The sequence below is a fragment of the Pseudomonas sp. EL_65y_Pfl2_R95 genome (genome assembly GCF_963971045.1).
GTDB lineage: Bacteria > Pseudomonadota > Gammaproteobacteria > Pseudomonadales > Pseudomonadaceae > Aquipseudomonas.
On record NZ_CAXAOV010000005.1, the window covers coordinates 115,344 to 346,029 of the forward strand.

The 230,686-nt window shown below is 55.8% G+C and carries 198 protein-coding genes, 3 pseudogenes and 1 riboswitch (2 of these 202 only partly in view); of the genes and pseudogenes, 97 read left to right on the forward strand and 104 right to left on the reverse strand.

From position 1 onward, the window contains the following. The 14 genes from AACY09_RS16325 to AACY09_RS16390 form a co-directional block, all read right to left on the reverse strand. Positions 1-846, reverse strand: the 5' end (the start) of a protein-coding gene (locus AACY09_RS16325) for a phenylacyl-CoA dehydrogenase (RefSeq protein ID WP_339489505.1). The gene continues 960 nt to the left of window position 1, outside the view; only the first 846 of its 1,806 coding nucleotides appear in the window; it begins with the start codon at positions 844-846; the stop codon falls past the left edge of the window. 438 nt (positions 847-1,284) lie between these two features. After that, the gene (locus tag AACY09_RS16330; protein ID WP_339489506.1) at positions 1,285-1,569 is read right to left on the reverse strand and encodes a hypothetical protein; all 285 of its coding nucleotides are present in this window, start codon (positions 1,567-1,569) and stop codon (positions 1,285-1,287) included. A 300-nt stretch (positions 1,570-1,869) separates the two neighbouring features. Continuing rightward, complete coding sequence (gene bioD, locus AACY09_RS16335; protein WP_339489507.1) at positions 1,870-2,559, reverse strand: dethiobiotin synthase; 690 nt, start codon at positions 2,557-2,559, stop codon at positions 1,870-1,872. After that, positions 2,556-3,371, reverse strand: a complete 816-nt coding sequence (gene bioC, locus AACY09_RS16340; protein WP_339489508.1) for a malonyl-ACP O-methyltransferase BioC — start codon at positions 3,369-3,371, stop codon at positions 2,556-2,558. Before bioC ends, bioD begins: the two co-directional genes overlap by 4 nt. Beyond that, positions 3,364-4,095: an alpha/beta fold hydrolase gene (locus tag AACY09_RS16345; protein WP_339489509.1), complete on the reverse strand. Its 732-nt coding sequence runs from the start codon at positions 4,093-4,095 to the stop codon at positions 3,364-3,366. Before AACY09_RS16345 ends, bioC begins: the two co-directional genes overlap by 8 nt. Next, positions 4,088-5,260 carry an 8-amino-7-oxononanoate synthase gene (gene bioF, locus AACY09_RS16350; protein ID WP_339489511.1) on the reverse strand — a complete coding sequence of 391 codons (1,173 nt, stop codon included), beginning with the start codon at positions 5,258-5,260 and terminating at the stop codon, positions 4,088-4,090. Before bioF ends, AACY09_RS16345 begins: the two co-directional genes overlap by 8 nt. A gap of 95 nt (positions 5,261-5,355) precedes the next feature. Beyond that, positions 5,356-6,411, reverse strand: a complete 1,056-nt coding sequence (gene bioB / locus AACY09_RS16355) for a biotin synthase BioB (RefSeq protein WP_339489512.1) — start codon at positions 6,409-6,411, stop codon at positions 5,356-5,358. Between the two features lie 180 nt (positions 6,412-6,591). Continuing rightward, complete coding sequence (locus tag AACY09_RS16360) at positions 6,592-7,767, reverse strand: hypothetical protein (protein WP_339489513.1); 1,176 nt, start codon at positions 7,765-7,767, stop codon at positions 6,592-6,594. An 84-nt stretch (positions 7,768-7,851) separates the two neighbouring features. Further along, positions 7,852-9,126, reverse strand: a complete 1,275-nt coding sequence (locus tag AACY09_RS16365) for a purine-cytosine permease family protein (RefSeq protein ID WP_339489969.1) — start codon at positions 9,124-9,126, stop codon at positions 7,852-7,854. Between the two features lie 180 nt (positions 9,127-9,306). Next, on the reverse strand, positions 9,307-10,284 hold the full coding sequence (locus tag AACY09_RS16370) for a 5-oxoprolinase subunit C family protein (protein ID WP_339489514.1): 978 nt from the start codon (positions 10,282-10,284) through the stop codon (positions 9,307-9,309). Continuing rightward, on the reverse strand, positions 10,274-11,155 hold the full coding sequence (locus tag AACY09_RS16375; protein ID WP_339489515.1) for a 5-oxoprolinase subunit B family protein: 882 nt from the start codon (positions 11,153-11,155) through the stop codon (positions 10,274-10,276). Before AACY09_RS16375 ends, AACY09_RS16370 begins: the two co-directional genes overlap by 11 nt. 1 nt (position 11,156) lies before the next feature. After that, positions 11,157-12,545 (reverse strand): acetyl-CoA carboxylase biotin carboxylase subunit, encoded by a 1,389-nt coding sequence (locus AACY09_RS16380; RefSeq protein ID WP_339489517.1) that lies wholly within the window; start codon positions 12,543-12,545, stop codon positions 11,157-11,159. A 10-nt stretch (positions 12,546-12,555) separates the two neighbouring features. Continuing rightward, complete coding sequence (locus AACY09_RS16385) at positions 12,556-12,804, reverse strand: acetyl-CoA carboxylase (RefSeq protein WP_339489518.1); 249 nt, start codon at positions 12,802-12,804, stop codon at positions 12,556-12,558. A gap of 60 nt (positions 12,805-12,864) precedes the next feature. Next, complete coding sequence (locus tag AACY09_RS16390) at positions 12,865-13,623, reverse strand: 5-oxoprolinase subunit PxpA (RefSeq protein WP_339489519.1); 759 nt, start codon at positions 13,621-13,623, stop codon at positions 12,865-12,867. Positions 13,624-13,748: 125 nt separating this feature from the next. Here AACY09_RS16390 and AACY09_RS16395 point away from each other — a divergent pair, with 125 nt between their 5' ends. The 5 genes from AACY09_RS16395 to AACY09_RS16415 all read left to right on the forward strand — a co-directional run bounded on the left by AACY09_RS16395 (position 13,749) and on the right by AACY09_RS16415 (position 19,362). Continuing rightward, positions 13,749-14,666: a LysR family transcriptional regulator gene (locus tag AACY09_RS16395; protein ID WP_339489521.1), complete on the forward strand. Its 918-nt coding sequence runs from the start codon at positions 13,749-13,751 to the stop codon at positions 14,664-14,666. A 43-nt stretch (positions 14,667-14,709) separates the two neighbouring features. Beyond that, positions 14,710-15,459 carry a ComF family protein gene (locus tag AACY09_RS16400; RefSeq protein WP_339489522.1) on the forward strand — a complete coding sequence of 250 codons (750 nt, stop codon included), beginning with the start codon at positions 14,710-14,712 and terminating at the stop codon, positions 15,457-15,459. A gap of 45 nt (positions 15,460-15,504) precedes the next feature. Further along, entirely contained in the window at positions 15,505-16,269 is a 765-nt protein-coding gene (locus tag AACY09_RS16405; RefSeq protein WP_339489523.1) for a TOBE domain-containing protein, read from the forward strand. Positions 16,270-16,341: 72 nt separating this feature from the next. Continuing rightward, complete coding sequence (locus AACY09_RS16410; protein WP_339489524.1) at positions 16,342-18,255, forward strand: PhoX family protein; 1,914 nt, start codon at positions 16,342-16,344, stop codon at positions 18,253-18,255. Between the two features lie 132 nt (positions 18,256-18,387). Beyond that, positions 18,388-19,362 carry a serine/threonine protein kinase gene (locus AACY09_RS16415; RefSeq protein ID WP_339489525.1) on the forward strand — a complete coding sequence of 325 codons (975 nt, stop codon included), beginning with the start codon at positions 18,388-18,390 and terminating at the stop codon, positions 19,360-19,362. A 12-nt stretch (positions 19,363-19,374) separates the two neighbouring features. On the opposite strand, the gene AACY09_RS16420 is transcribed toward AACY09_RS16415, so the two are convergent. Continuing rightward, positions 19,375-20,346 (reverse strand): SdiA-regulated domain-containing protein, encoded by a 972-nt coding sequence (locus tag AACY09_RS16420; protein ID WP_339489526.1) that lies wholly within the window; start codon positions 20,344-20,346, stop codon positions 19,375-19,377. Between the two features lie 278 nt (positions 20,347-20,624). Between AACY09_RS16420 and rarD the strand changes: the two genes are divergently transcribed. Continuing rightward, entirely contained in the window at positions 20,625-21,518 is an 894-nt protein-coding gene (rarD, locus tag AACY09_RS16425; RefSeq protein ID WP_339489527.1) for an EamA family transporter RarD, read from the forward strand. Between the two features lie 378 nt (positions 21,519-21,896). Here rarD and AACY09_RS16430 read toward each other — a convergent pair whose 3' ends face one another. Next, positions 21,897-22,415, reverse strand: coding sequence for a glycine cleavage system protein R (locus AACY09_RS16430; protein ID WP_339489528.1), 519 nt, complete (start codon positions 22,413-22,415; stop codon positions 21,897-21,899). Positions 22,416-22,477: 62 nt separating this feature from the next. Continuing rightward, entirely contained in the window at positions 22,478-22,930 is a 453-nt protein-coding gene (locus AACY09_RS16435; RefSeq protein WP_339489529.1) for a GNAT family N-acetyltransferase, read from the reverse strand. Between the two features lie 301 nt (positions 22,931-23,231). Here AACY09_RS16435 and AACY09_RS16440 point away from each other — a divergent pair, with 301 nt between their 5' ends. From AACY09_RS16440 to AACY09_RS16495, 12 genes are all read left to right on the forward strand, one after another. Further along, on the forward strand, positions 23,232-25,409 hold the full coding sequence (locus AACY09_RS16440) for a malate synthase G (protein ID WP_339489530.1): 2,178 nt from the start codon (positions 23,232-23,234) through the stop codon (positions 25,407-25,409). Positions 25,410-25,835: 426 nt separating this feature from the next. After that, the gene (gene pgaA, locus AACY09_RS16445) at positions 25,836-28,325 is read left to right on the forward strand and encodes a poly-beta-1,6 N-acetyl-D-glucosamine export porin PgaA (protein ID WP_339489532.1); all 2,490 of its coding nucleotides are present in this window, start codon (positions 25,836-25,838) and stop codon (positions 28,323-28,325) included. 11 nt (positions 28,326-28,336) lie between these two features. Further along, entirely contained in the window at positions 28,337-30,343 is a 2,007-nt protein-coding gene (gene pgaB, locus AACY09_RS16450) for a poly-beta-1,6-N-acetyl-D-glucosamine N-deacetylase PgaB (protein ID WP_339489533.1), read from the forward strand. Next, positions 30,340-31,680: a poly-beta-1,6-N-acetyl-D-glucosamine synthase gene (pgaC, locus tag AACY09_RS16455; protein WP_339489534.1), complete on the forward strand. Its 1,341-nt coding sequence runs from the start codon at positions 30,340-30,342 to the stop codon at positions 31,678-31,680. Before pgaB ends, pgaC begins: the two co-directional genes overlap by 4 nt. Then, a complete protein-coding gene (gene pgaD, locus AACY09_RS16460; RefSeq protein WP_339489535.1) occupies positions 31,677-32,162 on the forward strand; it encodes a poly-beta-1,6-N-acetyl-D-glucosamine biosynthesis protein PgaD in 486 nt (161 codons plus the stop codon). The genes pgaC and pgaD overlap by 4 nt, the downstream gene beginning before the upstream one ends. Before the next feature lie 155 nt (positions 32,163-32,317). Then, positions 32,318-34,246 (forward strand): putative nucleotidyltransferase substrate binding domain-containing protein, encoded by a 1,929-nt coding sequence (locus AACY09_RS16465; protein WP_339489536.1) that lies wholly within the window; start codon positions 32,318-32,320, stop codon positions 34,244-34,246. Then, the gene (locus tag AACY09_RS16470) at positions 34,243-34,950 is read left to right on the forward strand and encodes a 3'-5' exonuclease (RefSeq protein WP_339489538.1); all 708 of its coding nucleotides are present in this window, start codon (positions 34,243-34,245) and stop codon (positions 34,948-34,950) included. The genes AACY09_RS16465 and AACY09_RS16470 overlap by 4 nt, the downstream gene beginning before the upstream one ends. 258 nt (positions 34,951-35,208) lie before the next feature. Beyond that, positions 35,209-35,727 carry a sigma-70 family RNA polymerase sigma factor gene (locus AACY09_RS16475; RefSeq protein WP_339489539.1) on the forward strand — a complete coding sequence of 173 codons (519 nt, stop codon included), beginning with the start codon at positions 35,209-35,211 and terminating at the stop codon, positions 35,725-35,727. Further along, positions 35,724-36,707 (forward strand): FecR family protein, encoded by a 984-nt coding sequence (locus tag AACY09_RS16480; protein WP_339489540.1) that lies wholly within the window; start codon positions 35,724-35,726, stop codon positions 36,705-36,707. The genes AACY09_RS16475 and AACY09_RS16480 overlap by 4 nt, the downstream gene beginning before the upstream one ends. A gap of 97 nt (positions 36,708-36,804) precedes the next feature. Then, the gene (locus AACY09_RS16485) at positions 36,805-39,207 is read left to right on the forward strand and encodes a TonB-dependent receptor (RefSeq protein ID WP_339489541.1); all 2,403 of its coding nucleotides are present in this window, start codon (positions 36,805-36,807) and stop codon (positions 39,205-39,207) included. 51 nt (positions 39,208-39,258) lie between these two features. Next, on the forward strand, positions 39,259-40,389 hold the full coding sequence (locus tag AACY09_RS16490; protein ID WP_339489542.1) for a PepSY-associated TM helix domain-containing protein: 1,131 nt from the start codon (positions 39,259-39,261) through the stop codon (positions 40,387-40,389). Next, complete coding sequence (locus AACY09_RS16495; protein ID WP_339489543.1) at positions 40,386-40,580, forward strand: hypothetical protein; 195 nt, start codon at positions 40,386-40,388, stop codon at positions 40,578-40,580. Before AACY09_RS16490 ends, AACY09_RS16495 begins: the two co-directional genes overlap by 4 nt. A gap of 273 nt (positions 40,581-40,853) precedes the next feature. Here the strand turns inward: AACY09_RS16495 and AACY09_RS16500 are convergent, their stop codons facing one another. Further along, complete coding sequence (locus tag AACY09_RS16500; protein WP_339489544.1) at positions 40,854-42,620, reverse strand: sodium:solute symporter family protein; 1,767 nt, start codon at positions 42,618-42,620, stop codon at positions 40,854-40,856. A gap of 10 nt (positions 42,621-42,630) precedes the next feature. Beyond that, the gene (locus tag AACY09_RS16505; protein WP_339489545.1) at positions 42,631-42,897 is read right to left on the reverse strand and encodes a DUF4212 domain-containing protein; all 267 of its coding nucleotides are present in this window, start codon (positions 42,895-42,897) and stop codon (positions 42,631-42,633) included. A gap of 244 nt (positions 42,898-43,141) precedes the next feature. Between AACY09_RS16505 and AACY09_RS16510 the strand changes: the two genes are divergently transcribed. After that, the gene (locus tag AACY09_RS16510) at positions 43,142-43,771 is read left to right on the forward strand and encodes a glutathione S-transferase family protein (RefSeq protein ID WP_339489546.1); all 630 of its coding nucleotides are present in this window, start codon (positions 43,142-43,144) and stop codon (positions 43,769-43,771) included. Positions 43,772-43,980: 209 nt separating this feature from the next. On the opposite strand, the gene AACY09_RS16515 is transcribed toward AACY09_RS16510, so the two are convergent. From AACY09_RS16515 to rloA2, 8 genes and pseudogenes are all read right to left on the reverse strand, one after another. Further along, positions 43,981-44,283: a hypothetical protein gene (locus AACY09_RS16515; RefSeq protein ID WP_339489547.1), complete on the reverse strand. Its 303-nt coding sequence runs from the start codon at positions 44,281-44,283 to the stop codon at positions 43,981-43,983. 46 nt (positions 44,284-44,329) lie between these two features. Further along, on the reverse strand, positions 44,330-45,682 hold the full coding sequence (gene creD, locus AACY09_RS16520) for a cell envelope integrity protein CreD (protein WP_339489548.1): 1,353 nt from the start codon (positions 45,680-45,682) through the stop codon (positions 44,330-44,332). 90 nt (positions 45,683-45,772) lie between these two features. Then, positions 45,773-47,200: a two-component system sensor histidine kinase CreC gene (gene creC / locus AACY09_RS16525; protein WP_339489549.1), complete on the reverse strand. Its 1,428-nt coding sequence runs from the start codon at positions 47,198-47,200 to the stop codon at positions 45,773-45,775. A 19-nt stretch (positions 47,201-47,219) separates the two neighbouring features. Beyond that, a complete protein-coding gene (gene creB / locus AACY09_RS16530) occupies positions 47,220-47,912 on the reverse strand; it encodes a two-component system response regulator CreB (RefSeq protein WP_339489550.1) in 693 nt (230 codons plus the stop codon). Positions 47,913-48,026: 114 nt separating this feature from the next. Next, positions 48,027-48,764 (reverse strand): methyl-accepting chemotaxis protein, encoded by a 738-nt coding sequence (locus tag AACY09_RS22080; RefSeq protein WP_445323871.1) that lies wholly within the window; start codon positions 48,762-48,764, stop codon positions 48,027-48,029. Between the two features lie 123 nt (positions 48,765-48,887). After that, positions 48,888-50,057: pseudogene (locus AACY09_RS22085) on the reverse strand (HAMP domain-containing protein); the annotation flags it as partial. 125 nt (positions 50,058-50,182) lie between these two features. After that, positions 50,183-50,866, reverse strand: coding sequence for a hypothetical protein (locus AACY09_RS16540; RefSeq protein ID WP_339489553.1), 684 nt, complete (start codon positions 50,864-50,866; stop codon positions 50,183-50,185). 296 nt (positions 50,867-51,162) lie between these two features. Further along, complete coding sequence (gene rloA2, locus AACY09_RS16545; RefSeq protein WP_339489554.1) at positions 51,163-51,699, reverse strand: retropepsin-like aspartic peptidase RloA2; 537 nt, start codon at positions 51,697-51,699, stop codon at positions 51,163-51,165. 150 nt (positions 51,700-51,849) lie between these two features. On the opposite strand from rloA2, the gene AACY09_RS16550 reads away from it, so the two are divergent. Then, positions 51,850-52,746 (forward strand): acyltransferase, encoded by an 897-nt coding sequence (locus AACY09_RS16550; protein WP_339489555.1) that lies wholly within the window; start codon positions 51,850-51,852, stop codon positions 52,744-52,746. Positions 52,747-52,813: 67 nt separating this feature from the next. On the opposite strand, the gene fdhA is transcribed toward AACY09_RS16550, so the two are convergent. The 7 genes from fdhA to glyA form a co-directional block, all read right to left on the reverse strand. Beyond that, positions 52,814-54,013, reverse strand: a complete 1,200-nt coding sequence (gene fdhA, locus AACY09_RS16555; protein WP_339489556.1) for a formaldehyde dehydrogenase, glutathione-independent — start codon at positions 54,011-54,013, stop codon at positions 52,814-52,816. A gap of 163 nt (positions 54,014-54,176) precedes the next feature. Then, positions 54,177-55,034, reverse strand: a complete 858-nt coding sequence (gene purU, locus AACY09_RS16560; RefSeq protein ID WP_339489558.1) for a formyltetrahydrofolate deformylase — start codon at positions 55,032-55,034, stop codon at positions 54,177-54,179. Between the two features lie 81 nt (positions 55,035-55,115). Continuing rightward, positions 55,116-55,745, reverse strand: coding sequence for a sarcosine oxidase subunit gamma (locus AACY09_RS16565; RefSeq protein ID WP_339489560.1), 630 nt, complete (start codon positions 55,743-55,745; stop codon positions 55,116-55,118). Continuing rightward, a complete protein-coding gene (locus tag AACY09_RS16570; protein WP_339489562.1) occupies positions 55,738-58,755 on the reverse strand; it encodes a sarcosine oxidase subunit alpha in 3,018 nt (1,005 codons plus the stop codon). The genes AACY09_RS16565 and AACY09_RS16570 overlap by 8 nt, the downstream gene beginning before the upstream one ends. Further along, on the reverse strand, positions 58,752-59,078 hold the full coding sequence (locus AACY09_RS16575; protein WP_339489563.1) for a sarcosine oxidase subunit delta: 327 nt from the start codon (positions 59,076-59,078) through the stop codon (positions 58,752-58,754). Before AACY09_RS16575 ends, AACY09_RS16570 begins: the two co-directional genes overlap by 4 nt. 14 nt (positions 59,079-59,092) lie before the next feature. Next, a complete protein-coding gene (locus AACY09_RS16580; RefSeq protein WP_069898183.1) occupies positions 59,093-60,343 on the reverse strand; it encodes a sarcosine oxidase subunit beta in 1,251 nt (416 codons plus the stop codon). A gap of 50 nt (positions 60,344-60,393) precedes the next feature. Continuing rightward, positions 60,394-61,647: a serine hydroxymethyltransferase gene (glyA, locus tag AACY09_RS16585; RefSeq protein WP_339489565.1), complete on the reverse strand. Its 1,254-nt coding sequence runs from the start codon at positions 61,645-61,647 to the stop codon at positions 60,394-60,396. Positions 61,648-62,173: 526 nt separating this feature from the next. Here glyA and AACY09_RS16590 point away from each other — a divergent pair. Together AACY09_RS16590 and AACY09_RS16595 are read left to right on the forward strand one after the other, a co-directional pair. After that, entirely contained in the window at positions 62,174-63,049 is an 876-nt protein-coding gene (locus AACY09_RS16590) for a DMT family transporter (RefSeq protein WP_339489566.1), read from the forward strand. Between the two features lie 188 nt (positions 63,050-63,237). Beyond that, a complete protein-coding gene (locus AACY09_RS16595) occupies positions 63,238-64,281 on the forward strand; it encodes a threonine aldolase family protein (RefSeq protein WP_339489568.1) in 1,044 nt (347 codons plus the stop codon). Positions 64,282-64,402: 121 nt separating this feature from the next. Here AACY09_RS16595 and AACY09_RS16600 read toward each other — a convergent pair whose 3' ends face one another. From AACY09_RS16600 to aspT (AACY09_RS16610), 3 genes are all read right to left on the reverse strand, one after another. Next, entirely contained in the window at positions 64,403-66,166 is a 1,764-nt protein-coding gene (locus AACY09_RS16600) for a bifunctional aspartate transaminase/aspartate 4-decarboxylase (protein WP_339489570.1), read from the reverse strand. A 78-nt stretch (positions 66,167-66,244) separates the two neighbouring features. Continuing rightward, positions 66,245-67,930 (reverse strand): aspartate-alanine antiporter, encoded by a 1,686-nt coding sequence (gene aspT, locus AACY09_RS16605; RefSeq protein WP_339489572.1) that lies wholly within the window; start codon positions 67,928-67,930, stop codon positions 66,245-66,247. 38 nt (positions 67,931-67,968) lie between these two features. Continuing rightward, positions 67,969-69,669 carry an aspartate-alanine antiporter gene (gene aspT, locus AACY09_RS16610; RefSeq protein ID WP_339489574.1) on the reverse strand — a complete coding sequence of 567 codons (1,701 nt, stop codon included), beginning with the start codon at positions 69,667-69,669 and terminating at the stop codon, positions 67,969-67,971. A 346-nt stretch (positions 69,670-70,015) separates the two neighbouring features. Between aspT (AACY09_RS16610) and AACY09_RS16615 the strand changes: the two genes are divergently transcribed. Then, on the forward strand, positions 70,016-70,417 hold the full coding sequence (locus AACY09_RS16615) for a GFA family protein (protein ID WP_339489575.1): 402 nt from the start codon (positions 70,016-70,018) through the stop codon (positions 70,415-70,417). Between the two features lie 30 nt (positions 70,418-70,447). Next, the gene (locus tag AACY09_RS16620) at positions 70,448-71,230 is read left to right on the forward strand and encodes a 3-hydroxybutyrate dehydrogenase (protein ID WP_339489576.1); all 783 of its coding nucleotides are present in this window, start codon (positions 70,448-70,450) and stop codon (positions 71,228-71,230) included. 48 nt (positions 71,231-71,278) lie between these two features. Here the strand turns inward: AACY09_RS16620 and gbcB are convergent, their stop codons facing one another. After that, complete coding sequence (gene gbcB / locus AACY09_RS16625) at positions 71,279-72,382, reverse strand: glycine-betaine demethylase subunit GbcB (RefSeq protein WP_339489577.1); 1,104 nt, start codon at positions 72,380-72,382, stop codon at positions 71,279-71,281. A 365-nt stretch (positions 72,383-72,747) separates the two neighbouring features. Between gbcB and gbcA the strand changes: the two genes are divergently transcribed. After that, entirely contained in the window at positions 72,748-74,040 is a 1,293-nt protein-coding gene (gbcA, locus tag AACY09_RS16630; RefSeq protein WP_339489578.1) for a glycine-betaine demethylase subunit GbcA, read from the forward strand. A gap of 213 nt (positions 74,041-74,253) precedes the next feature. Here the strand turns inward: gbcA and AACY09_RS16635 are convergent, their stop codons facing one another. From AACY09_RS16635 to choX, 4 genes are all read right to left on the reverse strand, one after another. Continuing rightward, positions 74,254-74,727 (reverse strand): thioesterase family protein, encoded by a 474-nt coding sequence (locus tag AACY09_RS16635; protein ID WP_339489579.1) that lies wholly within the window; start codon positions 74,725-74,727, stop codon positions 74,254-74,256. Between the two features lie 53 nt (positions 74,728-74,780). Then, on the reverse strand, positions 74,781-75,746 hold the full coding sequence (locus AACY09_RS16640) for an L-carnitine dehydrogenase (RefSeq protein ID WP_339489580.1): 966 nt from the start codon (positions 75,744-75,746) through the stop codon (positions 74,781-74,783). A gap of 211 nt (positions 75,747-75,957) precedes the next feature. Then, positions 75,958-76,842 (reverse strand): BKACE family enzyme, encoded by an 885-nt coding sequence (locus AACY09_RS16645; protein WP_339489581.1) that lies wholly within the window; start codon positions 76,840-76,842, stop codon positions 75,958-75,960. Between the two features lie 75 nt (positions 76,843-76,917). Next, complete coding sequence (choX, locus tag AACY09_RS16650) at positions 76,918-77,853, reverse strand: choline ABC transporter substrate-binding protein (protein WP_339489582.1); 936 nt, start codon at positions 77,851-77,853, stop codon at positions 76,918-76,920. A gap of 267 nt (positions 77,854-78,120) precedes the next feature. On the opposite strand from choX, the gene AACY09_RS16655 reads away from it, so the two are divergent. From AACY09_RS16655 to AACY09_RS16690, 8 genes are all read left to right on the forward strand, one after another. Then, positions 78,121-79,062, forward strand: a complete 942-nt coding sequence (locus AACY09_RS16655; RefSeq protein WP_339489584.1) for a GlxA family transcriptional regulator — start codon at positions 78,121-78,123, stop codon at positions 79,060-79,062. 230 nt (positions 79,063-79,292) lie between these two features. Next, entirely contained in the window at positions 79,293-80,270 is a 978-nt protein-coding gene (locus AACY09_RS16660; protein ID WP_339489585.1) for a dipeptidase, read from the forward strand. An 80-nt stretch (positions 80,271-80,350) separates the two neighbouring features. Beyond that, positions 80,351-80,881 (forward strand): DUF5943 domain-containing protein, encoded by a 531-nt coding sequence (locus AACY09_RS16665; RefSeq protein ID WP_339489586.1) that lies wholly within the window; start codon positions 80,351-80,353, stop codon positions 80,879-80,881. Between the two features lie 39 nt (positions 80,882-80,920). Then, positions 80,921-82,981 (forward strand): dimethylglycine demethylation protein DgcA, encoded by a 2,061-nt coding sequence (gene dgcA, locus AACY09_RS16670; protein ID WP_339489587.1) that lies wholly within the window; start codon positions 80,921-80,923, stop codon positions 82,979-82,981. A gap of 278 nt (positions 82,982-83,259) precedes the next feature. Continuing rightward, positions 83,260-85,209, forward strand: a complete 1,950-nt coding sequence (gene dgcB / locus AACY09_RS16675; protein ID WP_339489588.1) for a dimethylglycine demethylation protein DgcB — start codon at positions 83,260-83,262, stop codon at positions 85,207-85,209. Then, complete coding sequence (gene etfA, locus AACY09_RS16680; protein WP_339489589.1) at positions 85,206-86,429, forward strand: electron transfer flavoprotein subunit alpha; 1,224 nt, start codon at positions 85,206-85,208, stop codon at positions 86,427-86,429. The genes dgcB and etfA overlap by 4 nt, the downstream gene beginning before the upstream one ends. Continuing rightward, positions 86,419-87,213, forward strand: coding sequence for an electron transfer flavoprotein subunit beta (gene etfB / locus AACY09_RS16685; protein WP_339489971.1), 795 nt, complete (start codon positions 86,419-86,421; stop codon positions 87,211-87,213). The genes etfA and etfB overlap by 11 nt, the downstream gene beginning before the upstream one ends. Positions 87,214-87,237: 24 nt before the next feature. Next, entirely contained in the window at positions 87,238-87,489 is a 252-nt protein-coding gene (locus AACY09_RS16690) for a hypothetical protein (RefSeq protein WP_339489590.1), read from the forward strand. Between the two features lie 173 nt (positions 87,490-87,662). Here AACY09_RS16690 and AACY09_RS16695 read toward each other — a convergent pair whose 3' ends face one another. Both AACY09_RS16695 and AACY09_RS16700 read right to left on the reverse strand, forming a co-directional pair. After that, positions 87,663-88,766 carry a choline metabolism transcriptional regulator GbdR gene (locus tag AACY09_RS16695; RefSeq protein WP_339489592.1) on the reverse strand — a complete coding sequence of 368 codons (1,104 nt, stop codon included), beginning with the start codon at positions 88,764-88,766 and terminating at the stop codon, positions 87,663-87,665. A 501-nt stretch (positions 88,767-89,267) separates the two neighbouring features. Further along, positions 89,268-90,647: an L-serine ammonia-lyase gene (locus AACY09_RS16700; protein WP_339489593.1), complete on the reverse strand. Its 1,380-nt coding sequence runs from the start codon at positions 90,645-90,647 to the stop codon at positions 89,268-89,270. Between the two features lie 1,034 nt (positions 90,648-91,681). On the opposite strand from AACY09_RS16700, the gene AACY09_RS16705 reads away from it, so the two are divergent. The 4 genes from AACY09_RS16705 (at position 91,682) to AACY09_RS16720 (ending at position 95,829) form a co-directional block, all read left to right on the forward strand. Beyond that, positions 91,682-92,881 carry a quaternary amine ABC transporter ATP-binding protein gene (locus AACY09_RS16705; RefSeq protein WP_339489594.1) on the forward strand — a complete coding sequence of 400 codons (1,200 nt, stop codon included), beginning with the start codon at positions 91,682-91,684 and terminating at the stop codon, positions 92,879-92,881. 2 nt (positions 92,882-92,883) lie between these two features. After that, on the forward strand, positions 92,884-93,768 hold the full coding sequence (locus AACY09_RS16710) for an ABC transporter permease (RefSeq protein ID WP_339489595.1): 885 nt from the start codon (positions 92,884-92,886) through the stop codon (positions 93,766-93,768). A 36-nt stretch (positions 93,769-93,804) separates the two neighbouring features. Next, entirely contained in the window at positions 93,805-94,749 is a 945-nt protein-coding gene (locus AACY09_RS16715) for a choline ABC transporter substrate-binding protein (protein WP_339489596.1), read from the forward strand. A gap of 222 nt (positions 94,750-94,971) precedes the next feature. Beyond that, positions 94,972-95,829: a glycine betaine ABC transporter substrate-binding protein gene (locus tag AACY09_RS16720; protein WP_339489598.1), complete on the forward strand. Its 858-nt coding sequence runs from the start codon at positions 94,972-94,974 to the stop codon at positions 95,827-95,829. Positions 95,830-95,958: 129 nt separating this feature from the next. Here the strand turns inward: AACY09_RS16720 and AACY09_RS16725 are convergent, their stop codons facing one another. Further along, positions 95,959-96,333, reverse strand: coding sequence for a MarR family winged helix-turn-helix transcriptional regulator (locus tag AACY09_RS16725; RefSeq protein ID WP_339489600.1), 375 nt, complete (start codon positions 96,331-96,333; stop codon positions 95,959-95,961). A 205-nt stretch (positions 96,334-96,538) separates the two neighbouring features. Here AACY09_RS16725 and AACY09_RS16730 point away from each other — a divergent pair, with 205 nt between their 5' ends. Genes AACY09_RS16730 through AACY09_RS16740 form a run of 3 tightly spaced genes read left to right on the forward strand, consistent with a single transcriptional unit; the run spans position 96,539 to position 102,309 of the window. Further along, positions 96,539-97,723 carry an efflux RND transporter periplasmic adaptor subunit gene (locus tag AACY09_RS16730; protein ID WP_339489602.1) on the forward strand — a complete coding sequence of 395 codons (1,185 nt, stop codon included), beginning with the start codon at positions 96,539-96,541 and terminating at the stop codon, positions 97,721-97,723. Positions 97,724-97,735: 12 nt separating this feature from the next. Then, a complete protein-coding gene (locus AACY09_RS16735) occupies positions 97,736-100,879 on the forward strand; it encodes an efflux RND transporter permease subunit (RefSeq protein WP_339489604.1) in 3,144 nt (1,047 codons plus the stop codon). Then, the gene (locus AACY09_RS16740) at positions 100,876-102,309 is read left to right on the forward strand and encodes an efflux transporter outer membrane subunit (protein ID WP_339489606.1); all 1,434 of its coding nucleotides are present in this window, start codon (positions 100,876-100,878) and stop codon (positions 102,307-102,309) included. Before AACY09_RS16735 ends, AACY09_RS16740 begins: the two co-directional genes overlap by 4 nt. 121 nt (positions 102,310-102,430) lie before the next feature. Here the strand turns inward: AACY09_RS16740 and AACY09_RS16745 are convergent, their stop codons facing one another. Next, positions 102,431-103,021: an NAD(P)H-dependent oxidoreductase gene (locus tag AACY09_RS16745; RefSeq protein WP_339489972.1), complete on the reverse strand. Its 591-nt coding sequence runs from the start codon at positions 103,019-103,021 to the stop codon at positions 102,431-102,433. A gap of 170 nt (positions 103,022-103,191) precedes the next feature. Here AACY09_RS16745 and AACY09_RS16750 point away from each other — a divergent pair, with 170 nt between their 5' ends. The 9 genes from AACY09_RS16750 to AACY09_RS16790 all read left to right on the forward strand — a co-directional run bounded on the left by AACY09_RS16750 (position 103,192) and on the right by AACY09_RS16790 (position 114,634). Next, positions 103,192-103,506 carry a putative quinol monooxygenase gene (locus AACY09_RS16750; RefSeq protein ID WP_339489609.1) on the forward strand — a complete coding sequence of 105 codons (315 nt, stop codon included), beginning with the start codon at positions 103,192-103,194 and terminating at the stop codon, positions 103,504-103,506. Positions 103,507-103,593: 87 nt separating this feature from the next. Continuing rightward, positions 103,594-104,184 (forward strand): transcriptional regulator BetI, encoded by a 591-nt coding sequence (gene betI / locus AACY09_RS16755; protein WP_339489612.1) that lies wholly within the window; start codon positions 103,594-103,596, stop codon positions 104,182-104,184. A gap of 245 nt (positions 104,185-104,429) precedes the next feature. Then, on the forward strand, positions 104,430-105,902 hold the full coding sequence (betB, locus tag AACY09_RS16760; RefSeq protein ID WP_339489613.1) for a betaine-aldehyde dehydrogenase: 1,473 nt from the start codon (positions 104,430-104,432) through the stop codon (positions 105,900-105,902). Between the two features lie 152 nt (positions 105,903-106,054). Continuing rightward, positions 106,055-107,746, forward strand: coding sequence for a choline dehydrogenase (gene betA / locus AACY09_RS16765; RefSeq protein ID WP_339489616.1), 1,692 nt, complete (start codon positions 106,055-106,057; stop codon positions 107,744-107,746). A 102-nt stretch (positions 107,747-107,848) separates the two neighbouring features. Further along, positions 107,849-109,270 (forward strand): multidrug transporter subunit MdtD, encoded by a 1,422-nt coding sequence (gene mdtD, locus AACY09_RS16770; RefSeq protein ID WP_339489617.1) that lies wholly within the window; start codon positions 107,849-107,851, stop codon positions 109,268-109,270. 146 nt (positions 109,271-109,416) lie between these two features. Next, entirely contained in the window at positions 109,417-110,796 is a 1,380-nt protein-coding gene (dbpA, locus tag AACY09_RS16775; RefSeq protein WP_445323863.1) for an ATP-dependent RNA helicase DbpA, read from the forward strand. 142 nt (positions 110,797-110,938) lie between these two features. Further along, positions 110,939-111,400 (forward strand): DUF302 domain-containing protein, encoded by a 462-nt coding sequence (locus AACY09_RS16780; RefSeq protein WP_339489618.1) that lies wholly within the window; start codon positions 110,939-110,941, stop codon positions 111,398-111,400. A 69-nt stretch (positions 111,401-111,469) separates the two neighbouring features. Then, complete coding sequence (locus AACY09_RS16785; protein WP_339489620.1) at positions 111,470-112,654, forward strand: BaiN/RdsA family NAD(P)/FAD-dependent oxidoreductase; 1,185 nt, start codon at positions 111,470-111,472, stop codon at positions 112,652-112,654. Positions 112,655-112,786: 132 nt separating this feature from the next. Then, positions 112,787-114,634 (forward strand): SLC13 family permease, encoded by a 1,848-nt coding sequence (locus AACY09_RS16790; protein ID WP_339489621.1) that lies wholly within the window; start codon positions 112,787-112,789, stop codon positions 114,632-114,634. Positions 114,635-114,652: 18 nt separating this feature from the next. Here the strand turns inward: AACY09_RS16790 and ald are convergent, their stop codons facing one another. The 4 genes from ald to AACY09_RS16810 form a co-directional block, all read right to left on the reverse strand. Then, complete coding sequence (ald, locus tag AACY09_RS16795; protein ID WP_339489623.1) at positions 114,653-115,774, reverse strand: alanine dehydrogenase; 1,122 nt, start codon at positions 115,772-115,774, stop codon at positions 114,653-114,655. A gap of 204 nt (positions 115,775-115,978) precedes the next feature. After that, on the reverse strand, positions 115,979-116,668 hold the full coding sequence (locus tag AACY09_RS16800) for a glutathione binding-like protein (protein WP_339489625.1): 690 nt from the start codon (positions 116,666-116,668) through the stop codon (positions 115,979-115,981). A gap of 18 nt (positions 116,669-116,686) precedes the next feature. Then, positions 116,687-117,367: a glutathione S-transferase family protein gene (locus tag AACY09_RS16805; RefSeq protein WP_339489626.1), complete on the reverse strand. Its 681-nt coding sequence runs from the start codon at positions 117,365-117,367 to the stop codon at positions 116,687-116,689. 49 nt (positions 117,368-117,416) lie between these two features. Further along, positions 117,417-118,004, reverse strand: a complete 588-nt coding sequence (locus AACY09_RS16810) for a TetR/AcrR family transcriptional regulator (protein ID WP_339489628.1) — start codon at positions 118,002-118,004, stop codon at positions 117,417-117,419. A gap of 153 nt (positions 118,005-118,157) precedes the next feature. Between AACY09_RS16810 and yccS the strand changes: the two genes are divergently transcribed. Beyond that, the gene (gene yccS / locus AACY09_RS16815) at positions 118,158-120,338 is read left to right on the forward strand and encodes a YccS family putative transporter (RefSeq protein WP_339489630.1); all 2,181 of its coding nucleotides are present in this window, start codon (positions 118,158-118,160) and stop codon (positions 120,336-120,338) included. 23 nt (positions 120,339-120,361) lie between these two features. On the opposite strand, the gene AACY09_RS16820 is transcribed toward yccS, so the two are convergent. Continuing rightward, entirely contained in the window at positions 120,362-120,592 is a 231-nt protein-coding gene (locus tag AACY09_RS16820; protein ID WP_339489632.1) for a hypothetical protein, read from the reverse strand. 189 nt (positions 120,593-120,781) lie between these two features. On the opposite strand from AACY09_RS16820, the gene AACY09_RS16825 reads away from it, so the two are divergent. The 4 genes from AACY09_RS16825 to AACY09_RS16840 all read left to right on the forward strand — a co-directional run bounded on the left by AACY09_RS16825 (position 120,782) and on the right by AACY09_RS16840 (position 123,015). Next, on the forward strand, positions 120,782-121,264 hold the full coding sequence (locus tag AACY09_RS16825) for a GreA/GreB family elongation factor (protein WP_339489634.1): 483 nt from the start codon (positions 120,782-120,784) through the stop codon (positions 121,262-121,264). A gap of 68 nt (positions 121,265-121,332) precedes the next feature. Then, on the forward strand, positions 121,333-121,566 hold the full coding sequence (locus AACY09_RS16830) for a DUF2789 domain-containing protein (protein ID WP_339489636.1): 234 nt from the start codon (positions 121,333-121,335) through the stop codon (positions 121,564-121,566). An 88-nt stretch (positions 121,567-121,654) separates the two neighbouring features. Continuing rightward, entirely contained in the window at positions 121,655-122,434 is a 780-nt protein-coding gene (locus tag AACY09_RS16835) for a DUF2092 domain-containing protein (RefSeq protein ID WP_339489638.1), read from the forward strand. Further along, on the forward strand, positions 122,431-123,015 hold the full coding sequence (locus AACY09_RS16840; protein ID WP_339489640.1) for a hypothetical protein: 585 nt from the start codon (positions 122,431-122,433) through the stop codon (positions 123,013-123,015). The genes AACY09_RS16835 and AACY09_RS16840 overlap by 4 nt, the downstream gene beginning before the upstream one ends. Positions 123,016-123,150: 135 nt before the next feature. Here AACY09_RS16840 and AACY09_RS16845 read toward each other — a convergent pair whose 3' ends face one another. The 9 genes from AACY09_RS16845 to tkt all read right to left on the reverse strand — a co-directional run bounded on the left by AACY09_RS16845 (position 123,151) and on the right by tkt (position 131,820). After that, entirely contained in the window at positions 123,151-123,657 is a 507-nt protein-coding gene (locus tag AACY09_RS16845) for a M48 metallopeptidase family protein (RefSeq protein ID WP_339489641.1), read from the reverse strand. Positions 123,658-123,705: 48 nt separating this feature from the next. Continuing rightward, the gene (locus AACY09_RS16850) at positions 123,706-124,836 is read right to left on the reverse strand and encodes a PQQ-dependent sugar dehydrogenase (RefSeq protein WP_339489643.1); all 1,131 of its coding nucleotides are present in this window, start codon (positions 124,834-124,836) and stop codon (positions 123,706-123,708) included. A 26-nt stretch (positions 124,837-124,862) separates the two neighbouring features. Next, complete coding sequence (locus AACY09_RS16855; protein WP_339489644.1) at positions 124,863-125,306, reverse strand: hypothetical protein; 444 nt, start codon at positions 125,304-125,306, stop codon at positions 124,863-124,865. Between the two features lie 201 nt (positions 125,307-125,507). Beyond that, positions 125,508-126,572 carry a class II fructose-bisphosphate aldolase gene (gene fba / locus AACY09_RS16860; protein ID WP_339489645.1) on the reverse strand — a complete coding sequence of 355 codons (1,065 nt, stop codon included), beginning with the start codon at positions 126,570-126,572 and terminating at the stop codon, positions 125,508-125,510. A 71-nt stretch (positions 126,573-126,643) separates the two neighbouring features. After that, complete coding sequence (locus AACY09_RS16865) at positions 126,644-126,967, reverse strand: MliC family protein (RefSeq protein ID WP_339489646.1); 324 nt, start codon at positions 126,965-126,967, stop codon at positions 126,644-126,646. Positions 126,968-127,235: 268 nt separating this feature from the next. Further along, complete coding sequence (locus tag AACY09_RS16870) at positions 127,236-127,430, reverse strand: hypothetical protein (protein ID WP_339489647.1); 195 nt, start codon at positions 127,428-127,430, stop codon at positions 127,236-127,238. A 70-nt stretch (positions 127,431-127,500) separates the two neighbouring features. Next, positions 127,501-128,679 (reverse strand): phosphoglycerate kinase, encoded by a 1,179-nt coding sequence (locus AACY09_RS16875; protein WP_339489648.1) that lies wholly within the window; start codon positions 128,677-128,679, stop codon positions 127,501-127,503. Between the two features lie 4 nt (positions 128,680-128,683). After that, positions 128,684-129,742 (reverse strand): erythrose-4-phosphate dehydrogenase, encoded by a 1,059-nt coding sequence (gene epd / locus AACY09_RS16880; protein WP_339489649.1) that lies wholly within the window; start codon positions 129,740-129,742, stop codon positions 128,684-128,686. A gap of 80 nt (positions 129,743-129,822) precedes the next feature. Next, positions 129,823-131,820, reverse strand: a complete 1,998-nt coding sequence (gene tkt, locus AACY09_RS16885; RefSeq protein ID WP_339489650.1) for a transketolase — start codon at positions 131,818-131,820, stop codon at positions 129,823-129,825. A 357-nt stretch (positions 131,821-132,177) separates the two neighbouring features. Between tkt and AACY09_RS16890 the strand changes: the two genes are divergently transcribed. The 4 genes from AACY09_RS16890 (at position 132,178) to AACY09_RS16905 (ending at position 136,952) form a co-directional block, all read left to right on the forward strand. After that, a complete protein-coding gene (locus tag AACY09_RS16890) occupies positions 132,178-133,215 on the forward strand; it encodes an ArsR/SmtB family transcription factor (protein ID WP_339489651.1) in 1,038 nt (345 codons plus the stop codon). A 12-nt stretch (positions 133,216-133,227) separates the two neighbouring features. Then, positions 133,228-134,418 (forward strand): methionine adenosyltransferase, encoded by a 1,191-nt coding sequence (metK, locus tag AACY09_RS16895; protein ID WP_339489652.1) that lies wholly within the window; start codon positions 133,228-133,230, stop codon positions 134,416-134,418. 338 nt (positions 134,419-134,756) lie between these two features. After that, positions 134,757-136,433, forward strand: a complete 1,677-nt coding sequence (ligB, locus tag AACY09_RS16900) for an NAD-dependent DNA ligase LigB (RefSeq protein ID WP_339489653.1) — start codon at positions 134,757-134,759, stop codon at positions 136,431-136,433. 117 nt (positions 136,434-136,550) lie between these two features. Continuing rightward, positions 136,551-136,952 carry a DUF1090 family protein gene (locus AACY09_RS16905; RefSeq protein WP_339489654.1) on the forward strand — a complete coding sequence of 134 codons (402 nt, stop codon included), beginning with the start codon at positions 136,551-136,553 and terminating at the stop codon, positions 136,950-136,952. A 55-nt stretch (positions 136,953-137,007) separates the two neighbouring features. Here the strand turns inward: AACY09_RS16905 and AACY09_RS16910 are convergent, their stop codons facing one another. From AACY09_RS16910 to AACY09_RS16925, 4 genes are all read right to left on the reverse strand, one after another. Further along, positions 137,008-137,457, reverse strand: a complete 450-nt coding sequence (locus AACY09_RS16910; protein ID WP_339489655.1) for a c-type cytochrome — start codon at positions 137,455-137,457, stop codon at positions 137,008-137,010. A 152-nt stretch (positions 137,458-137,609) separates the two neighbouring features. Next, positions 137,610-137,996 (reverse strand): MAPEG family protein, encoded by a 387-nt coding sequence (locus tag AACY09_RS16915; protein WP_339489656.1) that lies wholly within the window; start codon positions 137,994-137,996, stop codon positions 137,610-137,612. A gap of 97 nt (positions 137,997-138,093) precedes the next feature. After that, positions 138,094-139,377, reverse strand: coding sequence for a Zn-dependent hydrolase (locus AACY09_RS16920; RefSeq protein WP_339489657.1), 1,284 nt, complete (start codon positions 139,375-139,377; stop codon positions 138,094-138,096). A gap of 35 nt (positions 139,378-139,412) precedes the next feature. Next, the gene (locus AACY09_RS16925; protein ID WP_339489658.1) at positions 139,413-140,903 is read right to left on the reverse strand and encodes an NCS1 family nucleobase:cation symporter-1; all 1,491 of its coding nucleotides are present in this window, start codon (positions 140,901-140,903) and stop codon (positions 139,413-139,415) included. A 617-nt stretch (positions 140,904-141,520) separates the two neighbouring features. Here AACY09_RS16925 and hydA point away from each other — a divergent pair. From hydA to preA, 3 genes are all read left to right on the forward strand, one after another. Further along, on the forward strand, positions 141,521-142,960 hold the full coding sequence (gene hydA, locus AACY09_RS16930) for a dihydropyrimidinase (protein WP_339489659.1): 1,440 nt from the start codon (positions 141,521-141,523) through the stop codon (positions 142,958-142,960). A 171-nt stretch (positions 142,961-143,131) separates the two neighbouring features. Beyond that, on the forward strand, positions 143,132-144,499 hold the full coding sequence (locus AACY09_RS16935) for an NAD(P)-dependent oxidoreductase (protein WP_339489660.1): 1,368 nt from the start codon (positions 143,132-143,134) through the stop codon (positions 144,497-144,499). Next, positions 144,496-145,773, forward strand: a complete 1,278-nt coding sequence (gene preA / locus AACY09_RS16940; RefSeq protein ID WP_339489974.1) for an NAD-dependent dihydropyrimidine dehydrogenase subunit PreA — start codon at positions 144,496-144,498, stop codon at positions 145,771-145,773. Before AACY09_RS16935 ends, preA begins: the two co-directional genes overlap by 4 nt. Before the next feature lie 235 nt (positions 145,774-146,008). Here preA and AACY09_RS16945 read toward each other — a convergent pair whose 3' ends face one another. After that, on the reverse strand, positions 146,009-146,629 hold the full coding sequence (locus AACY09_RS16945) for a TetR/AcrR family transcriptional regulator (protein ID WP_339489661.1): 621 nt from the start codon (positions 146,627-146,629) through the stop codon (positions 146,009-146,011). A gap of 140 nt (positions 146,630-146,769) precedes the next feature. Further along, a riboswitch (S-adenosyl-L-homocysteine riboswitch) is annotated at positions 146,770-146,862 on the forward strand. Positions 146,863-146,885: 23 nt separating this feature from the next. Here AACY09_RS16945 and ahcY point away from each other — a divergent pair. From ahcY to AACY09_RS16960, 3 genes are all read left to right on the forward strand, one after another. Continuing rightward, positions 146,886-148,295: an adenosylhomocysteinase gene (ahcY, locus tag AACY09_RS16950; protein WP_339489662.1), complete on the forward strand. Its 1,410-nt coding sequence runs from the start codon at positions 146,886-146,888 to the stop codon at positions 148,293-148,295. A 57-nt stretch (positions 148,296-148,352) separates the two neighbouring features. Continuing rightward, complete coding sequence (gene metF, locus AACY09_RS16955; RefSeq protein WP_339489663.1) at positions 148,353-149,198, forward strand: methylenetetrahydrofolate reductase [NAD(P)H]; 846 nt, start codon at positions 148,353-148,355, stop codon at positions 149,196-149,198. Positions 149,199-149,570: 372 nt separating this feature from the next. Beyond that, entirely contained in the window at positions 149,571-151,493 is a 1,923-nt protein-coding gene (locus AACY09_RS16960) for a DEAD/DEAH box helicase (RefSeq protein WP_339489664.1), read from the forward strand. 144 nt (positions 151,494-151,637) lie between these two features. Here AACY09_RS16960 and AACY09_RS16965 read toward each other — a convergent pair whose 3' ends face one another. Beyond that, positions 151,638-152,216 carry a YceI family protein gene (locus tag AACY09_RS16965; protein WP_339489666.1) on the reverse strand — a complete coding sequence of 193 codons (579 nt, stop codon included), beginning with the start codon at positions 152,214-152,216 and terminating at the stop codon, positions 151,638-151,640. 91 nt (positions 152,217-152,307) lie between these two features. Further along, positions 152,308-152,856, reverse strand: a complete 549-nt coding sequence (locus AACY09_RS16970) for a cytochrome b (protein WP_339489667.1) — start codon at positions 152,854-152,856, stop codon at positions 152,308-152,310. Positions 152,857-153,162: 306 nt separating this feature from the next. Here AACY09_RS16970 and AACY09_RS16975 point away from each other — a divergent pair, with 306 nt between their 5' ends. From AACY09_RS16975 to AACY09_RS16995, 5 genes and pseudogenes are all read left to right on the forward strand, one after another. Then, the gene (locus AACY09_RS16975) at positions 153,163-154,569 is read left to right on the forward strand and encodes an adenosylmethionine--8-amino-7-oxononanoate transaminase (protein ID WP_339489668.1); all 1,407 of its coding nucleotides are present in this window, start codon (positions 153,163-153,165) and stop codon (positions 154,567-154,569) included. Positions 154,570-154,643: 74 nt separating this feature from the next. Further along, a pseudogene (locus AACY09_RS16980) lies at positions 154,644-154,876 on the forward strand (type II toxin-antitoxin system RelE/ParE family toxin). Positions 154,877-155,355: 479 nt separating this feature from the next. Further along, positions 155,356-157,134, forward strand: a complete 1,779-nt coding sequence (locus tag AACY09_RS16985; protein ID WP_339489669.1) for a S8/S53 family peptidase — start codon at positions 155,356-155,358, stop codon at positions 157,132-157,134. 151 nt (positions 157,135-157,285) lie between these two features. After that, entirely contained in the window at positions 157,286-157,975 is a 690-nt protein-coding gene (locus AACY09_RS16990) for a DUF899 domain-containing protein (RefSeq protein ID WP_339489670.1), read from the forward strand. 203 nt (positions 157,976-158,178) lie between these two features. Next, a complete protein-coding gene (locus AACY09_RS16995; RefSeq protein WP_339489671.1) occupies positions 158,179-158,475 on the forward strand; it encodes a hypothetical protein in 297 nt (98 codons plus the stop codon). 963 nt (positions 158,476-159,438) lie between these two features. Here the strand turns inward: AACY09_RS16995 and AACY09_RS17000 are convergent. The 7 genes and pseudogenes from AACY09_RS17000 to AACY09_RS17030 all read right to left on the reverse strand — a co-directional run bounded on the left by AACY09_RS17000 (position 159,439) and on the right by AACY09_RS17030 (position 163,797). Next, positions 159,439-159,711, reverse strand: coding sequence for a hypothetical protein (locus AACY09_RS17000; protein ID WP_339489672.1), 273 nt, complete (start codon positions 159,709-159,711; stop codon positions 159,439-159,441). A gap of 334 nt (positions 159,712-160,045) precedes the next feature. Beyond that, a pseudogene (locus AACY09_RS17005) lies at positions 160,046-160,387 on the reverse strand (transposase); the annotation flags it as partial. 252 nt (positions 160,388-160,639) lie between these two features. Continuing rightward, the gene (locus AACY09_RS17010) at positions 160,640-160,945 is read right to left on the reverse strand and encodes a hypothetical protein (RefSeq protein WP_339489673.1); all 306 of its coding nucleotides are present in this window, start codon (positions 160,943-160,945) and stop codon (positions 160,640-160,642) included. After that, the gene (locus AACY09_RS17015) at positions 160,942-161,775 is read right to left on the reverse strand and encodes a hypothetical protein (RefSeq protein ID WP_339489674.1); all 834 of its coding nucleotides are present in this window, start codon (positions 161,773-161,775) and stop codon (positions 160,942-160,944) included. The genes AACY09_RS17010 and AACY09_RS17015 overlap by 4 nt, the downstream gene beginning before the upstream one ends. A 77-nt stretch (positions 161,776-161,852) precedes the next feature. After that, positions 161,853-162,554 (reverse strand): transposase, encoded by a 702-nt coding sequence (locus tag AACY09_RS17020; RefSeq protein ID WP_339489675.1) that lies wholly within the window; start codon positions 162,552-162,554, stop codon positions 161,853-161,855. A 302-nt stretch (positions 162,555-162,856) separates the two neighbouring features. After that, a complete protein-coding gene (locus tag AACY09_RS17025) occupies positions 162,857-163,369 on the reverse strand; it encodes a hypothetical protein (protein WP_339489676.1) in 513 nt (170 codons plus the stop codon). 281 nt (positions 163,370-163,650) lie between these two features. Then, on the reverse strand, positions 163,651-163,797 hold the full coding sequence (locus AACY09_RS17030; protein ID WP_339489677.1) for a hypothetical protein: 147 nt from the start codon (positions 163,795-163,797) through the stop codon (positions 163,651-163,653). Here AACY09_RS17030 and AACY09_RS17035 point away from each other — a divergent pair. Continuing rightward, positions 163,796-164,515 carry a 16S rRNA (uracil(1498)-N(3))-methyltransferase gene (locus tag AACY09_RS17035; protein ID WP_339489679.1) on the forward strand — a complete coding sequence of 240 codons (720 nt, stop codon included), beginning with the start codon at positions 163,796-163,798 and terminating at the stop codon, positions 164,513-164,515. The genes AACY09_RS17030 and AACY09_RS17035 overlap by 2 nt on opposite strands. A gap of 57 nt (positions 164,516-164,572) precedes the next feature. Here AACY09_RS17035 and AACY09_RS17040 read toward each other — a convergent pair whose 3' ends face one another. From AACY09_RS17040 to pilG, 8 genes are all read right to left on the reverse strand, one after another. Further along, positions 164,573-165,046 (reverse strand): chemotaxis protein CheW, encoded by a 474-nt coding sequence (locus AACY09_RS17040; protein ID WP_339489680.1) that lies wholly within the window; start codon positions 165,044-165,046, stop codon positions 164,573-164,575. A gap of 13 nt (positions 165,047-165,059) precedes the next feature. Next, positions 165,060-166,097 (reverse strand): chemotaxis protein CheB, encoded by a 1,038-nt coding sequence (locus AACY09_RS17045; RefSeq protein ID WP_339489682.1) that lies wholly within the window; start codon positions 166,095-166,097, stop codon positions 165,060-165,062. Continuing rightward, positions 166,094-173,731 (reverse strand): Hpt domain-containing protein, encoded by a 7,638-nt coding sequence (locus AACY09_RS17050; RefSeq protein ID WP_445323872.1) that lies wholly within the window; start codon positions 173,729-173,731, stop codon positions 166,094-166,096. The genes AACY09_RS17045 and AACY09_RS17050 overlap by 4 nt, the downstream gene beginning before the upstream one ends. 11 nt (positions 173,732-173,742) lie before the next feature. Then, complete coding sequence (locus AACY09_RS17055; protein ID WP_339489686.1) at positions 173,743-174,624, reverse strand: CheR family methyltransferase; 882 nt, start codon at positions 174,622-174,624, stop codon at positions 173,743-173,745. Positions 174,625-174,675: 51 nt separating this feature from the next. After that, a complete protein-coding gene (locus AACY09_RS17060) occupies positions 174,676-176,721 on the reverse strand; it encodes a methyl-accepting chemotaxis protein (RefSeq protein ID WP_339489688.1) in 2,046 nt (681 codons plus the stop codon). A gap of 85 nt (positions 176,722-176,806) precedes the next feature. Further along, complete coding sequence (locus tag AACY09_RS17065) at positions 176,807-177,343, reverse strand: chemotaxis protein CheW (RefSeq protein WP_339489690.1); 537 nt, start codon at positions 177,341-177,343, stop codon at positions 176,807-176,809. Between the two features lie 44 nt (positions 177,344-177,387). Further along, on the reverse strand, positions 177,388-177,753 hold the full coding sequence (gene pilH / locus AACY09_RS17070; RefSeq protein WP_010485677.1) for a twitching motility response regulator PilH: 366 nt from the start codon (positions 177,751-177,753) through the stop codon (positions 177,388-177,390). A gap of 47 nt (positions 177,754-177,800) precedes the next feature. Continuing rightward, complete coding sequence (gene pilG, locus AACY09_RS17075) at positions 177,801-178,208, reverse strand: twitching motility response regulator PilG (RefSeq protein ID WP_339489693.1); 408 nt, start codon at positions 178,206-178,208, stop codon at positions 177,801-177,803. Between the two features lie 390 nt (positions 178,209-178,598). Here pilG and gshB point away from each other — a divergent pair, with 390 nt between their 5' ends. The 8 genes from gshB to egtB all read left to right on the forward strand — a co-directional run bounded on the left by gshB (position 178,599) and on the right by egtB (position 187,123). Then, the gene (gene gshB, locus AACY09_RS17080; RefSeq protein WP_339489695.1) at positions 178,599-179,552 is read left to right on the forward strand and encodes a glutathione synthase; all 954 of its coding nucleotides are present in this window, start codon (positions 178,599-178,601) and stop codon (positions 179,550-179,552) included. Positions 179,553-179,749: 197 nt separating this feature from the next. Further along, positions 179,750-180,649 (forward strand): energy transducer TonB, encoded by a 900-nt coding sequence (locus AACY09_RS17085; protein ID WP_445323873.1) that lies wholly within the window; start codon positions 179,750-179,752, stop codon positions 180,647-180,649. A gap of 107 nt (positions 180,650-180,756) precedes the next feature. Continuing rightward, positions 180,757-181,326, forward strand: a complete 570-nt coding sequence (locus tag AACY09_RS17090) for a YqgE/AlgH family protein (protein WP_339489700.1) — start codon at positions 180,757-180,759, stop codon at positions 181,324-181,326. After that, complete coding sequence (gene ruvX, locus AACY09_RS17095; RefSeq protein WP_339489702.1) at positions 181,326-181,766, forward strand: Holliday junction resolvase RuvX; 441 nt, start codon at positions 181,326-181,328, stop codon at positions 181,764-181,766. Before AACY09_RS17090 ends, ruvX begins: the two co-directional genes overlap by 1 nt. Before the next feature lie 28 nt (positions 181,767-181,794). Further along, on the forward strand, positions 181,795-182,301 hold the full coding sequence (pyrR, locus tag AACY09_RS17100; RefSeq protein WP_339489705.1) for a bifunctional pyr operon transcriptional regulator/uracil phosphoribosyltransferase PyrR: 507 nt from the start codon (positions 181,795-181,797) through the stop codon (positions 182,299-182,301). Positions 182,302-182,314: 13 nt separating this feature from the next. Further along, positions 182,315-183,325, forward strand: coding sequence for an aspartate carbamoyltransferase catalytic subunit (locus AACY09_RS17105; protein WP_339489706.1), 1,011 nt, complete (start codon positions 182,315-182,317; stop codon positions 183,323-183,325). Further along, positions 183,325-184,596 carry a dihydroorotase gene (locus AACY09_RS17110; protein WP_339489708.1) on the forward strand — a complete coding sequence of 424 codons (1,272 nt, stop codon included), beginning with the start codon at positions 183,325-183,327 and terminating at the stop codon, positions 184,594-184,596. The genes AACY09_RS17105 and AACY09_RS17110 overlap by 1 nt, the downstream gene beginning before the upstream one ends. A gap of 379 nt (positions 184,597-184,975) precedes the next feature. Continuing rightward, a complete protein-coding gene (gene egtB / locus AACY09_RS17115; protein ID WP_339489710.1) occupies positions 184,976-187,123 on the forward strand; it encodes an ergothioneine biosynthesis protein EgtB in 2,148 nt (715 codons plus the stop codon). Positions 187,124-187,224: 101 nt separating this feature from the next. Here the strand turns inward: egtB and AACY09_RS17120 are convergent, their stop codons facing one another. Further along, positions 187,225-189,570 (reverse strand): arylsulfatase, encoded by a 2,346-nt coding sequence (locus AACY09_RS17120; RefSeq protein ID WP_339489712.1) that lies wholly within the window; start codon positions 189,568-189,570, stop codon positions 187,225-187,227. A gap of 326 nt (positions 189,571-189,896) precedes the next feature. Here AACY09_RS17120 and nadE point away from each other — a divergent pair, with 326 nt between their 5' ends. After that, positions 189,897-190,727, forward strand: a complete 831-nt coding sequence (gene nadE / locus AACY09_RS17125; protein WP_339489714.1) for an ammonia-dependent NAD(+) synthetase — start codon at positions 189,897-189,899, stop codon at positions 190,725-190,727. A 333-nt stretch (positions 190,728-191,060) separates the two neighbouring features. Then, entirely contained in the window at positions 191,061-192,719 is a 1,659-nt protein-coding gene (locus AACY09_RS17130) for a Na/Pi cotransporter family protein (RefSeq protein WP_339489716.1), read from the forward strand. A 75-nt stretch (positions 192,720-192,794) separates the two neighbouring features. Here the strand turns inward: AACY09_RS17130 and AACY09_RS17135 are convergent, their stop codons facing one another. The 5 genes from AACY09_RS17135 to pilT all read right to left on the reverse strand — a co-directional run bounded on the left by AACY09_RS17135 (position 192,795) and on the right by pilT (position 197,375). Beyond that, complete coding sequence (locus AACY09_RS17135) at positions 192,795-193,850, reverse strand: haloacid dehalogenase-like hydrolase (RefSeq protein WP_339489718.1); 1,056 nt, start codon at positions 193,848-193,850, stop codon at positions 192,795-192,797. A 153-nt stretch (positions 193,851-194,003) separates the two neighbouring features. Beyond that, complete coding sequence (locus tag AACY09_RS17140; protein ID WP_339489719.1) at positions 194,004-194,258, reverse strand: BrnA antitoxin family protein; 255 nt, start codon at positions 194,256-194,258, stop codon at positions 194,004-194,006. Between the two features lie 294 nt (positions 194,259-194,552). Next, a complete protein-coding gene (locus AACY09_RS17145; RefSeq protein WP_339489720.1) occupies positions 194,553-194,951 on the reverse strand; it encodes a TM2 domain-containing protein in 399 nt (132 codons plus the stop codon). A 112-nt stretch (positions 194,952-195,063) separates the two neighbouring features. Continuing rightward, positions 195,064-196,212, reverse strand: a complete 1,149-nt coding sequence (locus AACY09_RS17150) for a PilT/PilU family type 4a pilus ATPase (RefSeq protein WP_339489721.1) — start codon at positions 196,210-196,212, stop codon at positions 195,064-195,066. 128 nt (positions 196,213-196,340) lie between these two features. Continuing rightward, positions 196,341-197,375: a type IV pilus twitching motility protein PilT gene (gene pilT, locus AACY09_RS17155; RefSeq protein WP_339489722.1), complete on the reverse strand. Its 1,035-nt coding sequence runs from the start codon at positions 197,373-197,375 to the stop codon at positions 196,341-196,343. Positions 197,376-197,564: 189 nt separating this feature from the next. Here pilT and AACY09_RS17160 point away from each other — a divergent pair, with 189 nt between their 5' ends. The 10 genes from AACY09_RS17160 (at position 197,565) to AACY09_RS17205 (ending at position 206,526) form a co-directional block, all read left to right on the forward strand. Then, positions 197,565-198,272, forward strand: a complete 708-nt coding sequence (locus tag AACY09_RS17160; RefSeq protein WP_339489723.1) for a YggS family pyridoxal phosphate-dependent enzyme — start codon at positions 197,565-197,567, stop codon at positions 198,270-198,272. Continuing rightward, on the forward strand, positions 198,269-199,087 hold the full coding sequence (proC, locus tag AACY09_RS17165; protein WP_339489725.1) for a pyrroline-5-carboxylate reductase: 819 nt from the start codon (positions 198,269-198,271) through the stop codon (positions 199,085-199,087). The genes AACY09_RS17160 and proC overlap by 4 nt, the downstream gene beginning before the upstream one ends. Positions 199,088-199,097: 10 nt before the next feature. Beyond that, positions 199,098-199,688 carry a YggT family protein gene (locus AACY09_RS17170; protein WP_339489729.1) on the forward strand — a complete coding sequence of 197 codons (591 nt, stop codon included), beginning with the start codon at positions 199,098-199,100 and terminating at the stop codon, positions 199,686-199,688. A gap of 354 nt (positions 199,689-200,042) precedes the next feature. Next, positions 200,043-202,025 (forward strand): dynamin-like GTPase family protein, encoded by a 1,983-nt coding sequence (locus tag AACY09_RS17175; RefSeq protein WP_339489732.1) that lies wholly within the window; start codon positions 200,043-200,045, stop codon positions 202,023-202,025. Positions 202,026-202,165: 140 nt separating this feature from the next. Then, a complete protein-coding gene (metX, locus tag AACY09_RS17180) occupies positions 202,166-203,305 on the forward strand; it encodes a homoserine O-succinyltransferase MetX (RefSeq protein WP_339489733.1) in 1,140 nt (379 codons plus the stop codon). A 7-nt stretch (positions 203,306-203,312) separates the two neighbouring features. After that, positions 203,313-203,933, forward strand: a complete 621-nt coding sequence (metW, locus tag AACY09_RS17185; protein ID WP_339489734.1) for a methionine biosynthesis protein MetW — start codon at positions 203,313-203,315, stop codon at positions 203,931-203,933. A 32-nt stretch (positions 203,934-203,965) separates the two neighbouring features. Further along, positions 203,966-204,385 (forward strand): DUF4426 domain-containing protein, encoded by a 420-nt coding sequence (locus tag AACY09_RS17190; RefSeq protein WP_339489736.1) that lies wholly within the window; start codon positions 203,966-203,968, stop codon positions 204,383-204,385. After that, positions 204,382-204,975 carry an RdgB/HAM1 family non-canonical purine NTP pyrophosphatase gene (gene rdgB / locus AACY09_RS17195; RefSeq protein ID WP_339489737.1) on the forward strand — a complete coding sequence of 198 codons (594 nt, stop codon included), beginning with the start codon at positions 204,382-204,384 and terminating at the stop codon, positions 204,973-204,975. Before AACY09_RS17190 ends, rdgB begins: the two co-directional genes overlap by 4 nt. Then, positions 204,972-206,165: a radical SAM family heme chaperone HemW gene (hemW, locus tag AACY09_RS17200; protein ID WP_339489738.1), complete on the forward strand. Its 1,194-nt coding sequence runs from the start codon at positions 204,972-204,974 to the stop codon at positions 206,163-206,165. Before rdgB ends, hemW begins: the two co-directional genes overlap by 4 nt. A 37-nt stretch (positions 206,166-206,202) precedes the next feature. Continuing rightward, a complete protein-coding gene (locus AACY09_RS17205) occupies positions 206,203-206,526 on the forward strand; it encodes a DUF3392 domain-containing protein (protein WP_339489739.1) in 324 nt (107 codons plus the stop codon). A 115-nt stretch (positions 206,527-206,641) separates the two neighbouring features. Here AACY09_RS17205 and AACY09_RS17210 read toward each other — a convergent pair whose 3' ends face one another. Continuing rightward, the gene (locus tag AACY09_RS17210; RefSeq protein ID WP_339489740.1) at positions 206,642-207,166 is read right to left on the reverse strand and encodes a dihydrofolate reductase; all 525 of its coding nucleotides are present in this window, start codon (positions 207,164-207,166) and stop codon (positions 206,642-206,644) included. A gap of 250 nt (positions 207,167-207,416) precedes the next feature. Here AACY09_RS17210 and AACY09_RS17215 point away from each other — a divergent pair, with 250 nt between their 5' ends. The 3 genes from AACY09_RS17215 (at position 207,417) to AACY09_RS17225 (ending at position 211,304) form a co-directional block, all read left to right on the forward strand. Then, complete coding sequence (locus AACY09_RS17215) at positions 207,417-208,454, forward strand: glycerophosphodiester phosphodiesterase (RefSeq protein WP_445323874.1); 1,038 nt, start codon at positions 207,417-207,419, stop codon at positions 208,452-208,454. Between the two features lie 89 nt (positions 208,455-208,543). After that, a complete protein-coding gene (locus AACY09_RS17220; RefSeq protein WP_339489976.1) occupies positions 208,544-209,923 on the forward strand; it encodes a DUF2868 domain-containing protein in 1,380 nt (459 codons plus the stop codon). Next, on the forward strand, positions 209,910-211,304 hold the full coding sequence (locus tag AACY09_RS17225) for a DUF3482 domain-containing protein (RefSeq protein WP_445323864.1): 1,395 nt from the start codon (positions 209,910-209,912) through the stop codon (positions 211,302-211,304). The genes AACY09_RS17220 and AACY09_RS17225 overlap by 14 nt, the downstream gene beginning before the upstream one ends. A gap of 47 nt (positions 211,305-211,351) precedes the next feature. Here the strand turns inward: AACY09_RS17225 and AACY09_RS17230 are convergent, their stop codons facing one another. The 10 genes from AACY09_RS17230 to AACY09_RS17275 form a co-directional block, all read right to left on the reverse strand. Next, positions 211,352-212,416, reverse strand: a complete 1,065-nt coding sequence (locus AACY09_RS17230) for a transporter substrate-binding domain-containing protein (RefSeq protein WP_339489746.1) — start codon at positions 212,414-212,416, stop codon at positions 211,352-211,354. 144 nt (positions 212,417-212,560) lie between these two features. Continuing rightward, positions 212,561-213,721: a TIGR03364 family FAD-dependent oxidoreductase gene (locus AACY09_RS17235; RefSeq protein ID WP_339489748.1), complete on the reverse strand. Its 1,161-nt coding sequence runs from the start codon at positions 213,719-213,721 to the stop codon at positions 212,561-212,563. Positions 213,722-214,133: 412 nt separating this feature from the next. Next, a complete protein-coding gene (locus tag AACY09_RS17240; RefSeq protein WP_339489749.1) occupies positions 214,134-215,153 on the reverse strand; it encodes a putative 2-aminoethylphosphonate ABC transporter substrate-binding protein in 1,020 nt (339 codons plus the stop codon). A gap of 48 nt (positions 215,154-215,201) precedes the next feature. Then, positions 215,202-216,029 carry a phosphonoacetaldehyde hydrolase gene (gene phnX, locus AACY09_RS17245; protein ID WP_339489751.1) on the reverse strand — a complete coding sequence of 276 codons (828 nt, stop codon included), beginning with the start codon at positions 216,027-216,029 and terminating at the stop codon, positions 215,202-215,204. 17 nt (positions 216,030-216,046) lie between these two features. After that, positions 216,047-217,738, reverse strand: a complete 1,692-nt coding sequence (locus tag AACY09_RS17250) for a putative 2-aminoethylphosphonate ABC transporter permease subunit (protein WP_339489978.1) — start codon at positions 217,736-217,738, stop codon at positions 216,047-216,049. A gap of 31 nt (positions 217,739-217,769) precedes the next feature. Then, positions 217,770-218,813 (reverse strand): putative 2-aminoethylphosphonate ABC transporter ATP-binding protein, encoded by a 1,044-nt coding sequence (locus tag AACY09_RS17255; protein ID WP_339489752.1) that lies wholly within the window; start codon positions 218,811-218,813, stop codon positions 217,770-217,772. A 139-nt stretch (positions 218,814-218,952) separates the two neighbouring features. Next, positions 218,953-219,816, reverse strand: a complete 864-nt coding sequence (locus AACY09_RS17260) for a LysR family transcriptional regulator (protein WP_339489754.1) — start codon at positions 219,814-219,816, stop codon at positions 218,953-218,955. A gap of 6 nt (positions 219,817-219,822) precedes the next feature. Beyond that, positions 219,823-220,617: a thymidylate synthase gene (locus AACY09_RS17265; RefSeq protein WP_339489756.1), complete on the reverse strand. Its 795-nt coding sequence runs from the start codon at positions 220,615-220,617 to the stop codon at positions 219,823-219,825. Continuing rightward, a complete protein-coding gene (lgt, locus tag AACY09_RS17270; protein ID WP_339489757.1) occupies positions 220,614-221,417 on the reverse strand; it encodes a prolipoprotein diacylglyceryl transferase in 804 nt (267 codons plus the stop codon). The genes AACY09_RS17265 and lgt overlap by 4 nt, the downstream gene beginning before the upstream one ends. Before the next feature lie 21 nt (positions 221,418-221,438). Next, positions 221,439-222,221 carry a sulfite exporter TauE/SafE family protein gene (locus AACY09_RS17275; RefSeq protein ID WP_339489759.1) on the reverse strand — a complete coding sequence of 261 codons (783 nt, stop codon included), beginning with the start codon at positions 222,219-222,221 and terminating at the stop codon, positions 221,439-221,441. 121 nt (positions 222,222-222,342) lie between these two features. Here AACY09_RS17275 and AACY09_RS17280 point away from each other — a divergent pair, with 121 nt between their 5' ends. Then, on the forward strand, positions 222,343-223,089 hold the full coding sequence (locus tag AACY09_RS17280; protein WP_339489761.1) for an NRDE family protein: 747 nt from the start codon (positions 222,343-222,345) through the stop codon (positions 223,087-223,089). A 54-nt stretch (positions 223,090-223,143) separates the two neighbouring features. Here the strand turns inward: AACY09_RS17280 and ptsP are convergent, their stop codons facing one another. Next, positions 223,144-225,423, reverse strand: a complete 2,280-nt coding sequence (gene ptsP / locus AACY09_RS17285; protein ID WP_339489763.1) for a phosphoenolpyruvate--protein phosphotransferase — start codon at positions 225,421-225,423, stop codon at positions 223,144-223,146. A 19-nt stretch (positions 225,424-225,442) separates the two neighbouring features. Continuing rightward, positions 225,443-225,922 carry an RNA pyrophosphohydrolase gene (locus tag AACY09_RS17290; RefSeq protein WP_339489764.1) on the reverse strand — a complete coding sequence of 160 codons (480 nt, stop codon included), beginning with the start codon at positions 225,920-225,922 and terminating at the stop codon, positions 225,443-225,445. Positions 225,923-226,064: 142 nt separating this feature from the next. On the opposite strand from AACY09_RS17290, the gene AACY09_RS17295 reads away from it, so the two are divergent. Beyond that, positions 226,065-226,718 carry a histidinol-phosphatase gene (locus AACY09_RS17295; protein WP_339489766.1) on the forward strand — a complete coding sequence of 218 codons (654 nt, stop codon included), beginning with the start codon at positions 226,065-226,067 and terminating at the stop codon, positions 226,716-226,718. A gap of 80 nt (positions 226,719-226,798) precedes the next feature. On the opposite strand, the gene AACY09_RS17300 is transcribed toward AACY09_RS17295, so the two are convergent. Beyond that, a complete protein-coding gene (locus AACY09_RS17300; protein ID WP_339489768.1) occupies positions 226,799-227,239 on the reverse strand; it encodes a DUF2269 family protein in 441 nt (146 codons plus the stop codon). Between the two features lie 13 nt (positions 227,240-227,252). Further along, positions 227,253-228,767, reverse strand: coding sequence for a threonine ammonia-lyase, biosynthetic (ilvA, locus tag AACY09_RS17305; protein WP_339489769.1), 1,515 nt, complete (start codon positions 228,765-228,767; stop codon positions 227,253-227,255). A 197-nt stretch (positions 228,768-228,964) separates the two neighbouring features. Here ilvA and rpiA point away from each other — a divergent pair, with 197 nt between their 5' ends. Beyond that, positions 228,965-229,636: a ribose-5-phosphate isomerase RpiA gene (rpiA, locus tag AACY09_RS17310; protein WP_339489770.1), complete on the forward strand. Its 672-nt coding sequence runs from the start codon at positions 228,965-228,967 to the stop codon at positions 229,634-229,636. Positions 229,637-229,708: 72 nt separating this feature from the next. Next, on the forward strand, positions 229,709-230,041 hold the full coding sequence (locus AACY09_RS17315; RefSeq protein ID WP_339489771.1) for a YegP family protein: 333 nt from the start codon (positions 229,709-229,711) through the stop codon (positions 230,039-230,041). A 152-nt stretch (positions 230,042-230,193) separates the two neighbouring features. Here the strand turns inward: AACY09_RS17315 and AACY09_RS17320 are convergent, their stop codons facing one another. Beyond that, a protein-coding gene (locus tag AACY09_RS17320; RefSeq protein WP_339489772.1) for an SdiA-regulated domain-containing protein crosses the window boundary here: on the reverse strand, positions 230,194-230,686 show its 3' portion. Its footprint extends 416 nt past the window's final position; the window shows 493 of its 909 coding nt (coding positions 417-909); the start codon falls outside the window, past its right edge — the gene reads right to left on this strand; the stop codon is at positions 230,194-230,196.

Below are 230,686 nucleotides of genomic sequence, written 5' to 3' on the forward strand. Positions count from 1 at the left end.
GTTGGCTGGGCCAATCAGGTAGCCGGTGGCGCCATCGAAGTTCATCACACAGGTCGCGTTACCGTGGATGCCCATCTTGTGTTCCAGCGAACCACAGCTCACTGCGTTGCGCTCACCCACACCGCCGTCGGCGTTGGGCATGAACTTGGGCACGATGAACAACGAAATACCTTTAGTGCCGGCAGGCGCATCTGGCAGGCGAGCAAGGACGATGTGGACGATGTTATCGGCCATGTCGTGTTCGCCGGCGGAGATGAAAATCTTGGTACCGGACACTTTGTAAGAGCCGTCAGCCTGTGGCTCAGCCTTGGTGCGCAGCATGCCAAGGTCTGTACCGCAATGCGACTCGGTCAAGCACATGGTACCTGTCCACTCGCCGGTTACCAGCTTGGTCAAGTAAGTGTGCTGCTGCTCTTCGGTGCCGTGCACAGCGATGGTGTTCATCGCGCCGTGCGACAGGCCTGGGTACATGCCCCACGACCAGTTGGACGTGCCGACCATTTCGCTTACAGCAAGGCCAAGCGACTCAGGCAGACCTTGTCCACCGTGGTCAACGTCGTGTGACAGGCTCGGCCAGCCACCTTCAACATATTGTTTGTAGGCTTCTTTAAAGCCCGTTGGCGTTTTTACGCCAGCTTCGCTCCAGGTACAGCCTTCAGTGTCACCTACACGGTTCAGGGGAGACAGCACCTGCTCACAAAACTTGGCGCCTTCTTCAAGAATGGCATTGACCATGTCTGGCGTTGCATCTTCGCAGCCAGGCAGGCTCTGATAATGCGCTTCGTAGCCGAGCAGCTCGTCACGTACGAAACGGATATCACGCAAGGGGGCCTTGTAGTCAGGCATAGCTAATAACCTCTGCGGTGGTCGGTATAGGTGACCGAATAGTTGTTTGAATCGGGAAAATCCCGAATGCCTGACGGTTGCCATAAAACAACAATCAAACAGGTGTTTGAAACATACGTTTACGCCCTAAGGTTGTCAAGTCTGCGATGCGTCGACGACGAATGGCGAAGCCTGCCCTGTCCATTCAGCAAACCGGCACGCTTGAGCCTTCCTGCAACCTGAAATAAAAGTCGAAACACCTTGAAACCAGACAGCCTTCAACCGTCGGTCTGAATGGGCTATTTAATTGAGGTGTTATTACAGGCATGCCAATGCATCGCTCATGCACCTGTTTTAGCCAAAAGATATGACCGCAATAGGCACGTCGCTATGCATCAGGCCTAACAGATTCAGTGCCAGCGAGAGGGGCCGTAGCTTGGCTGGGGGTGCTCGAAAGCGTCAGGCGCGGGTGTCAATCAGGGTGCCGAGCACTTCGTCTGCGGTTTCCAGCAGCCGGGCGCCAGCTTGGGCTTGATATTGGCCGACACGCAATTCAATCAGATTACTGCTGAGTTCAGGAGTACCCGCTTGTGCAGGACTATTGCTTGCTACCTGTTCGGCTGAACGGGCCGGCTGGGGCGCCGCACCACTAGCAATACCCTGAGCCGCTTGATCGACACGCTGCTGCCCCGACTGAATGGTCGAAAGACCGGCGTTAAAGGCGCTGCCTGTTATGGCATTCATCTATTTCGCTCCAGTTGAGGGTTACACAGAGCCCGTATTAAAACAGAAATGCTCACTCTTCGATAATGGCTTTTTGCTATAACCGGAAAATCAAAGGGCGGCAGGCCGGATGACGCCCTTTTCTTCCACCGTTGCGGTCTCGAATAAGGAGGTTGTTTGCACGAACCATGGTGGACAAGCTTCGCGTTGTCACACCCTACAAAAGCCACCATCACCAGCCGGACAAGTGGTGTCCGGTAGTGTGGATGACGCCCTTCTCATCCACCATTAGCCGCAAATACCCGGGAGGCTGCAAGAGCCTTATACCTCAAGCTCAAGCAAACTGAGATCCAAACAGGCCGCAACCGCAGCCGGCGTCGCCGCCCTCAATCGCGGCACATAGCCCAAGCAAGGTGCGGGTAAGCGCTCAGCCAAAGTGGCAAGGTTTTCATCCAGACGTGAGGTTTTGGGATCAACCACATTGGCCACCCATCCGGCCAACTCCAAGCCATCCGCAGCAATTGCTTCAGCCGTGAGGATTGCATGGTTGATGCAACCTAGGCGCACACCAACGACCATAATCACTCGCAGTTTCAAGCTGACAACCAAATCAGACATCGAGGCCTGGCCCGACAACGGCACGCGCCAGCCTCCTGCGCCTTCAACCACAGTGAAGTCGGCGCCTTTATCCAGCACGTGCTGCACAGCGCCACGCAGGCTATCCACACTCAATACCACGCCCGCCTCACGTGCAGCCAAGTGCGGGGCTATCGCCGGTGCAAAAGCCATTGGGTTCACGTCTTCGTAACTCAGTGCTAGCGAACATTGCTCAAGCAGCGCCAGTGCATCTTCGTTGCGCAGACCCTTTGCGGTTTTCTCGCAGCCAGAGGCCACAGGTTTTGCCGCTGCCGTCGACATTCCGGCCTCACGCGCGGCGTACAGCAAAGCAGCCGCGATGGTGGTTTTACCGATTTCGGTATCAGTACCCGTGACGAAAAAGGCGTTACTCATGGCGTTATCCTTTTCTGCAAAACACCGTATACCACTTGATAGGTCGCAGGCAGGCCCTGCGCTTGGCGTTCATGCTCATAGGCTTCAACCAAGGCCCGCATACGTGCGCGCCCAGTCAACCCGTTTGGCCTGCCTGCGTTGAGATTGTGTGCACCCAATGCTTTCAGTTCATGGGTCAGGCTACGCAAATCGGGGTAGTACAAAACTTCTGGCCGGGTCTCCAATGACACCACCTGCAAACCACTCGCCGCGCACAATGCCTGATAGTCGCTAAAGTGGCGGAAGCGGTTAACGTGAACAAACCCATCCACTGCTCGCCAGCTGTCGCGCAGCTCTTGCAAGGTGCCGACACACAAACTGCTGAACGCCAGCACGCCACCCGGCCGCAATACGCGCTGAGCCTCAGCCAATACCGAACTAAAGGACTCACACCATTGCAGGGCAAGGCTGGAGAAAATCAAATCGCAGGACTCAGCCCGCAATGGCAAACGCTCGGCGTCACCTGCAATAAACTGCTCAGCCCCTCCCTGCGGCCTCGCGTGCTGCAACATGCCCTCGGCAATATCCAGGGCAATTCCTTGAGTTTCAGTGAAACGACCGGCAAGCGCACGACTGAAATACCCCGTTCCACAGCCTAGATCCAGCCACCGCTGGGCGGAAGCTGTCGCAGGAATGCACTGCAAGAGCTGGTGACCAACCGTGCGCTGCAGGGCCGCAACCCCGTCATAGCTGGCCGCAGCACGGGAAAACGAGGCGGCAACCTGACGCTTATCCGGCAGATGGGACTGCGCATCACGAGCCAAATCAATCATCGCTGGCCTCATGCAAAAAACCTTGAATCGCAGCAGCCAGCTCATGTGGACATTCAAGCGACAATGCATGGCTGACGCTATCAATCAGCCCCACCTCAACATCACCTAACAGCGCCAGAATATCGCCCGCCACTTCAGCGGGAACCAATGAATCCTGCCCGGCATACAGATGCAGTTGCGGGCCAACAAAACCCTGCAATGCTTCACGGGTATCCAGACTGGCCAGCAAATCAAGGCTGGCCAGTAGCAACTCGCCGCTTTCATGTGGCGCGCCACCCAGCATCAAGCGCGACATACCGCGCTGATCGCCTGCACCTTGCGAGCACAGCGAGGCAAAGCGCTTAAGGGTAATCGACGGGTTCTTCGCACAGCCTTGGCGAAACAGATCAAAGGCTTCTTCAGCCATGGCATGGGGCCAATCCGTGCTGGCGACAAAGCTGGCATTACTGGCCAGGGTAACCAGCCCCGGACAGTTATCGGCGCGACGGGCGGCCAGTTCGGCTGCAAGCATGCCGCCAAGCGACCACCCCCCCAGCCATGCATCGTCCGGCAGATTGGCATCAAGCTCATCAAGCCAATCAAGCAGTTCGCTGCTGGTCAGCAACGGCAGGGGCTCGACCTGCACATGCAAATGTGGATCGAGCCCACGCAAGGCTTCCGCCAAAGGCTCCAGCGGTGCAGTGCCCAGTCCCCACCCCGGCAATAGAACCAAGCGATTACGCATGGCTTTGCTCCTCTTCAGACCAACACTCAGCCAGCACAGACAGCAATAAATCCACCTGCGCCGCGCTGTGGGCAGCCGACAAGGTAACCCGCAAGCGGGCACTGCCTGCTGGCACGGTTGGCGGCCGAATCGCGGTAACCAAAATGCCCCGCTCACGCAGCCTCTGCGACAACTGCATGGCGCGGCCACTGTCACCAATAACAATAGGCTGAATCGGCGTTGAGCTGTCCATCAACTGCAACCCCAGAGTCTTCGCACCATCGCGGAACTGCTTGATCAGGGCATTAAGGTGCTCGCGACGCCAGTGCTCGCTGCGCAGCAGCTCAAGGCTCTTAAGGGTGGCGCAGGCCAGCGCGGGCGGCTGACTGGTGGTGTAAATATATGGCCGGGCAAACTGCACCAGAGTTTCGATCAACTCGTCACTGCCTGCCACAAATGCCCCGGATGTGCCAAAGGCCTTGCCTAACGTGCCGACCAGGACCTGTACATCATCCATACCCATGCCTTGCTGCTCGACGATGCCGCCACCGGTGGCGCCCAGCGGGCCAAAGCCGTGAGCATCATCGACCATGACCCAGGCACTGCGTTTTTTTGCTTCTGCACACAGGGCCGGTAGATCCGCCTGGTCGCCGTCCATGCTGAACACGCCGTCTGTCACCACCAAGGTATTGCCCACGGCCTTCTCCAGGCGATTGGCAAGACTGCTGGCATCGTTGTGCAGATAGCGCGAAAAGCGCGCATTACTGAGCAAGCCAGCATCCAGCAAGGACGCATGATTAAGGCGATCTTCGAGCACCGTGTCGCCCTGTCCAATCAATCCGGTCACGGCGCCGAGGTTGGCCATATAACCGGTGGTAAACAGCAACGCACGCGGGCGGCCAGTGAACTCGGCAAGCGCCTCTTCAAGCTGATGATGGGGTGTGCTGTGACCGATTACCAAATGCGAAGCGCCGCCGCCAACGCCCCAACGGGTCGCGCCCGCCTGCCAGGCCTCAATCACCTGAGGATGATTCGCCAAGCCGAGATAATCATTGGAGCAGAAGGCCAGTAGTTGGCGACCGTCCACCACAACCTGAGGGCCTTGCGGCGACTCCAGCAGCGGGCGCTGACGATACAGCTGTGCGGCGCGGCGCTCAGCCAAGCGATTCGCGAGGTCAAAAGACATGGTAGTTACCCGTTTACGCAGCCGCTGAAACCCGGCACAGGGCCGGGCGTCAGGAGACTAATCAAGATGACAGCCAACGGCCGCCAGAGAACGGATCAAACCGCGGCGTTGTAAAACTGTTCGCTGCTTTTCTGCTCGACAAGCGCTTGTTCGATAGCCGCTTGATGAACTTCATCGGCATGCTCTTGGCGTTCTTCGGGTTTGATGCCCAAACGTGCAAACAGCTCCATGTCCTTGTTGGCTTGGGGGTTAACCGTGGTCAGCAGTTTCTCGCCATAGAAAATCGAGTTGGCCCCCGCGAAGAAGGCCAGCGCTTGCATCTGATCATTCATTGCTTCACGGCCTGCCGACAAGCGCACGTGCGACTTGGGCATCATGATCCGGGCAACCGCAAGGGTACGGATAAAGTCGAACGGGTCCACGTCCTTCTCATCAGCCAGTGGCGTACCTTTAACCTTGACCAGCATATTGATCGGCACCGACTCTGGATGCTCCGGCAAATTGGCCAGCTGGATCAACAAACCCGCGCGGTCATCCAGCGACTCGCCCAAACCGAGAATGCCGCCTGAACAGATTTTCATCCCGGCATCACGCACGTGGGACAGCGTCTCCAGACGGTCGGCGTAGGTACGGGTGGTGATGATATTGCCGTAGAACTCTGGCGAGGTGTCGAGGTTGTGGTTGTAGTAATCCAACCCGGCGTCGGCCAGCGATGCGGTTTGCTCTTTATCCAGTTTACCCAAGGTCATGCAGGTTTCCAGACCGAGCGCTTTAACCCCTTTAACCATTTCCAATACATAGGGCATGTCTTTGGCCGATGGATGCTTCCACGCCGCGCCCATGCAAAAACGGGTAGAGCCGATTGCCTTGGCATCAGCAGCCGCTTGCAGGACTTTCTCAACTTCCAGCAGTTTCTGTTTTTCCAGCCCGGTGTTGTAGTGACCAGACTGTGGACAGTATTTGCAGTCTTCCGGACAAGCGCCGGTCTTGATCGACAGCAAAGTCGAAACCTGCACCCGATTTTGATCGAAATGCGCACGGTGTACGGTCTGCGCATCGAACAACAAGTCGTTGAACGGTTGCTCAAACAAGGCCTTAACTTCGGCTAGCGACCAGTTGTGGCGAGTTGCGATGGATGCGGTGGCATTCATGGAAGAGTTCCTTCGACGCTCAACTGCGTCTGTTGTCAGGGTTGCGGGCAAACGCCGCGAATCAGGCTTTAGGCATCATATGTTGTGTTTCGACGCTGTCAACCCACCGCGAGACACGGGTTGACATCTGATCAAAAAGCATACAGCGCATTAGATTTAGTTAATCTAATGCGCCAACCCTCAAAAATAATAGCCAATGTTGCTATAGAGCTGATTCTCCCAACGGTTGCTACCACCAGCACCCAAACTTTGCGTGTAATCGCTCCCGCCGATGTACGGGTCATTCTTCCCGTGCAGCCATTCCAAGGCGATCCATAGAGGTCCTAAGGTGAAAGAACTACCCGCAATAAAACGCTGTGAATCCAAGTAAGCACTTTCATCCTTGTCGAATATGCTGTAATTGACATAGAGCTTGATGCCCGAGAACCAGCCATATTGCCCGGAAATATCGTAGCTGAGGTCCGCAACATAAAGGTTGCCCTTGGCAGCGACATTGAAAGTGCCATCGAAACTACCAAAGCTCACCAAATGATCATCAACGGGGTTCTTCGGGCTCATCTGTTGCCGAGCAGCCTGAGCCTGGACTCCCCAGGCGCCGTGCTTGCCGGTGAAATGTAGAGCCGTGGCAAAGCGATGGCCATCTTTGTCGGTATCTTGATTTTCGAGGGTCGAAGCAAGCCCCGACAGGCCTATTTCCGACTTCCAACCTGCAACTTCAAACTGTCTGGCAAGTCGCCCAACTAATATGTTCTGTTCATGATTATCGCTGCCACCCCCCACATAATCATCTGCGGTCGCCACGCTGGTGCCGTAAGTACGTCCCCCTTGACTCGTGCCTCTGCCTTGCTCTGCTGGAATCGGGTAGTAGGCAGCCTGAACATTCCAATCAACACTTTGTTGTAGGTATTTGAAACCGATATTCTGAGTATCTTCTAGACCGATCACATTACCCAAGCTTTCAAAAAAAGTGCTTCCAAAGTAGGCCGGCAAGCCGAATGGAATAGCTGTTTGCCCGACCTGTAATTGCTGAGTCGGGGAGAATTTGTAGCCAACCCAAGCATATTCAGCAAAGGCGATATCTCCCACGTTATCGGTATAGCGATAGGGATAGGCATCGCCATAAAAACGATACTTTGCGGCCGCGGTCCAAGTGTCAGATTGGTAATCGGCGGTAAAAAATAACGTATCGAAATTAAATTCGGAAATATCCCGGTCTGGGTCATAGTCAAGGCGGGCACGAATGGCGCCTCCCAGATCGAGGTTGTCGGTTATCTCCATAGCCCCAGCCTGCTGAACGAGGCCAGCAGCGAGTAGGGATACAAGAATTGAGTCAAGCCGAATCCATTGCAGTTTCATGAACCACTCCATTTTTATTGTTGTGAGATGCATTGAAATACCTGCCGCCATTCCCGACAGCAGATAGCCGAGCGAGTGGAAAGCTCAAAGCTTGCCGCGTTGACTCAGCCGCGCTTGTCGAGCATTTGAATAAAGAAGTCTGTAGGCGCCAAACGAAACCAGAAAAGTGGCCGGAGCGGATAAGCTCGATAGCACAGGGTTGGCCAACTCCAGCAAAATCATGCCAACAGCGGTCGCACTGAACCAGGCGATCAGGCCAGTGATATTGAAAGCGTGCATATGCTGAATATCAGCTGAATCGACCTTGGTTGTGCGGTTCGCCAAAATATGCGCCAAGGCGATACCGACCCATGCCACAACAAATACGCCTTGCCAGGCCAGGGCTTGAAGCAGCCAAGAAAACACATCCGCCAGCATCAGGCCGTAAACCGCAGCGCCAACCACAATGGCCCATACCCAGCGTGCGTGATGTATGCGGAACATCAACGCAAAGAACGCCTGCATGTTGACCGCAGCCAAGTAGTAGTTAGCCGTATTGATCCGCGTTTGTGTGACCCAAACAAACAACAGCCCCCAAATGCCCATGAGCTGCAAAATAGCCAATACCACGCTCACTTCACTCAATGCACCCTCTTGCGGAATGCTGCTCGCCAAATAGATACCGGCCACACCGTTTAAGAGAAAGGTCACGAGATAAAACGGCATACCAAAGTTCCAACGCCCGTGATACTGGGCATCCTCAGGCTTACCGAAACGGGCATAGTCGAAGGTGAACATCATCAGTATCCACACGCCCATATATGAGACAAAGCAATGCCACCAACCGTATGAACTTTGTACTTGCGGACCAAGCTCCAGCCACTGTGACTGATAGCCATACTGGGCAATTGACAGCGCAACCGCCGCAAGCAGGCCAAGCAAATAAAACGGCAACAACACACCGTTAAACTTATCTAGCCAATTCTGCACACTGCCGAATATGAGTGGCACGCTATAAAGCACCACGATCAACGCAGCTACGCTGTACCCCAATTCGGGATAAAGGTGGTTGAGCGCCACGGCAATGACGGATCCCTCAAACACCGCATAATAAATCGCTGTTGAGAAAAAGATTAAGGTGGCTAAAGAGGCCCCCACGCTGCCAAACAGAATGCGCGAAAATGATGCCACCGTCAGTCCGGTACGTATTGCATAACGGCTTATGACCGCATTGATCAAACCGTAACTGAGCACGGACAACAGCATGCCGATGATTGCATTTCGAGCACCGAAATTGAGCGCAAGCGATGCACCAATTACGATATAAAACATTGCGCTACACACAGCCCACCACGCCATGGTTAACGATGTTCGGCCCATTCGCTGATCAACGTCTCCGGATTGCTCCCCACTTTCCAATACGTCCCTTGATTTATGTTGCGCCATTCCAGCCATTGCGAAATCTCCATATATTTATTGTTATTTTCGGCAACAGTTAGCCCCAAGACATAGTCAGTCACGACCACGCCCCGAAACTAAATAACGACCGAGGGCTTACTCTTACGCGTTAAAAAATCTCAACATGCGTTCGATTTGTTGGTTGTAGTGTTTTCGCGCGTTAAGACTTTCCTCAAGCGTCACCGATACAAAGCGTACGCGCTGATTCGGTTGCAGCTGCGCAATACGATTCAAATCCGGACTGATGACAGTGCCAATCATTGCGTAACCGCCACCCGACACCGCGTCTCGATGCAGGGCAATAGGCTCGATACCTGCCGGAACCTGAATAGAACCAATTGGGTAACAAGCATCAACAATATTTGATGGGTCTGAACCCGCACCAAATGGCTGTTCACGGGGCTCGAACCCCAGCGGAGAACCGCCTTTGAAGCGATAACCCATACGGTCTGCTTCTGATCCAACTGTCCAGGTGTCGGCAAAAAAGCTTTCGGCAGCCTGTGCCAGCAGGCGGTGATAGTAAAGTCCGGGTAGAACACGCAATTCGACCTCCCCGCCCAATTCAGACTGCAATGAACGTGGTAGCGCTGTACCTTCAATGCCCTTATCTGAAGGCTGCCCAAGAGGGATCAGATCACCCGCAATTAAGCGCCGTCCAGCAATACCGCCAATACCGCCCAAGGTATAAGTCGAGCGACTACCAAGCACCTCAGGAACATCAATACCACCCGCAATGGCCAGATAACCCCGCGCGCCAGCCTTTAGGTAGTCAAAGCTTAAAGTTTGTCCCTTGCGCACCCTAAACGCAGCATCAAAAGGCATCTCCACCCCGTCAACCCGTGGCGTCATTCGCCCGCCTGTAATGGCGACTAACGCATCGCATTGAAATTCCAACTTAGGCCCGAGCAAGGTGCACTCGAGGGCGGCAGCAGTTGGTAAATTGCCAACCAGTAGATTGGCTGCACGCAAGGCATATTGGTCAAGTGCACCTGACGGTGGGATGCCAAGGTGATAGTAACCTTCACGCCCAACATCTTGAATGGATGTCGCAAGCCCCGGATTCAGAACATTAATCGACATTGAGTACCTCCTGCAGATGCTGTTTGCAAGCATCGGAATCTTGCAAATAGTCATCAAGGTCGAAGCTGACCTGACGTATGCGCAACGAAAAAGTACCTGCTTCGACCGCTTCCACTGCTAAATCGTATTGCTCTCGGTCTATCGCTTTGAACTGAACAATATCGCCAGGCCTGAAGAACACAATAGAGTCCTGCAAGTAGTCCAGACCTTGCTGCGGGTCGTAGATCGGCGCAGGAGTGACCCCGAACATCTGGTAGCCACCAGCACCTTTTACAGAGTAAATGCATGCAAAACAGCCACCGTGGCCCAAGGTTTGTTTCGGTGTATCGGTACGCGGCCGCAGATACTTGGGGACCTCTAACTGCTTTTCACGCTCGACCATCTGGTACATAAACGGCAGGCCAACAACAAACCCCACCATCGACACAAACCACGGCGATGCGGTGTGCGCATCAATAAATTCTTGTACATCGGCATAGCCGTTAATCCGCGCACCATATTCAAGATCAGTTCCTTCTGGATCCTGATGACGGTCCCGAAAACGCATCAAGGTTTCATGGGTCCAGGGATCGTTATAGAGCACTGGAATTTCAATGATTCGCGTTTCAATTGTGCGCCCAGCGACTGCCGACGTCTCAAGCCCACGCACTGTCTCAAGCAGTGCCTGCGGTTCAATCACATCGGGGTTGAAACGCACTTGAAAAGACGCATTAGCCAGGCATACGTCGAGTACCCCGGGAATCTGACGCTCTTCGATAGCCCGGGTGATCGACATACCCCGGAAAAACGCCTCAAGTGACATGGCCTCGCTAACTTCAGCGAACAAATGCTCATCACCACCAAAGCTGTAACGTATTGGTTGTGTTTGCATATCAGACCTCCGCGGCGACTGGCGCCGGTAAAACTGAGCGCTCAGCAAGCAAGCGCTCAAGCGTGCCAGTGTCAAAATCACCAGCGCAGATGCACGTCTCTTCTAGCAGGGAGCGATGCAAGGTCAATGTGGTTGCCATTCCCGTTAATTCAGTGGCTGCCAATGCTTCGCGGGCGCGGGCAAAAGCTTGCTCACGACCAGCACCATGAACAATTATTTTTGCCAACAACGAGTCGTAATAAGGCGGCACTCGATAACCTTGGAAAATATGGCTCTCGATACGCACCCCTTCACCTTCTGGCCAAGACAACGACTCAACCACGCCAGGACAAGGAAAGAAATTACGTTCAGGGTCTTCAGCGTTAATACGCATTTCAAGTGCGACACCGTTGAGACAGATATCACTCTGGCGCAAGGTCAGTGGCTCGCCCCCCGCAATGCGCAGCATCCACTGGACTAAATCAATGCCAGTCACCATCTCGCTGATCGGGTGCTCAACCTGAATGCGCGTGTTCATCTCGATAAAAAAGAACTCGCCGCTTTGCGCATCGAACAAATACTCCAGCGTGCCAGCCCCGCAATACCCCAAGGCCTGTACCAGCCTCACTGCGCTATCGCACAAGCGCAGACGCTGCTCATTCGATAGTGCTGGCGAAGGCGCCTCCTCGAAGACTTTCTGTCGGCGTCTTTGCAGTGAACACTCACGCTCAAACAAATGCACGGCATGCTGGCCATCGCCGAGGACTTGTACTTCGACATGTCGAGCCTGACCAATAAAGCGTTCCAGATAGACCGCTCCAGAGCCAAACGCGGCAAGCGCCTCACGTTGTGCCAAGGGAAACTCACGACTCAACTCATCGCGATCATGTGCAATACGAATCCCACGCCCACCGCCACCAGCCGAGGCCTTTATCAGCAGTGGATAACTAACGGCTTCAGCACACTTCAGCGCATCCTCCAGTGACTCAAGCTCACCTTCAGAACCCGGCACCACAGGTACGCCAGCGGCTTTCGCAGTGCTCCGGGCTTGCGCCTTGTCACCCATGCGGCGGATGGTTTCGGCATTGGGTCCAACCCAGATCATGCCTGCCGCCACCACTGCATCAGCGAATGCAGCGCTCTCGGAGAGAAATCCATAACCAGGGTGAACTGCATTGGCCTTGGTTTGCTTTGCAGCCTCTAGCAATGCGTCAGCATTTAGATAGCTTTGATCGGCCCGCGCCGGACCGATAATGCAAAACTCATCCGCCAACTGCGCAGCCATTGAGCCGGCATCGGCTTCACTGCAAGCCGCCACAGTAGGAATTCCCAACGATTTGGCAGCACGAATGATACGAACAGCAATTTCGCCTCGGTTGGCCACTAAAAGCTTGGTGATAGCACTCGTCATACCGCTCTCCTTACTCATCGCTTTCAATCACGGCGAGTAACTGACCAGGTTCGATTGGATCACCGTCCTCAACATGAAAAGCCACTAGCGTTCCAGTCTTGTCAGCGTGCAATTCGGAGAACTGCTTCATTACCTCGATCAAACCAATTACCGCACCACACTCCACCGCACCACCGACCTCGATATAGTTGGGTGCATCCGGCGCAGAACGGCGGTAAAAGGTGCCTGGCAAGGGAGAAACTATTGAGTGCTCAGCCATTTCAATTCCTCTTTTTATCGTCTTTATCTGTTAGCAAATGGGGTAAGAGTCAGTTACCAATCAGCGCGGAGCAGCCACCGCTATACCCGCACCGAGAAGCTGCTTTCGGGTTGATTCAATGAGTGACAATGCACCAGGCGTATCGCTGTGGATACATACGGAATCAAAGGCTATGGCGATGTCATCGCCCTCGACAGTGCGCACACAACCCTCTTCACAAGCACGCAAAACTTTGTCCGCGACATGCTGTGGATCCAGCGCATTAACCTGACGGGCAAACACAATTGAACCGCTATTGTCGTAGTCACGGTCGGCATAGAACTCACGCACCGTTGGCTGCCCAACTTCTTGGGCAACTAACCAAGAAGCCGAGCCGTCCATGCAGAACAACATCAACTGAGGGTCAAGCTGCTGAAGGGTTTCAACAAATAAACGCGCACTAACCTCGTCGCGCGCCAAGTGCATATACAGCGCCCCGTGGGGTTTGATGTGCTGCAGCTGCACACCCTCAAGTCGGGCAAACTCACGTAATGCGCCAAGCTGGTAGAGCATGTCGTTGATCAACTCTTCAGCCGGGGCATTGATATGACGCCGGCCAAAGCCGACCAGATCGCGAAAGCCTGGATGAGCGCCAATTGCAACGCCGTGTTGCTTAGCAGCAGCAACGGTGCGACGCATAATGTTCGGATCACCGGCATGGAAACCGGTGGCGATATTTGCCGAGCTGATGAGCGCCATAATTTGCCCATCAACACCATCTCCAATAGTCCATGGACCGAACCCTTCGCCCATATCCGAATTCAGATCAATTTGATTCATTTAACCCAGCACCTCGTTGTAGGTTTCGATGAAACCGACGTTAAAAGCTGAGACAGGTATTGGGAAGATCAATTATTTGATAGGGTGTGTTCTGAAAAACAGATACCTCTGCACAGGTCCATGCCATGGCTTTTACTCTGCGTCAGGTCCGCTACTTCATTGCCACAGCCGAAGTTGGGCAAATCTCACAAGCCGCAATTCACCTGAATATCTCTCAATCGGCTGTCACCAGCGCAATACAAGATCTGGAGAGCCTGCTGGGAGTCAGCCTATTCATACGCTCCCCACAAGGCATGAATCTGACTGACAACGGCAGACACTTCCTCAATCACGCTTATTCCATTCAAAACAGCGTTGACGAGGCACTGCAGAGCCCACTGCCAGATATAGGAATAAGTGGCAGCTTAAGCGTTGCAGCCAGTTACACGGTGATGGGTTACTTCTTGCCCTATCACTTGCAGCGATTAGCTCAGTGGTATCCAAGCATGGCAGTCAATCTGTATGAACAAGAACGTAAAACCATCGAGCAGAGCTTGTTGGATGGCAGTCTGGATATGGCGGTTGTGCTAACTGGAAACCTACGCCATCCAGAGATCGCAGCCGAACCGCTATTTAACTCTGAACGAAGGCTTTGGTTGCCTAATCGCCACCCGATAAGTGAACGCCCATCAGTTGGTCTAGCTGAAGTGGCCAATGAACCCTTTATTCTGCTTACCGTCGATGAAGCAGACCAAACTGCAATGAGTTATTGGCAACAGATCGGCCTAAGTCCAAAGGTAATTTTACGGACCAGCTCAGTAGAAGCAGTCCGTAGCATGGTGGCGAATGGTTCAGGAGTCGCCGTGCTGTCCGACTTGGTTTATCGCCCTTGGTCGCTGGAGGGCAAGCGTATTGAAACCATCTCCCTAACCGACGCTGTACCCTCTATGAGTGTTGGCCTTGCGTGGCACAAGAACAAAGCATTCACCCCGACCATGCAAGCCTTTCGTGAGTATTTCCGCCATTCGTTTTTAGCACCTCAGTTGATCAGCGCCAAACGCTGAAACACCAACCGGGCCGAAATCGACCTGCTCAAGGAGGAGCATTATGGTGATGTTGCCCTGGCTGAAACATCAACTTGCAACCCTTCAACCCTGCTTGAAGTGCTTGCTCTGTGACGAAACCAGCGAGAGTACACGACTGCCCCTCTGCTCCGACTGTGAGCGCGAGTTGCCATGGTTGCGCGAGCACTGCACGGTCTGTGCTCTGCCTATGCACAGCCCTGACTTGATCTGCGGCGACTGCCAAAAACAACCGCCATCGTTCACCACGGTCATCGCGCCCTGGAGCTACAGTTTTCCGATCGACAGCATGATCAATCGCTTCAAGCATCAGGCGCAGTGGCCTCTGGGGCGGCTGCTCGGCGACTTGCTGGGCGATTATGTGCAGCACAGCTTTGATCATGGCTTGACCCGTCCCGACGTGCTTTTGGCCGTCCCTCTAACGCCACACCGCCAGCGTCAACGGGGTTTCAATCAGGCGCAGATGCTCGGTAAAAGTTTAAGTAGCCAGTTACATACGCCCCTGCAACAGCATGTGCTAGCACGAATAATCGAGGCACCCGCCCAGCAAGGCTTGGATGCGCTCAGTCGCAAAAAAAACCTGCGCAACGCCTTTGTGGTAAAGCCAGATGCAGGCCTCCATGGCCTGCACATCGCACTTGTCGATGACGTACTTACCACCGGCGCCACGGCCCAGAGCATAAGCCGCCTGCTATTACAGGCAGGCGCTGCACGCGTGGATATTTATTGCCTGGCCCGCACCCCAAAACCCGGCAGCCTACTTGACTTGTATTGAGCCAGTCGCCACCGTTGAAGTCTTCTTTTCACTCGTTAAGCCGTTATGTCGCTGACTTCAGTTCTTGCCCAGTACATTGTTCGTCGCCCACAGCGTATCGCGTTGCTCCAGCATATTGCCGAGCAAGGCTCGATCACCCGCGCCGCCAAAAGCGCAGGGCTCAGCTACAAAGCGACTTGGGACGCGATTGATGAACTGAACAACCTGGCGAAAAAGCCGTTGGTTGAACGCAGTGTTGGCGGCAAAGGAGGTGGCGGCGCACGTTTATCGATAGAAGGCGAGCGGGTGTTACGACTTTACCAACGGCTGCAAGCCCTGCAGGCGCAGGTATTGGAAGCCACTGAAGATATTAGCGACCTCGACCTGCTCAGCCGTCTGATGCTACGTACCAGCGCGCGCAATCAACTGCACGGTCAGGTCGTCAGGATCGACAGCCATGGGCGCAACGATGAGATACACCTCGAATTGTCAGGCGGACAATGTTTAACCGCGCAGATAACCCACGACAGCACGCAAACCCTTGAGCTGGAAATTGGCAGCCAAGTGATTGCCTTGATTAAAGCCGGCTGGCTAGAGTTGCAAGCGCCGCATCAAGCCAACACGCTCGGCTATAACAGCATGCAGGGCAACATCGAAGAACTGCTGAGTGCGCCCGGTAGCCCCACTGAAATCAAAATCACCCTGCCCAGCGGACAAACACTGTGTGCCCTGGCGGAGCCGTCGCTGCTAGAAGCCTTGCGGTTGGCCATTGGCAGCAAGGTGCAGGTGCAATTCTCACCGACCCACGTGTTGTTAGGCACGCCGCTCTAAAACCGCGTTGCAACCATTTCGTCACAGACGCTGATTAAGGTACAGCCATTCTTGGCACGGAGCCTTATTGCAATGAAGCGTTTAGAAGACAATCAACTGACCGACCTTGAGCACATCACCGGCATCAGCCGCCGCCGTTTTATCAGCGCCGGTGCCTTGTGCGGAGCTGCCATGTTCCTGGGCGGCAACCTGCTCAGCCGCAGCGTCATGGCCGCAGGCGTCGGCAGCGCCAACAGTGCGCTGCTTGGGTTTGACAGCATCGCAATCTCCACCGCAGACAGCATTAGCCTGCCTGCTGGCTACAAATCATCGGTATTGATCAGCTGGGGCCAGCCTTTAGCCGCCAATGGTCCGGCATTTGACCCAACCAGCAAAGACTCGGCAGCCGATCACGAAGTCCAGTTCGGCGACAACAACGACGGCATGAGCTTTTTCCCGTTCGCGGACGACGAAAATCGTGCGCTGATGGCGATCAACAACGAGTACACCAACTACCGCTACCTGCTCGATCACGGCAGCACGCCGAAGTCCTCCGAGGATGTGCACAAGTCGCTGGCCAGTGAAGGTTTGTCGGTGATCGAAGTGCAAAAAGTCGATGGCAAATGGCAGTTTGTACAGGGATCGAGCTACAACCGCCGCATCCACGGCAACTCGCCCATCCGCATGAGCGGCCCAGCTGCTGGTCATGACTGGCTGAAAACCGCAGCCGATAAAACCGGCGAGCATGTGCTGGGCACGTTCCAGAACTGTGCCAACGGTAAAACCCCTTGGGGCACTTATCTAACGTGCGAGGAGAACTTTGACGATTGCTTCGGCAGCACTGACCCGGCTCACCCATTCGATGAGGCGCAGTTACGTTACGGCGCCACCACCACCGGCGATGGCAACGACTGGCACCTGCATAATCCACGCTTCGACATGGCCAAGACGCCTAACGAGTTCAACCGCCATGGCTGGATCGTCGAGATTGACCCGTTCGATCCCCAATCGACCCCGATCAAGCGCACCGCGCTCGGCCGCTTCAAGCATGAAAACGCAGCATTGGCCGAAACCAAAGACGGTCGCGCGGTGGTCTACATGGGCGACGATGAACGCGGTGAGTTCATCTACAAGTTCATCAGCAAAGACAAAATCAAGCGCGGCAACGGCAAAGATGAGGCCAAACTCAACCAGCACATTCTTGATCACGGCACGCTCTACGTTGCGCGTTTTGATGCAGGGGACAAAAATCCCGACCGGCCTAAAGGCCACGGTACGTGGGTCGAGCTCAGCTTTGGTAAAAACGGCTTGGATGCCAGCAATGGATTCAACAACCAGGCCGAGGTGCTGATCCATGCGCGCCTGGCCGCCAGCACAGTGGCAGCAACTCGGATGGACCGCCCGGAATGGCTGGTCGTGAGCCCTAAAGATGGCAAGGTCTATTGCACCCTGACGAACAACATCAAGCGCGGCCAAGCCGAGCAACCGGTAAACGGGCCGAATCCCCGCGAGAACAATCTCTACGGGCAAATCCTGCGCTGGCGCGAAGCCAATGATGATCACGCCTCAACCAGCTTCGCCTGGGACCTGTTTGTAGTTGCGGGCAACCCCGTGGTCCATGCTGGGCTTCCCACCGCTGGTTCAGCGAATATCACCCCGCAAAATATGTTCAACAGCCCCGATGGCCTGAGTTTTGATGACGCCGGTCGCCTGTGGATTTTGACCGACGGTGACACCAGCAATACCGGTGAGTACGCCGGCATGGGCAACAACCAGATGCTCTGCGCCGACCCGGACAGCGGCGAGATTCGACGCTTTATGGTCGGCCCCGTGGGTTGCGAAGTCACGGGTATCGCTTTTGCGCCGGATCAACGCACCTTGTTCGTTGGCATTCAACACCCAGGCGAAGCTGGCGGCTCAACCTTCCCTGAGCACCTGCCTAACGGCAAACCGCGTTCGTCGGTCATGATAATCAGCCGGGAGGATGGCGGCATCATCGGCAGCTAAGCGCTTCGCGGCCACAATGGCGGATCGACAAGTGTCATCCGCCTGACAACACCAACCTTGTCCACTAAAGCCTGCTCACCTGCGTTACCATGCTGGGTCGAACGCGGCGGCCTGCTGCGCGCAGGAGATTTCATGTCCCATCCTTTTGCAGCACTCACTCCAGATTTGGTTCTCGACGCCGTCGAAAGTATCGGCTTTCTCAGCGATGCCCGGGTATTAGCCCTGAACAGCTACGAGAACCGGGTCTACCAAGTTGGGATTGAGGATGAGACGCCTATCATCGCCAAGTTCTACCGTCCAGACCGCTGGACCGATGCGGCGATCCGTGAAGAACACAGCTTCACCTTCGAGTTGGCAGAGTGCGATGTCCCCGTGGTTGCGCCCCTGCAACGGGACGGCGAGACCTTGTTTGAGCACGCCGGCTTTCGCTTCACCTTGTTTCCACGTCGCGGCGGCCGCGCGCCTGAGCCTGGCAACCTCGACCAACTGTATCGCCTCGGCCAACTCCTCGGCAGGCTGCACGCCGTTGGCGCAACCAAGCCCTTCAGCCATCGCGAAAGCTTGAAGGTCGAGAACTACGGTCATGCCTCGCTAAAGACCTTGCTCGACGACGGCTTTATTCCCAAAAGCCTGCTGCCGGCTTATGAGTCGGTTGCCCGCGATTTGCTCAAGCGTCTCGATAGCCTATTCGCCAATAATCCAGTCACCGCGATTCGCCTGCACGGCGACTGTCATCCCGGCAACCTGCTGTGCCGCGATGAAACCTTTCACATGGTCGATCTTGATGACTGCCGCATGGGCCCGGCGGTGCAGGACCTGTGGATGATGCTTGCCGGTGAACGCCACGAACGCCTTGGCCAACTGTCTGAGCTGATGGATGGCTATCAAGAGTTTCATGACTTCAACCCACGCGAGCTGCCGCTGATCGAAGGCCTGCGTTCCTTGCGCCTGATGCACTACAGCGCCTGGCTGGCAAGGCGCTGGGATGATCCAGCCTTCCCCCACAGCTTTCCTTGGTTTGGCACTGAACGCTACTGGGGTGAGCAGATCCTGATGCTTCGCGAACAGCTAGCGGCCTTGGATGAAGAGCCGCTAAAGCTGTTTTAAGGGGCTGGGTAATTAACGCTTAGCGAGCTTGGCCTGACTTTTTTCAAAGGTATAAAAAAGGTTGGGCTCGCTGATCAGGTAAAGATTGCCCTGTGCATCCATGGTCACGCCTTCAGCTTGCGCAACGCTCTGCTTCACCTCGCTGAGGCCACGAATAAAGGTGCGACTGCTGACTAAGTCGCCGTCCCCATTGAGTTCATACAAGGCGTTGCTTTCGTCACTGAGCACAAGCAAATGCCCGGTCCTGGCATCGTGATGCACCGCCGACAAGTCAGTCGAAAACACACTGCGATTGACCCATTCGGTGAGGTCTTGAATATCCAACTGCAGGTTTCCTTTCAGACTTTCACGCACACCACTCACCACATAGAGCTGCCGCGGATCGCGTTCCTTAACGATATACAACCGGTCAAGCTGCGCATCGTAGTCCACCCCTTCAAAGCCTTTGTTCTTGCCTGACTTGGTCACGCCAATAGTCACCGAGCGAACGTGCGCCCGGTTAATCGGGCCGGGGGTTGCGGGCAACTGGATAAAGCACACGCTGTGGCTACGCTCTTCCACCACGGCGACAAGCCCATCGCCCATATAGCTAATGTCTTCGGTGTCTTTAAAGCCAATGAGCGGATAGATAGCCGACACATCGCCCTGCTTGCTCATCGCGACGATGCGCATCTGGCCAGCGTTATTTATGGCCAGTAACTGGTCGTTATCGAAGTCGTAGGTGATGCCGGAAAGGTCACTGGCTATCTGAGCAATAGGTTTAGCTTCAATGACAGCGCGGTAGTCAGGCAGCCACACCGCATTGTCATGCAACTCATCGAACTGAACCCAGTGGAGCCAATTGAAATACAGACGCTCGGCCAAACGCTGTGAGTTGATGACATAAATCAAAACCCCCAAGGCCAGCAGCGCATAAATGAAATGCGTTCTGGATCTGACAAAGAGGTTTTTTTGCTGCGGGCCGAACCAGGATGAACTACTCATTAAATGAATCACCTGTTGGGAATAAAACGCCACCTCATCAGCTCTTGAAACCGCCCCAAGGTCTTTTGAACGGGCGATTCAGATTGATCAGTGGCACACCTCCAAACAGTGTCTATTGGAATGATGACAGGCATAGGATTGGCACAGGCGCAGATGTAACAAAAGGCTTACGCTTATTCCTGCAATCCCCTGCAATTAAAAGCTGAGTTAACAGACAAATAGCGCCCCATGGGCATAGAATTAGCAGCCGTTCGTTAGCACCCTAACCAAGGATCTCCATGTCCACCGCAAACCCGCAGCGCGGGTACATTCTGGGCCTCAGCGCCTATATCATCTGGGGCCTGTTCCCGCTGTACTTCAAAGCCATCGCTGAAGTGCCTGCGCTGGAAATTGTTGTCCACCGTGCTGTCTGGTCGGCAATCTTTGGCGCCTTGTTATTACTGGTCTGGAAGCATCCCGGCTGGTTTCGCGAGCTGCGCGAAAACCCCAGGCAATTTGCGGTGCTGGGCTTTAGCGGCCTGTTAATCGCCAGCAACTGGATGGTGTATGTCTGGGCGGTCAATCATGGACGCATGCTAGAGGCCAGTCTCGGTTACTACATCAACCCACTGATTAACGTCTTGCTTGGCTTGGTCATTCTTGGCGAACGGCTACGCCGCCTGCAATGGATAGCCGTGGGCTTGGCCGCGGTGGGTGTGCTCCAGCAACTGTGGCAGGTCGGCAGCATTCCCTGGGTATCATTGGTCTTGGCACTGACATTCGGCTTTTACGGTTTGATCCGCAAACAGGCACCGGTCAAGGCCTTGCCTGGCTTGGTGGTTGAGACCTGGATTTTGCTACCCCTGGCAATTGCCTGGATTGCGCTCAATCCGAATGCAGTGAGCAGCCACGCCGAGTTCTGGTCCACCTCTGAGGCGTTCTGGCTGATTGTTGCCGGGCCGATTACCTTGGTGCCATTGGTGTGCTTTAACGCGGCGGCCCGGCACTTGCCCTACACCACATTGGGTTTTCTGCAGTACCTCGCGCCGACGTTGGTCCTGCTACAAGCGATCTTCTTGTTTGGCGAGACATTCGACTCCAGCAAATTGCTGGCCTTTATCTGTATCTGGGCCGGATTGGTGATTTACAGCATTGATGCATGGATAACCATTCGTCGATCGAAGATCCGCTAAGGCAAACAGCTTGGCCCCCTGCGACCCAGGCGCAGGGCGGCATAAGGTATTGGGCGGGTTGGCACCACGAAAGTGCCCACCCGTTTACCTCCAACCCGATACCTAAGCTACCTGAGCGGGACAAGAAAGACCCTGAGCAGCGCCGAAACGGCTGATCAAAAAACAATCAACCGGCGGCACGCCTAGTCTGCCGTGGCGTGCAGCCAGTCATCCCAACCTTATCCACAGAACCATCCCCGGCCTTTGTGCACAAGCTATTGAAACTGTTGGTTTTTTAACCATATCAGCAAGAACAACGCAGCACTAAAGGGCCACCCAACTAACCTCAGGTTATCCACAGCCCTACGCACACAGACCGTGGATATGTTGTAAGCGTCATTAATGATCGGTTCTGATATTCAGCTCAACCATCAAGTCATCCGCCAGGGTTTCCAACTGAGCCTTAAGCTCATCGAGCGATAGCCCTAACGGAACGGCAAGCATCGATTCCGCATGAAATAACGGTTCGCTGCTCATCGGCGCTGGCATTACCTCGGTCTGCAGGCTCTCGACGTTTACCCCAAGCTCGGTCAGCAAACGGGTGATATCACGCACAATGCCGGGCCGATCATTGCCAACCAAGTCGAGCATAATCGGCTTCCAGGTACAGGAAGGCTCCGCACCACTTTCCGCCAATAACACCCGAATACCGTGAGCATTCAGTTCTTGCAGCGCAGACACCAATTCGGCGTGCGACTCAGCTGGCACCGCCACACGCAATATCCCGGCAAACTGCCCAGCCATACGTGACATGCGGCTCTCAAGCCAGTTTCCGCCATGGTTGGCTACACACTGCGCAACCCGCTCAACCAGCCCCGGTTGATCCTGAGCAATAACGGTCAATACCAGATGATCCATTGCAGACCTCTCTCTCTTATCCAATTAAAGCGGCGCATCCAGGCACCCCGCTGCAGTTTCGACTACTGGTCCGGCAGTGCCAGCCAGTAGGTATAAAACGCCTCATCCCGAACATACCCCAGTCGCTGGTAAAGCGCTTGCCCCGGGTAATTATTCTTTGCCGTCTCCAGTTGCAGACCGCAGGCACCCGAGGCTTGGGCGTGATCACGCGCGGCATTCATTAACGCCTCGGCAATGCCCTGACGCCGCGCAGCAGGGTTCACATAGAGATCGCTAAGCAACCACATCGGTGCCAACGCTAACGAGGCATAAAGCGGGTATAGCTGCACAAAGCCTTGCGCATTACCGGCATCGTCGTAGGCGACAAATAGTGTTGAGCTGCCCTGCTCGATCCGCGCCGCGAGAAATTCGCGCGCAGCACTGAGGGGTTTATCAACCTGATAAAAAGTTAGGTAATCCGTGAATAAACCGCTCAACGGTTCAAGATCGTCTGCAGCTGCCTGAATAATGTGCATGCTTAACATTCCAGTGGCCTGCAAGCAGTATAGGTGCCCTGCCATTGTGGCGGGCGGAAACGGCAAAGAAGATCAACGCAACAAATCGTGTACCGTTTTAGCTGTTTTATGAAACAATATTATCTGGTTTTGCATGCACAACGTTCCAGCCGTGACTGCTAAGCGATTCTGGGTCGCATAACGACGCGACCCCACTGATTTTCCATGGATCTTGATGTAGTATGCCGCGGCTTGGACTACAAGACTGAGTCCCCAAGTCCGAAGCGGCTATTAAGTAGAGCTGAGCAGAGTGAGGCAAGTGATGACTGAACGCGTTCAAGTCGGTGGCCTGCAGGTCGCCAAAGTGCTGTTCGACTTCGTTAACAACGAAGCCATTAGTGGTACCGGTATTTCCAGCGAAAAATTCTGGACCGGCGCCGAGGCGGTAATTAACGAACTCGCACCGAAAAACCGTGCCTTGCTGGCCAAGCGCGACGAAATCCAGGCTCAGGTGGATAGCTGGCACCAGGCTCGCGCCGGTCAGGCCCATGATGCTGTTGCCTACAAAGCATTTCTTGAAGAAATCGGTTACCTGCTCCCAGAGCCGGCTGATTTCCAAGCCACCACCACCAACGTCGACGAAGAAATCGCCCGTTTGGCCGGCCCGCAATTGGTTGTGCCGGTCATGAACGCGCGCTTTGCCCTGAACGCATCCAACGCCCGTTGGGGCTCGTTGTATGACGCGCTCTATGGCACCGACGTAATCAGTGAAGAAGGCGGCGCAGAGAAAGGTAAGGGCTACAACAAGGTTCGTGGTGACAAGGTGATTGCCTTTGCCCGTGCCTTCCTTGATGAAGCCGCCCCCTTGGCAGCAGCCTCGCACGCTGATTCGACGAGCTACAAGATTGTCGACGGTAAACTCGTTGTTGGCCTTAAAGGCGGCAGCAACACCGGCTTGCAGGATGACGCCCAGTTAGTGGGTTTCCAAGGCGACGCCAACGCGCCGATTGCCGTGCTGCTCAAGCACAACGGCCTGCACTTTGAAATCCAGATCGATGCCAACACCCCGGTGGGTAGCACTGACGCAGCGGGCGTTAAAGACGTACTGATGGAAGCTGCGCTAACCACCATCATGGACTGTGAAGATTCAGTCGCTGCTGTTGATGCCGACGACAAGGTAGTGATCTACCGCAACTGGCTGGGCCTGATGAAAGGTGACCTGGCCGAAGAAGTTGCCAAAGGCGGAACCACCTTCACGCGCACCATGAACCCCGACCGCGTCTACACCAAGACCAACGGCGGCGAATTGACCTTGCATGGCCGCTCACTGTTGTTCGTGCGCAACGTCGGTCACCTGATGACCATCGACGCCATCATCGACAAAGACGGCTTTGAAGTGCCAGAAGGTATTCTGGACGGCTTGCTGACCAGCATGATCGCCATGCACAACCTCAACGGCAACACCAGCCGCAAGAACACCCGCACCGGCTCGATTTACATCGTCAAGCCGAAGATGCACGGCCCTGAAGAAGTCGCCTTCACCAGCGAACTGTTCAGCCGCATTGAAGACGCCTTGAGCTTAGCGACCAACACGCTGAAAGTCGGCATCATGGACGAAGAGCGTCGCACCACGGTCAACCTCAAGGCGTGCATCAAAGCCGCCAGCGAGCGCGTGGTCTTCATCAACACCGGTTTCCTCGACCGCACCGGTGATGAAATCCACACCTCAATGGAAGCTGGCGCCGTTGTGCGTAAAGCCGCCATGAAAGCTGAAAAGTGGATTGGCGCTTACGAAAACAACAACGTTGATGCTGGCTTGGCCACCGGCCTGCAAGGGCGCGCGCAAATCGGCAAGGGCATGTGGGCCATGCCTGATTTGATGGCCGCGATGCTTGAGCAGAAAATTGGTCATCCGATGTCGGGCGCAAATACCGCGTGGGTTCCATCACCGACCGCTGCAACGCTGCATGCATTGCACTACCACAAGGTTGATGTGTTCGCTCGTCAGGAAGAACTGAAGAGCCGCACCCCAGCCTCGGTTGATGACATTCTGACCATCCCTCTGGCCAGCGACACCAACTGGTCGGCCGAAGAGATTCAGAACGAACTCGACAACAACTCTCAAGGCATCCTCGGTTATGTCGTACGCTGGATCGACGCCGGTGTAGGTTGCTCGAAAGTGCCGGATATCAGCGATGTGGGCTTGATGGAAGACCGCGCTACCCTGCGTATTTCCAGCCAACTGCTGGCCAACTGGCTGCGCCATGGCATCGCGACAGAGGAGCAAATTGTTGCCAGCCTCATGCGCATGGCACCTGTGGTTGATCGTCAAAACGCCAACGACCCGACGTATCGCCCACTGGCGCCAGACTTCGACAGCAACATTGCCTTTCAGGCAGCGCTGGAATTAGTCGTAGAAGGCGCCAAGCAGCCAAACGGCTATACCGAGCCGGTACTGCACCGTCGCCGCCGTGAGTTCAAGGCTAAAAACGGCCTCTGAGTTAAGCGCAAAAAAGAAACCGCCCATTTGGGCGGTTTCTTTGTTTAAGGCACAAACAAATAAGCACGCGTATGGCCCTGCAATTGCTGGCCATTACCCTGGTTTCAAATCTGAAAAATTCTTTCAGATTCCCCTCCCCCCGCGCCAGCGCTGAAATAATTGAACACATGAGCAGGTTTTGCAGTTCGCCAGCAGCGGCATGAGTTGGACCAAAGCCCGCCGGTGCTATGACGCCGAGAGCTAAACGCTCCAGCCACGCCAGAACCGTGCAAACCAACTCAGTATAAAACCGAGCTTGCTCCGCCTGAATATCAGCATTTAGCCACTCCTGCTAAGTGGCGTTTACTCAGCAGGCAGCCGTACTAGTTTCCTCTGAGCAGAGCCTATCAATGCCCTTAATGCATAGGCCGCTCGCCCATTTTAAAGATGGCTACTGTGACTTCATATTCTAATTCGTCCCTATTGTTCTTGCGCAAAAGGGCTCTATCGCTGGTGCAATCGGCACGCCCTTTGTGCTTTATCGCATTAACGTGCTCAAGCGCGCTTGCCGCCCAACCCGCGAGCTATGACCAACTTGTTATCGGCGCGCGTAATGGCGACGTTGTGCCAGCACTAAATTTTTTGCGCAACGTAAACAAAACCCAAAAATCCCAGCTCTATGCCAGCGACCACATTCTTATCGCTGGCTGGGCCGGGCTTGACCAGGAAGTCGTCAACCAATATGAACGCAGTCGTGCTTACTTGACTGCTAATGGCGATGTGCTGGAAGCGGTTGCCCGTGCCTATCGCAACTTACAGCGCTGGCCAGAGGCGCTAAATACTTACAGCAAGGCATTGCAACTCAGACCTGACGACAACGGTGCACTCGTTGGTCGGGTCATGACCCTGGCTGATTCAGGAAAGCAACGTGAGGCGGTGCGCCAAGCTCAAGCCTTAGTGGCTAAGCAACCGCAGAGTGTTGATCGCCGTCTGGCACTCGGCTATGCCTATTTGCGCAATCAACAAACATACAGCGCCCTGCGTGAAGTAGATGAAGCGCGCTTGCTCGCACCCGAAAACACCAGCGTAAAGCGCGAATACTTGCTGGCTTTACAGCGCGCGGGCGTACACAGCAAAGCACTAGAACTCGCCGAGAAAAATCCAGAACTGGTCAACAGCGGTGAGTTACGCGCACTGCAAAGAGCGCGGGTTGCCGACTATGTACGCCAGTCAGATTTGCCGACCGCTAAAGAACATGAGCGCTTCAATCAGGCTGACAAGGCCATTGCCGAATCCGACAGGTTACTCAAGGCGTGGGCAACCGATCCCCTCGCGAAAAACGATGCCAAGACCCTGCGAATTGACCGCATTGGCGCACTGTATAACCGCGCCTACATGCAAAAGGTGCTGGATGAATATGAGCATTTCAATGCTCAAGGCGAGCAACTTCCAGCCTATGCATTGCGCTGGGTGGCAGGGGCCCAACTGTATTTAAAACAGCCTGAAAGCGCCGCCCAACTGTATGAGCAGATTCTGGCCGAAGGCGATAAGAAGTCCCCGGCCCGCCTCTCTGACCTGCAAGCACTGTATTACGCATTAAACGAAAGTCAGCAGGCGAGTGCCGCCGCAAAGCTTGTACCAATAATTGCCGATCAACCGAAACGGGTCTATCAAAAAGGCTTGCCCCAGGGAAAAGCCAACCCCGACTGGCTAACTGGCAAAGTCATGGAGGTCAGCGCCGCCCAGTCAAGTAACGACTTGAACACTGCCGAGGCAAAAATACAGACCCTAGCCAACAGTGCGCCGGGCAATACAGAGCTGCGCACGATGCGCGCCGATATTTTTTCGGCTCGGGGTTGGGCACGCCGCTCAGAGGCGGAACTGAAAGAGGCCGAAAACATTTCACCGCGCTCTATCGATGTTGAAATCAGCCAAGGTTACACCGCCCAGGCACTGCAGGAATGGCGGCAGTTCGAACTGTATGCCGATGATGTCTTTTCACGCTACCCGGAAAGGCTTTCAGCGCAACGGCTCGAGCGAGCACGCCAGTTACACAACATGGCTGAGCTGAGAGTCTCGAGCAATGGCGGTATAAGCCCTGACAACACAGTCACTGGCAGCGGTGACTTTGGTCTCGATACCGTTCTGTACAGCTCGCCGATCGATTACAACTGGCGTGTGTTCGGTGGTCTGGGTTACAGCCAGGGTGAATTTCAGGAGGGCAAAGGCCGTAACCGCTATGAGCGCGGAGGCGTTGAATGGCGCGGCCGCAATCACACATTTGCAGCCGAGATAAACAACCAGAATTACGGCCAAGGTAATAAGCAAGGGTTTCGACTCAGCGCCGGCCATGAAATCAACGACTACTGGCAATACGGCTGGTCGCTGGACTGGTTGTCTCGCGAAACACCCTTGCGCGCGTTAAACAGTGACGTTACCTCCGACAGCGTTTCAGGTTACCTGCAGTGGCAACAGAACGAGGGGCGCAAATGGCGCATTGCTCTGTCTCCTCAGCGGTTTGATGATGGCAACAACCGCATCAGCGGCTCGGTCTCAGGTGAGGAACGGGTTTATACATCACCCAAGCTGATTGCCGACGCCCTGCTCGATGTCGGTACGAGCCACAACAGCCAGCCCGCCGAAGGTCCATATTTCAGCCCGGAAACTGACTTCAGCATCATGCCTGGCTTACGCCTTTCCCACTCGTTGTATGAACGCTACGAGCGGACATGGAGCCAGCAGGCGCAGTTCGGACTGGGCAGTTACAACCAGCGCAATTATGGCACCGACCCTATCGGCTTTATCAGCTACGGCCAGCGAGTGAACCTGGACGATCAACTCAACTTTGGCGCAACCGCCTCTGGACTCAGTCGCCCCTACGATGGTGAGCGCGAGACGGAATACCGGCTTGTATTTGACCTTTCGTACCGTTTTTGATGAGTACTACCATGCGTTATCTTTCTAAAATATTTCTTTGCGGGCTATGCCTGATACTGCTCAGCGCCTGCGCTTCAGAAGCGCCGCCCTTTGTGCCGCCCCTTGGCCGCACACTGCCGACAAGCGAAGCGCCTTGGCCAAAAGGCCAAGTTTTAGCGATTTGCTACCACGATATCGAAGACCAAGAAGCCGATCAAAACTATGTCTCGGTGCGCACAGCCAACCTGATCGCCCAGCTTAACTGGCTGCACGACAACGACTATATAGCCGTCTCAATTGATCAGATTATCGCGGCAAGGGAAGGCGGCAAAGCGCTGCCCGACAAAGCCATTTTGCTGACATTTGATGATGGCTACAGCAGCTTCTATGACCGCGTCATGCCGCTGCTTGAAGCCTACAAATGGCCAGCAGTCTTTGCCCCAGTGGGTGCCTGGGTTAGCACGCCACTAAGCAGTCCAGTCGATTTCGCAGGCCTGCCAACTGACCGGCGTAAATTTGCAACCTGGGCGCAAATCAAACGAATGGCTAACAACCCTTTGATTGAAATAGCCGCGCACACCAACAACATGCACACCGGGGCCTTGGCCAACCCGCAAGGAAACCTGGAACCATCGGCAGCCAATCGCCATTACGACCCGGTGCTCAAGCGCTATGAGACGGATCAACAAGCACAGGCCCGCTGGCGCCAGGACATTACGCAGATTAGCGCCAAGATAGAAAACGCGACCGGGCGCAAACCACGGGTGTGGGTATGGCCCTATGGCCAGCAAAACGGTGAAGTCCTCAATATTGTTGCGCAAAATGGCTACAGCATTGCGCTAACGCTCAATGATGGCATGAGCAGCATCTCAACCATCAAGGAAGGCCCCCGCCACCTGGTCAGCGGTGACCCCGAGATTGGTCAGTTTGCATCCTCCATCCTGAGTATCCGCGAGACCAATTCCATGCGTGTCGCCCACGTAGACCTTGACTACGTTTACGACCCGGACCCGACGCAGATGGATAAAAATATTGGCACCTTAGTCCAACGCATCTATGACCTGGGCATCAACACGGTATTTCTGCAGGCATTTGCCGACCCGGAAGGCGACGGTACGGTTCGCCAGACGTATTTCCCTAACCGTCATCTGCCGATGCGTGCGGATCTATTTAATCGGGCGTCATGGCAGCTACAAACCCGCGCCCACGTCCAGGTGTATGCGTGGATGCCCGTGCTCAGCTTTGCCTTGGACAACAGGCTGCCTAGGGTTCAACGCTGGGACCCAAAAACCGGTATCAAGTCGGTTGACCCCAAGCAGTATCAACGGCTTTCACCTTTTAACCCTGAAGCTCGCAAGCAGATCACCGAGATTTATCAAGACCTCGCCCGCTACAGCAACTTTAATGGTTTGCTGTTTCATGATGACGCCCTGCTCTCAGATTTTGAAGATGCCAGCCCCGATGCGCTGGAGGCCTATGGCAACGCGGGTCTACCCAGCACGATCGAGGAGTTGCGTAACACCCCTGAAATCCTCAAAAAATGGACGCAATTCAAAACCAACGCCCTGACAAACTTCACACTGGAACTTGCAAACCAGGTTAAGCAGATCCGTGGTCCGCAGGTTCTGACTGCACGCAACATCTATGCGCAGCCCATTATGAATCCAGCCAGCGAAACCTGGTACGCGCAAAATCTGGATAATTTTCTAGCCAGCTACGACTGGACTGCGCCCATGGCCATGCCGTTGATGGAAGGCATCAAGCCCGAGGACTCCAATGCCTGGCTAGACCAAATGGTCGATATCATCAGCAAACGTCCGGGAGCACTCGACCGTACCGTTTTTGAACTGCAGGCACGGGATTGGAGCAAACCAGACTCGCCCCCCGTTGCGAGCAAACAACTTGCCCAGTGGATGACGCGCTTGCAATGGAAAGGTGCTGTCAACTACGGCTATTACCCAGACGACTTTGTCCGCAATCTGCCTGAAGTGGAGCAAGTTCGCCCGACGTTTTCCAATGCCTGGATGCCTGAGCCATGAGGGATCGTCTGATAGCGCTACTCGTCCTTGGCATTATTCTGGGTATTCCTTTGGGTCTGGCGGAAGGCATCAGCGGCGCGGTGATGCTCAATTTTATCTTCCTCTACCCATTGCTGATGTCGATGCTATGGATCGTCGGTGGGATGTACTTCTGGATTCACTGGGAACGCCACTGGCACTGGGCGCATGACGGTAACAATCCAACGCCAGACGTGACCGGAGAGCCCCTGATTTCAATCATTGTCCCTTGCTACAACGAAGGTGATAACGCCCATGAAACCATCCGTGCGGCGTTGAGCCAGCGTTACCCGAATATCGAAGTCATCGCAGTAAACGACGGCTCCAAGGACAACACCGCCGAGGTGCTCAATCAAATTGCCGCCGGTGAGCCTCGCCTGCGCGTGCTGCACCTTGCGCAGAATCAGGGCAAGGCTGTGGCCTTGCGTATGGGCGCGGTCGCCGCTAACAGCGAGTACCTTGTGTGCATCGATGGTGATGCATTACTGAGCCGTGACACTGCGGCATTCCTGGTCAAGCCCTTGATCGACAATGCGCGTGTTGGCGCCGTCACCGGCAACCCAAGAATTCGGACACGCTCAACCCTGGTTGGCCGGATTCAAGTGGGGGAGTTTTCCTCAATTATTGGGTTGATCAAACGTGCGCAACGGGTTTATGGACGAGTGTTCACCATTTCAGGGGTGATTACGGGTTTCCGGCGCAGCGCGCTAGACCGCATCAACTACTGGAGCCCGGACATGATCACCGAAGACATTGACGTCAGCTGGAAGCTGCAACTCGACCACTGGACGATCTTCTACGAGCCACGTGCGCTGTGCTGGATACTGATGCCTGAAACCCTAGCCGGCCTCTGGAAACAGCGTAAACGCTGGGCACAAGGTGGCGCCGAAGTGTTGCTGAAAAACGTCCGCACGATTTGGTCATGGCGCTATCGCTATATGTGGCCGTTACTCCTGGAGTTCGCCATGTCGGCAACCTGGTCTTTCGCTTTAGCGCTGTCATTGCTGCTCTGGGGTGTAGGTCAGTTCATTGACATGCCGCCTAACTATCGGGTCAACGACATGCTACCGCCGGGTTTCACTGGCGTGCTTCTCGCTGCGGTATGTCTGGCGCAGTTCGCCCTCAGCCTCGTTATTGAACGCAAGTATGAACAGGGTTTGGGGAAGGCCTTGTTCTGGACCATTTGGTATCCGCTGGCGTTTTGGCTGCTAACGTTTTTCACCACATTAGTGAGCTTCCCCAAAGTCATGATCAGCGCACGAGGAAAACGAGCGCGTTGGACCAGCCCCGATCGTGGGATCAAAAGGAATGAACCATGAGCATCATCAGAACTGAACAACACTGGCTACCTAAATCCATCGACGCCTTGCTGACATTGTTGGCATGGACAGGTTTTCTGTACTTGATCGGCAATGGCGCAGTGCCGTTTATCAAACAACTTATCGTCAACCCGGATAACGTCCAAGGCCTGTTCAACAGCGCATTTATGCCGCTTATCCAGCAACTTTCAAGCTACCTGTTAGATGGCGCACTGCTTGGCGGGACCTTGCTGCTCTGGGCCAAATACAATCAACTGCGGGCGAGCCGTCTCTTACGCCGCGAGCGCATTCCCAATCTCAGTGACAAAGGCCTGTCTGCGAGTTTCTTTGTGACGCTGGAGGACCTGAACATTCTGCATCACAGGCAAGTGCTTATTCTGCACAACACCGAACAGGGTGATCTGGGCTGGATCGAGGACCCCATGATGCTACGACCGAAGGTACGTGTCCTGAAACCTGACTCGAAACTCCGGTTGGTTTAAGCCCTAAAGGCAAAGGTGAATGAGATACCCCTCACGCACCTTTGCCTCTACATCAGTGCCCCTCTGCCTTGCTTCCTTGCTCTGGCGACTAGACTTACGTCCAATGGGCGCATAACGCCTGACATTGCACCATGCAAAAAACAAGGCGTACAGGTATGGCGGACGACGCATTCGAACAGGCAGGCAAAACCGCGGTGGCGCAGAACATCCACGGCACTGTTGAGTTCCTGCAGAAATTCCCGCCTTTCAAGCAAATGGACCTGTCGCAACTCACCTATCTGGTAGAACATTGCCAGCTGCGCTTTTACAGCCAAGGTGAAAGCATCCTCAAGCCCAGCGACGGCCCGGTCGAGTTTTTTTATATCGTCAAGCAAGGGCTTATCCGTGGCACGCGCTCAGGTGCTGAATACGCCAAGGACGAAAGCACCTTTGAGATCACCACGGGTGAGTGTTTCCCACTTTCGGCACTGATTGGCGATCGCGCCACGCGCACCGAGCACTTCGCCGCACAGGACAGCTTTTGTTTGCTGTTACGCAAAACCTGCTTCAGCCAGCTTTTCGAGCGCTCCACACCTTTTCGTGACTTTGCCTTGCGCGGTGTTAGTAGCCTGCTTGATCAAGTCAATCAACAGGTCCAGCAGCGCGCCGCGCAATCCCTTGGCGCGCAATACTCGCTGGACAGCAAACTCAGCGAGCGACTGCTGCGTAAACCCGTTAGTTGTGCACCGGATACCAGCGTACGTGAAGCGGTAAAACTGATGCATGATCAGCACGTGGGCAGCATTGTCATCGTCAATCCTCGCCTGCAGCCGCTGGGTATTTTTACCCTGCGTGATTTAAGGCGAGTGATCGCCGATGGCAGCTCGTTGGAATTGCCAATCGAACAATTAATGACCGCTAAACCCTTCCACTTACCCGCGAGCGCCAGCACCTTTGATGCTGCCATTGCCATGACAGAGCGCAACATCGCCCACGTCTGCGTGGTGGAACATGGTCAGTTGAGCGCAGTGGTCTCGGAACGGGACTTATTCTCGCTGCAGCGGGTTGATCTGGTGTACTTGGCACGCAGCATTCGCAATGCCAACAAACTGGAAACGCTGGTGAGTTTACGTACCAACATTCAACAGTTGGTTGATCGGATGTTGGCTCACGGCGCGAGCTCAACGCAGATAACCCAACTGATCACACAACTCAACGACCACACCGTTTGCCGGGTGATTGAGCTGACTATTGATCAGTTAGGCGATCCGGGTATTGAGTTCACTTGGCTGTGCTTTGGCAGCGAAGGACGTCGTGAGCAAACGCTGCTGACTGATCAGGACAACGGCATTATGTTTGCCGCGCAGAATTCAGCCGATGCGCAAGCCAAACGTCAGTTGCTGCTACCGCTTGCCCATGCGATCAACCTGCATTTGGCCCAGTGCGGATTTACCCTGTGCAAAGGCAACATAATGGCGGGCAATCCTCAGCTTTGTTTGTCGCAACAGGAATGGTCGCAACGCTTCAATAGTTTTATTAACGAGGCAACGCCTGAGAACCTGCTCAGCGCCTCCATCTATTTTGATTTACGGGTGGTATGGGGCGATCCGCAAGGCTGTGTCCATCTGCGCAGCGAACTGCTGAAACAGTTTTCCGAGAACACCTTGAGCCAACGCATGCTTGCTGAAAATGCCCTGCGCCAGCGCCCACCTGTAGGTCTATTCCGCGACTTTGTAGTGGCCCGCAAAGGCAACGAGAAAGATACCTTAGACCTGAAAGTTCAGGGCTTAACCCCCTTTGTCGATGGCGCCAGAGTTCTGGCCCTGGCCAATGGCATCGAAGACAGCAACACCCTTGAACGCCTGCAAAGCCTAGCCGCCAGAGGGGTCATCGATAAGCAAGATGGTGCGGCGTATGAAGAGGCCTACCACTTTATTCAGCAAACCCGCATGCAGCATCATCAACAGCAGGCCAAACAAGGCTTGCCCTACTCCAATCGAATTGACCCAGACGACCTCAACCATCTTGACCGGCGCATCCTGCGTGAGTCTTTTCGTCAGGCTAAGCGCCTGCAAACCAGCTTGGCGCTACGCTATCAATTATGAATGCACTGACTTGGCTGAGCGGCCGCTGCGCCCAATTAAATGCAGATCAACAAAGGCGACTGGAACAACTACCTGCTGCTGCAGCGCTCGACACGACTGCGCTCAACCAGCAGCGCATGGTGGTCGTGGATGTAGAAACCACGGGTTTGAACCTCAAGCGCGACGAACTGATCGCGATTGGCGCCTTGGTAATTGAAAACGGCGCCATCGACCTCTCACAGCAGTTTGAATGCACTTTGTTACGCGAGAACCATAAAGTCAGCGCCAGCGTGTTGATTCACGGTTTGGCACCCAGCGTAATCGCTGCTGGCGTTGAACCGGCGCAAGCGCTGCTGGATTTTATGGAGTTTGTCGGTGACAGCCCGCTGCTGGCATTTCATGCCGCCTTTGACCAACGCATGCTCAGCCGGGCGCTCAAGCAAAGCCTGGGGTACCGTCTGCAGCACAATTTCTTTGACGTCGCCCAGCTTGCGCCACTGCTATGCCCAGACGCCTCGTTGGAACGCGCCGGGCTGGATGACTGGATAAAACACTTTGGCTTGCAGGTACAGCAACGCCATAACGCCAGCGCCGATGCATTGGCCACCGCAGAGCTGGGCTTGATCATGTTCAGCAAGGCCCGCCAACAAAAGCTCGATAATCTGCTAACCCTGCAACAGCGGCTTGACCAATGGAGCCGACGACCGCGTAAGCACTCGCTTTAGCGGCCTCAGAGACCATGATTGGCCCCGAGTCGATGTCTCGCAACGGCAAGGCATAACCCAGCTCGATCTCAAGAGTGTCTGCCAGCAGTCTTGCGCACCTCACAGCCCCCACATTTGCGTCAGTCAGTTCGGCGGCACACGCAATGTGACCACTGATCTGCCTTTTGCTCAGGGGAGATTGCGCGACACTGGGGATTCTTGCGAATATATGCGAATAATTCTCGATGTATTTTCTATTTAGCTAACAGAGCAATTGGCGTGACCTCCGGAAATTCTATTAACCATCACCAGGTGGGCGTGCTTTATCGTGACCACCGTGACTGGTTATTCGGCTGGTTACGCAAAAGCCTCAATTGCCCCGAACGTGCCGAAGACATCAGTCAGGACACCTTTGTGCGCCTGCTCGGACGCTCAGACCTCTTCGCGCCCAACGAACCCCGTGCACTGCTGACGACCATCGCCAAAGGCTTATTGATTGATCAGCACCGGCGCAAACGCCTGGAGCAAGCGTATCTCGCTGAACTGGCGCAATTGCCTGAACCACTGCAGCCAAACCCCGAGCAGCAGCAAATAACCCTCGAAGCCTTGATGCGGATCGACCAATTACTGGGCGAACTCTCGGCCAATGCACGGGCGGCGTTTCTCTACAGCCAAATTGATGGCCTGAAACAGCATGAGATTGCCCAGAAACTAAACGTCTCGGTTTCACGGGTGCGCCAATACTTGGCTCAGGCCCTGCGCCAGTGCTACATCGCCCGCTACGGCGCACCAGAGTGAGTGATATCAGCCGCGCGGTGCTGGACCGGGCTATCCACTGGCGGCTTAAGTTCAGCGCTGAAGAAATCGATCCGGCTCACCACAAAGGTTTTCAGGCGTGGCTGCGAGCAGCCCCTGAACATGCTCAAGCATGGGCCCGACTGGAGCAAATAGAACAAGATTTTGGCCGTGATGCCTCCCCCTTGGTGCGCGCAGCCTTGATCAAGGACCCGCCAGCCCGCTCGGTTAAAACCAGCAAGATCCGGTCAGTGCTAAGTATCGCCCTGCTTGCAGTGCTGGCCTTGGGCTTAGCTAATCAGCAACGACCACTGAGCGATTGGTTTGCAGATCAAACCACCGCGAGCGGCGAGCAACTGCAAGTCAGGCTCGACGACAACAGTATGCTGCGCCTGAACAGCCGCACAGCGGTGGACATCGAGTTCAGTGCCAGCGAGCGGCGCTTGGTCCTGCGCAGCGGTGAGATTCTGGTGGAAACCGCCCATGGAGACACACGCCCCTTTATCGTCGAGACTGCCCAAGGCAGCATGCAAGCACTCGGCACGCGATTTTTGGTCCGCGAGTCAGCGCACACTACCCGCCTGGTCGTCTTGAAATCAGCAGTGGCGGCCGCACCAGCGCAAGGCCGGGACCGGGACCGGCGCATCATCAACGCCGGCCAACAAGTGCTGATTACCGGCCAAGGCTTGAGCCAGACAGGCACCGCGCCAATGGCCGCAGATGCCTGGGTGCATGGCATGCTGGTGGTTGAAAACCAGCGCTTGGCTGATCTGATTGCCACCCTCGCTCAGTACCGCAGCGGTTATTTGAGCCTGGCCCCTGAACTCGCCGATCTGCGTATCAGCGGCAGTTTTCCCTTGAACAACAGCGACCTCGCACTGGCAACCTTGCCGCCGAGTCTGCCGGTGCGCATCGAGGAACACAGCAAGTGGTGGGTCCGTGTCGTGCCCGCAGCAAAACTGGCGGAAAAAGACACTGAATAAGCAGCTGAAAAAAATAATTTAACCAAGCCCTGTCACTTTTCGAATCTGCTTCGGCAATAAGGTAATGATACATATTATCCTTTGGGAGCAATTCACAATGCCACTATCCCCTTCACGCTTGCGCCCAAGCCTGTTGCTGGCTGCGATCACCTTAAGCGGGGCCGCAGAAGCGGTTAAAGCCGAAACCTACCAACTGCCTGCTGGACCGCTGGCCAGCACACTCAACAGCATTGCTGCGCAATCCGGAATAGCCCTGAGCATTGACCCAAAACTGACTGCGAATAAGATCTCGCAACCCGTTGAAGGCGATTTAGAAGCCACTCAAGCCCTCGAAGCGGCCCTGCAAGGCAGTGGCTTGCAGTTAGAACGCAACAGCGCGGGCAGCTATAGCCTCAAATCAGTAACCAGCGACGCCTCCGCGGCGGCATTGCCTGACGCTACAGTGATTGGCACCCAGCTCACCGCCGGCAGCGAAGCAGACGGCTACCGCAACGAGTCAGTCCAAAACATTGGCGCACTGGGCGGCATGTCCCTGCGTGATGCGCCTTACTCAGTCAGCGTGATCAGCAGTGATCTACTGAAGAACATCCAGGCGACCTCGATGGATGATGTCTACAAGCTCAACCCATCGACTCAGTTCACATCGCCAGACTCAGCAGGCTACGCCAGCTCAGTGAGCATGCGTGGCTTCAGCAGCTCCGGCAACCTGAGCCTGGCCAACGATGGCCTGCGCTTTAGCAACGGTTATGACAGCGGCAACTATGTTGAAGAAATGGAGCAGCTAGAGATTCTCACCGGTCTCAGCGGCTTTCTGTATGGCCCTGCAAGCCCGGGCGGCCTGGTTAACTATGTACTCAAACGCCCGACTTACCAGCGTTATAACAGCGTCACGCTCGGCAACGCTGGCGGGGAGAACTACTACTTACACGGCGACTTCGGCGGCACAATCGATGACGCCGGGGTATTTGCTTATCGCCTCAATGTCTTGACCCAGGATGGCGAGACGGCAATCGACATGCAAAAAAACCGTCGCGAGATGATTTCTCTGGCGCTTGACTGGAACGTCAGCGACGACCTTCTGATCCAGTTCGATGCCTCGCACAAGAAAAGCGAAACCCGCGGTCTGACCAGCTATTGGTATTTCGCCGACCAAGGTCTGCGCCCGGATGCTGACAAGCTCGACAATGACAAACTGTACAGCCAGCGCTGGGCCTTTTCTGACAGCGAGCATGACCGTGTGGGTAGCCGCTTCAACTGGCGCCTCAATGACAGCTTCACATTGCGCGGTGCATTGGCGTACACCGAGTATGAAAATGAGTACACCTACACGGGTCCAACCGTTAACAATGCCAATGTCTACACCCAGCCCCTATATGCCTTCGCCCCAGTTGAAACCGAGGAAACCTCGGGTTATTTGTTTCTCGACTCAGTCTTTAACACTGGCAGCATCGGCCATAAAGTGACCATGGGCTACCAAGGCAATGTTTCGCGCGAACGCAGCTACGAAGATCACATCCCTTACCCTGGGCCGCAGTATGGTTCCGTGACGCCCGATCTGCCTTTCAATCAACATCCGCAGGTAGACAAACCGGATTACAGCATTGGCAACGGTGACCAACGCTTGTCCAGTCGCACCCAGAGCGACAACTTTCTTATCGGTGACATCATCACCTTCAACGAGCAGTGGTCGACCATCCTCGGCCTGACCCATAGCACGATCGAGACCTACAGCAACGACTTCGTCTTTGCCGGCCCGTTTGGTTATCCAGAAACCGCAAGCACCTACAAAGAAAGCGAGACCACACCCAATATCTCGCTTATCTACAAACCGCTGCCGTGGTTAACCACCTACGCCAGCTACATTGAAGGTCTGGAGAACGGCGGTATCGCACCCAATACCGCGCTAAACGCCGGTCAGGCATTGGCGCCTCAGGTCAGCGAACAATATGAATTGGGCGTAAAGGCTACCGTTGGCGAAACCCTGCTGACCATGGCCCTGTTCAATATCGAAAAGCCCAACAGCTACACCAATAGCCAAGGCATTTTCACTGCTGACGGCCAGCAGGAAAACCGCGGTGTTGAATTCGGCATTACCGGTAAGGTTCTTCCACAGTGGACCGTAGTAGGTGGTCTGACACTGCTTGATCCAAAGGTGAAAGACTCAGGCAATGCAGACAGCGAAGGCCAAAAGCCAACCAATGTCGCCAGCCAATTTGCCAAGCTCTATAACGAATACGAGCTAAGTGGACTGCCGGGCGTGGCCTTGACCGGAGGTGCCTATTACACAGGCAAAATCTACACCGACGAAGCCAACAACCACAGCTTACCCTCAGTGACCACCTTTGACGCAGGCATGCGTTACCGCACAGCGGTGTCCGATGACAGCAACCTGACCCTGCGCGCCAATGTCAGCAACCTGGCCGACAAAGAGTACTGGCTGAGCAGCTATTACCTCGGAGCGCCACGCACCTTGACCTTCTCGGCTCAGCTGGAATTCTGATCCGAGTGGCGGCCAGCAGCCACTGGCCGCATTTTTTGATGGACCCCCGTTATGCGTAGCACCACCATTAAACGCTGGTCACAAATCCACACGTGGACCAGCTTGATCTGCACCGCTTTTCTCTTGCTGTTGGCGTTGACCGGCCTACCGCTGATTTTCCACCATGAGCTGGAGCACCTGCTCGGCGAGGCGCCTGAACTGCGGGAAATGCCAGCGGATACGCCGCAGCTCAACTTGCAGCAGTTGGTTGAGAAGGCTGAAAGCAGCCGTCCCGGTGAAGTCATTCAATACATTGGTTACGACGAAGATGACAGCAATGGCGTAATTGCCATTACTGCAGCTACCGCAGGTACCGAGCCCAACTCATCGCACACCTTTATGCTCGATGCGCGCACGGGTGAAGCCGTGGCAATGCCAGCTGCCAACGGCGGAGTGTTGATGTTTATCCTGCGATTGCACGTGGACATGTTCGCCGGTTTGCCCGGCAAACTGCTGCTGGCGTTTATGGGGTTGCTGTTTGTGGTCGCCTGCGTCTCCGGGGCGGTGCTCTATTCCCCCTTTATGCGCCGCCTCGACTTCGCCACCGTGCGTCATCATAAATCCACTCGGGCACGCTGGCTTGATCTGCATAACCTGATAGGCATCGTCACCCTGACGTGGGCCATCGTGGTTGGCACCACAGGGGTTATCAGTGCATGCGCCGATATCTTGATCGGTGCCTGGCGCAATGACGCCTTGAGCGCACTGGTGGAGCCTTATCGAAATGCACCGCCACTGACGGATCGCGCATCAGCAGATAACTTGATCAGCATCGCCCGGCAAGCGGCGCCCGGCATGCAGCCTGACTTTATCGCATTCCCCGGAACCCGCTTTTCAAGCGAGCACCATTACAGCGTGTTTATGAAAGGCACCACCCATCTCACGGCGCACCTGTGGACGCCCGTATTGATCGATGCGCGCACCCTTGAGGTCACTGCAGTCGCGCAGCGCCCCTGGTACATGGATGCCTTGTCGATGTCGCAACCCCTGCACTTCGGTGACTACGGTGGACGGCCGATGCAGATCTTCTGGGCAGTGCTCGATGTGCTGACCATTATTGTGCTGATCAGCGGCCTGTATCTGTGGTGGGTGCGCCGCTACGGCTCGGCCTCACGCCCAGTTGGTAAAGAGGTGGCGGTATGAGTTGGCGCCAATCGACCTTTGCCATCCCGCTGGTCATTGGGCTGCTCAGTTTGCTGGGTCTGTTTTGCGCCCTGCTCGGCGATGGCCTGTGGGATTGGGTCGCATGGCTCGGCTTGGGTATTCCCTCATTACTCGGCTGCTGGCCGCTCGTATTTCGCCCACGAAAACCGTCCGCTCGCCGGGGTGGATGACGCCTTTTTCATTTACCCGCAAACACCGTAAAAACCCTAACTATTTACCAATGATCAGGCACCTCGTCGCTTGATCCATGGTGGACAAGCTTCGCGTTGTCACACCCTACGAACCCACCATTTACAGCCACAAATCTCCGTCGAGTTGTCCACATAACGGCGGAGAAGCTCCGCTTTATGCCCCGGCATAAAAAAATCCGGCGCCCTCACAGGCGCCGGATTTTTGTTTGTCGCACGCCCAAAACCAAGGGCGTGCGCTACCGCTAGTACCGCTTAGTGATCGATTGCCGCGCCCGCACCACGTGGGATACGGATGTCTTCGATCAAGTGCTGGATACGCTCTGGTGGAGCGCTGGTAACCGAAGCTACAGCTACAGCCACCACGAAGTTGAAGATCATACCCAAGGTACCGATGCCTTCTGGCGAGATACCAAACCACCAGTCAGCGGCACCTGCAGTCGGATCAATGAACTTGAAGTACACGATGTAGCTGAAGGTGAAGACCAGGCCCACAACCATACCGGCGATCGCGCCTTCCTTGTTCATCTTCTTGGAGAAAATCCCCATGACGATGGCAGGGAAGAACGATGCCGCAGCAAGACCGAAGGCAAAGGCCACCACCTGCGCCACAAACGCTGGAGGGTAAATCCCGAACAAGCCCGCCACGATGACCGCAACACCTGCAGCGATACGGGCGGCCAGCAGTTCGTTCTTCTCGCTGATGTTCGGCATGATGTTGCTTTTCAGCAAGTCATGGGAAATCGAGGTCGAAATAACCAACAGCAAACCAGCGGCAGTCGACAGTGCAGCAGCCAAACCACCCGCCGCAATCAGCGCGATAACCCAGCCTGGGAGATTGGCGATTTCCGGGTTTGCCAACACCATGATGTCACGGTCAACGTAGAGCTCAGTCGCAACATCGGTTGGGGCATTGGTGACCTGACGTTCACCATGAGCACCGGCTTCAGCAGCGAAGGTAGGTGCGCCGGCAAATGGAGCGCCAGGGCCGTACTGAATTTTGCCGTCACCGTTTTTATCCAGCCAAGCAATCAGGCCCGATTTCTCCCAGTTTTTCACCCACTCAGGTGCGTTGGCGTATTCAACGCCAGGAATGGTGGTCAACAGGTTGGTACGCGCAAACGCCGCAACTGCAGGAGCAGTGGTGTAGAGAATGGCAATGAATAACAGTGCATAACCTGCAGATTGACGCGCAGCACGCACAGTCGGGGTGGTGAAGAAGCGCACAATTACGTGCGGCAATCCCGCAGTACCTACCATCAGCGCCATGGTGATGAAGAAGACGTCGATAGTCGACTTGCTGCCATCGGTGTAAACGCCGAAGCCCAGTTCAGTGCCCAGACCGTTAAGACGTTCCAGAACCGATTGGCCAGTACCTGTCACTTCGCTACCAAAGCCCAGCTGCGGGATTGGATTGCCGGTGATCAACATCGAGATATAGATCGCTGGCACCATGTAGGCGAAGATCATCACACAGTATTGCGCTACCTGGGTGTAGGTGATGCCCTTCATGCCGCCGAGTACGGAGTAGAAGAACACAATGCACATGCCGATGATTACACCGGTGTTGATATCGACTTCCAAATAACGCGAGAAGACGATACCAACGCCGCGCATTTGGCCGGCAACGTAGGTGAAGGAGATAAAGATCACGCAAATAACCGCCACCACACGAGCCGTCTGCGAGTAGTAACGCTCGCCGATAAACTCAGGCACGGTGAATTTGCCGAACTTGCGCAGGTACGGTGCCAGGCACATGGCCAGGAGTACGTAACCACCGGTCCAACCCATCAGGTAAACGCTACCGTCGAAACCGGTGAAGGAGATAATCCCCGCCATCGAAATAAACGACGCTGCCGACATCCAGTCAGCGCCTGTAGCCATACCGTTGAGAATCGGGTGAACGCCTTTGCTGGCGACGTAGTATTCGCTGGTAGACCCGGCACGGGTCCAGATAGCGATGCCGATATACAACGCAAAGGTTGCACCGACAAACAGATAAATCAGAGTTTGGGTATCCATTATCGGCGCCTTATTCTTCGTGGACGTCGTGTTTGCGGTCGTATTGATTCATCTTCCACACGTAGAAGAAAATCATCAGTACAAACACGTAGATAGATCCTTGCTGGGCAAACCAGAAACCCAGGGGGAAGCCGAAGAACTGAATGGTATTGAGTTCATCAACGAACAAAATACCGCAGCCGAATGAAACCACGAACCAGATAACCAACAGCGTCAACATCAGCCGTAAGTTATCTTTCCAATAGGCTTTCGCAGCCTCTTGCTTAGACGCAGACATGTGAGGTTCTCCTCAATTGTTTTTGTTGTTATGACACCTGCAACTTAGCAGCCCATAGCGCAAGCGCCAGTCAGACTTTGGTCGAGTGCAATCGGGCTGTGCACTGCACCTCACTGTTTACAGGGCCTGGAGCATGGTGCCCCGCCAGTAGCACTGGCGACCCGCGACCAAGGTCGTATACTGCTCGGCAAATCGAAATAAGCCGTTAACGTGACGCACCCCTCAAAATGTTGGAAACAGCCCCATGCCCAGCAAGAACATGACTCTGTTTTACTCACCAGCCTCTCCCTTCGCGCGCAAGGTGCTTGTGCTCCTGCATGAGACAGGGCAACTACCGACAGTCGAACTGTTCGATGTTCAGCTAAGCCCGGTGTCACCCAGTGGCGAAGTGATTGCGCGCAATCCCGCCGGAAAGATTCCTGCGCTGGAATTGGCCAATGGCGATACCTTGCATGACAGCCGGGTAATTCTTGACTACCTCGACCACCAACACAGTGGCGAGCCACTGATCCCCCGTGACGGCGCAAATCGCTGGAAGCGCCTGTCGCTGGCCTCACTGGCAGATGCAGTTCTCGATGCGGCCATTTTGATCCGCTACGAAACCTTTCTGCGCCCTGAAGACCTGCACTGGCCGACGTGGCTGAACGCTCAGCAAGATAAAATCGAACGGGTATTGGCTGAGCTGGAAACCCAGGCCGATACCGGCCAGTTGCAGTGCTTTGATATCGCCTCCATCAGCATTGCCTGCGCCCTGGGCTACCTTGACTTCCGCCAGCCTCAGTTGGACTGGCGCAACCGGTTCCCACGTTTGGCAAGCTGGTATGCAGAGGCCAGCCAGCGTGGGTCGATGCTTGACAGTCAGCCGCCGGCATAAGTGCATGGCATAGATCAGCCAGGTCCATCAGCCAAGCCGTTTACAGCTGGCTGGCGTTGTGTGGTCGCCAGCCAAATGCCCTGCGTAAGTCTCGCTGCAGCCCTGAGGGGCTGTAGTCAAGCGTCTCGACAAAGGCATGAAAAGGTGGGCAATTTGCCGTGCCAGCCTGGCGCCGCAACGCGCATCCTCGCGCAACCCCACATGCCCACTCATGTGCGGTACCAGTAATAATAAAAGCTGCTGCCCAACAACAGTGCTAGTTGGCCAAGTGCGGCGCACAACTGCATAAAGGACTGAACTGAAGAGTTATTAACGGCATCTGTAGTCCCGGTCAATTCATTCCAAAACTCGGCAGGGAGAATATTCAGACTTAGCCAACCCAGTGGTACACCGGTCATTGCCAGGCCACCGATCAAGTCAAACCGCCCCACAAACATCAACCCAACCAACAGCAAAACACTCAGTACTGCACCCAGAAAACAGCACAGGGAAAAGCGCATAAAGATTCGCATGTTCGGCACTCCGTGAGTGGCGCGCAGTGCACGCGCCACTGGCTGATTAGTTGGCAGGGCTGGTTAGCGCGCTCTTACCGACGCCATACCAGTCGAGGTTGCGGGTCAGCACCATAAAGCTGCCGAGCACGGCGAAGACCAGTATCGACCCCATCAGCAGTGCGTAATCTTCTGCGCTGAGCAGGCCATAAAGCATGGCGTAGAGCATGCCGAGCAATAAGCCAAAGCCAATACCCCGGGCGACACTGCGCAAAACGTAGCTGACATAAAAACTAATCAAGACCACACAGCTGCTGGCCGAGATCAGGTACGCCAAGGCAAAAGCGATGTGTTCCGAGAGTGAGATCAGCAGCAAATAAAACAATGCCAGCGACAAGCCAACCAAGGCGTATTGCATCGGATGAACGGCCATACGCTTGAGCACTTCAAACAGAAAGAACACAGCGAAAGTCAGGCTGATAAACAACATGGCGTATTTGATTGAGCGCTCAGCCTTGAGGTAGTGATCCACCGGGTCGACAAAGCCCACCCCCATGGTGCGTGACTTCAGTTCCCGGCACTCGCTACCCGACCCACAGCCGGCCAAGATCTCTTCCATGTTGGTGGCAAAGAAACTGGTGTGCCACTTGGCCTTGAAACCCTGGGCACTGACTGAACGCTCAGTAGGCAGATAAAGCCCGCTGAAACTTGGGTGCGGCCAATCGGAAGACAACTCCAGCACACTGTCACGGCCAATCGGCGTCACGTGCAGGCTACCGGTGCCTTGCAGCTTGAGGTCGAAGGCGAAGTTGAGGATCTGCGGTTTAGCGCCATCCAATCCGGGCAGTGGCACATGCACGCCAGTGCCCAGGATTGGCTCACTGCTACCCGGCTGAAAGCTCAGGCGTTGGCCGTTAAGCTCAAGCTTCAGGTCGTTGTTGATACCGCGAATATCACTGATGCCCACCGAAAGAAACGGCTGCTCGAAGCTGTAGTCTGCAACATTCTCGCTGACATCATAATTAGCCGGCAGAATGATCGAACCCGTGATGCGGTTATCACTGTGATACAAGCGCGCCTGGTAGATGCCACGGCTGCGCAGCTCTGTGCGCAGGGTTCCATTGAGGCTGAACTGCTCGGGCAAAAAATACAGGCGTCCGCGAACCTTCCATTCTTCCCAGAAGCGTTCGCCGGTTTTTTTATTGGTTTTCCAACCGCGCATCGCTTGGGTGTAGGGCACGATCAGAATGGGGCCAGTCAGTTGCTGAGCGAAGCTGGAACTGCGGGCGATGTCGGCGACCACCCGATCACGCTGGTACTGCCGGTCGCTGACCAGGTTGTCGATCATCAACAAGGGAACCAGCAACAGCACAATTAACAGGGCGATAGTGCCCAACTTGAAAAACAAAGGACGGTTCATGGTGCAGCTCTCCATGCAGGGGTTGATGGAGAGCACTGTGCGCCGCCGATGTGGTGGCTTTATGGCGTCTGTATGGAGAGCCTGTGGAGTTTAGACGGGGAGCGGGAGTTCAACCCTTACCTCAACGCCACCCTCGACATTGCCAATGTGCAGGTGACCGCCATGCAACGCGATGACCTCCTCGACAAAATTCAAACCCAGACCTGTACTTTTACGCCCGGTTTGCGGACGAGGCAGCGAGTAAAAGCGTTCTGTCAGACGTTCAAGGGCGTAGTCGGGAATCGCCTCGCCCTGGTTGAAAAAGCGTATCAGCACAGCCTGATGAGCATATTCAGCCTTGATCGAAATCAACCCCTGATCAGGAACAAACGCCAAGGCGTTATCGAGAATATTGGCCAAGGCCTGGCGCAACAAAAAGCGCTCACCGAGCAAGCAGACATCCGGGGCGACTGTGATTTCAACGCGCAAACTGGCCTGCTCAATCGCCGGCGCCTGCGCTTGAATCAGTGAGTCCACCAACTCGGCCAGCGGAACCTGGCTCCGTTCTTCCAATCGTTGCATTTGCTCGACTTGAGCCAAATGCAAAAGCCGCTCGATCAGCTGCTGCAAGCGCGTGCTTTCCTGGCTGATATTGGCGATAAAGCGTTTGCGCGAAGCGTCGGGCAAATCTTCATCCAGCAATTCAGCCGCACCGCGAATCGCCGCCAGCGGGCTTTTCAATTCGTGGGTCAGTGTATGCACATACCGTTCAACGTAGGCTTTGCCTTCAAGCTCGGTGCGCATGCGTTCGACCGCCAAAGCCAGTTGTGTCATCTCGCCACCCGGCATGCGTGGCAGGGCAGCCCGCTGCCCTTCACTCACCGCCTGCGCATAGCGCGTCAGCTGGCGCAGTGATGAACTCAGCCACCAGCTCAGTATGGCCCCCACCAGCAAACCAAGGCCAATCAACCCATACCCCAGCCATGACAAGCGCCGTTGTGAGCGCTCGATATAAGGCTGCAGGGTTTGATTAGGCTTGGCCACGGTCACCACGCCGATAATCCGCTTGCCGTCTTTGATCGGCGCCGCAACATACATTACCGAGCTTTCCGGATCGTCGGGATTTTCGCGGGTCGAGCGGGCGCCGTATTCGCCATGCAGTGTTCGATAGACATCATTCCAGCGCGAATAGTCTTCGCCGACCGCTTGCCCTGTCGAATCGAGCAGAACAATCCCTTTGTCATCGGTGACATAAATGCGGTGATTCACCTGGGTTTTCTGCACGCCCCATATATCCGCACTGGGCGAACGTACGCCATAGGCCTTAAGTAGCTCTGGCCAACGGCTTTGATTAAGCTTGCCCGCCTGTACATCTTCGCGCAGCACCTCGGCCAGCAGGTTCGCGGTGTCGACCAAGGTTTCCTCGGTTGACTGGCGCACACCAGGGCGAATCTCGTCCATCACCGTGCTCAGCACGAACCAGCCGGATAAACCGACAAACAGGAAATACACGAGAAAAATGCGAATCGCGATGGGCATCAGCGTTTACCTTTACCCATCACTGGGCTGCGCATCTGAGGCTATAACCCAAGCCGCGATGGGTCTGGATAGGATCATGACTGGCATCGACCTGACGCAGCTTGGCGCGCAGGCTTTTAATATGACTGTCAATATTGCGCTCATAACCTGAATCGGCCGCAACACCCAGCCCCCCGAGCAATTGTTCGCGAGAAAACACCCGCTCTGGCTGTTCAAGCAGCACATTGAGCAACTTGAACTCATGACGTGTCAGGCTCAAGGGTTGACCGAGGTAAAACACGCGGGCGCGCTGGGCATCCAACTCAAACTCGTGATAACGCAGCACTGTGGCGCTGACTGTGACGTCCCGCGGCGTCACACGCTTGAGAATGGCTTTGACCCGTGCAGCCACTTCACGTGGGCTAAAAGGCTTGACCACATAGTCATCAGCGCCAATTTCCAGCCCTACCACCCGGTCGATTTCGCTATCGCGTGCGGTGAGGAAAATCACCGGCACATCAGATAACCGGCGCAGCTGCTTGCACACCTCAAAACCACTGACATCAGGCAAGCCCACATCCAGGATCAACAGATCCGGCTCTGCTTGCTGCACCGATTCAAGCGCAGCCTGCCCCAGCGCCAGCCAGGTGGTGGTGAACCCCTCTGATTGCAGGGCATAGATCAGCGTATCGGCAATCGCAGCTTCGTCTTCAACAATCAGAATATGTGGCATCAGGGTCTGTTTCCGTTTCGTTCACGGCAGGCAGACTGCGACAGGCGCCCTGCAGCGTCAAGCAGGCACATGCTCAAGGTGCTCCGAGCATGAGCCGCTTGCAGCTATGGCCGGTCAGCCGAGACGAAAGCGGCCAGTGTTTTGCGCCAGCCCTTCACTGCCCAAACGCAACTGCTCTGAGGCTTGGCTGACGGCTTGGGCTCCATCAAGCAGGGTGCTGGCGTCTTGATCAACCTGCTGGATATTGCCGCTGACTTCATCCGCGGTGGCCGCTTGTTCCTCGGCAGCAGTGGCGATTTGCGCGAGGCGGTCACTGACCCGCTGCACCGATTCGACAATACCGCTGAGGTCTTCGCTCATCGCCAGCACACTGCTGACATCACCTTCGGCCTGTGCCACGGCTTGATCCATCATGCTTACCGACTCACCCACCACCTTGTGCAGGTCGGCCACGGTTTGGGCAATTTCAGCTGTAGAGTTTTGCGTGCGCTGCGACAGGCTACGGACTTCATCGGCAACCACAGCAAAACCACGCCCTTGCTCACCGGCTCGTGCCGCTTCGATTGCCGCATTAAGCGCCAGCAAGTTGGTCTGCTCGGCAATGCCCTTGATCACATCGACAACCCGGGTGATCTGCTCGGTTTGTTGTTGCAACTGTTTCAAGGTTGCCGAGCTGTCACCCAGACGCGCGCTAAGCTGACGCATGCTGGAACTGGTGCGCTCACTGCGCTGATTACTTTGGTTGGCCACTTCCTGGGTTTGCACCGCCTCGACCGCTGCTTCCTCGCAGCTCTGCGCGACACTTTGTGCAGTGGCCGCCATCTGTGTGGCAGCCGCAGCGATTTGGCTCATCTGTCCCTGCTGGCGCTCAACCGCCTGCAAGGCATTTTGCGCTTGTCGGCTGAGCACTTGCACAGTGCCACCCAAGCCCTCGCTTTCATGGTTAACTCCCTGAAGCGAGCCGCGCAGTTGATCCACAGAGGTATTCAGCGCTGAAGCGATCTGCGCCAGTTCATCTCTGCCATAGACCTGCATCTGCACACGCAAATCGCCATCACGCAGTCCTTGTGCGGCCGCAATAATCTCGCTGGCACTGCGACGGATCGACCAGTTGAGACAGACCAAACCATAGAGTGCGGTCAGCGTTAGCAAGGCGAATACCAGGACAACATTGAGCATGCGCAGTTGAGCGGCCTGCTGATAGCCCTTTTGGCTTTGTTCAAATTGCCGGGTTTCTGCGTCCTGCAGATCGAGCAGGTGCTGCTGCAAGGCTTCAATGCGCTGAATAAACTGCGCTGGGGTCAAGGCCATCGGGTTGGCGTCGAACATGTCCCGGTCAATTTCTTTCAAGAACAGATCTATACCTTGTTCAGCGGTCTTGAACGGCTGCTCCAAAATGTTCATCGAGTCAGGCGCGGTGCGCTCAAGGGTGTTATGCGCCTTGAGCAGCTGCGCACTGGACTCATCAATGCTGCGCCGAAGATCACGAATCCCCACGCGGCTCTGCAAGGTGAAATGCTCGGAAACCACTGCACCGTAACCGCGACTGGCAAAGCTGGCGAGGTTCTCAAGCAGACGCGGCAGGGTGAACGTCAACTGCTCCATCATCAGGTAAGTATCAAGATGAGGGTCAAGTATCATTCCACTGTCAGTAGCAATTTGCTCACGCAGGGCGGTGATGTGCTGGAGATTCATTTGGTAACGCTCAAGCGCATCAGGTAACGCAATGCTACCCAACTCAGAGACAGCCAAACGATTGCGATCGGCCTGGAGCGCTTGCATCAGCTCAGTTGCTTGACTCGACATGGCGCCGGCCGACAATTGCTCAGTCGCCTGCTTCAGCGCTTCATCAAGCTTAGCTTCGCGGGTGCGCAATAATGCTTGGGCAGGTTCATCGGTGCCTTTCCAACGCGCCAATAAAGTGCGCTGCTCCAACACTTCACGCTGCACCTGGGCCAATGCATGAATATCGTGAAGGCCTTTTACCTGATTATCAATCAGCCGCTGACCTGCCACATGCTCAGACCATATCGCCCATAAGGCATACGTCAACGGCAATATGAACAGGATTGCGAGTATCAAAAATTTACGGGCAAAACTAAAACGCTCGAGCAAACTCACGCCCGGCTTGAGTACTACAGTCATGACGACACCTCAAAACACTTAATGCACGCTCACTGGCAAGCGCAACAAGCTAATGTCCAAGCAAGAACTACGCCGATGCTAAATAGCCACTACCGAATCAAGTGACTGAAACATTCGGTTCATAGTTATATCGGCAGGAAAGCCATTCTCAATATGCTGTGAGTTGCATAATTTATGCTGCGCTGGGAGCGCTCAGAGGTGATGGTCGCCATCATGTCCTGATAAGCAATGATCTTGCCGAATAAACGCTCGAAACTCAGGTTATACGGCGGCTTATCAAAACCATTGGTGAACACCAGCCGTGCACCGTCCGCTTCCACGCGATGCTTTAAGCGCCAGACCAGAATTTCAACATTGCGCGCGCTGTTATAGAGCGCCTGCTGATCAGGCGTATCAAACAAGTAGAAGTCATCAATGTAGCCATAGGAGCGACTGAGCATGCCCCGCAACCCGGCCATGACGGCGTACACCCGGTCACCCTGAAAATGCACATCGAGAGCAACATCCATGGTCGACAATTCACTTTTGCCGAGATAGGCCGTTTGCTGGTTAAGCGGCGTTGACCAAAGCTGCTGTTGGCGGGAAAGAATGGTGGCATTGGGGGTTTTGTGCAGCTCATCCGGATTGCGCTCGTAAAGCTTGCCCATCAGCACAATCAGGCTCTGGTCGATGGTGCGCCAGTGCATATCGACCACCATGTCGATATCGGTCTTGGCAACATTACGCAGCTCAAGCGACTGACCGCTGCAGGCGAGCAGATTGACGCTTAACACCGCCAGCACAGCAATACGCATAAGGCCTGAGCCCATAAGCCTGATACCTGACGCGTGCGACACTAGAACAAAAGCCCGCCCAGGGAGAGGTAGTGAACGTCTTGCAGTTGCATGTGAGTCATCCTTGTATGCGCTAGTCCAATATTGTTATAGCGACAAACATAGAACACTCGCCTTCAAGTCTCAAACCCCTAATGACACCAACCGTAAGTCCGGTAGGGTGGGTGACGCTCTTTTCACCCACCAACTGCTACTCCGAGCGTCCATGTCATCTTGGTCAATTGGTTTTTCAACCAGGCTGGACAAGCGTAGCGCTGTCACGCCCTAGAAACCTAGCACTCCGGGCGTTCGACGGTATAACGCTCAGCCGGATTGATGGCGCCATCAAGCTCGCGTATGGCGCTGGCACCGATCAATAGCGGATAGTCAAAGTGAGTACGATCCGTCAGATTGACTTCTACAGTGCGCGATTGATGCCCCACACAGACTTCAAGATTGACCACAGGACGTTCAGTGGTCGAAGGGCTGCTTGAAGTGACATTGGTGCCCTCTTCTGCCCGGTTCTTGATCTCGGTAATACGCGCCAATGGCTGCTCATACACAGTGTCGTCTGCATCCTTAACGGCTAAACGGAAGCGAACCCACTCACCACCATCACGTTTAAACCGCTCAATGTCCTTGGCAGACAAGGACGCTGTCATAGCACCTGTGTCCATCTTGGCTTTTAAGGTCTGGCCTATTTGCGGCAGCGTGACCATTTCATAGCGACCATAGGTGTTCAGTTCGGAAGCTGGCTTGTCGGCAGCCATTACCGGCAGTGCTGCAGCCGGCAAAACCAGTAATGCAGTTAGCGCAATCACAATCTTCAAACGTCAGTTCTCCATAAAAGTCTGGTGTGTCTGACCCTGACCTTGAAAAGAGGTTCTGCTTAACTTGCAACACAAGATGTCGCACCCTGACTTGGACTGCGCGGCCGCGATGCCTATGATGTACGCGACTGAAAATATCAAGGAGTTGCCATGCGCCGCTTGCTCACTGGCCTGAGCGTTACCCTTTTATTGCTGGCCAACACCCTGATTCTGATCGGCCCGTTGCTGTTAATTGCCGTGGGAAAATTTATTTTGCCGGGCAAGGCGCTGAAGGCGAGTTGTTCGCGCGGGGTGATGTGGGTTGCCGAAACCTGGGCAGAAATTAACAAGCTGATTTTCGCCAGCCTACTGCCGACTGTCTGGGATATTCGCGGTAATGCGCAACTGCACAAGACCACCTCGTACCTGGTCATCAGCAACCACCAGTCGTGGGTCGATATCCCGGCACTGGTGCAGGCGTTCAACCGTAAGACGCCATATTTCAAGTTCTTCCTCAAGCAACAGTTAATCTGGGTGCCGTTTCTAGGGCTGGCATTTTGGGCCCTGGATTACCCCTTTATGCGCCGCTATTCCAAGGCTTATCTAGCCAAGCACCCTGAGCGCCGAGGCGAAGACCTGGACATTACCAAGCGCGCCTGTGAGAAATTCAAAGACCTGCCGGTGACCGTGGTCAACTACCTCGAAGGGACTCGCTGCACGCCAGCCAAGCAGGCCCAGCAAGGATCGCCCTATCGCCACCTGCTAAAACCCAAAGCCGGCGGTGTGGCCTTTGTATTGGCGGCATTAGGCGAGCAACTTGATGCGGTGCTGGACGTGACAGTGGTGTATCCGAGCGAGACAATTCCCGGATTCTGGGACTTGATCAGCGGGCAGGTGCCGAAGGTGGTCATTGATATTCAAACACTCGACCTCGACCCGGCATTGCACCAAGGCGATTACCAAAACGACGAGCAATTTCGGCAACAGGTGCAACAATGGGTCACCGAGATGTGGCAGCGCAAAGATGTGCGCATTGCCCAGATTCGCGGCGAGTTTCAGTTGTCTTGAATACCAGCTGCAGAAATAAAAAAGCCCGCCGCTCGGATAAACGACGGGCTTTTCCTGATTTGCCTAGTTAACCGGCACTAAACAAGCGGTGCGGATCGATAACGAATTTCTTCGGCACTCCGGCATCGAACTCACCATAACCTTGCGGCGCTTGGTCGAGACTGATCACCTGCACACCGACCACCTCGGCAATATTGATCCGGTCCCACATGATCGCCTGCATCAATTGACGGTTGTATTTCATGACCGGTGTTTGCCCGGTGTGGAAACTGTGCGATTTGGCCCAGCCCAGACCAAAGCGGATACTCAGGCTGCCAATCTTCGCTGCAGCGTCCACTGCCCCAGGATCTTCAGTCACGTACAAGCCGGGGATGCCGATTTTACCTGCCACTCGGACCACGCCCATCAGCGAGTTAAGCACCGTGGCTGGCGCCTCATGTTGCGCACCCGCGTGCCCGTGGCCACGCGCTTCAAACCCTACCGCATCAACTGCACAGTCAACTTCCGGCTCACCCAGCAGATCAGCGATCTGTTCGTGTAGCGGCGTGTCTTTCGACAAGTCAGCAATCTCAAAGCCTTGGGATTTGGCATGGGCCAGGCGCACGGGATTGACATCACCGACAATCACCACCGCAGCGCCCAGCAGACGCGCCGACGCAGCCGCTGCCAAACCTACAGGTCCAGCGCCGGCGACATAAACGGTGCTGCCCGGGCCAACACCTGCAGTCACCGCACCGTGATAACCGGTCGGCAGAATGTCAGAAAGGCAAGTCAGATCGCGGATTTTCTCCATCGCCTTATCACGATCAGGCAGCTTCAACAGGTTGAAATCAGCGTAAGGCACCAGCACGTAATCCGCCTGTCCGCCAGTCCAGTCACCCATGTCGACGTAACCATAAGCGCCGCCAGCCCGCGCCGGGTTCACCGTCAGGCAAACGCCGGTGTGTTGCTCTTTGCAGCTCCGGCAACGGCCGCAGGCGACGTTAAAGGGCACCGAAACCAGATCACCGATTTTAAGGTGTTCAACGTCCCGGCCTTTCTCGATCACCTCACCGGTAATCTCATGGCCCAGCACCAAACCCACCTGAGCAGTGGTTCGGCCCCGAACCATGTGTTGGTCAGAGCCACATATATTGGTGGAGACGACCTTGAGAATGACGCCGTGCTCGATTTTCTTGCCGCGTGGATCCTGCATTTTCGGGTAATCGATATTTTGCACCTCGACCTTTCCCGAGCCGAGATACACCACACCACGATTATCAGACATTGTTTGCTCTCCTTCTTGTTGTCGAAACAAAAGCGCAGCCAAGGCCACGCGGCTTTGCACTGGAGCATTTAACGTTGCTGAAGCATTCACAAAGGGGCCAATTCAAGCCCCTCAAGGCAGTGTGAAACATCAGCTTCAACGGGGTGATAGAGTGCCGGTCGCGTTACAACACGACCGTGCGATTGGCATTGAGAAAAACCCGTCGTTCAAGGTGATAGCCGATCGCTTTGGCTAACGTCAGGCACTCAATGTCTCGGCCTTTGGCGATCAAGTCTTCGGGGTAATGGCTGTGATCCACGGGTTCAACCGCTTGGGCAATAATCGGCCCTTCGTCCAAATCGTTATTGATGTAATGCGCAGTGGCCCCTACCAACTTCACCCCCTTTTGATAGGCCTGATGATAGGGTTTGGCACCTTTGAAGCCCGGCAGCAATGAGTGGTGGATGTTGATCGCCCAGCCGTCCAGTTTGCGACACAGTTCAGGCGACAACACCTGCATATAACGCGCTAGCACGACCAGTTCAGCGCCGGTGTCTTCGATAACTTGCAGCACCTTACGCTCTTGCGACGGCTTGTCATTGGGGTCGAGGGCAAAATGGTGATAGGGAATCTCATGCCAGCGGGCCAATGGCTCCAGATCCGGATGATTGGAAATCACCGCCACCACATCCATCGGCAGATGCCCAATCCGCTGGCGATAGAGCAAGTCATTCAGGCAATGATCCGACTTGGACACCATCAACACCACCTTGGGCCGATAGCCCGGTGGGGTCAGTTCGGTTTGCATCTCGAACATGCCACTGCGTTGATCAAGCTCCTTGCGAAAAGCCTGCTCATCGAAGCTATCCGGCTGGCGAAACTCAATGCGAATAAAAAATCGCGACGACAAGCGATCATCGAACGAATGATGCTCAGTGACATAGCAACGCTGCTCGAACAAGAACCGTGTCAGCGCATCAACAGTGCCGAGCACGCTCGGGCATTGCGCTGTCAAAATCCAGGTATCCGGGGTTCGGCTCATTACACTCTCCCTGCAATCACTAGCGTCATCAACCCAGCATTGCGCTTGAGACTGCACTGGGTTGATCATCGATAACTACAACTATTGGGTGATGCTCAGCCCGTACTCTGCGCTGGCATCTTGCAGCCAAAGCCAGAAGTAATCGGAAAAGCTGCGGCGGATCACCAGTTCCCAAGTGTCTTCAGCGGTGTGACGAATCACCAATTGCGCTTTGGCAAAGTGGGTGGCCACGGCCTTGCCGACCGGGAAATTGCTGGGGTGCACATCGTAAGAGGTCGATTTCATCAACACCTCACGCACCTTGCTGCCACTGAGTTCAAGCAGGGTTTGCCCGCCACTGACGTTGATGATCGAGATATGTTGACCGGCCAAGGCCTCGCGCAGCCTTTGCTCAATGGCAAACTCTTCGCCACTCGGCACGATCAGCAACCACTCGTCAGGCGACAGCCATTGCAGCGAGGTGCCGCCGCTGCTTGCCAGCGTCAGTGCGACCGGCAACTCCAGGCCCAGTGCGCTGTGCACACCACTGACAAAAACCGGGTCACTGGCATCGCCACGCAAGGTCAAATGGCCCAGCAGTTTTTTCTCGCGCAGGTTGACCCCGGCATGTTGCCCGCCTTTGCCAACCAGCTCATTCAAGCCTGCGTGGAACAGCGGCGACTCGGCTTGGGCAGCATCAGGACGCTGCTTATACACATTGACGTTAGACATTCTGGCGATCCCCTTTCGGGTCATAAAACACGGAGCTGACGATTTCGGCTTCAATCATGCTGCCATCCACCAACGGCGCAAAAACCCGTTCGCCGATGCGTTGCAGACCACCCTTGACCACCGCCATCGCAAACGAATAACCCAATGCGGCGCTCATGTAGCTGGAGGTGACGTGACCGACCATGGTCATCGGGATCGATTGTTTCGGGTCGAACACCAACTGCGCGCCCTCCGGCAACACCTGGTTGGGATCAACCGGCTTCAGGCCGACCAATTGCTTGCGCTGTTCGCGCACGCAATCTTCTCGGTTCATACCGCGCCAGCCGATCCACGAGAACGGCTTGGTACGGCCGACACACCAGCCCATATTGAGATCGTCCGGAGTGACCGAACCATCGGTGTCTTGACCGACAATGATGAAGCCCTTCTCAGCCCGCAAAACGTGCATGGTTTCTGTGCCATAAGGGGTCAAACCGTGCTTCTTGCCAGCTTCAATGATCTTTTCCCACACGCCCATGGCGTAATCCGCCTGGACGTTGACTTCGTAGCTCAGCTCGCCGGTAAAGGAAATCCGGAACACCCGCGCTGGAACGCCTCCGACCTCACCTTCTTTCCACGTCATAAACGGGAAGGCTTCTTTATCGAGGTCGATATCAGTGACTTCAGCCAGCAACTTGCGGCTATTAGGCCCCGACAGCGTCATGGTCGCCCAGTGATCAGTGACCGAAGTGAAATACACCTTCAATTCTGGCCACTCAGTCTGGTGATAGATTTCCAGCCAATCCAGTACCCGCGCTGCGCCGCCGGTGGTGGTGGTCATCAGAAAGTGGTTATCGGCCAAGCAGGCGGTAACACCGTCATCGAAGACCATGCCGTCTTCTTTGCACATCAGGCCATAACGCGCCTTGCCGACATCCAACTTGGTCCAGGCGTTGGTATAGACCCGGTTGAGAAACTCACGGGCATCCGGGCCTTGGATATCGATCTTGCCCAGGGTCGAGGCATCCAGAATACCCACGGCGTTGCGTACGGCCAGGCACTCGCGGGCGACGGCTGCATGCAGGTCTTCACCATTTCTTGGGAAATACCAAGGGCGCTTCCACTGGCCGACATCTTCAAACTCGGCGCCATTGGCCAGATGCCAGGACTGCATCGCGGTATAGCGATTAGGCTCAAACAGCGCACCGCAGTGACGCCCAGCCACCGCCCCAAAGGTAACCGGCGTGTAATTCGGCCGGAACATGGTTGTGCCCATCTGCTCGATGCTGATCCCCAGCGAACGTGCAGCAATGGCCAAACCGTTGATATTGCCAAGCTTGCCTTGGTCAGTACCGAAACCCAGCGCGGTATAACGTTTAACATGCTCGACCGACTCAAAACCTTCACGGGTTGCCAGCTCGATACCCGCGGCGGTGACGTCGTTCTGGAAGTCAACGAACTGCTTGGGCGCACGGGCGGTGGGTTTGTCGTGCGGCACTTGAAACAGGGCAGTACTGGCTTCTTCCTGGCGCGCTTCAGCACTTGGCAGCGTACCCACAACAGCTTTGAACCCAGACTCGGATGCGGCCAAAACACCGGCCTCGAAACCATCTGCCAAGGTATCGCCCAAGGCAAAAACACCTCTCACAGCCCCTGCACACACTCGTTTCTGCAGGCCTTCGCCCGGGACAAATGCCAGCAGATTTTCTTGCCAGGTTGGCCGACCACCCAAGTGTGAAGCCAGGTGAACCACCGGACTGTAGCCACCAGAGCTGACGATGAGGTCGCAATCAAGCACCTCACCTGGGCTTGTGACTTTAAAGGAGGCGACATCAATCGCACAGATTCGCGCCGCATTGACCCGCTTACTGCCGCGGGCTTCGACCACAGCACTGCCAGTAAGAATTCGTACGCCGCGAGACCGGGCCTCTTCAACCCAAGCCCCCCGTGGATTAGCCCGCACATCGGCAACCGCCACCACTTGCTGGCCTGCATCAAGCCAGTCGAGGACCACGCGGTAGGCGTAGTCATTGTTGGTTGATAGCACCAGCTTGCGCCCCGGCAGCACTGCGTAGCGGCGTACATAGGTTGAGACAGCGCCGGCCAGCATATTGCCCGGCACATCGTTATTGGCGTAAACCAGCGGCCGTTCATGGGCGCCCGTTGCCAGCACCACGCGCTTGGCACGAACCCGATGCATACGCTGGCGCACCGTACCCATTGGCGCCAATTCGCCAAGGTGGTCGGTCATGCGTTGGTGAATGGTCAGAAAGTTATGGTCGTGGTACCCGTTAACCGTTGAGCGCGGCAACAAAGTCACCTCGGCCATGCCCTGCAATTCAGCCAGCGCCTTTGCCACCCACTCAGCGGCAGGTTTGCCATCGAGTTGTTCGCGGGTGTCAAGCAAGCTGCCGCCAAACTCCTCCTGCTCGTCGGCCACAATTACTCGGGCACCGCTGCGTCCGGCAGCCAAGGCGGCGGCCAAGCCTGCTGGCCCTGCGCCAACTACCAACACATCGCAGTGCTGGTTGAGGTAGTCATAACTGTCCGGGTCAACTTCAGTCGGTGCACGACCAAGCCCTGCGGCCTTACGAATGTACTTCTCATACGTGAGCCACAGGTTTTGCGGGTACATAAAGGTCTTGTAGTAGAAACCGGGCGGCATCATCTTGCCGCCGACTTTGCCGAGTATCCCCATCATGTCGGTATTCACGCTCGGCCAGCCGTTGGTGCTGGTGGCGACGAGGCCTGCATATAACGCTTGCTGGGTAGCCCGCACGTTGGGAATTTGCGCCGCTTCGGTCGACCCGATTTGCAGCACGGCGTTAGGCTCCTCACTGCCAGCGGCGACAATCCCGCGGGGGCGCGAATATTTGAAGCTGCGCCCCACAACATCGACACCATTGGCCAGCAATGCCGCAGCCAATGAGTCACCTTCAAAACCCTGATAGGACTCGCCGTTGAAACTGAAACTCAATGGCTGGCCGCGGTTGACCCGGCCACCACTTGCAAGACGATTGATCTGACTCATGCCGTGACTCCTTCAGCGCTGGCTTTTGCCGCAGCGACACTGGCCTCGGTAACGCTCGGCTTCACGCCGATCTTGTAGGTTTCAAGAATTTCGTAGGTCACGGTATGGCGTGTGGCATTGAAAAACTTACGGCAACCGGCTGAATGCACCCACAATTCGTGGTGGATACCGCGCGGATTGTCGCGAAAGAAAATGTAGTCGCCCCACTCGACATCACTGCAGGCGCCCGGATCTTCCGGGCGGGCAATATGGGCTTGGCCGTGAGCGTGAAACTCTTCTTCAGAGCGCATCTCTTCGCAATGAGGGCAAAAAATATTGAGCATGGTCTGTGGCCCTCTTAGTGAGCTACGGCAGCAGCGCCGTGCTCGTCGATCAATGCGCCGGTGTGGAAACGGTCCATGGCAAAGGGTTTGGCCAGCGGGTGCATTTCACCCTTGGCCAGGCTCGCGGCGAACACATGACCCGAGCCGGGCGTCGCCTTGAAACCGCCGGTGCCCCAACCGCAGTTGAAGAACAAATTAGGCACAGGGGTTTTCGAGATAATCGGGCATGCGTCCGGGCTGGTGTCGACGATGCCGCCCCATTGACGGTTCATCCGTACCCGCGACAGCACGGGAAACATCTCGACGATGGCTTGCAGAGTGTGCTCGATGGTGGGGTAGGAGCCCCGCTGGCCGTAGCCGTTCCAGCCGTCGATGCCGGCACCGATCACCAGGTCGCCTTTGTCTGACTGACTGATGTAACCGTGCACCGCGTTGGACATGATCACGCTGTCGATCACCGGCTTGATCGGTTCAGATACCAGGGCCTGCAAGGGGTGTGATTCCAGCGGCAAACGGAAACCGGCGAGTTTTGCCATGTGCCCCGAGTTACCGGCAGTCACCACGCCAACGCGCTTGCCGCCGATAAAGCCACGATTGGTTTCAACGCCAATCACCACGCCATTTTCTTTGCGAAACCCGGTCACTTCAGTTTGTTGCAGCAAGTCCACGCCCAAGGCATCGGCGGCGCGGGCGTAACCCCAGGCCACTGCGTCGTGACGGGCCACGCCACCGCGACGCTGCACCGTGGAACCCATGATCGGGTAACGGGTGTTTTTGCTGCAATCAAGATAGGGAATTTCCTCGGCTACCTGACGCGCATCGAGCAATTCGCCATCCACGCCGTTAAGCCGGTTGGCGCTGACCCGGCGCTCAGAGTCACGCATGTCCTGCAGGGTGTGGCACAGGTTGTAGACCCCGCGCTGGGAAAACATGACGTTGTAGTTCAGGTCCTGCGACAGTCCTTCCCACAACTTCATCGCGTGCTCGTAAAGCTGAGCCGACTCATCCCACAGGTAGTTGGAGCGCACAATGGTGGTGTTACGCGCGGTATTACCGCCGCCCAGCCAGCCTTTCTCCACCACCGCGACGTTCTTTACGCCGAATACTTTGGCGAGGTAGTACGCGGTTGCCAGGCCATGGCCGCCGCCGCCGACGATAATCACATCGTAGACTGGTTTGGGAGTCGGATTGCGCCACATGCGCTGCCAGTTCTCATGGTGACTGAAGGCATGTTTGAACAGGCCAAAGCCAGAATATCGTTGCATGTGATGCTCCTAAAATTTAACCCGCCATGACCCAGTCGCTTGTTATGTCATCAAGGGTAAACGGGGTAATCCGCGCAGAGACCGCCAGCCTGAGCGGCGACTTGTGCTTCAACATCGGCATCACCGAGGTGATCGAGGATGTCGCAAATCCAGCCCGCCAGGGCGATGCATTGGGTTTCCTTGAAGCCACGGGTGGTCACGGCTGGTGTGCCGATACGCAAGCCCGATGTCACGAACGGCGACTGCGGGTCGTTGGGCACAGCATTCTTGTTGACTGTGATGCCCGCACGGCCCAAGGCGGCATCGGCGTCTTTACCGGTGATGCCTTGCTTGATCAAACTAACCAGAAACAGATGGTTGTCCGTGCCGCCAGAGACCACGTCAAAACCGCGATCAATAAACACCTGAGCCATGGCTTTAGCGTTGTTGATAACCTGCGCCTGATACGCCACAAAGCTGGGTTCCAAGGCCTCTTTGAAGCACACCGCCTTACCGGCGATGACGTGCATCAAAGGTCCGCCCTGAGCGCCGGGAAATACTGCAGAGTTGAGTTTCTTCTCAATCTCCTCGTTGCTTTTGGCCAGAATCAGACCACCACGCGGTCCGCGCAGGGTTTTGTGGGTGGTGGTGGTGACAACGTCGGCAAATGGCAATGGATTGGGGTACAGACCTGCGGCAACCAGGCCGGCAACATGAGCCATGTCTACGAAAAGATAGGCGCCAACCTTGTCGGCAATTTCGCGGAAACGCGGAAAATCGAGGGTTTTCGAGTAGGCAGAGAACCCCGCCACAATCATCTTCGGCTTGTGCTCCAGAGCAAGGCGCTCGACTTCGTCGTAATCAATCAAGCCGGTGCTGGTGTCGATTCCGTACTGCACCGCGTTGTACAGCTTGCCCGATGAGCTGACTTTAGCGCCGTGAGTAAGATGGCCACCATGGGCCAGGCTCATGCCTAAAATGGTGTCGCCCGCTTGCAACAAGGCCAGGTACACCGCCGAGTTGGCTGATGAACCTGAGTGCGGCTGGACGTTGGCGTAATCAGCACCAAACAGTTGCTTGGCGCGATCAATCGCTAGCTGTTCAACCTTATCCACGAATTCGCAACCGCCGTAATAGCGCTTGCCCGGATAACCTTCCGCGTATTTATTGGTCAGCCCGCTGCCTTGCGCTTCCATCACCCGCTTGCTGGTGTAGTTCTCCGAGGCGATCAGCTCGATATGGTGTTCCTGACGCTGCTCTTCTTCATTAATGGCACTCAGTAAAGCGTCGTCGTAACCCTGAATCTGGTCATGCTTGCTGAACATCGCTGATCTCCTGCGGCACTTTTGTTAGGCACGGTGAGTTCCCGTTTGCAGCGATGGTAAGACTCGGCTCAGACGGCCAGATGCCTATGTACGTCATGGGGAAATTCGTTTACGACATGCCGATGTCGCAAATCAGCAACTGCGCGTTTCCAGCCGCATCAGCTCGCGGTCCGCACGTCAGAAAAGATCGCGAGTTAAGGCTGACTTGGCAAAAAACCTCGTGCTATAGTCGTTGCACAGCAGGCGTCTCCTGCTGCCTTTCAAGCAAAATGGCTGAAGCACCCATGACTTTCGCGCATCCATCAACTCAGGTATCCACAGTTACGTTAACTGCTGAGTTCGCGCGAGCATTGCCCTTCGCCATCGCACCACCACCTGTCGCAACTCCCCCTCGCGGCGTTTGCCCGCCGCCAGCGCCATAAGCGTTCGTTTAACACCGACACTTTTTTCTGGCCCCAGTATCAACCTTGCACCGGTTTGATTAGCCCGTGTTTGGGGCCTTTGGCTTTACGACAGGATCAACCCAATGAAATCCAGCCACGCACTGGAGGCTTATGTCTCCACCACGCTATTTGTGCTGCTTTGGAGCAGCGGTGCAATTTTCGCCAAATGGGGCCTTGAGCACTCATCGGCATTCGCTTTTCTACTGCTGCGCTTTGCCATCGCCTTCGGCGCATTACTGCTGATCGGCATCTATCGCAAACGCTTACTGCCAGAAAGCGGCACAGGCCCGCGCGTTGCAGCGACCGGTTTGATCATGATCGGCGGTTACTCGGTGTGTTATTTGATGGCGCTCGATAACGGCATCACACCCGGGGTACTCGCCACCCTGCTGGGCGTACAACCCATTCTGACCCTGCTGGTTCTGGAGCGTCGGTTTGCAGTGTCCCGCTTGCTCGGGCTGGGGCTGGCATTGACGGGTCTGGTCTTGGTGGTATTGCAGAGCGTGCTCAAAGCCGACTTCTCTGTTGTCGGCATTGCTTTTGCGCTGGGTGCAGTGCTGTGCGTCACCAGCGGCGCAATTGCACAAAAAAGCATTCAGCAAGAACCCGCCCAGGTGCTGCCACTGCAATATGCGATCAGCTTGCTATTGTGCGTGGCGGTAGCCCCCACGCAACCGCTTCACTTCGAACACTCGATTAGCTTTTTGATTCCTGTGCTGTGGCTGGGCTTGGTGATTTCAGTGATTGCGCAACTCTTGCTGTATCGGTTAATCCGCGCCGGCAATCTGGTTAACGTCACCAGCTTGTTTTATCTGGTGCCCGTAGTCACTGCCGTTATGGATTATGTGTTTCTCGGCAACCTGCTTTCAGGCCTGAGCCTATTGGGGATGATGGCTATTTTGCTGGGGCTGGCACTGGTATTTCGCCAGCCCAAATCACCTTCGTCAGGCACTTGCTGAGTTTTACCCCAAGCCAGGGTGGACAGGCTTCGCGTTTGTGCGCCCCAAGTATCCGCCGGGCGGGTAGCGCTTATTCCGTCCACCTGGGTTTGTGAATATCTGGGCTGTTCGCCCAACCTCGCGTAAAATGCGGCCATACCCGCCTGCCCTCACGAGGGGCATTCAGGCTACGGCCAGAAGGACCCAAGATGACCGACCAAACGCAACAGTTCGCCAGTGACAACTATTCCGGTATTTGCCCAGAAGCCTGGGCCGCAATGGCGGAAGCCAACCACGGCCACGACCGGGCTTACGGTGATGATCAGTGGACCGCCCGCGCGGCCGACCATTTCCGCAAGCTGTTTGAAACTGACTGCGAAGTATTCTTTGCCTTTAATGGTACAGCCGCCAACTCACTGGCATTGGCTGCGCTTTGCCAGAGCTATCACAGCGTTATTTGCTCCGAGACAGCCCACGTCGAAACCGATGAATGTGGCGCTCCGGAGTTCTTCTCCAACGGCTCGAAATTGCTGGTCGCAAGCAGTGAAAGCGGCAAGATGACCCCACAATCCATCTGTGAAGTCGCCCTTAAGCGTCAGGATATTCACTACCCAAAACCCCGGGTTGTGACCCTGACTCAAGCCACTGAAGTCGGGACCGTCTATACCCCGCAAGAGATCCGGGCGATCAGCGAGACCTGTCATGAGCTCGGCCTTAACCTGCACATGGACGGCGCACGTTTCTCCAACGCCTGCGCATTTCTTGGCTGCACCCCCGCAGAGTTGACCTGGAAAGCCGGGGTCGATGTGCTGTGCTTTGGCGGCACCAAAAACGGCATGGCGGTAGGCGAAGCGATTTTGTTCTTCAACAAGGACTTGGCCGAAGACTTCGATTACCGCTGCAAGCAAGCGGGCCAGCTCGCCTCCAAGATGCGCTACCTGTCAGCGCCATGGGTTGGCATCCTGCAGAACGGTGCGTGGTTGCATTACGCCCAACATGCCAATAGCTGCGCACGCTTGCTGGCTGAGTTGGTCAGCGATGTTCCCGGCGTCAGCCTGATGTTCCCGGTGCAGGCCAACGGCGTATTCCTGCAGATGTCGGAACCGGCGCTGGAAATCCTGCGCAACAAGGGTTGGCGTTTCTATACCTTTATTGGTGCCGGCGGCGCACGGTTTATGTGCTCATGGGACACCGATAAAGAACGCGTGCGCGAGCTGGCAGCTGATATCCGTGCGGCCATGGTCAATGCCTAAACCTCAATAAAAGCCTACCTGAGGCCTCCCTCAACACAGGCAAAACAGCCCTGTAACTTAATCGCAAGCAAAGCCATCAGAGGTCAACACCTGTACCTCTGATGGCCTGGCGGCGTTTAGCTCACTTCTTGGGTGCCCTCGGCTTTGTGGCCTTTTTCGCGGCCGGCTTAGCCGCTTGCTTAACGGCGGGTTTTGCTGCAGGTTTGGCTGCCGATTTAGCCACAGGTTTGGCGGATTTTTTCGCACCCGCTTTGACTGCCGCATTGTCCGCGGCTTTGGCCGCCGGGCTTGGAACGGCTGCGCCGGTGCTTTCGACAAACAACTTGTAGTACTCCTCTGCCAGTCTGCGAATGGCCTTGCCAATATTGGCATAGTCATATTCATTGAGATTGGCCAGCGAAACACGCCATGAAGGGTGGGTTGTGCCGAAACCCTTACCCGGCAGCAGGATCACCCCGGTTTCTTCTGCAAGGCGGAACAGCGCCTGATTGGGCTGCAGCCTATTCAACATCCAGGCGACGAATTTCTCGCCGTACATTTCCTCGGCCAGCTCTTCCAAATCAATCAAATGGTAGTAGCGAACAGAGTTGGGATCATGGGGCATAGGCAGGCCGAGCTCGCGGTACAGCGCCTCTTTACGGCGCAACACGATGCGCTTCATTTCAGCCTTGTAGGCACCCGGCTCATCCATCAGGCAGAACAGTGAGAACAAGGTCATCTGCGCCTGCACCGGCGTAGACAAACCTGCGGTGTGGTTCAGCGCCACGGTGCGACTGTCGGCCACCAGCCGGTCAATGAATTTAAGTTTTTCAGGGGCCGTGGTAATGGAGCTGTAACGATGATTCAGTTGATCGCGCTTGGCCTTGGGCAAGCTGGCAATCTTGGCATCGATGATGTTGTCTTCGTGGGTCGCAACGACCCCCATGCGCCAGCCGGTTGCGCCGAAATACTTGGAGAACGAGTAGACCAGAATGGTGTTGTAAGGGCAGACCGCAAACAACGAAACAAAGTTGTCGGCAAAGGTGGCGTAGACATCATCAGTGAGAATGATCAGGTCAGGCCGTTTTTTAACAATCTCGGCGATGTAATGCAGGGTCTCGTCATCAATCTTCACTGATGGCGGGTTGCTTGGGTTGACCAGGAAAAAAGCTTTGACTTTAGGGTCCAGCAGCTTGTCGAGCTCTTTGTGGGTGAATTGCCATTTGTTCGATTGCGGCGCCTCGACCGACAGCGAGATGAGGTTGTAATCGCTTAGCTGCGGAATCTCGATATAGGGCGTGAAGATCGGCATGCCCAGCGCAATGGTGTCACCTGCATTGATCACATGGTTGGCTTTGAGGCTGGCAAACAGGTACGTCATTGCTGCGGTGCCGCCTTCCAGGGCGTACATGTCAAACTTGCCGACAAAGGGATAATTGCCAATCATTTCGTCGTAGATGTACTTGCCGACGATGATCTCGCTCATCACCAGCATGCGATCGGGCACCGGGTAATTACAGCCCAAAATCGCTTCGCACATCTCGTAAATAAAGTCGCCGACATTAAGGCCCATCTGATCGCTTACATAGGACACCGCCGCCTCGATAAAGCGCACACCGGGCGCATTTTCATGCTGCTTGGCAAACAGCTCAAAGCGCGCCTCAATGCCCTCACGCTTGGGAAAGCCGCCGACATGCTCCATGTACATGTAGGATCGTTCGGCTTCAGTCATGGCGAACAGACCAAACTGGAAAAAACCATGACGAGGGGTGGTTGCCAGGAAGTTGGGGTTTCCCCGCCCTGCGTTTAACATCAACTGGTGACTTTGGACCGCTCGCTGCATCAAGGCGTCTTTTAACTCAAAAGGGCTCAACAGCGCGATTTTGTCCGGGTCGCTAAAATCCATGTTGCCTCTCCTTACTTATGACTAAGCAAACTGCCAGCCGCACTCAGGCGCAGCCTGGCTTCCGAAAACAGCACATCGTCAAACAAAGGCCACCACCAACGGCCCCAACAAGGTCAAAAACACATTCGCCAGCGCATAGGTAATCGCGAACGGCACAGTCGGCACTGTGTTTTCGGCTTTATCCAGTACTTCACCAAAGGCCGGGTTGGCACTGCGCGAACCGCTAAGTGCGCCGGCGAAGATGGCCACGTTGTCGTAGCGCAAAATGTAGCGGCCAAACAGCATGGTCAGCACCAAAGGCAACACCGTGACCACAATGCCAATACCGAAAATCAGCAGCCCTTGGTCCATCACCGTATGCACCGCTTGCAGGCCAGAGGAAATCCCTACCACGACGACAAATCCTGCCAGGCCCAGATCCTTGAGAATCTGCACCGCGCCGCTGGGCATCTCGCCAAAGGTCTGCCGACGCGAGCGGAACCAACCGAACAGCAAGCCCGATAACAGGGCACCGCCGCCGCTGCCCAAGGTCAGTGGAATAGAGCCAATACGCGCGGTAAGCAGGCCAATTAACAGGCCGACAACCAAACCGGCGCCCATGTAGACGAAGTCGGTTTTAGCGCTTGGAACAATGGCATGGCCGACTTGCTCAACCACCCGATTAACATCCTGATCGGCGCCAAAGATACTCACCACATCACCCAACAGCACCGTGGTATCGGGCTCCATTGCCAGGGCTTTGCCCTGACGGGTGATCTGCGAGACATACACGCCATGGCGCACGTCCTGCGCAACTTCGGCGCGGATATCGCCAAATTTACGTTTGTCGAACAACGGGTTGGTAAGCACTACATCGCGACGCTGCATGGTCAATTCCATGTCTTCGACGTCATTCAGCTCGGTTCCCAGTCGTGGCGCTATGCTCACCACCGCAGGCCGCCGCCCAACTACGAGGACGATATCGTCGGGTTGCAGCAGCATCTCGGGGCTGGGTTGCAGAATTTGCTTGTCGCGTTTGACCCGTTCGATGGTGATCGGGATCTCGGTACTCAGCTCCAACGCCTGAATGGTGGTTGCGGTGTTCGCCGGCAGCCGGAAGATCCGCCCAACCAGATCAGGCGCGGCGGCCTGTTGATCCGGTCCGTAAACCTGTACGCCGGTCTGGGCGCTGGTTTCGGCCTTCAGTGCATCTTCCTTGATCGAGCGCCCCATAAACCGTGGCAGCAAGTTGACGCAGACCAAAATCGCGCCGAACGAACCAAACACGTAAGTCACCGCATAACCGACCGCGACATTGCCTTGCAAGCGCTGAACCTCATCGGCGGCCAGTCCCAACCGGGCAATGGCGTCACCGGCGGTGCCGATGATCGCCGACTGCGTCAGTGCACCAGCGGCAACACCAGCGGCCAACCCCTTGTCCAGGCCAAACCACTTGGCCAGGACTACCACGGTCAGCAGCCCAGTGATGGCGAGCACTGCAGCCAAAATGATTTCCTTGATCGACTGCATGCCCAGCGACCTGAAAAAATCTGGCCCGCTTTCATAGCCAACGGCGTAAATAAACAGGGCAAACATGACCGCCTTGACCCCATCATCAATTTGAACCCCTACCTGGCTGACCACCACCGCCACCAGCAACGAGCCTGCGACACCGCCGAGCTGGAACTTGCCGAACTTGATCTTGCCGATGTAGTAGCCCACCGCAATCGACAGAAACAATGCAATTTCCGGCGATTTGTTGAACAACTCGTGTAACCAGCTCATGAGTCCACCTCGGAGTAATGGATATAAAGTACTGACCGCTAGCCTGACTGCATGGAACTGGCCAAGCCGACAATAAGGGGCCCCATCAAGGGCAGTACAACGTTGGAAATGGCATAGGTGATGGTGTAACCCAACAGCGGTGTCGAGTTTCCACATGCGCTTTGAATGGCACTGAGTGCGGGGGTACTGCACTGTTGCCCGGCAATCGCCCCTAACAAAATCGGCGCGCTGAGTTTTAGCAAGAAATGGCCTGCCAGCAGCGACACAGTGGCAGGCACAACAGCAATGGCTACACCGAGCATAGGCAAGGTAAAGCCATATTGCTTAATCAGTTCGATGGCCTGCGGTCCGGAAGCCAAGCCCACCGCCGCGATAAAACCGGCCAGGCCCAAGTCTTTAAGCAGGGCCAATGCATCAGGGTTGACCGTATGCAGGTCCGCACGGCGCGCGTGATACCAACCCAGCACCAGCCCGGTCACCAACACACCACCACCGGTGCCCGCCGAGAACTCAATGGTGCCGATTTTCAGCGAAAAGCTGCCCAGCCAGGTGCCCAGCGCAATACCAATGCCGACAATGCCAATATTGCTGGTTAGCTTGTCCGGTAATTGTTTGCCGATGCGATTCAGCAGCGAGTCGGAGGCGCGTCGGCCGTGGGCGTTAGCATCGTAAATCTGCAGAATATCCTGACGCTGCAAGCGGGTGGCGGGCAACGCAGGCACCATCACTTCACCCCGGCGTATGGCCGACACGTGTACCCCTATCGGCAGCGCCAACGCTTGCAGCGGCTGGTTTACCAGGCCATCGGCAAGCACCACCACGTCGTAGGTTTCCAGGGCAAGGGTCAGCGCCCGGGCGTCAGCCGTTTCGGTGCCCAGTGACGAGGCCACCTCAATCAGTGACCCTCGATACCCCACCAATAACACGTGATCGCCCCGGTGCAATTTCAGCCAGGGCGACATAGCAAGCATATGGCCATTTCGTTGTACTCGAACAATACTGCTCTGCTGACCCAGACGTTGTTGAATATCCGCAACCCTGTGGCCAGCACCCGCCTCCACACGGTAGGCCCGTCCGATCACATTGGGGGCGGCATCCTGTCCGTCGCTGTCGACACTGCCACCCATCTGCACCCAGAGTTTTTCTGCCTCTTCGCGTAGGTTAACCCGCAGCAGCAGCGGAAATAGCTGGCTGGTGATAATGACGATGGTGATCAAGCCGCAGATATAGGTAATGGAATACGCGGTCACCACATTGCCTTGGAGGCGGACGATCTCGGCATCAGGCAAGGGCAAACGCGAAATGGCGTCGGTAGCGGTTCCGACCACCGCGGACTCAGTCGCGGCACCCGCCATCATGCCTGCCGCCGTGCCGGGGTCCAGGTCCATGACCGCAGTAGCCGTTAGCACCATAGCCAGCACCACGACCACTTCAATCAGGCAGAACAGACCCAGACGTATGCCTTTCGCATTGAGGCTGGAAAAAAACTGCGGGCCGCCGCTGTATCCCAAGGCAAAAATGAACAACATAAAAAACACGTTCTTGATGCCGGCATCGACTGTAATGTTCAGTTGGCCTATCACCAGCGCGGCGATCAGGGTGCCGCACACACCGCCCAGCTGAATCGGCCCTAACCGCACCTGACCAATCGCATAGCCGATGCTCAGCGCCAGAAAAATGGCCAGCCCGGGGACATTCTGTAATGCCTCAACAACTAGGGTGATCAAATCGCCGAGCATTAAGAATCCCTTCTTGGCAGTCATTAGGACGGCAGGTTCTGGTCGTGGGGCAATCAGCTTGAAACGCCTATGCCAGCGCACCCTAAGAGGTAAGCAGATCACAGACTCTCAGGATCAAAAGCCGACGAGCGGTTTCGGTATTTGTCGAGAAAAATAAGACTCGTTTGGCAACCGCCCTGCTCTAATTAATGCGGTATCAGGCCTGTAAAGAACTGGTCTCGGACCTATCGTTACCTGCGCAGGCGTTGAATAAAGACACCGACTGGTTAAATAACCCTATGCTATCGGCTGTGTGTGAGGTGCAACCCTGCGCCTGATTCAACTCATCGATAATCAAGGTGACGCCATGCGTGGAAGTTGTTTGTGCGGTGCGATTGAATACCATGTTGAGCAACTCGATATGCCCATCAGCCATTGCCATTGCGACACTTGTCGCAAGGCGCATTCCGCGGCCTTTGCTTCAACGGCAGGGGTGATGCGCGAGCACTTTCACTGGACCAGGGGTGAAGACAAACTCAGCGCCTATGAGTCATCCGCGGGCAAGTTCAGGCACTTTTGCTCGATTTGCGGCTCACAACTGATAGCCCAGCGGCCCGCTCAGGCCCATGTCATTGTGCGCGTCGCGACATTGGATGAAGACCCGGGCAGCAAACCCGCTCAACATATCTGGTGCAGCCACGACAAACCCTGGCTGGCACCTGACGATACCCATATTCCGCGCCATCCAGAGTGGCAACCGGGCCGCTGACCCATCACCCCCAACCCGAGGATTCAGAGGATGCAACTGCAAGGAAAAGTCGCCTTTATTACCGGCGCAGCGAGCGGCATTGGTAAACAGATTGCCGCCGTCTTTGCCGCCGAAGGTGCCAGCGTAGTGATTGCCGACCTCAACTTCGCGGCCGCCCAACAAACCGCCAAAGAACTCTCCGCCAGCCGGGGCAAAACCTTGGCAGTCGAAGTTGATGTGACCGATGAGGATCAAGTTAACGCCGGGGTTGAGTTAGCCGTTAAGACCTTTGGCGGCATTGATATTCTGGTCAGCAACGCGGGCATCCAGATCATCCAGCCGGTTCAGGATTTAAGCTATGCCGATTGGAAGAAGATGTTGGCGATTCACCTCGACGGCGCCTTTTTAACCACCAAGGCCTGCCTCAAGCATATGTACGCTCAAGGCCGGGGCGGCAGCATCATCTACATGGGTTCGGTACATTCGAAAGAGGCCTCCAAGCTAAAAGCACCCTATATCACGGCTAAACACGGCTTATTGGGCTTGGCCAAAACAGTGGCCAAAGAAGGTGGCCCAGCTGGTATCCATGCCAATGTCATTTGCCCCGGCTTTGTGCGCACACCTCTGGTGGATAAACAGATTCCCGAGCAAGCGAAGGAACTGGGCATCAGTGAAGAACAGGTGATCAGCAATGTGATGCTTAAAGATACCGTCGATGGCGAATTCACCAGCACCGAAGATGTGGCGCGCGTAGCCCTGATGTTTGCTGCATTTCCGAGCAACGCGCTAACGGGTCAGTCGCTGATCGTCAGCCACGGCTGGGGCATGGAGTAAGCCGGAGGCGCACAGGGTCAGCGCTCAGCGGACCCTGATTGGCGCAGCTTAAAACTCGATCGCCACATCACCTTGAGGCACGCTGCAGCAGGATAAAATGTAGCCCTCTGCAACGTCCTCATCAGTGATCCCACCGTTGTGCTCCATGCTCACCTCACCCGAGGTTTTCAGCACCTTACAGGTGCCACAAATGCCCATGCCACAGGCTTTGGGAATGTGCAGACCCAACTGCGCGGCTGCGGAGTGAACGGTTTCCCCCGGCGCCACGCGAATGCTTTTACCGGTCAAGACAAACTCGACCTGACGCAGGTCAGTGGCGGGCACTTCTGCAGCATCTGCAGCCTCGGCGGCTAGCTCTTTGACATCGGCGCGCACTTCTGGCGGCGTCGGACCAAAGGCTTCTTCGTGATAGCGCTGCATGTCGTAATTATTGGCTTGCAACAAGCGTTTGACTGCCGCCATGTATGGCGTAGGTCCGCAGCAGAAAATCTCGCGCTCAAGGTAATCCGGAGCCATCAGTTCCAACATCGGCTGGCTGAGATAACCGCGATACCCTGCCCAGGCTTCACCCAGGCCGTGTTTTTCGCAAATCACATGCAGGCTGAAGTTGTTGATCCGCGCGGCCATGTGCTCCAGCTCGCGGTGATAAATAATGTCCTTTGGCGAACGCGCACTGTGCACAAACACCATATCCACATTGGCATTGGTGTCGTAATACCAGCGGGCCATGGACATCACCGGTGTGATACCGACACCGCCACTGAGAAACAGCACCTTGTCCGAGGGAAAATCAATCGCATTGAAATTACCCACCGGGCCATGCACAGCCAGGTCCTGCCCTTCTTGCAGGTTGTCGTGCAGCCAATTGGAGACCTTGCCGCCCGGTACGCGCTTAATGGTGATGGAGAAACTGTAGGGCACCGACGGCGCGCTGGATATGGTGTACGAGCGCATGATCGGTAAACCATCGATCTCAAGCTCAAGGGTCACGAATTGCCCCGGCTTGAAGAAGTACAGCACTGGCTGGTCCGCCATAAAGCAAAAGGTGCGCACATCCCAGGTTTCCTGAATCACCTTGACGCAGCGTACCAGGTGCCGCCCGTTGCTCCAGGTCTGGGTGGTAACCGGGTTTAAAAAATCATTGGTGGTCATGCACGTGTCTCCGCGCGCGGCCGGATATCGGCCTAGATGGGGCGGATTGTGCTTAAGCTGCTGCCCCGCCATTTACCTGTCAGCGACATTCACATACTTATCGCGACCTGCCTGATAACACGGGCCATAGCGCGTCGGAAACGGATTCAGCCGTGTCGCCCATAGATATGGATAACAACGCGCGCCCAGCCACACTCGACCTCAGCCGAAACACAACTAACCGCGCCTACGGTCTGTGCTCAAGCAGGGTTGTCTGCTTCAGATAATCCGCCACTCGGCCGGCGAAAACAGACCCGTTAGCTCGCCTTGCGATTGCAGTTAAAACCACTTTTACGGCGGCTAAACCCGCCATTGAGGAGTTAATGATGGACGTCACTTCGACCCTGAGCCTGGGCGACCCTCTTGAGCCGGCACGCAAGGCCACAGCCGAGATGCTGCACAACCGCGAGCGAACCTTTTCCTTGCCGCAACCCTTCTACAACGATGAGCGGCTGTTCCAGATCGATATGCAGGAGATCTTCCATAAAGAGTGGCTGATCGCCGGCATGACATGCGAAATCCCCACCAAGGGCAATTACCTGACCCTGCAAATTGGCGATAACCCGATCATCGTGATTCGCGGTGCAGAAGGCGTGGTTCACGCCTTTCACAATGTGTGTCGCCACCGTGGCTCACGCTTGTGCACCAGCGACAAAGGCAAGGTTGCCAAACTGGTCTGCCACTACCATCAATGGACTTACGAGCTTGACGGCCGTTTGCTCTTTGCGGGAACTGAAATGGGCGCCGACTTCGACATGCAGCAATACGGCCTCAAGCCAGTCAACTGCAAGGTCGCAGGCGGCTATGTGTTTATTTCGCTGGCGGAAAACCCGCCCGCAATCGACGATTTCCTTGAAACCCTGGCCCATTACATGGAGCCCTATGACATGGAAAACACCAAGGTGGCGGTGCAAACCACCCTGGTGGAAAAGGCCAACTGGAAACTTGTATTAGAGAACAACCGCGAGTGCTATCACTGCAATGGCGCGCACCCTGAGCTGCTGAAAAGCCTGCTCGAATGGGATGACGTTACCGACCCCCGTGCCGATCAGGCATTCAAAGATCACGTCGCCGAATCAGCCGCCAAATGGGACGCCGAGAAAATCCCCTTTGCCCATGCCAGCTTTGGCTTGCGTAACCGTATCGTGCGCATGCCGCTGCTCAAGGGCACTGAGTCCATGACCATGGATGGCAAGCGTGGCTGTCAGAAGCTGATGGGCCGCATCCAAAACCCGGAGCTTGGTTCGATGCGCATCCTGCACTTGCCCCATTCGTGGAACCATTGCATGGGCGATCACCTGATTGTATTCACGGTATGGCCGATCAGCGCCCAGGAAACCGTGGTCACCACCAAATGGCTGGTGCACAAGGATGCAGTTGAAGGGGTTGATTACGACCCTGCCCGGCTCACTCAAGTCTGGGATGCAACCAACAACCAAGATCGCCGTCTGGCCGAAGAAAATCAGCGCGGCATCAACTCCACCGCGTATCAACCCGGCCCATACTCGAAAACCTACGAGTTTGCGGTGGTTAACTTTATCGACTGGTACAGCGAGCGCCTGCTCAATAACCTTGGCGCGCAGCCAATCCCCCAGCTGCGCCAAGTCGCAACGGAATAACCTGGGTATGTCGCTGAGTTTGCTGCTGGTAATAGCGCTATTGGTTTACGGGCTAACGGCGCTAGTGCCGAGCCACAAATCGGCTAAACCCAGCGACAACGTTTGAAGCCCGCGTTGCACGAACCATGGTGGGCAAGCTTCGCGTTGCCGCACCCTACAAGGGCCACCATTGGCGGCTGCCAACGCAAGATGACTAGGCCACGTCGGTGATTATCAGCGCTTGGGCAAGCCAATAACGCGGCCAACATACACTGGCGCCGGCAGAGGGTGATGGGCGGCGGCCAAGGTATCGACTCTCGCTTGCACGGCCTCTGCAAATACCGCTGAGCGCCCGCTGTTAACGTCGATATTCATCAGCATTTGCTCGCTTTCGGCCAACGCCGCCTCGACGCCAGCCAGGTGCAAGCTGTGATGAATATGCAGACGTTTCTGGTCATGGGCGAGGATCTGTGTGCGCACTTCAACCAGCGCGCCCAAACGCACCTCGTTGAGGTAATTGAGATGGCATTCAAGGGTATACAGCGTATGGCCAGTATTCGCCCTGCCCGCTTCATCAAGACCGAGATGATCCATCAGCGAGTCAGTGGCATAGCTGAAAATCAGCAGATAGAAGGCATCGCGCAGGTGCTGGTTGTAATCTACCCACTCAGGCAACACCTCGGTTTTGTATGTCGTTAGCCGGGTCATTGACGACTCCTATCGATACGCTGCCAAGTCCGGCTTGGCAGCGTGAACCCTGATCAGTCTGCGGGCGCAAAACCGTGCTTGGCTTTGGTTTGCTTGATCGCCTCTTGCACAGCAATCAGGCAATCATCGCGGTAGCGTTCCAACTCGGCAATGCTGCGCTCGCCTTGCTGCGCGGCAGTGCCCTCAACCACGCTGTCGATCAGGCCTTCGGTTAACTCCGGCGCCTCGAGATAGGTCCACGGCAGTTTCAACGCCGGGCCAAACTGATTCATGAAATGGCGCATACCGGCATCGCCACCGGCCAAGGTGTAGGTCAGGAAAGTGCCCATAAATGACCAGCGCAGGCCAGCACCGAAGCGGATTGCATCATCAATCTCGCCGGTGGTGGCAACGCCATCGTTGATAAGATGCAATGCTTCACGCCACAAGGCTTCGAGCAAACGATCGGCAATAAAACCCGGCACTTCTTTACGCACATGCAAGGCGCGCATGCCAATGGCGGTGTAAACCTGCATTGCCGCTTCGACAGCCTCAGGTGCGGTCTTTTCGCCGCCAACCACTTCGACCAATGGCAACAGGTAGACCGGATTAAACGGATGCCCCACCACGCAGCGCTCTGGATGCTGTGACTTGGCGTAAAACTCGCTGGGCAACAGCCCGGAGGTGCTGGAGCCGATCAGTGCATCAGGCCGCGCCGCCGCGCTGATTTTAGCGTGTAGATCAAGTTTCAGGGCCAGCACCTCAGGTGCGCTTTCCTGAATGAAATCGGCCTCCTGCACGCACTCTTCAATGCTCACGGCAAAACGCAAACGCGTCTGTGCTGCGCCCTCAGCCAGACCTTGCTTTTCCAGCGCCGGCCAGGCGTTCGCCACCCGCTGACGCAATACAGCTTCTGCACCCGGCGCAGGGTCCCAAGCCACAACATCAAGGCCATGAGCCAATGCACGGGCCACCCAACCACTGCCGATGACACCGGTGCATATGGCGGCGAAGGTTTTTACTTCGGTGACAAACTTCATAGCGACTCCATTGATTCTAAGCAGGTGCGGCGCAAGGATTAGGGACCTTCTGAAAAAGGTAGCGAGCGCGGGGAGTACAAGGCGAAAAGATGCGAAAAACGACCGGGGTCGCGTTCGACTTTAGTTGTCCTAAATGAGCATTTTGAGCAGTTTTTCAACGCAGCATGGGCTGCCCCAGTAATACCTAGCGCAGTAGTTTTTCAAAGGTTCCTTAAACGGATTTAAGCTTCATCTTCACCCGACCTTCAGCCGGCGTCAGTGCGCGGCCGCCAAGGCGTTGGATAATTTCAACCACACGCTCTACCAGTTGACCATTGGTGGCGTGAACGCCACGGTCCAGCCAGATATTGTCTTCAAGCCCAACTCGCACATGGCCGCCCAACAGCATGGCTTGCGCGGCCATTGGCATTTGCGTGCGACCGATACCGAAACCTGCCCAGGTTGCACCGGCTGGCAGGTTATCGACCATGGCTTTCATGCTCACGGTGTCTGCCGGTGCGCCCCATGGGATGCCCAGGCACAGCTGGAACAGTGGGTCTTCAAGCAGCCCTTCTTTAAGCATCTGCTTGGCGAACCACAGGTGCCCGGTGTCAAAAATTTCCAGCTCGGCCTTTACGCCCAGCTCGGTAATGCGTTTAGCGCCGGCACGCAGCTGCGCCGGGGTGGAGACATAGATATAGTCGCCATCACCAAAATTCAGGGTGCCGCAATCCAGGGTGCAGATTTCCGGGCGCAGCGCTTCAATGTGCTTGAGCCGCTCCATTGGGCCGACCAGATCAGTACCTGCGCCAAACTCCAGCGGTTGCTCACCTGGACCGATTTCAAGATCACCGCCCATACCGGCCGTGAGGTTGATAATGACATCAGTGCCGCTTTCGCGGATGCGCTCAACCACTTCACGGTACAGTTCAACATCGCGGCTCGGCTTGCCGGTTTTTGGGTCACGGACGTGACAATGAGCAACCGTAGCGCCAGCCTTTGCCGCTTCAATTGCCGCATCGGCAATCTGCTTAGGCGTCACAGGGATTGCCGGATGCCGACCGACTGTATCTCCAGCACCGGTGACTGCGCAGGTGACAATGACTTCATAGTTCATGGTGCGACTCCTTTATTTCAGGCAACAACAACCCATACGCGGACACGCCGCGCATGGGAATGCATCAAGGTAGTTTTACTTCAGGGTGGCAATAACGCCGTCAGCAGGCTTGCCGTCAAAGGTGGTGACACCCTTGAGCCAGCCGCTAACAACCTGCGGATTGGCTTTGATCCACTCGCGGGCAACATCTTCAGGCTTTTTGCGGTCCATAATCGGTGCCATCATCTGGCTTTCCTGCTCGCTGGTAAAACGCATATTGCTCAGCAGTTGGTTCACATTGGGGCAGCGCTCAGCGTAATCCGGTGCGGTAACAGTCGAAACCGTGGCAGCGCCATCATTCGGGCCGAATACGTCTTCTGTGCCGGAGAGGTAGGTGATTGGGTGCTGCAGGTTCATTGGGTGCGGCTTCCAACCGAAGAACACGATTGGCTTGTCGCTGCGCGCCGCACGGTTAACCGCTGCGAGCATGCCGGCTTCGCTGGACTCAATAAGCTTGAACTCGCCCAACCCAAACTGGTTGGTATCAATCATTTTCTGAATCGCCGTGTTCGCGCCTGAACCCGCATCAATACCGTAGATTTTGCCATCGAGCTGATCTTTGAACTTGGCAATGTCAGCCATGGTCTTCAGACCTTTGTCAGCGCTGGAGGTGAGTACGGCAGGTGCCGCCACTGCATCACTGAGCGAGGGTGTATCCATCACCTTGACTGCTTTCTTCTCAAGGAACGGCTGGATATTGTCGTCCATGATCGGCTTCCAGTAGCCGAGGAACACGTCAATCTGGTCTTTCTGGATACCGGCGAAAATGATTTGCTGCGATGCCTGGGTCTGCTTGGTTTCATAGCCAAGCCCTTCAAGCAGGGTGGAGGCTACTGCGGTGGTTGCAACAACATCCGTCCAGCCGACTGCACCGACACGCACGTTCTTACAGCTTGCTTGTTCCGCAGCCAACAACGACGAGCTGCACAGGGCGAGTACACAGCCACCGGCGATTAAATTAAGACGTTTCATAGTTTTGCTCCCTCGCTTTACGGTTTATATCCAAGGTCTCGATGTGCAGAAAAAACAGCCTGCGACAGGGCCCGGATTTTGTTCTGTAGAGGCTTTGCCGCCCCTCCGTGTTCGGGCTTGATAACACCCGATGCAGCCACAATACCCAAGAATGCGCTGGATAAAGCGCACTTTAACGACTGTTTATGGAACTATAGCGACTGCAACACGGGGTAGCGCTGCTGCCCAGCGCCATCTGAATCCGTCACGAAGAGGTCAATCAAGGCAATGCCCACTACTTTCTGGTTTCTGCTGCTACCGGGCTTTTCGATGATGGGCTTGATGTCCGCCACTGAGCCCTTGCGCGTCGCCAACCGCTTCAAGGGCGAGCTCTATGACTGGCGCTTGATCAGCATAGATGGTGGCCCCGTGGAGGCCAGCAATGGCATGTCACTGAACGTCGAGAGTGCTCTGGACCATCACGAGCAGCCTCATACGGTGTTTGTGATCAGCGGGTTTGAGCCCCTGGCCGGTTACACCCAGCCATTGTCGAGCTGGCTGCACCGGCTGGATCGTGAAGATGTGGTGCTGGGCGCTATCGACACCGGCAGCTTTATTCTGGCCGAAGCCAAATTGCTGAATAAACAACGTATCACCCTGCATTGGGAGGCGATCAACGCATTTCAGGAGCGCTACCCGAGCCTTAATGTCACCCAGGAATTATTTGAGATAGACGGCAAACGCATTACCACGGCGGGCGGCACATCGACCATAGACATGATGCTGACCTTGATCGCCCGGGATCACGGCGAACCCATGGCGGTCAAGGTCTCGGAACAGTTTGTACTCGGTCGTATTCGCTCACGTCAGGATCACCAGCGCATGCAGGTCACCAGCCGTTACGGCGTGCACAATAAAAAGCTCAGCCTGGTTATCGCTGAAATTGAACGTCGCAGTGAAAACCCGCTAACGCCGCAGCAATTGGCCGATATGGTGCAGATAACCCCCCGTCAGCTTGAACGTTTGTTTCGCCAGCACCTCAATGACACTCCGGCCAATTTCTACCTCAACCTGCGCCTGGATAAAGCCCGGCAACTGCTGCGCCAAAGTGATATGAGCGTGTTGGAAGTCGCACTCGCCTGCGGCTTTGAATCTTCGTCCTATTTCTCCCGGCGCTACCGCAAACGTTTCCAGACCAGCCCCAGCCAGGATCGCCATGAGCACAGTTGATCAATCTCTGGCGAGCAAATAAGCAAGCGATGAACAAGCACAGAGAGCGAATGGGAAAAGCATCATCCCGCGTAACGGGCGATGCGATGACCTATCAATTTGCGACCTGTTGTTGACGCTTTCGGCAATCCCTCAGTCGTTTTTACACCGGGTTATTTCACCCCTCGGGGATATGCTCACCTCAAAGCGTCATCAGCAGATGTGACGCAAGAACCTGAGGGGACAGCCTGATGAGCCCAGCCGAATTGCACGCCGACAGCATCGTTATAGACGGGCTGATTATCGCTAAATGGAACCGTGAACTGTTTGCTGACATGCGCAAAGGTGGCCTGACAGCGGCCAACTGCACGGTGTCGGTCTGGGAAGGGTTCCAGGCCACCGTCAATAACATCGGCGCCAGCCAAAAACTGATTCGCGAGAACAGCGACTTAGTTATTCCGGTGCGCACCACGGCTGATATCCGTAGCGCCAAAGAACAGGGCAAAACCGGGATCATCTTTGGCTTCCAGAATGCCCACGCCTTTGAAGACCAGATTGCCTATGTTGAGGTGTTCAAGCAGCTGGGCGTTGGCATCGTACAAATGTGCTACAACACGCAAAACCTCGTTGGTACCGGCTGCTATGAGCGTGACGGCGGCCTGTCCGGCTTCGGCCGGGAGATCGTTGCCGAGATGAACCGCGTCGGCATCATGTGCGATCTGTCCCACGTGGGGTCAAAGACCAGTGAAGAAGTCATTCTCGAATCGAAAAAACCGGTGTGCTACTCACATTGCCTGCCTTCCGGCCTCAAAGATCACCCGCGCAACAAATCCGATGAAGAGCTTAAATTTATTGCCGACCACGGCGGCTTCGTCGGCGTCACCATGTTTGCCCCTTTCCTCGCCAAAGGCATCGACTCAACCATCGACGATTACGCCGAAGCGATTGAGTACGTGATGAATATTGTCGGTGAAGACGCCATCGGCATTGGCACCGACTTTACCCAGGGTCACGGTCAGGATTTCTTTGAGTGGCTGACCCACGACAAAGGCTATGCACGGCGCCTGACCAGCTTCGGCAAGATCGTCAACCCGCTGGGCATCCGCACTGTCGGCGAATTTCCCAACCTCACCGAAACCTTGCTCAAGCGCGGCATGCCAGAACGCGTTGTGCGCAAGGTCATGGGCGATAACTGGGTACGTGTGCTTGCCGACGTCTGGGGCGAATAGTCGCCACCTGCCTGCAGCCATCCAGCGCTAGGGCGACATCGCCACTTCTGTGCAAAGCACACAAATTTTGGAGTTTGACCATGTCCACACACGTACCTGAAATGCCCATCCAAGTTGACGATGAGACTGGGGTTTGGACCACCGATGCCCTGCCGATGCTCTACGTTCCACGCCACTTCTTCGTCAATAACCACAAGGGTATTGAAGAAGTGCTGGGCGCAGAGGCCTATGCCGAGATCCTCTACAAAGCGGGCTACAAGTCGGCTTGGCACTGGTGTGAGAAAGAAGCCGAATGTCACGGCATGAGCGGCGTAGCGGTGTTTGAGCACTACATGAAGCGCCTGTCACAGCGCGGCTGGGGCTTGTTCAAAATTGAGCATATCAACCTTGAGAAAGGCACCGCTGAAGTACGCCTTGAGCACTCGGCCTTTGTTTATGTGTACGGCAAATGCGGACGCAAGGTCGATTACATGTTCACCGGCTGGTTTGCCGGGGCCATGGACCAAATCCTCGAAGCCAGCGGAAGCGATGTCCGCACCGTCGCCGAACAAGAATTTGGTGCATCCGAAGACGGCCACGAGCACGGCCTCTTCGTTGTTAAACCTATTTGACCCAGCCGCTGTAAAGCACCGCCAGCTGAGGAGTATGAAATGGCTTTCGAGGCAATGTTCCAGCCGATCCAGATCGGCAAATTGACGGTCCGCAACCGTGTAATCAGCACAGCGCACGCCGAGGTGTATGCCACTGATGGCGGCATGACCACCGAGCGCTACGTCAAGTATTACGAAGAAAAGGCCAAGGGCGGCATCGGCCTGGCGATTTGCGGCGGGTCATCGGTTGTTGCCATCGATAGCCCGCAACAGTGGTGGAGTTCGGTAAATCTGGCGACCGACCGGATCATTCCGCACTTCCAGAATCTTGCCGACGCCATGCACAAGCACGGCGCCAAGATCATGATTCAGATCACCCACATGGGCCGCCGCTCACGCTGGGACGGCTTCCACTGGCCAACCTTGATGTCACCGTCGGGCATCCGCGAGCCCGTACATCGCGCCACCTGCAAAACCATCGAGCCAGAAGAAATCTGGCGGGTTATCGGTAATTATGCGCAAGCCGCACGCCGGGCCAAGGCAGGGGGTTTGGACGGTGTCGAGCTGTCGGCGGTACACCAGCACATGATCGATCAATTCTGGTCGCCACGGGTTAATAAACGTGAAGACGAATGGGGCGGCAGCTTTGAAAAGCGCATGCGCTTTGGCCTGGAAGTGCTTAAAGCGGTGCGCGCCGAAGTCGGTGATGATTTCTGCGTGGGCATGCGCCTCTGCGGTGACGAGTTCCACCCGGACGGCCTCACCCACGAGGACATGAAGCAAATCGCCAAGTACTACGACGACACCGGCATGCTCGACTTTATCGGCGTGGTTGGCTCAGGTTGCGACACGCACAACACCCTGGCCAACGTCATTCCCAATATGAGCTACCCGCCAGAGCCATTTCTGCATTTGGCAGCCGGCATCAAGGAAGTGGTCAAGGTGCCGGTGCTGCACGCTCAGAACATCAAGGACCCGAATCAGGCCACACGCATTCTTGAAGGCGGCTATGTCGACATGGTCGGCATGACCCGCGCGCACATTGCCGACCCGCACCTGATCGCCAAGATCAAAATGGGTCAGATTGATCAGATCAAACAGTGCGTCGGCGCCAACTACTGCATCGACCGCCAATACCAAGGCCTGGATGTTCTGTGCATCCAGAACGCCGCCACCTCCCGTGAATATATGGGTGTGCCGCACATTATCGAGAAGACCACCGGCGTTAAGCGCAAAGTGGTGGTAGTCGGTGGCGGCCCAGCGGGGATGGAAGCGGCGCGCGTGGCGGCGGAACGCGGTCACGATGTCACCCTGTTCGAGAAGAAAGATCAGCTCGGCGGGCAGATCACCACGGCGTCAAAGGCTCCACAACGCGACCAGATTGCCGGCATTACCCGCTGGTTTCAGCTCGAACTGGCACGTTTGCATGTGGACCTGCGCCTCGGCACTGGCGCTGATGAAGCAACCATTCTCGACCTGCGCCCAGACATCGTGGTGCTGGCCAACGGTGGTCATCCATTTGTTGAGCAAAATCCGCAATGGGGTGCGGAAGAAGGCTTGATTGTCAGCAGCTGGGACATTCTCGATGGCACCGTTGCGCCGGGTAAAAACGTGCTGGTGTACGACACCATTTGCGAGTTCACCGGCATGTCGGTGGCGGATTTCCTTGCCGACAAAGGTGCGCAGGTTGAGATCGTCACCGACGACATAAAGCCCGGCGTGGCAATTGGCGGCACATCGTTCCCCACCTACTACCGCAGCATGTACCCCAAAGAAGTGATCATGACTGGCGACCTGATGCTGGAAAAAGTCTACCGCGAAGGCGACAAACTGGTGGCGGTATTGGAGAACGAATACACCGGCGCCCATGAGGAGCGCGTGATCGATCAGGTGGTGGTCGAGAACGGCGTGCGTCCCGATGAACGCCTGTACTACGCACTCAAAGAAGGCTCACGCAACAAAGGCCAGATTGATGTTGAAGCGCTTTTTGCCATTGAACCGCAACCTTGCCTGAGTGAGAGCGGCGATGGCTACTTGCTGTTTCGCATCGGCGACTGCGTGGCTCAGCGAAATACACACGCCGCCATCTACGACGCCCTGCGCTTGTGTAAAGACTTCTGATCGGCCTGATCGGCCCCTGAGCGCGCTGTGCTGCGTTGTTCCCCTTGCCAATAGAACCACTATTGGCTGCGGTGAACGCCTTGCCCAGCACACTCAGTGACTCGATCAAGTACGACATAGATTGGTAAGGGCAAGGGCAAGAGCAGAGGCTTTTGTAGTAGAAAATCTAAGCCTGAATTACACCGCGCTGGTGGGAAATCAGCACTGAATATAAAAACTGGTGGGCTGGAAATTAGCCAACTCCCCCTTGTTATGCGGTCCCGCTAGGGAGACCCGAGATGTTGAATACTGTTTTGCCTGTCCTGCTGTTCGTCGCGCTGGCGCTGGCAGTCGTGGGCGCACTGAAACGCTTTGCCATGTGGCGACGCGGCCGTGCCGCTCAGGTTGACTGGCTTGGCGGGCTGCTCGCGATGCCGCGCCGTTATATGGTTGATCTGCACCATGTGGTGGCTCGCGACAAATACATCGCCAATACCCACGTCGCAACTGCTGGCGGTTTCGTGTTGGCCGCTGTATTAGCGATTCTGGTGCATGGCTTTGGCCTGCATAACCGCATTCTTGGCTTTGTTCTGTTGGCCGCCACGGTGCTGATGTTCATTGGCGCAATATTTGTCGCCAAGCGGCGCCTCAATCCTCCTTCGCGGCTGTCAAAAGGGCCGTGGATGCGCTTGCCGAAAAGCTTGCTGATGTTCTCCGCCAGCCTGTTTATCGCCACTTTACCGGTTGCCGGAATTGTGCCGATTGGCTTCGGCGGCTGGCTCTTGGCTGCAGTTCTGCTGGTGGGTATTGCCTGGGGCGTTAGCGAGCTGTTCTTCGGCATGACATGGGGCGGGCCGATGAAGCACGCATTTGCCGGCGCCCTGCATCTGGCATGGCACCGTCGCGCCGAGCGTTTTGCTGGCGGCCGCTCCACTGGATTAAAGGCCCTTGACCTGGACAACCCGCAGGCGCCGCTTGGGGTCGAAAAACCCAGCGACTTCACCTGGAACCAACTGCTCGGCTTTGACGCCTGCGTGCAATGCGGCAAATGCGAAGCCGCGTGCCCGGCCTTTGCCGCCGGCCAGCCGCTGAACCCGAAAAAGCTGATTCAGGACATGGTTGTCGGCCTCGCTGGCGGCACTGATGCCAAGTTTGCCGGTTCGCCCTACCCGGGCAAGCGCATTGGTGAACACAGTGGCGGTCCGCACCTGCCCATTGTCGCGTTGCACGGCAAGGCCTTGGTCGATGCGGAAACCCTGTGGTCATGCACCACTTGCCGCGCTTGCGTTGAAGAATGTCCGATGATGATCGAGCATGTCGATGCCATTATCGACATGCGCCGCCACCTGACATTGGAAAGAGGCGCCACGCCAAACAAGGGTGCCGAAGTGCTGGAGAACCTGATTGCCACCGACAACCCCGGCGGCTTCGCACCCGGCGGCCGATTGAACTGGGCCGCAGATCTCGATCTCCCCCTGATGCGCGACAAGCAACAGGCCGATGTCCTGTTCTGGGTCGGTGACGGGGCATTCGACATGCGCAATCAACGCACCTTGCGCGCACTGGTCAAGGTCCTCAAAGCCGCGAACGTCGACTTTGCCGTGCTGGGTCTGGAGGAGCGCGACAGCGGCGATGTCGCACGCCGCTTGGGCGATGAAGCCACCTTTCAACAGCTGGCCAGGCGCAATATCGACACCTTGGCCCAATACCGCTTCAAGACCATCGTCAGCGCCGATCCGCACAGTTTCCATGTACTGAAAAACGAGTATGGCGCATTCGGCGGCGACTACAGCGTGATGCATCACAGCACCTTCATCGAACAGCTGATCAGCGCTGGAAAACTCAATCTGGGCAAGCATCAGAATGCCTCTGTCACCTATCACGACCCTTGCTACCTGGGCCGTTACAACGGCGAATATGAAGCGCCGCGCAAGGTTCTTGATGCCATTGGCATTGAAGTCAAAGAGATGCAGCGCTCCGGCTTTCGCTCACGCTGCTGTGGCGGCGGCGGTGGCGCGCCCATTACCGATATTCCCGGCAAGCAGCGGATTCCTGACATGCGCATGGTCGATATCATCGAAACCGGCGCAGAGGTTGTCGCCGTAGGCTGCCCGCAGTGCACTGTGATGCTTGAAGGCGTGGTTGAACCGCGGCCGCAAATCAAAGACATCGCCGAACTGGTTGCCGAGGTGTTGATTGAATCCGCAGCGGTTCGCCCCGCTCAACGCCAAGCAGCGGAGGCCGTATGAGTGAGATTATTCGCCGCGACCCGCATGCCGAGTGGATTGCACGCAACCGCCTGCATCCGCTGCATGCGAGCCTGCAAAGCAGCGTTTCAAGCTGGCTCAGCGCAGACGGCGTGCCGCGCAAGAACCCACATGCGGTCGGGTTTATCGGGCCCAACGGGATCAAACGCATCGACCGTTCTGGTGCGCAGCAAGCCAGCACCGACAAACGCAGCAGCGCGCCAACCGTGGTGGAATTGCCACTGCACATCGTCGAGCAGCCGGCATTTCATATCTGCGTGGTACCCGACATGGTCGGCGGCCGCTTGAGCAGTCACGACAAGGATTTGCTTGGCCTCGCCCGTAAACTGGCAGGCGCGGAGGGTGCGGTGGTGGGGGTGATCTTTGCCGAACACAAGGAAAGTGCCTTCGACACTGCGGGCGTCGACCGCATTGTGCACTTTACCGACGCGGTGTTTGACGGCTATGCGCCGGAGCAGCGTGTGGGTGCCCTGGTTCGCGTCGAAAGCCAACTGGCTCCGCGCCATTGGCTGCTGCCAGACAGCCGCAATGGTGGCGGCGAACTAGGCCGCAGGCTGGCCGCGAAACTGTCAGAGCGTCCGGCTACCCGCGTCTGGCAAGTGGCCGACGAACAGAGTATTGGGCGAGCCGGTGCGGGCCGTGAAGATCTACAGCGCCCTGCCCCGCGCTTGATTCTGGCCATGGCTGAATGTGCTGAACCGATCAGTGAAACCCGCCATCAGGCGCTGCCTTTACAGCTGCAGGATGCAATCAATACAAGCCGCTCGCGCATCGATGATCTTGGTGCGGTGGCGGTGGACCCGGCATTGATTCCGATGGCTGAGGCGGAATTTATTCTGTCAGGCGGCAACGGTGTTAAAGACTGGCCACTGTTCCATCAGGCGGCGGCAACATTGGGCGCCACCGAAGGCGCTTCGCGGGTGGCGGTCGATGACGGCTTTATGCCGCGCAATCGCCAAGTGGGCGCAACCGGCACCTGGGTTACCGCACGGGTGTACCTCGCCGTGGGTATATCCGGCGCCATTCAACACTTACAAGGGATTGGCGCCTGCGACAAAGTTGTCGCAGTAAACATGGACGCCAATTGCGACATGGTTAAACGCGCTGACTTATCGGTTATCGGCGACTCGGCGGCGATCCTTCAGGCATTGATTGCGCGCATTGACGCCCATCGGCAGGGAGGCATTCGTGATGCAGCCTGATCCGCTAACTTCAACAGAATTCAAGGTCGTGGCCCTGGTTTCAGTCGGCGCTCACCCAACCTCGGGCCGCCCCCGGCGCGCTGAACAAGACGCCCGCGCAGTCGAACTCGGTTTGCGGATCGCAGGCGAAGCGCTTCAGGTCGTGCATGCCGGTGATCCGCAGCAAGAAGCTTTACGGGGTTACTTAGGCATGGGCATCAGACAACTTCAGGTGCTTGAACAGCCGCCGCAAACCGATGTTGTTCATGCCCTGAGCGAGTATTTGCAGGACGCCGATGCCCAGCTCATCCTCACCGGCAGCCAGGCGGAAACCGGCGAAGGCTCCGGCATGCTCCCCTATTTGCTGGCTGAGCAACTGGGCTGGCCGATCGTAGTCGGGCTGGCTGAAGTTGAGCGCATTGACCAGGATATTGCGCACGTACTGCAAGCGCTGCCCCGCGGCCAACGCCGGCGCTTGCAAGTGCAGATGCCGTTTATCGCCAGTGTCGATAACGCCGCGCCGCTTGCACGACAAAGTGCCTTTGGTCCAGCACGACGCGGTGAGTTGCACGCTACAGCAGCCAACGTCTGCCCCGATCCTCTGTTCAGTGACGGCCAATTGCAGCCCGCACGGCCAAGGCCCAAACGGCTTAAAGTGATCAAGGCCAAAACCGGCGCCGAACGGATGAAAGCTGCGACAGCGAAAGCATCGGGCGGCGGTGGCCAAGTGCTAAAAGACTGCTCGCCAACGGAGGCAGCCGAGGCTATCTTCAAATTACTAATCGATGAAGGCGTGCTGCGTTAAGCCGCCAATCGCAGGAGCTTTACCATGATGCACGCTGACTTGATTGATCAGGAAGACCTGCGCGAGCGCCTCAATGCCATTGGCCTGGCGATTCCATCAGGAGCAACCGCTGAGCAAGCTTGCGCTCAGGCCGTCAGTGGCCTAAGCCCGGACCGTGCATTGGCCTTACGCCGAGTGGTCGAGGATTTATTGGGCGGCAGTGCCACCCTGTTGCCTGCGGTGCGCGAGGCGATTTCGCGCACGCTGTTACCGGCCCTGGTACCACAAAACAAGTAAAGCGGATGACGCCGTTATCATCCGCCGTCGATCCCCGCGTAACTAGCCAATATTGATGCAATATTGATTGAGCCATGGGCGACAGCTTAGCGTTGTCACGACCCTTTGCGCCTGCGACTGCGCCCTCTGCTCAACCTGTCGGCGGGCAACCTGCGCATTGCCCGCCTGAGCCCTTAAATACGCACGCTGGCAAAGGTCGATTCACCTTGCGCCCGGGTCAATGCCGCCATGGCACTGGATGACGAAGGCCGCATCAGGTCTTCGGTTACTGGCACCAGCGAGACGATCTTCGACAGGCTATTGCCCGCCCGTTCATCACGCGGTGGAATCCCGAAATACTCGCGGTAGCACTTGGAAAAGTGCGGCGTTGAAACAAAACCACATACCGAAGCCACTTCAATAATCGACATCGAGGTTTGCTTGAGCAACTGACGCGCACGAATCAGGCGCAGCTTCAGGTAATAACGCGATGGCGAGCAGTGCAGGTACTTTTGAAACAAGCGCTCCAATTGACGCCGCGAAACATCGACATAGCAGGCCAGTTCGTCGAGGTCGATCGGCTCTTCAAGGTTGGCTTCCATCAACGCAACGATTTCCTGCAACTTGGGTTGGTTCGTCCCGAGCATGTGCTTGAGGGGAACCCGCTGATGGTCTTGCTCGTTTCGAATACGCTCGTAGATAAACATCTCGGAAATTGCGGCCGCCAGCTCACGCCCGTGCTCACGGCCGATCTGGTGCAGCATCATGTCCATCGGCGCGGTGCCGCCAGACGAGGTATTGCGGTTACGATCAATCGAGAACAGGCGTGTGGTGATGGCTGCACGCGGGAAGGCTTCCTGCATCGAAGCCAGGCATTCCCAATGCACACTGCAGTCATATCCGTCGAGCAGGCCTGCTTTGGCCAAGGCCCAGCTACCGGTACACACTGCGCCGATATGCCGCCCTTGACGGGCCATGAGTTGCAGCCATTGCAAATGTTCGCGGGTCACGCTGCGCTGGATATCGACGCCGCCACACACGATCACCGCGTCCAGCTTGGGTACGCTGCTCAGAGAAGCATCTGGGCTGATATTCAGTCCATCACTGGCTGTGACTTGCGCACCCGTTAGGGTAATGGTGTACCAGCGATACAGCTCCTTACCAGAAAGCTGATTGGCCATACGCAGAGGCTCGATTGCCGAAGCCAGGGAAATCAGGGTGAAATTATCCAGAAGCAAAAAGCCGATGGTCTGAGGTAACTGGTTCGGAGGCTGAGCCCCGCTGGTGGACTGCGACATTTAGCAAACCCTCACACAAGCACGTAGTTGAGCTTTAACAGCTCTTTCTTGGAATAGATCTACGATTGTCAGCGCGAAACTCAGGCCAGTCATGAACGGCTTCAGTCACTGTCCATAACTCAACATCCACACTGTGCATCGTACGTCTGGTTACCGCAGCCCCAGACTGGCAGTAATCACAACGCAAAGGCCATGCCTAAATTGATTGGCCGTTCAATAAAAAAAATCCCTCGCTACAAGCCACGCCATATCAGCATGCGCGACAACGACGAAACCATTCGGAAAACGACCTGAAGGCAAGTAGCCATGCGGCTTTGAGCATTTTCGTAGCACCATTCAAACAGCTGTTTGTAACCCCGCCTCAAAACTTCAACCACGCAGTAACAGACCAGCGGTAATGGAAGCACGGGGTCACCAGCGGAACGAAAGCACCGTATTCGAGGTGGGCGCGCACCAGAAGCAGGCAGAAAGGGTTTCAACGACCTGGAACTGTTCAAATCTTCAACATTCGATCGCGCTCACGGCCAAGCCGCCGCGTGACGTTTCTTTGTATTTATCCTGCATATCCGCGCCTGTATCACGCATGGTGCGGATCACTCGATCCAGAGAAATAAAGTGTTTACCGTCGCCACGCAATGCCATTTGTGCAGCATTAATGGCCTTGACCGCAGCAATGGCGTTGCGCTCAATGCAGGGCACCTGCACTAAGCCGCCTACCGGGTCGCAGGTCAGGCCAAGGTTATGCTCCAAGCCAATTTCCGCAGCGTTCTCCAGTTGCTCGGGCGTTGCCCCGAGAATTTCGGCCAGCCCTGCAGCCGCCATGGCGCAGGCCGAACCCACCTCCCCCTGACACCCCACTTCTGCGCCGGAGATGGACGCGTTCTTTTTACATAAAATACCCACTGCTGCAGCGCTGAGCAGGTAGTCAACAACATCATCGTCGCATGCGTCCGGGTTGAACTTCATGTAGTAATGCAACACCGCCGGAATAATGCCTGCGGCGCCATTCGTAGGCGCCGTGACCATGCGCCCACCCGCTGCATTCTCCTCGTTAACTGCCAGGGCGAAGAGGTTGACCCATTCCATTGCCGAGAGCGTAGAGCCGATCACATTCGGCTTACCCAGCTCAAGCAGACTGCGATGTAACTTCGCGGCACGCCGTTGCACCTGCAGGCCGCCGGGTAAAATACCTTCATGACGCAGCCCCTGCTCGACGCAATCACGCATCGCCTGCCAGAGCGTCAGCAGGCCACTGCGGATCTGCGCTTCGCTGCGCCATGCCTGCTCGTTGGCCATCATCAACTCACTGACCCGCAACCTGTGCTGCTCGCACAATGCCAATAACTGCGCAGCACTCGAAAAGTCATAGGGCAGTTGGGTGTGATCCTGATCCAGCGTGCCGGTCGCTGCTTGCGCTTGATCCACCACAAAGCCTCCGCCTACTGAGTAGTAGGTATTGCTGTGCAGCTCGCGGTGGTCGGCGTCGAAAGCGCTCAAGATCAGCGCATTGGGGTGATACGGCAGATTCTCCTCGAGCAGCAACATGTCACGTTGCCAGTCAAAGCGGATCAGCGGGCCATCGCCCAACTGAAGCTGGCAATCTGTCTTAAGTTTGCTGATTAGCGGCAGCACCTGTCGCGGATCAACCGTATCTGGCAGCTCGCCCATCAAGCCGATCAGCACCGCGTTGTCACTGCCATGGCCAACCCCTGTCGCCGCGAGCGAACCATAGAGGCGCACTTCTATACGTGAAGTTTGCATCAGTAGCTGATGGGTTTGCAGCGCAGCTAGAAACTGAGCGGCAGCGCGCATTGGCCCTACTGTGTGCGAGCTGGAGGGACCAATACCAATTTTGAAAAGGTCAAATACACTAATAGCCACGACAGTTTCCTCAAGGGAATCGTTGTATGGCCGCCATGATCAGGATTTCAGCGCGCGACTGACGCCTAACACCGACTTGTTCATATCCAAATCCGTCAGTGCTGCCGACTCAGGACCAACAGACCTATCCAGCGAACTGAAGACAGGGTGCTGTTTTTATCGAGCACATCGACACTGCCAATGTGAGCTATACCTAAGCCATAAAACGCTGCCAACCCGAGCGTCCAAACCAATGAAATAGTTGAGAAAAACAACGCAACACAACGGCGCATTAATGCTAAAAATGCAACAACCGGAGGGTTCGGCAACAGTCTGTTCAGGGTCAAAAATGTGCAATAAAAACTACACTGCGGCGTGAAATTTCACCAAAAAACAGTTTTTTTTCAGCATTTTCTGATTCCGCCACAGGCCCCGGCCTACGGCGGCTGCGTCCGACTCAAACCCTGAAAACCACGCACGGCGCGGCTTTCAGCCTTGGCCTTGAGGGTAAAAAGTCTGTTATGGTTTTAATAGGTATGCGCAATGTCGCCGCCCAACACGTCAGGGTCGCTAATCGACAATTGTCGCCACTAGAAGCCTATATCGTTGAGTCAGCCGATTTCGTCGCTGTTGCTTGAACCGAGCAAACAGACCGAGGCCCAAAGCCTCGGACCGAAGTAGAAAAACGTGCTGGCCAACCCCGAAGTGGGCGCCAGCCCAACAAAAAATATTCGGATGTACGCGCATCTCAGGTTGAGATGTGTTCACCCAAAGGATTGGGCTTCAAAACACTGCCAGAGGGTTTGGAAAGCAGTTTGCAACACGGCATAGCAGGGTTTGATCAAAAAAACGCCAATCAATCGCCCACCGCCTTAACGGCACATGGGGCGACGCTTTGGTGGTGCCTGATTAATCCTCGTTCACCGCAACGCAATTGGCCAACCACATCCTGGAACCACGTAAACCCACACAGACACGAACAGTCGGCATCACTCTGCCATCGAGCAGCGTTCCGCGTAACTGATCTGGATGTCTTCTGAAGGGGAACAAATCCCATGCAGTCTGGAAAAATCGTCGTAAAGAACCTGTACAAGGTTTTTGGCCAAAATGAACAAGAAGCAATCGACCTGCTTAAAGAAGGTTGGAGCAAGGACAAAATCCTTGCTGAAAAAGGTTCGGTAATCGGCGTCAGTGACGTTTCGTTTAGCGTCGAAGAAGGCGAGATATTCGTCCTCATGGGCCTCTCCGGCTCGGGTAAATCCACGCTGATTCGTTTGATCAACCGCCTGGTTGAACCGAGCGCAGGTGATGTTTTCATTGATGGGCAGAACGTTGCAAAACTGCCGAAGTCGCAATTGATCGATCTGCGACGTCGCGACATGAGCATGGTCTTTCAGTCCTTCGCATTGATGCCTTCACGTACCGTGCTGGACAACGCAGCATTCGGCCTTGAAGTGGCCGGCATCAGCCGTAAAGAGCGCGAAGAGCGGGCAATGAAGGTTCTCACCCAAGTAGGCCTCGACACCTTTGCCCACAAGCATCCTCATGAACTCTCCGGCGGTATGCAGCAGCGTGTTGGCCTGGCCCGCGCACTGGCAGTAGACCCCTCGATGATCATCATGGATGAAGCCTTCTCGGCACTCGACCCACTCAAGCGTCGTGAAATGCAGGATGTGCTGCTGGAACTGCAAAAAACTGATCGTCGCACCATCATCTTCGTATCCCACGATATCGAAGAAGCCATGCGCATCGGTAACCGCATCGGCATCATGGAGGGCGGCAAACTGATTCAGGTCGGCACGCCGCAAGAGTTGGTCGACAACCCCGCCAATGATTACGTGCGTAACTTCTTCGACACCGTCGACACCAATCGCTACCTGACTGCCGGCCAACTCAAGGCAGACAGCGTGCCGCTTTTCGTGCACAACGGCAGTGCGCCCGATGCACAAATGGTTTGCCAGAAACTGCAAGACATGGACAAGCACTACGCCTTTATCGTTGACCAGGACAACGTTTTTCAAGGCTCTATCAGCCTCGAAAAAATCGCGCTATTGGTCGAAGACGGTCAACCGCATTTGCTCGATGCCGAGGTGCTCAAGCAGATCGAATGTGCACCTGAAGACATGCCGCTCAACGAAGTTATCGAGCGCTTGGTTGATAACGAAGGCCCCATTCCCGTCAAGGATGAAAATGGCCGCTACAGCGGTGCCATCAGCAAGGGTCGTCTTCTGACCCGCATGCAGCAGGGAGACTGATCATGAGCGATAAAAAACTCGACCTCGGCAGCTGGGTAAATGATGTTGTCCAGCACCTGCTGGATAACTACAGCGGAGCATTCGACAGCATCGGTCAGGTTGTCAGTGGTTTCTCTGAAGCCATTGAAGCGGTGCTGATGTACCCGCCAGCGTGGCTGTTAATCGCTATATTCGTTGCACTGGGCCTCTGGCGTATCGGCTTGCGCTTCGCGATTTTTACTGCGGTCGCGTTCGTGCTGATCGTCATGACCGGCTTCTGGGAGCAAACGGTGGTGACCCTCGGCCTGACCTTCTCGGCAACGCTGATCAGCTTGGTTCTGGGTATTCCGCTCGGCATATGGGCTGCGAAAAGCGAGCGCGTGGCGATGATTATCCGGCCAATCCTCGACTTTATGCAGACCATGCCAGCCTTCGTTTACCTGATCCCGGCAGCTATGCTTTTCGGCCTTGGTCGCGTTCCCGGCATCATTGCAACCGTGATCTTCGCGATGCCCCCTGCCGTGCGCTTGACCAGCTTGGGCATTCGTCAGGTCAACAAGGAAATCGTTGAGGCCGGCCAGTCGTTCGGCTGTAACGGTCGTCAATTACTGTTCAAGGTGCAACTGCCCAATGCGATGCCGTCCATTATGGCGGGCGTTAACCAGACCATCATGATGGCCCTGTCGATGGTGATTATTGCCTCGATGGTCGGCGCCGGTGGCTTGGGGAACGACGTACTGGCGAGCATCCAACGTCTGGATATCGGTCTAGGCTTTGAAAGCGGCATGGCCGTGGTGTTGCTGGCAATCATCCTTGACCGCATTACTGAAAGCTTTGGCACACCTAAGCAAGAAAATAATCGCAGCAGTGTTGTTACTTGGCTGAGCGAAAAACTACAACGTCAATAAGTGTGCTTTTTCATTTAAAAGACTAGGGAGTGGCAAATGAACACGATTAAGACCCTTGCAGGAATTGGCCTGCTGACCTGCGCTATGATCCAGGGCGCATGGGCTGCAGAGCCTGCTAGCTGTAAGCAGGTAAAGTTTGCAGAAATTGGCTGGGCAGATATTTCCGCGACCACAGGCGTTGCCATGACCTTGACTGAAGGTCTGGGCTATCAGCCACGCAAAATCCTCGCCTCAGTGCCTATCGCATTCACCGGCGTAAAGAAAAAGCAGATTGATGTGTTCCTCGGCTACTGGGCGCCATCCATGGATGCGGTCATCGAGCCCTTCCTTAAGGACGGCGGGGTTAAGGTGCTGCCTAAGGCCAACCTCGAAGGGGCCAAGTACACCCTGGCTGTACCGACCTACGCTGCTGAGGCGGGCTTGAAAAGCTTTCAGGATATCGCCAAGTTCAAAGATCAACTGGGCGGCAAAATCTACGGCATTGAGCCGGGCAACGACGGTAACCTGCTGATCGAGAAGATGATCAAAGGCGATCAGTTCGGCCTTGGCGACTTCCGCATGGTTGAGTCCAGTGAAGCGGGCATGCTGGTTCAGGTTCAACGCGCCGTGAAGAAGAAAGAGCCGGTGGTTTTCCTTGGCTGGGCACCGCACCCGATGAACACCCAGTTTGACCTGACTTACCTGTCCGGCGGTGACGATGTATTCGGCCCTGACTACGGCGCAGCCAAGGTCTACACCGTTGTCTCACCAGGCTATGAAGAGCAGTGCCCTAACGTCGGCAAGCTGCTCAACAACCTGCAGTTCTCGGTCGAAATCGAAAGCCAGCTGATGGAAAAAGTTCTGGATAAGCAGAACCCGACCGAAGTGGCTAAAGAGTGGATCAAAGCGCACCCAGAATCCCTTGATAAGTGGCTTGCCGGTGTAACCACTGTTGATGGTGAAGATGGCGTTGCCGCCGTTAAGAAATTCGTCGGCCTGTAAACCGGCCGATTGTTTCAATGCCTTCCCAGCCGGTTTGACGGGGGGCGTTGATAAAGCTGGCAAACAGTGTTTGCCAGCTGACTGGGCGACTCGATTTAAATCGAGCGTCCCTGTGGACCAAAAGGGTGTAGCCGGCGTTAGCGCGGCTGCAACAAGGCCCGCAATCAGAACGAGCCAGTCAATCTATAACAACTGCCACTCACACTGACGGAGCAAAACCCTATGCGAAAAATCAAATCATTGTGTCTGCAAAGCCTCGGCGTTGCGGCCCTGGCACTTGGCATGTCATCAGCAATGGCTGCTGACAAGCCGGAACTGAAAATCGGTTTCGTAAACGGCTGGGACGACAGCGTCGCAGTGAGTAATGTCGCCGCTGAAATTCTCGAAAGCAAACTTGGCTACAGCGTTAAGCTGCAAGCTGTAGAGCCCGCAATCATGTGGCAAGGCGTGGCCCGCGGGGACCTTGATGCCACCCTGTCTGCTTGGTTGCCGGTGACGCACGGCGAATACTTCAAGCGGTTCAAGGACAAGGTTGAAGTCCTGGGTACTAACTACGAAGGGGCTAAAATCGGTCTGATCGTCCCTGACTATTTTGCCGCTAAAAGCATTGAAGACCTGAACAAGTACAGCAAAGACATCGACGGTAAAATTACCGGGATTGATGCCGGTGCCGGGGTTATGCGCCGTACAGAAGATGCTATCAAACAGTACAACCTCGACATTAAACTAATGCCAAGCTCAGGCCCAGGCATGGCGACCGCCCTGACCCGTGCCGAGAAGGACAAAAAAGCAATCGTGGTCACTGGCTGGATTCCACACTGGATGTTCGCCAAATGGAAACTGCGCTTTCTGGAAGATCCGAAGAAAGTCTTCGGTGACGCAGAGCACGTAGACACAGTGGCAAACCCAGCGCTGGCGACCAAAGCGCCTGAAGCGGCTGCGTTCCTGAAGAAAATTTCCTGGAATGGCGAAGAAGTGGGTGCCGTTATGTTGGCCATCCGTGAGGGCGCTGATCCTAAAGATGCGGCCAAGAAGTGGATTGCTGATAACCCTGAGCGTGTAGCGCAGTGGCTTAAATAAGCCAAGGCCTCGTGCGCAACTGCGGATTTCATCCTGGCTGTTTTCTGCAGCTTTAAAAAAAGCGGACTTCGGTCCGTTTTTTTGTGGTTTTTTTCTGGCGTTTAACTCTGTTGATCAGGCTGTGCCTGGTTAACTCTCAGGAGGAAGGCACTTCTGGAGCAGCACCAGCAGGGTTTCGCGCTCAGCATCAGTCAGCGGTGAAAATGCCGACACTTCAACCGCATAGAAAATATCCAAGGCTTGCTCTTTAACCTGTTCGCCTTGAGCGGTCAGGCTCAATTGCACGCTGCGTTGATCCTGCAGGTCTGGTTTACGCGTTATCCAGCCGCGGCCTTCAAGACTGCGCACTCGCCGCGTAATCAAGGCCTTGTCGCAACCATTGAGTTTTGTCAGCGCCAGCGGGTTTAAACCCGGTTGCAGCGCCAATTGCTCAAGTAACAAGACATCGGGCGGATTAAGTGCAAGTTTTGCGTCACGCAAATCACGTAAAACACTGTGCCTCATTGTCATAATCAGCCGACGCAAAGTGCGAGATAACGCTTGGTTGGTCACGGTGAAACACTCTGAAGTAAGGATTCTGTAAACAATGTTGACTCTGTCAACCATATCGCGAGAATGTTGACCCTATCAACTATATCGCCTTTTGTACTGGACGTGCCTGCTCGAGAAAGCAGCGCGGTTTTCAGTAGGTCGTAACGGAGAGCTGGGCATGCAAGGCAACCTGAGACCCCTGATAATTAGCTCGATGGTTGCATTGAGTATCTTGTTAACTGGCTGCGATGAGGCCAGCGCGCCAAAAGCCAAAGAGACACAACAAGTTGGCATCATCACGCTCAAAGCCAAGCCATACGAGCAAACGGTCGACCTGCCAGGACGCACCACGGCACTGCGCACCGCAGAAGTCAGGCCTCAGGTTGACGGCATCATCCTCAAGCGCCTGTTTGAAGAAGGCCATGATGTAAAAGCCGGGCAAGTGCTTTATCAGATCGACCCCGCCACCTACCAAGCCACGCTAAAGAGCGCCGAGGCGACACTGGCCTCGGCTAAAGCCAAAGCCAAGCGCTATGAGTTGCTCGTCTCCAACCAGGCGGTTAGTCGTCAAGACTACGAAGCCGCACGCGCTGCCAGCCTCGAAGCTGAAGCGGCAACAGATCAGGCTCGAATCAACCTGCGCTACAGCAAGATTACCGCCCCCATCAGCGGTCGCATCGGGCGCTCGGCGTTTACCGAAGGCGCGCTAGTGACCAACGGCCAGAGCACGGCCCTGGCCACGATCAAACAGTACGATCCGATTTATGTCGACGTTACTCAGTCGGTCAAAGAGCAATTGGCACTGCGCAAAGCCATCGCCGCCGGGGAGCTCGACAAGGCCGGTAAGAATCAGGCACAAGCCAAGTTGATCCTGCCCGACGGTAGCTATTACCAACACACCGGGACCCTGCAGTTTTCCGAAGTGTCAGTGGATGAAACGACCGGCTCGGTCAGCCTGCGGGCCGTATTCCCTAACCCCGACCATATTTTGCTGCCCGGCATGTTTGTGCACACCAAGTTGATTAGCGGCGTGCGCAAAAAAGCCATTCTTGCGCCCCAGCAAGGCATCAGCCGCGACCACAAAGGCCAACCGGTGGCCATGTTGGTGGACGCCGACAATAAAGTAGTGCTGCGCCCGGTTACCACCCACAGCACCTCCGGCAGCAACTGGCTGATTACTGCGGGCCTGAAGGATGGCGACCGGTTGATCACCGAAGGTTTGCAGTACGTGCTGCCTGGCGATACGGTCAAGCCTGTCGCTGCCAAGAATATAAAAGACGATACCGATGCCGCGCCGGAACCCGAGATAGAGACAGAAGCAGACCCCTCGACCATTCCGGCACCTGCCGTCGACCCTCAATAAGGAGCGGCACGCATGTCTCGTTTTTTCATCGACCGGCCGATCTTTGCCTGGGTCATTGCGCTGATGATCATGCTGGTCGGCGGCCTGGCCATCGTCAATTTGCCGATCAACCAATACCCCAGCATCGCGGCACCCGCCATCGGCATCAGGGTGACCTACCCCGGCGCCTCTGCGCAAACCGTCCAGGACACCGTGGCTCAGGTGATCGAGCAGCAGCTTAACGGGCTCGACAACCTGCGCTATATCGCTTCGGAAAGTAACTCCGATGGCACCATGACCATCACGGTGACATTCGATCAGGGCACCGATGCCGATACCGCCCAGGTACAGGTGCAAAACAAGCTGCAACTGGCGACTCCGCTGCTGCCGCAAGAGGTGCAGCAACAAGGGATTCGCGTGACCAAAGCGGTGCGCAACAACCTGATGATTGTCGGCGTAGTATCGACCGATGGCAGCATGGACCGCGACGATCTTGCCGACTACGTCGTCTCCAATATTCAAGATCCGCTGCTGCGGGCCAAGGGCGTGGGTGACTTCCAGATTTTTGGCGCGCAGTACGCCATGCGTATCTGGCTTAATCCGGAAAAGCTTAACAACTATCAACTGACGCCGATCGATGTCAAAACCGCTATTCAGGCGCAGAACGTACAAATTTCCTCAGGCCAGTTCGGTGAACTGCCCGCGCAGGATGGCCAACAGCTAAATGCGACCATTGTTGGCAAGACCCGCCTGCAAACCCCGGAACAATTCGAAAAAATCCTGATCAAGGTCAACGCAGACGGCTCACAGGTTCGTCTCGGTGATATCGCCAAAGTCGAGTTGGGCGGAGAAAACTACAGCACCTCAGCGGAATATAACGGCAAGCAAGCCGCTGGCATGGCGATCAAACTGGCGACTGGCGCCAACGCGCTTGAAACCTCGGCCGCTATTCGCAGCACCCTTGAAGACCTCAAACCGTACTTTCCAAAGGGCCTTGAAGTTGTTTACCCGAACGACACCACCCCCGTTATCGCGGGCTCGATTAAAGAGGTGATTTTCACCCTGCTGGAAGCCGTGGTGTTGGTGTTCTGTGTGATGTACCTGTTCTTGCAGAACTTCCGCGCCACCTTGATTCCAACGCTGGCCGTACCGGTGGTGTTGCTTGGCACCTTCGCAGTGCTCGATGCATTCGGCTTCAGCATTAATACCCTGACCATGTTCGGCATGGTGCTGGCCATTGGTTTGCTGGTGGATGACGCCATTGTGGTGGTGGAAAACGTGGAGCGGGTGATGGCCGAGGACAAACTCTCGCCGCTCGAAGCCACGCGTAAATCCATGGGCCAGATTCAGGGCGCCTTGGTCGGTATTGCGCTGGTACTGTCTGCTGTATTCCTGCCAATGGCGTTCTTCGGCGGCTCCACCGGGGTTATCTATCGTCAGTTCTCGATCACCATCGTTGCCGCCATGAGCCTCTCGGTGCTGGTTGCACTGATCTTCACCCCCGCACTGTGCGCCACCCTGCTCAAACCCATCAAAGACGGCGAAGTCCACAGCAAGCGCGGCTTCTTCGGCTGGTTTAACCGAACATTCGAGCGTGGCGTAAGCGGTTATGAGCGCAGTGTTACAAGCATCCTTAAACGCAAACTGCCTTACCTGATTCTCTATGCATTAATTTTGTGCATCATCGCCTGGATGTTTTCGCGCATACCCACCGCTTTCTTGCCAGAGGAAGACCAAGGCTCGTTCTACGCCCAGGTACAAACCCCTTCGGGTTCCAGCATGACGCGGACCAAAGCGGTCATGGATGAGGTGCGTGACTACCTGCTTAACGACGAGAGCGATATTGTCGAGTCGGTATTCAGTATCAGCGGCTTCAACTTTGCGGGTCGCGGACAAAGCTCTGGCATGGCATTTGTGACCCTCAAACCCTGGGAAGACCGTCCTGGCGACGAGAACAGCGTCTTCAGTCTGGTGAAACGTGGCCAAGAACGTTTTCACTCGATCAATGACGCCATGGTCTTTGCCTTTGCCCCTCCATCTATTCGAGAGCTGGGCAACTCCAGCGGGTTTGACATGTACTTGCAAGACCGTGCGGGAGTGGGCCATGAAGCTCTCACTGAAGCCCGAGATCAGTTGCTTAAGATGGCTCGCGATAACCCGGTACTTACAGGCGTGCGAGCCAACGGGCTGAAAGATGAAGCGCAATACCAACTGGAAATCGACGATGAGCGAGCGCGGGCGCTAGGCCTGAGCCTCAGCGACATCAACAACACGCTGTCGATTGCCTGGGGCTCAAGCTACGTCAACGATTTCATCGATAAAGGCCGGGTGAAAAAGGTTTACTTGCAAGGCGAATCGGCAGCGCGCATGGTCCCCGAAGATTTGAACAAATGGTACGTGCGCAACAGCGAAGGGAAAATGGTGCCTTTCAGTGCCTTTGCGGGCGGTAAATGGGTCACCGGCTCGCCGAAGCTGCAGCGCTACAACGGTGTTTCGGCCCTGGAGGTGCTCGGTGCTCCCGCCGAGGGCTACAGCACCGGTGATGCCATGCAGGCTATGGAGGAAATGGCCAGCAAACTGCCTTTAGGTGTGGGCTATTCCTGGACGGGAATTTCCTATGAAGAGCGCTTGTCTGGCTCACAGGCACCTGCGTTGTATGCCTTGTCGATGGTCTTCGTGTTCCTGTGTCTGGCGGCCCTCTATGAGAGCTGGACCATTCCGCTGGCAGTCCTGCTGGTGGTGCCGTTGGGTATTGTCGGCGCACTGCTGGCCACCAGTATGCGCGGCCTGTCGAATGATGTGTTTTTTCAGGTTGGCCTGCTTACGACCATTGGTTTGGCCGCAAAAAACGCCATCTTGATCATCGAATTCGCCAAGGAACTCTACGACGGCGGCAAAAGCCTCACCGAGGCTGCACTGGAAGCCTGTCGCATGCGTTTGCGGCCGATCATCATGACCTCGCTGGCATTTATTCTCGGCGTAGTGCCGCTCACCCTATCCAGCGGCGCGGGCGCAGGTAGCCAGCACGCCATCGGTACTGGGGTTATCGGCGGTATGCTAAGCGCAACCCTGTTGGCCATATTCTGGGTGCCGTTATTCTTTGTCTTGATCAGCTCGTGGTTTAAACCGAAAAAGGCTGCCAATACTGCCAAAGATATAGATGAGGTGCAGCCATGAAGACGTTTGCCCTGACCCTTATCAGTCTGGCGCTACTCGGCGGTTGCTCGATGAACCCCGAGTACAGCCAACCGGCGGTTCCTGTTGATGGCGCTTATCCGAGCACCAGCGCCTATCCGGCGCAGGCGGCGGGCGAGGCCTTGCCGTTGCAGGAATGGCGCAGCTTTTTCAAAGACCCGGCGCTGATCAAGCTGATCGAGCAATCACTCAACAACAACCGTGATCTGCGCGTGGCCGCGCTGAATGTCGAAGCCTATCAGGCGCAATACCGCATACAACGCGCTGAGTTATTCCCCGAGATCAATGCTAACGGCACTGGCACGCGTCAGCGCCTGCCGGAAGGGGTCAACCAGAGCGGTGAATCCAGTATCAACAGCCAATACAGCGCCACGCTAGGTGTGAGCGCGTGGGAGCTGGATTTCTTTGGCCGCATACGCAGCCTTAATCAGGCAGCGCTGGAACAGTATTTCGCCACGATTGAAGCACAACAAAGTGTGCGCATCAGCCTGATTGCCAGCGTCGCCAATGCGTGGTTTACCTTGCAGGCCGACCGGCAACTGCTGAAGCTGACCGAGCAAACCGGCAAGACCTACCAAGACAGCTACGACCTGACTCAGCGCAGCCTGGATGCCGGTGCCGTTTCAGCCATTGTTCTAAGCCAAGCGAAAACGGCGCTGGATGGCGCCAATGTGGTACTGGCGCAATACCGTCGTCAGGTTGCCCAGGACCAAAACGCGCTGGTACTTTTACTCGGCAGTGCATTGCCGCAAGACCTGCCCGCCAGCCCGAAACTGAGCGCCAACCTGCTAACGGAAATGCCCGCTGGCTTACCCTCGCAACTACTGCAGCGGCGCCCGGACATTCTCCAATCTGAACATATGCTCAAAGCGGCCAACGCCAATATCGGTGCTGCGCGCGCGGCCTTTTTCCCGAGCATCAGCCTCACCGCCAATGCCGGCACCATGAGCTCGTCCTTGTCAGATTTGTTTAGCGGCGGCACCGGCACCTGGCTGTTTCAACCGGAGATCAATATTCCGGTATTCAATGCCGGGCGCCTTCGCGCCTCGTTGGATGTGGCTGAGATCCAGAAGAACAGCCAGATCGCGCAATACGAAAAAGCCATTCAACTGGCCTTTCAAGAAGTATCCGATGGTTTGACTGCGCGGCTGACCTACAAAGAACAGCTCGACGCGCAGCAGCAGTTACTCAACAGCACCCAGCAGTATTTCGACCTGGCGCAACAACGTTATCGCGGCGGGGTCGACAGCTACCTGCTGTTTCTCGATGCTCAGCGCCTGCTGTTTCAGGTGCGTCAGGACTTGATCAGCGATCGTCTCGCCCAACTCAGCAGCGAAGTAAATCTATATAAAGCCCTGGGTGGCGGCTGGCAGCCCGGCAGCGAAATGGTCGATGAGCGGGAGGGGAAATGACCCTCTGCTCATCCACCATTTACCAATACGAATGCCGGGGCTTCCCGGCCAACGCTGCGCTTGCCGCTGAGCGAAACGCCCGTCAACGTGCTTGGCCCGACACCGCCTTAGCCTGTCTCCGTTAAACGGTGAGCCCGAACACCTTAGCCAGGTGGGCAGCATAGCGCGCAGTGTCTTGCTCGACGGCCGGCGCTTTCATCACATCGTTGCAAATAAAGGTCGGCAAACCATTCAAGCCCAAAAACTCGTTGGCTTTGTGAAAGGGAAAGTACACAGCATCAACACCCTTGCCGGAGAAAAAGTCAATCGGGTCATCAAAGGCTTGGGTGGGTGCATTCCAGGTCAACGACAGCATGTATTGCTTGCCTTGCAGCAAGCCGCCGCTGCCATATTTCTGCGAGCTATCGGAACGGGTGCGTCCATCATTGGCGTACAGGCTGCCGTGACCTTGAGTAAACACCTCGTCGATGTACTTCTTGACAATCCATGGCGCACCCATCCACCAGCCCGGCATTTGATAGATGATCACATCCGCCCAAAGAAATTTCTCAACCTCGGTTTGAATATCGTAGCCGTCATCAATCCGTGTGGTTTGCAGCTCGAAGCCAGCGTGATCAAGCACCTGCAGGGCAGTCTCATGCATGGTCGTGTTGTAGCGACCCGCAGAATGGGCGAACTCTTTACCGCCGTCGAGCAGCAGCACTTTTTTCATTGCGGTTGACATAAGAAGACACTCCCTAAGTTTTAGTTGTGCCCAGTCTAGAGGTCACGCGCACAGCTAAAAATGGGGTGGTGGGCAAATTACATTTGCGTAAAAGTCATGAATAAAACCTTATTTACTGCTTTAAAGTTTGATTACCAATCATTCTTTGAGTGCACTTTATGAGCAAGCCATACGCTTTTATCCTCGACGCCTACACGCGCCCGGAACAGTCCGAGGCATTCGCCGAACTCTTTGCCGGCTACATTGCAGGCAGCCGAGCCGAGCACGGTTGCGTTGAGTACCACATGCTCCGCGATCCACTTGAGCCAACGCGCTTTAGCTTTTACGAAGTCTGGCAAGACCGGGCGGCATTCGACCGCCATGTGGCGTTGCCGCACATGCGCGAATTTCATGAGCAGCGCATGAATTACCTGCGCTGTGAACTGCAGGTACGCATGATTGAGCCTGTCGCCCCGCTCCCATCAAACCCTTAGCCTGATCAACAGCGCTGGTATTGATTGATCGATCAACAAAAAAAGCCATAGACTGACTGCCCTTTCATACGCCTGTTGGAGTATCCGATGCCCAAGGTCGGAATGCAGCCGATCCGTCGTTCACAGCTAATTGCCGCGACGCTCGAAGCCGTCGACAAGGTTGGCATGAGTGACGCCAGCATTGCGTATATCGCCAAGCTTGCAGGCGTTTCCAATGGCATCATCAGCCATTACTTCAAAGATAAAAACGGCTTGCTCGAAGCCACCATGCGTCATTTGATGCTGGCTTTGAGCGATGCGGTTCGCGCCCGGCGCAGTGCGCTCAAGGACAACAGTCCGCGGGGCAACCTGCGAGCGATCATCGAGGGGAACTTTGACCACAGCCAAGTCAACGGCCCGGCGATGAAAACCTGGCTGGCGTTCTGGGCCAGCAGCATGCACCAACCTTCGCTACAGCGCTTGCAGCGGGTAAACGACCACCGACTGTACTCCAATCTGTGCGGGCAATTTCGCCGAGTGATGCCTCAAGAACAGGCTCGCACTGCCGCGCGCGGCTTGGCCTCGTTGATCGATGGATTGTGGCTGCGTGGGGCGTTATCCGGTGAAGGGTTTGATACCCAGCAAGCCCTGAACATCGCCTTCGAGTACCTCGACATGCAACTCGGCGACGCCCTGTAGCCGGCGTACTGCACACTTGCGAAACACCCTGCAGACCACGTAGACCCTGTCGTGAACAGAGCGGTTTCGGTCGCCCCTAGGCTTTTTATTGATTGATCGTTCAATAAAAATAACGTAGCCTAGTGACATCATTTCCGGCCGTAGCTTTGCAGTTGTACACCCGCTGTCAAACCGCCGACATCTTTAGCAAAGGCGTATTACGCCATTTGCCTGCCTTGCACAGAACACCGAAAAGAGGATTTCCCATGGCTCGATTCGAAGACCAGAAACTCTACATTGGCGGTCGTTACCTCGACTCCAGCAGCACATCAACCTTCGAAAGCATCAACCCCGCCACAGGTGAAGTGCTGGCCAAGGTTCAGCAGGCCAATCAGCAAGATGTTGATAACGCCGTTGCCAGCGCCAGCGAGGGGCAAAAAGTCTGGGCCGCCATGACCGCCATGCAGCGCTCAAGAATTTTGCGCCGCGCTGTGGATATTCTGCGCGAACGAAATGATGAACTGGCTGAACTGGAAACCCTCGACACCGGCAAACCACTGTCCGAAACCCGCTTTGTTGATATCGTCACCGGGGCCGATGTACTCGAATATTACGCCGGTTTGATCCCTGCTATCGAAGGCGAGCAAATTCCACTGCGCGACACGTCATTCGTATACACCCGACGTGAGCCGCTGGGTGTAGTTGCCGGTATTGGCGCATGGAACTACCCGATTCAGATCGCCCTGTGGAAATCCGCACCGGCCCTGGCGGCCGGTAACGCGATGATTTTCAAGCCCAGCGAAGTCACCTCCCTCAGCGCGGTAAAACTGGCTGAAATCTATACCGAAGCAGGGGTTCCAGCCGGTGTATTCAACGTACTGACCGGCAGCGGCAGCACCGTTGGCCAGATGCTTACAGAGCATCCCGGTATCGCCAAAGTTTCATTTACTGGCGGCACCACCACCGGCAAGAAAGTCATGGCCAGCGCATCCAGCTCCTCGCTGAAAGATGTGACCATGGAGTTAGGCGGCAAGTCGCCACTTATCATTTTTGAAGATGCAGACCTCGACCGCGCCGCCGACATTGCGATGATGGCCAACTTCTACAGTTCAGGGCAGGTCTGTACCAACGGCACTCGGGTGTTTATCCCGCGCATGCTGCAATCGCGCTTTGAGAGCAAGATCGCTGAACGGGTCAAGCGCATTCGCTTAGGCGACCCGCAAGACGAGAACATCAACTTTGGCCCGTTGGTGAGCGCGGCCCACATGGACAATGTGCTGCGTTATATCGAAACCGGTAAAGCGCAGGGCGCCCGCTTGCTCTGCGGAGGCTCACAGGTGACTGACGGCGAATATGCCAAAGGCTGCTACGTGGCCCCGACCGTTTTCACCGACTGCACCGACGACATGACCATCGCCCGCGAAGAGATCTTCGGCCCGGTCATGAGCATTCTGGTGTACGACAGCGAAGATGAAGTGGTGCGCCGCGCCAATGACACCGATTACGGTTTGGCCGCTGGCGTGGTCACCCGTGATCTCAACCGCGCCCACCGGGTTATCCATAAGCTCGAAGCCGGCATTTGCTGGATCAACACCTGGGGCGAGTCTGCCGCCGAAATGCCCGTTGGCGGCTACAAGCAATCAGGGGTCGGCCGTGAAAACGGCTTGAGCACCTTGATGCACTACACCCGGATCAAGTCGGTTCAAGTCGAGTTGGGCGATTACGCCTCGGTTTTCTAGCCGCAAGCGCTGGGCTTGGCAGCATTGATCAACACAGCCAAGCCCTGCAACTGCCGTTAGTACGAGCTTGAAAGCACCCATAAAAAAGCGCTGCCGTTACGAGCGCCGTGCTTTCAGAGCCTGATTGTCACCGCCGAATGCAGGTACAGAGCATGAATCAAGAATTTGACTACATCATCATTGGCGCCGGGTCTGCCGGTAATGTCCTGGCTACGCGCCTGACCGAAGACAGCGACGTCAGCGTGCTACTGCTAGAAGCCGGCGGCCCGGACTATCGCCTCGATTTTCGTACGCAAATGCCTGCAGCGCTGGCGTTCCCGCTGCAAGGTCGCCGCTATAACTGGGCCTATGAAACCGATCCTGAACCGCACATGAATAACCGCCGTATGGAATGTGGGCGTGGCAAAGGCCTGGGTGGCTCATCCCTGATCAACGGCATGTGCTACATCCGTGGCAACGCCATGGATTATGACGGCTGGGCAAAAAATCCTGGGCTCGAAGACTGGAGCTATCTCGACTGCCTGCCGTATTTTCGCAAAGCCGAAAGCCGCGACATTGGGGCCAATGCCTATCATGGCGGTGACGGCCCAGTGAGCGTTTGCACCCCGAAAACCGGTAATAACCCCTTGTTTCACGCGATGATCGAAGCAGGTGTACAGGCCGGCTATCCGCGTACCGATGACCTCAATGGCTTCCAGCAGGAAGGCTTCGGTCCCATGGACCGCACGGTGACGCCCAAAGGCCGCCGCGCCAGCACTGCCCGCGGCTACCTGGATCAAGCCCGTGAGCGCAGCAACCTGACTATTGTCACTCACGCCCTGACTGACCGCATTCTGTTCAGCGACAAGCGTGCAACTGGCGTTGCCTATTTGCAGGGCGACAGCAGCACCCCAGTCAATGTCAGCGCACGTCGGGAGGTGCTGTTGTGCAGCGGCGCGATTGCCTCCCCGCAAATTCTACAGCGCTCGGGTGTAGGCCCTGCAGCGCTGCTTAACGAGCTGGATATTTCGGTCGTTCACGATCTTCCCGGCGTCGGCGAAAACCTGCAGGACCATCTGGAGATGTACCTGCAATACAGCTGCAAACAGCCGGTGTCGCTCTACCCTGCCCTGCAGTGGTGGAACCAGCCGATGATTGGGGCCAATTGGATGTTCAGGGGCAAGGGCGTCGGCGCCAGCAACCAGTTTGAAGCAGGTGGTTTTATTCGCTCGCGTGACGAGTTCGAGTGGCCCAATATTCAATACCACTTCTTGCCGGTTGCGATTAACTACAACGGCAGCAATGCAGTCAGCGAGCATGGTTTCCAGGCACACGTCGGCTCCATGCGCTCACCCAGCCGTGGCCGCGTTCGCGCTAAATCGAAAGACCCGCGCCAGCACCCCAGCATTCTGTTCAACTACATGGCCCACGAGCAGGACTGGCAGGAGTTTCGCGACGGCATCCGCATTACCCGCGAGATCATGGCGCAAGTCGCGCTTGACCCCTACCGTGGACGCGAAATCAGTCCCGGGATTGATGTCACCAGCGACGCGCAGCTCGACAGCTTTATCCGCGAGCACGCCGAAACCGCATTTCATCCATCCTGCTCATGCAAAATGGGTGAAGACGAGATGGCGGTGGTCGATGGCCAGGGCCGCGTCCATGGCGTGCAAGGTCTGCGCGTAGTCGATGCTTCAATCATGCCGCTGATCACCACCGGCAATCTGAATGCGCCAACCATCATGCTGGCCGAGAAAATCGCCGACAACATCCGCGGGCGAACGCCATTGCCACGCAGCACCGCACCTTACTACGTTGCCAACGGCGCGGCGGTACGCGGGCCGGCCATGCGCACGCTTGCGTAGGACAGACACGGCTTATCTGTGCTCCCACCGGAGCACCGCCGACAACAGCACAAAACGCAATATTGAATTACAGTTATAGCCTCTGCTGTACTGAGGTTCACCATGCTGCCGCTTGACGCCCGCACCGCCCGCTTGTTGCCCTGGATTGTCGCCATTGCGTTTTTTATGCAAACGCTGGATGGCACCATTCTCAACACCGCCTTGCCGAGCATGGCCCATGACTTAGCCGAAGATCCACTGCGCATGCAGTCGGTGGTGATCGCCTATATGCTCACCGTGGCGCTATTAATTCCCGCCTCGGGATGGATCGCCGACCGTTTTGGCACCAAGCGGATTTTCTTTGGCGCCATCCTCCTGTTCAGCCTCGGTTCACTGCTCTGCGCGCTGTCACAATCACTCAATATGCTGATCGGCGCCCGCGTAATTCAAGGCTTGGGTGGCGCGTTGATGATGCCCGTCGGCCGGTTGGTGGTATTGCGTGCCTACCCGCGGAGCGACTTGGTCAGGATCATGAGTTTCATCACCCTGCCCGGCCTGCTCGGCCCGTTAATTGGCCCGACACTGGGCGGCTGGCTGGTTGAATACACCAGTTGGCATTGGATCTTTCTTATCAATCTACCTGTTGGCGCGCTCGGTTGCTGGGCCGCATTCAAATTAATGCCCGATCTGCGCGGGCCCGAGCGCACGCGTTTTGATGCCATTGGCTTTACCCTGTTCGGCACCTCAATGGTGTTAATCACCATCGCCTTGGAGGGGTTGGGCGAGCTTGGCATGGCACATGTAAGGGTAATGCTGCTGTTGCTCGGCGGCCTGGCCTGTCTGGCCGCATATTGGCTACGCGCAGCGCGCACCGAGAATGCGCTGTTCTCGCCCAAGCTCTTTAATACGCGCACCTTCGCCGTGGGTATTTTGGGCAATATGTTTGCCCGTTTAGGCAGTGGCTCACTGCCGTTCCTGACGCCGTTACTGTTGCAGTTGGCCATGGGTTATTCGCCGTCGCAAGCGGGCATGAGCATGATCCCGCTGGCGCTCGCGGCGATGATTATGAAACCGCTGGCCAAGCCCTTGATTGACCGCTTGGGTTACCGCCGCATTCTCACCGCCAACACCCTGCTTCTAGGTGCGCTGATCGCCAGCATGGCCTTGGTCGACGGCGAGAGCTCGCCGGTGCAACTGATTATTCAGCTGTCGCTTATTGGCGCGTTCAACTCTTTACAGTTCACCGCCATGAATACCGTGACCCTGATTGATCTGCGCGACGATGAGGCAAGCAGCGGCAACGGCCTGCTTTCAGTTGTGGTGCAGCTGTCGATGAGTATCGGGATTGCCGCAGCCGCAGCGCTGTTGAGCGGCTTCACCGCAGAGAATAAAGGCAACCCGGACCAGGTTATCTGGGCATTCAAAGCCACTTACTTGTGCATCGGATTGTTGTCGATGTTTGCCGCCGGAATATTTATGCAGCTGGCGCCTGCAGAGGGCCGCAGTCCAAGACGGGCAAACCCCGAAATAGACGCTAACGATTAGGCGCTGCACCCCCCCAGGTGGCCACGCCGGGCCACCGCATTTCTATCCGTCGTTTGACTATTTGGCGGCACTTCGGTCGGCCAACCACAGCGATTGGCGCCGCACCTGTTACACTGCGCGACATTTCGTTTTTGCAGGTCTGTACCGTGACTAACACCGCCTTTTCATCTCTCCCGCTTTCTGCCGCCATGCTGGCGAATCTCGAGTCGCTCGGCTATGCGCAGATGACCCCGATTCAAGCGCAGAGCCTGCCGGTGATTCTCAAAGGTATGGACCTTATTGCCCAGGCTAAAACCGGCAGTGGTAAAACCGCCGCCTTCGGTATTGGCTTGCTCAACCCGCTGAATCCGCGCTTCTTTGGCTGCCAGGCGCTGGTGATGTGCCCAACGCGCGAACTGGCCGACCAGGTTGCCAAGGAAATTCGCCGTCTGGCCCGTGGCGCCGACAACATCAAGGTCCTGACCTTGTGCGGCGGCGTACCGTTTGGCCCGCAAATCGGCTCGCTGGAACACGGCGCGCAGATTATCGTCGGCACTCCGGGGCGCATTCAGCAGCACTTGGCCAAGGGCACCCTGAAGCTCGATGGTCTCAATACGCTGATTCTCGATGAAGCCGACCGCATGCTCGACATGGGCTTCTATGACAGCATCGCTGAAATCATCAGCCACACGCCTGATCGCCGGCAGACGCTGTTGTTCTCGGCCACCTACCCGAGTGCGATCAAACAGCTGTCAGCCTCCTTTATGCGTGATCCTCAGCGCGTTAAAGCCGAAGCCATGCACGACGACACGCAAATCGAGCAGCGCTTCTATGAAATCTCCCCCGAGGAGCGCATGGACGCCGTGGTCAAAGTATTGGCCAGCGCCCGTCCGGAATCCGCCGTGGCCTTCTGCTTCACCAAACAGCAATGCCAGGAAGTGGTTGATCACTTGGCCGCCAACGGCATCTCCGCCGGTTCGCTCAATGGCGACCTTGAGCAACGTGATCGCGACCAGGTGCTGGCGATGTTTGCCAACCGCAGCCTTAGCGTATTGGTGGCGACCGATGTTGCCGCACGCGGCCTGGATATCGATGCCCTCGACATGGTGATCAATGTCGAACTGGCGCGAGACTCTGAAACCCATATTCACCGCGTAGGCCGTACCGGCCGTGCCGGCGCCAAAGGCGTCGCGATCAGCCTGGTGGCACCGCCGGAAGCGCATCGCGCGCAGGCCATTGAAAAACTCCAGCAAGGCGCGCTCAACTGGCACCCGCTGAGCAGCCTCAAGCCGCTCGCCGGAGAGCCGCTGCAACCGCCGATGATTACCCTGTGCATTGGCGCTGGACGCAAAGACAAGCTGCGCCCTGGTGACATTCTCGGCGCACTGACTGGCGATGCCGGTATTCCGGGCGCTCAGGTCGGTAAGATCGCTATTTTTGACTTCCAGGCCTATGTGGCAGTCGAGCGAAGCGTCGCCAAGCAAGCACTCAAGCGCCTCAGCGATGGCAAGATCAAAGGCCGTGCCCTGCGCGTTCGCGCGCTTTAGGCCCTAAGCAGGCATGGGATTATCAGTGTGCGTCCCATGCCTGAAGCCGCCTTTGGTTCATCTGGCCCGCCAGGACTGAAACAAAGCGGCCTCACCCCGCTCTATAGCTGTGATGGATCATCCAATCAAGCAGGAGCAGCACGTGAATGCCATACGCTATCTCTCAGCTTTTATCCTTCTGGCGATCAGCTCAATGAGCTATGCAGCCAACGGGCTGGTCAGTGTCAAAAGCCCGTACAGCGTCAACCAGACCATGCAGCAGGTTGAACATGCCGCCACCAGCCGTGACCTGACTATTTTCGCCAAGATCGATCATGCCGCCGGTGCAGCGAAAATCGGCACGGACCTGCGCCCGACTCAACTGCTGATTTTCGGTAACCCTAAAGGGGGTACTCCCTTGATGGAGTGCGCCCAGACGTCGGCCATTGATTTGCCGCTTAAAATCCTGGTCTGGCAGGACGCCGCGGGGCAAGTCTGGGTTGGCTACAACGACCCGGCCTATATCGGCGCTCGTCACGGCGCCAGCCAGTGCCCGGTAATAGCCAAGTTGCAAACTGTGTTGCAGGCAATTGCTGAAGAATCTGTAACGCCTCAAGCCCAGTGATCCAGCGATACGCGCAATGCGCCTTCGGGTAATATGCGCCAATTGTAAATCTGGGTTGAGGGACGCGCTGTGCTGGCTGCAAATGTTGTAATCATCGGTGCCGGTGCTGCCGGTCTTATGTGTGCCCTGACTGCCGCTGGCCGTGGTCGCAGCGTATTGCTGCTCGACCACGCCAACAAAGCCGGCAAGAAAATCCTTATGTCGGGCGGTGGCCGCTGCAACTTCACCAATATGTATTGCGAGCCGAGCAACTTCCTTTCTGGTAACTCGCATTTCTGCAAATCAGCCCTGGCCCGCTACAGCCAGTGGGATTTCATCGGCCTGGTTGCCAAGCATGGCGTGCCTTATCACGAGAAAAAGCTCGGCCAACTGTTCTGTGACAACAAGTCCAGTGACATTCTGCAGATGCTCTTGGCCGAGTGCGAAGCGGTAGGCGTTGATCTGCGCCTCGACACCTCGGTCAAAACCATCAGCAAGCACGCTGAGGGCTACCGCCTCGATACCACGCTGGGTGCAGTGCAATGCCAGTCATTGGTGATCGCCACTGGCGGTCTTTCCATCCCAACCCTCGGTGCCAGCGGCTTTGGTTATCAGGTGGCCAAGCAATTTGGCCATGAGCTGCTGCCAACTCGCGCAGGCCTGGTGCCTTTCACCATCACTGACCCACAGCTCAAAACCCTGTGCACTGAGTTGTCTGGCACCTCGGTTGAAGATTGTGTGGTCAGCTGCAACGGCACCAGCTTCAAGGAAAATATCCTGTTCACTCACCGCGGCCTGAGTGGCCCGGCGATCTTGCAGATTTCCTCATACTGGCAGCCCGGCGACAGCATCTCCATCGACTTGTTGCCACATATTGATCTGACTGAATGGCTGGCCACCCAGCAACGCGAGCGTCCCAACAGCGAGCTTAAAACCCTTTTGGCGGAACTTTTTACCAAGAAGATGGCTGGCTTGCTGGCCGACAACTGGTTTGCCTCAAAACCCATGAAGCAGTACACCCCTGGCGAGCTAAAGGCCATTGCCGAGGCATTATCCAACTGGCAACTGATACCGGCTGGCACCGAAGGGTATCGCACCGCCGAGGTGACCCTGGGCGGAATCGACACTCATGAAGTTTCATCAAAGACTCTTGAGTCATTGAAGTCGCCTAATCTGTACTTCATCGGTGAAGTACTGGATGTCACCGGGCACCTGGGCGGGTTCAACTTCCAATGGGCCTGGGCCTCTGGTTACGCCGCGGCGCAGTACGTCTAATTAAGCCATTAGCGTTCAAATAAGATACGCAGCACGGAACTGCTGCCAGGCTGCGCAATCTGCTGTAGAGAGCATCTGTAGCACGAGTGTCTCCTTTGACTGCTGTCCGACCTACACAGGATTGATCGCTGCATGACTCAAGACCAAGGATTGATCTTCGCCATTCTCGCCATCACCATGGGGATGTTTATTTGGGGTCGCTGGCGGCACGACATTGTCTCGCTCGGCGCGCTGCTGGCCTGTGTTATCTGCGGACTGGTGCCCGACCGCGACGCCTTTGCCGGTTTCGGTCATCCTGCGGTGATCACCGTCGCCTGTGTTTTGGTGCTCAGTTATGGCCTGCAAATCACCGGGGCGGTAGACGCGCTGGCGCAGCGGGTCATCCCCAGCAAAGCCGGGCCAATGATGACAATGACGGCACTGACCTGTTTAGGCGCATTGTTATCGGCGTTTATGAACAACGTCGGCGCCCTCGCCTTGCTGATGCCCATCGCCCTGCAAGTCGCCAACAAACAGTCGATCCCACCGGGTCGCGTGCTGATGCCACTGGCCTTCGGCACTATCCTTGGCGGTATGACCACCTTGATTGGCACCCCCCCCAACCTGATCGTTTCCAGTTTTCGCGGAAAAACCGATGCGGGCCCCTTTGCCATGTTTGATTTCAGCATGGTCGGTGTCCCGGTTGCAGTGATAGGTATCGCCTTTATTTTGCTGATTGGCTGGCGTCTTGTGCCAAAACGCGAAGTCGGCAACGCCGCCAGCTTCGAAACTGGAACCTACCTCACTGAAGCGCGGGTGCTCAAGGGCGGCAAAGCCGTTGGCCAAAGCATCCGTGAAGTCGAACAGTCCCTGGAGGAAGTAGACGCACAGATTGTGGCAATGGTGCGCAATAAAATGCGTTTATCTGCCCCAAACCCAAGGCGCGTGCTACAGATTGACGATGTGTTGGTCATTGAAGCCGAACCCGAGTCACTGGGCAGCGTGTTAAGCACCCTTGGGCTGACACTGGAAGCCAGCGACTCGGCCAAGAAGAACAAAGAAGCCGATCCAAAGAACGAGCGCGAGCCTAGCCCCGAAGAAACGCCACCTGAGGATGCTGAATCCGATAAAAAGGACAACGGCGAAGCCAGCGTACTGCAAGAGTTGCTGGTCAGGCCTGATGCCCAGCTGATCGGCCGCACGGCCAGCGGCACTCGACTGCGCAGCCGTTACTCGATCAACCTGCTGGCTATTTCCAGACAAAGCCACCGCTCTGTCAAACGGCTGCGCTCGACGCAGATCCAGAGTGCTGACGTATTGCTGATGCAAGGCACGCCGGAAGACATTTCAGAGTTTGCCGCTGACTATGGCTGCGTCCCCTTGGCTGATCGTGCCATCAGCATCCCTAACCCCGGCCAAGCCGGATTAGCCATTGGCGTTATGATCTGTGCCATCGCCCTGTCTGCCTTCGGCCTGTTATCGGCGGCCGTTGCTTTCGCCTGTGGCGTGTTGGTGTACATGGTAATGCGCGTGGTGCCCCTGCGCTCATTCTACGAGTCGATCGACTGGCCGGTGATTGTTTTGCTCGGAGCCCTGATCCCCGTGGCGGGCGCTATGTCATCAACAGGTGCGGCTGACTTACTGGCCCGTCTGTTGATGGAGAACATTGCCCAAGGGCAACCCATCATCGTGTTGACCGTGCTGCTGATCATCACCATGACCCTTTCCGACTTTATGAACAATGCCGCCACTGCGGCGGTGATGTGCCCGATTGCCTTAAGTCTGGCGACTCAGCTTGATGTCAACTCAGACGCGCTGCTGATGGCAGTCGCCATTGGTGCTTCCTGCTCTTTCCTCACCCCAATCGGTCACCAGAACAACACTTTAATTCTCAGCCCGGGCGGTTTTCGTTTTGGAGATTACTGGCGTCTGGGCTTGCCGCTGGAAATTGTCGTGGTGCTGGTCAGCGTGCCAATGTTGCTGTGGGCCTGGCCGCTGTAACGACCAGGCCTGATCAGGTCAAAGGTGTTCGAGCACACTCGCCGCTGAGTGATACTCCAGGCCTAAAGCCTCTGCCACGCTGGCACAGGTAATCACGCCTTTGGCGACATTGAGGCCGTTGCACAGATGCTGGTTTTCCTCGAGTGCGCGACGTGTGCCTTTTTGCGCCAACTCAATAACAAACGGCAACGTCGCGTTATTCAATGCCAGCGTCGAGGTTCGCGCGACAGCACCAGGCATATTGGCCACGCAGTAATGCACTACATCATCAACCACATAAGTCGGGTCCGCGTGGGTTGTGGCTTTCGAAGTCTCGGCACAACCGCCTTGATCAATTGCCACGTCCACCAGTACTGCCCCTGACTGCATGTGTTTGACCATCTCGGCGCTGATCAGCTTCGGCGCAGCGGCACCCGGAATCAGAACCCCGCCGATCACCAGATCAGCGCCTAGAATCTGCTCACGCAAGGTTGAGCGCGTCGAGTACAAGGTGGTGATGCGGTTACCGTAAAGTGAGTCTAGGCGGCGCAAGGCATCAACGCTTTTATCCAGCACCGTAACGTCCGCGCCAAGCCCAACCGCCATGGCCAAGGCGTGACTGCCGACCACACCGCCACCCAGAATCACCACTTTGCCCGGGGCCACGCCTGGCACCCCGCCAAGCAAGACGCCGCGCCCGCCTCTGGCTTTCTCCAGACAACTGGCTCCAGCCTGGATCGACATACGTCCGGCCACTTCAGACATGGGCGCCAACAACGGCAGACGTCCATGACTGTCTGTCACGGTTTCGTAGGCAATGCAGGTGGCACCACTGCCGACCAGATCGTCGGTCTGCGGACGATCCGGGGCAAGGTGTAAATAGGTAAACAAAGTGTGTTCGGGACGTAAGCGAGCCCGCTCGATCGCTAGCGGCTCCTTGACCTTGACGATCATCTGCGAATCCGCAAATAGCTGATCAACACTGGTCGTTATCTGAGCACCTGCAGCGACATAATCTTCATCGCTAAACCCAATCGCCGTGCCAGCCTGGGTTTCGATCATCACCTCATGACCAAGGGCAGTTAATTCAGCAACCGAGTGGGGCGTCAGGCCGACACGGTATTCATGGTTTTTGATTTCTTTGGGCACGCCAATGCGCATAGCCACCTCCAGCAAGACAAGTGAGTCATTAGGATGTCCTATTAAGCTTAGAAAACCTGACGCACATGCCCGTCTGAATTAGCCACTGATTTCAGTTAAAACCCCTAAAAGCTATGCGAATACGGCACTAAACAGCTCCACCAGCCAGCGCACCAGACGCCGCAGCTGAGCAACCCATGCGGCGTAAGTGCTTGCACAGATTTGTTACCTGTCCTGACCGAACAACAGCTTGCGCGCTTGGGCAGACATCAGCGCGTCGGGGTCTGGGTTAATAGCCTCAACCAGCGCATAGGCGCGCACCACTGCAGGTCGCCCGGCCATACGTTGCAGCCATGCGGCCATATTCGGGAAATCTTCCAGCCGTTGTTTCTGCCCTTCCCAGCCTTTCGCCCAGGGATAGATGGCCATATCGGCAATCGAATATTCACCGGCTACATAATCACGGCCCTCAAGCTGGCGATCGAGCACGCCATACAGGCGCGCCGTTTCTTTCACATAACGATCAATGGCATAGGGAATGGGCTCAGGGGCATAGCGGTTGAAGTGATGATTCTGCCCAGCCATAGGCCCGAGTCCGCCCATCTGCCAGTGCAACCATTGCAGCACCTCGGTGCGTTCACGCAGCGTGCGCGGCAAGAACTGTCCAGCCTTGTCCCCGAGGTACTCAAGGATCGCACCCGATTCGAATAAGGAAAGGGGTTCACCGCCGTCAGCAGGCGCATGATCGACAATGGCTGGAATTCGATTATTCGGCGCAATCTTTAAAAAATCAGGTGCGAATTGCTCGCCCTTGCCGATATGAACCGGCCGCACCTGATACCTAAGGCCGACCTCCTCAAGGAAGATGCTGATTTTGTGGCCGTTAGGGGTGGTCCAGTAATACAAGTCGATCATGGCGCCTCTCCGATCCGCTTAAACGGCGCGTTTTACCGTGCCGAACTGAGCTTCATACTGCTGCAAAATCCGCTGGAACCAGCCATCAACTGCTGAACCAGAGGTCCATGGCTGCTCGCCAAGACACCATGCCCAGAAGAACAAGCCGGCGACCAGATAATCAGTACCGGCGGGTTGTTCACCGTCCAGGTACGGCTGGGTTTCGAGCCATGCCTCAAGCGGCGCAACGGCCGGAACAAATGCATCGATACCCGCTTGCCGGTCGGCGAACGCTTCGAGGGTCATACCTAGGGCTTTTTCACGGCTGCTGCGAAAGTAATCTTTATCCGCCTCATCAATGGCTGCGAAAACGCGGGGCACCAGCAGCTTGAGCAACGGCATGCGCACGGCAGTGAAAATAAGCTTTTCCAACAAACGCGCACGATTGGCCGCAAGGCTATCACCCAGCAGGGTTTTCTCAGGATAGGTGGCATCGAGGTACTGGAAAATCGCCACGCTGTCGTTGACCACGGTTTCACCGTCACGGATCACCGGGACCAGTTTCTGCCCCGAGCACGCCAGTGGATCTTTGTCGGTAAAACGCAGCGGGGTGCCGGTAAATGGCAACCCCTTGTGCGCCAAGGCTAACCGTACCCGCCAGCAATAAGGCGAGAATAAAACCTCAGGGTCAGCGCCACGTAGTTCAAACAATTCCAGCATGTTTTACTCCTTGTTTAAGGACAACTCAGTCCCTTTTTGGCCAAAAAAATTAGCGCAATGTACGCATCACGCTATTGACGGTTGCTTCAATTTGCTCTGCCGCCAGCCCAGACTTCACTTGCGTGCGCAAACCACTGATTACGCATTGCAGGTAAAAGCCCAAGGCCGCGCAATCCGCCTGCGCACTCAACTCGCCGTTCACTTGCGCGCGCTTGAGCGCAATGGACAAGACCCGAGAAAAACCTTCAGTGGCGTTCTTCACCAGCAGCACAACGGCAGGCTGGCCAAGGGAAAACTCATTGGCCACATTAACCAGCATGCAACCGCGCGGTATGCCGTCAAGGCCATCGTCATCCAACACACCGATTAAGCGACTGCGAATGTAGTCGAGTGGCGAGCTGGATTGCTCAAGCAACTCAAGCAGCAACTCTTGGCGATTGCGGCAGTAACGCGCGAAGGCGGCTTCAAACCACGCCTGCTTACTGGGATAGGTTTGATACAGGCTGCTCTTCGACAAACCAGTCGCCGCGAGCAAGTCTTGCAGCGATGTGGCTTCATAGCCGCGCTGCCAAAACACTTGCATGGCGCTTTCGAGGGCTTGCTCAGGGGAGAATGATTTTGGACGTCCGCGATTCATATCTGCATTTAGAACCGATCGGTTCCAAAATACAAGCGCTACCCACCAATGCTTTCGGCACTCATGTGCGTGGAAAACTTGTATCGCTGAGCCCATAGCACTCGTCATAACTGATCCGTTAATCTGCACCTACTTATGCAGCAAGGCCAGCCGATGACTCGTCGTTCAGTCCGCCAATCTTTGCGCCGCCTTTGGGCGTTAGACAAATTCAGCTACAGCCTGCGCGTGTTTATCGCACTGAGCGGCATCCTGATCCTGTGCTGGTCACAAGACCATATGCGCGCATTAATCCCACTGTTTCTCGGGGTTATCGCCAGCGCCTTGGCCGAGACAGATGACAGCTGGCAAGGCCGTCTTACCGCATTGCTGGTCACCTTGTGTTGCTTTAGCGCCGCCGCGTTCACCGTCGAATGGGTTTTCCCCTACCCCTGGCTGTTCGCTGCAGCACTGGCTGTCTCCGCTTTCTCGCTGACCATGCTTGGCGCACTGGGTGAGCGCTATGCAACCCTCGGGTCGGCGACTTTAATCCTGGCAATTTACAGTATGATTGGCGTCGAGCAACGCGGCGGCGCCAGTGGTTCGACGCTACAACCCTTGCTCTTGGTTGCGGGTGCCGCTTGGTATGGCTTGCTCTCGGTGGTGTGGCAGGCAGTGTTCTCCAATCAACCGGTACAGCTGAGCCTGGCCCGGCTGTTTCGTGAGCTGGGCCGCTACCTCAAACTTAAATCCGCATTGTTCGAGCCATTGCGCCAGCTCGATGTTGAAGAACGCAGGCTGGCGCTGGCCAAGCAAAACGGCCAAGTCGTCGCCGCGCTCAACGCCACCAAAGAAATAATTCTGCATAGAGTGGGCAACGGCCGACCCGGACGTAAAGTCAGCCGCTACTTAAAGCTGTACTTCCTCGCACAAGACATCCACGAGCGCGCCAGCTCATCGCACTACCCTTACAACGAACTGGCTGAAGCCTTCTTCCACAGCGATGTGATGTTCCGCTGCCAACGATTATTGCGCCTGCACGGGGAGGCCTGCGAGCGACTGGCTGAAGCGGTCGAGTTGCGCCAGCCATTCATGTTTCGTGAACTGTGCAGCCAGGCTCTGGCCGACCTGCATGATTCCCTCGAATACTTGCACCAGCAAGCCAACCCGCCACGCCGTCACTTGCTGCGCTCGCTCAATTCTCTGGCCAACAACCTCGGCACCCTGGACAACTTGTTCAGCAATGCCAGCAACCCGGACGCACTGGCTGACGAGCAAGACAGCAGCCTGCTCGACCGTGAACCCCAGACGTTTAAAGACGTGCTTAACCGCTTCCGTTCACAGCTCACACCGAACTCATTTCTGTTTCGCCACGCGTTACGCTTGGCGATTGCGCTGACCGTTGGTTATGCGGTGCTCAACTGGATTCATCCGGCCCAAGGTTATTGGATATTGCTGACCACAGTGTTCGTCTGCCAACCGAACTACGGCGCAACACGGCGCAAGCTGGTGCAGCGTGTGAGTGGCACCGTACTCGGATTACTGATCGGCTGGGCCTTGTTTGACCTGTTTCCAAATGCACTGATCCAATCGCTGTTTGCGGTGGCGGCCGGCGTCGCCTTCTTCGCCACCCGCACCAGCCGTTACACCTTGGCAACCGCCGCGATTACCTTGCTGGTGTTGTTCTGCTTCAACCAAGTAGGCAACGGCTACGGGTTGTTTATTCCGCGTCTGGTCGACACCGTGCTCGGCAGTTTGATTGCCGGTTTAGCCGTGTTTTTTATTCTGCCTGACTGGCAAGGCCGCAGCCTCAACCGCATGGTCGCCACAACCCTGAACTGCAACAGCACTTACCTGCGCCAGATAATCCAGCAATATGCCCAGGGCAAACGTGACGACCTGAGCTACCGACTGGCGCGACGCAATGCCCACAACGCCGATGCTGCCTTGTCGACCACACTGGCCAATATGCTTATGGAGCCGGGCCACTTTCGCAAAGAATCGGACATTGGCTTTCGCTTTTTGGTGCTGTCGCACACCCTGCTCAGCTACCTTTCCGGTTTGGGCGCGCATCGTGGTGAGATTCAGTTGGATGAGACCCAGCAACACCTGCTCACCAGCGCCGAGCAACTGGCTGCCAGCCTCGACGAGATTGCCAAGGGTTTAATTGATAAGACCGGCGTAGCGATTCACAGTGATGCAGAAGAACAGCTGGCGCAGGCCCTTGAGCAAATCCCCGATGAGCTGGATGACCAACAACGGTTGGTACAAACCCAACTCGCCCTGATTGGCCGGCAACTTGGACCGCTGCGCACCGCCTCGGCGCACTTACTTAAAGGCGTGCAAACGCCAGGTTAGACGCGCGACCACGGGCGTGATGATCACGCCAGTTTGGCTTTGGCTGCTTGCGCACGGCGGCGAAGGGTCAGATCAATTTTCAGACAAATAGCCGCCAGCGCTAAAAAGCCAATGCCCAGTGCGGCGCGGGTGACATCAGTACCCAGCACCTCGGATAACCACTGCGCAATACCTGACGGATTACTCGCCAACAAAGCGCCAAGCGGCACCACCACCGCTAAAAAACAAAACCCAATTGCACGTAACAGGTCCATCAATCGTCCTCCGGCTGGAATCGCCAGCGCAGTAATTTTCAGCCACCGTTATAGATACCTCAAGGATCGCCTGAGTGAAACATCACTAACACTAGACATTGGTGCAAGATACTTGGCAGCTCTCCCGCTGCCAGGGTAATTCCGTTACCCTTCACGATTGCCCCAGTCCTTACTCAGTAGCCTAACTTGATGGATAAATCACTGCTGCAACAGCAGGTGCTGACGCGCCTTGAAACAGACCTGCAAGTCGCGCAACACGCAGCCAAAGTGGCGCACGAAACCGCCACCCATGAAGAGAATATTGCCGAAAACAAATACGACACATTAGGTCTCGAGGCCGCATATTTGGCAACAGGACAAGCGCGCAGAGTCGAAGCCATCCGTCAGACCATAGCCACTTGGCGGCAGCTACGTCTGCGAGCGTTTTCGCCAGGGAACGGCATCGAACTTGGCGCGCTTATATGCCTGGTTGATGAACACAGCACTGAGCAATTGATGCTACTTGGCCCCAACGGCGCCAGCATGAAACTGGTCCATGAGGGCCTCGCGATTCAAGTTATTAGTCATGACGCGCCGCTCGGTAAAGCCATGATCGGTAAGGGGCCGGGTGATGAAGTCAGTTTGAAAATCGCCACTAGCACGCAACACTTCGAGATTCTCTGGGTCGAATAATTAACCCGAGGCGAACTGTGCATCTATTATTGCTTGCGAAAGCGCCCAAACCATTGCCGGAGAACTCCATGGAACAGCCTGTTCATGATCTACCTAGCCTATTTGCGCAACTGGGTTTGGCCAACGACCCTGCCAGCATTGACGCCTTTATCAGCACGCACTCGCCACTGCCAGAAGACTTGATATTGGCCGATGCAAGTTTTTGGAGCAAAGCCCAAGCTGCATTTCTGCGTGAAGAAATACGTGAAGATGCCGACTGGGCTGAAATCGTGGACCAACTGAACTTGATGCTGCGCGGCTAGCCCAGCAAATAACCGCCCGCCCAAATAACAGGCAGCACCATGCTGGGCTACGCTCATACAGCTATCCACTTAGATTGCTGGAGCCTGTATGAACGTCCCACGTCGAACGCGACTGTGCTTGGCCCTGTGCTTGGTGGTGTACGGCCCGCTGGCCCTGGCAGCCGAAAGCCAAGACGCCCCAGAGCAAGCTGTAACGGCCGAAGCCCGGGGCGTCTATGAGCGTATGCGCAAGAGCCTGAGCGCACTCAAGCAATACTCCGTCGTTGTGCAGTCAAGCCAGGATGAAGTACTCGACTACGGCTACAAGCTGCAACACAACGCCTATGCGACCCTTGATGTGCAACCGCCCACGCACTTGCGCGCGCAGGTCAGCGGGGAAGCGCCTCGACTCTTTGTCTACGACGGTAAAACCCTGACCTTATCCAGCCCCGCAGAGGGCTATTACGCGCAAACACCTGCCCCCGCAACATTAAGCCAGGTAATCAGCGGGCTGATTGAGCATGATGTTGAAATTCCCTTGATCGATTTCCTCAGCCAAAGCCTGCAAGACCAACTACTCGACGGGGTCAAGCGGGGCTTGCTCGTGGGCAGCGAACAGATTGACGGACAAACCTGTGATCACCTGGCGTTTCGCGAAGCCTCGGTAGACTGGCAGCTCTGGGTCAGCCAAGGTCAACAGGCCTTACCCTGCAAGTTGGTGATCACAACGCGCTATACCCTCGGCGATCCGCAATACCAGGCAACCATGAAGTGGAACACCGATGCTCAGTTTGCCGCTGACCACTTCGCCTTCGTTGCGGATAAAGATACCACCCGCATTCCCTTTACCACTGACCGCGCAGCACCGAAAAAGGAGCCACAGCCATGATCACATTGAAGTGCCTTGGCAGCGCCACTCTTTCATTGCTTGTCTTGGCCGCGCCCTTTGCAGATGCTGGGCGCCTTGCCGGCCATGGCGGCGGCGGAGGTGGCGTCAGAGCCCACAGCTCGGTAAGTCATGCGCGGGTGGCAAGCCAGCCCAGGGTGCAGCAGAACCGCAATGTTCAGCGCAATGTGAGTCACAACAACCCGCCGGTTAAGCGCGACAGCAAGGTCAATATCAAAAACAATAACGTCAACATTAACAATAATCGCAACCGCCACGGCGACGTCGACATTGATGTCGACCATCACGGCTGGGGCTGGAATGACGATGTGGATATCGATGTTGACCATAATGGCCGTGGCGACTGGGATATTGACGTCGACGTGGACCACCGCCATCCCGTAGCCACTGCTGCCATCGTCACAGGAACGGTTCTGGCCATCGGCTCAATGATCAACACGTTGCCGCCCAGCTGCCAACAGGTGTATCGCTATGGCAACGAGTATTACTACTGCAACAACCAGTATTACCAACCGCAATGGAACAACAACACAGTGGTTTACGTAGTGGTCGACAATCCGTAAGCAACCCGTCGCTGCCCGAACGGCCGGCCCCTCGCAGGGTGGATGACGCTCTTTTCATCCACCATTGTCACAGGAAAATTCGACTATTAATTGACTCACAACGAACACGCTTCAACATGCCCCATCCCACCAAGACTAACTTTGCGGCAGGCGACTGAGCTCTTGCCAGGTCAAATAAACCCGCAGGTCGAATTCAATTTGTTGGTAATCGGGCAGCATATATTCGCACAGCTTGTAGAACGCCTTGTTGTGGTCGGACTCTTTCAAATGGGCCAGTTCATGCACCACGATCATGTGCAGAAATTCCGCAGGGGCGTCTTTGAATAACGCCGCGACCCGAATCTCTTTTTTGGCTTTGAGCTTGCCGCCCTGCACCCGCGAAATCGCCGTATGCAGCCCCAGCGCACGGTGGCTCAGGTCGAGACGGTTATCGAACAGCACCTTGTCGATGCTCGGGGCATTGCGCAGGTGCTCTTGTTTAAGCCCGATTGTATAGGCGTACAAGGCCTTATCGTTCTGCACATTGTGCTTACCGCTGTAGCGCTGCTCCAGGTAATCGCCCAGGCGACCTTGATCTATCAGTTGGCGAACCTGATCTTGCAGGGCTACGGGATAGGCTTGCAGGTATTTAAGCGGCGTCATGGTCAAAATTTTCAGCTGCGTGAAGACAGGCCATTATGCCGCATCGCCTCACTCAGTCGGAATGACCTTGAGCACGCGCCCTTCCGAGCTGTCGGTGAGCAAATAGATATAACCATCCGGGGCGCTGTAAACCGCACGAATACGCTCATCAAGCTCTTCAAACAGCACTTCCTGGCCCGCCAACATGCCGTTTTTCATGCGGATACGCCTGACGCTTTTTTCCGCTAGGGTCGAGGCGAAGAAATCCCCCTGCCAATACTTAAAACGTGTGCCGTTGTAGACCATCAGACCGGAGGGGGCGACAGACGGCGTCCAGTGCAGCAGTGGCTGCTCCAACCCTGCAAGCTCAGTGTAAGGCGAGATTTGCGCGCCGTTATAATCAACGCCATAGGTGATCAACGGCCAGCCGTAGTTGACACCGGGCTTGATCAAGTTCAGCTCATCACCGCCTCTGGGGCCGTGCTCGTGACTGTAGATTCGCTTGAGCTGTGGCACGTAGATAATGCCTTGCACATTGCGGTGGCCGTAACTGTAGATTTCCGGCGCGGCATCTTTTACATCAACGAATGGATTATCTGCCGGTACGCTGCCGTCGCGGTTGATACGGATAATCTTGCCCAGATGGTTGCTGAGGTTTTGCGCTTCTTCGCGGTAATCGAAGCCATCGCCCAGGGTTAACAGCAAACTGTTGTCCGGCAAGAAGGCAATCCGGCCGCCATAGTGCGCGGTTCCTGCTTTGGCCGGCAGCGCTGTGAAGATCGTCTTCACATCCTGCAATTGGTTATCCACCAGCCGGGCACTGGCGAGGCGGGTGTTGTTGGCGTCACGATCACCGTAGGAATAGCTGATGAATATGCGCTGATTGCTGCTGAACTCAGGGTCCAGCGCGACTTCGAACAGGCCAGCCTGCGACGTGGCAAAGATTTCGGGCAAGCCCGACACCGCTTGTTCTTGCAGCTTACCGTCAGCTGCAATGATGCGTAAACGGCCTGGGCGCTCGGTAACCAGCATGCGCCCATCGGGCAAAAACGCCATCGACCACGGATGTTCCAGCCCTTGGGTAAGGGTCTCTATGTGATAATCAGTAGTGGCCGATGCTGGGCCCAGCCAGAAGCTGGCGAGCACAATTGCAGCGCCATACAAGGGCTTGGCTAAACAGCTACGTGCTTTATCGAACATGGTAAAACCTTCTATCCGGCGCAACATCACTCTGCAGTCCGGCAGCGGATGGCAAAAAATAATGCACCGACGCTGCCGCTGGCCATTAACCCCAAGGTGCCGACAAAGCTCCGGTTAGCCCCGATAAACGTCGGCATAGGCAACGCAGCATTTGCCAGCGTTAACCCAAGAAAAATCGCCAGCCCCCCCGCGAGAGCAAAGAGCAGCCAACGGGCGCTCGGTATTTTTTTGCTCAACCACGCCGCAACTGGCAACGCGGCGGCAAAACCCAGCAACACCAAAATCGCAAATATCGGACTAAACCCGAGCACATCCAGGCAGGTCGTCTCCACGCGCACATCGATAGGCATCGGCGCACCTAATGCCTGCAACTGAGCGAGGTTGTATTGCGTTTGCAGAATGCTTCCCACCAGCGTCGTCACCAACACAGCGAGAACAAACTGCAGCAAGACTCGCGAGTGGTTGGGCATATATGAGGGCATCCTGTGCGAAATATCTGGCAAGTATGAGCCAGACCCGCGCAAGAAGGGCGTTAGGAGTTTTACATGGTTTTTCGTAGCGACCTGGGCGGTCATAAAATGCGCAGCGTTTTTTACCCAGCCAGCGCTTATTTCCCGTACGCCAGACGCAAAAAAGCCCGCAACTGCGGGCTTTCTTGAGGTTACAGAGGCTTAGTTGACCTTGGCGGCCAGCTCACCCTTTGCATAACGCTGAAACATTGCTTCGAGCGAAACAGGCTTGATCTTCGAAGCATTACCGGCAGTGCCGAAGGCTTCATAGCGTGCAATACAGATATCACGCATGGCTTCTACGGTTTTACCGAAGAATTTACGTGGGTCAAATTCGCTCGGCTGTTCAGCCATCATGCGGCGCATGGCACCCGTCGACGCCAGACGCAGGTCGGTGTCAATGTTGATCTTCCGCACGCCGTGCTTGATGCCTTCAACAATTTCCTCAACCGGCACACCGTAGGTTTCTTTGATATCGCCGCCGTACTGGTTGATGATCGCCAACCACTCTTGCGGTACCGAAGAAGAACCGTGCATAACCAGGTGGGTGTCAGGAATACGCTGGTGAATCGCTTTAATCCGGTCAATGGCCAGAATGTCGCCAGTCGGTGGCTTGGTAAATTTATAAGCACCGTGACTGGTACCAATGGCGATGGCCAATGCATCAACCTGGGTACGCTTAACGAAATCAGCGGCTTCTTCTGGATCAGTCAACATCTGGCTGTGATCAAGAATGCCTTCGGCGCCAATGCCGTCTTCTTCGCCAGCCTGACCGGTTTCAAGGCTGCCCAGGCAACCCAGTTCGCCTTCAACCGACACACCACAAGCGTGGGCCATGGCAACGGTTTCCTGAGTGACACGAACGTTGTAGTCGTAATCAGCCGGAGTTTTGCCGTCTTCTTTCAGCGAACCGTCCATCATCACAGAGCTGAAGCCCAGTTGGATCGAGCGCTGACAAACACCAGGGCTGGTGCCGTGATCCTGGTGCATGCACACCGGGATGTGCGGGAACTCTTCAATTGCCGCGAGAATCAGGTGACGCAAGAAAGGCGCACCCGCGTATTTACGCGCACCGGCGGAAGCCTGAACGATGACCGGGGAATCGGTCTTGTCAGCAGCTTCCATGATGGCGCGCATCTGCTCAAGGTTGTTTACGTTGAATGCTGGAACGCCGTAACCGAATTCGGCGGCGTGGTCGAGCATCTGGCGCATGCTGATAAGTGCCATATTTTACTGTCTCCCGATTGGGCTCATTAATCATTCAAGCCTGCCACACAGGCAAACTTACTTAAAAGTGCTTAGGGTGCCTTGCAGCCACGACCAATCAGATCGTTGGTGGCTGTACGGTAAATCAAACCTTCGTTACCTTTCGTATGAAAGGTCAACATTGCATCGCTATACATCGCTCCAGAGCCAGCAGGCTCGCGCTTCAGACGATGAACAACATCACCACCGCCTACACGTACATCGACAGCCTCTTCAGACGAATCAGCAAAGCGCCAAAGCACTTCAGCCTGACTGTCACAAACCCAGCGCGTCCACGTGTCGGTCGGCTGCTCGGTCGAACAGCCACTGACCAGCGCCGACAACATAACCGCAGCGCAGAGTGCTTTAAGCTTCATCGCATTGCCTCACTAACAATCATTCATCAACGCTGGGCCCGCTGCCGGGACTGAATGCTGCAGCACATGCCGGGTAACTCCGTCACGGCTATAACGGTCATAGGTTACCGCCGGTTGCGCTGACTGCAGCATCACTACATTGCAGTCCTGATCATCGATTACAGCTGAACTACAGCCCACAACCGTCAGACAAGCGAGTCCCAATAAAGCAAAACGGCCTGCGGCCCCCAACATTTCACGCTTTTGCACAAAGCCCATGGAGCGAACCTTAGCAGTTTGTATCTTCTTCAGGCGCAGCAGTTGGATCGCCGGTGCTCTGCTTCTCGATGCGCGAATCCTGGTTGCCGGCCGGTGTCTCGATAGTGGCCGGGCTGAATATCTTGCACGCACGCTCGTGGCGCCCTTCATTCATGCAGCCTGCCAGCAACATGGCAGAAGCCAACAAAACCATAATATTTCGCATCGTAACTCGCTCCTTATCCATTCAGAACCCGCCGCAGCAGAGCCCACATCCATGCACCGCAGAGCTAAACTCAGCCTTTAGCGCGCTGTTCCAACATTTCCACCGCTGGCAATACTTTGCCTTCAACAAACTCAAGGAACGCACCACCGCCAGTGGAGATATAGGAGATCTTGTCGGCGACTGCGTACTTATCGATCGCCGCCAGAGTATCGCCACCACCCGCGATTGAGAACGCAGGGCTATCGGCAATGGCCAACGCCAGCGTCTTGGTGCCTTGGCCAAACTGGTCAAACTCGAACACGCCAACCGGGCCATTCCATAGAATAGTCTTGGATGACTTAAGCAGCTCAGCGAACTGCGCAGCGGTTTGCGGGCCGATATCGAGAATCATGTCATCGTCGGCTACATCAGCCACTAACTTAACCGTAGCAGCTGCAGACTCGGCGAACGCCTTAGCCACCACCACATCAACCGGCAAAGGCACATTGACCTTAGCCGCGATGGCTTTGGCCGTCTCAACCAGATCAGCTTCATACAACGATTTGCCGACAGGAAAACCGGCGGCAGCCAGGAAGGTGTTGGCGATCCCGCCACCGACGATCAATTGATCGCAAATCTGGCTAAGGCTGTTCAGCACATCCAGCTTGGTCGACACTTTGGAACCGGCAACGATTGCCGCCATCGGCTTGGCCGGATTACCCAAGGCTTTGCCCAATGCGTCCAATTCAGCGGCCAATAATGGGCCGGCGGCTGCAACTTTGGCGAATTTGGCCACGCCGTGGGTCGAACCTTGCGCGCGGTGCGCCGTACCGAAAGCGTCCATCACAAACACATCACACAAAGCAGCATACTGCTGGGCCAGTTGATCCGTGTTTTTCTTTTCGCCTGCATTGAAACGTACGTTTTCCAGGAGCACAACGGCTCCAGGAGCCAGTTCAACACCGCCGAGGTAGTCCTTAATCAGCGGGACTTCACGCCCAAGCGCCTTGCTCAGGTAGTCAGCCACAGGTGTTAGGCTGTCTTCTTCGGAGTATTCGCCTTCAGTCGGGCGGCCAAGGTGCGAGCAGATCATCACCTTCGCGCCTTTTTCCAGCGCCAACTTGATGGTTGGCAATGAGGCCAGAATCCGTGCGTCGCTTTTTACTACACCGTCTTTTACCGGCACGTTGAGATCTTCGCGAATCAGTACGCGTTTACCTTGCAGATCAAGGTCGGTCATTTTCACTACGGGGTTAAAAGCAGAAGCCATGTCTTCAGTCCTTCATAGGGGCTGTTTGGGTAGAAACATTCAAATAGTGTTGCGCAACGTCGAGCATGCGATTGGCAAAGCCCCATTCGTTGTCGAACCAGGTCAGTATATTCACCAAGCGCGGGCCGGAGACCCGAGTCTGGCTACCATCGACAATCGCAGAGTGAGGGTCGTGGTTAAAATCACAACTGGCATGGGGTAACTCGGTATATGCCAGCAAGCCTTTCAGCGGCCCGGCCTCAGAGGCTTCTCGTAACACCCGATTAATTTCTTCGGGATCGGTATCACGTGCAGTTTGGATAGTGATATCCAAGCAGGACACGTTAACGGTCGGCACACGAATAGCTTTGGCCTGAATCCGCCCAGCAAGTTCCGGCATGAGTCGCTCAATACCACGGGCCAAGCCTGTAGACACCGGAATCACTGACTGAAACGCAGACCGGGTGCGGCGTAAATCTTCGTGGTGATAGGCGTCAATCACCGGCTGATCGTTCATTGCCGAGTGAATTGTGGTGATCGAAACATATTCGATACCCACCGCTTTATTCAGCACTTTCAACAGCGGCACACCGCAGTTGGTGGTGCAGGAAGCATTCGAAACCAGACGTTCAGCTCCGGTTAGTGCATGCTGGTTAACACCAAATACGATAGTCGCGTCGGCATCTGCCTCGCTGGCCATGGGTTGCGACATCAATACCCGTGGCGCACCGGCATTAATGAAGCGTTGCGCATCAATACGAGTGGTGTACTGGCCAGAGCATTCGAGCAGCAAATCGATGCCCAGCGCCGACCAGTCGATGCTTTCCGGGGTGTCGCCACGCAGCACCTTCACGCAATTACCATTGATATGCAGACAATCGCCATCCACTCGAACCTCGCCGGGAAACCGCCCGTGGGTAGAGTCAAAACGCGTCAGGTATTCAATGCTCGACTGATCAGCCAGGTCGTTGAGCGCGACAATTTCAATGCCGACCCCCTCTCCGCGCTCGTGCAACGCACGCAGCACACAACGGCCAATCCGGCCGTAACCATTCAGTGCGATTCTGTAAGGACGCTGGGACATGCTGAGCTCAGTTCTCGACAAGGTGCGGATAGACTGCACGTCAGCCAGCAAGGCTGGCTAACGTGCGCGTACAGAGTCCGTTAGCCTTCAAGCATCTCGGCAGCGGTTTCCAGAATGTTTTCGACTGTGAAACCAAAGTGCTCGAACAACGCAGGCGCCGGTGCTGACTCACCAAAGGTGGTCATGCCGATAACCTGACCTTCAAGGCCGACGTACTTGTACCAGAAGTCTGCGTGAGCGGCTTCGATGGCGATACGCGCGCCAACCTGAACCGGCAATACAGCCTGCTTGTAACCGGCATCCTGAGCGTCAAATACGCTGGTGCAAGGCATCGAAACCACACGCACCTTCTTGCCTTGAACTGTCAGTTTCTCGTAGGCCTCAACAGCCAGACCGATTTCCGAACCGGTGGCGATCAGAATCAGCTCTGGCTCACCCTCACAGTCTTTGAGCACATAACCGCCACGGGCAATGTCGCTCAACTGAGCAACATCACGGCCTTGGTGCGGCAGGTTCTGGCGCGAGAAGATCAATGCCGATGGGCCGTCGTTACGCTCGAGGGCGTATTTCCATGCCACTGCCGATTCAACAGCATCGGCTGGACGCCATGTGTCGAGGTTTGGCGTAGAACGCAAGGTGGTCAGTTGCTCGACCGGCTGGTGCGTCGGGCCGTCTTCACCGAGACCAATTGAGTCATGGGTGAATACATAGAGTACGCGCTTCTTCATCAAGGCCGACATGCGCACGGCATTGCGCGCGTATTCCATGAAGATCAGGAAGGTTGCGCCGTAAGGCACGAAACCACCGTGCAGGGCGATACCGTTCATGATCGCGCTCATGCCGAACTCACGAACGCCGTAATACATGTAGTTGCCGGAAGCGTCTTCGGCAGACACGCCCTTGCAACCTTTCCACAGGGTCAGGTTGGAACCGGCCAGATCAGCTGAACCGCCGAGCAGTTCCGGCAGCAACGGACCAAAGGCATTCAGGGTGTTCTGGCTCGCCTTACGGCTGGCAATGGTTTCACCTTTAACGGCGACTTCAGTGATATAGGCTGCCGCTTTCTCAGAGAAATCAGCTGGCAACTCACCGGCCATGCGCCGCTTCAATTCGCTGGCCAATTCCGGGTGCGCGGCGGCGTAGGCGGCGAAACGCTGATCCCATTCGGCTTCAACAGCCGCACCGGCTTGCTTGGCATCCCACTGTGCGTAGATATCCGCAGGGATTTCAAATGGCGCGTGTTTCCACTCAAGTGCAGCACGGGTCAGGGCGACTTCGTCGTTACCCAGAGCAGAGCCGTGGCTATCTTCTTTGCCTTGCTTGTTCGGCGAACCAAAACCGATGATGGTTTTGCAGCAGATCAGCGTTGGCTGCTCGCTTTTGCGCGCCGTTTCGATGGCTATTTTGATTTCTTCAGCGTCGTGACCGTCAACATTGCGAATCACTTGCCAGCCATAGGCTTCAAAACGCTTAGGCGTGTCGTCGCTGAACCAGCCTTCAACTTCACCGTCGATGGAAATACCGTTGTCATCGTAAAAGGCAATCAATTTTCCCAGGCCCAGGGTACCGGCCAGCGAGCACACTTCGTGGGAGATGCCTTCCATCATGCAGCCATCGCCCATAAAGGCGTAGGTGTAGTGATCAACGATAGTGTGGCCGTCACGGTTGAATTGCGCGCCCAGCACCTTTTCGGCAATGGCAAAACCCACTGCGTTAGCAATGCCCTGACCCAATGGGCCTGTGGTGGTTTCAACGCCCGGGGTATAACCGTATTCAGGGTGACCAGGGGTGCGGCTGCCCATCTGGCGGAATTGCTTGATATCTTCGATACCCAAGTCATAGCCAGTCAGGTGCAGCAACGAGTAAATCAGCATCGAGCCGTGGCCGTTGGACAGGACAAAGCGGTCGCGGTCGGCAAATTCAGGATTGCTTGGGTTGTGCTTGAGGTAATCGCGCCACAACACTTCAGCGATATCGGCCATACCCATTGGGGCACCCGGGTGGCCGCTGTTGGCTTTCTGCACGGCATCCATACTTAAAGCACGGATGGCATTGGCGCATTCACGACGGCTGGGCATCGCTGATCTCCTGAGGGACAAATTGGAAAAGGCACCCATTTTCGCCCAGCAAGGCGGTGCGGGGCAATGACAGATAGTCGTGCAGCAGCGATTACTTAAGGAAAAGCCGCAATCTTGTCGATTTTCTGCCGCTTAAGCCGAAAATCTACTGCAATTGCCACGTCAAAGCCTGCTTCCTGCTCGCACCAGGCGTTAAAAATGGCCGCTAGCCAGTCCACGACTATTCAATCCATTTCCTGAAATACCGAGCCAACGTTTGTAAATAGAGGGACTCAATTGCCTCAATCAACCGCAATATCAAAATATTTTGATATTGCGGTTGCTGTATGAAAAATGACCGCTTAGACTGCCCACCCTATGAACATGCGTGTGCCCCAGCTCCGATTTGAGCCAGCCGATGAACTGGCCGCCCTGTGTAAAGCTGGCGGCGACCCGTTGCGCCTCAATGTATTGCGTGCCCTGAGCAATGACTCATTTGGCGTGCTTGAGTTGGCGCAGATCTTTGCCATTGGCCAATCCGGCATGAGCCACCACTTGAAGGTGCTGGCACAAGCAAATCTGGTTGCCACACGCCGCGAAGGCAATGCGATTTTTTACCGCCGCGCCTTCGCCGATAACAAACGTTTCGGTGGCAGGTTACACAGTGCCTTGCTCGATGAAGTGGATGGTCTAGCGTTACCACCCGAGGTACTGGGACGTATTGCAGAGGTTCATAACCAGCGAGCGAGCGCCAGCCAAGAGTTTTTTGCGCGCATGGCGGATAATTTTCAAGCCCAGCAAGACTTGATCGCAGGGCTGCCGCAATACCGCGACAGTGTACTGGCAGTGCTAGATACACTGGGTTTTGCAGCCAGCGCCAGCGTGATTGAAATAGGCCCCGGCGACGGTGGTTTCTTACCCGCACTGGCCAGCCGTTTCAGTCAGGTCACGGCACTGGATAATAGCCAGGCGATGCTCGAAATAGCGCGCCTGACGTGCGACAAAAGCAGCTTGAGCAATGTGCGGCTGCTGCTCGCCGATGCGTTGAATGATCAATACCCAAGCGCCGACTGCTTGGTGCTGAACATGGTGCTTCACCATTTTGCAGCCCCGGCAGAAGCGCTTAAACAGCTCGCTGCGCAGGTCAACCCTGGTGGTAGCTTGCTGGTAACCGAGTTATGCAGCCACAACCAGAGTTGGGTCAAACAGGCCTGCGGTGATCTCTGGCTTGGCTTTGAACAGGACGACCTGGCCCGCTGGGCTATCGCCGCAGGGTTAACGCCAGGTGAAAGCCTGTATGTTGGCCTACGCAATGGATTTCAAATTCAGGTACGGCACTTCGCCAAACCCGATGAATACACAGGCTCGAGGGCGAATTTCCGCTCGCAGCCGATCTCACCCACCGGTATTAATTAGGAAGACCGATAGATGAGCGAATACTCCCTGTTTACCTCCGAGTCTGTGTCTGAAGGGCATCCGGACAAAATTGCTGACCAGATTTCCGATGCAGTGCTCGACGCAATCATCAGCAAAGACAAACACGCCCGTGTTGCCTGTGAAACCATGGTCAAAACCGGTGTGGCAATCATTGCCGGCGAAGTCAGTACGTCGGCCTGGGTCGACCTTGAGGACCTGGTCCGCAAAGTCATTATCGACATCGGCTACAACAGCTCCACCGTTGGTTTCGACGGCGCAACTTGCGGCGTACTGAATATCATCGGCAAGCAGTCGATCGACATCAACCAAGGCGTTGACCGCAGCAAGCCTGAAGATCAGGGCGCTGGCGACCAAGGCCTGATGTTCGGCTATGCCAGCAACGAAACCGACGTGCTGATGCCTGCACCGATCTGCTTCTCGCACCGTTTGGTTGAGCGTCAGGCAGAAGCACGCAAATCAGGCCTGCTGCCTTGGCTGCGTCCAGATGCCAAGTCACAAGTGACCTGCCGTTACGACAATGGCAAGGTCGTCGGTATCGACGCCATCGTCCTCTCGACTCAGCACAACCCTGAAGTCAGCTACAACGACCTGCGCGAAGGCGTGATGGAGCTGATCGTCAAGCACGTGCTGCCAGCCGAACTGCTACACAAAGACACCCAGTTCCACATCAACCCAACCGGTAACTTTGTGATTGGTGGCCCGGTAGGCGACTGCGGCCTGACTGGCCGTAAAATCATCGTCGACACCTACGGCGGCATGGCCCGTCACGGCGGTGGCGCGTTCTCTGGCAAGGACCCATCCAAGGTCGACCGCTCAGCAGCCTATGCTGGCCGTTATGTTGCCAAGAATATTGTTGCAGCTGGCTTGGCTGAGCGTTGCGAGATCCAGGTGTCCTACGCCATTGGCGTGGCGCAACCGACCTCTATCTCGCTGAACACCTTCGGCACCGGCAAAATCAGCGATGACAAAATCATCCAACTGGTTCGTGAGCACTTTGACCTGCGTCCATACGCAATCACTAAAATGCTCGACTTGCTGCACCCGATGTACCAGCCCACCGCAGCCTACGGCCACTTCGGTCGCGACCCCTATGAAATGACCTTTGAAGGCGATACTTTCACGGCATTCACTTGGGAGCGCACCGACAAAGCCGCTGACCTGCGCGCTGCTGCCGGCCTGTAAATCAAGCCCAACGCACCGCCGAGAACCCCGCCTAGTGCGGGGTTTTCTATGCGCGAAATATCCCGGCATGGTGGACAAGCTGCGCTCGCAACACCTTCCGCGTAGGGCGGATGACGCTTTCTTCATCCACCATGAACCAACGCAAATACCTATACCATTTACCCGTGATCGAGCATTTCGCGGTTTGATCCATCGTGGACAAGCTGCGCTTGTCGCGCCCTACGACACGGCATCCAATACGATTTGCCCTCCCTCTGCGCCGACACACTGACAAAAAGTAAGGCAGCCGACTGTCTAATCCGCACCTAGCCTAAAGCGCCATCAACGCGCAGCGGCCAATGACCAAATCCCTGCTATTTCTATTCACCGGTTTAATGGCTGCATTGCTTAGCGCCTCCAACCATGGCGCAGACTGTCCGGACTGGACCGCCCCACAGGCGCGATCAGAAATAAGCACTCTCACCAAACAAATCGCCAAATGGGATGATGCTTACCACCGCCAAGGCATCTCATTAATCGCCGATGAACTCTACGACCAGGCACTGGCGACCCATCAACTCTGGCTGCGCTGTTTTCCCAGAAACTCGCACGCCCAACCAGTCCCCTTGGCCAGCAGCCGTGGCACCCTCAAACACCCCATTGCCCAAACCGGCCTGAACAAAATTGCCAGCGCCCAAGCATTGGCCGCCTGGATCAGCCATCGGCAAGACATCTGGGTGCAACCCAAAGTTGACGGCGTCGCAGTCACGCTGGTTTATCAACACGGCCTGTTAGAGCAGATGATTAGCCGGGGCGATGGTCAACACGGCCAAAACTGGACGGCGCAAGCGCTGCTCTTGACGGCGATCCCCAAGCATATCGCCGATCAACGCCGGCTAATTCTTCAAGGTGAACTGTATTGGCGCCTTGAGAACCACGTTCAAGCAGATTCAGGCGGCGTAGGCGCGCGTGGCAAAGTTGCTGGCCTGCTCGCCCGCAAACAACTCAGCCGCGAACAGGCAAAGGGGGTTGGCCTGTTTGTATGGGATTGGCCTCAAGGGCCGCCGAATATGCCCGAGCGCTTGCAGAAGTTACATAACTTGGGTTTCAGCGATAGTCAAACCTTCAGCCACCCGGTTGAGAACGCTCTACAAGCCCAGCACTGGCGACAAACCTGGTACCGCAGCGCCCTGCCCTTCGCCACCGACGGCATTGTTCTACGCCAAAGCAAACGCCAGACAGCGCGGCTTTGGCAAGCCAAGCCACCGCACTGGGCCGTGGCCTGGAAATATCCACCGAGCCAAGCGCTGGCAGAAGTACGCGCAGTTAACTTCAAAATAGGCCGCAGCGGCCGCATCACGCCGGTGCTGACCTTGGAGGCCACGCTTCTGGATGACCGTATTATCAAACACGTCAGCGTTACCAGCTTAAAGCGCTGGCAAGCGATGGACATCCGCCCCGGCGACCATGTGGCGATTAAACTCTCCGGGTTGACCATTCCGACACTCGAAAGCGTGGTCATACGCGCCAGCATCCGCCAACCCCTCATCAGCCCAGATCCAAAAGCCTATCACCGCCTGAGTTGCTGGGAGCTATCAACCTCCTGCTCAGCGCAATTTATCGCCCGCCTCAGCTGGCTTAGCAGCAAGGCCGCATTGAATATGCCCGGCGTTGGTACTGGCACATGGCGCAAACTAATCGACGCTGGGTTAATAACCGGCTTATTGGACTGGCTCGATTTAAACCCAGACCAGCTTGAACAAGTGGCGGGAATCACCAGTCAGCTGAATCAGCGCTTCAACGCAGCCCGCCAGCGGCCGTTCAAAACATGGTTGATCGCCCTTGGCGTACCACCTGGACTGCGCTTGCAGCCAGATGATAATTGGCAACGCTTGGCCGGGCGAGACCTGCTCGCATGGCGACAGCAACCAGGAATCGGCATGACCCGCGCTAAGCAGCTGGAACGTTTCTTCGCTCACCCGCAGGTGATCAGACTAAAAGAGAAGCTGCACGCCAAGGGGATTGATGGCTTTTAGCAGAGGTCAAACGGCTCCAACCAGTAGCGCGCTCGTCGGATACACGCCTCAGCATGAAACCTTTGCTTTATCTGCGCAGTCAAAGACTCTTCGCAAAAATAAAAAAAGGAGCGAACAATGCTGAAAAGATCAGCGCTTATTTTTCTACTCAGCGGCGCGGCGCTGTTAACTAACGCCGTGATTGCAGCGCAAAACAGCCACCCTCTGAAAGACTGCATCAGCAAACGCCAAGAGCTCAGTGACAAGATCGAAGACATTGGCAAGCGAGTGGACTCAACCCGACTGAGTGACATCCAGCAAGAGCTGGCCAGGGTTGACAGCGATTGCACGTCACTGGGCTTGCACTCAGACCAAGGTGCTCAGGTGTCCAAAGCCCAGCTAGATGTCAGCGCCAGCAAGAAAAACTTACTGGCGGCGCTGGGCGCAGGCAATCCCAGCAGCATCGCCGCAAACCAAAAGCAACTCAGCAAAGCACGCAAAATACTTGAATCTGTCGAAATTCAAGCGTCGAGCAGTTAGGCCGTTTTTAAACGGCTAAGCCCGGCCATGCAGGCCTGCCCGGTTAACGGACAACTCAGTGATTGCGAAACTCCTGGTGGCAGGCCTTGCAGCTGTCTTCAACAGCCTTCATCGGTGCAATCAGGTCTGCGCTCTTAAGCGGTTTGGCAGTGGTGGCGACAACCAGTGCAGCCGTGTTCACCTCTAGCTCATCAGCCAACTGTTTGAAACGTGCCTGGCGCTTCCAGACATCATCTCGGGCGTTGCTGTTGTCTTCTTCCTTGACCTGCGGAAAGTGCTGCCATGGCGTTTTCGACAATGCATCCAGCTTGGCAGCGCCTTCCACAAAGCGCGGCCCGTCAAACACGATGCGTCCGCGCAACATGCCACCCAGGTCTTCACTGGTTTTGAGCATTTGCTTAAAGATGGTCTGACGCTGACCCAGAGGAGAATTGGGATCAACACCGCCGCAGGCGGCGAGTGTCAGACTGGCCAGCAGAATCAGTAATAAATTTCTAAGCTTCATAGCACCTTCGCGCAGCAATCAGGCTCGACAAGCGCGACAGTATCCATGCTCCAGCAGCACCGGCCAAGCGCGGTAATTTGCCGCACACAGCAAATGCCGCTGAATTTGCCTGCTTAGCAGAGCAACATGACGCAGCTTCCGGGCGCTAATAATCAGGCTGCAACCACAAATAAACTAATGATCAAGCCCATGTTGATGAACCACATCAGTGAGCGCACCGGCGCTAAATCGGCAAGGTAACAAGCGGTGTAGATAATCCGACTGATGATAAAAGCGATCGCCAGTTGATCAATGACGCTTTGCTGAGCGCCGCCGGCCAAGTGAGCGATGATTACTGCAGCAGCAAAGGCTGGGGTGACTTCAAAACCATTGAGTTGAGCGTTATTGGCACGCCGGGCGGCGCCTTCAACGGTGGCAAGGTGAGCCCTTGGGTCATGATTGCTTCGCGGGGTAAAGCCTCGGCCAAGGCTTTTGGCGAATACAGTTGAAACGTAGGGCAGAAAGATCGCAATCAGCACGCACCAGAAGGCAATGGTCATAACAGCTCCGCTGTAGGTCAGATAGGCCCTACAGCTTGAGCTGTAGGGCGCTGATCGTCCATCGGCAGATATGCCAATTGCTGGGCATTTCAGCCAATCAAGCGGCTAGTTTTCCGTTGGCCAACGCTGCCGAAGCCTGCAGCATCGCCCGCAGCAACACTGCGCACCCTGCAGCCAGATCACTGGGCGCAGCATTCTCGATCTCGTTATGGCTGATACCGCCTTCACAGGGCACAAAGATCATCCCGGCCGGGCCAAGCTCGGCCAGAAAAATGGCGTCATGTCCGGCGCCGCTGACGATATCCATATGCGACATGCCCAACCCCTGAGCCGCACTGCGCACCGCATCCACACACACGGTGTCGAAATACAGCGCAGGGAAATCCGCCGTAGGCGTCAGATCCACAGTCAAGCCGTGCTCGGCGCTAGTGGTTTCAATAACCTTGCGCACCTCGTCAATCATCGAATTCAATCGCTCAGGCTCCAAGTGACGAAAATCCAGGGTCATGCGCACTTCCCCCGGAATAACATTGCGCGAGCCCGGGTATGCCTGCAAACAACCGACGGTGCCGCACGCATGGGGTTGATGCTCAAGGGCGACGCGATTCACCGCAGCAACCACGGCGGCAGCGCCTACCAAAGCATCTTTACGTAAATGCATCGGGGTTGGCCCGGCATGCGCTTCGACGCCGCGCAGAGTCAGGTCAAACCACTTCTGGCCCAAGGCACCGAGCACCACACCAATGGTTTTCTGTTCATCTTCGAGAATCGGCCCTTGCTCGATGTGCGCTTCAAAATAAGCGCCAACTGCATGGCCAGTTACTGCGCGACTGCCCGCATAGCCAATAGCATTCAGGGCGTCGCCAACGGTCACGCCGTCGGCGTCAACCTTAGCCAAGGTTTCTTCGAGGGTGAATTTACTGGCAAAGACACCAGACCCCATCATGCACGGGGCAAAGCGTGAACCTTCCTCATTGGTCCACACCACCACTTCCATCGGTGCTTCGGTCTCGATCCCCAAATCATTCAGGGTGCGTAACACCTCAACCCCGGCGAGCACACCAAAACAGCCATCGAACTTGCCGCCAGTCGGTTGCGTGTCGATGTGACTGCCGGTCATCACCGGCGGCAGATCAGGGTTGCGTCCCGCACGACGGGCAAAAATATTACCCACGCCATCGATGGTCACGCTGCACCCAGCGGCTTGGCACCACTTAACGAATAAGTCGCGCGCTTGGCGGTCGAGATCGGTCAGCGCCAAACGGCACACACCGCCTTTAACCGTAGCCCCAAGCTGGGCCAACTCCATTAATGATTGCCACAGGCGATCACCGTTAATGTGCTGATCGGTGGATTGCAAAACAGCGTGGGCAGCAGTCATGTTTACCTCCTCAGGCATGCAGTAACTCTTAGGGTTTAAAGCGTTGGGTTGGCCACCACAATGGCGCGCGGACTGCTTATGCGGCACAGGGCAAAATAAAGCAGCCCGCCCAGTGCTGAGCCCGTAAACCAGCCGTAGTCATAGAACCAACTGAATGCGTCGCTGCTGAGCGACATGACCGTCAAGGCAACCGGCACTACAAAGGCGACGAAGCCGATCCAGTTCCAGGCGGGATAAACGCTATCGAGGTACAAGCCTGGCAAATTGAGACGTTGTTTTTTGATTAAAAAATAATCAACAACCATGATCCCAGCGATAGGCCCGAGCAGGCTCGAGTACCCCAGCAGCCAGTTGGAATAAACACTTTCAAGGCTGACATCAGAAACAATCCAGCCGAGTTTTTTCAACAGTTCATGACCCATTAGACCCAAACCAACAAAGCCGGTGATCAACACCGCTTTAGTGCGATTAATCAGCTTGGGGGCGATGTTCTGGAAATCATTGGTTGGCGAGACAATGTTAGCCGCGGTATTGGTTGAGAGGGTGGCCACGATGATCAAGGCCATGGCCACAGCCACCCAACCCGGGCTCTGGATATGACCAATCAAACTCACCGGATCCGAGACAGTTTCCCCGACCAGCGATGCCGATGCGGCAGTCAGCACCACCCCCAGCGCGGCGAACAGAAACATGGTCAGCGGCAAGCCAATAATTTGCCCGACAATCTGGTCTTTCTGGCTTTTCGCGTAACGGCTGAAATCCGGGATATTCAGCGACAATGTCGCCCAAAAGCCGACCATTGCCGTTAGACCCGCCAAGAAATAGCCGACAACACTGGCGCCTTCAGGGCGCTTGGCAGGTTGCGACATCAACTCGGTCATCGACACATTCGGCAGCGCCCATACCAACAGGCCAGCACCCACCAGCACCAGCAAGGGTGCTGACAAGGTTTCCAGCCATTTGATCGATTCGGCACCGCGTAACACAACCCACAGGTTCAGCACCCAGAAGATCATGAAACCTATGACTTCGCCGGTGCCGCCCAAGGCTTTCCAGCCCTCGAAGATCGAGCCGAGAAACAGGTGTATTGCCAGGCCGCCGAACATGGTTTGAATACCAAACCAGCCACAAGCCACTACCGCGCGAATCAGACAGGGCACGTTGGAGCCGATGATGCCAAACGAGGAGCGCAACAGAACGGGAAACGGTACGCCGTACTTGGTGCCGGGGAATGCGTTGAGGGTGAGTGGAATCAACACCACGATGTTGGCCAGTAAAATGGCCAGCAGCGCCTCACCCACCGACAAACCAAAGTAAGCAGTCAACACACCGCCCAAGGTGTAAGTCGGCACGCAGATCGACATGCCCACCCACAACGCCGTGATATGCCATTTGTTCCAGGTTCGCTCATGCACCTTGGTCGGCGCTATATCGTGGTTATAACGCGGACTATCCAGAACATCGGCGCCTGCTTCCAACTCGAACAGGCCATTGCGTTCGGTTACTTCCGATCTGCTCTGTTGCATGGGCTTCTCCAATTATTTTTTTGATTGTTAGCGCATCGGGCTAAAACGATGGCTGGAGTTCTTCGAACCGTGCCATTGGCACATTATGACCGACGAACATGGAGCCAGCAGCACTCAATAACCATGCCTAAACTGCCATGCAGCCAATTCCATGCATTATAAAAAAACTACAACCCATTGATTTAAATAATCTTTAAAAATAAGACCTTGATCCAGTCAGCCTCCAGACAACCTGTCACGGCTCATTTAGCCAATGTTGTCTGCTCAGTCAGGACTCAATCTGGTGCAAGGCAATTTTTTTCAAACCACTCAGGTTCGTCACTCATCAGGTTTAAACGGCTGATTTTGCATAAGAAATCTCGCTCATTTTGAGATCCTGTCAAGTGCGTCAAAATGGTGACAGGCCTCACCATTTTGGTGATTTATAGTTTTTAACTATATAAATCAATAAGTTAAGTTAACGATTAGTGATCAAAAAATAATCTTGATCAATCGACGAACAGCTACTAAATTCTATTCCTGACAGTGATGACAGGATTAAAAACTTCATCCCTGCCAGGCATCATCAAAAAAATTAAAGAACCGGCATGCACCGGTCAGCCTGAGAGGAAACTGGTATGGCTTTATTGATCCGTGGCGCCACAGTGGTGACCCATGAAGAGAGCTACAGCGCCGACGTGTTATGCGCCGACGGCATTATCCAGGCAGTTGGCAAGGACCTAGACGTTCCTGCTGGCTGCGAAGTACTCGACGGCAGCGGCCAGTACCTGATGCCCGGCGGTATTGACCCGCACACTCATATGCAACTGCCCTTTATGGGCACGGTTGCCAGTGAAGACTTCTACAGCGGCACCGCTGCGGGTCTCGCGGGCGGCACCACCTCTATCATCGATTTTGTCATCCCCAACCCGCAGCAATCCTTGCTTGAGGCCTTTCACCAATGGCGCGGATGGGCAGAAAAATCAGCCTCCGACTATGGCTTCCATGTCGCGGTTACCTGGTGGAGCGAGCAAGTCAGCGCCGAAATGGAGGAGCTGGTCAGCAAGCATGGGGTCAACAGCTTCAAACACTTCATGGCGTACAAGAACGCGATCATGGCCGCCGATGACACCTTGGTTGCCAGTTTCGAGCGCTGTTTGTCACTCGGGGCGGTGCCGACCGTGCATGCTGAAAATGGCGAACTGGTCTACCACCTACAGAAAAAGCTACTTGCCCAAGGCATGACAGGCCCCGAGGCACATCCGTTATCGCGGCCCTCCCAGGTTGAAGGCGAAGCCGCAAGCCGCGCTATTCGGATTGCCGAAACCATCGGTACACCGCTGTACCTGGTGCATGTCTCGACCCGCGAAGCGCTCGATGAAATCACCTACGCTCGGGCCAAAGGCCAACCGGTATATGGTGAAGTCCTTGCAGGCCATTTGCTGCTGGATGACAGCGTCTATCGCGATCCGGACTGGCAAACCGCTGCTGGTTATGTGATGAGCCCGCCGTTTCGCCCGCAAGGTCACCAAGACGCGCTGTGGAAAGGCTTGCAGTCCGGCAATCTGCACACCACGGCGACCGATCACTGTTGTTTCTGCGCCGAACAAAAAGCCGCTGGGCGCGATGATTTCAGCTTGATTCCCAATGGCACCGCTGGCATCGAAGACCGCATGGCCGTGCTCTGGGACGAAGGGGTCAACAGCGGCAAATTGTCGATGCATGATTTTGTCGCACTGACCTCAACCAACACCGCGAAGATCTTCAACCTGTTCCCCCGCAAAGGGGCGATTCGCGTCGGTGCTGACGCCGATCTGGTGCTGTGGGACCCACAAGGCACCCGCACTATTTCTGCAAAGACCCATCACCAACAGGTCGACTTCAATATTTTTGAAGGCAAAACCGTGCGTGGCGTGCCCAGCCATACCATCAGCCAAGGCCGCCTGGTCTGGGTCGACGGTGACCTGCGCGCCGAACAGGGCGCCGGGCGTTATGTCGAGCGCCCAGCTTATCCAGCCGTATACGACTTACTCAACAAGCGCGCCGAACAGCAACGGCCCACAGCGGTAAAACGCTAGAAGGCTGGAACAACACCAGGAACATCAGCGCACAGGCTCAAAGAAGCCGGCGCATACGTATCAACGATTTGACTGCCCACAAGATTGCTGACTCACAAAGTCGAGGACTTAACCCCTCACCGACAGGTTGGCAGCCTTGATAACAATCACAAAACCGTGAGGCATTGACCCGTGATAGATACACTCAACCATCTACCCCGTCCGGACACCCCAACCACCGAGCTGGCGGCTAATTTCACTGATTTGGCGCCGCCACTTAACGCCCGCCAGGCGGCTCTGGAAAGCGCACGATGCCTGTACTGCTATGACGCGCCCTGCATCAACGCCTGCCCCAGCGATATCGACATTCCATCGTTTATTGGCAGCATCAGCCACGACAATGTCAGCGGGGCGGCGCAGACCATTTTGTCCGCCAATATCCTCGGCGGCAGCTGCGCGCGCGTTTGCCCGACCGAAATTCTATGCCAGCAGGCCTGTGTGCGTAACAACGCGCAAGAATGCGCACCTGTGCTGATCGGTCTGTTGCAGCGCTACGCCATTGATAACGCCCAGTTCCGTGAGCATCCATTCAAACGCTCAGCCGCCAGCGGCAAGCGTGTAGCGGTTGTCGGCGCAGGCCCGGCGGGACTGTCCTGTGCCCACCGCCTTGCCATGCACGGCCACGACGTGGTGATTTTCGAAGCCCGGGAAAAAGCGGGCGGTCTTAATGAATACGGGATTGCCAAGTACAAACTGGTCGATGACTTTGCGCAAAAGGAAGTCGACTTTCTCCTGCAAATCGGCGGCATTGAAATCCGTCACGGTGAGAAACTGGGCGACAACCTGAGCTTGAGCGAGCTGCACCAACAGTTTGATTCGGTGTTCCTCGGTTTGGGTCTGGCCGCCAGTAAACAATTGGGCATTGCCCATGACGACGCGCCAGGGCTACTCGCGGCAACCGACTACATCCGCGAGTTGCGTCAGAGCGATGACCTCAGCCAGCTGCCGTTGGCTAAACACTGCATTGTCCTCGGCGCAGGCAACACCGCCATCGACATGGCCGTACAAATGGCCAAGCTTGGTGCCCAAGATGTCAATCTGGTTTACCGCCGCGGCCTGAGTGACATGGGTGCGACCGGTCATGAACAGGAAATCGCCAAAACCAATCAAGTTCGGCTTCTGACCTGGGCGCAACCTGAAGCGGTTTTACTCGATGATGCCGGCAAGGTACGCGGCATGCGTTTCGCTAGAACCCGCATGGACAACGGCAAACTGATCGCCACCGGTGAGACCTTTGAACTGGCCGCCGATGCGATCTTCAAAGCAATCGGCCAAGCCTTCGATGGCAGCGCCTTGAGTGATTCACTGGCGGCCCAGTTGCAGCGCCAAGGCGAGCGCATTTGGGTGGATGAAAACCTGCGTACCAACATTCCGGGTATTTATGCCGGTGGCGACTGCACCTCGCTCGACCAGGATCTGACAGTACAAGCCGTACAACACGGCAAACTGGCTGCCGAGGCCATTCACTCAACCCTCGCTCTGAAAGTGGAGGCTGCATAATGGCCGATCTCTCGATTGTGTTCGCTGGCATCAAGTCGCCCAACCCATTCTGGCTGGCCTCGGCGCCACCGACAGACAAAGCCTATAACGTGGTGCGCGCCTATGAAGCAGGCTGGGGCGGCGTGGTCTGGAAAACCCTTGGCGAAGACCCCGCCGCCGTTAACGTATCATCCCGTTATTCTGCGCTATACGGGCCCAACCGCGAAGTCATGGGCATCAACAACATTGAGCTGATCACCGACCGCTCACTGGAAATCAACCTACGCGAAATCACCCAGGTGAAAAAGGATTGGCCCGACCGCGCGTTGATTGTGTCGTTGATGGTGCCATGCGTTGAGGAATCCTGGAAAACCATTCTGCCTCTGGTCGAAGCCACTGGCGCAGACGGCATCGAGCTGAATTTCGGCTGCCCGCACGGCATGCCCGAGCGCGGCATGGGCGCCGCTGTCGGTCAAGTGCCGGAATACGTTGAAATGGTCACCCGCTGGTGCAAAACCTACAGTTCGCTGCCGGTTATTGTAAAACTCACTCCCAATATCACCGACGTTCGTCTATCGGCCCGCGCCGCACATCGCGGCGGCGCAGATGCGGTGTCACTGATCAACACCATCAATTCCATCACCAGCATCGACCTCGACAACATGGTCGCGCACCCCGTTGTCGGCACGCAAAGCACTCACGGCGGTTATTGTGGCGCGGCGGTCAAACCCATCGCCCTGAATATGGTCGCCGAAATTGCCCGCGATCCGGAAACCCAAGGTCTGCCCATTTGCGGTATTGGCGGCATTGGCAACTGGCGTGACGCGGCGGAATTTGTCGCCCTCGGCTGCGGCGCAGTGCAGGTGTGCACGGCGGCGATGCTCCATGGTTTTCGGATTGTCGAAGACATGAAAGATGGCTTGTCTCGCTGGATGGACTCAAAAGGCTATACCAGCCTCGATGACTTTTCTGGCCGAGCAGTGGGCAATACCACCGACTGGAAGTACCTCGATATCAACTATCAGGTGATCGCCAAAATCGACCAGGACGCCTGTATTGGCTGCGGCCGTTGCCACATCGCCTGCGAGGACACCTCGCACCAGGCCATCGCCAGCCTCAAACAAACCGATGGCACCCACCTATATGAAGTGATCGATGACGAATGCGTCGGCTGCAATCTGTGCCAAATCACCTGCCCGGTCGCAGACTGCATCGAGATGGTGGTGCAAGACACCGGCAAACCTTATCTGAACTGGAACGAGGATCCGCGAAACCCATACCGCGCAGCCAGCTAAAAGAACCACTAAAGAAGACTGCTGCGCCAAGGGTTTGGAGAAACACTCTGGAGCGCTTTTGTTCTTCACCAAGCCCTTGACCCAAAAATCCAATGATTAAATTCGGTTTAGAGCGTCGCGAGTGCAGGTCAGGCAAGGCGAAAATCGCCGAGCCCGCGCAGTGGACAACTGTCCATGAGCAGGCGAGGCGGTTTTCAACGCAGTATGGCCAAACGCAGCAGCTCTACACCGAATTTCAGGGTTCCAAGCCGATACCGCGCAATATCACGCTGGTCACGGTCTGCACGGCCTTCTCGAACTGCATCTCGCTCAGCGCTTGATGGTCATTCAAGATTCTGACCTGATGGCTAAAGTCGGCGTAATGCTGGGTGGATGCCCAGATCATGTACAGCAAGCTCGAGGGTTCGACCGGCAAAATGCGCTGGTCTTCGACCCATTGCCTGATCTTTGCCTCTTTCATCTTGGCCCAGCTATATAAGCTCTCATCCAGGGTTTCACCGAGCATCGGTGCGCCATGGATGATTTCGTTGGCCCAGACTTTCGAGCCGTGTGGACGGGTACGCGAGTGATTCATTTTGGCGCGGATGTAACTACTCAACACCACGCGCGGATCATCGAACATCTCAAAGCACAGGGCATCCTGCTTCCAGACCTCAAGCAGATCGAGCAACACCGCGCGGTACAGTTCGTCTTTGGTGCTGAAATAATAATGCAGGTTGGAACGCGGCAATCCGGCTTCTTCAGCGATATCGCCCATGGAGGCGCTGCCATAGCCTTTTTCGGCAAAAACCTTTTCTGCACAGAACAGGATTTTCTCTATGTTGCGCCGGCGGATTTCGATTTTGTGATTGCCCATATGGGGTCCAATACTGCGGGATTAGCCAAGGCTACCATTGAGTTGCATGCAGGGCGACGGAAAGCCTTGGGCAAAACCCTCTGTCTCGCTATAATCGCTCGGCTACACGTGACCGACACCGCTTCGGTTACGCCCGCCACCCATCCGAGGGGCGCTGCAGCAGACCCTGTCACCAGTGGTTTGTCAGGCTCGGATGGGGCGTTAACCATACGCATCAACGGCGCCCATTCGCAGACAACGAATGGAGACTCATTTTATGAGCGCTGTTATGACGCCTGAAGGTTTTACCGACTTTAAAGTGGCTGATATTTCCCTGGCTGCCTGGGGCCGCCGCGAAACCATCATCGCGGAATCCGAAATGCCTGCCCTGATGGGCCTGCGCAGCAAATATGCAGGTCTGCAGCCGCTTAAAGGCGCCAAGATCATCGGCTGTATCCACATGACCATTCAGACTGCCGTGCTGATCGAAACACTGATCGCATTGGGCGCTGAAGTACGCTGGTCATCGTGCAACATCTTCTCGACTCAAGATCAAGCTGCTGCAGCCATCGCCGCCGCCGGCATTCCGGTATTTGCCTGGAAAGGCGAGACCGAAGAAGAATACGAATGGTGCATCGAGCAAACCATCCTTAAAGATGGCCAGCCGTGGGATGCCAACATGATCCTCGACGACGGCGGCGACCTGACCGAGATCCTGCACAAGAAATACCCGGCCATGCTGGAAAAAATCCATGGCGTGACGGAAGAAACCACCACCGGCGTGCACCGCCTGCTGGACATGCTGGCCAAGGGCGAGCTGAAGATCCCGGCCATCAACGTCAACGACTCGGTGACCAAGAGCAAGAACGACAACAAATACGGTTGCCGTCACAGCCTCAACGACGCCATCAAGCGTGGTACCGACCACCTGCTGTCCGGCAAGCAAGCGCTGGTAATCGGCTACGGTGACGTGGGCAAGGGTTCATCACAGTCGCTGCGCCAGGAAGGCATGATCGTCAAGGTTTCCGAGATCGATCCGATCTGCGCGATGCAAGCCTGCATGGACGGTTTTGAACTGGTTTCGCCGTACATCGACGGTCTCAACGACGGCTCCGACGCCTGCATCGATAAAGCGCTGTTGGGCAAGATCGACCTGATCGTGACCACCACCGGCAACGCTGATGTGTGTGACGCTGGCATGCTCAAAGCGCTGAAAAAGCGTGCAGTGGTGTGCAACATCGGTCACTTCGACAACGAAATCGACACCGCTTTCATGCGCAAGAACTGGGCATGGGAAGAGGTTAAGCCGCAGGTACACAAGATCCACCGTACCGGCACTGGCAGTTTTGACGCGCACAATGATGATTATTTGATCCTCCTGGCTGAAGGCCGTCTGGTCAACTTGGGCAATGCCACTGGCCACCCAAGCCGCATCATGGATGGCTCATTCGCCAACCAGGTTCTGGCCCAGATCTTCCTGTTCGCCCAGAAATACGCAGACCTGACTGATGGCCAGAAAGCTGAGCGTCTGACCGTTGAAGTGCTGCCGAAGAAGCTCGACGAAGAAGTGGCCCTGGAAATGGTTAAAGGCTTTGGCGGCGTGGTCACTCGCCTGACCAAAACCCAAGCTGATTACATCGGCGTAACCGTTGAAGGCCCTTTCAAGCCGGATGCTTACCGCTACTAAGTAGCTGACTGGCCGTATGCCTGCCGGTGTACGGCCAGCGCTCACAAGGACATCGTCATGAGTCAAGAACGCCGTTTCAGCTTCGAGTTTTTCCCGACTAAAACTGAAGCTGGACACGAAAAGCTAATGGCCAATGCACGTCAGTTAGCCACATATAATCCGGATTTTTTCTCCTGCACCTATGGCGCAGGCGGCTCAACCCGCGACCGCACCGTCAATACCGTTTTGCAGCTCGACAGCGAGGTCAAGGTTTCGACCGCACCGCACCTGTCTTGCGTAGGTGATAGCAAGGCTGAGTTACGCGAGTTGCTGAACCTGTACAAAAGCAACGGTATCAAGCGCATCGTTGCCCTGCGCGGTGATTTGCCATCAGGTATGGGCATGGCCAGTGGTGAACTGCGCTACGCCAATGAGCTGGTAGCCTTTATCCGCGAAGAAACCGGTGATCATTTCCACATCGAAATCGCTGCTTATCCGGAAATGCATCCGCAGGCGCGCAACTTTGAGGATGACCTCGCCAACTTCGTACGCAAGGCCAAGGCCGGTGCGAACAGCGCGATCACCCAGTACTTCTTCAACGCCGACAGCTACCTGTACTTCGTTGATCGCGTGCGCAAAATGGGTGTCGATATTCCGATCGTGCCGGGCATCATGCCAATCACCAACTACAGCAAGCTAGCCCGCTTCTCCGACGCCTGTGGCGCTGAGATCCCGCGCTGGGTGCGCAAGCAACTGGAAGCTTATGGTGATGATATCGAAAGCATTCAGAGCTTCGGTGAGCAGGTGATTACTGAAATGTGCGAGCAACTGCTGCAAGGCGGCGCACCGGGTCTGCACTTCTATACACTGAACCAGTCTGAGCCGAGCCTGGCCATCTGGAACAACCTCAAGCTGCCGCGTTAACCGGCGGACGTGGTGGTGATCCGCGCTGAAGTTAAGGCCTGCGCACCTGCAAAGGCCTTTGCTTAAGCCTTTAAGGCGTAATATTTCTAACGATTGGGTAAAAACCATCAAAGTCATGCGAACTAATCCTCACCGCGCATGACCAAGGCAATGCTATTAATTGAACCCGTATACAACAAATCTAAACGCCATTAAGCAGGCAACTACTGCGCAACGGCCAAGCTCTGTTATACTCGGGACTTCCCGCCAGGCTTGCGCCCGGATGCTAGCCCCTCCCAGAGGCAGCAGTACCGGACGGGATTGCGCGCCCCACGTGCGATTCAAGCCAGGCAATACACCATAGGGCAACGCCCTCACTAGACAGGATTTCACATGTCCTTTGCTTCCCTCGGTCTCTCCGAGGCTTTGGTTCGTGCGGTCGAGTCCGCCGGCTACACCCAGCCAACTCCGGTGCAACAGCGGGCTATTCCCGCCGCGTTGCAAGGTCGCGACCTGATGGTAGCGGCGCAGACTGGCACAGGTAAGACAGGCGGTTTCGCCTTACCAATCCTTGAACGCTTGTTCCCCAACGGTCACCCGGACCGCGAGCAACGTCACGGCCCAAAACAACCACGCGTACTGGTGCTGACACCTACCCGTGAACTGGCCGCCCAGGTGCACGACAGCTTTAAGCTGTATGCCCGCGATTTGAAATTCGTCAGCGCCTGCATTTTTGGCGGCGTTGGCATGAACCCACAGGTTCAAGCACTCGCCAAGGGCGTTGACGTTCTCGTCGCCTGCCCGGGACGCTTGCTTGACCTGTGTGGCCAAGGCAGCATCGACCTCTCGCACGTCGAGATTTTGGTGCTAGACGAAGCTGACCGCATGCTCGACATGGGTTTTATCCATGACGTCAAGAAGGTCCTCGCCCGCCTGCCGAGCAAACGTCAGAACTTGCTGTTCTCAGCAACATTCTCCAAAGACATTACCGACCTTGCTGGCAAGCTGCTGCATAACCCGGAGCGCATCGAAGTCACGCCGCCGAACACCACGGTAGAGCGTATCGAACAGCGTGTATTCCGCCTGCAAGCCAGCCATAAGCGCGCATTGCTCGCTCACTTGATCACCGCCGGCGCGTGGGAACAGGTGCTGGTGTTCACCCGCACCAAGCACGGTGCTAATCGCTTGGCCGAATACCTCGACAAGCGCGGCTTGCCAGCGGTTGCGATTCACGGCAATAAGAGCCAGAACGCCCGCACTAAAGCCTTGGCTGATTTCAAAGCCAACAGAATGCGCATTCTGGTGGCCACTGATATCGCGGCCCGCGGCCTGGATATCGACCAGCTGCCCCATGTGGTCAACTTCGAGCTGCCAAACGTTGAAGAAGATTACGTGCACCGTATCGGCCGTACTGGTCGTGCTGGCCGCAGCGGTGAAGCGATCTCTCTGGTAGCGCCAGACGAAGAGAAACTGCTGCGCGGCATCGAACGCATGACCAAGCAGAAGATTGCTGATGGCGACGTAATGGGCTTCGACGCCAGCACGGTAGAAGCTGAGCGCCCGGAGGTTCGTGAGCCGCGTCAACCGCGCCAGCAACGTGCCCCGCGCCCAGCCACCCCTGATGGCGAACGTCATGGTGGCGGCCGTAAAGACAAAGGCAAAGACACTGGCCGCGCAGCCAAGCCAGCCGGCAGCCGCGAAGGCGGCCGGGAAGGTACTGGGCGCAAGCCAAGGCCACGTGGCGAGCGCACTAACCGTCCAACGGCATCCGCATCTGCATCCACAGCCGCTATCCCTGTGCTGCCACCAGATCGCGCGCCCGACGAATTCCGTGACGATGAAATCGATAACTTTGGTAATCGTGCCGACTACGTCAGCCCGAACCAGAATCGGCAGCAGAATCGCGGCCGTCGTCCGGCAGCAGCCGCAGCAGCTCAGCCAGCAACTGGCCAACCACGCAGCCAGGGTCGTGGCCCTCGCAGTGGTGGTGCAGGCGGCGACGGTGCGCAAAAGCCTCGCGGCGGCGGTCAAGGTAAGCGTCAAGGTGGCGGTCAAGGTGCGCAGGGCCGTAGCAATGGTTCCGGTGCTAACCGGTCCCGTCCACCACGCGATCGTGAGCGCAGCACATCACTTAATCGTGACGAGTTGCCACGCAGCGAAAAGCCTGCAAATAAGACCACAGACAAACAACCTGTGATCATGCACAAAAGCTCGCGACTTGATCGGTTCCCGACTCCGGAGCAACTTGATCAGCTGCCTAGCAGCCGCCCCCGCGGTGAAAAGCCGGCACTGCTGACGCGTAACCGCGACGAGTAATTCGGCAACTGCTGCACCCAACAACGCCGGCCCAGTGCCGGCGTTGTTGCATCTGTGGATTAGTAATTAGTTATCGGCTGACCATAAAAAACGCCGGCCCCACAAGACAGTGGAAGGCCGGCGTTTTTAATGATCAGTCAGTGATTACTGACGAACACCTTCAAAAGAGATGATCAGTTCAACTTCTTGCGAAGCAGGGCCGAGATCTTTTTCGATGTTGAAGTCTTTCATCTTGATCGTGGTAGTGCCTTCAAAACCAGCACGGTGACCGCCCCACGGGTCGTCGCCTTCACCGACAAACTTGGCCTTAACAACCACTGGCTTGGTAACGCCGTTCAGGGTCAGGTTACCGGTAACGTCGGCCGCGCCTTCGCCAGTCGATTTAACCGAGGTCGACTCAAAGGTTGCAGTCGGATTCTTGCTGACATTAAGGAAATCACCACTGCGGATGTGCTTATCGCGTTCCGCATGGTTGGTATCAACGCTCTCGGTCTGCAGGGTCACTTTGACCTTGCTCGCTTCCGGAGTCTTGGCGTCGTAGCTGAAGGTACCGTCGAACTCTTTGAAAGTGCCGTACAACCAGCTGTAACCCAAATGGTTGATTTTGAAATTAACAAAGGCGTGCTGGCCCTTTGTATCGATCGCATAATCAGCGGCCGAAGCTTGGCCTGCACCGATCAGAGCGGTACCAAGAGCGAGTGCCGCGAGGGTTTTCTTCAACATGGAATATTCCTTTCGAGGTGATCTTGCAACGTCATATTGCAATGTTTAAAGGGATGCGCAGAGGTGATCCGCACGATTTAACAACTGACAATTACTCGCGACCGAGCATGCGTTTGAGCGTGCTATCGCGATCAATAAAGTGATGTTTGAGTGCAGCCAAGCCATGCAGCCCGGCAAAAATGACAATTGCCCAGGCCAAGTATTCATGAACTAAACCGGCGACATCTTCCTGATCAGGAATGCTGGTCAGGGTTGCAGGCACTTCAAACACACCAAAAACATCAATACCGCGGCCATCAGCGGTTGAAATCAGGTAGCCAGAAATCATCAACACGAAAAGGCCGATATACAAAAAAGCGTGGCCCCATTTGGTGGCCAACTGAGTCATCCGGCCGTGGCTATGCAAGTGGCCCGGCGGCGGACTAATCCAGCGCCAGCAAACTCGCAGGAGCATGGCCAAAAACAGCAAAATGCCGATGCCTTTGTGGATCGTCGGAGCATCTGTGTACCAGCTGCTGTAATAATCGAGGCCGACCATCCAAAAGCCAAGCGCAAACAGGCCGAAGACCACCAAGGCCATCAACCAGTGCATCAAAATACTTACCACGCCGTAACGTGAAGGGGAATTTCGCCACTGCATTAATCTGATCCGTAAATGAAAACGATAACTTTTAAGTAAGTAGCGCCAAGATTAGCAACAAAGCTATCGATATAAAGCGTAATTTTTCGCTTTGAAATATCGGGAAATACGATAACTAACCGATAACCGAACGCCTTACCTGTGTAGATCACTGCGGTTACAGCTGCAAGACGCCGTGACCTGATAGCGGAACCTTGTCGTCTCACACCCTCCAACAAAGGCCGCTGCTTTGCAGCTTCGAAGTGATTCACCCACAAGCCTGACAAGCGCATCTGGTAGGCTGTGCTTAAAGATTTGGAGGCCCCAATGAGCTTGAACGACCAGTGGATGCAACGCGACCTCGCCGTAGTTTGGCACCCGTGCACACAAATGAAGGACCACGAGCAGTTGCCCCTCGTACCGATCAAACGTGGCGAAGGCGTCTGGCTCGAAGACTTCGACGGCAAGCGTTACCTGGATGCAGTCAGCTCATGGTGGGTCAACGTCTTCGGCCACTGCAACCCGCGAATCAATCAGCGGATCAAGGACCAGGTCGATCAACTTGAACATGTGATTCTTGCTGGTTGCAGCCACCAGCCGGTAATCGAGCTTTCAGAACGCTTGGTTAAGATAACGCCAGACGGCCTCGACCGGGTGTTCTACGCCGACAATGGTTCGTCGTGCATCGAAATCGCGCTGAAGATGAGCTTCCATTATTGGCTCAACGTCGGCCAGCCGGAGAAAAAACGCTTCGTCACCCTGAGCAACAGCTACCACGGCGAAACGGTCGCGGCGATGTCAGTTGGCGATGTCGCACTGTTCACCGATACCTACAAAGCCCTGCTACTCGACACCATTAAAGTGCCAAGCCCGGACTGCTACAACCGCCCTGAAGGCGTTAGCTGGGAGGAACATTCGCGATTGATGTTCACCCACATGGAGCAGACCCTCGCCGAGCACCATCATGAAGTGTCCGCCGTTATCGTCGAGCCGCTGATCCAGGGTGCTGGCGGCATGCGCATGTACCACCCGGTTTACCTGACGCTGTTGCGCGAAGCCTGCGACCGCTACGGCGTGCACCTGATTCTTGATGAAATTGCGGTCGGTTTTGGCCGCACCGGCACTATGTTTGCCTGCGAGCAAGCGGGCATTCGCCCCGACTTCCTGTGCCTGTCGAAAGCACTCACCGGGGGTTACCTACCGCTGGCGGCTTGTTTGACCACCGACACTATTTATCAGGCGTTTTATGACGACTATTCGACCCTGCGCGCGTTTTTGCATTCGCACAGCTACACCGGTAATCCACTGGCCTGTGCTGCAGCGTTAGCAACACTGGATATCTTCGAGCAAGACAACGTCATCGAAGCCAATCGCGCCCTGAGCAAACGCATGCACGACGCAACGGCGCACTTGGTCGATCACCCGCACGTTGCCGAAGTGCGCCAAACGGGCATGGCACTGGCCATCGAGATGGTCGCGGACAAAACCAGCAAAACCGCTTACCCCTGGCAAGAACGGCGCGGCCTAAAGGTGTATCAACACGCATTGGACCGCGGCGCCCTGCTGCGCCCGCTGGGCAGTGTGGTGTACTTCCTGCCACCGTACGTGATCACCCCGGAGCAGATCGACTTTCTCGCAGAAGTCGCCAGCGAAGGCATTGATATCGCTACCCGCACCTCCGTCAGCGTTGCCCAAGGCAACCGCAACTATCCTGGGTTTCGTGATCCGGGTTAAGGGCTGAGGCGGTAGGGGCGATTGAGGAAGCCTGTCTCAAGCGCCCCTGTACGAGTGTTCGGCCTCGGGCTGTAGTGCACTGTGCTGAACGCAATCCCAAGGCCGCAATAACGTTCGTCCAAGCTGTATTGACCAACCCTAACCAATTGGCAAGCCACCCCACCCTTGGGCGCGAAGGCCGCATCGCGGGTACAGGTGAATGGGCGATGCCGGTCCCCCTTACCTGATCCCCTACCGCATCCGTGGGGGCCGCCTGCAAGTGTTGCGCATCTTTCATACCCGCCGACTGCCACCCAGTAAATGTTAATTCTGTTCGGCCATTGGATTTCTCAGCGAAAATCCGCTCCGGGCTGATCCTTTTAGCTTTAATGGGCGGCGCGAATGCTGAACACCCTAACCTGCTTAGGGCAGGGAGAATCAGTCCTGCGTGAGATGAAGCTTGGCCTTGCGTGAATGAAGCAGATGAAAACGTCTCGAGCCAGGCGCAATCTCGTCTCGGACGCCGCAACCAGCTCTTTCCGGCACACGCGCTATACGCAAGAGACTCCTAGTCTCCAACGGTTATATTTGAAGCTATTACTCGCTGGCATATTATGCCAACTGACTTGCCTGCGGGCAGCTTTACGCTAAAGGTCTCTGGACGCAATCCGACTGACTTAATGGAGAATGTCAACGGACCTGCCCCCAGTATTCCTATTGAAACATTCAACATTCTGGCTGTCGGAACATGATCAAGCGCAGCGGGTACGCCGATTGCGCAGCTGAAGTCCGAAGGTGGAGTAGTCGATGAGGCATTCCTTGCTTACCCTGTGCAGGCCGCTGCCTGCACTCCTGTTTGCCGCGCTACCGTTAACTGTGACGGCAGCAGATCCAGATCCGATTCGTATACAACAACTGCAACGCTGCGGTGACCTGCTAGAAACGCACAAGCAAACATTCTGCCTGCGGGTTAAAGGGTTGCAGCCCGGCGATCGACAGGTCCGGCTCAATGGCGAAGCCCTAAGTGCAAAGCAGCTAAGCGGCAAAGCGGACCAACTGCAACTGCAGCTTGATACCAAGGGCAAGCAAAGCGGCCCACTGGTGATTGAACAAGGCGGCCAGCAAAGCAATCCAGTGTGGTTGTCGCTGGGCAGCAGCCATGTGGTGGCGGCAAACGCTGACGAAGTGGCGAAAAACATGGATGGCCTCACCTCCTATGTGGACCTGATCAGCGTGGTGATCGAGGAAGATTTCGAGGGCGCCACAGAAGCCAGGCGCCTGGCCGAAAAATACGGCGCCAAAGTCGTTGGCATGATCCCTCCGCTGAACACATACCAACTGCGCCTGAAGGCCAAGAATCTGGATGAGCGTGATGCCACAGTCCTACGCCTTGGCGGTGAAGTCAGCGTAGATGCGGTGGTGATAGAGGAGTCAGGTGCAGAGAAGGCCATCGAGCGTGATGTGCAAAAGGCGCCACCGGCAGACAATCAAGAGTGGGCCTCAAACCGCTTCCTCGATGCGGTAAATTTTTATAAACGCCGCCTGCAACGCGAGAACGGCGGGTTAAAAACCCACCCAGTGCGTATTGGGGTGATCGAGCGCGATGTTGATTTTGATGCCCCGGACTTTGCCGACTATAGCGGTGGCGATTGCCGCGCCGACCGCAAGCGACTTTGCCTGTACGCACGTGACGCCGACAAGCCGAGCGGGCATGGCACCACGGTTAGCGGCATATTAGCGGCCGCTTGGGACAAAGGCGGCAACAGCGGTTTTCTCCGTGGACTGGATGATGTCGGCCCCGGCTTTGATGTCATAGTCGCACGCGATTCTGATGCAGGTATCACCGCCAATGTGGCGGCGTCAGTCAACCTCGTAGAAGATGGCGTCCGCGTACTCAACTGGAGTTGGGGCATTCACCGCGTTGGCGCGGTCGACATCAAAGGCGACCCCATCGACTCCTTGGTCCGCTCGGGAATTGCCATGAGCGGCTACGAAGAGCTGCTGGAAGAGTTTTTCCTCTGGCTGCGCGAAGAGCATCCAGACGTGGTGGTGGTCAACTCGGCAGGTAACGGCTCGTCTTTCTCGGGTCGAGATGAGTATCGGCTGCCTTCATCTTTCGTCACCGACCAGCTGTTCGTAGTCGGCGGCCATCAGCGCAGCGATAAAGACGTGCCGGTCAAAGATCCTCAGTACGCGATCAAGCGCAAAGCCTCCAACATCGACATGCGCGTGGACATCACCGCCGCCGCCTGCGTGCACGGCTCAATGGCCAAGGCCGATGAAGAAGGTGACGTGCATTGTGGAACCTCCTACGCCACCCCTTTGGTTGCCGGTTTGATCGCCGCGATGCTGTCGATCAATCCCGAGCTGGAACCCGATCAGTTGCGCATGCTGCTGCGCCGCAGCGCCATGACCATCGGCGAGGAATATGATTTCGAGCCGACCGAAGGCGACGACCTGACCGCACCTATCCTGCCGTCTGAACGCGCCAATGAACTCAACAATCCAGATGTAGGCCATTCCGCTAGGCTGGATATGTACAAGGCCTTAGACCTGACCGTGCAAAGCGTAGACCGGGTACGCTGAGCGGCTAGATTGGCAACGCCCGAGGCGATGCATGGTGCATCGCCGGGCGTATCAGGTGCTATGTTTAAAGTCTTCGTCCTGCTCGAAGTCAGCCCGCTAGGGTGCACCGATTTACCTAAGCGCCGACGCAGAGCCCAACCGAGGCTTGGCTATGTCTTCACCTAAGCAACCATTGCCACTCGCTGTCTCTTTGGATGAGTGGCAAGCCGCGCTGGATAACCTGCTTACAAAAGAAAAAGCACTGACTCGTGCGCGGGATGCCCTCAGTGCCGAGCGAAGAAAGCTGCCAATGGTAAAAGTGGAAAGCCACTATTCGTTTGAAGGGGTAACGGGCGCAGCATCGCTGCTCGATCTATTCGCAGGACGCCGTCAGTTGATCGTTTATCACTTTATGTTCGCCCCCGACTGGGACGCCGGCTGTAGCGGATGCTCATGGGTGGCCGATGCCATGACCCATCCGGCCCACCTGCACGCGCGTGATACCTCATTGGTCATGGTGTCGCGCGCCCCGCTGGAAAAGCTCAATCAGTATCGAGAGCGCATGGGCTGGGGTGATGCCATACCTTGGTATTCGTCGTACGACAGCGCGTTTAATTACGATTTCGACGCCACCACAGAGGCTGGAGAAAAACACGGTGTCAGCGTGTTTCTCCGTGACGGCGACAGCATTTACCGGACCTACTACACCGGCGCGCGGGGTGTTGAATACCTCGGCACCCTCTGGAGTTACCTAGACTTAACCCCGTTTGGGCGTCAGGAGACCTGGGAGAAATCGCCACCCGGATGGCTGCAGACAGCACCTTACGCCTGGAACCGCCGCCACGATGAATACGACGTCTAAAAAGGGCCCCGTCAATAAAACCGACCAGGCCGCAAGCAGCCGTTAATTTTCATTGAACGCAAAATTCAGAGGCGGGTCTATTAAAACAACAGCGACATTTAATTGAACGATTGTTGCCCCAGCCCAAAGCGATTTGCTGGACTGTGCATCTGGTTTCAAGCCTTAGAAAACAACCCTAATTCAAGAGGTTCTCAAATATGGTAATGCACTACGAAACAGCGGATGACCAAGTTGCCTGTGGCCGCGAGACTGACAATTTGGATACCACCAGCAAGGCAAACAAGGTGACCTGCAAAAACTGCCTGGGCTCACATGTTATGCAGGAACTGCCGGGTGCCGCCAAGCACAAAAAGAAAGCGAAGAAATTAGCTAAAAAACAACCCAAGAAAAAATCTGTTCCAGGCGAAACCTTCGACTGGAAACATGAGTGGGCCGTCATGTGCCATGAAGTACGTCCCAATGACCGCCTGCCACGTGGTTTCGAATCGATCCACATTTGAGGCTGAGGTCATGCGTTTGGGGGATTGAGTTACTCAGGGTCAGGGAGCTTCCGCTCACCTGACCGACCTTCCCCGACACCCAGCGAGCCCCCCAACGCTTCCCGACAGGCACAACGCTGCAAACTCATAGCAAGCAAGGCCAGAACCTGTAAATAAACCTGTGTTTTTTACACTCGCTTGAGTCAGTGTTCGGTTTATTAGGGCGCTACACTGCAGCTCAAAACTTAAGCTGATCGGAACCCCATATTACAGGTCATGGCTTCTACCAAAAACGTGGTCTGTCCCCTAATACCCACTTTGCCTTCAACCAAAAACGTGGTCTGCCCCCTAATACGCTGCCCTCAACTTTGCCTATTCAGCTTCCCCTTTTGCACCAACAAATCAAGCATTTAATTATTTTTTAGTTGTCTTACCGGATCCCAATCATCAGGTTTTGGCTGATGCTTGCTCCACCATTGAATCCCCTCAGAAACCCACTTTCCGCGTAAATCGGAATGAGCGGCTGTTGAGTCATCATACCCAAACTCCGTCCCGCAGCACGGGCAAATATTGTACGAGGAACAACCAAAACTGTCGTACGACGGCTCATTAAGATCAGGGTATCTGCATACCGGACATACATATTTTTGATTATCATTGAGCATTAAAATAGTCCAAGTTTGAACCCTTACCATGCACTGCTGGATCAGGGTTGTAACGTACAATATCTCCACTAGCGATAGGGCACAGACCACGTTTAATCTAAATATCCCCAAAACGTGGTCATTCCTGGCAGCAGTAACCTCGCTCGACGTGGCATTGGAAACTCCTTTTCCATTCGCAATAGCTTCATGCTTGAGCAGCTCAAGACTTACGCTGATCAGAACCCCATATTACAGGTCATGGCTTCTAACAAAAACGTGGTCTGTCCCCTAATATCCCTTGTCCCCTGATATCCATAAATTGGCTTAATTCAGACCTTCCTTATAGAGAAAGTTCCTGACGCACTTTATCGGCTATTTCATCAATAATAAACTCGGGGCCGAATATAGTAAGACCTACGAATGTTTCTGACTCAATTTTAACTTTCCCACCCATCAACTCAACCTCTGCTACTTCAATTTCTTGAGAGCCTCCAACCGCCCATGATTTATCAATGCCTACAGCACCAAGCCTGAATAAAACAATGTGTAGGGCGTTACGCAACACCGCATCGTATTCATCACCCAGTACTATTGATGCAAATTCATCAGTCATATTTAAAAACCTAAATCCTTCCCGCCTGAACGACTTGCAGACTCAGTTATCTGCTCCCAGCTTTTGCCTTTAGCTCTCAGCCAATCAATGGATGGCCCAAGCTTGTCCCCGGAACAATAGGAGGGAACAATAGGGGACAGACCACGTTTAATCTAAGTATCCCAAAAACGTGGTCACTCCCGGCAGCAGTAACCTCGCTCGACCTGGCATTGGAAACTCCTTTTCCATTCGCAATAGCTTCATGCTTGAGCAGCTCAAGACTTACGCTGATCGGTACCCCATATTACAGATCATGGCTTCTACCAAAAACGTGGTCTGTCCCCTAATATCCTCAGTATGTGTCTGACTGCACTACACTGGACTTATAGCGACTTTCCCATAGTGTCCCAGAACGCCTTTCTATGCGATTGCGATAACGTGTGGCTCTTGCGGCCAATGCTTTCATCAACTGACCAAGCCCGGCCGCCGAATCACCCGGTACGAGCAAAAGATGAACATGGTTAGTCATCAAGCAATAGGCATAAACTTTTACGCCAAATGCATCTTTGAGTTCACGCAAGTCAGTCAGGTAGCGCTGATAATCGTAATCCGCAGCAAAAACCACCTGCCGATTGTGGCCCCGCTGCACCACATGGTGCGGGTAATTTGGTAATACGACACGACCAATCCTTGGCAAAATTTGTCCTCCATCCTTGAAAGACCACAACGCTGGAAACTAGCTACAAGATCGCAATACAGACTATAAAATAAATCTGTCCCCTTTTATGAAATCACTATACCTTTTTCTCTGAGGTGAGCTTGACCGCGCTTAACTATGTCGTCGGTTATCCCAACATAACGAGTCACGCCATCAACAACGCAGTTATAAACACAGGTCTTTCCGCCTATAGAGGCAACCTCACCTGCGTCTTTTGCACCAAGTCAAAAATCACTCTTTTCGACGATAAACGACCCTCTCAACTTCCGACAAGCTAGGTAGATCTCCGTTGCCGACCAAAATTTCCGACTTGCATTTTAAATTCGAGTCCTGATAAGCAGTATATTGACATATGATATCCTCCACCTCACCGATATCATCCTCTATATTTTTCTCAAAATAAAATTTTATTACCCAAACATCGTCTTCACAAGACAACACCACCATCCTGAAGTTTGGAGTAACGGTCCCCAGCATCGCTTGAACAAGCATTAAGACTTGAAAATTCCAAGTTTTCAATTCGGCTTCTGCATTCATTTCTGAGTCCAATTTGGGTTAGCTGGAACAATACTTGGGCTTTTTGTTCCTTTGATGATAAAGACGTTAGTTGGCTGACCGGTTATACCAACGCCAGCATTAACGTTGGTGCCGGTTACGCCCTCGAACTTGACCACCGGGAACCCTTGAGCATTTTTACCTAAAATCTTAACCTGACCTATGCGGTAAGCATCTAGTACTTTTTGAGCATCATCAACGCTGTTCAAGAACCCACCGCCTCCTCGAGCTTCAAGCTCAGGCCTTCCAGCGATATGCCGAAGCTGTTTCTGGCTGATTTTGCCAGCCACCTCTGGAAAGTCTATAGGTGTAAGAATGCCTTTTGCACCAGCCTTAACCTTCGCAAAATACACTACTGCCTTCTCAACTTGAGCAGCTCCAGGAGAGACTGGAGTACCTGCTGGACGCGGCTTCAGTCCAGCAGATTCGACAGTTGCAGCGCCGGTGAGAATGAGCCCTAAGCGGTCCATCGACGGCGACCATTCACCAGCGATATCACTCAGTTGAGAGTAGTTCTTCAAAGCACTCTCAATCATATCGTTTTTATAAAAATTACATGTGTTTGTACTGCAATTCATTGACAGAAGAGCATCTAGCCCACCTGCAACTTGCAACATCTTGTCCTTGGCAAGTACTGCGCCAGAAACATTATCAACAAATTGGTCATTATAGATGCTTTCTTCGGCGTACTTTCCTTTGACCCACTCTAGACGCTGACATTTTTCACTAGTGCCGCATGACTCCATTGCCTCTTTAAATGATTTAGCATCATCGTGGTCCAGATAATTATACTGCGTACCGTTCTGCGCCACCCAAGCACCGGTCTGTAAACTCTCCGCATCTGCATCAGGCAGTGTTGCCGCAGCAAGTGTGGGAAAAGGGGACAGATTTATTTTTTAATGTTTTTCTTCGGTCGTCCTTGGCCCCTTTGCTCTATTCGGTGTCCCGTGACCAGCTCGATTTCATCAATAAATCGCTTGTTGCCTGTTAGCTGCCCGCGCTGAAGTGCGTTACGAATTAGGCAGATTTCATCAGTGCGCATGCCTTGCTTCACAAAGGATTTATACCGCTCGCAACGCTCGTCGTGATCACAGCCCAACGCTAAAAAGCAGGGATCAGTATCAAGTAAACCGCTGCCGGTATCTTGTCCTATGCGCTCACAGTAGCTTGACCATGCGTAATCACCTGCTTCAGCAGTCATACGGGCGCGCACTGGATTTAGTTCTATATAGCGAGCGCAGGCAAGTAAGTATGTGTCTGACTGCACTACACTGGACTTATAGCGACTTTCCCATAGTATCCCAGAACGCCTTTCTATGCGATTGCGATAACGCGTGGCTCTTGCGGCCAATGCTTTCATCAACTGACCAAGCCCGGCCGCCGAATCACCCGGTACGAGCAAAAGATGAACATGGTTAGTCATCAAGCAATAGGCATAAACTTTTACGCCAAATGCATCTTTGAGTTCACGCAAGTCAGTCAGGTAGCGCTGATAATCGTAATCGGCAGCAAAAACCACCTGCCGATTGTGGCCCCGCTGCACCACATGGTGCGGGTAATTTGGTAATACGACACGAACAATCCTTGGCAAAATTTGTCCTCCATCCTTGAAAGACTACAACACTGAAAACTAACGACAAAATCAGAAAACAGAAAACAGAAAACAGAAAACAGAAAACAGAAAACAGAAAACAGACTATAAAATAAATCTATCCCCTTTTTGCTTTACCATTTGTTAACACAGTCACCGTGCCATCCTGAGAGATTGTTTTCTTGTACCCACTAGACTCACGCGTTTTTATAGCGCTGCGCTGGGTAATATTAGCCTCAATTTGCCCTGCACTATTTCGAGGAGCCTTGGGCAAAAACTCGATAGCTGTCGCTTTTGCACCATTAAATCAGGCCAAGCTCTCGCAACTGCCTCTCACTCGCAAACTCTAATCCACCGTTCTCAACCCTAGATCCATCTGAATAATGGGAGTACCCACAGACGTTACACTGATAAGCCAGCAATCCATTGTACTTACCTATAAACGCGCGCATTCCCTCAGACTCACATCTGGGGCATTGCTCATCAACTTCGACAGCTGCCAGCTCCTCAATCGTATCGCGTAAGAATCTCGCAATCGAATCTACATCTCGAGCCTGACGTTTCAAAACAATACTCTTGAAATTAATTAAATCACTTACCTTAAAGGAAGAGTATTCAACTGGAATCTCCCTCTCATCTATTTTTGCAAGGCTATCGAACCCATAGACCGAAAACGGCTCACCGGTAAGATGCTTACGGTTACTTCTCATCCAAAATAGTATTACTTCAAGAACTTGCCTCGAAGGTGTTTCGTCACTTAGAGTTTCCACTACCGACTGGAATTCATGCCATATTTTTAAGGGTAGAGTATGCATCAGTTGCCCACCTTAACCGGGAAGGTTGTAATTAAATTCCCTGCTTTATCGGTGAATACCTTTATCACAGACGTAGGAATGCCGCCATCCTTCAATGTAGTAGTACCAACAGTCCGACCCACATCAACTGTTCTTACGAATTGGCCATCTGGCAGCGCTACAACCGGGGACTTTACAACAGAGGAATAATAGGGGACAGACCACGTTTAATCTAAATATCCTAATCCCTAATCTGTTGCCTTTTCTCCAAGACCAACCAAAAGTTATGTCCTAATCGATGTTCAGCCCGCAGCTATAAATTTACGGAATATTCCCGGCATATCGCAGGCCAGAGATGTCAGGCACGCAGTCGTCATCTGCACCACCCCAACTGCCCGGCCAAACACGCTAAACTGCGCATCCCTGTGTTCAATTACCTGTTCAGCCATGCGCCTATCTCGTTTTTTTATCGATGCTCCGCTCTCCATTGGCCAACATGCTTTGCCGGAGGCCCATGCGCATTACATCAGCCGTGTGCTGCGCCACGGTGTGGGTGATGGGGTGCAGCTGTTTGATGGCAGCGGCGATGAGTACCTTGGCGAACTGATTGAGGTCGGTAAAAAGACGGTTCGGGTTGATCTGCGCGAGCGCATCGCCGGGCAACCGGAGTCGCCTTTGAGCATTCATCTAGGTCAGGGGTTGTCGCGTGGTGAGCGGATGGATTGGGCGATTCAAAAAGCAACGGAGTTAGGTGCAACCGAAATCAGCCCGATTATCAGTGAACGCTGCGAGGTCAGACTGAAGGATGATCGTGCCGACAAGCGCATGAGCCATTGGCGCCAAGTGGCGATTAGTGCTTGCGAGCAGTGCGGCCGTTCAGTGGTGCCGGTTATCCATCCACCGATCAGCCTGAGTGACTGGCTGGGTCAGATAGACAGCGAGTTGAAACTGGTACTGCACCCGGTGGCTGAACCACTGGAGAGTCATGCCAAGCCACAGTCGCTGGCATTCTTGATTGGCCCGGAAGGCGGCTTGAACGAAGCTGAGGTCGATCAGGCTAAAGCGCAGGGGTTTCATGCGGCGCGCCTTGGCCCCCGCGTATTGCGTACCGAGACTGCGCCCGTGGTGGCATTAAGTGTTGCGCAGCAGTTATGGGGCGATTTCTAACCCCACCCCCAATATAAAACGCCAGCAGATGCTGGCGTTTGTCGTTGGGACACAGGCTCAGATCAGCCCGGCATCCTCCAGCAATTGCTCAAGGCCGATCAGGTCGGGGATTTTCACCACATCATCACCCATCTGGACGGCATCCAATTCCAACGGAGCCAGGGTTGCGTCGGTTGCTTTGATCAAGTCGCTGGCGACCTTCACCGAGCGTGGAATACCCTGCACCAACAAGGCCATAAACTTGACTTTGTCGCGACCGCCCGCTGCGTTGATGACCGCCACCCGCGCATTACCGCCAATCTGTGCCTGACCGTCACTCGCGGCTTCAAAAGACAGCAGCGGCAAACGCAGGTCGCGCCAGTTAATTTGCCCGAGAAACCATGCTGGCATGCCGGCACTGGTTTGCGGTGCGCGGTAAGGAATCAACTCAGCCACCACCACGTTGGGCAGCAACAAGGTGCGATCAGCCAGCGGAATAGCCAGGCATGTGAGGTTAGTGACGCTGTTTTCGCTGGTTATTGCTTGGCTCATTTCAAAGTCCTAATCAGGCGTTCGCTGCAGATTTACGGCACTGCTCTGCCAGATAATTAACCAGCCCGAGCGCCAGTTCACGAGGGTCAGCGGTGTAATCGCTGTAACCTGCTTCACGCAAACTGTCGGGCATGCTTGGGCATACGCAGGTATCGCTGCGCTGGGTCCAGATCAGGGCATTTTGCCGTTTAACATAGGCGCCTGCGGCACTGCCATCACTGCCCATACCGCTAAACACGATAACCCCGCATTGATCGCCGAACTGCTGGGCCAGATTCAACATCATCTGATCAATTGATGGGCTGTAGGGTTCGGGCCAGGCACGCTCGGTAATGTTCATCGTGCCATCACTGGCGAACTCAAGCTCACGGGTAATCGGTACCACAATGACTTCGCCGCACCGCACGCTGTCACCCTGACGCGCCGGATTGACATGCCACTGGCTGTGCCGGCCAACCGCTTGCGGCAATACAGTCTCAAAGCTGGCGTCGATGTGTTGTGCGTAGATAAACCCAACTGGCAGGCCGCCGGGCAAGGCATCCAGAAAAGCTTTCACTGCGCCGGGCCCACCCATTGATGCCGCCAGCAACCAAACTTGCTTGGCAGGCTCGCCCACCACCAGTTGCGAATCAGCCAGCACCTGCGGCAGCTCTAAACGGTTCGGTCGCTGCGCTTCGCTGAGCAACGCCTCAAGCGTTGGCCCGACTGCTTTCGATGGGTCACCCACCAGCTTTTTAAGCTTGGCAAACAGGCTGCGTTCCCAGCGCGGATAATTCTCGGAGTGGCGTTCAGGCGCGTGGCCTTCGCCAAATAACACTGGAGCGGAAGTCGTCTCAAGCAGGTTATCAACCAGGGGCGAGTCATCTGACTGCGCCAGGTCGACCAACCACAAGTCAGCTTCACAGGCCTGCAACGCCGCTTCATCAAGACGCGCCGGATCGCTGTTCATGACCACTTCGTAGCCACTGCCCGCCAACGCCTGCTGCAGCACATGGCGCTGCAAGGAGGTATCGGCAATTACGGCGATGCGAGCGGTGGCCTTCTCGGTCATGTGCGCTTAACCAGCTGATGGATGCTCTCTAGCAAGAGCGATTCTTGGTACGGCTTACCGAGGTATTCGTTGACGCCAATGCTCAGCGCTCGCTCGCGGTGTTTTTCACCAGTACGCGAGGTGATCATGATGATGGGCAAATCCTTCAAGCGTGAATCGTGTCGAACCAGGGTTGCCACTTCGAAACCATCCATACGCGGCATTTCGATGTCCAGTAGCATGATGTCCGGCTTGTGTTCTTGCAGCAGCGAGATGGCGTCTACACCGTCCTTGGCGGTCAGCACGTTCATGCCGTTACGCTCAAGCAAGCGACTGGTCACTTTACGCACTGTGACCGAGTCATCCACCACCATTACCAGGGTTGGCCGATCCGCCTCGATTTCGGCATCAGTGGCGCGCTGATTAACCAGGCGCGGCTGCAACTGGTTAAGCAAATGCGCGTGCAACACACGAATGGTTGCCAGCAAGTCGAGAATCACCACCACACGACCGTCACCCAAGATGGTCGCACCGGAAATACCGTGGACCCCAGCGAACTGCGGGCCAAGGCTCTTAACCACGATCTCACGGGAACCCGCCAGCGAATCCACTTGGACCGCGACGGTGTGCTCACTCGAACGCACCAGGATGACCGGCAACGGCAAGCTTTGCCCAACCAGCTTGGGTTGCTGGCCGTTATTGAGCAGGTCGCCGAGATAACGCAATTCATAGGCCTGACCGGCGTACTCAAAGCGCGGCGCATCCGGCGCGTAATAGGCTTCAAGCTCGTAAGGCGAAACCCGCACAATACCTTCAATGGTATTGAGCGGAATGGCGTAGAGGTCTTCACCCGAATACACCATCAATGCCCGGTTAACCGACACAGTAAATGGCAGACGAATCAGGAAGCTGGTGCCCACTCCCGCTGTCGAGTCGATGCTCATGGAGCCACCGAGTTGCTTGACCTCGGAATGCACCACATCCATACCAACGCCACGGCCGGATATCTGCGTGACTTTCTCGGCGGTGGAGAAACCCGCCTCAAGAATAAACTGCAGCACCTCGTAATCGCTCAGGTCCGAGTCGGCATCCATAAGGCCACGTTCAATGGCTTTGCGGCGCACTGCATCGCGATTGATACCGCCGCCATCATCGGTCAGGGTCAGGGCGATATCACCTCCCTCACGGCCCAGACTCAGGCGAATCGTACCTTGTGCAGGTTTACCCGCAGCGCGGCGCGCGTCGGCTGATTCAATTCCGTGATCCACGGCGTTACGCAGCATATGTTCCAGCGGCGCGACGATACGCTCAAGCACGGTACGGTCCATCTCGCCGTCGGCATTGCCGACAACAAATTCGACTTGCTTGCCCAGTTCACCCGCCACTTGACGGACGATTCGGCGCAGACGCGGCACCAAACGCTCAAATGGCACCATGCGTGTACGCATCAGCCCTTCTTGCAGTTCGGTGTTAACCCGCGCTTGTTGCAGCAGCAGGGTTTCCGCGTCGCGGTTACGCGCGGCCAGGGTTTCTTTCAGATCGAGTAAGTCGGATGCCGACTCAAACAGTGCACGCGACAGGGTTTGCAGCTGTGAGTGACGGTCCATTTCCAGCGGATCGAAATCTTCATAGCCGGAACGCTCAGCTTCCGCTTGATAGCTGCTGAGAATCTGCGCCTGGGTTTCTGTGTCAAGACGACGTAACTGGTCACGCACCCGGTCGATGGTCGATTCCATCTCGCTAAGGGTGAAACCAAAGTCGCTGACCTGCTGTTCAACCCGGCCGCGGAAGATTGAGGTCTCACCCGCCAAGTTCACCAGGCCTTCGAGCAATTCAGCAGGCACTTTCACCAGTTCTTGCGGCGCCCGCCGTGATGCGGCCTCTTGCGCGGCTTCTTGAGCACGGCGGACAAAAGGTAAAACCTTATTGACCAGTTCCTGAGCGGGCATGGCACTGGCCGCAACAATCGGCGCAGCCAAGTTTGACTGATAATCAGCAGGCGCTTGGGGCGCTTCAACCTGATCATCCAGCGGTTCATTGGCCAGCCGCTCACGCAGCAGGTCAAGCTCGTTGACCAGCCCTTCATAACCCGATTGCACATCGAGATAAATGCTTTCCGGCCATGGTCTCGGTTGTTGCTGCGCTTCACTCAGGTGCTGTTCGATGTCGTGACTCTGATCGCCAAGACGTTTCAAACCGGCCAGACGCGCACCACCTTTCAAGGTGTGCAACACACGCAGGATGTCATCAACCGCACTGCTGTCATCACGGTTTACGTCCCAGCGACCAATCGCAACTTCCATTGATTCCAGCAGGTCATCTGCCTCTTCAAGGAAGATATCGAGGATGTCTGACTCTTCGCCGGTTTCATCCGCTTCAGCTGCCTGCAAATGTACGCTGGACGGCATACTCAGTTGCTGGCCCGGGTTGCTGCGAAACTGCTTGATGGCCGCAATCAAGTCAGCGCCGTTCGGCACCGGACGCTGGTCACGCACAGCTTCGAGCATGGAGGCAAGGCTGTCGTGACACGCTTGCAGCAAGGTGAAGAGTTCAGGGCTCGCCCGCAGGCGGCCATCACTCAGGCCTTCATAAAGGAATTCGAGTTCATGGGCGAGATCGCCGACTTCAGCGATTTCGGACATGCGCGCACCGCCCTTAAGCGTGTGCAAGTCGCGTAGCAGTGCTTCCAGCTCAAGGCTGTTATCAACATCGTTGACCCAGCGCTGCAAAGCAGCAGCCGAACTTTCGAGGATATCGAAACCTTCCTCGAGGAAGATATCAACCAGCTCCTGATCACGCTCTTCAGCAACCTCCGCGACTGGCATTTGCCCCGCGATCAGATTATCTAAGGGGCCTGACATGTCGAGATCAAGTAACGCTGATTCAGTCGGCTCGCCTTGATTGTTCTCATCTACCAAAGGCAAATCAAAGTCGCTTTCACTGGCAGGTTCCAGCTCTGCCGGCGCAACGTCCTGTGGCTCTGCCAAATCGGACACATCGTCCAGAGGCTCAAGTTCTGAAACTTCAGCCTCTGGTTCATCGGCAGCAGAATCGACCCGTTCAGCGTCAGTCACATCTTGCTCAAGCTCAGCTTCAGGCTCTGCGGGCAGGTCCTGCGCAGGCTCAGCTTCAGCTTCTACTTCTGCTTCGGAGCCAGTAGACAGCTCGGCAACTTGCTCGAGCTCTTCTTCAGGCTCATCAAGCATCAGTGGCTCGGCAGGACCGGCAGCGGCCGGCTGATCACCGCGAATAAAGGCCTGAATGGCGGCGATCAAATCGTCGGCCAGGGCCATGTTGGTCCGTGCCTGCATTTGCTCGACTTGCACGGCCAGGCGGTCGTGACTTTGCTGGAGCAACCCGTTCAGTTCAGGCGCCGCTTTGAGTCGACCATCAACGAGCCGCTCGTACAGCGTTTCCAGTTCGTGACCGAGATCACCCACTGGCTTGATATTCGCCATGCGCGCACCACCCTTGAGGGTGTGCAGGTCGCGATACAGCGCGTGCAACGGTGTTTTGTCGTCAGGATTGGCCAGCCACTGATCGAGCGAAAGGCTGGCGCTATCAAGCAGGTCGACCGCTTCCTCAAGGAAGATCTCAACCATCTCCTCGTCCAACGCCTCATAGGCATCGTTGCTCGGTGATGGCTCCGGCTCAAGGGGTTGCGCTAACGACCCAAGCTCATCCTCTGCCGTGGATTCTGCTGAGCCTTCGGGCAGCTCAAAGCTTGGTTCTTCAGGCAAATCCTCAAGCGCATCGGTGTCTGTCTGGGCATGCAGCGCTGCTGTTGCTTCATCCAGTTCAACAATTTCAATGCCATTGTCACCATCGCTCGACAACAGTGCCAGCTTAGCCGGGTCGAGCGCCTCACTGAGTAAAACCCGCAGCGCTTCAACTCGCTGTGGCTCAGCGCTGACCTGCAGGCCGGCGGCGACTTGGTCCATCATGCCCATCAGCGCTTCGTGGGCAAGTTCAGCCTCACTGAAGAAGCGCTCGCTTACCGCCAGCCGGCCTTCTTCTACAGCGCCGTAGAGATCGAGCAGGGCTTCGCACAGCTCATCAATTTGCGGCAGCTCGGCCATATCCGCGCCACGCCCAAGCATGGTCAGCTCGTCGAGCAATGCGCTGAGTTCCTGACGCTCGAATGGATGCTCGCGCCAATTGCGCAGCAGCTTCTCGGCATCCAGTAGAATGTCGATACCTTCAGCCAGGAAGATACTGATCAACTGCGGATCACGCACCTCGCCCAATTCACCCTTGCGGCTGTTCTCTGCCGAATCGAGGCGATCTTGATGCAGCTTCTGCACATCATCGAGAAAGGCTTGCGCGCCCGGCAAAGCGGCCAATGGATTGTCTTCAAGCTGAGCCAATGCAAGTCGGAACAACTGTTCCGCACGGCGCAGCAGATCAGCCTCGGAGAGATCCAGGGCAATCAGGTTGGTTTTAAATTCTTTAACCAGCTTTTCCAGCGGCGCGGCAATCTCGGCAACCGGCAGAATGCCGGCCATATAGGCGCTGCCTTTAAGGGTGTGCAAAGCGCGCTGGAGGTCATCGGTAACCGGTTGTGGCAACTCTCGCTCGCAATCGGCCAAGAAGCGCAGCAGGGTATCGAGATGGGTTTCGGCCTCGCTGCGGAAAATATCCAGCAATTGCGGGTCGAGCATTTCATCGCGTTCGCTTGCCGCCTCGTCAGAGGGCGCAACTGGCATTTCAACAGATTCGGTGGCCACAGGTCGATTGACCCGCTGACCTTTGGCCAATGCGTGGGCCGTCATCGCCAACAGGTCCACATCGTCACGCTGACGCTGGGCTTTGTCAGCATATTCGCTGACCAGTTCAGGAATCAGGCTGATGACATCGGTAATCACCTGCTGCACATCTGCATCAGGTTCGATACTGCGATCGAGCACGCGGTTGAGCAGGTTTTCAATCGACCAAGCCAACTCGCCGATAATCAACGCGCGGACCATCCGGCCACTGCCCTTGAGCGTGTGGAAAGCCCGACGCACTTCAATCAGTGCATCTTTATTCTGGATGTCGGCGCACCACAGCGGATAGAACTCGGCAATGGTTTCGAGTACTTCACCCGCTTCCTCGATAAAGACTTCGGCCAGCTCATCATCAAAAGGCTCTTCATCGGCTGGCGGCGGCAACAGGCTGGGCGGAACGTCGTGAGCGGGTGGATTTACCAACTGCACCGGCGCAGCCATGACCTCCGCCATCGACAGTGGCTTTTCAGCCTCGTCAACAGGATCAGGCTGTGGCTCGCTCAGGCTCGGCAGCTCAACATCTGGCAGACCGAGCGCAGCTATATCTTCATCATTCCAGCTGGCTTGCGGCTCTAACGAGTCGAGGCTGAAGGGTTCAAGCTGCAGCTCAGGATCATCCAAGGTGAACGTAGGCGCTTCATCAAGCTGCAAAGTGGGCAGCTGTTCATCCACCGGCGACTCGGCTGAGTCAAACTCAAATTCAGCAAAATCGAAATCGACCAGTTGGATATCGTTCTCGGGATTACTTTCAACCGGGGTGATGTCGGCCAGATCAAATTTCAGATCATTGTTATCGGAATCAAGTCCGGCAAACTCATCACTCAAATCCTCCAGCGAAGCGAAATCAACAGGCGCTTCTTCTGCTGGCGGCAAGGTGTCAGCAGCGGTCGGCAACTCGGCATCTAGCTGTTGTTCGAGGGCCGCATCAAAGGACAGGTCATCCAAGTCGAACGCTGGCTCGTCTAGAGATTCAGCACTGATGACTTCAATATCGTCCAGTGGATTGGCCAAAGGCTCGATATCGGGCGCATTGAGATCCAGATCAAATTCAGTCGGCAATGCCTGCTCGCCGAGATCGAATTCAGCGCCTGATTCGGCTGCTTCAGGTGCTTGCGGTTCGGCGACTGATTCGGCTTCCGGCTCATCCAGCGGCGCAAGATCGGTCGTTTCTGCGACGGCTGGCTGGTCAATTATCGAAGGCTTTTCGGTCAGCGGATAACCCAGACTTTCGAGGCTTTCTTCAGCCACATCGAGAATCAGATTACCTTGGCTGGCGTGGTCATCACCAAGGCGCTCCAGGTAATACTCAACGCTGGTAATGGCGTCGGCCAAGGTGTCGAGGCTTTGCCAGTTCGGCACTGCCTTGCGCGCCAACAACTGCTCCTGAATGTAGCGGTTGCAGGCATTGAGCAGCTGCGCGGCACGATCGAGAGGAATCATTGCCAGACCACCACGCACTTGCGTCAGCAGCTCAGGCACGCGGGCGAGGTGGTCATGATTCCACTGCGAAGCAATGAATTCGATAATGGCATCTTTGGCTTGTTCAAGGCCGGTACGCGCTTCCTTGATCACAAGCTGGTGAATCTGCGCCACATCGGTGGTTGGCAGATGACTTTCTTCACCGCCGCCCTCATCAGACGGGCCAACCATGCCCGCCAGCGTCGCTTCAACGTACAGCAGCGCACCAGCCACATCCATCAATACCGCGTCGCTCGGCTCACGCCGGCCTTGAGCGAGGTCCTGTACCACCGCCAGCTGGTCAATGATGACTTTACGCGGCTGGGCAAAACCAAGCACCGCCAAGGTGTCAGATATTTGCTTGAGCGGGGCCAGTAAGGAGTCCAGCTCGGCAATCTGTGCACGGTCACTGCGCACAAACAAATCAAGGCTGTCTTTAACCCGAACTAATTCTTCACAAAGCGCCCCGACCACAGAACGCATGGCGTTACGATCCGGGCCTGCCAAGCTCGCGCGCTCAGCATCAACCGTTTCATCGTCTGGTAGTGCATCGTCCAGACGGAATTGCTCCTTGATGGCGGCAATACGTGGCGTTCTGTTGTTGGCTTTGGCCACGTAGAACAGCAGGTTCTTGATCAGCTCTTCCGGCGCAGGCTGGTTAAAACCTTCTGCACCCTGAACCATCAACCGCTTGAGTTCTTTATCGACCTCTCGCAGCAACGCGCGCACCGAACTGCCGTTAGCGATACTGCCGCTGGCAAGGCCTTCGATAACGCCTGAGGCGATCTGCCATAACGCGCCAAGAGGTGCGTCTTTGCACAATGACTCAAGCCGCGCAAATACCCGCGCCATATAACCGAGGTTGGTTGGCAGGTCCTGATTACGCAGCACACCGACTAACGCCATCTGCAGCATTTGCCGTAGCTTGCGCAGCAAGCCCGGCAGCTCAGGGCTGTATCGCTCAGCCAAGGATTCACTGGAAAGCGCAGGCGCCAGCGACGACATATCCGGGGCGAACAGACTGGTTTCGGACAGCAGCTTTTCACCACGTGCCGAGCGCAGGTCGTTCAGCAGCGGCAACACCACCATCGGCAGGTCGCGACGCGCCGTCTGGATGCGGTCCAGATACACAGGCATCTGCAGAATCGCCTGCATCAGCACTTCCAGCGCTTCGCCCTGGTTACCGACGCGGCCTTCCATCAACGCCTGCGAAAGGTGCTCCATCTCTTCCGCGAGCAACGCCGCGCCGTGGAACTCAACCATCTGCAAGGTACCGTGTACCTGATGCACGTAGGTCAAACAGAAACGCATGCGCGTAGGGTCTTGAGGGTTCTCGACGAACGACTCAAGCGCCTGACGTGCCTGTTTCAGGGTTTCTGCTACTTCGCCTTTGACCCACTCCAGGGCGACATAGTCGTGCCGATCACCCATAGTCACTCCGCTCATACCTTGCCCTTACGGGTAAACGCCAGAACTCGCTCGTCGGCGACCGGTATTAAATCCCGATGCTGCCAACCCGCTACTTCACCGACCCCAATAACCAGCAGACCACCCGGTGCAAGGCGCTCCGCCAGGCAATTGAGGATCTCTCGGCGACGCCAGCGACGAAAATAGATCAACAAGTTCTGACAAAAAATAACGTCCATACCGGCCATTGGCGCTTTCGCCAACTCCAGCACATTGAGCTTGGCGCAACACACTTGCGACGCCAGTTCCGGTAATACTTTGAGACTGCCATCGGGCTCAGTTGAAAAATACCGCTGAGCGATATGTGTCTCTAATTGCTCAAGCCTGCGGGCTGCAAAACGTCCTTCACGGGCCTTACTTAACGCATTGAGGCTGATGTCGGTGCCGGTGACCGCAAAATGTGCAGGTAGCCCAGCATTCTCAAGGACCTGGGCGGCGGTGATAGCCAATGAATAAGGCTCTTCACCACTGGAGCAACCTACACTCCAGAATTCCCACGGCTTAGCCAACGGTTGCTGCAACCTTGATTGCAGGTAACGCTCAAGCACGTCAAATGAAGCGCGGTGACGAAAAAACCGGGTTTCCTGTACCGTTAACCGATCCAACAGCAGCGACCACTCGACCGCGCCACGCGGCCCGCCAGTTACCTGACGATAGTAGTCAGCGTAATCACGAACGCCCAGTTCACGCATCCGCGAACTCAGGTTGGTCTGCAAAAATGCCTTGCGCCGCTCCTGAATCACCACACCCGTGCGATCTTCGAGCAGCGTCTGCCAGTTATGGAATTCGTCGATAGACATTTCCATAACCGGCTGCAAGGCCCAAGCACCCAGCGCATTGTCGTGACGTTCGGTCATAGTCCCAGGGCTCCGGGCAGCGACCTTTGCAAGCCGCTGCGCAGCCATCGATTAAGCCTGCTCCCCTTCCGGCAAGGTAAAGCCGGATACCGATTTACGCATCTCACTGGCCATTTTGGCCAAGTTACCAATGCTCTTTGCGGTTGCGGTGGTACCGGACGACGTTTGCGAGGTGATCTCCTGAATCACGTTCATGGTGTTGGAGATGTGACCCGCAGACGAAGCCTGCTGACGTGCGGCGTTGGAGATGTTCTGAATCAAGGCCGCGAGGGTCTTGGATACTTTCTCGATCTCTTCCAGTGCAACCCCGGCGTCCTGCGCCAGACGTGCACCGCGCACCACTTCAGAGGTGGTCTGTTCCATCGAAATTACCGCTTCGTTGGTATCGGTCTGAATCGTCTTGACCAGTGCCTCGATCTGCTTGGTCGCAGCAGAGGAACGTTCTGCAAGGCGCTGTACTTCGTCCGCTACTACGGCGAAGCCTCGACCGGCATCACCGGCCATGGAAGCCTGAATTGCAGCGTTAAGGGCGAGAATGTTGGTTTGGTCAGCAATGTCGTTAATCAGGCTAACGATGTCACCGATCTCCTGGGACGATTCACCGAGGCGTTTAATCCGCTTCGAAGTGTCCTGGATCTGTTCACGAATGTTATCCATGCCGGTGATGGTGTTGTGCACCACCTCGTTACCTTTGTTGGCGATGGCTACCGAACGCTCTGCTACGGCAGACGATTCCGAGGCGTTCGCCGATACCTGGTCAATCGACACAGCCATTTCGTTGATCGCAGCAGAGGCACCGGCAATTTCTTGCGCCTGATGCTCAGAGGCCTCGGCCAGGTGCATCGCCGTGGCTTGGGTTTCCTGCGCAGCACCGGCTACCTGTACGGCGGTCAAGTTGATCGTCGCAACCAGATCACGCAGTTGGTCGATGGAGTAGTTGATGGAGTCAGCGATGGCACCGGTGAAGTCTTCGGTTACCGTTGCTGCCACCGTCAAGTCACCGTCCGCAAGGTCGGCAATTTCATCGAGCAGTCGCAAAATTGCCGTTTGGTTACGGTCATTCTTCTCAGCAGTTTCAGCCAGTCGACGGTTAGTCGAGCGGACCATCACGATACCGATCAGGATGATCGAAGCCAGTACCAGCAAGCCCAGTACATAACCAATCAGGGTGTTGATCTGACGGCTGTCAGCCAGACCGTCAAAGCCTGTCGACAGATCAGAGGCTTTATCGAGCAGGGTTTGCGAAACAGTAAAGATCGAGTTCGCCGATTCACGAACCTGGAACAGCTCTGGCGACGTTTCGAGGATTTCGTCTACCGAACCCGATACGAATTCGAACAGTTCGGAAATCTCACCGAGACGATCAAGCGCCTCCTTATCGTCTACCTTGGTGATTTCCATGGCAGCGTTGCCTTCCAGCATCGCGCTCAATACGCGGCCGAAAAGGCTGGCGTCACGGCCGAAGGTATCCGCTGCCTGCACCGAGTCAGTATCACCGGCCAGCACCTTGTTTACCGAACCCAGGATACGTTCAGCCAGCAACGACTGACGCTGGGCAACCGAGACCTGAGCCGCTGGCGCACCACTTTCCAGCAGAATGTCGACGACTTCTTCGTACTCGACCTGCAGCTGGGGAATGGTTTCAGCCAATGTGGCGGCTACCTGGTGCAGCGACAGAACCGTTTGCTCACTGGCCAGAATGGAGTCAGTGTTTTTACGCAAGCTGTCCCAGTCTTTCTGCACAGCCGCCATTCGCGGCTGCACCAACTCTGGAGCAGGCGGCAAGCCGCTTTCTGCGTTGCCATCGGTCAGAATTGCCCAGCGCTTCTGGAAGTCGTTGCGTGCATCACGCAACAAACCGAAGGCTTCAGGCGTACCTGTTGCTGCTTCCGTGGCGTTTTTAGCAATACGTTGGGACAAAACACGCAGCTCACCGGAGTGACCAATGTATTCCGTATCGTAGTTGGACTGGGTGTTGATATAGGCGAAGTTAACGAACAACAACACCACTGACACGATCAGGACGATAAACAGCCCCAAAATCAGCGTACTGCTGCGCGTACCCGCGAATAATTTGCCTGCATTTAGTTTTTTCATTATCTGGCCCCCGCCTGGACCGACCGCACTACGGTTCCCATATAACGCCAAAAGGCCGGCAAAGCCGACCCAACCGAAAATCTTATTAAAATGCTACCGCTAGAAAATCCGGATTTTGTGCCAGCGCAAAAGGGCTGAACACTAACCAGGCTTGCTCGCGTTGAAAGACGCCATGGATAAACGGTGCTACCGATGCTTCAAGTGGCGGTAACTGCTCAGAAAAAGCATCCACAGAAAAGTGTTGCATACCAAAGACTTCGTCGACCGTGAGGCCGGCAAAAATCTCTTGATGGTCCACCACCAGTACCCGTCGCTGCTTACGCAGTGGCGACAGCTCATTACCTAAAAAGCCGCATAGATCCATCACTGGAAGCAAGCGACCCCGCACGTTTGCCACACCCTTGACCCAGCTCTTAACGCCTGGCAACAAGGTGTACCGTGGTTCGTGCAACACCTCACCGACCTCACCCATCGGTGCAACGAACAAACGCTCTCCCATCCGAAAACCGATACCGCTCCATGTCTGCTGGGCGGCTTGCTGCATAGGCAAGCCAGCCGCTAGCGCACGGCAACGCTGGTCGATTTCGAGAAGTCGCTCAAAAGGAGTTTGTACGTCAGACATGCCCACTGCAGCCTTATGGTTAGAGTTTGCCAACTGGCGCGGAATTAACCGGCCAGCACAGCATTCAGCGTTTTCAGCAGCGTGTCTTCATCAATCGGCTTGGTCAGATAGTCTTTAGCGCCTTGGCGCTTACCCCAAACCTTGTCAGTTTCTTGATCTTTGGTGGTGACGATAATCACAGGAATGTGATTGGTGTCCGCATCTTTAGTCAACTGGCGTGTCGCCTGGAAGCCGTTGAGGCCCGGCATGACGATATCCATCAATACCGCGTCAGGTTTTTCCTGGCGAGCCAGAGCGACGCCATCAGCGCCATTTTCCGCCTTCAATACTTCATGACCGTGCTTTTCCAGCATGGCGGTCAGTTTGTACATCTCGGTCGGAGAGTCATCAACAATCAGAATTCGAGCCATGGTGTTTCCCACTACTTAATGGACATCTGCAGAGATACGGGCAGATATCAGGATGCTTGTTCCACCGGCATAAAGTCAGGCACATGAGTTTTGATCGCACCGAGCAACTCTTCTTTACTGAAGGGTTTGGTCAAGTACTGGTCAGAACCCACAATGCGGCCTTTGGCTTTATCGAACAGCCCATCCTTGGAGGACAGCATGATCACCGGCGTGGATTTGAATGCGCTGTTATTTTTGATCAGAGCACAGGTCTGATAACCATCAAGACGCGGCATCATGATGTCTACAAAAATAATGTTCGGATGAGTATCGGCAATTTTTGCCAACGCATCAAAACCATCTACTGCAGTAATTACATCGCAACCCACTTTTTTGAGCAGGGTTTCTGCGGTTCGACGAATCGTTTTCGAATCGTCAATGACCATTACCCTCAAACCCTCGGAATGCTGTTCCATGTTTGCCCTACCATCGCCTCGGTGAGTCGTTATTTTTCTGCCGGAGCCAGTTCAGCTCGACCGCCCATCAATTGATGTCGCGTCAAAACCCAGTAAACACCATCAAACCTCCAGCTTTAGCTGTCGGTACTAAACTGTTTATTGCGTGTGAGCATTGCGGACTCAGCCTTTGAGCAGGCTCCCTAACATTGGCGGCTTACATCTGACGCCAATAGATTGTTACCCTGATCATCAGGCCTTTTTAACACAGTCTCTACACGCAAGCTATAAGCTACCGACTGCTAAGGTTTTTTCCTTGAACGACTACACAATCAGCAGCCATTAAAGGCCTCGTGATAGTCTCCAACACCTTATTTACAGCTCACATTGTGACTTTACGGAGAAAAACACATGACCATTCGTGTTGGCATAGTCATGGACCCTATCGCGCAGATATCCTTCAAGAAGGATAGCTCCCTGGCCATGCTCCTCGCCGCCCAGGCGCGCGACTGGTCGTTGTTTTACATGGAAGTCAAAGATTTACACCAAGCCAAAGGCCAGGCCCGTGCCCGCGTTTGCCCGCTGAAAGTGTTTTATGACCCGGATCACTGGTTTGAATTAGGCGCCGAGCAGGACATGCTGCTGTCGGACCTTGATGTGATCCTGATGCGCAAGGACCCGCCGTTCGACAATGAGTTTGTGTACGCCACTTATTTGCTCGAACAGGCCGAGAACGCTGGCACATTGGTGGTCAACCGCCCGCAAAGCCTGCGTGACTGCAACGAAAAGCTGTTCGCCACGCAATTCCCGCAGTACACGCCGGAAACCATTGTCAGCCGGCGCGCCGATATCCTGCGTGACTTTGCCAAAGAGCAAGGCGACATCATTCTCAAACCGCTCGATGGCATGGGCGGCTCGATGATTTTCCGCCACCGCCAAGGTGACCCAAACCTTTCGGTGATCCTCGAGACCCTGACCGCCCATGGCACTCAGCAAATTATGGCGCAGGGTTACCTGCCAGCCATTCTCGAGGGCGACAAGCGTATTCTGATGATTGACGGCGAACCTGTGCCTTATTGCCTGGCGCGAATTCCGGCAGCCGGCGAAACCCGAGGCAACCTTGCCGCAGGCGGACGTGGCGAAGCCCGCCCTCTGAGCGAGCGAGATCTGGAAATTGCCCATGGCATTGGCCCAACGCTGCGGGAGAAAGGCTTGCTGTTCGTTGGTCTGGATGTAATTGGCGATAACCTGACCGAAATCAATGTCACCAGCCCGACCTGCATCCGCGAAATTGATGCCGCCTATGACACAAAAATCGCTGAACGACTGATGGATGTGATTGCCGAAAAACTCGCCGCCAGATAAACCAAGCGACTCTGAGTGCCTTGGTGGCTAACGCGAAACTTAGCCACCATTGTTCAGCCCATGCTCGAATAGACAGGCATAAATGGTGACTGTAAATTCCCCAACAAGTTTGAAGCAGGTAGCAGCTTTGAACTTGGAACTTGCAGGTCATGGCCTCTAGTCGGCAGACTGCGCGGCATTCCGAGCTGAACCTTATATTGATGAAACCTACAGCCAAACCGACAAACACCTCATCTTCTGCAGTCAAGCCAGCGGACCGACTAGGCTTCACCCTGTTTCTTGCTGCCGTGCTGCACGTTGCGCTGATTCTCGGCTTGAGCTTCACCCTGGCTGATCCGGTGACCATCAGCAAAACACTGGAAATCACCCTGTCGACCTTTAAAAGTGAAGAAAAGCCCAAAGAGGCAGACTTCCTGGCCCAAGACAACCAGCAGGGCAGCGGCACGCTAGAGCACAAGGCCGCGCCGAAAACCACGGAACAAGCGCCATTCCAGGACACCCAAGTCAAACATGTAACGCCGCCTGCCGCGCCGCAACCACCGCCAGTGCGCAAACAAGAGCCGAAAAAGGTTGTTGCCACCCAAAAACCACGACCGCAGAAAGTCCAGGCCAAGCAAGAGAAGGTCAAGCAAGTCGAACCAACCCGCGACGCACCGACCTTCGACCGCGAACAACTGAGCACTGAAATCGCCAGCCTTGAGGCCGAACTTGCGCAAGATGTTCAGCAATATGCCAAACGGCCGAAGATTGTCCGCCTCAATGCCGCCTCGACCATGCGCGACAAAGGTGCATGGTACAAAGATGAATGGCGCAAGAAGGTTGAGCGTATCGGCAACCTCAATTACCCAGACGACGCCCGCCGCAAGCAGATCTACGGCAGCCTGCGCATGTTGGTATCGATCAACCGTGACGGCAGCCTGCATGAAGTACTGGTGCTGGAGTCTTCCGGCCAACCCATGCTCGACAAAGCGGCGCTGCGCATTGTCCGCCTGGCCGCACCTTATGCCCCTTTCAGCGGTGATTTGGCCGACGCCGATCGCCTGGAAATCATCCGTACATGGCGCTTTGAACGCGGCGACCGCTTGTCGAGCAACTAAGTCTGACTGGTCTGTTTATCCCCTTAGTCGACGAATTATCACAACCGCGTTAAGGAAAACCGTGTTTTGGCTTCCCGGCTCAGGTCGCAGGCTTTAAGCTAGCGCCCATGAAAGATGCCAGCCCAAGCTACCTCAAACACCAACTGCTAATCGCCATGCCCCACATGGACGATGAGCATTTTGCGCAAACCGTCACCTACATCGTTGAGCACAACGATCAGGGCGCAATGGGGCTGGTAATCAACCGCCCAAGCGGCCTGAACCTTGCGGATGTACTCGAACAACTCAGCGAAGAAAGCGAGCCGCCGATTATCTGCGAGAGCCTGCCAATTTTTAGCGGTGGCCCTGTGCAGACAGATCGCGGCTTTGTTTTGCACCCTGCCGGCGACCATTACCAAGCCACACTCGAGCTGGGTGAGCTGGGCCTGACCACCTCGCAAGATGTCCTGTTTGCGATTGCCGCAGGCACCGGCCCTGACAAATACCTGATCACCCTCGGCTATGCAGGCTGGGATGCCGGTCAGTTAGAAACCGAGATCGCCGAAAACGCTTGGCTTACCTGCCCGGCGACTCAGGATATCCTGTTCGATCTGCCTTTTGATCAGCGCCTCAACGCCGCCGCATCGCAGCTTGGCATTAATTTGAGCCTGCTGACATCACAAGCGGGACATGCTTGATGGAGCGTAGCCCCAAGCCCCTACGTTTATTGCTCGGTTTCGATTACGGCACCAAACAAATTGGCGTCGCTGTTGGCCAGGTAATTACCGGTCAGGCCCGCGAGCTGTGCATACTCAAGGCGCAAAACGGTGTGCCTGACTGGCAAAAAGTCGAAGCCCTAATTCGTGAATGGCAGCCCGACGCCATTGTCGTCGGCTTGCCGTTGAACATGGACGGCAGCCCAAGTGACATGAGCGAGCGTGCAGAGAAATTCGCACGCCGCCTCAATGGCCGCTTTAACCTGCCCGTTCATACCCATGACGAACGCCTGACGACCTACGCGGCCAAAGGCGAGCGCTTACAGCAAGGCCAAAACAGCGGTTACCGCGAACGCCCAGTGGATGCACTGGCCGCCGCCTTACTGCTCGAAGGATGGCTGGAAGAACATATTTCGGGTTGAGCCCAGCTCAGCGCCCAAGGAGCTTGTGATGAATTTACCGAACCCCGCTGAGTTGTTACCTGAAATGGCCAGCGCACTGATCAGCCACCTGAACAAGCGGCAGATCACCACGCCGCGCTTCATTGGTATCCGTACCGGCGGGGTATGGGTTGCACAGGCGCTGCTGGAAACCCTCGGCAATCAAGAGCCGCTGGGCATTCTTGATGTTTCCTTCTATCGCGACGACTTCACCCAGAACGGTTTGCACCCACAAGTCCAGCCATCTGAACTACCGTTTGAGATCGAAGGTCAGCATATCGTGTTGATCGACGATGTGCTTATGAGCGGGCGGACTATCCGCGCAGCCATGAATGAGCTGTTTGACTATGGCCGCCCCGCCAGCATCAGCCTGGTCAGCCTGCTCGACCTAGATGCGCGCGACTTACCGATTCGCCCCGATGTCGTCGGCGCAACCTTGTCATTGCCTGCCGACCAGCGGGTAAAATTATCGGGCCCGACTCCGCTCACTCTTGAGCTGCAAACGCTCACAAACTGAGACCCCTACCGCAATGACGCCGACAGAAGCCAAGCGACCTCTGCAACTCAATGACCAAGGTCAGTTGCGCCATTTCCTTTCGCTCGATGATTTGCCTCGCGAGCTGCTGACCGAGATCCTCGACACCGCCGACTCCTTCCTCGAAGTCGGCGCCAGGGCGGTGAAAAAAGTCCCGCTGTTGCGCGGCAAGACCGTGTGCAATGTATTTTTCGAGAACTCGACGCGCACCCGCACCACCTTTGAGTTGGCAGCCCAGCGGCTCTCAGCTGACGTCATTACGCTTAACGTGTCGACCTCCTCGACCAGCAAGGGCGAATCCCTGTTCGACACCCTGCGCAACCTCGAAGCCATGGCGGCAGACATGTTCGTGGTGCGCCACGGCGACTCCGGCGCTGCGCACTTTATTGCCGAGCACGTGTGCCCTGATGTAGCGATCATTAACGGCGGCGACGGTCGCCACTCGCACCCGACCCAAGGCATGCTCGATATGCTGACGATTCGTCGGCATAAAGGCAGCTTCGAGAATCTCTCGGTGGCCATTGTCGGCGACATTCTGCACTCGCGCGTGGCCCGCTCGAACATGATCGCCCTGAAAACCCTGGGCTGCCCGGATATTCGCGTGATCGCCCCGAAAACCTTGCTGCCGGTTGGCATTGAGCAATTCGGCGTGACCACCTACAGCGACATGGACGCCGGCCTCAAGGATGTCGACGTGGTGATCATGTTGCGCCTGCAACGGGAACGCATGCAGGGTGGCCTGCTGCCCAGCGAAGGTGAGTTCTACCGCCTGTTCGGCCTCACGGAGCAACGCCTGAAACTGGCCAAGCCTGATGCGCTGGTCATGCACCCCGGTCCGATCAACCGCGGTGTGGAAATCGAGTCCGCGGTGGCTGACGGTCCGCAATCGGTAATCCTCAATCAGGTGACTTACGGCATTGCCATCCGGATGGCGGTGCTGTCGATGGCCATGAGCGGACAAAATACCCAACGCCAACTTAATCAAGAATCCGAGGAGCAGAACTGATGCGTACCCGTATCCTCGGCGCCCGAGTAATCGACCCAAGTAGCGGCCTTGACCAAGTCACCGAGCTGTTTATCGAAGGCGGCTTGCTGGTCGCCATTGGCCAGGCACCCGCTGGCTTTGTGGCTGAACATACCCTGGACGCCACGGGCTTAGTGGCGGCGCCGGGCTTGGTCGACCTTAACGTCGCCCTGCGCGAGCCTGGCTACAGCCGTAAAGGCAGCATCGCCACGGAAACCCTCGCCGCTGCAGCAGGCGGTGTGACCAGCCTGTGCTGCCCGCCATTCACCAAGCCGATCCTCGATACGCCAGCGGTAGCCGAGATGATTCTCGACCGCGCCCGCGAAGCCGGCCACACCAAAGTCTTTCCGATTGGCGCCCTGAGCAAAAGCCTGGAAGGCGAACAACTGGCTGAACTGGTGGCGCTGCGGGATGCCGGTTGCGTGGCGTTCAGCAATGGTCTGGATTGCTTTCGCAATAGCCGCACCCTGCGCCGCGCAATGGAATACGCTGCCACATTCGACCTGACCGTAATTTTCCACTCACAGGATCACGACCTTGCAGAAGGCGGCTTGGCCCACGAAGGTGCCACCGCCAGTTTCCTCGGTTTGCCGGGTATTCCTGAAACGGCTGAAACCGTCGCCCTCGCCCGCAATCTGCTGCTGGTTGAGCAAACCGGCGTGCGTGCACACTTCAGCCAATTGACCAGTGCACGCGGCGCTGAGTTGATTGCCGATGCCCAAGCACGTGGACTGAAGATCACCGCTGACGTGGCGTTGTACCAACTGATTCTCACTGATGAATCCCTGCAGGGCTTCTCCAGCCTGTACCACGTGCAGCCACCACTGCGTACCCAGAAAGATCGCGAAGGCCTGCGCCAAGCAGTCAAAGACGGCACGATTCAGGCGATTTCCAGCCACCACCAACCCCATGAAGCAGATGCCAAGCTGGCGCCATTTGGTGCCACGGAACCCGGTATCAGCAGTGTTCAACTGTTGCTGCCCCTGGCGATGACCCTGGTTCAGGACGGCTTGATAGACCTGCCGACCTTACTTCAGCGTTTGACCATTGGTCCTGCTGAAGCGATGCGCCTGCCAGCGGGTACGCTAGCGGCCGGCCAAGCGGCTGACATTTTGCTGTTTGATCCAGAAGCTGCAACCCTTGCGGGTGAAACCTGGTTCTCGAAGGGCAGCAACAGCCCGTTTATTGGCCATTGCCTGCCAAGCGCCGTGCGCTACACCTTGGTCGACGGGCACATTTGCTATCAAGCATGATTGGGTGGGGTGGGCAGAGCCTTTTTTGTCCACTCCCCTTTTCCATTGAGCCCTCGTCAAACCTCCAACGCTGGTGGTCAAGCCTAGGCTTGCCACACGCGAGTTGCGCGAGCAGCTTTTTTGCACCGTCGTTTGCCAACTCCCAATCTTGTGCCAAGCTGATGAACCACTGCAGGTGGGCTTCAGGTTGCCTTATTTTACTGAAACCTTCTGCCAATAAACGACTCACATTTATTCAAGGACTGAGGCGTTTCACCAATTCAACTTGCCGCATCGTGTGCCTGCTCGCGGCAGATCAGACCTCTCAAGACCCAAGCTGTAACGCTACAGAGAAGCCAGCCTCAACAATCACCAGCCTTACCCGCGGAGACTCTCGTTGATGAGCAGCACATTAAGAGCCCTAAAGCCAAAGCACGCCCATAATGAATTGCTGGATCGCTACCTCGACGTCAGAGGCCGCACTGAAGCCTTGATCGCGCCGCTCAGTGCGGAAGACATGGTGGTGCAGTCGATGTCGGATGCCAGCCCGGCAAAGTGGCACATCGCGCATACCAGCTGGTTTTTCGAGACCTTTCTGCTCGCCCCGCAGCTAGCCAATTACAGCGCATTCGATCCCAGCTTCAGTTACCTGTTCAACTCCTATTACGAAGCGTTGGGCCCACGTCATCCGCGCCCCGAGCGCGGGCTGATGACCCGCCCCGGCGCCGATCATGTGCTCGCCTACCGCAAACATGTTGATCAGCACATGAACGCGTTACTGCAAACCCCGCCTAGCGCAGCCAACCACAAACTCATAGAACTGGGCTTGGCGCACGAGGAACAGCATCAAGAGCTGTTGCTGATGGATATTCTGCACCTGTTCAGCACCTCTTCACTGAAACCGGAGTACGACCGGCGCTGGCCAAAAACGCCTGGCGGTCGCAAAGGTCAGTTCAAGGCCCATGCGGGTGGCCTGGTGGAGATTGGTCAGCAAGGCGAAGGCTTTGCGTTTGACAACGAAGGCCCGCGACACACCACCTACTTGCAGCCATTTGAAATTAGCGATCGTCTGGTAACCAACGGCCAATGGCTGGCATTTATGGATGACGGTGGCTACTCGCGTCCGGAATTGTGGCTGGCTGAAGGCTGGGACATCGTCAGCAGCCAGCAATGGCAGTCACCCTTTTACTGGCAGCCTGGCCAAGGCTGGAGCCAAATGAGCCTGCGCGGCTTAGAACCTATCGACCTGGACGCGCCAGTTACTCATATCAGCTACTACGAAGCTGCAGCCTTTGCTTGCTGGGCCGAGGCACGCTTGCCAACCGAAGCAGAATGGGAGGCCGCCGCACAATCCGGCTACCTGCAGCAGGTCGATGATGTAGCGTGGCAATGGACCCAGAGCCCTTACAGCCCCTACCCCGGATTCCGCCCTGCGCCGGGCGCTGTGGGTGAGTACAACGGCAAATTCATGATCAACCAGATGGTCTTGCGCGGCGGGGCCAATTTCACCAGCCCTGGCCATACCCGCTTGAGCTATCGCAATTTTTTCCATCCGGAAAAGCGCTGGGTGTTGAATGGCCTGCGCTTGGCGCGCGACTGTCAAAAAGTCATCACCGACGACCACAGCTCATTTCGTCGTGATGTGTTGAACGGCTTGGCGGCCGACCATAAAAGCATTCCGCCCAAATATTTCTATGATGCCACCGGCTCTGAGCTGTTCGAAGCGATCTGTAAAACGCCAGAATACTATCCAACACGCGCCGAGACCCGTTTACTCAGTGCAGTTGCCGGTGAGATCGCCGCCACTTTCGCCCCCGGCAGCGCGCTGGTCGAGTTCGGCAGCGGTGCCAGCGATAAAACCTGTTTGCTGCTGGATGCCGCGCCGCACCTCGGGGCCTACGTGCCTATCGATATCTGTCCGGATGCCCTGCAGCAAGCGGCGCAGCGCTTAACCGAACGCTACCCTGCCCTGAGTGTGATACCGCAAACCGGCGACTTCACCCGCACTCTGGCACTGCCTGCTGCGATCAGCCACCGCCCACGGGTAGGCTTCTTTCCCGGCTCGACTATCGGTAACTTCAACCACCAACAAGCCGTGGCATTTCTAAAGTCGGCAAAAACCATACTGGGCAACGACGCGCAATTTATCGTCGGCGTCGACATGGTCAAACCGGCCGCCATCCTTGAATCGGCCTACGATGATGCGGCAGGGGTGACGGCCAGCTTCAACAAAAACCTGTTGGTGCGCATAAACCGCGAGTTAGGGGCTGACTTTGACCTCAGCAACTTTGCTCACCAAGCGCGTTGGAATCCCATCAAACAGCGTATGGAAATGCACCTGCTGAGCTTGATCGGCCAGACAGTCACCATTGCCGGCCAGCGCTTCACCTTCGCCGAGGGCGAGAGCTTGCACACTGAGAACTCACACAAATTCAGTGTCGAGTCCTTTACTGCCATGGTCGCAGAAGCGGGCTGGACTGTTGCTCAGCACTGGATCAGTGACGCGCCACAGGTCGGCCTGTTCAGGCTTACGCAAAAGACAGGGTAAACGCCCAATAAAACAAAACGCCCGCTGCATAACATCGGGCGTTTTGCTTCATCAGCGACTTGAGACTTAGGTCTGGACGCTTGTGCGCGATCAATCCTGAGTCACTGACCCAATTTGACCGTCACACTGTTGAGCTTGCCGGTAAAGGAAAACGGCGGCTCGTAGGAGTAATCGACTGGCGTACCAATGTCGCTGCCGATGTCCTGGGTTTCACTCAGGGCATAGATAAATGGCACAGTCTGGCCGATCTCGCCACTGCCAATCACCTGATCATTGGCCAATAGCGTGGCCTTGCCGCCCTTGCCCATCTGCTTCTCGCCCGCGTATTCAAAGCGTGCAGTCAGCACGACCTTGCCGGTTGGCAGGGGTTTATCCGACTCGACTCGATAGCGCTTGATGTCCAGGTAGTTATGCACCAGCACTAGCTTGCCCGCTTGCACCATAAAGCCCCAGCCGCCGGTGAAGCCGCCCTGGGTAAACAGCATGCCTTGGTCTGTGCTTTTGATTTCGACATCGGCGGCCACTGAGAACGACTTATTTTTCAAGTCCGGTGCAGCGGCTTCGGGCAAATGGGTCAAACGCGAGCGGTAGACGAAGCTATCACGCCCTGCTGCCAAGCTCGGCTTACCGGTAAGCTGCCCGGAGAACCGCGCAGCACCGCGCCAGTCCAACGGCAGAATATTGCGCCGCGCCGCGTCAGCCCACCATAGGTCTTCAAGCTGTTTGAGTTTTTCAGGGTTGGTTTGCGCCAAGTCTTTGCTTTGGGTGAAGTCCTGGTCAATGTTGTACAGCTCCCACTTGGCGGTATGCGGATTAAAATCACCCCGGTTTGGCTGCCAAGGGATAAAGGAACGCGAGGAGGCGAACCAGCCATCCTTGTACATGCCGCGATTGACGAACATTTCAAAAATCTGCGAGTGGCGATGATCCTTGGCTTTGCCGTCATCGAAACTATACGCCATGCTGATGCCTTCAATCGGCTTCTGCTTGATGCCATCGACCGACAGCGGTGCTTGAATACCCGCCGCCTCGAGAATGGTCGGGAAGATGTCTGAGACATAATGGAACTGGTTACGGATTTCGCCCTTGGCCTTGATTTTCGCAGGCCAGGAGATGATCAGCGGATTGCGAATGCCACCGAAGTGCGAGGCCACTTGCTTGGTCCACTGAAAAGGCGTGCTCATGGCATGCGCCCACATAGCCGGGAAGTGATTGAAGTGCTTGGGGCCACCCAGTTCATCGGCGTATGGACGGATCTGATCAGCCGTTTCGCTGACCCCATTGAAAATGCTGTTCTCGTTCAAGGTTCCAGCCAACCCCCCTTCAGCAGAGGCCCCGTTGTCACCGACAACGTAAATAATCAGGGTATTGTCGCCACCCGGCATGCTGCGGACATCATCAATGATGCGGCCCATCTGATAATCCACATGCGCACCGTACGCAGCGAAGACCTCCATCATGTGGGAAAATAGTTTCTGGTCTTCGGGCGAGACCGTGTCCCATGCCGGCAAGCTGTCCGGGCGCGGCGTCAGCACGGCATCCTGCGGGATAACCCCGAGTTTTTTCTGGCGCTCGAACGTCATCTCGCGATACGCATCCCACCCCATATCAAACTTGCCTTTGAACCTGTCGATCCACTCTTTTGGTGCATGGTGTGGCGCATGGGTTGCACCCGGTGCTACGTAGGCAAAGAACGGCTTATTTGGTTCGATTTCCTTGGAGCGATGAATCCAGTCGATAGTTTTGTCGGCCAGGTCTTTTGACAAGTGATAGTCAGGATCTTTCGAGGCTGGGACCGGGTTGGTGTTTTCAAACAGCGTCGGCTGCCACTGCGAGACATCACCGGCGTTGAAACCATAGAAATAATTGAATCCCATGCCCGTTGGCCAATGGTTAAACGGGCCATTGGCGCTGGTTTCCCAGATCGGCGTGTTGTGGTTCTTGCCAAACCAACCTGTGTTGTAACCGTTTTCGCTGAGAATCCGGCCGATGGTTGCGGTGTCCCGCGGAATGATCCCGGTGTAACCGTCATAACCGGTTGCCAGCTCAGTGATGATTCCCGAGCCCGCCATCTGCGGCGTGTGCCCGGTTAACAGCGCGGCACGGGTCGGCGAGCAGAGTGCAGTAGTGTGAAAGCGGTTATAGAGCAACCCTTGGCTGGCCAGTTTATCCATCGCGGGTGAAGGCACGCCGCCGCCAGTCACATCGAACTGACCGAAGCCGACGTCATCGAGCATGATCAACAGCACGTTGGGCGCGCCCGCCGGTGCCTTGGGTGGCAGGGGAAACTTGGCCGGATCTGAGTCTTGAAAGGTGCTGCCCACACTGCCCTTGAATACAGGATCAGGGCGCGGCAGGTAATCACCCTCAGCCGCCACGGCCTGAGAAGCCAACAGCACCGGCAGCAAACTGGTCGTGACAGCACGAATGACGCGGTGTAAATCCATCAGGCGTATCCCGGTTTAATTATTGGAATTAGTACCCGGCACATCGAACGCCTGGGTGCGAGTGGAACGCTCATATTCGAACCGTCTATCCTCATCAATGAGCCAGCGCACAACCCGACATTAACCGCCAAATATTTAACAAAGCGCGCCAACACAAGTACCACCGGCAATCATATTTGCTCGAAGCAATCCCACAATCTAATGTGCCAGCGGTGGTAAAGTAGCCCGATAATTGCTTAAAAATTCCTGTATTGAACTGAGCGACCTGAGGCGACGCTGCAGGCGCTTTCGGCATCACTGAAACAAACCCCAGAGGTGGATGTGCAATGAACCCAATTTTGCGATCAGAGATTCAGGCAGCCTTGGCCATCGACAGAGGCATCACCGACGACACCAGCGCTAAAGCCGAAATCAGCCGACGCATCGAGTTCATTAAAAACGTACTGCTCACCTCTGGCGCCAAAGCGCTGGTACTGGGCATCAGCGGCGGGGTCGATTCCTCTACTGCGGGGCGTTTGTGCCAGTTGGCCGTCAGTGAAATGCGCGACGCAGGCCACGCGGTTAAGTTCGTCGCCGTACGCCTGCCGTACAAAACCCAGGCCGACGAGCATGATGCGCAAGCCGCACTGAGCTTTATCCAGCCCGATGTCTCGACCGCTGTGAACATCGCCGACGCGGTGGATGGCCTGATGAACAGCATCACAGTTGAAGGCATTGAGCCAAGCCCAAGCCTGATCGATTTCGCCAAGGGCAATGTCAAGGCGCGCACTCGCATGGTTGCCCAGTACGCCATCGCCAACTTCGTCGGCGGCCTGGTGGTTGGCACCGATCACGCCGCAGAAGCGGTCATGGGTTTTTTCACCAAATTCGGTGACGGCGCTTGCGACCTGGCGCCATTGTCTGGCCTGACCAAAAGCCAAGTTCGCTTACTCGCCAAACAACTCGGTGCGCCAGAATCTCTGGTGCACAAAGCACCTACTGCCGACCTCGAAGAGCTGGCACCCGGCAAGCTCGATGAAGTGGCCTACGGTTGCACCTACAGCGATATAGACAACTACTTGCTCGGCAATGACGTTGCAGATGCGCCTGCCGCAATCATTGAAGCCGCTTACCTGAAAACGGCGCACAAACGCGAATTGCCAATCATCCCAGATTGATTCAAGGCCTTTGCCCTGTCGCAACTCAGCCAAAGCCCGGATGCTCCGGGCTTTGGCGTATCTGGCGGGGCTTATTGCAAATGCCTCAGGACCCAGTTTTGTCTGGGACGCTTTTAAATATAAACAAGCCTAGAGCGCGGTTGGCTAGTGCGGCCCATCCTGAGCGTTGTAGCGCCTCGCACCGGAATTTATGACAGTTTTATTTCAATCCGCTGTTTAGCTATGCGATGCTGGCGCTAAGGCCGTAAGCCAACTACAGCTTAAGTAAAATGTAGATCGGATGCGGTACCGTCAGCTTGCCCCTCTGGGGTGTCAACAGCTCAGGGGGCCTGAATGCTCACCCTGCTTAATTTGCTATCTGCCGTGGCCTTGTTGATTTGGGGCACACATATCGTCCGAACCGGCATCCTGCGGGTGTATGGCTCCAACCTGCGCCGGGTTATCAGTCAAAGCATGTCCAAGCGCTGGCTGGCGTTTATCGCCGGAATTGGCGTCACCGCCATGGTTCAGAGCAGCAATGCCACCGCCATGCTCGTCACCTCATTCGTCGGCCAAGGCCTGATGGCGCTGACCCCGGCACTGGCAACCATGCTTGGCGCGGATGTCGGTACGGCACTGATGGCGCGCGTGCTGACCTTTGACCTTTCATGGCTCTCGCCCCTGCTGATCTTCATCGGCGTGATCTTTTTCCTATCGCGCAAACAAACCCGATTGGGGCAGATGGGCCGGGTCAGCATCGGTTTGGGGCTGATTATTCTCGCGCTGCAATTAATCGTCGAATCGGCCGCGCCCATCACCCAGGCTCAAGGCGTTAAAGTTATTTTTGCCTCGCTCACGGGCGACATTCTGCTCGATGCGCTGGTGGGCGCCTTGTTCGCCATGATTTCCTACTCCAGCCTCGCCGCCGTTCTACTCACCGCCACCTTGGCCGGCGCTGGATTGATTGGCCTACCGGTGGCGATCGGGCTGGTGATTGGCGCCAACATCGGCAGCGGCGTGTTGGCGTTTCTCAGCACCAGCATGCAAAACACTGCCGGTCGCCAGGTTGCGCTTGGCAGCTTGTTATACAAGCTGATCGGCCTGTTGCTGATCATTCCGGTTCTCAATCCGTTGGTGCAGTGGATCGACACATTCGACTTCAGTCACCAGGAGATCGTCATTGGCTTCCACCTGCTGTACAACACCGCACGTTGCCTGATCCTGCTGCCCAGTGTCGGGCCGATGGCCAAACTCTGCAGTTGGTTGCTGCCGCAAAAGCCGGAAGTCAACGGCACGGCCAGAGCGCGGCATCTCGATCTCACAGCACTGGTCACCCCCAGTTTGGCGCTGGCGAATGCAGCGCGGGAAACTCTGCGCATCGGTGATTTGATCGACAACATGCTCGAAACCATGGGCGAAGTGCTGCACAGCAAACAAAGCGCAGTCACCCAAGAAATGCGCCGCCTGACCGACGACGTCGAAGAGCTCTACAGCGCGGTCAAACTGTACCTGGCACAAATGCCACGGGAAGACTTGAGCGATCAGGACAGCCGGCGCTGGGCGGAAACCATTGAACTGGCGATCAACCTGAAACTCGCCAGCGACCTGATCGAACGCATGCTGCGCAAAGTGCAGCAGCAAAAGACCTCACAGCGCCGCTCATTTTCCGAAGTTGGCCTGGAAGAGCTGGCCGGGTTACACAGTCAGCTTATTTCCAACCTGCGCTTGGGCTTGTCGGTGTTTCTGAGTTCAGACAAAGAAAGTGCCCGCCAACTGCTGCGCGAGAAACGCCGCTTCCGCGCACAGGAACGACGCCTGGCCCACGCGCACGTAAGCCGGCTGCAACGCAAGATCGTGCAAAGCATCGAAACCAGTTCCTTGCACCTCGAACTGATCGCCGACATGAAGCGCCTGAACTCTCTGTTTTGCAGCAGTGCCTACGCAGTATTGGACACCTCCGACACGGGCGCACTGGCAGTCGATGACCTGGCGGAGATCAAGCATTCAACTTGAGTGCCTGGGTTGCACGACCGAGCCGGCAAGGCGGCACAGCTCCGAACTGTTAAATGGGGCTGTGCCGATCAGGCTTTACTGGATGTCATCCGGGGTAACCATGACCCAGTTCTTGTCTGCCGTCACCGGCAAGCCTTCTTTGGCTTGAGCTTCGGCGTTGGCTTTTATCATGCCGTTAAGTTGGGTCATGTACTTGTCTTTGCGGTTTACCCACAGATGAATCCCGCCTTTTTTCACGTCGACACCATGGAACAGCATATAGCCGTCACTGGTTGGGGTATCACCGCCCACCAGCACCGGTTTCTTCCATTGATCAATGTAGGTCAGGATCGCGGCTTGTTTGCCTGCCATCCAAGTGGCCGGCGTCCATAGGTACGGGGTCAACTCAAGGTCGAGGTTAGCCTTCTCGCTGTAGGTGCCTGCACTGACCTGCTTGCGTGCGGTGGTCAGCTCATTGCTCTGACGGTTTTTCAACAGCATGGTCACGCCGATTACGTTCTGCGGTTTGACGTTGTAGCCGTATTTAGGGTCGGAGGCGACCATGCGCACCAGCTCCTCAGACGCAGCGCTCACCACATAAACCTCAATGCCATTTTCCATCAGTTTGTTGTAAAGCTCGGTCTGCCCGGCGAAGACTTTCGGCGGCTGAACATCGATGGTTTTGACCTTATCACCGTCGTAATAGGTGCTTGGCACCGGCTTGCCCGAGGCCATCAACTCATCAACATAGCCTTTGAGCTCTTTTAGGGTGAAACCGGAGAACACTTGCGCCACCCATGGGTAGCAGACCATGTCGTCGACTTCGCATAGGCGGTAGTAATAGCTGAAAAGGCTCTCCTTGTGCTCTGCGGTGTCTTTGAAAGGGATCAACTTGAGCGAGGGATCCAGCGTTTCACGAGTGATCAGCCCTTTGTTTTCCATGAATGGCAGCAGCGACTCTTCCAAGTCGTTACGGTAGCTGGTGTTGTCCATGTCAAACACCGCGAAGTTACCTTTATTGGCATTCGCCGCGATCATTGCGTTGAGCTGTTTGGCGGCCGGAGCCGGCCAGTGTTTGAGCTCAGTGGAGAAAGCCTGTCCCGCTAGACCCAAGCAGAGTGCAGCGGCGAGCAATTTGGACGTGAGCTTCATAACGGAGTCTCTCTATTTTAATTAGAGCGTCAACCGTAACAAATAATGACTGCGCGTTTCTTGCGTTAACGACCCCAGGCTTGCTGCGGGCGTCATCCTGAGCCTCGGCTTACTCGCATGAACAACCTCGCATAGCCGGTGCTTGTACAACCGCTAGCGCTTCTCCTGCTGAGCCTGCATGTAGCGGCGCAGCAATTGGTTGATGCGCGTCTGGTAGCCCGCGCCTTGCTCTTTGAACCACTCCAACACGTCTGCATCAAGGCGAATAGTCACTGCTTTTTTCACCGGTGCACGCAATTCGGCACGGCGAAAGAAATCATCTGTAAGCTCGGGAATATCACCGGTGTCGATATCGGTGTCGTCCAGTTTTAACAGACGCTCCCAATCAGTTTGCGATGTTTTTGGCATAAGACTTGGCCTCTTGTTTTGTGGCTTTTCGCGCGGAGATGATACGAAGCCCTGCACCCACATGACATATCGATTGTGGGCACCATCAACAGCCCTAGCGTAGAAGCCCACGGGCCATTACACCGGTTATTTAGCGCGGGAAAATCCTTTTATTGATGCCTACTGTTTCCTGCCTTAGTTAAAGCTTTAACCTTAATAAGTGGCTTCGCCGTTAACCTGGCGACTGGTCTCGCTCGAAAAATGAGCCCAAAAAAACCCGCAGTTCAATTTGCGGGCTTTTCGTATAGCTAATGATTAGCTACGTGAAGCGTTTTTCAATGACACTTGGGTGTTCAACGTCCAGAAATCATAGAGCACGCCAACAAAAAACAGGCCGCCGGTGAACAGATAAATGATCCCGGTGATCCATTTGCCTTGGTACATGCGGTGCACGCCGAAAATGCCAAGGAAGGTCAACAGAATCCAGGCCACGTTGTAGTCGGTCTCGCCAGCGGTGAAGCGCAGGTCGGCTTCTTTATCCATGGCCGGGATCAGGAAAAAATCGATGATCCAGCCAATAAAGAACAGGCCCAAAGTGAAAAACCAGATGGTTCCGGTGACCGGCTTGCCGTAATAAAAGCGGTGCGCGCCGAGAAAACCAAAAATCCACAACAGATATCCGATTGTCTTGCTGTGGGTGTCTTGTTGCTGCATGTCTGCCTCCTGCTTGCAGGCTTAGTCTGAGACAACAATCTACCTGAGATCGGCTGCTACGAAAACAATTGCGCAGCAGCTTGCTGAGCCATCGTTGGCAACCGCTCAAGCCTCAGCGGAAGCTGCGCCCCGGGTTATCGTCATTGCTCACTTCCAGCGACAAACCTTGCGACATGCTGGTCAGGTGATCGCCATCGGTTTCCGAGCCAAGCTTGATCATCAGGCGCAGGTCGTTGGCCGAGTCGGCATAGAGCAAGGCATCTTCGTAAGTGATTTCGCCTTGGCTGTAGAGGTTGTACAGGGCTTGGTCGAAGGTCTGCATGCCTAGCTCGGTTGAACGCTTCATCAGCGCCTTGAGCTCGTGCACATCGCCTTTGCGAATCAAGTCAGCGGCCAGCGGCGTATTGATCAAAACCTCAATTACTGCGCGACGACCTTTGCCATCCGGAGTTGGAATCAGTTGCTGAGCAACAATGGCCTTGAGGTTGAGCGACAAATCCATCCATACCTGATTCTGTCGATCAGCCGGGAAGAAGTTGATAATGCGGTCCAGCGCCTGGTTGGCGTTGTTGGCGTGCAACGTGGCCAGGCACAGGTGACCGGTTTCAGCAAACGCCACAGCGTGATCCATGGTTTCGCGGGTACGCACCTCACCGATCAAGATCACATCCGGCGCCTGACGCAGGGTGTTTTTCAGGGCGACTTCAAATGACTCGGTGTCGATCCCCACTTCACGCTGAGTGACGATGCAGTTTTGATGCTGGTGAATGTATTCAATCGGGTCTTCGATGGAAATGATGTGCCCGCTGCTGTTCTTGTTGCGATAGCCGATCATCGCCGCCAACGAGGTCGACTTACCGGTACCTGTCGCACCGACAAAGAGCACCAAACCACGCTTGGTCAGCGCCAGTTTTTTCAGGATCTCCGGCAGCTGTAAATCATCAAGCGTTGGGATATTGGTTTCAATCCGGCGCAAGACCATGCCTGCAAGGTTGCGTTGATAAAACGCACTGACCCGAAAACGGCCCACACCGCGCGCACTGATCGCAAAGTTGCACTCATGATTTTCAGTGAAATCACGGCGCTGCTGCTCGTTCATTACCGAGTGCACGGTTTCACGGGTTTGTTCAGGGGACATGGCAGTCTTGGTGATAGGCATGATCTTGCCGTTGACCTTCATCGACGGTGGAACGCCCGCTGTAATGAAAAGGTCAGAACCCCCTTTTTCGACCATCAGGCGTAGCAGTTTTTCAAAGTCCATTGTTCTATCTCACCGTCGCAGTCACGCATTAACGCTAAAAGTGACGCCAATGGGCGTGTGCCATCGGCGTTAGTGCTCCAGTGCGCAGAGCACCAGAGGTTCAGGAGCAGTCGGTCACAGGTCTTAGTTTAGAAGTTCTCAGGGTTTTTGGATTTCTCACGGGCACTTTCGCGACTAACCAAACCTTTTGCCACCAAGCCTTTCAGGCAGGCATCAAGGGTTTGCATGCCCAGCGAACCGCCGGTCTGAATCGACGAGTACATCTGCGCCACTTTGTCTTCGCGAATCAGGTTACGAATCGCCGGCGTGCCGATCATGATTTCGTGAGCCGCCACCCGACCGCCGCCGATTTTCTTCAACAGGGTTTGGGACACCACCGCCGTCAGTGATTCCGACAACATCGAGCGAACCATGGACTTTTCTTCAGCCGGGAACACGTCAACCACCCGGTCGATGGTTTTTGCAGCAGAGGTGGTGTGCAAGGTGCCGAACACCAAGTGGCCGGTTTCAGCCGCGGTCAGCGCCAAACGGATGGTCTCAAGGTCACGCATCTCGCCAACCAGGATGATGTCCGGGTCTTCCCGCAACGCAGATCGCAGCGCTTCGGAGAAGCCTAAGGTGTCACGGTGAACCTCACGCTGGTTAACCAGGCATTTCTTCGACTCGTGAACGAATTCGATTGGGTCTTCGATGGTCAGGATATGGTGATACTTGGTGGCATTGAGGTAATCCAGCATCGCCGCCAGGGTGGTCGATTTACCCGAACCCGTTGGGCCGGTCACCAGAACTAGGCCGCGAGGCACGTCGGTGATCTTGCGAAACACCTCGCCCATGCCGAGATCTTCCATGGTCAGAACCTTGGAAGGAATGGTCCGGAAGACCGCGCCAGCACCGCGGTTCTGGTTGAAGGCGTTAACCCGGAAACGTGCGACCCCTGGGACCTCAAAGGAAAAGTCGGTTTCAAGAAACTCTTCGAAGTCCTTACGCTGCTTGTCGTTCATGATGTCATAAATGAGCGCATGCACCTGTTTATGGTCCAGCGCTGGCAAGTTGATGCGACGCACGTCGCCATCAACCCGAATCATCGGTGGCAGCCCCGAAGACAGGTGCAAGTCTGAAGCGCCTTGCTTGGCACTAAACGCCAGCAGTTCTGTGATATCCATGTAACTCCCCAAGGCTGCTAAATAACGACTGCACCCGGTTATGCAGTGTTTAAATCAAATCATTTGGCGCAACTGGCGCAGGTTCGCGCAGCAGGATGAAGCGCCCTGTCACGTTAGTTTTTCTCAACCAGCGGCCATTGACGTTAGAATGCCCCACACGCAGAGCAAACGGGCCACAGAGCGTAAGTAATGTCCACGATAGCAGAGAATATTGCAAAGGTCGGAGCTCGGATCCGTGAGGCGGCGCAAGCCTGCGCACGCCAACCCGAGACAATTGGTTTACTGGCCGTCAGCAAAACCAAACCCGCCTCGGCCATTCGCCAAGCGTACACAGCTGGTCTACAGGACTTTGGTGAAAATTATCTACAAGAAGCCTTGGATAAACAGCAGCAATTGTCTGATTTGCCATTGATTTGGCATTTTATAGGCCCCATTCAGTCAAACAAGACCCGCGCCATCGCTGAAAACTTTGCTTGGGTACACTCTGTTGATCGCCTCAAGGTGGCTGAGCGCTTGTCTGCACAGCGTCCAGCGCATCTGCCCGCATTGAATATTTGCTTACAGGTCAATGTCAGCCAGGAAGCGAGCAAATCGGGCTGTAGTCCTGAACAATTACCGGCTTTGGCTGCGGCAGTCTGTCAATTACCAAATGTGCAGCTAAGGGGTTTAATGGCAATTCCGGAGCCAAGCGACGACCCGGCGGAACAACGAGCAGCCTTTGCTTTATTACGCGAGCTGCAGCAAAACTTGAATATGCACCTCGACACCTTGTCCATGGGCATGAGTCACGACCTTGAAGCGGCAATTGACCAAGGCGCGACTTGGGTTCGAATCGGTACGGCACTGTTTGGTGCCCGCAATTATTCCTCTGAATCAACACAGGAACCTCCGTTATGACTTCTCCTCGCATCGCCTTTATCGGCGCAGGCAACATGGCTGCCAGCCTCATCGGCGGTATGCGCGCCCAGGGTTTTGACGCCAGCGCCATTCGCGCCAGTGACCGCGGCGAAGAACAACGTGCGAAAATTTCTGCGGAACACGGCATCAGCACCTTTGCCAGTAATGCTGAGGCGGTTGAAGGGGCTGATGTCATCGTCCTGTCGATCAAACCGCAAGTGATGAAAGAGGTCTGTCTTGACCTCGCCCAGCACCTTAAATCTGGGCAACTGGTGGTTTCCATCGCCGCCGGCATTAACTGCACCAGCCTGGAAACCTGGCTGGGCGACCGGCCTATCGTGCGCTGCATGCCCAATACCCCAGCCCTGCTGCGCCAGGGCGTCAGCGGCTTGTACGCTAACGCCCAAGTCAGTGCTGAGCAAAAAGATCAGGCAGAGCAGCTGCTCAAAGCGGTTGGCATGACTATTTGGCTGGACCAGGAACAGCAAATTGATGCCGTTACCGCCGTTTCAGGCAGTGGTCCTGCCTACTTCTTCCTGTTGATCGAAGCCATGACGGATGCCGGCGAAAAATTGGGGTTGCCACGGGAAACCGCTGCCCAACTCACCCTGCAAACAGCTCTGGGCGCGGCCCACATGGCGGTCGCCAGTGATGTAGACGCTGGGGAATTGCGCCGCCGGGTGACGTCACCTGCGGGCACAACTGAAGCTGCAATCAAAACCTTCCAGGCTGGCCGTTTTGAGGTTCTGGTTGATGACGCACTCAACGCCGCTGCTCGCCGCTCGGCAGAGCTGGCCGAACAGCTAGGCAAATAAGGAGCAAATAATGATTGGATTGAACACTGCAGGCGTCTACATCCTGCAAACGATCGGCAGTTTTTACCTGTTGATCGTACTGCTGCGATTTATCCTGCAATTAGTCCGTGCCGACTTCTACAACCCACTAAGCCAGTTTATCGTGCGCGCGACGCAGCCATTGCTCAAGCCGATGCGTAAGGTTATTCCGAGCATTTTCGGGCTTGATACATCCTCATTGATACTTGCCCTAATCGTCCAGTTTGTACTGATGGAGCTGACCCTGATGCTTATGGGTTACGGCTTCAGCGCACCTATGCTGGTACTGATCTGGTCGATCATTGGTGTCACCGCACTGTTCCTCAAGGTGTTCTTCTTCGCCTTGATCATCAGCGTGATCCTGTCGTGGGTCGCACAAGGCAGTCACAACCCTGCTGTTGAGCTGGTCAATCAGATCTGTGAGCCGCTGCTAATGCCGTTTCGGCGCATTCTGCCTAACCTTGGTGGCCTCGATCTGTCTCCGATTCTGGCCTTTCTAGTCCTCAACCTGATCGATATGCTGGTTATCCGCAATTTGGCGGTTATGACCGGCATGCTCTCAGGCCTCAGCTTGGCGATCTAAACAGCTTTGAGTATTGGCGGCGAGGCTATCTGCCTCGCCTTCAATAATTCAACGCTCCCCTCTCGGCTTAGGCCTCCAGCACCACCGAATAAGACTTTAAGCGGGCCTGAGACCTGCCATTAGGCCGGCTGGTCATAGATAGCTACCGTCTGTAGGCAAGGCCAATTGACGAACGTCCCATCCTAGGCATAATGCCACTACCGCAAAGGCTTCCTGCAATTGAGGCGGCCTTCACAGAATCGCTGAAAATGCCCTGTTTGCGGGATAAAAGCCGCCATAATAAAACCATGGCCAGGCCTCCATATCTGTGCAGGACGCGCTAGATGCTACAACTCGCGAAAGGATGATCTACCCATGAGCATGGAACGTCTCAACCAGCAGATTGATGCGTATGTCACGTGGAAGCGTGAGCTAATGCGTGAGATCACTCGGTACCGCAGTTGGTTAGAAACCAACCGTCTAAACTCGGACAGCGTTGCCGCGAAACTTGAGCGGGCATTACGAATTCTGCGCACCGATCACATTACACTGGCATTCGTCGGCGAGTTCTCCCGCGGTAAAACCGAGCTTATCAATAGCCTGTTCTTCTCTGCTTACGGCCAGCGCATGCTGCCGTCGCGCGCAGGGCGTACCACCATGTGCCCCACCGAGTTGTTCTTCGACCCTCGCTCCGAGCATGCCTATATTCGTCTGCTGCCCGTGGAAACCCGGAAATCGGAGGCCAGCGTTGCCCAGTTCAAGCGTGCGCCTCGGCATTGGATCAACATCCCGCTGGATATCAGTGATCCTGCCAACATGGCTGAAGCCTTCACCCAGGTGTCAAAAACCAAACCTATGAAGGTTGAGGACGCTATCCAGCTGGGTTTTCACCCCGACACCCTGGAAAGCAGCGGTAAACCAGGCATGGTCATGGTTCCCGCATGGCGTCATGCCTTGGTGAACTTCGACCACCCACTGTTACGCCAAGGCTTGCGCATTCTCGACACGCCAGGCCTCAATGCGCTGGGTTGCGAGCCGGAACTAACCCTGTCGATGCTGCCCAGTGCCCAAGCCATTTTGTTCTTGCTGTCTGCCGACACCGGGGTAACCGCAAGCGACATGGCAGCCTGGCAACAGCATATTCATCCGCTTGAAGAAGAAAGCCACGCCAGCCTGTTTGCCATTTTGAACAAGATTGATGTGCTCTGGGATGATTTGGCCGGCGAAGCGTTTGTGCAAAACAGCATCCGCCAGATCCAGGAAATCACTGCAAAACAGCTGGGAATCAAACCGGACGAGGTGCTGCCGCTTTCGGCCAAGCAGGGGCTGTTGGCCAAAGTCCGCAAAGACACAGCATTGCTAGCACGCAGCCAGATGCACAATCTAGAAACACTGCTCTGCGAGCGTATCGTCACGCAAAAAGAACGCTTAATCGAAGATCATGTGGTTAATCAGGTGCTGGGCTTGATGCAAAACAGCCAGCATGCACTGAATGTGCGTCTTGAGCAGGTGAGTCAGCAGCAGGCGTTGCTTAATGCGCATCAGCAAGACAACGGCCAGATGCTGTTTGAGCTGACCGCCAAGACTAAAGAAGATCACAGCCAGCATCACAAACGTCTGCTGGGCCTGAAAACCAATCAGCGCCTGCTAAGACGTCAAGGTGATCTGCTCCGTGCCGCCGTACGCCCCGAACAGCTCGACAAGCATATGGCGCGTGCCCGCAAGGAACTTACCAGTTGCTGGACGACGTTAGGTATCAATCAGGCAATCCTGCATTTTTTTAGCTCGATCAAAAACGATCTGCACAGCCTTAGCTACGAAGCAGAAACGGCCAATGCCATGGTCGCGGCGGTTTATCGCAGGCACAACCAGGAAAACCCACTGCACGGCGTGGATGCACCCCAGTTTAATGTTGAGCGCTATTCACGTGAGCTCAGGCAATTGCAGGTCAAGGCGGACCAGTTCCGCTTGCATCTGAAATCGCTGCTGACCGAACAAAAAAGTTTAGCCAAGCGTTTTTTTGCCACCCTCGCCCAAGAAGTGGTCGGCATGCACCAGCGCCTGCGTCAGGATGTCGACCAATGGGCCAACGATGCCTTGATGCCGTTAATGCAGCACACCCTGGAGCATAAACAGTTGCTCGAAACTCATATGCTGCGGCTCAAGGCATTGGCTCAGGAAACCCAACAAACCCGCCAGCGAACCCAGCAATTGGCGCGATACCGAGAAGACCTTAGCCTGCAGTTGAATCAAGCCTCCGAAATGCTGCGGAACATGCGCCGGCCCGCACCTATCCAGCGCCACAACAAGGTGGTCAACCTGCCCGTCGCGTCACGCAGCATGAGTGCCAACGAATAGACCGACGCGAAAACTGCTGCACTTTTGTTTCCGGGCTTCATTCAAACGCCCATCGCGCCGCCCCATCGCTTGCTGCATGGGGCGGCGCTCTTTAGACTGCATGACTTTCTTTTTAACTCTCAACTTTGCGAGCAGGGTCGATGTCGACTGCCTTTCCACAAGATTCTGTTGGCTTGGTCACCCCCCAAGTACTGCATTTTGCCGAGCCGTTATCACTGGCTTCCGGGCGTACCCTTGCCAACTATGACCTGGTGTATGAAACATACGGCGAATTAAACGCAGCGCGTAGTAACGCGGTGTTGATTTGCCATGCTCTGTCTGGCCACCACCATGCAGCGGGCTTTCACCGCGCGGATGAGCGTAAGCCCGGCTGGTGGGACAGCTGTATTGGTCCCGGCAAAGCCATTGATACCAACCGTTTCTTTGTTGTCAGCCTGAATAACCTCGGCGGCTGTAACGGCTCGACCGGGCCATCCAGCATCAACCCAGAGACTGGCAAACCCTTTGGTGCCGACTTCCCGGTGATGACCGTCGAGTGCTGGGTTCATAGCCAAGCCCGACTGGCCGATGCGCTGGGTATCGAGCAATGGGCAGCGGTTGTTGGCGGCAGCTTGGGCGGCATGCAGGCCATGCAGTGGACGATCAGCTATCCAGAACGAGTCCGTCACTGCGTCGCGATTGCCTCAGCACCAAAGCTTTCGGCGCAAAATATCGCCTTCAATGAAGTCGCCCGCCAGGCGATTCTGACTGACCCGGACTTTCATGGCGGTCACTTTCAGGAGCAGGGCGTTATTCCAAAGCGCGGTTTGATGCTTGCACGCATGGTCGGCCATATTACTTATCTGTCTGATGATGCCATGGGTGAAAAATTCGGCCGCGGCTTAAAGAGTGAAAAGCTCAATTACGACTTCCACAGCGTTGAGTTTCAGGTCGAAAGCTACCTGCGCTACCAAGGCGAAGAGTTTTCCGGGCGCTTTGACGCCAATACTTACCTGTTGATGACCAAAGCGCTCGACTACTTTGACCCGGCCGCCGCCAATGACGGCGACCTCGCTCAAACCTTGGCCACGGCTAAAGCCGATTTCTGCGTGATCTCATTCACCACCGACTGGCGTTTCTCACCGGAGCGATCGCGGGAGATCGTCGATGCGTTGACGTCAGCCCGGAAAAACGTGTGCTACCTCGAAGTCGACGCCCCCCAGGGCCATGATGCGTTTCTGATACCTATTCCACGCTATCTCCAGGCATTTAGCAGCTATATGAATCGAATTACCCTATGAGGCAGGCATGAGAGCTGATCTGGATATTATCCAAGACTGGATTCCCGCAGGCAGCCGCGTACTCGACTTGGGTTGCGGTAACGGCGAGTTGCTGGCCTGGCTACGCGATAACAAACAGGTATTTGGTTACGGCCTGGAGATCGACCCGGACAACATTGCCGAGTGCGTCAGCAAGGGCGTCAACGTCATCGAGCAAGATCTCGACAAAGGCTTGGGCAACTTTGCCGACGGCAGCTTTGACGTGGTCGTAATGACCCAGGCACTGCAAGCCGTGCATTTTCCCGATCGGATTCTGAAAGAGATGCTCCGCGTCGGCAAAACCTGCGTCATCACTTTTCCTAACTTCGGCCACTGGCGCTGCCGTTGGTACTTGGCGAGTAAAGGACGGATGCCGGTTTCCGACTTTTTACCCTACACCTGGTACAACACGCCGAATATTCACTTTTGCACATTTGAAGACTTCGAGCGCCTGTGCCTGGATCAGCAAGCCACCATTCTTGAGCGTCTGGCTGTCGATCGCGACCACCGACACGGTTGGGCCAGCAAAATATTGCCTAATCTATTAGGTGAGATCGGCATTTACCGAGTCAGTGGCTACAGCGCCATGAACCCGAGCAGTAGCGACTAAGCCCGACAGACTATTTTACAGGAGACACCCTTATGCGCCGCCTCGTCGTACTCCTAATGGCACTGTGCCTGAGCCTGCCCGCGTTCGCTGAGCGCAAGCAGACCTATGGTGATCTGGACGTTCATTACAATGCCTTCAACTCTGGCTTTTTGCAGCCCGACATCGCCGCAGCCAACGGTTTGGTACGCAGCAAAACCCAAGGCGTTATCAATATTGCTGTGCTCAAGGCAGGCAAGGCCAGTACCGCCAACGTCACCGGTTCAGTGAAAGATCTGCTGGGCAAAGACTATCCCCTGAGCTTTAAGCAAGTCAGCGAACCGGGCGCTATCTATTACTTGGCGCAATTCCCTTTCGAGCAGCGCGAAGTCTTACGCTTCACCATTAACGTCACCGCAGGCGATGGCCAAGCGCACAGCTTCGACTTCAACCAGGAATTTTTTCCAGACGAATGATCCAGCTTACTGAACTCGTACTCGCCAGCCATAACGCTGGCAAACTCAAAGAACTCCAAGCCATGCTTGGCGACTCGATTCACGTACGCTCTGTGGGTGAATTCAGTCAGGTCGAACCTGAAGAGACCGGCCTGTCATTCGTCGAAAACGCCATTCTCAAGGCCCGTAATGCGGCGCGAGTATCAGGCTTGCCAGCACTTGCCGACGACTCTGGCCTAGCCGTGGACTACCTTGGCGGCTCACCTGGGATTTACTCGGCGCGATACGCCGATGGTCAAGGTGATGCGGCCAACAATGCCAAGCTGCTTGAAGCCTTGAAAAATGTCGCCCCCGAGCAGCGCGGCGCACAGTTTGTTTGCTGCCTGGCCCTGGTTCGCCACGCCGATGACCCACTGCCGATCATCTGTGAAGGCCTCTGGCACGGGCGTATCTTGCCGGCAGCACAGGGTACGCACGGCTTCGGCTATGACCCGCTGTTTTGGGTGCCCGAACGCGACTGCTCCAGCGCCGAGTTAAGCCCGACCGAGAAGAACCAGCTCAGCCACCGGGCCCGCGCAATGGCGCTATTCAAGCAACGGCTGGGGCTATGACCACAGCGTCTGCAACCATTGCCAGCGATCGCATCCACCATGCGGTTGACGGCTTTGTGCTGCCTCCCCTGGCGTTGTATATCCATATTCCCTGGTGCGTTAAAAAGTGCCCCTATTGCGACTTCAACTCGCATGCGGCGGCGCCAACCCTGCCTGAGGAGGAGTACGTTGATGCGCTGCTGGCTGATCTAGATGCCGACTTGCCCGCCGTGCATGGCCGCGAACTGACCTCAATTTTTTTCGGCGGCGGCACGCCGAGCTTGTTTTCGGCCAACGCACTGGGGCGCCTGCTTGCCGGGGTTGAGCAACGCATCAGGTTTGTCGACGACATTGAAATCACCCTCGAAGCCAACCCAGGCACCTTTGAACAAGCCAAGTTCTCGGCGTATCGCAAGCTGGGGATCAATCGGCTATCCATCGGTGTACAGAGTTTTCAGTCGGAAAAATTGCAAGCCTTGGGCCGAATTCATGATGGCGATGAAGCGGTGCGCGCGGCCGATATGGCCCGCGCCGCCGGCTTTGATAACTTCAACCTCGACCTGATGCACGGCCTGCCGGATCAATCGATTGACGATGCGCTGGCCGATCTGCGTACCGCGATAGCACAGCAGCCGACGCATTTATCCTGGTATCAACTGACGCTCGAGCCCAACACCGTATTCTGGAATCAGCCGCCAACACTGCCCGAAGACGACACCTTGTGGGACATTCAGGAAGCGGGTCAGGCTCTACTCGCCGAGCACGGCTATGCCCAATACGAAGTATCGGCCTACGCCCAGGCTGGCAAGGCGGCGCGGCATAATTTGAATTACTGGAGTTTTGGCGATTTTATCGGGATTGGTGCGGGGGCTCACGGCAAACTCAGCAGCCCGGATGGCATCATTCGCCGAACCTGGAAAACCCGGCTGCCGAAAGACTACCTCGACCCTAACAAGCGCTTTAGTGCAGGCGAGCGCATTCTCGGGCAGGATGAATTGCCGTTCGAGTTTTTAATGAATGTACTGCGCCTTACCGAAGGTGCTGCCAGCGAGCTGTTCACCCAGCGTACCGGCCTGCCGCTCAGTTTGCTGAGCGAGGCACGTCAACAAGCGCAGCAACGGGGGTTGCTTGAAGATAACCCTGACCGCCTCACGGCAACAGCGGAAGGTCAGCTGTTCCTCAATGACTTACTGCAACAATTTTTGCCTTGATAGGCAGTTGATGAGCCTTTTGCTCTAAGGACAACCCATGGACTTGCTACTTGACCTAACCGCCACCTTGTCTCGCTGGAGCCGCAGCCATCTGTATGACATCTCACTGGCGATCATGGCGACCCTGTTCGTGCTCTTCGGCCCCGCCATCAACGCTTGGGTTCAGCGCAGCATTGGCGGCCTGAACTTTGTCTTTCGCACCATCATTTTCGTGGTCGTGTGCGCCGTGGTCTATGGCCTGGCCATCGTATTCCTGACGCCTTATCTCAGCGCGGGCCTCGGCCAATTCAACAATTACACGCTGGCCCCGGTGTTGTTGCTGGTGTTCTTTTTGATTGGTGTATTGGCAGATCGTAGCTAAGGACGGTAAGGCTGCACGCCTGGCTCTGGCCCACTAAAGCGCTAATTCCAGGGGTGTTGGCTGCCTGGCACGGTGGGTGAAGCAAAAGACGCCACCCACCCTCCTGATTTGCGGCTTAATTACGCTGCCAGCTTTCAAATACGTAAGGCGGGGTTGCCTCTGTTGCGGGGTGCGCCTCGCTTGATGTCTGCCGCCAGGCGTGGGCATCAAACTCGGGAAACCAGGCATCACCCTCTGGACTGAGATTAATCCGCGTCAGGTACAGCCGCTGAGCTTTCTCCAGCCCTTGGGTGTAGAGCTGCGCACCGCCAATCAGCATCAGCTCATCCACGCCCTGTTCACGGGCCCAGGCGTCGGCACGGGTCACAGCATCTTCCAGCGACGTGAAGACTTCTGCGCCTTCCAGTAGCAGATCACTCTGCCGGCTAACCACCAGATTTAAACGGCCCGGCAAGGCTCGCCCAAGGGAGTCCCAGGTTTTGCGACCCATGATGATCGGCTTGCCCAGCGTCAAGGCTTTAAAATGCTTGAGATCCGCCGGCAAGTGCCACGGCATTTGGTTATCGAGGCCGATCACACGGTTATCCGCGAGCGCCGCAATCAGACAAAGAGGAAGAGTATTTTTCATGCGGGCGAGCATAGCAGAGCCTCTAAAGTACAAGCCAGACGCGGCACGGTGGCGCGATTGTCTAGCAATCAAAAATCGCTCACGCGCATAACGCACTTGATTGACAGCGCTGTAACAAAGCGGTCACCCAAGCCGTTGCAGACTATCCTTTCAGCCACTGTTTCGCACAAGGACGACGCGCATGCCTGCACTCAACCACGACCGGATCGCTCATCATCATGCTCGCGCAGGTACTTTGCTGTGCTTGCTGTGCCTGTCTTTCATGGCAAATGCGGCAGTTGAAGAACAAGGCCCGGTAGCCCAACCGCTGATTATTGGCCATCGTGGAGCCAGCGGTTATGTCCCCGAACACACACTTGGCTCATACGCACTGGCGGTGACCTTGGGTGCTGACTATATCGAACCCGACCTGGTGATGACCAAAGACGGCGAGCTGGTTGCCCGGCATGACAATGAACTGGGCCTGACCACCGATGTGGCGTTGCACCCGGAGTTTGCGGCGCGCAAACGCAGCAAAACCATCGACGGCATCGCCCTGAATGGCTGGTTCAGCGAAGACTTCACCTTGGCCGAATTAAAGACCTTGCGCGCCGTTGAACGAATCCCCGATGTGCGCCCCGGTAACGCACGCTTGAATCGCAGTATGCAGATTCCAACGCTGCAAGAAATCATCGACCTGACAAAAGACCTGCAACGCAGTCAGGGCCGCGAGATTGGTCTGTACATCGAAACCAAGCACCCAAGCTATTTCCAGCAACAAGGCCTGAGCATGGAGGCGCCATTGCTGAAAATCCTCAAGGAAAATGGCTTGGACAGCGCCGAAGCAGCGGTTTATATCCAGTCATTCGAGGTCAACAACCTGAAACAGCTGAGACGGGACAGCAACATCCGCCTGATCCAGCTGTATGGCGAAGGTCAGCCCTTTGATCAAACACTCAGTGGCAGCTCGCTCACCTACGCGCAGATGTCCACACCTAAAGGCTTCAAGCAGGTTGCCGAATACGCTGTCGGTGTTGGCCCACACAAGAGCGCGATCATTCCCCTCGATAGCAAGGGCAGGCTCGACCCGGCGAATACCACGCGCTATGTCGCCGATGCCCACGCCGCAAAACTGAAAGTTCACCCCTACACCTTTCGCGCTGAAAACAGCTTTCTGCCGGTTAATCTACGCAGAGGCGATGACCCGAGCGCCCGCGGTGCTATTGAACAGGAGATGAATATCTTCCTCGATGCCGGTATCGACGGCCTGTTCAGTGACCAACCCGACATCGCCGTTAAGGTCAGAAGCCTGCGCAAATAATCCGATGACGTAGTTGAAACAGCGTTCAGCGGTTATGCTCAGTATTCAATTCTGAGACGAGATACCGTGTGAGTGCAGCTTTCAACACCCTGAGCAAACTGCAAAAGCTCTGGCTCACCGAGACCATTCGCCTGCGCGAAGAGCACACCGGAGCGCTTGAAGACAGCGAAACCAATCGTCGCGTGCAAGTGGCGGGCGGAGACTTTGTCGAGCGCTTGCAGCACCGTGCGCTTTTATTAGCTGAGCGCGACGGCCAGCTACAAGCCCTAAATCACTGGCGCCAAGGCTCCCGCCTAGCACTTCTGGCCATGCTGGTGTTTGCCGTGTTAAGCGGGATAGGTTTGAGCGTTGCTGCACTGGGTGACGGCTTGCGCCCGGTTAATGTGTTCTGGGCGCTCGGCAGCATGCTTGGACTGAACCTGCTGATGCTGCTCGCCTGGCTGTTAGGGCTGCTTTTTGCAGGAGACAGTGCTGGCGCCTTGGGTCGTTTGTGGCTGTGGCTAAGCGAAAAACTGGCGCGCGATGCTCAGGCCGCACAGCTGGCCCCGGCATTGCTTATCCTTCTGCAACGTAAGCGTCTAAGCCGCTGGGCGTTGGGTGTCATGAGCAATGGTTTCTGGCTGATTGCCTTGCTCAGCACCTTGGTTAGCATGCTGTTGCTCCTGGCTACCCGGCGCTATGGCTTTGTCTGGGAAAGCACCATTCTCAGCGGCGAGACCTTTACCGCATTGACCCAAGGCATCGGCGCTCTGCCAGCGCTGTTTGGTTTCAGCTTGCCGGATGCCGAGCTGATCCGTATCAGTGGCGACAACGTGATACTCAGCGAAGCGGCACGACAGAGTTGGGCTGGCTGGCTGGTGGGGGTGTTGTTGGTCTACGGTATCATTCCGCGCTTGGCCCTTACCCTGATTTGCTGGCTACTGTGGAGCAGTGGCCGGGCCGCACTTAAACTTGACACCAGCCTGCCCGGCTACAGCTTGTTGCGTGAGCGCTTGCAGCCGAGCAGTGAGCGTATCGGCGTGAATGACAGCGCCCCGGAGTCCTTGCACCAACCCCACTCAGGACACAACGCCAATCCCAGCGAAGAGGCGGTGTTGATGGCCATTGAGCTGGACACGCAGCGCCAATGGCCGCCCAGTGAACTGCCTGAAGGCGTGCGTGACGCCGGCGTTATCGACAGCCGTGAGCAGCGCAAGCGCTTGCTGGAGCAACTCACCCGCTTCCCCCCTGCTCGCCTGTTAATTGCCTGCGACCCGCGCCGCTCGCCCGACCGTGGCGCCCTGAGCTTGCTCGGCGAGCTTAGCCGCTGCGCGGGTGCAACACGTATCTGGTTGCTACCACCGCCGAACGGCGAGGCCCTCGACAGCAATCGCTTAAGCGACTGGCATACGGCGCTCGACGACTTGCAACTACCCTACAACGACGCAGCACCGCTAAGCTGGCTGGAGGGTGCTCATGACTCAGAGTAAAGCGCTGCGCCTGGCCGTCGTCGGCCATACCAACGTCGGCAAGACCTCGCTGCTGCGCACCCTGACCCGTGACGTTGGCTTTGGCGAGGTCTCTCACCTGCACAGCACCACTCGCCATGTCGAAGGCGCGCGCTTATCGGTCGAGGGTGAGGCGCTGCTGGAGCTTTACGACACACCAGGGCTGGAAGATGCCATCGCCCTGCTCGACTATTTAGAACGCCTTGATCACCCCGGCGAGCGCCTTGATGGTCCTGCCCGGCTGGAGCGTTTTCTGCAAAGCAGCGAAGCCCATCAACGCTTCGAGCAGGAAGCCAAAGTGCTGCGCCAACTGCAAACATCGGACGCAGGCTTGTATGTGATTGATGCCCGTGAGCCGGTGCTGGCCAAGTACCGCGACGAACTCGAAGTGCTGAGCATGTGCGGACGGCCGCTTTTACCGGTGCTGAATTTTGTCGCCAGCACCGCACACCGCGAAGAAGAGTGGCGAGAAGCGCTGGCCCGTATTGGTTTGCATGCACTGGTGCGGTTTGACAGCGTGGCGCCGCCGGTAGACGGAGAACGGCGTCTATATGAAAGCCTGAGCCTGTTACTGGAAAAAGCCGCACCGCAACTGCAACGCTTGATCGAGGATCACCAAGCTCAGCGCGAAACCCGAACACAGGCTGGGGTGCAGTTGATTGCTGATTTGCTGATTGATTGCGCCGCTTACCGGCGCAGCGTGGCGGCGGAGCCAACCCTTGAAAAAGCGGCGATCAATGCACTGCGAGAAAGTATTTGCAAGCGCGAACAACGCTGCGTTGAAGACCTGCTCAAGCTCTATGCCTTTCGCAAGGATGACGCCAAGGCTGAAGACCTGCCCCTGCTCGACGGACGCTGGGGCGATGACCTGTTCAACCCAGAAACCCTCAAGCAGCTCGGCATCAAAGTCGGTGGCGGCATGGCGGCAGGCGCTGCTACCGGCGCAGGTATCGACCTTCTCGTTGGTGGCGTAACCCTTGGCGCTGCCGCCGCACTCGGCGCCTTGATTGGCGGCAGTGCGCAGACATTGCGCGGCTATGGCGAGCGGTTGAAAAGCAAGTTCAAAGGTGAGCGTGAGCTAACGGTTGATGACGCCGTGCTGCGTCTTCTGGCCCTGCGCCAGCACCTGCTGCTGAGTGCACTCGATGAGCGCGGCCATGCGGCAATGGATGTGATAAAACTCGCGGAACCACAAGACGGTACATGGCGCCAAGGCAAACTACCCCAAGCCCTCCGCGATGCCCGTGCCTACCCGCAATGGTCAAGTATCGACAAGCGCGGCTGGCGCAGCAGCAGCGAGCGCCGCGAAAAAGTTGAAGAGTTGACCCGAGAACTGCTTAACCAGCGCATCAGCAAAGGCTGAGATCGCGGGCACCTTCGGCAGCCGGCTGCGACTGCCCGCATTACAGCTCAGTCGCCCAAGTAGAGTTCCTGCAGTTGCGGCCACTCATCGCTGTTAGTGATGCGCAGGACTTCCTGACTAATTGGCTCACGCAACTTGCTGCCGCTGGCGACCGCAAACGCGTAGGACTGGTTGTCGAAGGTGCCCGGCATTATGTCTAAGCCGCCGTGATCCAGCTCAGCATTGCGGTACTGCAAAATGGGCAGATCATAAACAACCGCGTCAGTCTCACCCTCTTGCACAGAGCGCATTGCACTCAATACATCCGGGTAAACGGTGTTGCGAATGCGTAGGCTGCTTAGGTATTTCTCGCCGACTGTTCCGCCAATAGTCGCGACGTGAGCGCGTTTAAGGTCTTCAGCGCCTTGAATGCCACTGCGTAAGTTGCCGACTGTCAGCGCACTGGTAACCGCGGCAGTAAAGGTCGAAACCATGATCAAGGCGCTGAACATCCAGACAATCGCGATCAACCGCCCGCCCAGTGTCACCGGTGATTTGTCACCGTAACCAACAGTGGTCATGGTCACCGCCGCCCACCAGAAGCTGTTGCCCAGGCCTTGTGCTGGGTTGCCGCCGAACTGATCTTTATTGCGACGGCGCTCAAAGGCCCAGAGCAGCGCCCCGACTAGCAACAGCAAGCCGGCCAAACCAATAACCAGGCTGGCAAACTGCCAAGACAGCAAACCTTTTAATGCCGCCCAGCCACTGCTGTCGCTGCCATAAGGCACGGCAATGGCCAAACCGGTTTGATAGAACGGATGGGTAAAATCGAACTTGCGTTCGCGCTCAGCGGTCATGGTCAACGCGCCAATCACCACATCGAGGTTGCCGGCCTCAAGACTCGGCAGCAGTTCGCCAAATTGCATGGGCTCGAATTCGAACTGATAGCCCAATTGCTTGGCAATGTCTCGCCAAAGGTCAACGCTGATCCCTCGCCAATCGCCACTTTTCTCATGAATGACAAAGGGTGGGACCTCACTGAGTCCCACACGCAGAACTGGTTTTTCGGATTCATCTGCAACGGCCGAGAAGCCGATCAGACACAGAAAAAACACCGCAAAAATCCTATGCACTGCAACGCTCCATGCTCGTCTACAAAGGCATAGGGTAACAAACTTTGCCAGTGTGGCCGGGTAAGGAGCATTACAGCGCTCGCGCGCTGTGCCGTGATAAATGGCGTTAAGCGCTCTGTTCAAGTAATTTCAGAGCGCCTGAGTTTATGCAGCTTGAGCACTCGGCCAAGTGCTTTCGCCGAGCATTGCGGCCACTGTTCGTTCACCCAAACCCAACCCGACACTCATGCCAAGACCTGTGTGCATCAGTACCGCCGTGACGCCTTCATCAACGCAAAGCACACTAAAGGGCCCCGGTCCGCGGGAGCCATACACACCTTGCCAGCGTTCAACCACCTCGATGGGTGAACCTAAGGTCTGCTGCGCCAAATCGATCATTATTTGATCAACTGCCTCGCTATTGAAGGGTGCAATGTCACTGCCATACACATGGGAATCACCAATTATCAGTTCACCGTAAGGCGTAGGGCTGATCAGCAAATGAATGCCTTTAGCCTCAAGCGCCGGTTGCTGCTGACGGATTTGCTCGCGAATGGCCGCAGCCTCCGGCAAGTCTGAAAATGCGCCGTAATGCACACAGCTCAAACCCGTCAGCAATGCGTGTTGTAATTGCAGAGGTTGGCTTAAACGCGCACGAAGCATTTGCAAGCCACACACCTGTGGCTGCAATGCGCTGATCTGCTCAGCCAGCAGGGTTTGATAATCATGACCTGAACACACCACAACCTTGTTGCTCCGATAGGTTCCAGTGGTGGTTTTAACCCAACCCGGCTGAATATCTTGCACCAACGTCGAGAAGTGAAACTCCACTGCATAGCGTTGTTGCAGGTGGGCGACCAGTTGCGGAATGGCCTCACGGGAATAGATCTGCTGATCATCATGGCCATGCAAGGCTGCACGGTGATGGGCAAAGCGACCCTCATATAAATCGTTCAACGCCGCGCCGCGTAGCAGATCAACCTTGTATCCGTGCTCGCGGGCACGGCCCTTACAAAAGGCCTCAAGCAACACTTCCTCGGCTTCGGTGCGGGCAAACAGCAACGAGCCTTGCTGCTTGATTGACAGACCTGCATCAACGGCTAAACCGGCCCATAAGTCACGGCTCAAACGCGCGAGGTCAAGCATCGGCCCCGGCGCCTGCCCAGTGACCAACGCCTGTCCAAAATTGCGCACCGAAGCGCCCAGCGGCGTGTGACTGCGCTCAAACACTTTAACCTTAAGCCCACGTTTAGCAGCGGCATAGGCATGCGCCAAACCCAGCATCCCCGCGCCGACCACCAGCAGGTCACAGTCTTGCTGATTCATAAAAACCTCGAATTCTCTGTTTCATTATCGTGTCGATAGAGCGTTATGCGCTGCGCTTTTGCCCCTATCAAGGCATCGCTTTTGACCCAACCAGTCGCCCTGCAAATCGAGCGGCAGGCAGCGCCGTTCTGGGTAGGCGCGCGGGCGCATAGCACGGCAAGCCCGCGCCGCCGACCAGCAAGTCACCGTCTTGCTGACTCATAAAAACCTCAACTTCGCCGTTCCTTTATCGTGTCGATAGAGCGTTATGCGCTGCGCTTTTGCCCCTATCAAGGCATCGCTTTTGACCCCATCAGTCGCACTACAAATCGAGCGGCAGGCAGCGCCGTTCTGGGTAGGCGCGCGGGCGCAGAGCAGTGCGAATAGCACGGCAAGCCCGCGCAACACCGCCAGGGCGTCGCTGCCGGCTGCGTCACTGAACCACAGGCTCAGATTTACCGTCGTACCTCTTGCGCCACTCGGCGAGGATCTGATCGCGATTTTCGGCAGCCCAGGCAAAGTCGTTCTTAATCAGGCGCTGCTCGTAGTCGGCCGGTAATTCCTGAAAGCGCTCGGCAATCCCAGGCTGGGCCAAGACCGCGAAGTTGGCTTTGTACAACTGCATGGCATCGGTGCTGGCCGAAAAGTCCGCTAATTTCTTAGCCGCTTCAAGATGGGCAGTCCCTTTGATAATGCCCGTCGCTTCGATATCCCAGCCCAGGCCTTCTTTCGGCAGGATGATGTCCAGCGGTGCGCCTTTGCGCTGCAACTGTACGGCTGGGTATTCAAACGATATGCCGATTGGGAATTCGCCAGCCGCTGCTAACTTGCAGGGCTTTGAGCCAGAATGGGTGTACTGACCAATGTTTTGGTGCAGGCGGTCCATATAGGCCCAACCTTGTGGCTCGCCGAACGTCTGTAGCCAAGAGCTGACGTCCAGATAACCGGTGCCGGATGACGCCGGATTAGGCATTACGATCTTGTCTTTGTAGATCGGTTTGGTCAGGTCTTCCCAGCTAACGGGCTTTGGCAGGTTCTGCTTTTCTGCCTCCACTGTGTTGAAGCAAACCGTTGCTGCCCACACATCCATGCCGACCCACGCGGGTGGATTGGCTGCATCACGGTAGTTAGCGCTGATTTTATTGAGCTGCTCTGGCGCATAGGCCTCAAGCATTTGCTGCTTATCCAGCACGGCCAGGCTCGATGCTGCCAATCCCCATACCGCATCAGCCTGTGGCCGGGCTTTTTCTGCCAGTAGCTTGGCGGTGATGATGCCGGTTGAGTCACGCACCCATTTAATTTCGATATCCGGGTTCTTCTTTTCGAACGCCTCTTTATAGGCTTTGAGCTGTTCCACTTCGAGGGCGGTGTAAACGGTCAACTCGGTCGCCGCATTGGCATGCATACTAAGACCGGCAATTAAAGCGGTAGCTAAAGCAGTGCGTTTAAACATGTGAAGCTCCAATATCGAGAGTTATTTATCGGTTGGCAGAATCAGGTATCACAGTGCTTGCGGGGTTTCGCCAAGGGCCAGACGGGCATTGATCTGCTCGATCACTGCGGGTAATTGGCTGATGGTGTCGATCAAATAATGTGGACGACTGGCGGCAAACAAGGCGTCGATACGCAGGCGTTCGGCCTCAAGTTGCTCAGGGGACAATGCGTTGAACTGATCCCAGGTGAGGCCAAGAAAGTTGCCAGAAAAACGCAGCGCAACCGTCCACATGCCAGCGGCGCGGCCTTCAAGAATGCCCGGCTCGGTGTCATCGACCTTGACGCAGGCAGCGACATCATCAATGCCTAACGCGATCACGTTGGCCAATGCTTGGGCTGGGCTTGGGCGGCCCTTTGGCACTTCATCGCTAGCAACTACATGGTCAGGCTTGTAACCCGCGGCAGCGGCCAGTTCGACGACTTTGCTCATCACCTGCTTGGGGTAACCCGAGCAGGTGCCAATTTTCAGCTGCTGAGCCCGCAGTGCGGCGATTGTCTCCAGCGCACCCGGGATGACCGCGGAGTGCTCGCCGACTTTGGCAATTTGCAGCGGCATAAAGCGCTCGTAGATTGCTGTCACATCCTCATCGCTGGGCAAACGCCCGAAACGCTGCTGATAGCGCTCGGCTATCTGCGGCTCATTGCACAGGGTGCGGATGTGATCCCACTTGCCCATTCCCATAGGCCCACGCGCTTCTTCCAGGCTGATTTGCAGGTCAAAACTGGCAAAGGCTTCGACAAATATCCTGGTCGGCGCAAAGGAGCCAAAATCTACAACGGTACCCGCCCAATCGAGGATGGCTGCCTGTAGGCGTTTCGGGTTGTGGTATTGCATATCTATCTCCAGATAAATTAAGGGTTAGGAGCCGCTTGGCGCCATGCTTGTGAGCGTTTCAACAGGCCGCGCGAAGCCCCAGCCAGCAGCACCGAAACAGCCGCCGAGGTCAGCAGAATCAAGGTCGACATCGCCGCCGCACCGCCCACGTTGCCAGCGTCATCCATGTTCAACACGGCGACGGCGGCCAGCATGCTGTCGGGGCTATAGAGAAAGATCGCCGCTGACACTGTGGTCATCGCCGAGACGAACATGTAGCGGATAATGTCGAGCAAGGCGGGCAGGCAAATGGGCAATGTCACCCGCACATAGTGGCGCGCCAGGGGCATTTTCAATGACAGCGCCGCCGCTTCGAATTCACCATCAAGCTGGCGTAATGCGGTGCTTGCAGTCATCTGCGCAGTGGTCAGGAAATGGGCAATGGTGCAGACCACCAGCAAGGTCAAAGTGCCGTACAAACCACTCAGAGGGTTACTCGGCAAGTTAAAGAAAAATACATAACCCAAGCCCAGCACCAGCCCCGGTACCGCCATCGGAACAAAACTGAGCATGCGCAGGATTTGGGTCAGGGCGTTCTGCCGTGTTTTCTCCATCAGGTAGGCACCGGTGAAGATCAGCAGGCTGCCAAACACCGCACTGCAGGTGGCGAGGATCAAACTGTTGCTGTACGCCGACCAGCCACCCGGCAGCTCGGAGAAGCTGTAGTGATCCAGCACCAGCGACAGGTTATACGGCCAGAACTTGACCAATGACGAGAACACAGCCATGCCGAATACCAACAGCAGTGCGGCGCAGACCAGTAACACGATGCCGAGGAACACCCTGTCACGCAGGGGTGACGAATGTGGGTGGTAGACTTGGGCACGACCGCTCATGGCATCTCGCGAACGGCGGCGTAGCCACATGTCGACGCCAAAGCTCAGCAGCGCCGGAATCAGCAGAACCATACCAATCAATGCGCCTCGGCCGAACTGCTGCTGACCCACCACCGCTTTGTAGGCCTCCAGCGCCAACACCTGATAATCGCCACCCACCACGACCGGCACACCAAAATCGGTGATCGTCAGGGTGAACACCAGGCAAAACGCGGCAAATACACCCTGACGGCTACCCGGCCAGGTGATGCTACGAAACGCGCGCCAAGGTGAGGCACCCATGCTTGATGCCGCATCAAACAGACGGGCATCCGCCAGAGACAGCGCAGAGATCAGAATCATCAAGGCATGGGGAAAGGTGTAAATCACCTCGCCAAGTACAATGCCCCAGAAGCCGTAAATGTTGTCGGCGAACAGGCCACGCAAAATGCCCTGGTTGCCGAACAGGTAGATCAACGCAATGCCCGGCAGCATCGACGGCGCCATCAGCGGTAACAATGAAATAGCCCGCCAAAGGCCCTTGCCCGCAATCAGCGTGCGCTGCAGCGCATAGGCGAATAGATAGGCCAGCGGCACCACAATCAGCGCGGCGGTGGTCGACACCTTTAGGCTATTGCTCACTAACCAGCGAAAGTTGTCACTAGCAAACAGCTCGCGCGCCGCACTGAGGCCACCGCCTTCCCCGCTGAAGCCGCGCCAAAAGATAGCCAGCAACGGCAGCAATACGGCGACTATCAGCAGCGCTAGCAACAAGCCTTTCCCACCCTCGACAAATAGTCGGTCAGCCCAACCGGTATGACTTTTGCTGGCCACCTGGTTGCTCTGTGCAGGCATCTGCAGCTTGATCTGCTGTTGCGCAGTCATATCAGGCAAACACCTGTAAACTGCCAGACGGCAACCCGACCCATATATCTGAGCTCGACAAGCGCGGCATAGCGTCCGGAGATAGCTCAGCCTGCAGGGTCAAGCCCGGCAGTTCGGTTAGCTCGAAATTCATCCTGCAGCGGTTGCCAAGAAAGGTGACATCGCGCATTTGTGCCCGAAACGTATTATCGATAGCATCCTGCGGGTTGATCACTACCGCTTCCGGCCGGCAGAACAGCCGCCCTTGCTGCAATGCCTGAACCTGCGGCAAGCGCACCTGTAGACTGCCGACCCGAGCACTGCCATCCTGGCCACAGGCAAATGGCAACCAATTACCCTGACCCACAAACTCAGCCACAAAAGGGGTTGCCGGTTGGTTATAAATTTCTTGTGGGGTGGCGTATTGCTCGACATGGCCTTGATTCATGACCGCAATCCGGTCAGCCATTAACATGGCTTCATCCTGATTGTGGGTAACCATCAAGGTGGTGACACCCAGGTTCTTCTGTAGCTGACGCAACTCACCACACAGATGCTCACGCACACGCGCATCCAGTGCCGACATGGGTTCATCAAGCAGCAACAACGAAGGTGCAGGCGCCAGCGCGCGCGCCAAGGCAACCCGCTGCTGCTGACCACCGGAAAGCTGGCCTGGGTACTTTTTCTCGCTACCGAGCAGGCCAACCAGCTCAAGCATTTCGTTAACCCGTGCCCGCACAACTTCACGGCTATCGCCGCTGAGGCCATAGGCAATGTTTTGCGCCACGCTCAGGTTGGGAAATAGTGCGTAAGACTGAAACAGGATGCCGTAATCACGGGCTTGGGGCGGCAAGTTGGAAACATCCCGCGAACCAATCATGATGCTGCCGCGATCCTGCTGCTCCAGGCCGGCGATGCAGCGCAGCAATGTGGTTTTGCCGCAGCCCGATGGCCCGAGCAAACACACTAGCTCACCCGCCTCGACATCCAGAGACACGCCATCGAGCGCCTGAAAGGCCCCGAAGCCTTTGTGGATACCGCGAACCTGCATATTGTGTTGAGTCATGGGCCACCTCACTGAGCAAATTGCTCGAATGAGGTTGATGCTAAACAGCCTGTGCTAAGGCTTGATGGCAGTTAGGCAAAAGCAACCGATAGTGGCATCAGTATATTTTGTAGTGAAATCGCAACCGATTTGAGTGTGATCAGCTCTGGCCCGGGCTTCGGGCCAACGCAAGAAAGGCTGCTGGCAGTCGCGCCTGACGGCGCTCTTTGAGGCAATACAGGTATTCGCTGATCAACGGTGCCTGCTCAAGTTCGACCACGCGCAAGTCTGGATGGTCAGGCACCTCCTGTCGCGCAATCACACTGATACCAATGTTGCGCACCACCGCCTCACGAATCGACTCACGACTACCAATCTCAAGGCGCTTGACCACATTGACCCCTTGGTCCTTGAGCATTCTTTCGGTCAATACCCGGGTAGTCGAACCCTGCTCACGCATCAGCAAGCAATGTCCGGCCAGCGCTGCAACACTGACTTTTTGCTGAGCCGCCAACGGATGCTCACGGTGTACTGCCAGCACTAAAGGATCTTGACCCAGGGTCAGATGGATAAGGCGTGCATCCGGATTAAGGTGTGACGAGGCAGCTAAATCGACCCGATAATCTTCCAGCGCCTCAATGACCTGCTGCGAGTTACCAATTTCCATGCTGACTTGGATCGCGGGATACTGCTGATTGAAGCGCTTGATCAGATCAAGCATGTAATATGGCGCGGTGGCGGCAATACGCAAGGTGCCCTGAGCCTGCCCGCAGTTACGCAGAAAGAACTCGATGTCAGCCTCTTCCTGCATCAGCTTCTTGACCATCGGCAGCAGCTCTATACCGGCGTCCGTCAGGGTCAAACGGCGCCCACCGCGATAAAACAGCTCAACATTGTAGTGGCTCTCAAGATTGCGTACTTGAGTGGTGACGGTGGGTTGGCTAAGGCCGAGTTTTTTCGCCGCCTGGGTGATGCTGCCCAGGCGGGCGACCATATAGAAGGCCTTTAATTCGGCATTCTGCATCAGCGGTTAGACCGCAACCGGCGCTTTGATATGGGGATGCGCCTCGTAACCCACCAGTTCAAAGTCTTCGAACTTGAAGGCGAACAGGTCAGTCACCGCTGGATTAAGCTTCATCTGGGGCAGCGGTAGCGGCTCGCGCGTCAGCTGCAAATCAGCTTGCTCGATATGGTTGGCGTACAGGTGGCAGTCGCCGCCGGTCCAGATGAAGTCGCCGGGTTGCAAGCCGCAAACCTGGGCGACCATCAAGGTCAACAGCGCATAGCTGGCGATATTGAATGGCACACCGAGGAAGATATCGGCCGAGCGCTGATACAGCTGGCAGCTGAGTTTGCCGTCGGCGACATAGAACTGAAACAGCGCATGACAGGGCGGCAAGGCCATTTGCTCAACCAATGCCGGGTTCCAGGCCGATACGATCAAGCGGCGCGAATCTGGATTGGTTTTGATCATCTCGATCAGCTTGCTGATCTGGTCAACCGATTCACCGTTAGGCGCTGGCCAATTGCGCCATTGATAACCATAAACCGGGCCGAGATCGCCATTTTCATCGGCCCACTCGTCCCAGATACGCACACCGTTTTCCTTGAGGTAACGGATATTGGTATCGCCCTGCAAAAACCATAACAGCTCGTGGATGATCGACTTCAAATGGCATTTCTTGGTGGTCACCAAGGGGAAACCTTGTGCCAGATCAAAGCGCATCTGATGAGCAAAGAGGCTGTAGGTGCCAGTGCCCGTGCGGTCACTCTTGAAGGTTCCGGTTTCACGGACCAGACGCATCATGTCCAAATACTGTTTCATTGCACGGCTCCCTGGACAGCTTGCCGACGATAGGCGTATGCGATCAGCGCCAAGCCGCCAAGAATCATCGGCAGCGACAGAATCTGACCCATGGTCAGCCAACCCCAGGCGATATAGCCCAGTTGCGCATCCGGCACTCGAACGAACTCAACCACGAAGCGGAAGATGCCGTAACACATGGCAAACATCCCAGACACCGCCATGGTTGGCCGTGGCTTGCGCGAATAGATCCACAATATGGTGAACAGTGCCACGCCCTCAAGCGCGAACTGATACAGCTGCGACGGGTGCCGCGCAAGTTGCTGTGGGTCCGTCGGGAAGACCATGGCCCAAGGCAGGTCGGTGGCCTTACCCCAGAGCTCGGCATTGATGAAATTACCGATGCGACCTGCGCCCAAGCCAATCGGCACCAGTGGCGCAATAAAGTCCATCAGTTCAAAGAAGCTCTTGTCGTTGCGCTTGCCAAACCACCACGAAGCCAACATCACCCCAATAAAGCCGCCGTGGAAAGACATGCCGCCCTTCCAGACTTCCAGGATCAACAATGGGTTAGCAATATAGGCTGGCAGGTCATAGAACAGCACATAGCCCAGGCGGCCACCGAGTATCACGCCCATGGCGCACCAGAACACCAGATCCGAAAGCTTCTCTTTGGTCCAAGTCGGCGCGAACGCAGGCAAACGGCGCGAGGCGAGCAGCCATGCACCGCCGATCCCGACCAGATACATCAGGCCATACCAATGGATTTGCAGCGGGCCCAGGGCAATCGCAACCGGGTCGATCTGGGGGTAAGCCAGCATCAAAAAACTCCTAACAATGCGTTAAATCAGAAAATTCAAGCCCACACAAAATAGCAGCAGGGCAAATAAACGCTTGAGTACAAGGGGCGATAAACGATGCGCCAAGCGCGCCCCGATTCGTGCAAAAAACATACTGCTAACCGCAATTCCAGCCACCGCTGGCAGGTAAACAAAACCTGCACTCCATTGCGGCAACTGTGGATCATTCCAGCCGACCCACATAAAGCTGACGGCACCGGCCAACGCAATCGGCATGCCGCACGCCGATGACGTGGCAACCGCTTGTTGCATCGGCACACTGCGCCACATCAAAAACGGCACGCTGAGCGAACCACCGCCGATGCCAAAAATCGCTGATGCCCAACCTATCACCACACCAGCAACCGTCAAACCGGGCTTGCCTGGGACCGCACGACTGGCTTGGGGTTTCAATCCCAAGGTCATCTGCAGAGCAACGCTAATCGCAAACACCCCAATAATTTTCTGCAACAGCGGGCCCTGGATCTTACTCGCCGTCAGCGCGCCAAGCGCTGCGCCCAGCAATATACCCACAGCCATCCAACTGAACACCTGCCAAAGTACCGCACCCTTGAGATGGTGCTCACGTACTGAGTTGATCGAGGTGAAAATAATGGTTGCCAGCGAGGTGCCTACCGCCAGATGAGTCAGTACTTCAGGGGCAAAACCATGGGCCGCAAAGCTGGCGACCAATACCGGCACGATAATCAAACCGCCACCGACGCCGAACAGGCCGGCCATTACTCCCGCGGCAGCACCAAGCATCAGATACAGCAGAAGCTCCATCGCTACCCCCTAAAACAATGGCGCATGGTAACGGATGCAGCAGATTGCCTCCACTTTAGAGCGATGGATGCCACGCCCCGCATTGCGTAAAGTGGCACGACCATCGAACTAGGAAGCAATTATGTGTTTGATAACCCTTGCTTGGCGCCCGGGCCACGCTCAACCACTGGTAGTTGCAGCCAATCGCGATGAATTCTACGCACGCCCCAGTGCCGCGCTGGCCGAGTGGCAAGATGCACCCGGTTTAATTGCCGGACGCGACCTCGAAGCGGGCGGCACTTGGCTGGGCATTACTCGTAGCGGCCGCTTTGCGGCGTTAACCAACATTCGCGATCCGCGCGCCGCTACGGGCCTGCGCTCACGAGGCGTACTGCCCGTCAACTTCCTGCGCGGACAATCAAGCGCGCACGACTATGTGCAAGGGCTGAAAGCCAATGCTCAGGACTATTCCAGGTTTAACTTGCTGGTCTGTGATGGTCAGCAACTGTGCTATTTCGACTCGCAAAGCGGCGCGTCTGAAATATTAAGCGCCGGGGTTTACGGCCTGTCCAATGCCGGTCTCGACACCCCTTGGCCCAAGGTGGAATATGCCAAGCAGGCCCTGGCTCAGTGCTTAGAATCGCCACAAACCCGAGCATTGCTTGAGTTACTTAGCGATAGCCAAGTACCCCTTGACAGTGCCCTGCCTGAAACAGGCGTCGGCATTGCTGCAGAGCGCCTGCTGGGTAGCGCGTTTATTGCAAGCCAAACCTATGGCACCCGTGCCAGCACGGCCTTGATCTTCGAAGCAGACGGCCATTGGCAATTGCTCGAGCGCAGTTTTGGCCCGAACGGGGCCGTTATGGGGGATGTAAGTCTGCAAGGCTAAGGGCCGATAAACCAGCCGCAGCGTCTCAGCGCTCGCTTGAGGCATGAGCGCTGGTTAGGCTTGAATATCCGACGCAGGGTTAATCATGCGGCCCAGGCCAAGGTTACGCAGGGCCAAGCGCAGGGTGCTGTCGATAACTTGCGGGTTGTCGATGGTCATCACTTGAGCCAGCAACTCACGAGCCTTGGTCATGGTGATCTGGCGCAGCAACCACTTAACCTTGGGTAAGTTGGTGGCATTCATTGACAGGCTATCAAACCCCATCGCCATCAACAGCACTGCCGCAGCGGGATCACCCGCCATCTCGCCGCAGATGCTCACCGGCTTGCCTTCGGCATGGGAGTCATCCACCACCTTGCGCAGCGCCTGCAACACGGCGGGGTGAAGGAAGTCATACAAATCGGCAACCCGCGGGTTGTTACGGTCCACCGCCAGCAGGTATTGAGTCAGGTCGTTAGAGCCGACCGAAAGGAAATCCACCTGCCTGGCCAACTCACGGGTTTGGTACACCGCTGCTGGAATCTCAATCATCATGCCGATGGGTGGCAAGGGCACATCGGTACCCTCATCGCGCACCTCGCCCCAAGCCCGGTGGATCAAATGCAAGGCCTCTTCGAGCTCCTGAATGCCAGAAATCATCGGCAACAGAATCCGTAGGTTGTTCAGTCCTTCACTGGCCTTGAGCATCGCCCGGGTTTGTACCAGGAAGATTTCCGGGTGATCGAGGGTGACACGAATGCCACGCCAGCCAAGAAATGGGTTGTCTTCTTTGATCGGGAAATACGACAGGCACTTGTCACCGCCGATATCCAGACTGCGCATGGTTACCGGCAGCGGATGGAACGCTTCAAGCTGCTCACGGTATATCGCCAGCTGTTCTTTCTCGCTGGGGAAGCGCTCTTTCATCATAAAGGGCACTTCGGTGCGATACAGGCCCACGCCTTCTGCACCGCGCTCTTGGGCGCGGGTTACATCGGCCAGCAAGCCTGTGTTAACCCACAGCGGCATGCGATGGCCATCCAGGGTTTCGCAGGGCAACGCGCGTAAGGCATCAAGGCCCTGGCTGAGCTGGCGTTCTTCTTCAACCACATCCGCGTATTGCTTGCGCAACATTTCGCTGGGGTTGGTGAACACCTCGCCATGGTAGCCATCGACGATTAACTGAATGCCGTCGATCTTAGAATAAGGTAGATCCACCGCACCCATGACGGTCGGGATACCCATGGCACGGGCAAAAATCGCCACATGCGAGTTGCCGGAGCCCAGTACCGAAACCAAACCCACCAACTTACCTTCCGGCACTTCGCCAAGCATCGACGGCGACAGTTCTTCACTGACCAGAATGGTGTTATCGGGATAGGTCAGGTTTTGTTGGCGGGCTTTCTGCAAGTACGCCAACAAACGTCGACCGAGATCCTTGATGTCCGACGCGCGCTCACGCAGGTAGGCGTCGTCCATCAACTCAAAACGGTTTACGTGATCAGTCACCACCTGACGCAAGGCACCCTGCGCCCACTGACCCGTTTTAATAACACTCACCACCTCATTACCCAGTGAAGCGTCTTCCAGCATCATCAGGTAAACATCAAACAGCGCGCACTCTTCTGGACGTAATTGGGTGGCCATCTTCGCCGAAAGCGCACGCATGTCGGCACGCACGCTTTCGAGGGCAGAGCTGAACAGTTCGAGCTCCGCGTCGATATTTTCAATGGCTTTATCGGGTACGACTTCAAGGTCAGCCGGAGGTAGCACCACAAGGGCCGTACCAACCGCCGCACCCGGTGAACCGGGCACGCCGATAAACTTGGCCTCCTGAATACCTTTGCCTTGCTTACCCAAGCCGCGAATCGAACCAGTCGCCTCAGCGTGCGCAATAACGCCAGCGAGCTGGGCACTCATGGTAACGAGAAAGGCTTCTTCGCCTTCATCGAACTGGCGACGTTCTTTTTGCTGGATGACCAGCACACCCATCACCCGGCGGTGGTGAATGATCGGTGAACCCAGGAATGAGGCGTAGCGTTCTTCGCCCGTTTCAGCAAAATAACGGTAGCGCGGGTGCGCGGCGGCGTTTTCAAGGTTGAGCGGCTCTTCTCGGGTACCGACCAGGCCGACTAGACCTTCATTCGGCGCCATGCTGACCTTGCCAATCGAACGCTTGAGCAGTCCGTCGGTAGCCATCAATACGAAGCGATTGGTTTCAGAGTCGAGCAGGTAAACCGAGCAGACCTGGCTGCCCATGGCTTCTTTTACCCGCTGCACAATAATGCCCAACGCCGCCTTGAGATCCTTGGCGGCATTAACTTCCTGGACGATCTTGCGCAGCGTATTGAGCATGGCTCGACTCTAGTCTATGTCAGTCCCGCGTCAACAAACGCGGTGCGAGTTCTTTCAGGGCGCGACGGTACACTTCGCGCTTAAATGTAACGACCTGACCGAGAGGATACCAATAACTGACCCACTTCCAGCCATCAAACTCAGGTTTATTCGTGAGGTCCATGCGTACGCGCTGCTCATCTGAGGTTAGGCGCAACAAAAACCACTTCTGTTTCTGACCAATACACAACGGCTGACTGTGCGTGCGCACCAACCGCTGAGGCAAACGATACCTTAACCAGCCCCGCGTACAGGCGAGAATTTTAACATCGCGCTGTTCAAGCCCGACTTCTTCATTCAACTCACGATAAAGCGCGTCTTCTGGCGACTCATTATCGTTGATCCCACCTTGTGGGAATTGCCAAGCGTCCTGGTTAATCCGGCGCGCCCATAGCACCTGCCCGGCATCATTGGTCAAAATGATGCCGACATTCGGGCGAAACCCATCGGAGTCAATCACGGCGCACAACCTCGTAAACGCATGAATCGGCATTGTTCCACAAAGGCTGTGACAGCGGCAACGCACTAGATAGTGGAATAGGAATACCTCACAAAAGCAGCTATTGTGCTGGTCCCTTAGGCAAAACCTATGAAGGTGATGTGTGCGCTTGGCTTTATTTGATCTCGACAATACCCTGCTTGGCGGCGACAGCGACCATGCATGGGGCGACTATTTGTGTGAGCGCGGCATCCTTGATGGCGTGGCCTATAAGAACCGCAATGACGAGTTCTATGAGGACTATCTAGCCGGCAACCTGAACATCACCGACTACCTGAATTTCAGCCTGGAGATTCTCGGTCGCACTGAAATGAGCCAGTTGCAGCAATGGCATCAAGACTTTATGCGTGATTGTGTAGAGCCGATTATTCTGGCCAAAGCCGAAGCCCTGCTCGAGAAACACCGCAAGGCGGGCGACAAGTTGGTCATCATCACCGCGACCAACCGCTTCGTTACCGGGCCGATTGCCACGCGCCTTGGCGTGGACACCCTGCTGGCAACCGAATGTGAAATGGCAGATGGCCGCTACACCGGGCGCACCACCGATGTACCGTGCTTCAAGGAAGGCAAGGTCACCCGACTGAACCGCTGGCTTGAAGAAACCGGATACAACCTAAATGACAGCTACTTCTACAGCGACTCGATGAATGATCTGCCGCTGCTCGAACAGGTCACCCACGCCTTCGCCGTCGACCCTGATCCCAACCTGCAAGCCGAGGCTGAAAAGCGCGGCTGGCCGGTGATTTCGCTGCGTTAAATCGGACCGGCCAGTAATCTGCGGACAAAAAAAATGGGTTATGGCATTCACCAGTAACCCATTTCTTTGGGACGATGCGCTTAAACCGGTTTGGCGCCCATCAAGCCCATGATCGCGATCAGCAGGATGATGATCAGCACGGCGTAGGCCAGGCAGAAACGCTTCAAGCCTGCAGATGCCGGGGCCTCACCCAGGTCCAACCAGACCCGCAGGCGCCCCGAGAGCAACAAACCTAAAATCACCAGCACCGCGAACAGCACGCTGCTTGCCAACAGCCACATCTGGCTCAGTGGCAGCCCGGTCATGTCGACCATCCAGTAACCACTGAATGGCAATGTCAGTGCCAGCAGGCCCAACACCGGCATGCTGATAAAGCGGGTGCGCTTGAGCTTGCGCTGCAGTACCGCTGCATCGCCACTGCGCTGGGCCTTCCAGAGCATAAACACATGCGCCAGCAGGCCGAGTAGCAGAAGCACGCCCACTGCGCTGTGGACAATTTTTATAAGCTGATAATGTTCCATAATGTTTTACGGCCTATCCAAGAAAAAGTCTGTACGCCGGATTCTCGCTTTCATCCCAGTAGGGATAACCGATAGCATCAAGTGCTGCCGGGACCAGATGGCGCTCGTGTTGAGGCACTTGCAAACCCGCGACCACCCGACCATCCGCCGCGCCGTGGTTACGGTAATGGAACATCGAGATGTTCCAGCGCCCGCCTAGCTTGTTCAAGAAGTTAAACAGCGCACCTGGGCGCTCGGGAAATTCGAAGCGCAGGACGATTTCGTCACTGACCTGCTCCGCCCGGCCGCCGACCATATGCCTTATATGCAGTTTAGCCAGTTCGTTTTCGGTTAAATCAATAACCGGGAAGCCTTTACTCTGCAAGCCTTCGACCAAAGCCTTGCGCGGGTCAGTTTCGGGATGCGTTTGCACACCGACGAAGATATGCGCCTCTTTGGCAGCATGGTAACGGTAGTTGAACTCGGTGATCTGACGCTTACCCAAAGCCTCACAGAACGCCTTGAAACTGCCCGGCTGCTCCGGAATGGTTACGGCAATGATTGCTTCGCGCTTCTCACCCAGCTCAGAACGCTCAGCAACATGGCGCAAGCGGTCGAAGTTGACGTTAGCACCCGAGTCGATACCCACCAGCACTTGGCCGCGACTGCCTTCACGCTCGACGTACTTCTTGATCCCGGCAACGCTCAGCGCGCCTGCAGGCTCGGTGATGGAGCGGGTGTCATCGTAGATATCTTTAATTGCCGCACAGATTTCATCGGTACTGACCGTGACCACTTCATCAACATAGTCTTTGCAGATATCAAAGGTGTGCTGGCCGATCTGGGCCACCGCAACACCATCGGCAAACAGCCCGACCTGGCTCAACACCACACGCTCACCCGCCGCCATGGCCGCTTGCAGGCAGTTTGAGTCATCAGGTTCGACGCCGATGACCTTGGTTTCCGGGCACAGGTATTTAACATAGGCAGCGATGCCGGCAATTAAACCGCCACCGCCCACGGGCACGAACACGGCGTCGATCTTGCCTTGATGCTGCCGCAAAATTTCCATCGCCACGGTGCCTTGTCCGGCAATGGTGTCTGGGTCGTCATAGGGATGAACGTAAGTGAAACCTTGCTCTTCAACCAGTTTTAACGAATGCGCCAAGGCTTCAGGGAAGCTATCGCCGTGCAGCACCACAATCCCGCCCCGCGAGCGCACGCCATGCACTTTAATCTCTGGCGTGGTCTTGGGCATCACGATGGTGGCCTTGACCCCAAGGTGCTTGGCGGCCATGGCTAAACCTTGAGCGTGATTGCCCGCCGATGCGGTAACCACACCACGCTCACGCTCAATGTCACTAAGCTGCACCAGCTTGTTGTAGGCGCCGCGAATCTTGAACGAGTACACCGGCTGCAGGTCTTCACGCTTAAGCAAAATCTTGTTGCCCAGGCGCTCTGAAAGTTGAGGAGCAACTTGCAACGGCGTTTCCACCGCTACGTCATAGACGCGCGAGGTGAGGATTTTCTTAACGTAATGTTCGAGCATGATCTCTATCGCAGGCGGTTTTCAATGGAGCTCCCGAGTCTACCCCACGCCGGCCGTGCGAGACCACACGGAATCGGAGGCCTTGCAGCCTGCGTGAACGCTACTGCACTCGACAATGCGGCGTTAAAAACAGGGTTTTGTTGAACATGCCGCTATAATCAGCGTCCACCCAATCTTCAATTCAGGCTCAAACCGTGATGACTCAGGACCAACTCAAGCAAGCTGTGGCGCAGGCAGCTGTCGACTACATCCTTCCCAAGCTCGACGCAAAAAGCGTTGTGGGCGTGGGCACGGGCTCCACGGCCAACTGCTTTATTGATGCGCTGGCCAAGCACAAAATGGAATTCGACGGCGCCGTCGCCAGCTCCGAAGCCACCGCCGCGCGGCTTAAAGGCCATGGAATTCCGGTTTACGAACTGAATACTGTTAGCGATCTTGAGTTTTACATCGACGGCGCTGATGAAAGCGACGAGCGTTTGAACTTGATCAAAGGCGGCGGCGCGGCTCTGACTCGCGAAAAAATCGTTGCGGCGGTGGCCAAAACCTTTATCTGCATTGCCGATGGCAGCAAGCTAGTGCCAGTACTCGGCGCATTCCCACTTCCGGTGGAAGTGATTCCGATGGCGCGCAGCCATGTGGCCCGTGAGCTGGTCAAGCTCGGTGGTGATCCGGTCTATCGCGAAGGCGTGGTGACTGATAACGGCAACGTGATTCTTGATGTATTCAATATGCAGATCGTTAACCCAAGCGAACTCGAAACTCAGATCAACGCCATCGTCGGCGTCGTCACCAACGGCCTGTTCGCAGCGCGTGGCGCGGACTTGCTACTGCTGGGGACGAGCGAAGGCGTTAAGCGCCTGACTCGATAGGCGAGCAAAGCTGGCCGGATGGCGAAGACAAGCTAGGCTTGGTTTGTCCCTATCACGACCTAGGAGGTCGCAATGGCCAGCAAATTTCATCTGAAAAAAGCTAAAGACGGGCAATTTCACTTCAATCTGCTTGCAGGTAACGGTGAGATCATCCTCACCAGTGAGATGTATAAAGCCAAGGATTCGGCGCTAAACGGCATTGAGTCAGTCAAAAAGAACTCGGCGCGCGAGGGTGCTTTCGAGGTTAAAGCCTCGAACAACGACAAGCATTACTTCGTGCTCAAGTCGACCAATGGCCAAGTCGTCGGCCAGAGTCAAATGTATGCCAGCACGGCGAGCTGCAAGGCGGGTATGGAGTCGGTGCAGAAAAATGCACCTACAGCGGTACTAAACGACGAAAGCTAAACGCTCGCCAAACAAAATGCCCGGTGCAGCTCTGCTGTCCCGGGCATTTTTATATCTGTAAGGCGTGATCAGGCGAAGCATGTCACCGATGCTCCGCGTGCGACCAAGATACCGGGTCGCCCAATGTGTGGACGAGAATAGCATCGTTGGCCCTAGGGTTCTTTCTCGAACACATAGAAGAGGTTCGGCTCGCTGATCAAATACAGCACACCATTATCGTCCATGGCGATGCCTTCGGCCTGTGGAACTGATTTTTTCAAGCCATTCTGGCCGCGCAACAACGACAATGTACTGATCGGCTTACCATCGACATCCAGCTCAAGCACCAAACGCGATTCGTCAGACAGCGCCAGCAAATGCCCGGTGCGCTCATCAAATTGCAAACTGGACAGGTCGCGAACAAACAATCCTTTATCGCGCTTGGCGTTATCCAGCACATGCACCGAATAGGTTTGCTTGGCATTGTTCTCAGCAAAACCGGTTATTTCAAGAATCCGCACCGGATCACGCTCTTTGGCTACATATAAACGCTTGCCAACCGAGTCGTAGGCCAAGCCTTCAAAGCCTTTATTACCGCCAGCCCCAACATTTAACGAAAGCTGCTCGGCTTGATCCGCATTTAGCCGCTTGGTGCTGTCATCAATT

Bases quoted from the DNA above. Each gene is read 5' to 3' on its own strand.
- AACY09_RS16565 (WP_339489560.1), bottom strand. From the start codon at position 55,745: ATGTCTAACGTCAATGTGTATAAGCAGCGTCCTGATGCTGCCCAAGCC.
- AACY09_RS17215 (WP_445323874.1), top strand. From the start codon at position 207,417: ATGGCAAATGCGGCAGTTGAAGAACAAGGCCCGGTAGCCCAACCGCTG.
- dgcB (WP_339489588.1), top strand. From the start codon at position 83,260: ATGTTGAATACTGTTTTGCCTGTCCTGCTGTTCGTCGCGCTGGCGCTG.
- AACY09_RS16570 (WP_339489562.1), bottom strand. From the start codon at position 58,755: ATGAGTCAGATCAATCGTCTTGCAAGTGGTGGCCGGGTCAACCGCGGC.
- gbcA (WP_339489578.1), top strand. From the start codon at position 72,748: ATGGACGTCACTTCGACCCTGAGCCTGGGCGACCCTCTTGAGCCGGCA.
- AACY09_RS17170 (WP_339489729.1), top strand. From the start codon at position 199,098: ATGATTGGATTGAACACTGCAGGCGTCTACATCCTGCAAACGATCGGC.
- AACY09_RS16400 (WP_339489522.1), top strand. From the start codon at position 14,710: ATGGTGATGTTGCCCTGGCTGAAACATCAACTTGCAACCCTTCAACCC.
- AACY09_RS16330 (WP_339489506.1), bottom strand. From the start codon at position 1,569: ATGAATGCCATAACAGGCAGCGCCTTTAACGCCGGTCTTTCGACCATT.
- betB (WP_339489613.1), top strand. From the start codon at position 104,430: ATGGCTCGATTCGAAGACCAGAAACTCTACATTGGCGGTCGTTACCTC.
- AACY09_RS16595 (WP_339489568.1), top strand. From the start codon at position 63,238: ATGACCGACCAAACGCAACAGTTCGCCAGTGACAACTATTCCGGTATT.
- AACY09_RS16725 (WP_339489600.1), bottom strand. From the start codon at position 96,333: ATGAGGCACAGTGTTTTACGTGATTTGCGTGACGCAAAACTTGCACTT.
- AACY09_RS17010 (WP_339489673.1), bottom strand. From the start codon at position 160,945: ATGAATGCAGAAGCCGAATTGAAAACTTGGAATTTTCAAGTCTTAATG.
- AACY09_RS16910 (WP_339489655.1), bottom strand. From the start codon at position 137,457: ATGAAGCTTAGAAATTTATTACTGATTCTGCTGGCCAGTCTGACACTC.
- yccS (WP_339489630.1), top strand. From the start codon at position 118,158: ATGACTCGTCGTTCAGTCCGCCAATCTTTGCGCCGCCTTTGGGCGTTA.
- AACY09_RS16695 (WP_339489592.1), bottom strand. From the start codon at position 88,766: ATGTCGCAGTCCACCAGCGGGGCTCAGCCTCCGAACCAGTTACCTCAG.
- creB (WP_339489550.1), bottom strand. From the start codon at position 47,912: ATGCCACATATTCTGATTGTTGAAGACGAAGCTGCGATTGCCGATACG.
- metK (WP_339489652.1), top strand. From the start codon at position 133,228: ATGAGCGAATACTCCCTGTTTACCTCCGAGTCTGTGTCTGAAGGGCAT.
- AACY09_RS16830 (WP_339489636.1), top strand. From the start codon at position 121,333: ATGGAACAGCCTGTTCATGATCTACCTAGCCTATTTGCGCAACTGGGT.
- AACY09_RS16850 (WP_339489643.1), bottom strand. From the start codon at position 124,836: ATGTTCGATAAAGCACGTAGCTGTTTAGCCAAGCCCTTGTATGGCGCT.
- hemW (WP_339489738.1), top strand. From the start codon at position 204,972: ATGACCACAGCGTCTGCAACCATTGCCAGCGATCGCATCCACCATGCG.
- AACY09_RS16825 (WP_339489634.1), top strand. From the start codon at position 120,782: ATGGATAAATCACTGCTGCAACAGCAGGTGCTGACGCGCCTTGAAACA.
- AACY09_RS16820 (WP_339489632.1), bottom strand. From the start codon at position 120,592: ATGGACCTGTTACGTGCAATTGGGTTTTGTTTTTTAGCGGTGGTGGTG.
- hydA (WP_339489659.1), top strand. From the start codon at position 141,521: ATGGCTTTATTGATCCGTGGCGCCACAGTGGTGACCCATGAAGAGAGC.
- purU (WP_339489558.1), bottom strand. From the start codon at position 55,034: ATGAGCCGAACCCCGGATACCTGGATTTTGACAGCGCAATGCCCGAGC.
- AACY09_RS16925 (WP_339489658.1), bottom strand. From the start codon at position 140,903: ATGCAACAGAGCAGATCGGAAGTAACCGAACGCAATGGCCTGTTCGAG.
- aspT (WP_339489574.1), bottom strand. From the start codon at position 69,669: ATGCTCGGCGATTTGATCACCCTAGTTGTTGAGGCATTACAGAATGTC.
- AACY09_RS22080 (WP_445323871.1), bottom strand. From the start codon at position 48,764: ATGAGCCAAATCGCTGCGGCTGCCACACAGATGGCGGCCACTGCACAA.
- AACY09_RS16385 (WP_339489518.1), bottom strand. From the start codon at position 12,804: ATGGCTGAGCACTCAATAGTTTCTCCCTTGCCAGGCACCTTTTACCGC.
- AACY09_RS16430 (WP_339489528.1), bottom strand. From the start codon at position 22,415: ATGGATCATCTGGTATTGACCGTTATTGCTCAGGATCAACCGGGGCTG.
- bioF (WP_339489511.1), bottom strand. From the start codon at position 5,260: ATGTCTTTTGACCTCGCGAATCGCTTGGCTGAGCGCCGCGCCGCACAG.
- AACY09_RS17040 (WP_339489680.1), bottom strand. From the start codon at position 165,046: ATGAGCCAAGCAATAACCAGCGAAAACAGCGTCACTAACCTCACATGC.
- AACY09_RS16380 (WP_339489517.1), bottom strand. From the start codon at position 12,545: ATGACGAGTGCTATCACCAAGCTTTTAGTGGCCAACCGAGGCGAAATT.
- AACY09_RS16375 (WP_339489515.1), bottom strand. From the start codon at position 11,155: ATGCAAACACAACCAATACGTTACAGCTTTGGTGGTGATGAGCATTTG.
- tkt (WP_339489650.1), bottom strand. From the start codon at position 131,820: ATGCCCAGCCGTCGTGAATGCGCCAATGCCATCCGTGCTTTAAGTATG.
- AACY09_RS17175 (WP_339489732.1), top strand. From the start codon at position 200,043: ATGAGCATGGAACGTCTCAACCAGCAGATTGATGCGTATGTCACGTGG.
- AACY09_RS17300 (WP_339489768.1), bottom strand. From the start codon at position 227,239: ATGGAACATTATCAGCTTATAAAAATTGTCCACAGCGCAGTGGGCGTG.
- AACY09_RS17090 (WP_339489700.1), top strand. From the start codon at position 180,757: ATGAAAGATGCCAGCCCAAGCTACCTCAAACACCAACTGCTAATCGCC.
- AACY09_RS17120 (WP_339489712.1), bottom strand. From the start codon at position 189,570: ATGGATTTACACCGCGTCATTCGTGCTGTCACGACCAGTTTGCTGCCG.
- AACY09_RS16710 (WP_339489595.1), top strand. From the start codon at position 92,884: ATGAGCGATAAAAAACTCGACCTCGGCAGCTGGGTAAATGATGTTGTC.
- AACY09_RS16615 (WP_339489575.1), top strand. From the start codon at position 70,016: ATGCGTGGAAGTTGTTTGTGCGGTGCGATTGAATACCATGTTGAGCAA.
- AACY09_RS17315 (WP_339489771.1), top strand. From the start codon at position 229,709: ATGGCCAGCAAATTTCATCTGAAAAAAGCTAAAGACGGGCAATTTCAC.
- AACY09_RS16870 (WP_339489647.1), bottom strand. From the start codon at position 127,430: ATGCGAAATATTATGGTTTTGTTGGCTTCTGCCATGTTGCTGGCAGGC.
- pgaD (WP_339489535.1), top strand. From the start codon at position 31,677: ATGAGCATCATCAGAACTGAACAACACTGGCTACCTAAATCCATCGAC.
- AACY09_RS16995 (WP_339489671.1), top strand. From the start codon at position 158,179: ATGCACTACGAAACAGCGGATGACCAAGTTGCCTGTGGCCGCGAGACT.
- lgt (WP_339489757.1), bottom strand. From the start codon at position 221,417: ATGCTGGCTTACCCCCAGATCGACCCGGTTGCGATTGCCCTGGGCCCG.
- AACY09_RS16970 (WP_339489667.1), bottom strand. From the start codon at position 152,856: ATGCAGTGGCGAAATTCCCCTTCACGTTACGGCGTGGTAAGTATTTTG.
- creD (WP_339489548.1), bottom strand. From the start codon at position 45,682: ATGAACCGTCCTTTGTTTTTCAAGTTGGGCACTATCGCCCTGTTAATT.
- ruvX (WP_339489702.1), top strand. From the start codon at position 181,326: ATGGAGCGTAGCCCCAAGCCCCTACGTTTATTGCTCGGTTTCGATTAC.
- pilH (WP_010485677.1), bottom strand. From the start codon at position 177,753: ATGGCTCGAATTCTGATTGTTGATGACTCTCCGACCGAGATGTACAAA.
- AACY09_RS16420 (WP_339489526.1), bottom strand. From the start codon at position 20,346: ATGAGTAGTTCATCCTGGTTCGGCCCGCAGCAAAAAAACCTCTTTGTC.
- AACY09_RS17240 (WP_339489749.1), bottom strand. From the start codon at position 215,153: ATGTTTAAACGCACTGCTTTAGCTACCGCTTTAATTGCCGGTCTTAGT.
- betI (WP_339489612.1), top strand. From the start codon at position 103,594: ATGCCCAAGGTCGGAATGCAGCCGATCCGTCGTTCACAGCTAATTGCC.
- AACY09_RS17060 (WP_339489688.1), bottom strand. From the start codon at position 176,721: ATGAAAAAACTAAATGCAGGCAAATTATTCGCGGGTACGCGCAGCAGT.
- AACY09_RS17210 (WP_339489740.1), bottom strand. From the start codon at position 207,166: ATGCTCGCCCGCATGAAAAATACTCTTCCTCTTTGTCTGATTGCGGCG.
- AACY09_RS16705 (WP_339489594.1), top strand. From the start codon at position 91,682: ATGCAGTCTGGAAAAATCGTCGTAAAGAACCTGTACAAGGTTTTTGGC.
- ahcY (WP_339489662.1), top strand. From the start codon at position 146,886: ATGAGCGCTGTTATGACGCCTGAAGGTTTTACCGACTTTAAAGTGGCT.
- rpiA (WP_339489770.1), top strand. From the start codon at position 228,965: ATGACTCAGGACCAACTCAAGCAAGCTGTGGCGCAGGCAGCTGTCGAC.
- betA (WP_339489616.1), top strand. From the start codon at position 106,055: ATGAATCAAGAATTTGACTACATCATCATTGGCGCCGGGTCTGCCGGT.
- AACY09_RS16800 (WP_339489625.1), bottom strand. From the start codon at position 116,668: ATGATCGACTTGTATTACTGGACCACCCCTAACGGCCACAAAATCAGC.
- pilT (WP_339489722.1), bottom strand. From the start codon at position 197,375: ATGGATATCACAGAACTGCTGGCGTTTAGTGCCAAGCAAGGCGCTTCA.
- AACY09_RS17160 (WP_339489723.1), top strand. From the start codon at position 197,565: ATGTCCACGATAGCAGAGAATATTGCAAAGGTCGGAGCTCGGATCCGT.
- AACY09_RS17050 (WP_445323872.1), bottom strand. From the start codon at position 173,731: ATGGGTGATCGGCACGACTATGTCGCCCTGGAGTGGGTCAAAGGCGAA.
- AACY09_RS16920 (WP_339489657.1), bottom strand. From the start codon at position 139,377: ATGACTGCTGCCCACGCTGTTTTGCAATCCACCGATCAGCACATTAAC.
- etfB (WP_339489971.1), top strand. From the start codon at position 86,419: ATGCAGCCTGATCCGCTAACTTCAACAGAATTCAAGGTCGTGGCCCTG.
- egtB (WP_339489710.1), top strand. From the start codon at position 184,976: ATGAGCAGCACATTAAGAGCCCTAAAGCCAAAGCACGCCCATAATGAA.
- AACY09_RS17055 (WP_339489686.1), bottom strand. From the start codon at position 174,624: ATGACCGAACGTCACGACAATGCGCTGGGTGCTTGGGCCTTGCAGCCG.
- AACY09_RS17030 (WP_339489677.1), bottom strand. From the start codon at position 163,797: ATGGCTGAACAGGTAATTGAACACAGGGATGCGCAGTTTAGCGTGTTT.
- bioD (WP_339489507.1), bottom strand. From the start codon at position 2,559: ATGAGTAACGCCTTTTTCGTCACGGGTACTGATACCGAAATCGGTAAA.
- ilvA (WP_339489769.1), bottom strand. From the start codon at position 228,767: ATGCTCGAACATTACGTTAAGAAAATCCTCACCTCGCGCGTCTATGAC.
- ald (WP_339489623.1), bottom strand. From the start codon at position 115,774: ATGCGCATTGGCGTGCCCAAAGAAATCAAAAACCATGAATACCGTGTC.
- bioB (WP_339489512.1), bottom strand. From the start codon at position 6,411: ATGAATGCCACCGCATCCATCGCAACTCGCCACAACTGGTCGCTAGCC.
- AACY09_RS16945 (WP_339489661.1), bottom strand. From the start codon at position 146,629: ATGGGCAATCACAAAATCGAAATCCGCCGGCGCAACATAGAGAAAATC.
- pilG (WP_339489693.1), bottom strand. From the start codon at position 178,208: ATGGAACAGCATTCCGAGGGTTTGAGGGTAATGGTCATTGACGATTCG.
- metW (WP_339489734.1), top strand. From the start codon at position 203,313: ATGAGAGCTGATCTGGATATTATCCAAGACTGGATTCCCGCAGGCAGC.
- AACY09_RS17150 (WP_339489721.1), bottom strand. From the start codon at position 196,212: ATGGACTTTGAAAAACTGCTACGCCTGATGGTCGAAAAAGGGGGTTCT.
- AACY09_RS16360 (WP_339489513.1), bottom strand. From the start codon at position 7,767: ATGAAACTGCAATGGATTCGGCTTGACTCAATTCTTGTATCCCTACTC.
- AACY09_RS16620 (WP_339489576.1), top strand. From the start codon at position 70,448: ATGCAACTGCAAGGAAAAGTCGCCTTTATTACCGGCGCAGCGAGCGGC.
- fdhA (WP_339489556.1), bottom strand. From the start codon at position 54,013: ATGTCTGATAATCGTGGTGTGGTGTATCTCGGCTCGGGAAAGGTCGAG.
- AACY09_RS16495 (WP_339489543.1), top strand. From the start codon at position 40,386: ATGAGTTGGCGCCAATCGACCTTTGCCATCCCGCTGGTCATTGGGCTG.
- AACY09_RS16960 (WP_339489664.1), top strand. From the start codon at position 149,571: ATGTCCTTTGCTTCCCTCGGTCTCTCCGAGGCTTTGGTTCGTGCGGTC.
- AACY09_RS17045 (WP_339489682.1), bottom strand. From the start codon at position 166,097: ATGACCGAGAAGGCCACCGCTCGCATCGCCGTAATTGCCGATACCTCC.
- AACY09_RS16660 (WP_339489585.1), top strand. From the start codon at position 79,293: ATGAGCCCAGCCGAATTGCACGCCGACAGCATCGTTATAGACGGGCTG.
- AACY09_RS16905 (WP_339489654.1), top strand. From the start codon at position 136,551: ATGCTGAAAAGATCAGCGCTTATTTTTCTACTCAGCGGCGCGGCGCTG.
- pyrR (WP_339489705.1), top strand. From the start codon at position 181,795: ATGAATTTACCGAACCCCGCTGAGTTGTTACCTGAAATGGCCAGCGCA.
- epd (WP_339489649.1), bottom strand. From the start codon at position 129,742: ATGTCCCAGCGTCCTTACAGAATCGCACTGAATGGTTACGGCCGGATT.
- rdgB (WP_339489737.1), top strand. From the start codon at position 204,382: ATGATCCAGCTTACTGAACTCGTACTCGCCAGCCATAACGCTGGCAAA.
- AACY09_RS16590 (WP_339489566.1), top strand. From the start codon at position 62,174: ATGAAATCCAGCCACGCACTGGAGGCTTATGTCTCCACCACGCTATTT.
- ptsP (WP_339489763.1), bottom strand. From the start codon at position 225,423: ATGCTCAATACGCTGCGCAAGATCGTCCAGGAAGTTAATGCCGCCAAG.
- gbcB (WP_339489577.1), bottom strand. From the start codon at position 72,382: ATGACCACCAATGATTTTTTAAACCCGGTTACCACCCAGACCTGGAGC.
- AACY09_RS16490 (WP_339489542.1), top strand. From the start codon at position 39,259: ATGCGTAGCACCACCATTAAACGCTGGTCACAAATCCACACGTGGACC.
- AACY09_RS17190 (WP_339489736.1), top strand. From the start codon at position 203,966: ATGCGCCGCCTCGTCGTACTCCTAATGGCACTGTGCCTGAGCCTGCCC.
- AACY09_RS16750 (WP_339489609.1), top strand. From the start codon at position 103,192: ATGAGCAAGCCATACGCTTTTATCCTCGACGCCTACACGCGCCCGGAA.
- AACY09_RS17225 (WP_445323864.1), top strand. From the start codon at position 209,910: ATGACTCAGAGTAAAGCGCTGCGCCTGGCCGTCGTCGGCCATACCAAC.
- AACY09_RS17275 (WP_339489759.1), bottom strand. From the start codon at position 222,221: ATGGAGCTTCTGCTGTATCTGATGCTTGGTGCTGCCGCGGGAGTAATG.
- AACY09_RS17255 (WP_339489752.1), bottom strand. From the start codon at position 218,813: ATGACTCAACACAATATGCAGGTTCGCGGTATCCACAAAGGCTTCGGG.
- AACY09_RS17025 (WP_339489676.1), bottom strand. From the start codon at position 163,369: ATGCATACTCTACCCTTAAAAATATGGCATGAATTCCAGTCGGTAGTG.
- AACY09_RS17035 (WP_339489679.1), top strand. From the start codon at position 163,796: ATGCGCCTATCTCGTTTTTTTATCGATGCTCCGCTCTCCATTGGCCAA.
- phnX (WP_339489751.1), bottom strand. From the start codon at position 216,029: ATGCAATACCACAACCCGAAACGCCTACAGGCAGCCATCCTCGATTGG.
- fba (WP_339489645.1), bottom strand. From the start codon at position 126,572: ATGGCACTTATCAGCATGCGCCAGATGCTCGACCACGCCGCCGAATTC.
- AACY09_RS17280 (WP_339489761.1), top strand. From the start codon at position 222,343: ATGTGTTTGATAACCCTTGCTTGGCGCCCGGGCCACGCTCAACCACTG.
- AACY09_RS16395 (WP_339489521.1), top strand. From the start codon at position 13,749: ATGGCTTTTACTCTGCGTCAGGTCCGCTACTTCATTGCCACAGCCGAA.
- AACY09_RS16875 (WP_339489648.1), bottom strand. From the start codon at position 128,679: ATGGCTTCTGCTTTTAACCCCGTAGTGAAAATGACCGACCTTGATCTG.
- nadE (WP_339489714.1), top strand. From the start codon at position 189,897: ATGAACCCAATTTTGCGATCAGAGATTCAGGCAGCCTTGGCCATCGAC.
- AACY09_RS16465 (WP_339489536.1), top strand. From the start codon at position 32,318: ATGGCGGACGACGCATTCGAACAGGCAGGCAAAACCGCGGTGGCGCAG.
- choX (WP_339489582.1), bottom strand. From the start codon at position 77,853: ATGAAACGTCTTAATTTAATCGCCGGTGGCTGTGTACTCGCCCTGTGC.
- AACY09_RS17110 (WP_339489708.1), top strand. From the start codon at position 183,325: ATGCGTACCCGTATCCTCGGCGCCCGAGTAATCGACCCAAGTAGCGGC.
- AACY09_RS17260 (WP_339489754.1), bottom strand. From the start codon at position 219,816: ATGCAGAATGCCGAATTAAAGGCCTTCTATATGGTCGCCCGCCTGGGC.
- AACY09_RS16990 (WP_339489670.1), top strand. From the start codon at position 157,286: ATGTCTTCACCTAAGCAACCATTGCCACTCGCTGTCTCTTTGGATGAG.
- AACY09_RS16985 (WP_339489669.1), top strand. From the start codon at position 155,356: ATGAGGCATTCCTTGCTTACCCTGTGCAGGCCGCTGCCTGCACTCCTG.
- AACY09_RS16600 (WP_339489570.1), bottom strand. From the start codon at position 66,166: ATGGATTTTAGCGACCCGGACAAAATCGCGCTGTTGAGCCCTTTTGAG.
- metX (WP_339489733.1), top strand. From the start codon at position 202,166: ATGTCGACTGCCTTTCCACAAGATTCTGTTGGCTTGGTCACCCCCCAA.
- AACY09_RS17135 (WP_339489718.1), bottom strand. From the start codon at position 193,850: ATGAAGCTCACGTCCAAATTGCTCGCCGCTGCACTCTGCTTGGGTCTA.
- ligB (WP_339489653.1), top strand. From the start codon at position 134,757: ATGACCAAATCCCTGCTATTTCTATTCACCGGTTTAATGGCTGCATTG.
- creC (WP_339489549.1), bottom strand. From the start codon at position 47,200: ATGCCCATCGCGATTCGCATTTTTCTCGTGTATTTCCTGTTTGTCGGT.
- AACY09_RS16865 (WP_339489646.1), bottom strand. From the start codon at position 126,967: ATGAAGCTTAAAGCACTCTGCGCTGCGGTTATGTTGTCGGCGCTGGTC.
- AACY09_RS16500 (WP_339489544.1), bottom strand. From the start codon at position 42,620: ATGGATACCCAAACTCTGATTTATCTGTTTGTCGGTGCAACCTTTGCG.
- AACY09_RS16720 (WP_339489598.1), top strand. From the start codon at position 94,972: ATGCGAAAAATCAAATCATTGTGTCTGCAAAGCCTCGGCGTTGCGGCC.
- AACY09_RS16415 (WP_339489525.1), top strand. From the start codon at position 18,388: ATGTCCCATCCTTTTGCAGCACTCACTCCAGATTTGGTTCTCGACGCC.
- proC (WP_339489725.1), top strand. From the start codon at position 198,269: ATGACTTCTCCTCGCATCGCCTTTATCGGCGCAGGCAACATGGCTGCC.
- AACY09_RS16550 (WP_339489555.1), top strand. From the start codon at position 51,850: ATGCGCCGCTTGCTCACTGGCCTGAGCGTTACCCTTTTATTGCTGGCC.
- AACY09_RS16735 (WP_339489604.1), top strand. From the start codon at position 97,736: ATGTCTCGTTTTTTCATCGACCGGCCGATCTTTGCCTGGGTCATTGCG.
- rarD (WP_339489527.1), top strand. From the start codon at position 20,625: ATGTCCACCGCAAACCCGCAGCGCGGGTACATTCTGGGCCTCAGCGCC.
- pgaA (WP_339489532.1), top strand. From the start codon at position 25,836: ATGGCTACTGTGACTTCATATTCTAATTCGTCCCTATTGTTCTTGCGC.
- AACY09_RS16715 (WP_339489596.1), top strand. From the start codon at position 93,805: ATGAACACGATTAAGACCCTTGCAGGAATTGGCCTGCTGACCTGCGCT.
- AACY09_RS16640 (WP_339489580.1), bottom strand. From the start codon at position 75,746: ATGAAGTTTGTCACCGAAGTAAAAACCTTCGCCGCCATATGCACCGGT.
- AACY09_RS16810 (WP_339489628.1), bottom strand. From the start codon at position 118,004: ATGAATCGCGGACGTCCAAAATCATTCTCCCCTGAGCAAGCCCTCGAA.
- AACY09_RS16740 (WP_339489606.1), top strand. From the start codon at position 100,876: ATGAAGACGTTTGCCCTGACCCTTATCAGTCTGGCGCTACTCGGCGGT.
- AACY09_RS16505 (WP_339489545.1), bottom strand. From the start codon at position 42,897: ATGTCTGCGTCTAAGCAAGAGGCTGCGAAAGCCTATTGGAAAGATAAC.
- AACY09_RS16790 (WP_339489621.1), top strand. From the start codon at position 112,787: ATGACTCAAGACCAAGGATTGATCTTCGCCATTCTCGCCATCACCATG.
- AACY09_RS16805 (WP_339489626.1), bottom strand. From the start codon at position 117,367: ATGCTGGAATTGTTTGAACTACGTGGCGCTGACCCTGAGGTTTTATTC.
- AACY09_RS17140 (WP_339489719.1), bottom strand. From the start codon at position 194,258: ATGCCAAAAACATCGCAAACTGATTGGGAGCGTCTGTTAAAACTGGAC.
- AACY09_RS16470 (WP_339489538.1), top strand. From the start codon at position 34,243: ATGAATGCACTGACTTGGCTGAGCGGCCGCTGCGCCCAATTAAATGCA.
- aspT (WP_339489572.1), bottom strand. From the start codon at position 67,930: ATGAGCTGGTTACACGAGTTGTTCAACAAATCGCCGGAAATTGCATTG.
- AACY09_RS16975 (WP_339489668.1), top strand. From the start codon at position 153,163: ATGAGCTTGAACGACCAGTGGATGCAACGCGACCTCGCCGTAGTTTGG.
- AACY09_RS16890 (WP_339489651.1), top strand. From the start codon at position 132,178: ATGAACATGCGTGTGCCCCAGCTCCGATTTGAGCCAGCCGATGAACTG.
- AACY09_RS16655 (WP_339489584.1), top strand. From the start codon at position 78,121: ATGCCCACTACTTTCTGGTTTCTGCTGCTACCGGGCTTTTCGATGATG.
- AACY09_RS16510 (WP_339489546.1), top strand. From the start codon at position 43,142: ATGCCCAGCAAGAACATGACTCTGTTTTACTCACCAGCCTCTCCCTTC.
- pgaC (WP_339489534.1), top strand. From the start codon at position 30,340: ATGAGGGATCGTCTGATAGCGCTACTCGTCCTTGGCATTATTCTGGGT.
- AACY09_RS17145 (WP_339489720.1), bottom strand. From the start codon at position 194,951: ATGCAGCAACAAGACACCCACAGCAAGACAATCGGATATCTGTTGTGG.
- AACY09_RS16365 (WP_339489969.1), bottom strand. From the start codon at position 9,126: ATGGGCCGAACATCGTTAACCATGGCGTGGTGGGCTGTGTGTAGCGCA.
- AACY09_RS16370 (WP_339489514.1), bottom strand. From the start codon at position 10,284: ATGTCGATTAATGTTCTGAATCCGGGGCTTGCGACATCCATTCAAGAT.
- glyA (WP_339489565.1), bottom strand. From the start codon at position 61,647: ATGTTCAGCAAGCATGACCAGATTCAGGGTTACGACGACGCTTTACTG.
- AACY09_RS16840 (WP_339489640.1), top strand. From the start codon at position 122,431: ATGATCACATTGAAGTGCCTTGGCAGCGCCACTCTTTCATTGCTTGTC.
- AACY09_RS16540 (WP_339489553.1), bottom strand. From the start codon at position 50,866: ATGGGCTCAGGCCTTATGCGTATTGCTGTGCTGGCGGTGTTAAGCGTC.
- AACY09_RS16845 (WP_339489641.1), bottom strand. From the start codon at position 123,657: ATGACGCCGCTTAAATACCTGCAAGCCTATCCCGTAGCCCTGCAAGAT.
- AACY09_RS17235 (WP_339489748.1), bottom strand. From the start codon at position 213,721: ATGAATCAGCAAGACTGTGACCTGCTGGTGGTCGGCGCGGGGATGCTG.
- etfA (WP_339489589.1), top strand. From the start codon at position 85,206: ATGAGTGAGATTATTCGCCGCGACCCGCATGCCGAGTGGATTGCACGC.
- AACY09_RS16405 (WP_339489523.1), top strand. From the start codon at position 15,505: ATGTCGCTGACTTCAGTTCTTGCCCAGTACATTGTTCGTCGCCCACAG.
- AACY09_RS16575 (WP_339489563.1), bottom strand. From the start codon at position 59,078: ATGCTCAATATTTTTTGCCCTCATTGCGAAGAGATGCGCTCTGAAGAA.
- AACY09_RS16410 (WP_339489524.1), top strand. From the start codon at position 16,342: ATGAAGCGTTTAGAAGACAATCAACTGACCGACCTTGAGCACATCACC.
- pgaB (WP_339489533.1), top strand. From the start codon at position 28,337: ATGCGTTATCTTTCTAAAATATTTCTTTGCGGGCTATGCCTGATACTG.
- AACY09_RS17000 (WP_339489672.1), bottom strand. From the start codon at position 159,711: ATGACTGATGAATTTGCATCAATAGTACTGGGTGATGAATACGATGCG.
- AACY09_RS16745 (WP_339489972.1), bottom strand. From the start codon at position 103,021: ATGAAAAAAGTGCTGCTGCTCGACGGCGGTAAAGAGTTCGCCCATTCT.
- AACY09_RS16515 (WP_339489547.1), bottom strand. From the start codon at position 44,283: ATGCGAATCTTTATGCGCTTTTCCCTGTGCTGTTTTCTGGGTGCAGTA.
- AACY09_RS17065 (WP_339489690.1), bottom strand. From the start codon at position 177,343: ATGTCTGACGTACAAACTCCTTTTGAGCGACTTCTCGAAATCGACCAG.
- AACY09_RS16345 (WP_339489509.1), bottom strand. From the start codon at position 4,095: ATGCGTAATCGCTTGGTTCTATTGCCGGGGTGGGGACTGGGCACTGCA.
- AACY09_RS16390 (WP_339489519.1), bottom strand. From the start codon at position 13,623: ATGAATCAAATTGATCTGAATTCGGATATGGGCGAAGGGTTCGGTCCA.
- metF (WP_339489663.1), top strand. From the start codon at position 148,353: ATGAGTCAAGAACGCCGTTTCAGCTTCGAGTTTTTCCCGACTAAAACT.
- AACY09_RS16435 (WP_339489529.1), bottom strand. From the start codon at position 22,930: ATGCACATTATTCAGGCAGCTGCAGACGATCTTGAACCGTTGAGCGGT.
- bioC (WP_339489508.1), bottom strand. From the start codon at position 3,371: ATGATTGATTTGGCTCGTGATGCGCAGTCCCATCTGCCGGATAAGCGT.
- dgcA (WP_339489587.1), top strand. From the start codon at position 80,921: ATGGCTTTCGAGGCAATGTTCCAGCCGATCCAGATCGGCAAATTGACG.
- gshB (WP_339489695.1), top strand. From the start codon at position 178,599: ATGACCATTCGTGTTGGCATAGTCATGGACCCTATCGCGCAGATATCC.
- AACY09_RS16440 (WP_339489530.1), top strand. From the start codon at position 23,232: ATGACTGAACGCGTTCAAGTCGGTGGCCTGCAGGTCGCCAAAGTGCTG.
- AACY09_RS16915 (WP_339489656.1), bottom strand. From the start codon at position 137,996: ATGACCATTGCCTTCTGGTGCGTGCTGATTGCGATCTTTCTGCCCTAC.
- AACY09_RS16730 (WP_339489602.1), top strand. From the start codon at position 96,539: ATGCAAGGCAACCTGAGACCCCTGATAATTAGCTCGATGGTTGCATTG.
- AACY09_RS17250 (WP_339489978.1), bottom strand. From the start codon at position 217,738: ATGCCTGCACAGAGCAACCAGGTGGCCAGCAAAAGTCATACCGGTTGG.
- AACY09_RS17130 (WP_339489716.1), top strand. From the start codon at position 191,061: ATGCTCACCCTGCTTAATTTGCTATCTGCCGTGGCCTTGTTGATTTGG.
- AACY09_RS16665 (WP_339489586.1), top strand. From the start codon at position 80,351: ATGTCCACACACGTACCTGAAATGCCCATCCAAGTTGACGATGAGACT.
- AACY09_RS16855 (WP_339489644.1), bottom strand. From the start codon at position 125,306: ATGCCCAACCACTCGCGAGTCTTGCTGCAGTTTGTTCTCGCTGTGTTG.
- mdtD (WP_339489617.1), top strand. From the start codon at position 107,849: ATGCTGCCGCTTGACGCCCGCACCGCCCGCTTGTTGCCCTGGATTGTC.
- AACY09_RS17265 (WP_339489756.1), bottom strand. From the start codon at position 220,617: ATGAAACAGTATTTGGACATGATGCGTCTGGTCCGTGAAACCGGAACC.
- AACY09_RS16965 (WP_339489666.1), bottom strand. From the start codon at position 152,216: ATGTTGAAGAAAACCCTCGCGGCACTCGCTCTTGGTACCGCTCTGATC.
- AACY09_RS16690 (WP_339489590.1), top strand. From the start codon at position 87,238: ATGATGCACGCTGACTTGATTGATCAGGAAGACCTGCGCGAGCGCCTC.
- AACY09_RS16485 (WP_339489541.1), top strand. From the start codon at position 36,805: ATGCCACTATCCCCTTCACGCTTGCGCCCAAGCCTGTTGCTGGCTGCG.
- AACY09_RS16580 (WP_069898183.1), bottom strand. From the start codon at position 60,343: ATGCAACGATATTCTGGCTTTGGCCTGTTCAAACATGCCTTCAGTCAC.
- AACY09_RS17205 (WP_339489739.1), top strand. From the start codon at position 206,203: ATGGACTTGCTACTTGACCTAACCGCCACCTTGTCTCGCTGGAGCCGC.
- AACY09_RS16835 (WP_339489638.1), top strand. From the start codon at position 121,655: ATGAACGTCCCACGTCGAACGCGACTGTGCTTGGCCCTGTGCTTGGTG.
- AACY09_RS17105 (WP_339489706.1), top strand. From the start codon at position 182,315: ATGACGCCGACAGAAGCCAAGCGACCTCTGCAACTCAATGACCAAGGT.
- AACY09_RS16635 (WP_339489579.1), bottom strand. From the start codon at position 74,727: ATGACCCGGCTAACGACATACAAAACCGAGGTGTTGCCTGAGTGGGTA.
- AACY09_RS16645 (WP_339489581.1), bottom strand. From the start codon at position 76,842: ATGAACTATGAAGTCATTGTCACCTGCGCAGTCACCGGTGCTGGAGAT.